Below are 227,970 nucleotides of genomic sequence, written 5' to 3'. Positions count from 1 at the left end.
AATTTCTAAACTTAAGGAGTTTTCTTTTGAAAATTCGTGTATTAATTTAATGGTACTTTCACCTATAGATCGTTTAGGATTATTTATTATTCTATCAAATGCTAAATCATCTTTAGGTTGATGAATTAACCTTAGATATGCAATACAGTCTTTAATCTCCGCTCTTTCATAAAATTTTGTACCTCCTAAGATTCTATAAGGAAGACCAATTTTTAAAAAACGTTCTTCAAATTCTCTAGTTTGAAAAATTGCCCTAACTAAAATTGCTATGTTATTAAAAGAATATTTTTTTTTTAATTTATTTTCTATTTCATCTGAAATTCCTATTGCTTCATCTTTTCCATTTTTAAAACAATTAAGTTTAACTAAGTCACCCTCGTCCATTGTAGTTTTTAAAGTTTTACCAACTCTATTTTGATTATTAGCTATTAAATTCGAGGCAACAGATAAAATATTTTGTGAGGATCTATAATTTTCTTCTAATCTTATTACTTTTACATTTTCATAAACTTTATCAAATTCTAAAAAATTTTTAATTTCTGCACCACGCCAACTGTAAATAGACTGATCATCATCTCCAACACAACATAAATTTTTATGTTTTTCCGATAATAGATATAGCCATCTACTTTGAATGTAGTTTGTATCCTGATATTCATCGACCAAAATATATTTAAAATTATTTGAATATATTTCTCTTATATCTAAATTTTTTTCTAAAATTTTTACAGCATGTAAAATTAAATCTCCAAAGTCACATGCATTTAAATCTAGTAGTTTTTGTTGATAAATTTTATATAAAGGAAGTACAGTTTTTTCATAAATATCATTTTTATTTATAACAACTTCATTTGGATAAAATCCTTTATTTTTCCATCTATCAATAATGGATAAAATATATTTTGGAGCTAATTGTTTAATATCTATATTTTCAGCTTTACATATATTCTTAATGAGTCTTACTTGATCATCTGTGTCAATGATCGTAAAATTAGATGTTAAACCAGCTGCAGGAGCATGTTTTCTTAATAATTTTGCACAAATTGAATGAAAAGTTCCTAACCAAGTTAAGCCAATGGCCTCAGAATTTAGTATGGCGCTAACTCTGCTTTGCATTTCTTTTGCAGCCTTATTAGTAAAAGTTACCGATAGTATTTGATTGGGAAAAGCCTTTTTTTCATTAATAATATGAGCAATCCTAGACGTTAAAACTTTAGTTTTACCTGAACCTGCGCCCGCAACTATTAAAAGTGGGCCATCTAAATGCATAACAGCCTCTTTTTGAGCTGCGTTAAGATTCCTTAGATATTCAGAGTTTATCATTTTTTAAATTCCATTATAAGATATTTTAATTTTAACAGCATTTATGAAAAAAATTATAAAAACTTTTAATAACTTAATACAAAAGACAATATTCAAAGTTAAGAATAAAACAAATAATAAATTTAATATTAATGGATTAAATAAAGTTTTAATAACTTTAATTGGTTCATTGTTTTTATATATTTTTTACTTATTACTACCCAGTATATACAATAAAACCTGGGTAGAGGAAAAAATCAAAAAAAATCTTCTTAGTGAATTTAAAATTGATTTAACATCCACTAAAGATATTTCTTACCGTATTCTTCCATCTCCACATTTTTTAATTGAAGATACCAATATATTATTAAGTGAGCCAAATGATAAAAAAATAATAGGTGAGGTTAGAAATTTAAAAGTATTTATCAATCAAGGTAATTTTTTTGATAAAGAAAAAATAACTTTAAAAAATATTATTATAAAAGATGCAAATTTTTCTTTATCAGGGATTGATTTAAAAAGATTTAATAGTTCAATTAACGATAAACTTTCTGATAAAAAAATTCAATTTGACAAAGGTAATATATTTTTTAAAGATAATATTAATGAAATATTTGCTATAGTAAAAATTAATGATGCAAATCTATTTTTTGATGATCAAGTACTACATAACAAATTTAATCTCAAAGGGAGTATTTTTTCAATACCGTTTACTTTCGAAATAAAAAGTAAAAATGATCAACAAATTGAAAAAAAAATTTCATTTAATGCAAAGTCTCTTAATTTAGAAATTAACAATGACTATATTGTTGATAATGATGGCCAAACTAAAGGTAATAATATTGTTACTTTTTTAGGGACTCTATTAAATTCAGAATTTAAATTGAGCAACAACAGTGTTATTTTTTTTTCCAAAAATTCAAGAATTAAAAATAACAAAATTGACTACAATGGAATTTTATCAATTAATCCATTTGATCTAGATTTAAAAATTGATTTAAATGATAATAATATATCTGAGCTATTAAATTTTAATCCTATTTTAATAGAATTACTAAAATCAGGAGTATTATTTAATAGCAATATAAGTTTAAAAACTCTTATCAATGCTAATTCAAATGAGCAAAAGAGTCTTTTTCAAAATTCTAAAATCTATCTAGATATAACTAGTGGCAAAATAAACTTTGATAAAACAAAATTTTTTAATAGTGACATAGGATCATTTGAGTTAAGTAATAGTAATTTATTTGTCCAAGATAATAGATTAATTTTAAATACAGATTTATTTTTTGATATCAAGAATAGTAATAAATTATTCTCATCTCTTAACACAAAAAAAAAATCTAGAAGAAAAATTAATAATGTTTTAATAAATTTTGATTATGATTTTTCAAATAATGTAATTAAATTTAATAATGTCAAAATTGACAATAATAAAGTAGGTGATCAAATTTTAAATATTATTGAGGAATTTGAGGATAATAATTTAAATAATAAAGTTAAAACTAAAAGATTATTAAATAATATACTTGATGCTTATGAGGGGTAAATCATTTTTTTAGGATCTACTATCTGATCATAATCCTTCTCTTTTACAAGACCAGTTTTTAAAGTTTCTTCTTTTAAAGTAGTTCCATTTTTTAAAGCAGTTTTTGCAATTTTTGCAGCATTGTCATATCCAATTTTAGGAGCGAGAGCAGTAACTAACATTAGAGAGTTATCTAGATGCTCTTTAATTTTTTTCTTATTGGCTTTAATTCCTTTAACACAAAAGAGAGCAAAATTTTTTGTACTATCTGCAATAAGATCTATTGATTGAAGAACATTGTGGGCTATCATTGGTTTAAATACATTCAATTCAAAGTGACCATGAGAACCAGCAACAGTAATCCCCGTATGATTTCCAATAACATTGGCACAAACCATCGTAACAGCTTCACATTGCGTAGGATTAACTTTACCAGGCATAATAGATGAGCCTGGTTCATTTTCAGGAAGAATTAATTCTCCATAACCAGCCCTAGGTCCTGATCCAAGAAATCTTATATCATTTGATATTTTCATCAATGCGACAGCACAAGTATTTAAAGTTCCTGAGAAATTTATAATAGAGTCGTGAGCAGCCAATTCAGCAAATTTGTTTATGGCAGGTTTAAAAGGTAATTTTGTAAATTTAGCAATTTCTTTAACAATTTTTTTATCAAAACCTTTTCTTGAATTGATTCCAGTTCCAACAGCAGTGCCACCCTGTGCTAAAAAGAATATCTCTTTAAGGGCAGACTCTATTCTTTCAATAGATTTCTTTAATTGAACTTGATATCCTGAAAATTCTTGACCAAGTGATAATGGCGTTGCATCTTGTAAATGGGTTCTACCAATTTTAATAATACTTTTAAATTCTTTAGATTTTTTAGTTAATTCTTTTTCTAAAATTTTCAAATTTGGTAATAATTTTGATACAGTTTCTTGTGCAACAGATATATGCATAGCTGTTGGAAAAACATCATTTGTTGATTGAGATTTATTGACATGATCATTTGGATGAACAGGTTTTTTTGAACCTTTTTTTCCACCCAATATCTCAATTGCTCTATTTGCAATTACCTCATTAACATTCATGTTTGTTTGGGTACCAGAACCTGTCTGCCAAACTTTTAAAGGAAAGTTTTCATCTAGTTTTCCTTTTATCACTTCATCAGAGGCCTTTATGATTGAGTTAGTAATTTTTTTATCAATCTGCTTTTCTTTAAAATGCACTAACGCTGCTGATCTTTTTATAATTGCTATTGATTTAATTATTGAAATATTTACTAAAATTTTTCCAATGTTAAAAAATTTATTAGATCTTTGGGTTGACGCACCCCAATACTTATCATTAGGAACGTTTATACTTCCAATACTGTCAAATTCTTTTCTTAATTTCATTGATTAATATATTATTTTTAATTTAGTATACTTATATATTAAAATTAAAAAACTTACAGGAGCTAAATGACAAATTTTAACAAAGTAAAAACTTTTATGAAAACCTTTGGTCAAGAAGTCAAAACTAAGCCTTCTTTTAGCTCTGATAAGATAAATACTTTAAGATACGATCTAATTAAAGAAGAACTCGAAGAACTTAAAATTGCAATGGAAAATAAAGATCTTTTAGAAGTTGCTGACGCTTTAACAGATATTTTGTATGTAACTTATGGTGCTGGACACGCATTTGGTATCGATCTTGATAAATGTTTTGAAGAGGTTCAAAATTCAAATATGAGTAAGCTAGGTGAAGATGGTAAACCTATCTATAATGAGTCTGGAAAAGTTATGAAGGGTCCTAAATATTTTAAACCTGATTTAAGTAAATTTATAAATTTATAGGGGCGTTCTGTTACCCGGTGCCCCAGACCGTGCTTCTATAATTAACCTAAGTTAATTATGCAGCAATAGCGTAACTTTCGTTAGCATTTAAAGTTTAGCCCGTCACGGTGGAACAATCCCGAACGAAAGAATAACCTTTAGTCACCCGTCGATCCTATTTCACCCCCTTAAGTTGTAAATGGTGGAGGTGGTGGGTACTGCCCCCACGTCCGTAATGGTTATTACGAAATTCGTTTATCGTCGTAGTTGGCAAGCCAACACTATTACTATAAAAGCATTTGAAGGAGATTCAATAAAAATCATGAAATTAACAAAAGAACAATCGCAAGAAATCAAAGATCAACAGGCCCAACAAAATCAAACAAAAAGGGTTACTGCTCCTGAACTTGAAAACATTCTTTATGAAGCAATGCCAGCGCTTGATCATGGCTTTGTAAGAGTTATTGATTACATGGGAGATGACACGTCAATTGTTCAATCTGCTAGAGTTTCCTATGGAAAAGGAACCAAGCAAGTTTCAACAGATGCAGGCCTTATAAAATATTTGATGAGACATTGGCATAGCACTCCATTTGAAATGTGTGAAATTAAATACCATGTTAAACTTCCAATTTTTATTGCACGACAATGGATTAGACATAGAACAGCAAATGTTAATGAGTATTCAGCAAGGTATTCAATTTTAGATAAAGAGTTTTATTTACCATCACAAGAAAATTTAGCAGCACAATCTTCAAGTAACAGACAAGGAAGAGGAGATGTTATTGAAGGTGAACAAGCAAAAGAAGTTTTGGAACTTTTAAAAAATGATGCTGAAAGAACCTATGACAATTATGAAATGATGCTGAATGAAAGGTTTGATGGCTCAACGATCGATGAAAATAAAAAAGGACTTGCAAGAGAACTTGCTAGAATGAATTTAACTTTAAATACTTATACCCAGTGGTACTGGAAAACAGACTTACTAAATTTGATGAATTTCTTAAGACTAAGAGCGGATAGTCATGCACAATATGAAATAAGAGTTTATGCAGATATTATGTTGGACACTGTTAAGAAATGGGTACCTATAACTTATGATGCATTTATGGATTATAGGGTAGGTGGAACAGAGGTTTCAGCCAAAGGAAAAGTTATAATTCAAAAACTAATCAAAGGGGAAGAAGTTGACCCAGATAGTTCAGGCTTATCTAAAAGAGAATGGAATGAGTTAATGGTTTCTTTTGATCTTAAAGATAAGTTGATTTAATTTTTCTAGCAAAGTCTAAGTATATTTTAGAAATTTCATGCTTGGGATTAGCTTCAACAATTGGTTTTCCTTCATCACCACATTTCCCAACTTCAGAATTTATTGGAATTTCACCTAAAAATTCTTTTTCAAATTCCTCAGCTGTTCGTTTAACTCCACCCTCACCAAATATTTTATATTTTTTACCATCATCACCAGTAAAATAACTCATATTATCAACTAAACCTAAAATTTTAACTCCAAGTTTGTCAAACATCTTAATGCCTCTTTTAACATCAAGAAGTGCTACTTCTTGAGGAGTTGAAACAATTATTGCTCCATCCATCTTAATTTCTTGAGAAAAAGTTAATTGAGTATCACCAGTTCCAGGAGGCATATCAACAATTATAAAATCTAAGTTTTTCCAACCAACTTTTTGTGTGAAAGTTTTAATTGCACTAGTTACCATAGGTCCACGCCAAATCATTGGAGTTTGTTGATCAGCTAGAAAACCAATGGACATACATTGAATGTCATATTTTGTAATAGGAGTTAAAGTTTGACCATCACTTTTTGGTTTTTCATTTATATCAAACATTTTTGGTATTGAAGGACCATAAATGTCAGCATCAAGCAAACCAACCTTACAACCAATTTGTTTTAATGCTAAAGCAAGATTTGTTGCAAAAGTTGATTTACCAACTCCACCTTTTGCACTTGAAATTGCTATGGTAAATTTTGTTCCAAGAATCGGGTTTTTAGTGAACTTTCTAGGCTCCAGTTTTTTTTTCATTGTGTCACTTGGTTCTGGTTTTTTATCTGTCATGTGGCTATCAATACTTGTTTTTCTAATTAAAGGCACTATATACTTAAGTATATGTCAGATGATTTTCAAGGTAGAGGTGGAAGTCCATGGGGAACACCCCCTGGAGGAGGAAATGGCTCAGGTAGAGGTCCAACACCACCAGACATAGATGCAATTATAAAAGACATCCAAAATAAAATTAATAAATTTTTACCTGGTGGAAGTAAATCAGGCGGAAAACCAATTGGTCTAATCTTAATTATTTTACTTTTTGTTTGGCTTGCAAGCGGACTTTATAGAGTGGGACCTGACGAACAAGGTGTCGTCCTTAGATTTGGTAAGTTTATAAAAACTACCCAACCAGGATTGCACTATCATATTCCAGTTCCAATTGAGGCAGTTGAAACTCCTAAAGTTACAAAAGTTAATAGAATTGATATTGGTTTTAGATCAGAAAGAGATAGTGGATTTTCTCAAGGCGGTGGAGTGGCCGATGTTCCTCAAGAAAGTTTAATGTTAACAGGAGATGAAAATATTGTGAACATAGACTTTTCAGTATTTTGGGTAATTAAAGATGCTGGCAAATTTTTATTTGAAATTCAAGATCCTGAAGGATCTGTAAAAGCTGCAGCTGAGACTGCAATGAGAGAAGTAATTGCTAAAAGTGATATTCAACCAATTCTAACTGAAGGAAGAGCTGAAATTGAAATTGAAACACAAGAAATTATTCAATCCATTTTAGATGAGTATCAAAGTGGAATTCAAATTACACAAGTTCAAACTCAAAAAGCTGATCCACCAGATCAAGTAATTGATGCATTCAGAGATGTTCAAGCTGCAAGAGCTGATATGGAAAGATCTAAAAATGAAGCTGAAGCATATGCAAATGATGTTATCCCAAGAGCAAGAGGGGAAGCTGCAAAAATTATGCAAGCAGCAGAAGCTTACAAACAAAAAGTAGTTGCTCAATCAGAAGGTGAAGCAAGTAGATTTATATCAATCTTCAATGAATATGATAAAGCAAAAGAAGTGACACAAGAGAGAATGTATCTTGAAACTATGGAAAAAGTTTTAGCTGATATTGATAAAGTAATTATTGAGAAAAATGCTGGATCAGGGGTCGTTCCTTATTTACCACTACCTGAACTAGGAAAAAAGAAGGTAACTAATTAAATGAAAGTACAAAAAATTTTATTACCCATTATAGCAGTCCTAGGAGCTGCAGTTTTCTTTTCAGTATTTATTGTTAAAGAAGTTAATCAAGCAATAGTTTTGCAATTTGGTGATCCAAAAAGAATTATAGTAGAACCAGGCTTAAACTTTAAGATCCCATTTATTCAAAACGTAGTTTATCTAGATAAAAGAATATTAAATTTAGATACTCCACCAGCAGAGGTTATTGCTTCTGATCAAAAAAGATTAATTGTTGATGCATTTGCAAGATTTAAAATTGTAGATCCATTAAAATTTTACATTTCAGTTGGAAATGAAAGAGTTGCAAGATCAAGATTGGCAACAGTTATTAACTCAAGAATTAGAAATGTTTTAGGTCAACAAGAACTACAAACATTGTTATCTAAAGATAGATCAAAACAAATGTCTTTAATCCAAGTAGGGGTTAATGCAGAGGCTCAAAAATTTGGAATTGAAATTGTAGATGTAAGAATTAAAAGAGCAGACCTTCCACAAGCAAACAGTGAAGCAATTTTTAGAAGAATGCAAACTGAAAGAGAAAGAGAAGCTAAGGAATTTAGAGCACGAGGTGCAGAAATGGCAGTCACAATTACATCAACGGCTGATAAAGAAGTTTCAATAATTTTAGCAGATGCCAATAAAAACTCTGAGATCATGAAGGGTGAAGGTGATGGTGAAAGAAATAGAATATTTGCAGAAGCCTTTGGAAGAGACCCTGAATTTTTTGCATTTTACAGAGCTATGCAGGCATATGAAACAGCTTTAATCGGCGGAGAGACATCTTTAATTTTATCTCCTGACAGTGAATTTTTTAAATTTTTTGGAAATATAAAACCTAAATCTCAATAATAATTAGACATGAAAGAATTGATCATAGCTTTTGGTCTCTTCCTTTTTATTGAAGGTATTATGTATGCCTTATTTCCATCAAAAATGAAAAATATGATAAAAAAAATTGAGTTAATAAGCGACTCACAATTGAGAAGTGGTGGATTAATTTTTGCAGTTATTGGTTTTGTTATTATTTGGTATATTAAAAATTAAAATGAAAAAGATTAAAAAATTTATAATCATTGTTTTTTCAATTACTTTTGCTTCACAGGTGTTTGCAAAAGAAGTACCGAATTCATTTGCAGATTTAGCAGAAAAACTAATGCCTTCTGTTGTAAACATTTCAACAACCACAACAGTTGTTACTAATTCAAATCCATTTCCAGGATTTCAATTCCCACCAGGTTCTCCTTTTGAGGATATGTTTAAAGAATTTGGAACACCGCAAACAAGAAAATCAGCTGCGTTAGGCTCAGGTTTTATAATTGAAAAAAGTGGAATTGTGGTAACCAATAACCATGTTATACAAAATGCAGAAGATATTTTAGTAAGAGTTGATGGTGATAAAGAGTATAAAGCGACAGTTATAGGAGCTGACCCCCTATCAGATATTGCTGTTCTACAAATAGACTCAAAAGAAAAGTTCATACCTGCAAGATTTGGAGATTCAGATAAAGCAAGAATTGGTGATTGGGTAATTGCAATTGGTAATCCATTTGGCCTAGGAGGAACAGTTACGGCTGGAATTATTTCTGCAAGAAATAGATCTATTGGGCTTTCTCGTTATGAAGACTACATTCAAACAGATGCTTCTATAAATTCAGGAAATTCTGGAGGCCCCTTGTTTGACATGAACGGCGATGTAATTGGAATTAATACAGCAATCTTAGGCAAAGGTGGTTCAATTGGCATAGGTTTTTCTATACCCTCCAACAGTGCAAAAAAAGTAATAGACCAATTAATTGAATTTGGTGAAACTAAAAGAGGATGGCTTGGAGTTAGAATTCAAGTGGTTACTCAAGAAATTGCTGATGTAGAAAAGTTAGATGAACCAAGAGGAGCTTTAGTTGCAAGTGTAGCTGAGAATAGCCCATCTGATAAAGCAGGAATTAAAGATGGCGATATAATTTTAGAGTTTAATAATACCAAAATAAATGAAATGAAAGAACTACCAATTATTGTTGCTCAAACAGAAGTAGGTAAAACAGTTGATGTTAAAGTTTGGAGAAATAAAAAAGAAATTACAAAAAAAATTAAATTAGGAAGACTTGAAACTTCAGAGGATTTTAAAGTTGAAAAAAAAGCAAGTAAAAATGAAACTCCAGAAATTTCTGAAGTTAAATCATTAAAGATTATAGCACGACCTTTAAATGATGATGATATTAAGGAAAGAAAATTGCCCAATCAAACAACAGGTCTAGTGATCACTAATATTGGTAAAAATAGCCCAATAAATTACTTAAACGTAGGTGACATAATTATTGAAGCTCAAAAGAAAAAAATTAAATCTATAAAAGATCTTGAAGAAATAGTTGAGAGTGCACTTAAATCAAATCAAAAAACAATTTTGATTGTGATTTACAACAATCAAAACCAAAGAAGATATATTGGTGTTAAGCTAGACTAATAATGGACAATCTGTCCAAGATCATTTTAATTTCAGGTCCAACTGCTTCAGGTAAATCAAATTTTGCTGTAAAAATTGCTAAAAAAATTAATGGAGAAATAATTAATGCAGATAGCATGCAAGTTTACAAAAAATTAAAAATATTAACAGCAAAACCAAACCTAAAAGATAAAAAAGGTATCAAACATCATTTGTACGGATTAATTGATTTAGACAAAAAATTTTCAACAGGCGATTGGTTAAAAAAAGTGATTAAAAAAATTAAAGAAATTAAAAAAAGAAAAAAAATTCCAATTTTAGTTGGAGGAACTGGTTTATATTTTCAATCCTTGATCAATGGTTTAGTAGAAATCCCTGAGATTCCAATAAAATTTAGAAATAAAATTAGAGCAATACACAAAAAAGAAGGTCAAAAAAAATTTTATAAAAAACTTTTACAGATTGATCCTAAGGTTAAATTGAAATTTGATCCAAATGACTCTCAAAGAAGTATAAGAGCATTTGAAATTAAATCATTTACCAATGTTTCAATGTATGACTGGTTAGATAAAACCACATCAGTTTTTAAAGAAAATGAATTTTTGAAATTGTATATCAACGTTGAAAGACAGGAGTTAATCAAAAGAATAAATGAAAGAGTCTTACTTATGGTTAAAAAAGGAGCCATAAGGGAAGTTCAAAAATTTATTTCATTAAAAATTAAAAAGGATCAAACTGTAAATAAGGTCATTGGAATTGACGAATTGACACAGTATCTACAAAATAAAATTAATTTAGAGCAAGCCATAGAACTAATATCAATTAAAACAAGACAATATGCTAAAAGACAAGCAACTTGGGCCAGAACGAGAATGACCACTTGGGATAAAATATCTTTAAATAAAATTGATGCCTTTGTAAAAAAATTAGATAAATCATCTCTTAAACTTGACCAATTAACATAAAGTCCGATAGATTGCCTGAATGTCAAAATTATATTCAGGTGCTGAGATTGTTTTTAAATGTTTAGAAGATCAAAAGGTAGAGCATATCTTTGGTTATCCTGGTGGAGCAGTGCTTCCAATTTATGATGAATTAAAAAACCATCCTTCAATTAAACACATTCTTGTTCGACACGAGCAAGGTGCTGGTCATGCCGCTGAGGGATATGCAAGATCAACTGGAAAACCTGGCGTTGTATTAGTCACGTCTGGACCTGGTGCAACAAATGTTGTGACAGCTTTAACAGATGCCTACATGGACTCTGTTCCTCTTGTTTGTATCTCAGGTCAAGTCCCAACTCATTTAATTGGTACAGATGCTTTTCAAGAGTGTGATACAACAGGAATAACAAGACCATGCACAAAACATAATTGGTTAGTTAAAAATATAAATGACCTTCCAAGGATAATGCATGAAGCATTTGAGGTTGCAACAACAGGAAGACCAGGGCCAGTATTAGTAGATATTCCAAAAGATATTCAATTTGCAAAAACAAAATACTTTAAACCTTCCAAAAAAAAATCTAACTTAAAGATTAAAAATAGGTTTAAGCAAAAAGATATAGATCAATTAATTGATTTAATGAGCAAGGCAAAAAAACCTATTTTTTATACAGGTGGTGGTGTTATAAACTCAGGCCCAAAAGCAAGTGAACTTTTAAGAGAATTAGTATCTCTTACTGGATTTCCAATTACCTCAACACTACAAGGATTAGGTGCTTATCCAGGAGATGATAATCAATTTCTTGGAATGCTAGGAATGCATGGAACTTATGAAGCTAACAATGCAATGCATGATTGTGATTTACTTATCAATATAGGTGCTAGGTTTGATGACCGAATAACAGGAAAGATTGATGAGTTTTCTCCCAAATCAAAAAAAGTCCATATAGATATAGACCCATCTTCAATCAACAAAATTGTAAAAGTTGATCTATCTATTGTTGGAGATGTTGTGGATGTAATTAGTTCAACAACAAAAACTTTAAAAAAGAAAAATTTAAATCTAGTAAAATCAAATAAACAAAAAATTTCAAACTGGTGGCAACAAATTCAAAAATGGAGAAAAAAGCAATCTCTAAGTTATATTGGCAGTGATAAAATTATAAAGCCTCAATATGCTGTAGAAAGACTTTATGAGTTAACAAAAAAACAAGATACTTTTATAACAACAGAAGTAGGCCAACATCAAATGTGGGCTGCACAACATTACAAATTTAATAAACCAAATAGATGGATGACCTCGGGTGGCTTAGGAACTATGGGCTATGGATTGCCAGCTGCAATTGGTGTGCAAGTTGCCCATCCTAAAAAATTGGTGGTAGATATTGCTGGTGAGGCTTCAATTTTAATGAATATGCAAGAAATTTCCACTGCGGTTCAGTACAATTTGCCAATTAAAGTCTTTATATTAAATAATCAATACATGGGCATGGTAAGGCAATGGCAAGAACTTCTCCATGAAAAAAACTATTCTGAAAGTTATTCAAAGGCACTACCAGATTTTGTTAAATTAGCAGAAGCCTATGGTTGTGTTGGTATTTGTGCAAAAGAACCTAATGAACTAGATGAAAAAATTGAAGAAATGATCAATACTGATAGACCAGTAATTTTTGATTGTCACGTAGATCAAGATGAAAATTGCTTTCCAATGATACCTTCTGGAAAGCCTCATAACCAAATGTTGTTAGGTCCAAATGATCAAGAAGCCAATAAGATTAGTGGCAAAGGAAAAGCATTAGTATAAATGACAAAATCTAAATCAGCATATAGCACTCCAACTAAATCGGGAAAAATTGATACACATATTATTGTAGTCTGGGTAGATAATGAAGCGAGTGTTTTATCTCGAGTGGTTGGACTATTTTCAGGTAGAGGATATAATATTGAATCTTTAGCAGTGGCTGAAGTTGACCATAAAAAAAACTTATCTAGAATTACAATTGTAACAACAGGGACACCACAAGTTATTGAACAAATTGTATTACAATTAAAAAAACTCGTACCAGTTCACAATGTTGCTAATTTTAAAAGAGACGATAAAAATGTCATTTTTAGAGAAATGGCTCTATTAAAAATTGTTGCAAATCCTATTAAAATTAAGAAAGCTTTAAATACTTGTAAAAACTTTAATCCAGTTGTACTAGATCAGACAAAAAAATCTGTAGTAATTCAAATTACAGCATTAAGAAGAGAAATAGATAATATGATAAAAAATTTAAAACCACTTGGTCTTGTTAGCGCTTCAAGAACTGGGGCGGTTGCAATGACGAGAGGTGCAGAAATCTTAAATTAATTAGCAAAAGGAGAAAAGAAATGAAAATGTTTTATGAAAAAGATGCAGACGTTAATCTAATTAAGAGCAAAAAAATTGCAATTTTTGGTTATGGAAGTCAAGGACACGCACATGCTTTAAATTTAAAAGATAGTGGAGCAAAAGAAGTAGTTGTTGCTCTTAGAGATGGATCGGCGAGCAAAGCAAAAGCGGAGTCTAAAGGTTTAAGAGTAATGAATTTATCTGATGCTGCCGAATGGGCAGAAGTTGCAATGATATTAACTCCAGATGAATTACAGGCTTCAATTTATAAAAATCATATTGAACAAAGAATTAAAGAGGGCACAAGTCTAGCTTTTGCTCATGGATTAAATATTCATTACAAACTTATTGATGCTAGAAAAGATTTAGATGTATTTATGGTTGCCCCAAAAGGACCTGGCCATTTAGTTAGAAGTGAGTTTGAAAGAGGTGGAGGAGTTCCATGTTTATTTGCAGTTCATCAAAACGGAACAGGTAAAGCAAGAGACCTTGCTTTATCATATGCATCAGCAATCGGTGGTGGAAAATCTGGAATTATTGAAACAACATTTAAAGATGAGTGTGAAACAGATTTATTTGGAGAGCAGTCAGTTCTTTGTGGAGGATTAGTTGAGCTTATAAAAAATGGTTTTGAAACTTTAACGGAAGCTGGCTACGAACCTGAAATGGCATATTTTGAATGCTTACATGAAGTCAAATTAATTGTTGATCTAATTTATGAGGGTGGAATAGCAAATATGAATTATTCAATCTCAAATACTGCTGAGTATGGCGAATATGTTTCAGGCAAAAAAGTGGTAGACAGTGAAAGCAAAAAGAGAATGAAAGAAGTTCTTGCTGACATTCAATCTGGTAAATTTACAAGAGATTGGATGAAAGAATGTGAAGGAGGTCAAAAGAACTTTTTAAAAATGAGAAAAGATCTTGCAGATCATCCAATTGAAAAGGTTGGTGCTGAACTAAGAGCTATGATGCCTTGGATTGGTAAGAAAAAATTAATAGATAGTGATAAAGGTTAGTTTTTAATAAAAACCCAAATCGACCAAGAAACATAGCGTAAATATAACAAATATTTTGCAATCTCTAATATAGATTGTATTATAGGTTTTCTAAATATTAGCTATGAACGACAAAGATAAAATTTTTATATTTGATACTACAATGCGTGATGGTGAGCAATCACCAGGTGCATCAATGAGTCTTGAGGAAAAAATTCAAATTGCAAGAATTTTTGATGAATTAGGTATAGATATAATCGAAGCTGGATTTCCAATTGCATCTCCAGGTGATTTTGAAGCGGTAACTGCAATAAGTAAGATTTTAAAAAATTCTATTCCTTGTGGACTTTCAAGAGCAAGTAAAAAAGATATAGATGTATGTCATGAAGCTTTAAAAGCAGCGCCGAGATTTAGAATACATACATTTATTTCAACAAGTCCATTACACATGAAGCACAAGTTAAATAAATCACCAGAACAAGTTCTGGAAGCAATTAAAGAAAGTGTAACTTACGCAAGAAATTTGACCGATGATGTTGAATGGTCATGCGAGGATGGCACAAGAACAGATATGGATTATATGTGCAAGTCAGTTGAGCTTGCAATTAACAGTGGAGCGAAAACAATAAATATTCCAGATACTGTTGGTTATACCATTCCAGCTGAATTTACAAAAATAATTACAACATTAAAAAATAAAGTTCCAAATATTGATAAGGCAATATTATCTGTTCATTGTCATAATGATCTTGGGTTAGCAGTTGCAAATTCACTTGCAGGGGTTGCAGCAGGAGCAAGACAAGTAGAGTGTACTATAAATGGCATTGGTGAAAGAGCGGGTAATGCAGCACTTGAAGAAATTGTAATGGCAATAAGAACAAGAAATGATCTAATGCCTTATTCAACAGGAATTAAGACTGAATTGATAAGTAAAGCTTCTAAAGTTGTTTCAAATGCAACCTTTCCCGTTCAGTTTAATAAAGCAATTGTTGGAAAAAATGCTTTTGCACATGAAGCGGGTATTCACCAAGATGGAATGCTTAAAAATAGAGAAACATATGAAATTATGACTCCTGAAAGTGTAGGAGTTAAAAAAACATCTCTTGTTATGGGAAAACATTCAGGACGACATGCATTTAAAGAAAAATTAAATGATCTTGGTTATGGAGAAGTAACTGATGATGTAATTCAAACAGCTTTTGGAAAATTTAAGATTTTAGCTGATAAGAAAAAACATGTTTATGATGATGATATCGCAGCTTTGGTTGATGATAGTTTGGTTTTAGATAAATATATGATTAATTTAAAATCATTGAAAGTTTTTGCTGGAACAGGTGAGCCACAAAAAGCTGAAATGACACTAGATGTTTATGGAGAAGTTAAAAAAACATCAGAAACAGGAGATGGACCTGTAGATGCTATATTTAAATGCATCAAAGTATTATATCCTCATGATGTAAAATTGTTATTGTATCAAGTTCATGCTGTTACTGAAGGAACTGATGCGCAAGCTACAGTAAGTGTTAGAATTGAAGAAGAAGGAAAGACTGCAGTTGGACAAGCTGCTGATACAGATACATTAGTTGCATCAGCAAATGCTTATTTAAGTGCATTAAATAAAATGATTATTAAAAGAAAAAAAGTTGCTCCTATGGAGTATGAATCCCAACAATTGAAAGGTATTTAAAATGGCTAATTGGTTTAGTAATATAAGCAGCGTATGGAGTCAGGACATGGCAATTGACCTTGGAACGGCCAATACACTTGTGGTTTTAAAAGGACAAGGTGTAGTTTTAAATGAACCATCTGTTGTTGCTATTGCAGAAAATGCTGGAAAGAAAACTGTACTTGCAGTGGGGGATGAAGCAAAAACAATGCTTGGAAGAACACCTGGTAATATAAGTGCAATTAGACCTTTAAGAGATGGGGTTATTGCAGATTTTATAGTTACAGAAGAAATGATTAAACATTTTATTAAAAAAGTTCATAAAAATAAAACTTTTGCAAATCCAAGAATTTTAATTTGTGTACCAACAGGCTCAACACCAGTTGAAAGAAAAGCTATTCAAGATAGTGCTTTAGCTGCTGGTGCTAGAAGGGTTCAATTAATTGAAGAACCAATTGCAGCAGCAATTGGTGCGGGACTTCCAATTTCAGAAGCAACAGGATCAATGGTAGTTGACATAGGGGGTGGTACTACTGAGATAGCCGTAATGTCTTTAGGAGGATTGGTATATTCTAAATCATTAAGAGTTGCTGGAGATGCAATGGATGCCGCATTAGTAAATTATATGAGAAAAGAATATAATCTTATGATTGGAGATAGTACAGCTGAGAAAATTAAAAAAGAAATTGGAACAGCCATACCTTCAAATTCAAATGTATATGCTGTTAAAGGTAGAGATTTAAGATCAGGAACTCCTAAAGAGGTAAATATTACTGAAGAAGACACAGCAGAAGCTTTAAATGATATTTTAAAAGATATGGTCGACGGAATAAAGGGTGCACTTGAAAACACACCTCCAGAATTATCCGCTGACTTAGTAGATATGGGGTTAACATTGACTGGTGGTGGAGCTTTATTGAAAAATATTGATAAAAGATTTTCTAAAGAAACTGGTTTACCAGTTTTTATAGCAGATGATCCATTAGCATGTGTTGCAATTGGTACTGGAAAAGCTTTAGAGCAAGAGGAGACCTTTTCTACTATGCTTTCTGAGTATTAAAAGAAATGGAAACAAGCAGAGACGATTTTGTAATAGCAATTAGATCTGCATTTTTAAAAAAAGAAACACAGCAAAAATTTTCTATACTAACACTTATAATTTTTTCTATAATATTTTTAATTCTAGGAGAAATTAATTTTAAACCTATTAATTATATTAAAATAGCAATTAAGGAAATTGCTTATAGATCAACATTTATTGTGTCAGTACCTGAAAAATTTATAAAAGAAAGCTACTATAAAGTTCAATCACATTTAGATTTATATGAAATTAATAAAAAAAATGAACTTGAGCTAAAAGAGTTGAAGGCAAAAGAACTATCAAATGATTTTCTAATTTTAGAAAATAAACGATTAAAAGAAATAGTAGATGATTTTTTAGTTGAAGATCAAGGTACATTTGCAAAAGTTCTAAGTGATAAAAATAGTCCTTTTTATAAATCAGTTATAATCAACAAAGGCAGCAAACATGGTATTAATTTAGGCTCTGTTGCATTAGATAAAAAATATTTAGTAGGTAAAGTAGTTGAGGTCAATTTTGCTTCTTCAAGAGTATTACTGTTATCAGATTTAAATAGCAAAATTCCTGTAATTCTTGAGCCCATGGGGCACCTTTCGATAATGTCAGGCATGGGAAAAAATTATGGCATTATTGAGTATAATCAAAACCAAACTAGAATTGATGAAGACATGATTGTTTATACCTCAGGGGCTGGAGGTTTGTTTAGATCCGGAATACCTATCGGTAAAATAGATATAAATAGTTTTGAAAATGAAGATCAAAAAATAAATTTCTATTCTGATTTTAGTCAATTGAAATTTGTAAAAATTTTATCATATAAAAAGGCAGAAAATTAATGTCGACGTTATATAAAACAAATATTATAAAAATATTATTTAACCATATTCCAATAATTTTACTTTTTGTATCTATATTAAATAATTTTGATTTTAATTATTTAAACTTGAAATATTTTTCATTTAATTTTTCATATATTTTAATTTTTTACTTTAGTTTAAAAAGAAGTGCTAGCTTAGGATATACCTTGATATTTATTGCAGGTTTATTTAATGATGTGATTAATGGCACACCAATTGGTATGAGTAGCCTGATGTATTTATTACTTTGTGGTGTTGCGGCCTATTTAAGAGCTATAACATTAAGTGTAAGTTTATTAAAAGATTGGATATCATTTGTTATTACTCTTTTAGTTATAAATTCATTATCCTTCATAATCTTAAATTTATTTCTTAATTATGAGACAAGTTATATTGATCAAATATCAAATATCATTTTCACTTCTTTACTTTATTTAATTTTTCCATTTTTGTTTAATTTTATAGAGGGTAGAAACAGTGTTAGGTGATGACTTTAGTGTAAAAAAAATTCATACCATTAATAGACGAATGTTTATTATTGGAACAGCAAAATTTATTATTTTCACAGGAATTATAGTAAGATTATTTTCATTACAAATCAAAGATAACAAAAAGTATTCTACGTTGTCAGATAAAAATAGACTGCGAGAATGGAGGTTGCCACCAATTAGAGGAGAATTTCTTGATTATTTTGATAATGTAATTGCAGGAAATAACAGGGTTTATGAGTTACACGTAATACCTGAGCAAGTAGAAGATTTTAGATATCTAATAGTAAGACTAAAAGAAATTTTAAATCTTACTAACAGTCAATTTGAAAAAATTATAAAACAAAAAAACCAACAAAAGCCATGGGAGACATTGATTGTTTCAAAAAATTTAACTTGGGAACAATTTTCTAAAGTTAATCATTATCTTTACGATTTAGTGGGTGCAAAACCTGTCATTTCTGTATCACGTAATTACCCGTATGATGAAAGCTATACACACGTATTGGGCTATGTAAGTGAAGCTAGTGAAAATGATATTTTAAACAATCAGTCTATCAAAGACAATCTTGTGCCAGGTCTTAAGGTTGGAAAAACTGGTTTAGAAAAATCGTTTGAAGATCAATTAATTGGTACCAACGGTATTCAGAGATATGAAGTTAATGCTTATGGTAAAAGAATTAATCAAGTTGATCAAATTGATGGTTTGAAAGGCAATACTATTAAACTTACATTAGACACAGAGATTCAAAAAAAAAGTGCCGAACTTTTAAGAGGAATGGCTGGATCAATAAATGTAATGGACATTTATACTGGAGATATTATAGCAATGCAGTCTTCTCCTTCATTTGACCCAAATCTATTCATTTTTGGTATTAGCCAAGATAATTGGCAACTAATTAGGAATAACCCATTAAAGCCTTTAGTTAATAAAAGTTTATCTGGATTGTATTCACCTGGTTCAACATTTAAACCAATGGTTGCTCTTTCTGCACTAGAAAACAATATAATAACAAAAAATTTTAAGGTTAACTGTACAGGAAAAACTGAAATATATGGGCAAACATACCACTGCTGGAAAGAGAAAGGTCATGGAGTTGTAAATTTAAAAGAAGCCATGAAACAATCTTGTGATACTTATTTTTATGAAATAGCAAGAAAACTTGGAGTTGATCGTTTAAGAGAAACTTCAATTAAATTTGGTCTAGGAGATAAAGTTTTAGACAAAACATTTAATAATGAAAAAAAAGGATTGGTTCCTGACACAAAATGGAAAAAAAATAATCTGGGAAAAGGATGGGTTTTAGGTGAAACATTAATAACTGGAATAGGTCAAGGTTATATTCAGACTACTCCTCTTCAACTATGTTTAATGACCGCACAATTAGCTAATGGTGGTTTTAAAATTTATCCTAAAATAACTATTAATGAAAAAGACAAAACAGCTATTGAGATTAAAGAACTAATGAATGAAGGACAGGATTTTTTAGAATCATTTGGAAATGATCAATATACCAAACTTTTTGATAAAAAAGAAAATATAGAATTAATTAGAAACTCAATGTTTGCATCAACAAATGAAATTAGAGGAACATCTTATTCTTCTAGAATAGAAGATCCAAAATATCAGTTTGCAGGAAAAACAGGCACATCACAAGTTAAAAGAATTACTGAAGCTGAGAGAGAACTAGATTTAGCAACAAAAGATATAGATTATAAAAATCGAGACCATGCATTATTTATAGCTTTTGGACCTTTTAAAAATCCAAGGTATGCTTTGAGCATAGTTATTGAACATGGTGGATCTGGAAGTTCAGTAGCAGCTCCACTTGCAAAAGAATTATTTAAACTAATTATTGATAGACATAATCTTAGAGAACAAGCTCAAACTCAAAAAATAATAAATACATAAATGCAAATCGACTCACTAAGTTCGAATTCAACTTTGTTTCAAAAATTAAGAAATTTTGATTATATTTTATTATTTTGTATTTTATTATTAGGGTTAATTAGTTCATTATCTATGTATTCAACAGATGGTGGAGAGATTTTATTTCACACTAAAAGTCATATTGCAAAATTTTTGATTTTCTTTTTTATGATGATTTTTTTATCATTATTTAAAATAAATATTTGGCATTACTTTTCTTATCTTTTCTATGTAGTAATTTTATTTCTTTTAATATGGGCCTCTATTTATGGGATTAAAGTTTCAGGCTCACAGAGATGGATTGATTTATATTTTATTAATCTACAACCTTCCGAACTAATGAAAATTGCAATAATAGCTTGTCTTGCAAAATATTATCATCGAGTCCAACTTCGAGAAGTTAATACTTTTAAGCATATATTTTTTTCATTAATAATTCTTATTCTTCCTATCTTACTTGTAATATCCCAGCCAGATTTAGGTACCTCAATACTTATTGGATTAAGTGGTCTAGTTGTGATGTGGCTTTCTGGTCTAAACATTAAATATTTTATATACTCATTTTTAACTTTATTAATTTCGATGCCTTTTGCCATCTCACTTTTAAAACCATATCAAAAATTAAGAATTCTTACTTTTTTAAATCCAGATAGGGATCCCTTGGGTGCGGGATATCAAATAATTCAATCTAAAATAGCAGTTGGTTCTGGTGGATTGACTGGAAAAGGTTTTTTAAAGGGAACACAAAACTATTTAGAATTCTTACCTGAAAAACATACTGACTTTATTTTTACATTATTTGCAGAAGAGTATGGTTTTTTAGGATCATTAGGATTATTACTAATCTATATTATAATCATTTATAGAATTATAAAGATAGGTTCGATTTCAAGAAGTTATTTTGCAAAAATTTTTTGTTACGGTTATGCTTCATCTATATTTTTTTATATTTCAGTGAACATGTCAATGGTTTTAGGTTTATTACCTATTGTTGGTTCACCTCTGCCAATCATGTCATATGGAGGCTCATCAATGTTGGCCACAATGATTGGATTTGCAATTGTTATGAGTGCAAAAATTAATCATAAACAATTAATAGCTTAATTTTAAACCATCCATACCAATTTGCCGCTGGAAAAAAATTCATTGAGAAATTATATAGAGATTGTGAATAGAAAATTAAAAATTGGAATTATAGGCGCTGGAATACAAGGAATTTCAAATGGATTATTTTTACAAAAAAAAGGTTTCGATGTAACAATTTTTGATAAAGAGGAACCAGGCAGTCCTGTTGCTTCATATGGAAATGCAGGTCATTTTTCTCCGTATGCTTGTGTGTTAATGAATAGACCTGATGTTTTAGCTGATGTGCCAGCCATGCTTTTAAGCTCAACAGGTCCACTTGCTCTTAAATGGAATTATGTTCCCAAAATGATACCATGGTTTTTAAAATTTATTAGAAACTGCACTACAAATAGAATGATGCATACCGCAAAGAATATGCATCAAATTTTGGATTTAGCTTTACCAGCTTATGATGAATTATTTGATGAAATAGATTTAGAGGGTTTAGTTGAAAAAAAAGGTATTCTATATATTTGGAATGATCAAAATTTAAAGAGTAGAGAGCTTGAGATTAGAGTTAGAAATGAATTAGGTGTTGATCAACAAGTTGTAACCCCAAAAGAAATTCATGATCTTGAACCAAATATAAAACCTTTTTATCATGGTGGTGTTTATTATCAGTATGGAAGGCACGCAAGAAATCCAAAAAGAATTCTTTTAAAACTTTTTGATCTTTTTTTGAAAAAAGGTGGAAAGTTTTTAAAAATGAATGTCCAAGACATTAATTTTGATGAAGATAAACCAGCTATAAAAACTGAAACTCAAAGATTTATTTTTGACAAATTAGTAATTGCCTGTGGTGCTTTTTCAAAAAGATTAACAGATAATTTGGATGAAAAAATACCACTTGATACAGAAAGAGGATATCATGTTCATTTTAAAGGTTGTGATCATCTTTTAAATAGACCGGTAATTTTTTCTAATAGAGGTTTTGGTATTACGCCAATGGAACAAGGACTTAGAGTTGTTGGAACAGTTGAGTTTGGCGGTCTTGAGAACCCACCTTCTAAAGGAAGAGTTAAAAATTTAATTAATAATGCAAAATATATGTTGGGTGATTTACCAGAGCATGAAGATGAATGGATGGGATTTAGACCTAGTTTGCCAGATTTTTTACCAGTAATAGGTCCATCAAAAAATCATAAAAATATTTTTTATAGCTTTGGTCATCATCATTTAGGATGGACTTTGGGTCCAATATCTGGAAAGATTATTTCTGGAATGATAGCTGAAGAAAATACAAATCTAAATCTAGAACCTTATAGCTCAAAAAGATTTGGTTAATTGATGCAAAACACTAAAGCATATACAATGCTGGTATGTGCAACTTTATTTTGGGCTTGCAATTTTATAGTTGGAAAATTTGCTTTTTTAACAGAAATCCCACCTTTATCTTTAGTTTTTTATAGATGGTCTTTAGTTTGGATAATTTTATTACCATTTACTTACAAAGATATAATTGAATACAAAGAAGTCATTTTTAAAAATTTACCATTGTTGTTTTTTTTAGGCCTTACAAGTGTTGGTTTATTTAATTCATTTACATATTTATCTCTAATGCACACGCAAGTAATAAATGCTTCTCTTTTTAATGCTGCGATACCTGCTATTATAATTTTACTTTGTTTTTTATTTAATGTTGAAAAAACTAACAAATTTCAGATCCTAGGTTTGATAGTTTCTATTTGTGGGATCATAGTGATTATAACCAAACTTAAACTAGACATTATACTTTCATTAAATTTTAATAAAGGTGACCTAATAATGATTGGAGGTGTTCTTGCTTGGGGAGTTTATTCAACTCTTTTAAAAAGAAAAAAATTTAACTTACCATTGTTAGCGCTAGTGCATGTTATTTGTACATTAGGATTGATTACTGTATTACCACAATTTTTATACGAATTCTCAAATGGAAAAGTGATTCAGTTTGATATTAACTTCATTTATACTCTAGTTTTTCTTGCACTTTTTCCTAGCATTGGATCTTATTATTGTTGGGCTGGAGCGGTATCAATTATAGGTGCTAATAGAGCAGGTATTTCATTATCTTTAATTCCATTGTTTAGCACTATGATGGCTATAATAATTTTTAATGAAAAATTTCAATTTTTTCATTTGATTGGTGCTATTTTAATTATAATAGGTTTATTTTTATCAAATAAGGAAATTAAAAATGCTTAAAGTTGCAATACTAGATGATTACCAAAATGTATCTCATGAGTTTGTAGATTTAAAAAAACTTTCAGGAAAATATGAGTTTAAAATTTTCAGTGAGCCATTTGTTGATGAAGCGGATGCTATTGAACAACTTTCTGATTTTGAGGCTTTATTAATAATGAGAGAAAGAACACCAATCACTAAAAATTTAATAGATAATCTTAATGATCTTAAATTTATTATTACTAGCGGATCAAGAAATAAGGCAATAGATCTCACGGCTGCAAAAAAAAGAAAAATTATAGTTTGTGGTACAGAAATTAATTTTACTCCAACGTCCGAGTTAACTTGGGGTTTAATTTTGGGCCTTGCTAGAAATTTTAAGGAAGAAATTGATAATATGTATCAAGGATATTGGCAAACCACTATCGGCTTTGAACTTAAGGGAAAGATTTTAGGATTAATTGGACTTGGTAGAGTGGGGTCCGAGGTTGCTAAAATTGGTAAGGCTTTTGGTATGCAGGTCATGGCTTGGAGTGAAAATTTAAATTTAGATACCTGTAAAGAATTGGACGTATTGCCTTGCAACAAAGAAGATTTATTACAGAATTCAGATTTTATATCTATCCACGTTCAAGGTGGTGACAGATATAAGGAGTTAATAAAATTAAAAGAACTAGATATGATGAAAAAAACTGCTTTTTTAATTAATACGTCACGAGGCTCAATTATAAATGAAGACGATTTAATTATTGCATTATCAACTAATGTTATTGCAGGTGCTGGACTTGATGTTTATGAAAAAGAACCTTTACCTGAAAATAATAAATTAAGATTTTTACCTAATGCATTATTAATGCCACACGTAGGTTATGTAACAGCTGAAAATTATAGTAAGTTTTATACACAAATGATTGAGAGCTTAGAAGCTTGTGTTGCTGGTAAACCATTAAGAGTGTTAGAATAAAATTATGACAAAAAAAATTAATAAAGATCTCACAAGTGAACAAAAATTAATTTTATTTGAAGATGGAACTGAAGCACCAGGCACTAGTGAACTAAACCATGAAAAAAGAGAGGGCAGTTACCACTGTGCTAATTGTGGTGAAAAGCTATTTGATTCAACTGCTAAATATGAAAGTGGTTCAGGTTGGCCTTCATTTTATCAGTCACTACCTGATGCTTTCGAAACTAAAACAGATACTTTATTAGGGTATGAAAGAGTTGAGTATCATTGCAAAAAATGTGGTGGACATCATGGTCATATCTTTGAAGATGGACCAAACCCTACTGGAAAAAGATACTGTAATAATGGTGTTTGTTTAGTCTTTAAGCCAAAAACGTAAAATGATTATTAAGTATACTACTTTTTTAATTGGTATTATTTGGTCTTATTCAATAATAAAAACACAATCAGTGTTCAGTAAAAAGGCTGGAATAATATTTAAAATATTTATTACAAAAATTTCTTGGCTTAGTTTAATTGCAGCTTGTTACTTTGGTTATAAAAATTTTACAGTTAAATCTACAGTTATTGGCATTATAATTGGTGTTTTGTTAGTGAATGTTGGTTTTTATTTATTAAAAAAATATATCAATCAAAGATTTAATGAAAAACAAATAACATCTTTTAAAAGTTTTTTTGAATATACTTTAGTTTTTTTAGTTATTTATTTTGTTTTATTTTAAAAGATCTTGTAATTTATTTTCTTTTTCTAAGGCTCTTACTTCATCATAACCACCAATGTGCTGATCATCAAAGAATATTTGAGGTATGGTTCTTTTTCCACTGGCTTTTGTAATCATTTCATCCATTGCTCCATCAACTGATGCAATGTTGATTTCTTTATATTCAACGTTGTTTCTAGTTAATAATCTTTTTGCAGCATCACAAAAATTACAAAGAGGTCCTGTATAAATAGTAACTGATTTCATAGATTATAAATAATCATTCTTTTTAATTTTACTAGTAATTTCTTTTCTAGAATATTCAAATTTTTTTCTATGTTTTATACTCTTTTGATTTACTCTTTTTCTCCACAACCTGAATGAAGTAGGTTTAACAGATCTTCGCATAATCTTGATTACTTCAGATTCTGTCTTTCCAGTCTTTTGTTCAATTTCTTCAAAAGTGATCCGGTCTGCCCAGGCAGCCCAGATGATCCAATCTGGGTCATCAATTTTCGGTTCTGGATTTTTGACCTTGGTGATGGGTCTGCGACCTTTTTTTTTCATAAATCCTTTATATTTGAAAAAAATGATTAATGCATTTTAATTAAGGGCATGGTATTATCTGATCTAGATAGTCCATCTTAGCCATCTTTAGCTCCCGGTTTTTTTGGACTATCCTAAAAATCCCAAAATGCTCCCTTTAAATTATTTCCTCTTTTTACAGATAATCTTATTTCTATTTATCACCCCTGGAACTCCTAGAATTGTGATCATTTCTTATTCTATGAATTATGGGGTTGAAAAATGTATTTGGACAGCACTAGGAGACGTTACTGCAAATTTTATTCAAGCAACTTTAGTAATTTTTGTTCTTGGATCTTTTTTTGTTGATAATCCAAACTTTTTAAATATTTTTAAGTGGATTGGAATAGTTTATTTGCTTTATCTTGCTTATGATATTTATAATTCAAGACCAAAAGATATAAACTCAAATAATATTTCATCAAAAAGTTTTTTTTCATTCTTTAAAGATGGTTTTTTAGTTGCAGGAACAAGTCCAAAGGCTTGGATGTTCTTTCCTTTAATTTTTCCACAGTTTATAGATTTTAATTCAAATTATATTGTCCAATTTGTAATTTTAATCACAACATATGTAGTCTTAGATTTTTTATCTTTAGTTGCTTATGCTGTGCTTGCTAGAAAGTTAATTGTTTGGATACAAGCAAATCCAAAAACCATTAATACAATTTCAGCGTGCGTATTAATAATAATCGCATTAATTATAGCTTTTATTCAAAAATATTAGGTCACACTTTGTTTTAAGTACTTGCGGAGAATTACATTTAAAGGTTTAATATTTCTTTAAATTTAAAACTAATAGAAGGAAATAAAAATGAAAATCAGAAATATACTAATTACGTTAGTTTCTGCAATTGCTCTTTTAATTTCAGCTTCAACAATATCTTTCGCGAAGGTTGTTGGGGATAAAATTATTTTAGGTGCAGCTGTTTCATTGACTGGAAAATATTCATCTAATGGTGTTCATACTCAAAATGGCTATAACTTAGCCGTAGAGAGAATTAACAGCATGGGGGGTGTTAAAGTTGGTGGAAAAACTTACAAGTTTGAAATCATTTATTATGATGACGAGTCAAACTCTGGAAGAGCAGCACAACTTGCAGAAAGATTAATTCAACAAGATGGTGTTCAATACATGCTTGGGCCTTATAGCTCAGGACTTACAAAAGCTATGGCTCCTGTAACTGAAAAATATGGAATTCCTATGGTTGAAGCAAACGGTGCGTCTAGATCGTTATTCACTAAGGGTTATAAATATTTATTTGCAGTGCTTGCTCCAGCAAACTTATATCTTGATGTAGCAATTGACCTTGCAGTTGAAAAAAACGGTGGAAAACCAGTTAAGATTGCAATGGCATTTGAACAAGATGCCTTTTCTCAAGATGTGAGATTAGGTATTCTTGATGCTGCTAAAAGAACAGGTTCTAAAATCATCATTGACGATAAGTTACCGAAAGAACTTAATGATATGGCTGCTACTTTATCTAAAGTAAAAGCTGTAAAACCAGATGTTCTTGTGGTTTCAGGTCACACAAAAGGAGCTCTAACAGCTGTTAGACAAATTTCAGAGATGAAAGTTGATGTTCCTATGTTAGCAATGACTCACTGTGATGCTGCTAAATTATCTAAGATGCATGGTAAAGCTTCTGAGTATGCACTTTGTGCTTCGCAATGGCATAAATCATTATCTTACAAAGATGATTTCTTTAAAGATGGAACTACCTATGATGCAGATTTTACAAAAGCATTTGGTTATGCACCGCCATACCAAGCTGCAGAGTCGTCAGCTGCTTTATTAGTATTTAAAGATGCGTTCGAGAGAGCACAATCATTTGACACTAAAAAAGTTAGAGACGCTTTAGCCGCAACTGATATGCAAACTTTTTATGGGAACATAAAATTTGCAGAAGGTGGACAGAACGTTTCTAAGCCAATGGTACTTTTCCAAGTATCATGTAACGATGATGGTAGTAAGTGTGAAAACAAAGTTGTTGCTCCTACAAAATGGGCATCAGCTGAGTTGGTACACCCAATTCCATCTTGGTCTGAAAGATAAATACTTAAATAATTTAAATGCCCTCTACTTGTAGGGGGCATTTTTTTACAAACATTTAAAGAATTTATGGATTTTCTAATTTTTCAAGCACCCATACTAATGGTCCAAGCATCAATGGATGGAATACTTCTTGGTATTTTGTTTGCATTAATTGCTTATGGAATGGCTTTGCAATGGGGTGTGATGAATATAATAAATATCGCACAAGGTGAATTAGTAATTATGGGTGGATACATTGCTTACTTTATGTATCTCTCAGGAATTCACCCAGCCTTTGGGATAATTGTATCTCCAATTGTAATGTATTGCGTTGGTTGGGGAATGTATAAATTGGTTATTAATAAAGTTGTAGATAAAGATTTATTTACATCAATTCTTGCAACTTTTGGAATTAGTATTTTAGCACAACAATTAATGAATTTTGCATTTGGTGCAGACGTAGTTGTTGCTCAATCAGATTTTGGAACAACAATGTTATTTAATGATATGGTTACAATTCCTAATGCTAAGTTATTTGCAGGCGCTGTTTGTGTCATAACTGCAGTTATTTTGGTGATCTATATGAGAAAATCAAAATTAGGTAGAGCAATTAGAGCAACCGCACAAAATGCAAGAGCTGCTAAAATTTTAGGTGTAGATACAGAAAAAGTTTATGCAGCAACATTTGGAATAAATGCTGCTCTATGTGGAATAGCAGGAGCTTGTGTTGCGATCACATTTACACTTCATCCATACACAGGATTACCTTACACAGTTAGATCGTTCATGATTGTAATCATTGCTGGACTTGGAAATTTACCAGCTGTAGCAGTGTCAGGAATGGGTCTTGGAATATTTGAAGAATGGGCAGATTATTTACTAGGAACAGAATTTAGAATAGCGGCTGTATTCTCGTTACTTGTTTTAATTTTAGTTTATAGAAGATTTAAATTATCAAGAAAAAGAGAATATCTAAAATAATGAATAAAAATACTCTTTTATACGCGGGTTTAATAATTTTTGGTTTAGTAGGAGCATTTATATTTCCTGCTTACAAACTTCAGATGTCGTTTCTTTATATTTTAATTGTACTTGCGATGACTTGGGACGTTCAAGGGGGGCAAATGGGTTACAATACATTTGGAAACATTTTATTTTTTGGAGTTGGAATGTATGTTGCTTCAAGTACACAAATAGCAATGTTCTTTTCATTAGCTGAGTGGACAGATGCTGGTGGAGAAAAAACTTTTGTTCATACAGTCCCACAATTTTTTCAAGGTTTTGGTGTTGGAATATTGTTAGCAGGAATTATACCAACAATAATTGCAGGAGTAATTGGTTATGGAATTTTAGGTTTAAGAGGGCATTACTTTGCAATTTGTACTTTAGCCTTAGGAATTGCTGCTGGCGAAATTGCTGGTGGAATTGAAATTATTGGAGCAGGACAAGGTATGACAGTTCCGGTTTGGCCAAAAGATTTAGGATCTAATGCATCATCGTCACAGTTTATGTATTATTTAAGTTTTGGTTTAGCAGTTATAACTTTTATTACTTTAAAGTGGGCCTACAGCACAAGATTTGGATTAGTTTTAAATGCAATAAGAGATAACGAAGATAAAGCTGAAGCAATGGGCATTCACACTATGAGGTATAAAATTATAGGTTGGATGGTATCAGCGTTCTTTGTTGGAATTGCAGGAGGACTAATGGGTCATATTAATGGTTACATTGAACCTAATGAAATTGCATTTGCTGGACCTACATTTGGAGTATTCATGGTGTTAATGGCAATTCTTGGTGGCAAAGGAACTTTATGGGGACCACTTGTTGGTGCTGTTTTATTTCATTTATTTAAAGAAGGTTTTTGGACTTACTTCTTAGGCTGGCAGTATGTGGCTCTTGGAGTTTTAATTATTGTAATCGTTGTTTATTTTCCTGAAGGCTTGATGGGATGGTTAAGAGAAAAATATCCTGAAAGATTTGGGGAAGTAATTGATGAAGCAGACCGAAAGGCACAGGTAGAATTAAAATAATGGCAATACTAGATATATCCAATGTAAGTAAATCTTTTGGAGGTGTTAAAGCTAATGTTGATATTTCTATGTCAGTTGAACAAGGTTCAATAGTTGGATTAATTGGTCCAAATGGATCTGGCAAAACTACTCTATTTAATTCTATTGTAGGAACATATCCAATTGATAATGGTTCAATCAAATTTGATGCTACAGAAGTTTCCGAATTACCTGTACCTGTTATTGCTAAACTTGGATTGCTTAGAACTTTCCAGCAAACTCGAATTTATGGAAAATTAAACTGTATTCAGAATATGTTAATTAGTCATAAACCAGAAAATGATGGAATATTGACAGTATTTCAAAAAATACCTTCAGATTTAACAGATAAAGCTGAGACATTATTAAAGTTTGTAGGGCTTCATCAAAAAAGAAAGCTTAGAGCGGGTGATCTTTCTTTTGGTCAGCAAAAATTATTAGAACTAGCAATGGCCTTAATGAATGAGCCTAAAATGCTTTTATTAGATGAACCAACAGCTGGAATTAATCCAACATTAATTAATGGAATTATTGACCGTTTGATAAGTGTTAATAAGGACTATGGAATTACTTTGTTAGTTATAGAGCACAATATGAAAGTAATTATGAATTTAGCACAAAGAGTTTTTTGTTTAGCACATGGTCAAATGTTAGCAAATGGAACTCCAGATGAAATTAAAAATGATAAGCGTGTGCTAGACGCTTACTTGGGAGCACAATAATGTCAAATCAATATGATGTATTAGGAAAAGCACCAGGATCAGAAGATTTAAAAAAATTATCTCCAGATAATGATCATTTAACTATCAAAAAATTATCAGCTGGCTATGGTAAAATGGAAATTCTTCATGATTTTGATTTAAATGTAAGTAAAGCTCAATCGCTATGTTTGATTGGACCGAATGGTGCAGGGAAATCTACAATACTTCATTCAATTTATGGGTTTACAAATATTTTTTCAGGACAAATTGAAATTGATGGGAAAGAAATTACCAGCTTAACTCCAGCTCAAAAACTTACATCATGTGGAATTGCTTATATACTTCAAGATAATTCTGTTTTCCCAGATATGACTGTTGAAGAAAATCTATTGATGGGTGGCTATTCCAAAGAAAATACAGACGAGTCTTATCAAGAAGCTGAGAGAATTTTTGAAAAATATGAAAGATTAAGAAATAGAAGAAATCAACCTGCTAAAGTTTTATCAGGTGGAGAAAGAAGGTTATTAGAAATTTCTAGAGCATTAGTTATGAAGCCATCAGTATTACTTGTTGATGAACCATCTATTGGATTAGAGCCAAGATATATCGATATGGTTTTTGAAATTTTAAGAGATCTTCAACAAACAGAAAAGAAAACTATTATTCTAGTTGAGCAAAATGCAAAAAAAGGATTAGAGTTTGCAGATATTGGTTATGTTTTAGTGTCAGGACAAACTGCTATTGCTGGCAAAGGGGACGATTTATTAAAAAATCCTGATGTTGGTAGATTATTCCTTGGTGGTTAATGATTAATAAAGAATTTTTCTTTAAAGGTTTTAAATCAATTCTAGCGCCAGACAGCCCAGCCCTTGCACTTGGTTGTTGTTTTATCGCTATTGGAGCACTCCTTAAAAATATAGGCTTTAATATTCAGGAAAGTATTTTTTCGACAATGCTTACTTATGCTTTGCCAGGGTCACTAGTTATGGCAGAATCGTTATTAGTAGGAGCATCATTATTAAATATTTTTTTAGCAGTTTGGTTTGTTAATGCTCGACTTTATCCAATGGCAGTTTCTTTGTTCCCATTAATGATGCACAAAAGTCAACCTAAGTGGAAATATTATTTCTCATGCCATTTTATTGCAGTGTCAGCATGGCTGATAATGAAGAGTAATTATAAAAGTATTGAAAAAAAAAACCGAATAGATTTTTGGATAGGTATTGGCTGCGCAACTTGGATTACAGCAGTAATAGGCACTTTTATAGGTTTTTATGCATCAGATTACTTAGATAAAAATATGATGATGGGGTTAGCAATTTTAAACCCAATCTACTTTTTATGTATGATGGTTGGTGCAATGAAAACAATTCAAATTACTTTTTCTGTAATATTAGGTTTGATATTAGGGCCAATTTTTTATTTTTTTTCACCTGAGTGGTCAATTTTATTAGGTGGACTTGTTGGTGGAACGATTGCTTATTTTATAGGAGAACTAAATGTCAACTAGTGTAGTTCTTGCAATTCTGGTTACTTCTTTAGCAACTTTTTTATCAAGGTTTTTAGGTGTCATTTCATCAAAAGGAATAAAAGAGACTTCAAAATTATTTAGATGGTTCAATTGTCTGGCATACTCAACACTAGCTGCATTAATTGCTAGAACAATAATATTTCCTGTAGGTGTTTTGGTTGATGCTAGTTATCTAAGTAGAATTGTTGTGGTTTTATTTTGTTTGTTCATATTTTTTATTTCAAAAAGAAATTTTGTTTATCCAACAGTAATTTCTGCTATTATGATGGCATTACTAAGTAATTACTTCTAATGGAAAATATTGCTGGATTAACAATAACTGAGCATCAAAATTCAAAAAGGATAATTGATATTAAAATTGAAGATGAGATTTTAGATAAATTAATTTTTCCATTCAATAAATTTGATATTACCGCTTTAGAGTACAAACCATTTACTCGTTTTACATTAGCAAAAAGCTTAGATGATCTTACATCTAATAAATTAAGCAAACTTATGAATAAGATAATAAGAGATCGAGAAACAGGCTGTTTTATTATTGGTCCAAAAAAAATTAACTCTAAATTTGATCATACTTTTTTAGTTAAATTATCAACGGCAATTGCACATTTGATTGGAATTCCAAACCATGACTCTATGGCTGGAAAATATTATGCAAGGTTTATTGTTAAGCATGAAGATAAAAGTGACTCGTATTTAAGAAAAGCTTATACAAATATGGATCTTCATACAGATGGAACTTATGTCAAAGAAGTTACGGACTGGTTGTTAATGACTAAAATCGATGAACAGAATGTCGAGGGTGGAGAGACAGCAATGTTGCATCTTGATGATTGGGAACATTGTGGTGATCTATATAATGACCCAGTAGGTAAACAAAATTTTATTTGGGGATCACCAAAAAGTAAAAATATAGACTACAAGGTAGAGCATCCAGTGTTTTCCACTGATGAAAATGGCAAACCTAATATTTCTTATATAGATCAATTTCCTGAGCCTAAAAATATGGAACAGGGCAATTTCTTACAGAGATTATCAGATGGTTTAGAAGAAAGTAAAAACAAAACTATCACTAAATTACCTGTTGGATCAGCAATAATTGCCAATAATTACTTTTGGCTACATGGAAGAAAACCCTTTAAAGAAAATAAAGATTTAAGTAGAGAGCTGTTGAGAATTAGAGGCTCTTTTTTTATTAATTAATTCACTAATATTACTATAAAGTAACTATATTTATGAAATTAGGCTTTATAGGAACAGGTAAAATTACGTCTGCTGTGCTTACAGGTATTTGTAGTTCTAATATTTCATACAAAAAAATAATCATTTCCCGCAGAAATAAATCTATAGCTCAAAAGTTAAAAAAAAAGTTTAAAAAAATAACTATTAGCAGTGATAATCAGGAAATTATTAACTCATGCGATTGGATATTTTTGTCAGTAACTCCAACAGTAGGTGAAAAGATTATTAAAAATTTAAAGTTTAGATCTAATCAAACTATAATTAGCTTCATATCAACAATTAGTTTAGCTCAACTTAAAAAAGCAATTAAAGTTAAAGCCAAAATTATAAGAGCAATACCATTACCGCCAATATCTTTAAAAAAGGGACCAGTACCAATCTGTCCACCTGATAAAAAAGTAAAAGATTTTTTTAATAAAATTGGCACAACAGTTGAAATAAAAAATGAGAAATCATCAATTAATTTTTGGACAACATCTGGAATGATGGCGCCATTTTATGAATTACTAAGGATAATGACAGACTGGTTAGTAAAAAGAGGGGTTAAACGAGATAATGCGCAAAAATATATAACATCTTTATTTTTAGCTTTATCAGAAGATGCAGTTGTAAATTCTAAAAAAGATTTGAAATATTTAGTAAAAGAATCTCAAACACCAAAAGGATTAAATGAACAAGGTGTTAGTGAGTTAACTAAATTAGGTTTTTATAGACAATTAGAGAAAACACTCAATAGTATTCATAAAAGATTAAGTAAGTAAAATTTTGTGAGTCAAGATATTCTAAAAATTGTCAATAATTCTAAAAAACCCAAATATTGAAATAAATATAAGAAAGTAAAAAACAACTTTTCTATAAGTCTTCTCTTTACTTTTAACAAAAAATTTATCACCAATATAAACACCTATTGGTAAAGTAATAATCAGTGGAATAGTCCTATAAATAGTTGTGACATCCACAATTCCAGCAAAAAAACTTAGACTAAAAGCATAAATATCTGTTAAGAAAAATAATGCTGCTAATGAACCTCTAATTATTACAGGTTGAATACTTGTAACTAATAAGAATAGTGCAACAGGCATTCCTCCTAAAGTAGTTAATCCATTTAATGCTCCAGCAATTATTCCTGTAAAAAATTTTCCATAATTATTATTAATCTTTTGATTTACATAACCTCTCATTAATAAAAATGAAAAAAATATGATTAGTACACAAACAGATAGATGTGTAACGTCAGGAGTTAAATATTTTAATAGATAAATACCAACAGGAGAGCCAATAATTATTCCAAATATTAGTTTTATAACAAAATTCCAGTCTATTTTGTTCCATATATATGGGACCATAAAAATACTAATAATGACCTCAAGTATTAGAATAATTGGAACTATTTCTACTGCCGGAAGAATAAAAGAAAAACCTGAGATACATGTTGCTGAAAAGCCAAAGCCATTAAATCCTCTTATAATAGAAGCAATGAATACAGTAAATATTACAAAATAAATTTCAACCAAGCTCAGTTGAAAATAATCTATTAAATCCATTTTACTTTCTCTCTTTAAAATCAGCTCTTAATGTTGATAATATAATTAAAACCAAGAATATTATACAAACTAAATTCATTGTTTTCCAACTTGTTGAGGTTAGGAAAACTCCTGCAGATAAACTTGAGATTGCTTGAATTGAATAAACTATTAAATCATTAAATCCTTGCGCCTTAAATTTTTCATTTTCCCTATAAGACAAAACTAATAGACTTGTCCCAGATATAAATAAAAAGTTCCAACCAAATCCTAAAAATATTAATGCAATTAAATAATTAGTAAAATTTTGGTCAAAGAAACTAGTTAAGATTGTTATTAAAAATAAAAAGACACCAGCATACATTATTTTACTATGTCCAAATTTTTTTATCAAATTACCTGTAACCAATGATGGTAAAAACATAGCTGCAATATGAAATTGAATTACAAAACTTGTTTTAGTTAAGTTTATTTTCTCCATTACATGCATACTTATTGGTGTAGCTGTCATTAAAAATGACATCACTGCATATGCAAATGCAGATGCTACTAAAGCCTGTAGAAATCTTGGTTGAGAAATTAACTCTAGATAGCTACGTGAAGTTTTTTTATTAATAAGATTTGGTTTATGCCCGTCTTTATAGAATAATAAGAAAATTATTGAGGTGAGTGTTAAAGCTGCAAGTGCGATGTAAGAACCGGCATATAAATGTTCAGCAATAATATCTTTTGTTATATTAGCAACATTTGGTCCTATAAAAGCAGAACCTATACCTGCTAATAATATTATTGAAATAGCTTTTGGTGCCATATCCTTTTTAACTGTTTCAACCGCAGCAAAACGATATTGATGACTAAACGCAACCCCAGCCCCAAGTAAAAAACATGCAAAATTAAATAATATAAAACTTTCAATAATTATTGAATAAGCAGCAAGTAATGATGACAATGAACTAATAATTGATGCAAATATAAAGCCTGCTCTTCGACCAATTATACTCATAACCTTTGCTGCAAAAATTGCAAAAATTGCAATACCCACAATTGATAAAGCCATTGGAAGAGTTGCTAAAGATTTTACTGGACTAAACTGAGAACCAATTATTCCACTTAAAAAAACTGTTATGGGTGCTGCTGTAAAAGCAAAAATCTGACTTAAAATTAGTAGCCATAAATTTTTATTCATTAAAAAAAATATTTATCACCGATGTACATAGCCCATGCTACTGCAGCTCCGAGTATAATATATTTCATAATAAGTTTATTTTATTTCGATTTTCTCAGGAAGTATACCTTTAGGATGATATATTATGATTAATAAAAGACCCATATCCATTATTAGGCACCTAAAGTATCGAACACTTTTAATTAAATGAATTTACAATAGAGGAATTATCTAATTTTCTGTAGCTGGTAAACAGAAATAATCACAATAGATCCACCAACAGCACTTAGTAGTGATGGAATTTCTTCAAAGATAAAAAATGTTAGAAGCAAACCAAATATTGGAAATAAAGAATAGAAAGGCATAACCTTGTTAACTGAGTAAAATTTATATAGATAAAACATAGATGTGTGAGCAACAACTGAAACCATCACTCCATTATGAAGTAAGAGTAACCAAGTATATAAATCGATATTCTTTAATTGACCAAAAGTATTACCCTCAAAAATAATTGAAAAAAGTAGCAAAGTTACAAAGCCAATAAAACCCATTATAGCATTAGTTAATTTTACATCAATATTTTTAATGTAACGAGAAAATACATTTGCAATACCATAGAAAAAAGCTGAAACAGCACAAAGTAGAATTGCAAAAATTTCATTTTTTAAATTAGGATCATATCCAATAAGAAAAATTCCAAAAAAAGAAATAAAAATTAGTAGCCACATTTTAAAAGTAACTTTTTCACCTAAGAATATTGAACTAGCAAGTATTGCAAAAGGAATTGCAAGTTGTGCACCAATGATAATAGGTGCAATTACAGTCGCTTTTTGTAAAGATAGATTTAAAAAAATAAAAACACCAAAACCCATAGATAAAGAAAAGCCTGCTAAAGGAAGTTGATATTTTTTACTTGGAATTCTAAATTTACAAAAGGGAGCAAGACATGAAAAAAGTATAAACATCCTTAATGATGCCGCTAACATAGGTGTTAAAGATGTATTTAATGCAAGTTTATTAATTGGATAAGAGCTTCCAAAAAGAAACATAATGAACAAAACTAAAAAATAATGTCTGGCAGTCAATTATTAACCCATTGTAAATGGATCAACCATCGGTTTATCCGATGAATTTAACCATGTAGTCTTTATTCTTGTGTATTCTTTAATTGACTCAATTCCTGCTTCTTTTCCATATCCACTATCTTTAATCCCTCCAAAAGGAGCCATTGGTGAAATTAACCTATAAGTGTTTACAAAGGTTATTCCAGCTCTAATTGCCCTTGAAACTCTCAGGCCTCTTCCAAAATTAGATGTGTAAACTCCGGAAGATAAACCATATTTATTATCATTCATTAATTTAATAACCTCATCTTCTGTTTCAAATTTCATCACGGATAGGATAGGACCAAATAATTCATTTTCCGCTGTAGGTAAATTATGATTTTTACATTCAATAATTGTAGCTGGAAAATAATAACCTTTATTGGATATATTAGATCTTTTACCTCCACACCGAATTTTTCCACCTTGCTCAACAGTAGCTTTGATATTTTTTTCTATATTTTCTAGTTGTTTATAACTATTTAAAGGTCCCATTTGAGTTTCATTATCCATAGGAGCTCCTAATTTTATTTTTTCAGCTTTAGCTATTAGCTTATTTAAAAAGTCATCATAAATTTTAGATTGAATGTAAAGTCGTGATCCTGCAATACAGCTTTGACCGCTTGCACCAAAAATACCAGCAGTTATTCCATTTAGTGCGTTCTCTTGCTCAGCATCATCGAATACAACAACAGGGCTTTTTCCACCAAGTTCTAAGCTTACCTGTGATAAATTTTCTGCAGAATTTTTAACAATATGTTTTGCAGTTTCAGGACCACCTGTAAAAGCAATTCTTTCTACAAGGTCATGTGTAGTTAGAGCTTTACCACAAGGCTCACCTAGACCAGTAATTATATTAACAACACCTTTGGGTATACCTGATTTTTCAACTAATTTTGCAAACTCTAATAATGTTACAGGCGCTAGTTCAGAAGCTTTTATCACAACAGTATTACCCATTGCTAATGCGGGTGCTAGTTTTACTGCAGTTAATAACATTTGGGAATTCCAAGGAATTATCGCAGCAACAACACCAATAGGTATTCTAGTAGTTGTTACTTGCATGTCTGGTTTGTCAATTGGCACAACTGTTCCTTCAACTTTATCGGCTAGTCCTGCAAAATAATCATAATACTCAGCAATATAGTTAGCTTGTGTTTTTGTTTCTCTAAAAATTTTTCCTGTATCAATTGTCTCTATAGTTCCAAGATGTTCAGCATTTTGTCTTAATTGATCTGCAAGAGATCTTAAGCATTTAGCTCTTTCTCTTGGGTGTAAGTTTGACCAAGATTTTTCAAAAGCATTTTGTGCAGCCTTAACTGCTTTATCTACATCTTTCTCGTTAGCTTCAGGAACAGTTGCCCAAACTTCGTTGTTTTCTGGGTTTACAGTTTCTATTGTTTTTCCAGACTCTGAATTAACCCACAGTCCATTTATATACATTTTAAAGTTTTGAATTTTTATCATTTATCTATTAATAAAATTTTTAAGATTGATATTAACATCATCTGCACACTCTATACTACAAAGATGTTTTCCATTATTTATCTCAATAAAACTTGAGTTTATTAAATCTTCACATAAAGATTTTGACATCTCAACAGTAGATCCTGAGTCATTTGACCCTGTCATTACAAGGGTCCTAGTTTTAATATTATTAATTATATCTGCATTATCCTCATGATAAGCAAATAACTTGTATGCTTTTAAAAAATTTAAATGATCTTTTTTATTTTTTGTCAAAATTTTTATAAATTGATTATAAGTTTCTGGATGGTCATTTAAGTATTGATCGGTAAACCATCTTTTTAGGGCTTGCTTTGAAATAGGTTTGTTTAATTTAGCCTGTTCAAATCTTTCTATAACCAAAGACCTCTGTTCTGAGGTTCTTTTATATGTTGTACCCATTACAACAAGACTGTTTAGTTTGTCTTGAAATTTAGAGGCAAAATTTAGTGCAATTAAAGAGCCTAAAGAAAAACCGACAAGATTAATCTTATCTACTTTTAAAAATTCTAATATTGATTTTAGTTGGTTCGAAAAATCATCTAATGTTACATCATCTTTATTGAGAATAGTCTTGCCATGTCCCAATAAATCATATGTAATTATTGAATATTCTTTAAAAGCTTCAATTTGAGGTTCCCACATCCGTTGATCAAGTCCAACTCCATGAATAAAAACCACAGGAACTGTATTTTTATCATTAAATGAATAATAATTTTGATTTGGATCAAAATTTTGAAACATTAATTTATTTAGGATCTAATCCCATTTCTTTCATGTCTTGATAACGATCACCTGTTCTAGCATGAGCTCTACCTGTTGAGGCCCCACCAATTGCTATAACAATTTCATCATCAAAAGGAGCATCATGAATCGTAAATTCATGAGTTAAATAATAAGGCCTTAATCCAGAATCAGTTTTATGCATCATTGGAATGGATATTTTTGATCCAGCTGGACCTCTGGTATTGGTAAAACTTAAGTAAGAAGTTCCACCAACCGCATCTCTAAATTTATTTCCAAATCTTAAAGTGTGAATAAATGCTGAAGCATGCTCAATTTCACCATCAAGCCCGACAGTACCTGCCTTTCCATAGGCTAAAATTTTTTCAGGTGATCCAATCTCTTTTATTAACTCTGGAACTAAAATATCACCTAATTTAGGTGCCAAATCTAAAATAATTGGTTTTAAATCTTCAACAAAGCCTTTTCCATGCCATGGATTTTTGAATACAGCTGCAACAGAAACCATCAAAACTGGCTCTTTAGCTTCCTTGCCACCTTCGATAAAAGTTTTATCTACAAATTTTGTAAACTTTCTAAGCTCTAATTTCACTAACTTGCCTTTTCTATACTTGAATTATCTAGATTAATCTTTGGTATAACCTCATCATTAAACAGTTTTATACTTCTCATGCAAGCTTCATGATCTATTCCAGGAAAATTAGACCAAACTTGAAGATTTTGTAAATTTAATTCTGATTTTAATTCATTTATTTTATTAACAACATATTCTGGTGTTCCAAATAATAAATTTCTTTTATGTAGAAAATCATAGTTAAGTAAGTCTAATTTATGTTTTGTTTCCGGTAGTTCTTCTCCTGGATCCATATGATTTCCTAAGCCTCTCCAGTGACAAACCCATTTCATATATTTTATAATATGTTCACCTGCTAATTTTTCTGCTTCTTCCATAGTTTCTGCAATAAACATATCTCTTACTAAAGAAATACCTTCTCCAAGTGGAACATCTCTATTTTCAGCTTTAGATTTTGCATCTCGATATATTTCAAATCTAGTTTTCAATGCTTTTACCGTTGGTATCCACATTATTGTGTTTAAACCATTTTGTGCAGCCCACTCAATTGATCTTGCGCCATCTACCACTTGCCATATTGGAGGATGTGGATACTGTTTTGGTTTAGGCACAATACTTATTTTCTTTATTTCATTAGTTTTAGTATCTAGAAATTCTTCACTCGGCGGACTCATATCATGTTGCCAAACAAAACCAGGAGTAGGGTAAGTATAAAATTCACCTTGGTGATTAAAAAACTTTTCTGTCCAAGCTTTTTTCATAATAGTTAGAGTCTCATCAAACAAACGAAAATTTTTAGCCTGATCTTTTAGATCAGCCTCTTTATTCATATTTATCGCTTCTCTTCCATATATTCCTCTGCCAATACCAACTTCCACCCTACCGTTTGAAAGTTGATCTAATAATGCTATGTCTTCTGCTAAACGTATTGGGTTATGAAATGTAATTACATTACAAGCTTGACCTATTCTAATTTTTTTAGTTCTAGCTGCAGCATCTACACCCATCATTAATGGATTAGTACAAGACTCCATTCCCTCATGATTAAAATGATGCTCTGTATACCAAATAGAGTCCCAATCATTTTTATCGCAATATTCAGTTATTTCCTTAGTTTCATCAAGTAATTGTGTGTATGGTTTATGGTCCCAATTGGTAGTGTTACAAAAATATCCAAATTTCATCCAAACCTCCCTAAATAATTAAATTTAAAGACGACTGATCCCACTTTCGTATTTTTTGAATAACGACGAGTTATGTATCGCTTTATATAAACATTATTTTAGCTAGACTATTTAATCAATATATATTTAATCGACCTATATAGAGATTATCAATGAAACTAAATAAAATTGACCCAAAGTTCATATCTAAAGCCAACCCTAGAATAGGTTTAATAGCCCTAGGTAGTGATTTTAGAATTGAAAAAGATTTTAATAATGTGATTTATGGTAAAGATATAGATCTCTACGTTAATAGAATACATTGTTACAACCCATTAACCAATGAAACATTAGCTAAAATGGCAGATGACATTACAGAGGTGACAAGTGATATTTTACCTGATCAAAAAATAGATTGTGTTGCTTATGGATGCACTTCAGGAACTGTTGCTGCAGGGTACGATGTTATTGAAAAAAATATAAAGTTGTCTAAACCAGAGGCAAAAGTTACTACTCCAATTACATCAGCAATAAAAGCCCTTAAAGCTTTTAATATTAATAAGATATCAGTTTTTACTCCTTATACAAAAAGCATAAACGACTCTGTTTTAAATTATTTTAAAAAAGAAAATATAACAGTTAATGAATTAACATATTTTGATATTGAATCTGATTTAGATATTGGAAAAGTAGACGAAAAATATTTAATTGAAGTTTTGTCTAAAATTAATTTAGAAGATAGTGAGGCGTTGTTCGTATCTTGTACTGCCTTGCCTGTTTTATCAATTATCGAAAAATTAGAAAAAAAATTAAATAGGATAGTTTTGTCAAGTAACCAAACCTTGATATGGGATAGTCTAAATTTAATTGGTTATAAAGATGATATTGAAGGTTTTGGAAAATTATTTAAGATAAGCACATGAATTTTACAAAAGTAGAATATAAAAATAGATTAAAAAAAGTTCAAAAAATGATGCAAGATAAAGGCATCGAGTTATTAATTTCACAAGATCCATCAAACATGAATTACCTAACAGGCTATGATGCTTGGTCATTTTATTATGCTCAATGTGTAATAGTGCATGTTAATGCAGATGAACCATTATGTTTTGTTAGAGATCAAGATGCAGGTGGTGCATATATCAAAACTTATTTAAAAGATGAAAATATTATTAAATATGGAGAAAAATATATCCATAGTTGGCCACTTCATCCCTATGAGGCTTTAACTGATATTATTAAAGAAAGAAAATGGGAAAAACTTTCCATAGGTGTGGAAATGGATAGTCATTATTTCACTGCTTACTGTTATGAAAAAATTAAAACAGGTTTACCTAATACTAAAATTTTAGATTGCAAAAGATTAGTTAATTGGGCAAGAGTTGTAAAATCAGATTCAGAAATTGATTATATGAAAGCTGCATCAAAGATAGTTCAAACTGGAATGCAAAAAGCTTTTGAGGTAATTAATCCAGGATTCAGACAATGTGATGCTGTTTCTGAAATACAAGCTGCTCTTATAAAAGGAACTCCTGAATTTGGGGGTGATTATGCATCTATTGTTCCAATGCTTCCAACAGGAAAAGGTACGTCAGCCTCACATTTAACATGGACTGAAGATAAATTTGTTGAAGGTGAAGCAACAATTGTTGAAATTGCAGGATCTCATAAAAAATATCACTGCCCTATGGCTAGAACAGTATTACTTGGAAAACCTGACCAACTTAAAATTGATACAATGAAAAAAACTAATGAGGCTCTTCAAGCAGGAATAGATGCTATTAAACCTGGGAAAACTGCAGATGATGTGGCTCAGGCATTTTGGAAGGTTCTTGATAAATATGGCATAGAAAAAACCTCGCGTACTGGATATTCTATTGGAATTGGTTACCCACCTGATTGGGGTGAACATACTCTAAATATATCTAAAGGTGATATGACAATCTTAGAGCCAAACGTAACATTCCACATGATTGCTGTAATGCAATTTGGAAACTGGGGTGTGGAAGCATCTGAAGCTATTAGAGTTACAGAGAAGGGTAGTGAATTATTTTATAATTTTTCAAGAGACTTACATATTAAATGACCAATAAAGGGCTTGATTAATATCTCCACAAATGTTTTAAATATCTCGTATGTCAAAAAATAGTGAATTCGTAAAATTTGATAATGTCGATAAAAGCTACGATGGAAAAGTCTTAGTTGTTAAGGGATTAAACCTAGATATTCAAGAAGGTGAATTTGTAACTATGTTAGGACCCTCTGGTTCGGGTAAAACAACATGTTTAATGATGTTGGCTGGTTTTGAAACTCCAACTCATGGTGAAATTTATTTAGATAATAATGTTATTTCAAACATTCCACCTCATAAAAGAGGAATTGGAATGGTGTTCCAAAACTATGCTTTGTTTCCTCATATGACAGTTTATGAGAATTTAGCATTTCCATTAAGAGTTAGAAAAATTCCAAAAGATGAAGCTGATAAAAAAATTGACAAAGCTTTATCAATGGTATCGCTTCAAGGTTTTGAAGCTAGAATGCCAATGCAATTATCTGGTGGACAACAACAAAGGGTAGCAGTGGCTAGATCACTTGTGTTTGATCCAAAGCTTGTTTTGATGGATGAACCACTAGGCGCATTAGATAAAAATTTAAGAGAAAGCATGCAATATGAAATAAAACATATTCATGAAAGTATTGGTGTAACAGTTGTGTATGTTACTCATGACCAAACTGAAGCATTAACAATGTCAAATAGAATTGCAGTATTTAATGATGGGAAAGTTCAACAACTTTCAAGTCCTGATGATCTTTATGAAAAACCAGTTAATTCTTTCGTGGCGGAATTTATTGGCGAGAATAACACGTTTAATGGAACAGTGAACGATGTGTCAGGAAATACTTGTAAAATTAAATTAAATAATGGAACTGAAATTTTAGCTAATCCTATTTCTGTAAAAGCCAAAGGTGATAAAACTACCGTATCTTTAAGACCAGAAAGAGCTTTAATTAATCCAAAAGATAAAATGGACAATAATCATAAAGGAAAAATTAAAGAAGTAATTTACCATGGAGATCATACTAGATTGAGAATGGACATACTAGGTAATGAACAATTTATTTTAAAAATTCCAAATAGCTCATCAAACCTAGATATCAAACTTGGAAATGAAATAAATGTTGGCTGGAATGCTATTGATAGTAGAGCTTTAGACCCTAAATAAAAAATAAAACCTTCATAATTTCTAATCAATTAAATAATAACCTTGCATAAATAAAGGTAAAAAACCCAGATTCAACTGTTGACTCATCTTTCTGATCTTGTTTTACTTAATTTTTAAAAAAAACGTTTAAACGGAGGATAAATGAAAAAACTAAGTAAACTATTATTAGCCTTATCATTTGTACTTTCTATTACTACTTCGGCATTTGCAGTTACTGTAGTGTCATGGGGTGGAGCTTATACAGAAAGTCAAAAATTAGGCTATGGAGATCCAACAGCTAAAAAGCTTGGAATACCTGTTAACTGGGTAGACTACACTGGTGGATTATCAGAGATCAAAGCACAAAAAGAAGCTGGAAAAATCACTTGGGATATCATTGATGTGTACGCAAAAGACACTATCATTGGCTGTGACGAAGGTATTTTTGTTGAATTCGATTTCGACAAAGACTTCGCTCCTGCTCCAGATGGAACACCAGCAAGTAAAGACTTTTTCACAGGTATGCCTTCTAAGTGTGCAGTTGGAAACATTCTTTACTCTTGGAACTTTGCTTACAACAAGAACAACGTAAAAGGTACTCCAAAATCAGCGAAAGACTTTTTTAATACTAAAAAGTTTCCTGGTAAAAGAGCTATCTACAAAGGTGCAATGTCTAACTTAGAATTAGCTATGGCTGGCACTGGAACAAAAGCTGGTAAAGGTGGTGATAAAATTTACAAATCACTTGAAAAAGGTGGAGTTGATAAAGCAATTGCCGCTATTAAAGCACTTTGCCAAGATCCAAATGGCGGATGTGTATTCTGGAATGCTGGAGCTCAGCCACCAGAACTATTAGCTAATGGTGAAGTTGTTATGGCTACTGGTTGGAATGGTAGATTCTTTAATGCTCAAATGGAAGGAACTCCAATTGTGCAAGTATGGGACTCGCAAATTCTTGACTATGAGTATTTCGCTATGGTTAAAGGTGGACCTAACGATGCTAACGGTAAAGCTTTGAAAGTTCTTAGAGAAATGACAAGTACTGAAGGTCTAGCAGGAAGTGCTAAGTATATTGCTTACGCTCCTTGGAGAAAATCTTCAATTGCTATCATGGAAGCAGGAGAGCCTTGGTTTAAAGATGGTAAAACTAACATGGTACCACATATGCCAACAGCACCTGCGAACACTAAATCATACATTCTTATGAACCCTGAATTCTGGGCAGATAACCAGGACGAAATTGGTGAAAAATGGGAAGCTATGAAAGCTGGTCTGTAATTTAATTATAGATTAAACTTTTATTTTATTTAAAGGGCGGTTATTATATAACCGCCCTTTTTTTATTATGAGCACAGAACAAATTTTATCATCTGATGGTGTACCTCTTGAGGTTAGTTTAAAAAAAGCCGAGAGAAGAAACAAGATAAGAGCATTAATGCTTGTGGGTCCTTTATTTTTATTTCTTTTAATTACTTACGTGTTTCCAATCGGCGATATGTTGTTTAGAAGCGTTGATGATAGAATGATTACAAGTAAGTTGCCGAATACCTTTGCAGCACTAGAACAGTGGGATGGTAAAGATTTACCAGATGAAAAAGTATATGAAGCATTTTACAAGGATTTTTATCCGCTAGCTATGGCTAAAGAAGCGGGAAAACTTTATCAAAGATTAAATTATGAAAAATCTGGTTTTAGTAGTGGATTAAAAAAAACAAATAGAAAAATTAAAAAATTTGAAGAAGGAAATTATAAAGAGCAGTTCATGGCAACTCACAAAATATGGAATGAAGTTGGATATTGGGTAGCCTTAAAAAATACAGCTCCCAAATGGTCTTATGCAAAGTATTTAAAAGGAATGGATTTAAAATTTGACGATAATAGAAACATTGTTGAAGTAGCTGAAGATAGAAAAATACATAAAATTTTATGGCTAAGAACTATAAATGTAGCTTTTTGGGTTACAGTTTTTTGTTTTTGTTTAGCTTATCCAATTTCTCATTTATTAGCTACATTACCAATGAAATACAGTAACTTATTAATGATCTGTGTTTTACTTCCTTTCTGGACTTCATTATTAGTTAGAACTTCAAGCTGGATGGTATTACTTCAACAACAAGGCCCGATTAATGATTTAATTGTCTGGTTAGGTTTTGCTGCTAATGATAATAGGCCAGAACTAATGTATAATGTAATTGGAACTTTTGTTGCAATGACACAAATTCTTTTACCTTTTATGGTATTGCCGCTTTACAGTGTAATGAAAACGATTTCTCCAAGCTTAATGAGAGCAGGAAAATCATTGGGTGGTACACCTTTGACAGCATTTTTTAAAATTTATTTTCCATTAACTATGCCTGGAATTGGTGCGGGCTGTTTATTAGTATTTATTATTTCAATTGGTTACTACATTACTCCTGCTTTAGTGGGTGGTGCTAGTGGATCATTAATTAGTAATACAATTGCATATCACATGAAGAGTTCATTAGACTGGGCTTTTGCTTCTGCATTAGGCACAATGTTGTTAGTTGGAGTTTTAACAATTTATTGGATTTATAATAAGTTAGTTGGAATAGATAATATTAAACTAGGATAAACTATGGCTTTACCAAATTATACACCAATACATTACAGAATTTGGCACTACACATATTTAACCATCTGTGGACTAGTATTCTTTTTCTTAATTGCTCCATTATTTGTAATTCTACCACTTTCATTTAATGCTGAGCAATATATTCATTTTTCAGAAAAAATGTTGGCGCTAGACCCAGATGGTTTTTCTTTAAGATGGTATAAAGACATGATTTGGGGAACAAAAAATCCTTGGGGCTTAGCAACAAAAAATAGTTTAATTATTGCATTTTTTGCAACCATAGGATCAACGATCCTGGGAACTGTTGCTGCTCTTGGTTTAAGCAGTCGACATATGCCGTATAAAGCTGCATTTATGGCTTTGTTAATTTCACCGATGATCGTTCCATTAATTATTTCAGGAACAGCAATATTTTTCTTTATGGCAAAAGTAGGCTTGGCCGCAACACATACTGGAATTATTTTATCTCATATAATTTTAGGAACACCATTTGTTGTTATAACAGTTACAGCTACTTTAAGTGGTTTTGACCATAGTGTAACAAGAGCAGCCGCAAGTCTTGGAAGCAATCCTGTTAATACTTTTATGAAAGTGACATTACCTTTAATCACTCCAGGAGTTATCTCTGGTGCATTATTTGCGTTTGTAACATCATTTGATGAAGTGATAGTTGTTCTGTTTTTAGCTGGATTAGAAAATACAACTATTCCAATTCAGATGTGGGTTGGTTTAAGAGAGCAATTAAGTCCAACGATATTAGCTGTTGCAACATGTTTGATTATTATGTCAACTTTAATTCTAGTTAGTGCAGAACTTTTAAGAAGACGTTCTGAGAGACTAAGAGGAATTAACAGATAAGACATTTTCAAATTTCATGAATATTAAAAAAGTAGTTGTCATTGGTTCTGGAACAATGGGAAGTGGAATAGCGGCACATCTTTGCAATGCAAATATTCCTGTAACTTTATTAGATTTAAAAACAGAGATTAGTGAAAAGGCAAGAGATCGAATTCATAAATCAAAACCTCCATTATTAATTGATAAATCTAAAATCAATAATATTAAAGTTGGAAATATATCAGATGATTTTGATGCAGTTAAAGATGCGGATTGGGTTGTTGAAGCAGTGGTTGAAAGAATTGATATTAAGCATCAAATTTATGAAAAAATATTCAAAGTAAGAAAAGATGGGGCAATAGTTTCTTCAAACACCTCATCAATTCCAATTAAGATATTATCTGAACATTTAACAAATATTGAAAAAAAAGATTTTTGTATTACCCACTTTTTTAATCCAGTTAGATATATGGGTCTTTTAGAGATAGTTAAAAATGAAAATAACGACCTAAATAAGATTAACCAATTAAAAAAATTCTGTGAAGTTGAATTAGGTAAAGGAGCTATAATTTGTAATGATACTCCAGGTTTTTTAGGAAATAGAGTTGGTGTTTATGCAATGCAAGTGGCGATGACTGAAGCTTTTAAAATGAAACTTTCAATAGAAGAAGCCGATGCAATTTTTGGAAGACCAATGGGTATTCCAAAAACAGGTGTATTTGGATTATATGATTTAATTGGAATCGATTTAATGGCCGATGTATTAAAAAGTTTTATTAAAGAATTGCCAAAATCTGATGAGTTTCACGAGGTAGCAAAAGAAATTCCATTGGTGAAAAAATTAATTGAAACAGGTTATACAGGCAGAAAAGGTAAGGGTGGTTTTTATAGAATGAATAAAACAGGATCTATCAAAGTCATGGAAGCAATCAATCTTGAAACTGGTGATTATTCAATTAGTAAAAAGATTGATATTAAAACAGACCAAGTAGATTTAAAGAGATTAATTAATAGAAAAGATAAATATGGAGATTATGCTTGGTCAGTTATATCTAAAATAATCAAATATGCATCCTCATTAGTTCCAAAAATTACAAAAGAATTTAATGATATTGATGAAGCAATGAGACTTGGTTTTAACTGGTCAAAAGGTCCATTTGAGATGCTTGAAGAAATAGGAGTTAAAAATTTCTTTGATAAAATAGATGATTTTAAAGGAAATAACTTTTTAGAGGAGTTATCAAAAAATAAAAATGAAAATTTTTATGGTGAAAGGCAAAAGTACACAAATATTGAAACTTTAGGAAAAGTAAAAAAAACTGCCTCAAGTGTTGATGGAAATAATTCTGCAAAGATTTATAGATTTAATGATTATAACATTGTTGAGTTTACAACTAAAGCTAACGCACTTGATTACGACTCGATGGATGCATTAAAGAAAGCAACCGATAAACCATTAATAATAATCAATGAAAGTATGCAATTTTCAGCTGGTGTTAATTTAACTTACACAATGGAGTTTGCAGATAAAAGAGATTTCAAATCAATTGAAAAATTTATTAAATATTTCCAAGAAACTTGTAAACACCTAAAATATTCAAAATATCCAGTAATTTCAGCTCCATCAGGATTAACGTTGGGTGGTGGTTTTGAGGTAATGGTTCAAAGTAACTTTGTAGCATCACACACCAATATTGTAGTCGGATTAGTTGAAACTATTGTAGGATTAATTCCAGCAGGTGGCGGATGTAAAGAAATGTTAGCTAGATGGCTTGATACAGATGAAGCTAAAAAAGATCCTAATTTTGCACCTTTAAAAGTGTTTGATATTATCGGTTACGGTAAAACCGCAACCTCATCTGTAGAGGCAGAACCAATGAAATATTTGATGCCAGAGGATAAAAAAATAATGAATAGAAACAGTTTATTTGAAGTCTCAAAAAAAATTATAATGGAGAACACAGACTTTAAAGCACCAGAAGAGCTTAAATTCAATCTTCCCGGAAAATCAGTATTGGAAGATATGAATAAAATTTTAGATAATCTTTATAATGAAAAAATAATCTTAGATCATGGAGTAATAGTTGCAAAAGAATTAGCGAATGTATTAAGTGGTGGTGACACTACAATAGATAAAACATTATCAGAGAATGATTTATTTAAATTAGAACTAGACGCATTTATGAAATTAATTGAAACAAAAGAAACTCAAGATAGAATCAAACATACTCTAGCTACTGGTAAGCCTTTGGTAAATTAATTTTCTTTTGTTTGATTTTTTCCAGATATACTATTTTCTTCTGAATCATTTTCGTGCTTAAATGAATTTTCTCGTTCATTTAGTTTTTTTATCATTTCTTCTTCTTTTTTTCTTTGCTCTTCATCAAATTTTCTTTCCCATTCTTTAATTCTTACATTTTCTTCTTCTATTCTTTTTTCTTCAGCAATTCTTGCATCATGAGCCTTTTGTTCTTCAATCTCTCTCAATCTAATTTCTTCTTCTTTCTTTTTAATTTCTATCTGTCTTTTTTTATATTCTTCATCTTTTTGTCTTAAGGCCCTTAACTCTTCAATTTCTTTTTTTTCTTTTAATCTAAATTCTTCTTCTTTTTTTCTCAATTCCTCAACTTCTTTAAGTTTTTGGATTTCAATTTCTCTTAATCTTTGAGCTTCAATATCCTTTATTCGCTCTGCAGCTTCTTTAAGTTTTTGTTCTTGATATTTTAATTTACGCTCCTCTTCATCCAGTCTACGTTGCTCTTCTAATTGTTTGGCAATTTGAATATCTTTTAGCCTCTGTTTTTCATCTCTTGCTATTCTTCTTTCCGTTTCTAATTTCTCTTTTTCAATATTCTTTATTTTTTCCTCTTCTTCTTTAATTTTTTGTCTTTCTAATCTTATTCTTTGTTTTTCTAAATATTCTAATCTTATTTTTTCTTCTTTTAATTTTAAATCATCTTCTCTGATTTTTTTTTCTTCTTCGTCCTTAATTCTTTGCGCTTCAGCTTGCACCCGCTGTTGTTCTAGTTTAATTTTTTGATTTTCAATAAGTTGTTGTTGTTTTTGAATTTTTATTCTCTGTTTTTCTTGATCAAGTATTCTTTTTTTTTCTTCTTTTTCTTTTAAATCTTGCTCCCTTTTGATTTGACGAGCCTCCTCTAATTTTTGTTTTTGTTGTTGATGTTTTTCTTGTTTAGCTTGTCTTATTTTATTCTTTTTTAAAGTCTTGATTCTTTCTAATTCAGCTTTTCTTAATTTTTCTTTAAAATTAGTTAAAGTTTTGTTTATAGAAAATGATTTAATGATATTAAGTTTTTGAAAATTTAATTTTTTTATAGCAGCAATAGGCTCTTTCAGAATTTTACTATTACTTTTTTTAAGTATTTTAATTTTATCTTCTATTACATTTTTCACACATTATTTAACCAAAATTTAGAAGATAAAAAAAGACCATGATTGACTATAATGGGTTCAACTTATAGTTTATTTCTTAATTTAGCATTCTAAATGAGTTAATAAAATCAGGTCTCAATATATATTCTGAATGTCGCTGATGTTTAATTTTCTTTAAAATTTCTAAACCATAAAGAACTTTTCCTACAGGTGTATATTCGCCCTCAAACAATGGTTCATCTTGCAGAATTATAAAAAATTGACTGTCTTCTGTATCATTCTTAAAAGTTCTTGCCAAACCCACACTTCCTTTTCTAAAGCTAAAATCATTATCTATTTCAGATTTAATAGTCCCTAAACCAGACTTGCCTGTTCCAATTTTACCATAATTAATTGAATTTTTTTTACCAAACTCTAAGTCACCTGCTTGGACTAATTTATCTTTTATCACTCTATGAAAAGCTACGTCATCATACAAGCCAGATTTTATTAACGTTTTAAATCTTTCAACACCTTTTGGAGACACATTTGGGTACAGCTCAATAATTACATTTCCACACGGCGCATTAAGAATTACTATGTTTTCTGGTTTATCAAAATTGATATTTTCAGGATTATGATTTTTAACAAATAAACATTTATTTTTTATAACAAAATAAGAACCAAAAGTAACTGAGGCCAAAATTATCAAAAATACAAATATTATTTTTTCAAATAACGTTGCTTTAATTTTTTTAATCATTTTATCATTAAATTCACACTTGTTTAAAATTCTTCTGAAAATTTAAAATCTTTATAAATTTTTAATAGCCTATATTTTATAAATTCAACTTTATTTTTTAAAATATTGTCTGCATCATTAATTTCTTTTAATTTTTTTGGACTTAAAGTCATTATATGAGAAAATGTTTCTGCCATGTCTTCAGAGGGTGTAGATTGAGAATATTCAGTAAAAAAACCATTTGTATTTGTATAAGTATTTAGCCCAAGTTTTTTAGTGCAAGTAGAACAATCGGCATATTTAAAATTTTTATTATTAAATTTAACCCATTCATCTTCATTGAAAATTTCTTTAAAGCTATCATTGATTATATGAAAAACCTCATGGTGAATTGTTCTTTTAAAATACTTTTCATTAAACTTGATGTCTAATATTAAAGTCTTCATAATGTTATCTGGTATCCCAGCAGTATTAATTCCAGAAATTGATAAATTTTCACACATAACTACGTATCTTAAGTTTATTTTTTTTAAAAAGTCTTTTGAGTATTTATTAAGGTTATAACTAATTAAATCAAATTTTTTGTTATAATCTTCTTTGGTAGAGTTCATGCATACAATATTTTTTTTAACTCCTAATCTAAACGAGCTTGAAGCGTATAAATATCTAAGCTGATTTTTTTTATCGATTTGATAAAGTTCTAAGTTAGGTATCTTAATCAGATTATAGATAGTATTTGCTTTTAATGGTGTAATAAAAAAAATTATTAATAAAATTACTTTAAATAGCTTCATAAATAGTAATATAGAAGATATTCCAAATTCAAAGAATGTGGTACATTTTATTTAGATGAAAAAAGAAAAAAATAAAAACCCTGTTCAGCCAGTTAGTGGAACTAAAGTACCAAGATTTGCCGGACCTTCCACCTTTGCAAGGCTGCCAGAATTAAGAGATGTCCAAGATTGTGATGTAGCTATCGTTGGAATACCTTTTGATGCTGGTACAAGTTATAGGCCTGGAGCCAGATTTGGACCCATGAGCATTAGACAGGCATCACGACATTTAAGAACTAATTATCACCCAAGTTATGATGTTGAGCCATTCAAAGTTCAGCAGGTAGCAGATGCTGGAGATATAACTTGTAATCCATTTAATATTGATGAGGCCATTAAACAAATAGAAGAAGGAGCGACAGAACTTTTAAAAAAAGTTGGTGGTATAATAAGTTTAGGTGGAGATCACACAATTGCGCTTCCGCTTTTAAGAGCTATTAATAAAGAAAATAACGGACCAGTTGCACTAGTTCATTTTGATGCTCATTTAGATACTTGGGATACATATTTTGGAGCACCTTACACTCACGGAACACCATTTAGACGAGCTCGGGAAGAAAATTTATTTCTTGATGATGCATCTATGCATGTAGGGATCAGGGGTCCTCTTTATAGCAGAAATGATATTAAAAATGATGAAGAGTTTGGTTTTAAGATTATTCATTGTGATGATTTTCAAACACAAGGAACAGATAAAATTGCAGAAAGAATACGACAAAGAGTAGGAAATAATCCACTGTATCTTTCAATCGATATAGATGTTTTAGATCCAGCTTTTGCTCCAGGAACTGGAACACCTGAAATTGCAGGAATGACTACAAGAGAAATGGTTAATGTTATAAGAGGTTTGTCAGGTTTAAATTTAATATCTGCAGATGTAGTTGAAGTTTCACCAGCATATGATCATGCAGAAGTTACATCGTTAGCTGCTGCAACAATTGTTTATGAACTAACTAATTTATTTGCAAAAACTAAAAGATAAGGTACTTTTTAAAATGCTAGATAAACGAAATTTTTATATTAATGGAAAATGGGTTGCTCCAAAAAAACCAAATGATTTTAAAGTAATTGATCCCTCAACCGAAAAAGAATGTGCAGTAATATCTCTTGCGGGAGCTGAAGATGTGAATGAAGCAGTAAGTGCTGCAACAAAAGCTTTTCAAACTTGGGCGTTCTCTTCTAAGGAAGAAAGAATAAAATATTTAGAAGCACTATATGATGTTTATAAAAAAAGATGGAATGATATGGCGCAAGCTATTTCTCTTGAAATGGGAGCTCCTATTGATTTTTCAACGCAATTACAGGCTGGAACTGGAGCAAGCCATATCAAATCTTATATTAAAGTATTGAAAGAATATACATTTGAAGCAAAATTAGGAGAGCATGCCCTTAATAATAATATTTTACATGAGCCAAAAGGAGTTTGTGCATTAATCACACCATGGAATTGGCCAATGAATCAGGTTTGTTTAAAAGTAATCCCAGCCATTGCTGCTGGTTGTACAATGGTTCTTAAGCCTTCTGAAATAGCACCACTATCATCTATGATTTTAGCAGAAATGATCGATGAAATTAAATTACCAAAGGGTATATTTAATCTGGTTAATGGAGATGGAGCAGTTGCTGGTAATACATTAACAAGTCATCCTGATGTTAATATGATTTCATTTACAGGATCTACTAGAGCCGGTGCTTTAATTTCTGAAAATGCAGCAAAAGACTTTAAAAGAGTTAGTTTAGAACTTGGAGGAAAAGGTGCGAATATTATATTTAAAGATGCTGATGCTGAAGCTGTTGAAAGAGGAGCGCTTAGATGTTTTAGAAATACAGGACAATCTTGTAATGCTCCAACAAGAATGTTGGTAGAAAAATCAATGTATGATGAAGCAGTTGAAAGAGTTAAGAATTTTGCTAATTCTATGAAAGTTGATGTTGCTAATAAAGAAGGGGATCACATAGGACCCGTAGTTTCAAAAACCCAATTTGATAAAATTCAATCATTAATCCAAGTTGGAATAGATGAAGGAGCCAAAGTAGTTGTTGGTGGATTAGGTAAACCTGAGGGTTTAAATAAAGGTTATTTTGTAAAACCTACAGCATTTGCAGATGTTAATAATCAAATGCAAATTGCAAGAACAGAAATATTTGGACCCGTGTTATGTATAATTCCTTTTGAGACAGAGGAAGAAGCAATTGCAATTGCAAATGACACACCATATGGATTATTAAATTTTATTCAAACTCAAGATCAAGAAAAAGCGAATAGAGTTGCTAGAAAATTAAGATCAGGAATGGTTGATATTAATGGAGCTGGTTTAGCACCAGATGCTCCATTTGGTGGTTATAAACATTCAGGCATTGGTCGTGAAGCTGGTAAATTAGGCCTAGAAGAGTATCTTGAAGTTAAAGTTGTTAGTGGTTGGAACGATTAATCCAATTTATGTTGCTGTTCATAATAGGTTTTCTGCAATTCAATAAGTCCTATATTTATTAGTTAATTTTCTAAACTAGAAGTTGTATCGCTTTATACTTTACAGAACATGAATAATCCATAATGTCGCAGTCAGTGTTACCATAACTTTATAGTTAATAAGAGTAACAAAAATAAAAGGGAGAAAAGATATGGGTAGATCGTCAAAACTCTACAACTCAGATTTAGCTCCAACTCCAAGCAATAAAAAAAATTGGGGATGGTTCGAAATCTTTAATGTCTGGGCTAATGATGTTCAAAGTTTATTTGGTTATACTTTGGCAGCATCTTTGTTTTTAGCGTCAGGACTAAATGGTTGGGCTGTATTTGCTGCATTAATTCTAGCAGGATTTTTTATAATGTGGCTAGTAAACTTATCAGGTAAACCAAGTGTAAAACATGGAATTCCATATCCAGTATTCGCTCGTGTTAGTATGGGTGTCTTTGGAGCAAACTTTCCAGCAATGGCCAGAGGTCTTGTTGCAATGTTTTGGTATGGAGCACAAACTTATGCAGCATCAACTGCTGTAGCACTTTTAATTACAGGTATTACTGGAAACGCAGGTACAGAAATGTTCTTAGGAATGACAGGTGTAATGTGGGTGTCATTTATATTTGTGTCTGGATTCCAAGTTTATTTATTTTGGCAAGGTGTAGATCTTATCAAAAAATTCTTAAACTTTGCAGGACCTGCTGTCTATGCGGTAATGATACTATTAATGATTATTATCTGGGTTAAAGCTGGTGGAGGACTTTTTTCAGAAGTGGGAACTATATTTTCTGGAGGAGAAAGAACTGGTGGTTTTGAAGGTTTAGGATCATTCGGAGCTTTCATAGCTGTATTTTCAATTATGGTTGGATATTTCGCTGCAGTAGTTATCAATTTTGGTGACTTCGCTAGATTTGTTAAAAATGAAGAAGAGATGAGAAAAGGTAACCTATGGGGATTAGTAGGTAACGTGATCTTATTCTCTTTTATTACTTTAATGATCACAGGCGGAACAATTGCAATTTTTGGTGAGTATGTTGCAAGTCCTACAGAGATGGTAGCTAAAGTAGATAACTTAGGTTTAACAATTATTGCTGCATTTGCATTCTTTGCAGCGACAGTTGGTATTAACATGGTTGCAAACTTTATACCCCCTGCGTATGATCTAGCTAATTTAATGCCAAGTAAAATCAATTTTAAAACTGGTGGATTAATAACTGCTGGTTTTGGTTTTATTATTGGCGGTATGTGGGTTGCTGTTATTACTCAAATGGGTTTATTTCCATTTGTTAATACATTAGGAGCAATTCTTGCACCTGTATTTGGTATTATGATTGTTGATTATTATATCATCAAAAAAGAAAAACTAGATGTAGACGCATTGTTTGATGCTAGCCCTAGTGGGAAGTATCATTACAATGGTGGCTTCAATCATAAAGGAATGTTAGCTTGGATACTATCAGGTTACATCGCAGTTGGAACTGTTTGGCCAAACATTTTAGTTTTTGGTTTAGATGATTTCTTCGCAAACCTAGGTGGTGGCGGAGGATATGCTTGGATAATTGGAGCATCACTAGGTGCCGTAGTTCATTTAGCAATATCTAAAAGATAATAAAACTAATTATTTAAAATTAGAAAAACCCGCCGCATTTATGTGGCGGGTTTTAGTATTTTAAGAAAATTTCTTTGTTATTTAAATCTTCAATTACTAGATTGTCTCCAGTGCCTTTTCTATCTACAACTAAAAAATTCATGTCCAAAGTAGATATTAAAGGAAAATGCCATGTGCCAGGTTTATAATTCACACCAATATTTGGAGGAACAATGAAGGACTCAATTTCATCAATATTTGGTTTATCACCTTTCGGAGCAACCAATACTAAAAAAGTAGTTTCTTGCATTGGTATAAAAGCCTGACTTCCTAAAGGATGTTTTTCCATCATATCAATTTTCATTGGAAAGGATCTTTTTAAGGCAGAAAAAATACAAATAGTAGTTTCTCCATTATCAGTTGACGTATCTAAATTCGCTATACCATCAAATCTTTTTGCATAACCATTATTAATTTCAAGTGGCTTTATATCTTTAGTTGTAATTACATCTCCATACTTAGAGAAGTTTTCTTTAGTGATTGGTTTTGGTTTAATTATAATTTCCATTAAAGCGCCTTACCAAACATTCTAAATCTTGAAATACCACCATCTGGAAAAATATTAATTTTAACATAATTAATTTTATTATTTTTCATTAATTTATTTTTAAATATATGTGTTTTATTTGCTGATAATTTAACTTTATCTAATAGAACTTTCCACTTCTTAGAATTTTTTATAATTGAAGATGATGTTTTATTGTTTGGAATATAAATCGCTTGAAGAGAGCAGTGACTTGGATAATTTCCTTTAAAATGATGTGTTGATATTTCAATTTTATCAATTTTATTGCCATCAATTGAGTTTAATATTAGCCAATCAAAACCTTTATCTCTTCTTCTTCTAGTCTCCCATCCATCACCCATATTTTTTGCTTTACCAGGTGCTAAAATATTTTCAGCTTTTCCAAAATGTTCATTATTACAAGCTATAACTGAGGCTCCATTTAAAAGAGATGTTAAATTTGTAGTCCTATTTTTCAAATTAATTGTGTCCTTTGAAATTTTTCCAAAAAGTCTTAATCTAGCAACTCCTCCATCTGGAAAGATATTAAATTTAATATGAGTAACTGTAGATTTGGATGAGATATTAAAAAAATGATGACTGTTAGCTTTTATTTTTTTTTTACCCAGTAAAGTTTTCCATTTAAAATTTTTATACAAATTGGATTTAGAGCTGCAGGCCTCTAAAGAAATCATAGATGGTTGATTTCCATTGAAATGAGATGTATCTACATCTACTTTAAAAATTTTACCAGGTTTACCTAATTTAATAATTAAATAATCATGTCCTAGATTTCTTTTTCTTCTCGATTCCCAACCATCCATCCATTTTCCATTTCTATCAAACAATCCCTCCTTAAAGACAGCTGGTGATGGATTTATAATTCTATTAGCTGAGGCAAAAAAATCGTCTGTTTTATAAATAACTTTTGAACCCAATCGGGGTTGAGCCAAGTCTATTAATCCATTTGTGAAAATTATTTTTTCAGACATTGTTAGGAATAGTTTTTAATCCAATGTTTGGCAATATCAACTCTTTTGCAAACCCAAATATCTTCGTGTTTTTGTATATAATCTAAAAACTTTTTTAAAGATTGAATTCTACCAGGTTTTCCAATTAGTCTACAGTGTAGTCCAACAGACATCATTTTTGGGTTTGTTCTTCCTTCTTCATACAAAACATCAAAACTATCTTTAAGATAACTATAAAAATGATCACCAGTATTAAAACCTTGATTTGTTGCAAATCTCATATCATTATTATCAAGAGTATAAGGAATGATTAATTGTTTTTTTTTATTTCTGTTTTCCCAATATGGTAAATCATCACTATACGAGTCACTGTCATATAAAAATCCACCATCTTCCATTACCAAATCTCTAGTATTTGGACTACATCTTCCCGTATACCAACCATCAGGTCTTTTACCAAAAATTTTAGTATGAGCTTTAATAGCAAGCTGCATATGTTTTTTTTCTTCTGATTTTTTAATATTTTGATAATCAATCCATCTCCATCCATGTGAAGCTACTTCATAATCAGCTTCTATTATGGCTTTACAAATTTCAGGGTTTTTTTCTAAGGCCATCCCAACTCCAAAAATAGTTATAGGAATTTCTTTTTCTTGAAAAAGATTGTGAAGTCTCCAAAAACCTGCTCTTGAACCATATTCATAAAGCGACTCCATATTCATATGCCTTCCCTTTATGGGTTTAGCGCCTATAATTTCTGACAGAAAAACTTCTGAATTTTTGTCTCCATTAAGAACACAATTTTCTGCGCCTTCTTCATAATTTAAGACTATTTGAACCGCTATACGTGCTTTGTTTGGCCATTCAACTTTAGGTAAATTTGAACCATAACCAATTAGATCGCGAGTATCTTTTTTTGTCATAAAAAATTATAATTTAATTTGACTGAATTAACAATTTGTTAATTTATTACAGATTTTTCTTTAATACCATCCAGCAAGCTTAAACATTTTTTAAGCTCATCAAGTTTTATAAATTCATCAATTTTATGTGCTTGTTCAATTGAACCAGGACCACAAACAACTGTACTTATTCCTATCTCTTGAAATAGACCAGCTTCGGTTCCAAAAGAAACAACTTCTCTTGAATTATCTCCTGTTAAACTTGAAACTAATTCGCAGGCTTTTGATGTTTCATCTCTATCAAAACCAATTACTTCACCAATAATTTTTTTGCTAATTGTAGCCTTAGGATAAACTTTTTTCATATCTGGCAATAAAACTTCATTAGCATATTTATCTATTTCTAAATTCAAAAATACACCATCTTCTTTAACAACAGGTCTTGTTTCCCAGTTGATGTGACATTTGTCAGCAATTACATTGTGAGCTATCCCGCCAAATATTCCACCAATTGATAGTGTGGAGTGTGGAGGGTCAAAAATAGAGTCTTTAGGAGATCTTTCTTTTAGTTTTTCTCTTAACTCAATTAATTTATTCACATATTTTGACGCGTATTCAACAGCACTGACACCTTTATGTGGAGCAGAGCTATGACCTGCTAAACCCTCAAAATAAGTTGTATATTCATAACACCCTTTATGAGCATCTATGATTTTCATATTAGTTGGCTCTCCAATTATACAAATTCCATCTTTTATTCCTCTTTTTTTTAATTCAGCAATTAATATTGGAGCTCCAATACAAGCTGTTTCTTCATCAAAGGTATAAGAAAAATGAATATCTCTATCAGAATTTGCTTTTGCATAAATTGGAGCGAAAGCTAAAGTGCAAGCAATAAAACCTTTCATATCACAAGCCCCTCTACCAAAAAGTTTTTCATCTTTAATTATCGCTTCAAATGGATCCGCACTCCATCCTTTAGAAACAGGAACAACATCAGTATGACCTGATAAAATTATAGGTTTTTTATTACTAGGGTTCTTTGCTTTAAGTGTTGCAAAAAGATTAACTCTTTTTTTTTCATCATCAAAAGTTCTAAATGATGTAGCACCTATCTTTTTTAAAATTTCATCACAATAATTAATTAAAGAGCTATTATCTTGACCAGATATAGTTTTAAATGAAATCAAATCTTTTAAAATTTTTATAGAATTATTAAATAATTGATTAGAACTATTTTCTGTACTCATAAATTATTTCTATTATATATTAAAATAATGAAAGAACAAATAACGTATGATATTTTTGACAAAGTTGATATTAGAGTTGGAACAGTCATATCTGTTAAAAAAAATGAAAAAGCCAGAAAACCCTCACTGGTAATAAAAGTAGATTTTGGAAAAGATATAGGAATTAAACAATCATCCGCTCAAATTACCCATTATTATAACGAAGAAAATTTAAAAGGAAAACAGGTGATTGGTGTTTGTAATTTTCCTGAAAAAAATATTGCAGGAGTTGTTTCACAAGTTCTTATTCTAGGATCAATTGACGAAGAAGGCAAAGTGATATTGGTTCATCCCTCTCAACCATCTGAGAATGGTCTTCCTATAGCTTAATTTTTTATGTACTCAGAATTATTATTGTTAATTGGTATATCGGTTTCACTTGGTTATACTCCTGGACCAAACAATGCTGTAGCATCTTATTCAGGATTTAATTTTGGTATAAAAAAAACAATTCCACTAATACTAGGTGTGTGGTTAGGATATACTACATTAGTTATATTAATTAATTTTGTTCTAATATCAACTTTTGTTAAGTATCCAATAATTCAAGAGATAATTAGAATATTAGGTACAATTTTTTTATTTTATCTAGCGTATAAAATTTCTTTCACTAATTCATCAACTGAAGATAAAAAAGAAAATCCTGTAAAATTTTTTGATACATTTATATTTCAGTTTTTAAATCCAAAAGGTGTAATGGCAGCAATTACTTTAATATCTAAATTTGTCAAAGAAGATAATTATTTGATGAGCTCTTTATCTGTTATTATTGTTTGTTCCTTAACAGCTATAACAAGTATTACTGTATGGGCATTTTTAGGTAAATTCTTAAGGGGTTTTGCGACAAATATTAATTTCATTAAACGTTTCAATTATGCTATGTCATTGCTTCTTATTCTTTGTATAATAGGATTTTACATCTAACTAAATGAAACCAGGAAACCAAAATTCATATAAGTCTTTAAAATCAATCAGTATTGATGGCAAAAACTATAAATATTATTCATTAGCTGAAGCTGAAAAAAATGGATTAGAAAGTATTTCAAAGTTACCAAAATCTTTGAAAGTTTTGCTAGAAAATCTTTTAAGATATGAAGATGATTTATCAGTTAACAAAGATCAAATAGATGCAATTAAACTTTGGTTAAAAGATAAAAAATCAAACACTGAAATAGCTTACCGTCCTGCAAGAGTTTTATTGCAAGACTATACGGGTATACCAGCTGTAGCAGATTTAGCTGCTATGAGAGAGGCTGTAAAAGAAAAAAATAGAGATCCAAATTCTATCAATCCTTTGTCAGCGGTAGATTTAGTTATTGATCACTCTGTACAAGTAGACAAATCTGCCAAATCAGATTCTTTTGAAAAAAATGTTGATATAGAATTTGAAAGAAATGGAGAGCGATATTCATTTCTAAAATGGGGACAGCAAGCATTTAATAATTTTAGGATTGTTCCTCCTGGAACAGGAATCTGTCACCAGGTTAATTTAGAATACCTATCTAAAGTAGTGTGGTCTGAGAAGTTTAATGAAGAGGATTATCTATTTCCTGATACCTTAGTTGGTACAGATAGCCACACGACAATGGTTAATGGATTGTCAGTGCTTGGATGGGGTGTTGGAGGCATTGAAGCAGAAGCTGGAATGTTAGGTCAGCCAATTTCAATGTTAATTCCTGAGGTAATAGGATTTGAAGTTAAAAATAAAATGCCAGAGGGCACCACTGCTACCGATTTAGTATTAACAGTTGTAAAGATGTTAAGAGATAAAGGAGTTGTTGGAAAATTTGTTGAATTTTATGGTGAAGGTTTAAAAAATTTAACCCTAGCTGATAGAGCAACAATTGCAAACATGGCACCAGAGTATGGTGCAACTTGTGGATTTTTTCCTATTGATGACGAAACATTAAAATATTTAAGATTTTCTGGAAGAGATGAAGCAACAGTAAAAATTGTTGAAGTTTATGCTAAAGAACAAGGTTTATGGGCCAGTGAGGGTATAGAATTTACAGATACTATTTCTTTAGACATGTCTACAGTTGTGCCAACAATTTCAGGACCTAAAAGACCTCAAGATAAAGTTTTGCTTACAAATGCTTCTGTTGAATTTAAAAAAGTTTTTAAAGATGCCACACAAAGAAATAAACAAAATGTTTCAAAAGTTGAAAATACAGATTATGAAATTAAAGATGGATCAATATTAATTGCTGCTATAACATCATGTACCAATACATCAAATCCTAATGTTTTAATTGGTGCTGGTCTTTTAGCTAAAAAAGCTGTTGAATTAGGTTTAACAACGAAACCTTGGGTCAAAACATCTTTAGCCCCAGGTTCACAAGTTGTGACTGATTATTTAGAAAAAGCAGGCCTAAACATATTTTTAGATAAACTTGGATTTAACCTAGTAGGCTATGGATGCACAACATGCATAGGAAATTCTGGACCTTTACCTGAAAATATTACAGATGCTATCCAAAAAGAAAATTTATATGCTGTATCTGTATTATCAGGAAATAGAAATTTTGAGGGAAGAATATCTCCCCATATCAAAGCAAATTATCTTGCTTCACCACCTCTTGTAGTAGCCTATGCATTAGCAGGTCATATGGAATTTGATTTATACAAAGATCCTTTAGGACAAGGTAAAGATGGAAAAGATATTTTTTTAAAAGATATTTGGCCTTCAAATAAAGAAATTGAGGAAACATTAAGAGATGCACTTAATGCTGACATGTTTATTAAAAGATATTCCAATGTCTCAGAAGGACCTAAACAGTGGCAAGAAATTAAAACAGAAAATACAAGTATATATAATTGGGATGACACTTCTACTTATGTAAAAAAACCACCTTTCTTTGAAAATTTACCTGATACACCAGAAGGCTTTAAACCAATCAAAGATGCAAGACTACTTTTAATTTTAGGTGACATGGTAACGACTGACCATATTTCGCCAGCAGGAAATATTCAAAAAGAAAGTCCAACAGGTGAATATTTTATGGAACATCAAATACAACCGAAAGATTATAATTCTTACGGTTCGAGAAGAGGAAATCACGAGGTTATGATGAGAGGAACATTTGCAAATATTAGAATTAGAAATGAAATGGCACCTGGAACAGAAGGAGGTTTTACAAAATTATATCCAGAAGATAAAGTTATGCCAATTTACAATGCAGTTGAAGAATATAAAAAAAGAGGTGTAGATTTAGTTGTTATAGGTGGCAAGGAATATGGAACAGGTTCATCAAGAGACTGGGCCGCAAAAGGAACAAAACTATTAGGTGTAAAAGCAGTTATTGCAGAAAGTTTTGAAAGAATTCATAGATCAAATTTAATTGGAATGGGTGTTTTACCGCTTCAGTTTACAGAGGGAAACAATAGAACCAACTTAAATTTAATTGGTTCTGAATTGATTACTGTTTTAGAAATACAAGATGGAGTGAACCCTTCTGACCATATTAGTGTAGAGATAAAATATGCAAATGGAGATATTAAAAAAATTAAAACTCTTTGTAGAATTGATACAAAGAACGAATTAGAATATTATAAGCATGGTGGTATTCTTCAATTTGTTTTAAGAAATATGATTTAATATGGATGAAGATATTTCAATAATCGACTCAAACACGAGAAATGAAAAGATTAAAAACTTTTTAACAAATAATAAAAAAAAAATAATCTCATCAGTATTAATTTTAGTTATTTTGATAATTGGCATTTATTCAATTGATACCTATAAAAAACAAGCCAAACTCAAGTTGGCTGATAAATATAATTTTGCTTCAATAAATTTTAAAACAGAAAACCCTCAAAAAACAATTGAAGATTTAACTGATATAGTGAAAGCAAATGATACTACCTATTCACCACTGGCGTTATACTTTTTGATAGATAATAATTTAATTGAGAGTCGAGATGAAATTAATCTGTTATTTGATGAGGTGATAAACAAAACAAAGCTTGATAAAGAAATTAAAAATCTAAATATTTATAAAAAAGGACTATACAATTCAAATTCTGTGTCAGAAAATGAATTATTAATGATCTTAAACCCGTTAATTAATTCTGAAAGTATATGGAAATCACATGCTTTATATTTAGTTGCTGAATATTTCTATTCAAAAGATGAAAAGCAAAAAGCAAAAGATTTTTTTGACCAGATAATTACCCTTCCACAAGTCAATAGCGATATTAAAGAAACAACGCAAAAAAGACTTAACAGAGACTACCGTGAATAGGATTTTAAAGATTTTATTAATATTTTTTTTAATAAGTAACTGCTCATTTAATTCAAACTCAAAATTCTGGACAAAAGAAGCAGATATTGAAAATGAAAAAAAAGTTTTGAATAAAAATGCTTTATTTAAAAAGAAAAAAGTTGTTCAAAAAGAATTTAATTCAAACTTAAAAATAGAATTAAAATTTAATGATATATTAGTTAATAACTTATACAATGTAAATAATGAGGGTATTGTTGATTTCTCAACAGATTTAAAAAAAATATCTAAATATAAGTTCTCAAAAATAAAAAATTTCGATCAGTTTCAGCCAGATATAATTTTTAATAATGATAATTTAATTTTTTTTGACAGTAAAGGTTCAATAGTTAAGTTTGATCAAAATTCAGATTTATTATGGAAAAAAAATTTTTATAACAAACAAGAGAAAAAAAATCACCCCATTTTATTTTTTGCGAAAAATGAAACAACCCTGATTGTTGCAGACAGTATTTCAAAATACTATGCATTAAATATTAAGACAGGAGAAATTTTATGGACAAAATATAATAATGCACCATTTATTTCTGATATAAAAATTAATGATGACAAGTTTTTTGTAGTAGACTCCAATAGTGTTCTGAGTTGTATTTCAATAACAGATGGTACTTTAATTTGGCAATACAAAAGTGAAAATAATATAATAAAATCTACAAAAAAAATCTCAATAGCAATCAATAAAGATAAAGTTATATTTAATAATTCTGTTGGCGATATAAGTGCATTAGATATTAATAATGGAAATCTAAAATGGATTATAACTACAGGAGATAAAAATACTTCAATTGAACCTTATTTATTAAAATTGTCAGAATTAGTTATTAGTAAAAATTCGCTAATATTTTCAAATAATAATAATTCTTTTTATTCTGTTAATTTAGCAAATGGTCTTATAAATTGGACACAAAATATTAATTCATACTTGAGACCTGCGATTGTAAATGATTTTATTTTTACTGTCACAAATGAGGGGTATTTGATAGTCATTGATAAAACGACAGGAAATATTATAAGAATCACAGATATATTTGATAAATTTAAGATAAAACAAAGAACAAAAATTAAACCTGTAGGTTTTGTTATTGGGTTAGAAAACTTATATTTGTCCACAGACAATGGAAAACTTTTGGTTATTGATGTGCTAACAGGAAGAACTAATTTGATACTTAAAATTGATAAAAATAAAATATCTAAACCTTTTATTTCAAATAATAGTTTATATTTAGTTAAGGATGACTCGATTATAAGATTAAAATAAGAATGTTTCTTGAGTTGCTTAATAGTTTAGGACGAAAAAAAATAGTACTTGATAGAGGTCCATCCCATCCCAAATACGATCAAGCAAAACCCTGGATGAATAGATATTATGTTTTATTTAGACATCGTCCAAAATGGTTTCCATTTAATATTTTAATCCATGAAATGCTCGCAGATGATCACGGTGAAGGTGTGCATAATCATTTATGTCCATATATTACTATTATTCTGAGAGGTGGTTACTGGGAAACTACAAAAAAGGGTAAGTTTTGGAGAAAACCAGGTTATGTAGGATTTCGTTCGGCAAATGCTCATCACAGAGTAGACTTAAAAGAAGGCACAAAACCTATGACAATATTTATTCCTGGTCCCTTTGGTTTACGAAAAGGGCCAAGATCAGAGTATGGTATTGATTTTAAAACCAAAAAAAATTAATGGTAAACCAATTACAAAAAAATTTTATATCGCATTGTAACATTCAACAATTAGAAGTTAATTCAAATCAAATAGAAACTGTTAAGAAATTAGAACAATATTATAAAGAGAATTTTAAATCTTATTTTTCAAAATTATTTTCAAAAAAATCATCAAAAAAATGTTTTTATCTTTATGGTGATGTTGGTGTAGGTAAAACTATGATTTTAAATTTTTTTTTTGATCATCTAAAAGAGAAAAGGTTAAGACTACACTTTAATGAGTTTATGTTAAATTTTCATGATTTTGTACATGAAAAAAAAGAAGAAAATACAATTAATCATTTTGTAAAAAATTTAAAATTAAAAGCTTCATTAATTTATTTTGATGAATTTCAGGTAACAAATATAGTAGATGCTATGATTTTAGGAAAATTATTTGATCAAATTTTTAAAGAAAATATTAGAATTATTGTAACTTCAAATACTAAAATCTCTGAGTTATATAAAGATGGACTTCAAAGGGATCAATTTAAACCTTTTATTAAAGTTATGGAGCAGAAGTCAGTTGAATGTGAGTTAAAAATTGAAGATGATTATAGAAAATCTAGCAACAATCAAAAACAAAGATATTTTTATCCACTTAATCAGGAAACTAACTTTAAAATTAATAAATTTTTTAGAACTATTACAAAAGATAAAAAACATTCTTTAAAAATAATCAATGTAAAAGGTAGAGATTTCAAAATAGAAAATTTTTATGAAGGGGTTGTTAGATTTAACTTTAATGAGTTATGTGCTCAAAACTTAGGTGCAGAAGATTATTTGGAAATTATTAAAAATTGTAAATTTATTGTAATAGATCAAATACCACAATTTAATGATATAAATTCAAATCAACAACAACGTTTCATTACTTTACTCGATGTAATTTATGATAAAAATGTTCCAATTTCAGTTACAGCAAACCAAAGCCTGGATAAATTTGCCTCATCAAAATTATTAGAAAAACCATTCAAACGTACCATCAGTCGTCTATACGAATTAACATCCATGGAAAATAATTGATGAAACAAGAATTTTATAATCTTAAAATAAATACTGAGGGTCAAAAATTATACGAATTTACAAACCTAACAATTGAATGGATTAATCAAAACAATTTTAAAAATGGGATGCTTAATTTAAGTGTTCAGCACACCAGCGCATCTTTAATTGTACAAGAAAATGCTGATCCAGATGTTCAAACAGATCTAGTAAATTATTTTGATAAACTAGTTCCTATGGATAACAAATTGTATATTCACACAGCTGAAGGAAAAGATGATATGCCAGCACACATTAAATCTACCTTAACTAATAATCAAATTGCTCTTAGTATTAAAGAAGGTGAATTATTGCTTGGAACCTGGCAGGGTTTATATCTATTTGAACACAGGTTAAATACTCAAAATAGAACAATTATTCATCATTTTATTGGAGATTAATTTGTTAATTTCTTATTTTTTTAAGCTTTGAAAAGCTTCTAAGGCCGAAGCTCTAGCTTTTTCATGTACGACTATTGGCTGAGGATAATCTTTTCCAATTATTGTTTTAATTGCTTGTTGGTATTTTAATTCCATTTCCCAAGGTTTATGAATAAATTTATTTGGCACTTTATCTAATTCGGGGACCCATTTTTTTACATAAAGCCCTTCTTTATCAAATTTTTCACCCTGCAGGATTGGATTGAAAATTCTAAAATAAGGAGCAGCATCTGCCCCACAACCAGCAACCCACTGCCATTGTGCAACATTATTTGCTTTATTAAAATCCAACAAACAATTTCTGAAATGTTTTTCTCCTTCAGTCCAATTAATTCTTAAATGTTTAACAAGAAAAGATCCAACTACCATACGAATTCTATTATGCATCCAGCCAGTCTCATATAATTCTCTCATACCAGCATCCACTATTGGATATCCTGTCATTCCAGTTTTCCAAGCTTTTAAATGTTTTTCGTTTTTAATCCATGGAAATTTGTCAAAGTCTTTTCTATAATTACCTTTTAAAAATTCTGGAAAATAATTGATCAAACTATGTGAAAATTCTCTCCAACCAATTTCATTAATATATTTTCTATATCCAATACCTTTAGATTTGATTTCACTACATTTTTTCCAAATACTTGCCACATGAATTTGACCATGTTTTATATATGGTGAAAGTTTTGAGGTTCCATCTACAGATGGGATGTCTCTTGTTGTTCCATAATCTTTGATTTTATTTTCTATTAACTCATTTAGAATTTTTTTAGAATTACCCTCAGATATTATCCAGTATTTATCAAATTTTTTATACCAATTTTTTTTAGGCAAAATATCTTTAGGTTTGATACAGTTTTTAAAAAAAGTTTTTTCTTTTGACTTATTTTTAATAATATATTTTTTACCAGGAGGTGAAGCTAAATATTTTTGTTCAGCAGTTCTCCAAAATGGAGTAAATACTTTAAAAGGTGTCCCATCATTTTTGGTTACTTCTTGAAATTCATTTAAAATATTTCCTTTAAAGTATTTAAAATTGATTTCATTTTTTAAAAAAATATCTCTAATTTTTTTTCCTTTAGCAATTACATCTGGTTCGTAAACTTTATTCCAATATATAGAAAGATTATCTTTTTTTTTAATCTTAGAAAAAGTATCAAGCTCATCACCTTTCACTATTTGAAGAGCAATATTATATTTAGATAAGTCTTTTTTATAAACTTCTAATGACCTTGAAACCCACCATTTTTGAGCTTCAGTTTGATTATCAAAATTTTTGTTATTATAGATAAACAATCCAATTACACTCTCATGATTTTGAGTTGCAAAAGATAATGCAGGATTATCTTCTATTCTAAAATCATCTCTTATCCAGAAAATACCTATGTCTAACATGTAATTAATTTTGGTTAATTAACTTTTGGTACATTGCTTTATCTGTATCACCTTCACAACCAATTACTAAAACATTTGAATTTTGATCTAATTTTAAACTTTGTTTTAAATTTTGATCCTCACAACTTGCAATTAAACTTATTACTCCTGGAGCCGAATTTTCACCAGCAATAATAGACTGATCACTAAAGCTTGAGTTTCCTAATAATTTCATAGTTTTTGCAATATCGTTATCTGGCAGACTGATACAATGTTTAACAGAGTTCTTTAAAATCTGCCATGGGACCAGTGATACTTCTCCACAAGACATACCACCCATCAAACTTTCTGTTTTGATGTCAATTTTTTCTATTTTTCCAGTTTTTATACTTTCCAAAACACAAGCTGCACTATCAGGTTCAACTACTATAGTAGATGGAATATTGTTTAAATATTTAGCAATCCCTGCGATCATTGCTCCAGCCATTCCACCAACACCAGCTTGTAAAATTATATGAGACATTTTTTCATTATGAATTTGATCTGTAATTTCTTTCATCATGACTGTATATCCAGCCATCGTATACGTAGGCACCTGCATATAATCTCTCCAAGCAACATCTTGGACTATTTGCCAATTATTTTCCGTAGATTGTTTGATGCATTCAATTAATGATTTTTCATAATTTCCTTTTACTTTAATTACATCTGCCCCAAGATCAGCCATAGCTTGACCTCTTGCATCACTCACAAACTCACTAATAAAGATTTTACACTTTAAACCTAATCTTCTAGCACCCCAAGCAACAGATCTTCCATGATTTCCAGCAGTTGCGGTTGCAACTACAATATCTTTATTACCTTTTGTTACTTTTTCAACAGCATAAGCGCCACCTAAAGCTTTAAAAGATTTTAAATTAAATCTTTTACTCTCATCTTTGTAGTAAATATTTTTTAAATTTAATTCTTTTGATAATTTATTTAAAGAAATTAAAGGAGTAGGGGCATAACCATCCCATTTTGAAATGCTAGAATAAGCATCATCTATTTCTTTTTCTGATAATGTGTTTAAAATTTGCTGTTTATCAAAGGAATAATTTTTATTATTTAAAAATTCAGAAAATTTCCATTGGTGACCATTAGATAAAATTGTCATTCTAACAATCTAGAGTATTATCTTTTTCCCACTTTGAAATAGGTTTTGTCTTATCAAAACTTTCTTTGGATTGGAATTCTTTAATTTCCAAACTTCTAAGTTTGATGTAGCTTATAATTGTTTCTTTACCAAAGGCCTCATTCATTTCTTTATTATTTTTTAATTGCTCTAATGATTGAACTAACTCATTAGGTAATTTTGGTAAATCTGGATATTTTGCGTGGTCTTCGTACATATTACAATTAAGTGGTTTTCCTGGATCGATTTTATTTTTTAAACCATATAATCCAGCAGCTAATACACTTGCTTGTAACAGATATGGATTAACAGATCCATCCATTAATCTTAATTCAAATCTACCTGGGTCAGGTATTCTAATCATATGAGTTCTATTGTTTCCTGTATAAGAAATACTGCTAGGTGACCATGTGGCACCTGATTTTGTTGGTGGAGCATTTATTCTTCTATAACTATTAATTGTTGGATTAAAAAAAGCTGATAGAGAAGATGCATTTTTGATTACTCCACCAAGAAAATTATAAGCCATTTTACTTAAGCCCAGATTGTCTGATTTATCTAAAAATTTATTTTTCTTACCTTGCCATACTGAAACGTGTGCGTGACAGCCATTTCCAGTTAAATTTTCAAATGGTTTAGGCATGAAAGTTGCTCTAAGACCATGTTTTTCAGATATTGTTTTAACCATATATTTAAAAAAAGTATGTCTATCTGCAGTTTTTAAACAATCGTCATAATCCCAATTCATTTCAAATTGGCCATTAGCGTCCTCGTGATCATTTTGATATGGGCCCCATCCCATTTCAATCATACAATCACAAATTTCTTTGATTAAATCATACCTTCTCATTAATGCCGATTGATCATAACAAGGTTTTGATTGAGTATCTCTTGGATCTGCAATTGAGTTCCCATCTTGTGAAATTAAAAAATATTCACATTCAACGCCTGATTTCATTGTTAAATTTTGTTTTTTAAGTTTTTGAATTTGTTTTTTAAGCATTACTCTTGGTGAGGCTTCAACTGGCTTGCCATTCATCCATAAGTCAGAAGCTAACCATCCCACTTCTTTATTCCATGGCAATTGGATTAAGCTATCTGGATCTGGTATTCCAAACATATCTGAGTCTGCAGGAGACATATCAAGCCATGCGGCAAATCCCGCAAAGCCAGCACCAGCACTTTGCATTTCTTTTATAGCATGAGTAGGAACTAATTTTGATCTAAGTACACCAAATAAATCAACAAAACTTATTAGAAAATATTTAATTTTTTTTTCTTTTGCAATTTTGAATAAATTTTTAGGCATAAATTAAGTTAACATTATTATCTAAATAGTGAAAAGATAGTTTCCTTATAATAAATTAAATTTACAACAATTATTATTACTATAGCTAATATTACTCCATATTTTGCTTTAGGAAAAACAACGCCTCTCATTTTAGTAGGTCTCAATTCTTCGTTGTTATTGTCAGCCATATTTAAAGATTATAAAAATAGGGCGCCACTTTCAAGTAGCGCCCAAATTTTAAGTTTAATTACCAATCGGTAATATTGCTTTTATGATCATTGGCACCATGTCTTTTTCTAGCTAACCTTGAGAGTTTTTCACTCTCAGATCTAGCAGTCAAAACATGCCAGCCAATCCAAAAAACTACACCAAGAATAACCAGTAAAGTTTCAGTGGATCCAGCTCCCGGATAAACTGCTCCGACAACCTCTTTTGCACTTAAATGATCTATCCAGTTTGTAACTGTAGCCATATTTTTCTCCTTTACCTAGTTGAAGAGGCGACTGCTTTTTCAGCTTCTCTATCGTCCTCCATTATTTCATAGTCTAGTCCAGCTATTTCAACTTCACGGGGTATTCTTAATTTACCCATTCCATGAAGTACTTTAGCTATTACATAACCTGGTAGCATTCCAAGAACACCAAACATAATTATTGCTCCTAAGAATTGCCCCAATGGATTGATTGATGCATAAGTTGATCCGTCCCACATAGCTCCTACACTATATCCAGATGAAGGATAGCCATTTAAAACAAACCCACAAATTACAAGACCAACAAACCCTGCGTAACCATGCACTGCTACTGCACCAACTGCATCATCGATTTTGAACTTACGTTCAACCCAGTAATGCATTTTGTATGCAATAACTACACCGATCGCACCAATAAGCATTGCTTGTATCGGGTGATACAAATCATTACCTGCAGATGCACAGATGATCCCAGCTAGTCCACTTGAGTAAGTCCAGAATGGATCACCTTTAGCGACCACGTATCCAGCCAATAATCCGCCTGAAAGTGACATCAAGAAGTTAAAGGTAATTCCACTCAGTGTGGTAGGGGTTACATATATGTTTGTAGCCGTCCAATAGGTGACACCTTCCATTCCATATTCAGGTCCAAGATCAAATATCGGTATATTACATGCCGCATAAAATCCCCAGAAACCAGTATAGATTAAAAATAATCCAACAGTTACTAGCCATGGGTTTCTTGGCCCTATATTTCTTGGTTCACCACTTGATGAGAATTTTCCAATTCTAGGTCCTAAAACGATTAGAACACCTAAAGCAAATCCACCCGCAATTGCGTGAATTACTCCTGATGCGTAAGCGTCATGATACCCTAAAATTTTAAGCATCCATCCATCAAAGTGCCATCCCCAAGCAGCATCAATCACCCAGAAGCACGAACCAATTGCAATTGCTAAAATTCCAAATGCAAAAGTTGTAATTCTTTCAATGATTGCTCCAGAGACGATTGAAGCAGCTGTCCATGAAAATAGTAAGAATGCAGCCCAGAATACTCCACTTATGTGATCACCTAAATTGATCGCCATAAATTCTGAGTTAGCTAAATACCATTTAGCACTAAAAGTACTTTCGTCAGTAATTAACGCTGTACTCTCATTCATTATTGAAGGTGCAATTCCTGGTCCTGTTGGAAATGCCCAGTAAATCCACCAACCAAAGAAAAACCAAGTTACTGTAACCAATGGTATCAGCATTGTGTTTTTCATTAAAGTATGTTGGTGATGTTTGTATCGAGAAGCTCCAACTTCATACATACAGAAACCGACGTGAATTAAAAACATCAGTACTACTGTTACCCAATAGTAAAACTCTGTAAATATAGTTGTAAGAGCACCTAACTGATCAGTCATATTCTCTCTCCCATATTAGTTTTTAAAAAGCTTATGAGATTTCTAAGGGTGTGACAAATGAAACAATCTATAAAAACCTAATGTTCACAACAAGTTTGTAAAAAAAAACAACTATAGATTGAGATATTAAAATTTTAGGTAAGCTTTTTTCAAATCAACAAGTGGGTGTTTTGGAGACATTTGAAATTTAACTAAAAGCTCTCTTGCTATCATATCTCTATCTTGTTGGTTATTTGGTAATTTAATAGATTTTGGAATTGTAACCCAACCATTCGCATTTCTACAAAATACTGCTGGTCTTCCTTCTTCATAACCCATATGAACGTCTTCTAACCAGTTAAGATCATCCCATCCCATTGCTTCCACATATTTTTTAAGAAATGGAGTAACTCTTTTATAATCTGGAAGTAAATTTACATCATATCTGTAACCAATATGTTGACCAATTAACTTTTCTCTAGCTGTTTCTTTAAAAGTACCAAGTTTTAGTTTTTTTTCTTTTTTAACTCCACTTTTAACTTTTGCTTTAGTTTTTGTTTTTTTCTTAGCCATATTTACCTCTATATTTTGTGATAGTTATCAACACCAACAGTGTAGTTAGTTCCAGCTAAAGGAACTTTTGCTAAAGCAGATGCTTCTGTAGTTAATGCAGCTAAATCTTCAGGCTCTAAAGAGTGGATATTAGTTTTACCACACGCTCTTGCCAAAAGTTGAGCTTCTAACGTCATAGAATGAAGATAGTTATAAACTCTTAAAGCAGCATCATCTGGATTTAATCTAGCTCTTAGTTTAGGATCCTGCGTTGCAACACCAACTGGGCAACGACCAGTATGACAGTGATAACAATCACCAGCTTTTACACCCATTTCTTTTTCAAAATTAGCTTCAGGGATATCTTTATTACAGTTCAAAGCGATCATAGATCCAGTTCCAATTGCAATTGCATCAGCACCTAATGCCAAAGCTTTTGCCATATCAGCACCATCTCTTATACCACCAGCGTAAATTAAAGTAACTTTTCCAGTTTTTCCGACATCATCAATTGCTCTTCTAGCTTCTCTAATTGCAGCAATTCCTGGAATACCAGTATTTGCAGCAGCAATGTGAGGACCAGCTCCTGTAGAACCTTCCATTCCATCCAAATAGATAGAGTCAGGATCACATTTTGCAGCCATACGCACATCATCATAAACTTTTGATGCACCAAGCTTTAATTGAATTGGTACTTTATTTTTTGTAAGTTGTCTTAATTCCTCAACCTTTAAAGCTAAATCATCTGGACCTAGCCAGTCAGGATGTCGAGCAGGTGATCTTTGGTCAATACCAGATGGTAATGATCTCATCTCAGCTACTTGATCAGTTACTTTTTGACCCATTAAGTGTCCACCCATTCCAACTTTTTGACCTTGACCAATGAAAACCTCTATTCCATCTGCAAGTTGAGCATGGTGTGGATTAAATCCATATCTTGATTGGATACATTGGTAATACCATTTTTCAGAATACCTTCTTTCATCAGGTATCATTCCACCTTCTCCAGAACAAGTCGCACTACCAGCCATAGTAGCTCCTCTTGCTAAAGCAGTTTTAGCTTCATAAGAAAGTGCTCCAAAACTCATACCGGTAATGTAAACAGGTATATCAAGTTCAATTGGGTTTTCACATCTTGGACCAATTACAGTTTTTGTTTCACATTTTTCTCTGTAACCTTCAATTACAAATCTTGTAAGTGTTCCAGGTAAGAAAACTAAATCATCAAATGTTGGAATTTTCTTCATCAATGCCATTCCACGCATTCTGTATCTTCCTAACTGAGCTTTTATGTGAATATCGTCAATTACCTCAGGAGTAAAAATAGCATTATGACCTAATAAACTTTTATTTCTTTTACCTTCTTCGTAGGCATGAACATCAGCTTTTCCACCAACACTTCCATTACTTTTTTTCTTTTTAGTTTTTTTCTTAGGCATTAAATTGCTCCTTTCTTCTCAGTAGGTTCTAAATTATCGTAGTTCCATAATTTTTTACCAGCTACAATTTTTTTCATTTTACTTACATCAAAATTTTCACCGATTTCTGCAACTTTTAATTTTCTTCTTAACCAGTCTTGATCACTCTTAGTAAGTTCAGCGTCAACTGCATCACTTCCATAAGATCCAATACTGCCACCAATAAAAATTGTACCATCATACATAGAGTCACCTAAATTTATTCCAACATCTCCAAGAATAATTATTCTCCCTCTTTGCATCATGAAACCTGTAAATGCACCAGCATCACCACCAATAATGATAGTTCCACCTTTCATATCAATACCAGTTCTAGCACCAACACTACCTTTACAAATTAAATCTCCACCTCTAATAGCAGCGCCGAAACAAGATCCTGCATTTTTTTCAATAACTACTTTACCAGCCATTAAATTTTCAGCACAAGACCAACCAACTCTACCGTTAATTCTAACAGTTGGACCATCGCATGAACCCATACCAAAATAACCTAAGCTTCCTTCAAAAATTAAGTTTAATTTATTTAGAATCCCAACACCCAAACTGTGTTTTCCTTGAGGATTTTTTATAACAATTGTTCCATAGCCTTGGCTCATTAAATTATCTATTTCTTTATTTGCGTCTGGAGCAGTCATATCTTTAACATCAAGCTCTGTTCTTTTATTAAAATCAACATCATATGTGCCAAAGTAATAAAAGTTTTCTGCTTCATCAGGATTAAAAAACTTTTGTTGAGTTCTTCCTGTTAAAACTTCTGTGTGCATACCCATTGACTGGGCTTTTGATTTTTTCTCGGTTGTTTTTAGATTTGCCATACTTTTACCTCTCCATCAAATGGATCATATGTATCAATTTCTTGTGGAAGAACTGATCTGATCGCTATTTCTTCTGAACCCATTGCAACTAAATCATCTGACTCATAAAGAACCAAAGGTTTTGCTGCCATAGTGTCTTTTGCCATTCCTAACGAGTCTTTTGTTGCAACAAAATAAGTGAATACTCCATCAAGACCTGTTAAAGAGTCCCTCATACCTTCTTCAAGACTTGCTCCTTCTCTCATCTTTTGAGCAATATAAACGGCAATTAATTCTGAGTCACATTCAGACATAAATCTCATACCCTTATTTTCTAATAGTCTTCTATTATTCCAGTAATTAGTTAATTGTCCGTTATGAACCACGGATACATCACTAAAGGGATAACCCCAGAAAGGATGTGCTGATTTAATATCAACACCAGACTCTGTTGCCATTCTTGCGTGACCAATTGCATGAGTTCCAACCACTTTATCTAAATTATATCTATCACAAACCATTTTAGCATTACCTAAATCTTTAATCACTTCTAATGATTTCCCCATAGAAAGTATTTCCACACCTGGAATACTTTCAATTTTTTGTGAAAATGAAAGTAAATCTTTTGCGCTATAATCAAGCTCATATCTTAAAGAGTAAGGTAAAATCCTTTCTTCCTTAAGAATTTTTGCACCCATCTCAGAAAGATATTGATCAACAATTTTTTTTCTTTCATCATAAACTGAAGTTTCTTCCATTATTGATGAGCTTCCTTCCCCAACATTTTCTCCAACTTTAAAGCGCATGATAAAATTTTTACCATCTGTATCACCGTATAAAGCGTAACCAGTTGAGTCTTCCCCTCTATGTTTTAGAGCCTGAAGCATTCCCTGCAGCTCACTTCCTACATTTGATGATTTACCTCTATGTATTAATCCTGCTATTCCACACATATATTTTCCTTTTTATAATTAAAGACTACGGTAGGCAGTCCAGATAAGTATCTAAATCCCACTGAGTTGTTGCACCTAAAAATCTTTCCCACTCATCGTTTTTGTACCAATGAAACACTTTATACATTTCATCTGGCATAGCTGATTTGATAACTTCGTCTTCAGCTAAACGGTCAAGAGCCTCACCAAGACTTAAAGGTAATTTTTTGACTTCTTTACCAGCTGCTTGAGCTTCGTACATACTTCTAGATTCTGGTTTTCCAGGATCAATATTATTTGATATTCCGTCATCAAAAGATTTTAATAATCCTGAACCCATTAAATAAGGATTATGCATCGAGTCTACCGATCTATATTCAAATCTTCCAGGGGCAGAAACTCTTAATCCACATGTTCTATTTTGATATCCCCAGTCAGCATAAACAGGAGCCCAAAAACCTGTGTCCCATAATCTTCTATATGAATTTACAGTTGAAGAACCAATTGCAGTTAAAGCACCAAGGTGTTTCATTACACCACCAATTGCTTTTAGACCAACCTTACCAGGTAACTGAACATCTTTTGTATCTGGCATGAATGTATTTGTTCCACCCTCAACATAAGTAAATACATGATCCATTCCTGGTAAAGATTTATGACTTAATTTATTCACAACATCTTTTCCACCTGTCCATAAAGACATATTTGTATGGCAACCACTTGCAGACACACCCATAAAAGGTTTTGTCATAAAGCAAGCAATTAAATTAAATTCTCTAGCAACTTGGGCACAAATTTGTCTGTAAGTTGATAGTCTATCAGCATTTCTTAAAACATCATCGTACATCCAGTTTAATTCTAGTTGTCCGGGTGCATCTTCATGGTCACCTTGAATCATATCAAAGCCCATTGCTCTAGCATATTCGAAAACTTTCATAAATACAGGCCTTAAAGATTCAAATTGATCTATGTGATAGCAATAAGGTTTAGAAAATCCTTTACCTGTTGGAGAGCCATCTTCATTTTTAGTTAACCACATCATTTCTGGTTCTGTTCCAACTCTTAATTGGTAACCATGTTTTTTTTTAAATTCTTCAGCATGAATTCTTAAATTTCCACGACAATCAGAGGTTAAATGAGCACCTGGGTTTTCTCTTTCTTCACGATTTCTAAAGCAAGTAACAAAAACTCTTGCCACTTTTTTATCCCATGGAAGTTGACAAAAAGTTTCCGGATCAGGTATCCCTACAAGCTCTTTTGCTTCGGGTCCATAACCTATGTATCTACCATGACGATCTGTAAATAAGTTTGCAGTTGCTCCATAAACTAATTGAAAACCTTTTTCACATGTTCTTTCCCAGTGGTCTGTTGGAATTCCTTTTCCAACAACTCTACCAGTTACTGATATGAATTGAAAAAATATATATTCAATACCAAGCTCATCAATTTTTGCTCTAACTTGTTTTACTAGTTTAGCTCTGCCTGGTTGGTTAACGTGTTTATCTAGATCAGTCATTTTAATTTCACCCCTCAATGAATTATAATTTATTCAAAGGTAGCTGAAATTTTTATTAGTGTCTAGACTTGAAGTTTAACTCCAAGGGAACGGACTGTTCGATGTAGGGTGAAGTTCACCTTTCTCGTAACGGTTGAATCTAAACGGTTTTAATAAATCACTCTCAGTACCAAGAATTTCTTTTGCTACAAGTTCTCCTACACCAATCATTTTATAACCGTGATTAGCATCAGCAATCATATATACGTTCTCTAAAAATCTATCAAAGATTGGAAACGAGTCTGGTGTCATACATCCAAGACCACCAGACGGCCCTTTTCTATAAAGATCAGATTTTCCTTCAAATCTTTTTTGACAATGCGCTAAAGCCGAACACCACATATCATTGAATTCTTCTGTAGTTTGATATTCAGGAGATTCAACTCCATAAGGATCTACATTCACTTTATCAAAATGTTTATCAACTATGTAAGGAGACGTTCCACCTTGAACACCAAGTCCTTCAATGTCAGGTTTATAATAAATTCCCCAAATTTTATCAGTGATTAATTTTTTTGTTTTATCTGAATATAATGGAGCAGTAGAGTCAACATGGATCACAGGAGGTTGTTTTCCATTGTTCATTTTTAAAAAGTCGGGCTCAACCCCAATCACACCTTCTTGAAGCATCCAATATGTCCACATATCAGTTTCATGCATTTTGCCATCTTTACCCTTGATATTTGCTGTTTTTGGAAGTTCTAACATATTCCAAAAATCTCTAGCCCAAGGACCAGCACCAACTACTACTTGCTCGCACTCAATAGTTCCTTTGTCAGTTTCAACTCCAGTAACTGCTTTACTATTGCTACCTCTTTTAAAACCTGTAACTTTAATACCTTTCATTACCTGAACACCATTTGAAGTAGATTTATTTTCAAGAGCTTTGATAGAATCTTTATTAAATGCATAACCACCTTTTTTTTCATGAAGAACTGAAGTGATGCCTTGAGCTTGCCAGTCATCAAACATTCCCTTCATATAATTCATACAATCTTTTTCACCTTCAATAAATTCTGAATCGTATCCAATTGCTTTTTGTTGTTCGTAAATTGTTGCTACATCTGCATGCATTACTTCTGGAGAAATTTGTAAATATCCTACCGCATTATATTTAAATGCTTTTGGATCACTTTCCCAAACAGAAACTGAGTGTGCCATTAATTCTCTCATGGCTGGTTGAAAATAATTATTTCTAATAACTCCACACGCAATCCCACTTGCCCCAGCTGCAATATCTTTTTTTTCTAGGACTACAATGTCGCCAGGATTTTTATATGTTTCTGAAAGTTTCCAAGCAGTACTCAATCCATGAATACCACCACCAATGATAACTACTTTTGCTTTTGTAGGTAATGTTGACATATCAAAACATTATTTTTTGGTAATAGTAATTAATATAATTTTTTATAGAACTAAAAATTATATATAAAAGATATATACTTTGTAATTTTGATAAATTAATAGCTAATAGCTTATGTTTTTAAGCGTATTTAAATATTCGTTAAACTCATTAATAAATGACTCACTCGGCACTATATTTTTTATTCTCTGATCAGTTGAAGTTTTTTCAAGGCGAAAGAATCCTTTTTCGCAAGCTTCAGTAATGATTAATGCAGATTTTGGTCTAGAAGTTTTAAAAAGTTTTGTTTTTAATTCTTCAACAGACAATTTTGTTTGTTCTTTATAAGCTGACATAACTAATAACATCATATGATAATGAGAAGGAGACTTTCTAAAAAAATAGTTACTTGATGTATGAGATTGTTTCATTTGGTCTTCCCAAAAACTTAAAAGAGTTTTTTTATCTTTGGGCATTTTCAAGCTCTTACTCTAGATTTTGTTGGATCATAGAAAGGAAAAGCAACAACCTTTGCACTAATTCTTTTTTGGTGCCCGTCTAATTTACCAATCTCAACTTCAGTTCCAATTTCAGAATATTTTACATCAATTCTACAAAGCGCAATATTTTTACCAAGTTTTGGTGACAACATTCCACTCGTTATAACTCCAATTTGTGCTCTACCAACATGAACACAATCACCATGAACAGCTGGTTCATGACCAATAAGCTCTAAACCTACTAATTTTTTTTGAGGATTAGCTTTTCTTTTTATTAATTCTTCTTTACCAATAAATTCATCTTCTTTAGTTTTAAGTGGAACGGTAAAACCAATTCCAGCTTCAAAAGGATCTGTTTGATCATCAAATTCATATCCATAAAATATAAGTCCGGCTTCAATACGAACCATATCTAAAGCTTCTAAACCTAAAGGTGTGATATTAAATTCTTTTCCAGCTTCCCAAACTTTATCCCAAACTTCACCAGCATCTTTTGGATGACACCATATTTCATAACCAAGCTCCCCAGTGTAACCTGTTCTAGAAATTACAATAGGTGTTCCTGTTTCATGTTCAATTCTTGCAATGTTAAATCTAAACCATTCAAGTTCCGTTATTGAAGGTTGAATAGGTGCTGTCCAAACAAATTTTTCTAAAATTTTTCTACTATTAGGTCCTTGAACAGCAATATTGTGTATATGGTCTGTAGCAGATTTTATCCAAACTTTATAATTTTTCTTTTTAGCTTGTTCTTTTAACCACTCACCACTGTATTCATCTCCACCAATCCATCTAAAATTATCTTGTCCAAATTTAAACAATGTACCATCATCTAACATACATCCATTTTCATAACACATCGCAGTGTAGACAACTTGACCTACTGATAGTTTTTTAACATTTCTTGTTAAAGTGTATTGCATTAAATTTTCTGCATCAGGACCAAGTATTTCAAATTTTCTAAGTGGAGAAAGATCTGTTGCTATCGCACTTTCTCTACACGCGTTATATTCTTTTATTGTTCCTGAATTAGTAAAATTATTTGCTAACCAAAAACCTTTGTATTCAACAAAATTTCTGGTTAGATCAGATGTTTTTTTATGAAAACCTGTTTCTTGAGTTAGTTTTGGTTCTGAGTCTGTTTTCATTCTAAATGCAATTGCTTTTGAATACTTATTATTCTTTCCGTAAGTTCTAACAAATATATCAGTAGGGTTCCACCCATTAGCAGCATCAACATCACAAGGACAAGCAGATGAAACGCACGTTAAATCTTTTAACGCTCTAAATAGAACATAATCACCAGGTCTTGACCATGGCTCATCAAATGTTGCAACATTGTTAGCATCAATTGCTGTATTAAAAAAAAGGTTTATAGCAGACCAACTTTTTCGAGCACTTATATCGTATTTTTTTAAACCTTTATTAAAATTATCAGTGCAATTGATGTGCCCCATGTAACCTAGGTCTTCATAGTATTTAGAAGTACAAGCTAAATTAAAAGTATCATGTCTTCCAACCGTGTCTCTTACTACTTCAACCATTGCTTCATGATCTCCATCATAAAATTTTGAAAACAATCCCGGGCCAGGATACGCGCTACCCATAAACGTTCTTGTGGCTTTATCGTCGATTATACTTTCAATACCATCATTTAATTTATGAGTATCGAAAGCTAAAAAATCAGAACATTGTCTTCCACCTGTATCTATGATTTGAATATATTCACCTGCTTTAACCTCATAAGTTTCTGCCGTTCTTCTTTTAATAAGTTGCTCAATTATAGGATCACTTAAAGGCTCTGGTAAAATAAATTGTTCATCAGTTTCTGAAAATTTTGCTCTATTAACAAAAATTGTTAAATCAGTCGGTGGATTTTGTTCATGAACATTTAGTGGGTCACCAGGTGCTGCTATTAACACAAAGCATTTATCTTTTGATGAGAGTGTTATTTTTTCTCCCATTAAACAATCTTCATCGAATACAATTGATGATTTAGCTTTTTTAAGATCTAGATTTCTTTTCTTAAAAATTTTTGAAATTTTTTCATCTTTTGCAATTACTCTTTTAGAGAAATCTGCATTTGAATTTTCTTTTAGATTTAAAATTGACAAATCAGGTTTGCCACTAGAATTAAAAACAATTATTTCACAAATTTGTTTTCCTTCTTCATTAATTATTTCAATTTTATCTTCGGGAAAAACCTCTATTACTGATAAGCCCCCACCTTTGACGAAGTATCTTTCAACTCCTGGTGGTAAAATCCTTAAACCTGGATTATTAATATCTCTGCTAGTTCCTAACATCTACTTAGCTTTTTATATATATTATATGAAGCATAATATAATCAAAATGAGTTGACTAGAAGTTTAATTAAGAACATAATTTGATTATTAATATAATCGAGGGGAATAAAATGAAAAAAATAACATCATTAATATCTGCTCTGATAATTACTGTAGTAAGTTTTACAGGAATATCTAACGCAGCAGATAGTAAAAAACCTATCGTAATCCCAACTCATAACTGGTCAAGTCAAATTGTAATGGCTTATGTTATTGGTGGAATTTTCGAAAGTATGGGTAACAATGTTAGCTATGTAAATGCTGACTCTCAAGCAGTATACGAGTCAATTAGAATTGGTGACGTATCTATTTCTCATGAAGTATGGGAATCTGCTTTTGGTAAGTCATTTACTACAGCATTAGATAAAGGTGGTTTACTTGATTGGGGTGACCATGAAGCAAGAACTCTAGAGGATATGGGTTATCCTAACTGGGTTGCTGAAAAAGGATTATGCCCAGGTCTTCCAGATTGGACGGCTTTAAAAAATCCTGCTTGTGCGAAGAATTTCGTAACACCTGACTCAGGTGGAAAAGGAAGAATGCTTGAAGGTCCACAAACTTGGCATGGAGATTTGATACCTCAAAGGGTTGACGCTTTAGGCTTAGGTGATCTTTGGATGGTTAAATTTGCTGGAAGTGCAGATGCACTTTGGGCAGAGTTATCAGCCGCTGAAAAAGAAGGAAGAGGAACAATTATCTTCAACTGGACACCAAATTTTACAGATGGTGCTGGTTTTACATTTATCGATTTTCCTCCATACACAGCTGGTTGTAGACCAGAAGACGGTGGAGATGGTAAATGTGGTTCGCCAGATGGTTATTTAAAAAAAGCAGTAAATGCTGATTTTCCAAAAACTCATCCAGCAGCAGCTGCGGCATTCAAAAAAATGTCATTCTCTACAAGTCAAATTGGTGCAATGGCAGCTTTAGTTGACATTGACAAAATGACTCATGAAGATGCTGCAAAAGCATGGTTAAAAAAGAACAAAAAAGTTTGGAAAGCTTTTACTAAATAAGGGTAAAGCTTTTAAATTTGAATCTCTCCCAACAATGTTGGGGGAGATTTTTTTTTAATAAAATGATCAAATATTTAGTAGTAATAATTTTTAGTTTATTTTTTGGCAATCTTTTATTTGCTAAAGATATAAATATTCAAGAAAATATAAATTTAAAATTTACATGTGATTTAGAAAAGAAAATAATAAAAAATTTAGAATACAATTATCAAACATTTTTAGCTGAAGATTTAGATGAAAAGGGTTTAGATAAATTTGAAATTGTAGCATCAAAACCTGAAAAACTTTTTGTAAATGGATTATCTTTATTCCTTTCAAAATCTGAAGAATTAAATGTTAAAATTGTAAATAAAAATATAATTTTGTTTAAATCCATAGATCAAGAAAAAAAATATTCAGAGTCAGCTATTATAGATAGAAACTCTGGTGAATTAATTCATGAAATTACACGAAATATTAAAAGCAAAAACTCTGAAAAGGAAATTTCTTTTTATTCATGTAGCAAAAAAGAGAAAAAAGTTTGATTTTTTTTTTAATGAATTTTGTGTAAAATATTGAAATGAAAAAATACCTTATTAGTATAATTTTAGGATTGTTGATTATATCTTCTGCTTTAGCTAGAAGCACGGGCTGTAAAGAAGGAAATTGTGAAAATGGTTATGGAAAATGGATTTACACTGACAAAACAACATATGAAGGTGAGTGGGTTGGAACCAAAAAACATGGTCAAGGAACTGAAACCTGGCCAAATGGATATATTTATAAAGGAGAATTTAAAAATAGTGAGTGGAGTGGCATAGGCACTCTAAGTTTTCCTGATGGCTCAACATATGAAGGTGAATGGAAAAAAGGTTTTATGAACGGCCAAGGTATTTTTACCTGGTCTGATGGAAAACAAAAATCAGGAACATGGATTAATGGAAAGTTACAAGAGTAATGTTAAAAGAAAATTATTTACATAAAATAAAAGAGTTACCAGATACTATTAAAGAATTTGCTGGTTTGGCACTCGTAATGATAATTATAATTTTATTTTTTGCTATCTTGAATAACATTTTTGGTGAAGGAGACGAGCTTGTTGCAAAAATGAAAATTGAGGAAGAAAGAGTTGCTGAAACAAGAAAACTAGACAAATTAATTTCAAGTCTTCCTTCAGGAATTTTAGTATATTTTGATGGAACTGATCATTTTAGACTAACAGATGAAGTTTATGAGAAAGTTTGTAATGCTACAAAGCTTATTCCACAGCGCGCAATAATGGGAGCAAATTTTTTAAATTTTAGAGCACATGAACTGTACACAATGAATGGTAATCAAATAAGTGATACATTTGTAAAATGGGACAAGGAAAAGAATAAATGTTTTGCAGGATTTGTAGTGAGTGGAGAGAACGTTGGTGTTGACGAAACAATTACTGTTAGTGGTGAAGCTTTAAGTTTTTTAAGCACAGGAATTGATACAAGAGTTTATTATATAAAAAATTTTTAAGGAGGAAAAAAATAATTATATCGTTTTTAATTTATCTTAATTTCGTATAACCTAATTACAAGTTATGTCTGATCCAATAATCAAATGTGAAGGCGTTTATAAAATTTTTGGGGAAAATGCCAAAAAAATGCTTCATGAATCTAATGGCAATGTAGATGCAAAAACTTTTCAAGATAATGGATGTATTGTAGGCGTTAATAATGCTTCTTTTGAAGTTTCAAAAGGAGAAATGTTAGTTGTAATGGGTTTATCTGGTTCAGGTAAATCAACTTTATTAAGATGTATTTCTAGATTAACAGATGCAACAAGTGGAAAAATTTTTATTGAAGGGCAAGATTTACTTCAACTAAACAATAAAGAGCTAATTGATCTAAGACGAAATAAAATGGGAATGGTTTTTCAAAGTTTTGCTCTACTACCTCATAAAACAGTTGTAGAGAACATTGCTTTTCCACTTCAAATTAAAGGAATTAAAACTGAAGATAGTATTAGTAAAGCAATGGAAATGGTAAAATTAGTTGGTCTTGATGGAAGAGAAAACTATTTTCCAAGAGAACTTTCAGGAGGTCAACAACAAAGAGTTGGTATCGCCAGATCATTAGCTGTTGAACCAGACATATGGTTTTTAGATGAACCTTTTTCGGCGCTGGATCCATTAATAAGAAAAGAAATGCAAGATGAGTTTTTAAGACTTCAAGGAAAATTACAAAAAACAATAATGTTTATTACTCATGATTTTGATGAAGCTTTAAAACTAGCGGATCGAATTGCGATTATGAAGGATGGTATTATTGAACAATTAGACACACCAGCTAATATTGTTTTAAATCCTGCAACAGAATATGTAAGAAAATTTACTGAAGAAGTCCCTAGAGAAAAAGTTTTGCTAATTGAAGATGTAATGGACGTAATTACAAAAGAAAATTTAAGTGATTTAAAAGTTTCAAAAGATGAAATTATTGAAAATGTAGCAGAAAAAATTTTAACTCAAGAAAAAACAGTATCTGTAGTAGATGAAAATAATCAAATTGTAGGTTCTATTAATCCATCAAAAATAATTAATACAGTTTTTGGAGGACGTAAAAATAACAATTAAAATATGGAATTTATTAAAAAATATCCCAAATTATTTCAGTGGTTATTTTTATTAATTATATTTTTTGCACTATGTTTTGCTATTGATGTTCCCGAAACATACAATTTTATAAGAGGACAAGCAGAATTTATTAAAGATCCTAACCAAAGTTCATACGTCTTATTTGGTAAAGAGGTAAGATATTATGCCTTTGATGTTTTTTGGAGATTACCCCCGCTTCTAGGGTGGCTTCCTATTTGGATAAATGACTCTTTATTTTTCTTAATGAATGAGTGGATGCCAATGGAGTTTTGGAATGAGGATACTCAAGAGTTTAAAACTCGACCCTTAGTGCTGCAAATCACTAGGAATTTAACTTCTTTTATGACTTTTCTTATTGAGCTAATAAGAGAGTTTTTGTTAGGTGGGCTTAATACTATTGTTGCATTTTCTAGTTGGGACTGGATTGATGCTAATCCTTGGGCAGAATTACCAGGACTTCCATGGACAATCGTGGCAGCAGGGGCAACAATTTTAGCTTATAAACTTAGTGGTAAGGGTCTTGCGTTATTTGCTGCTTTAGTCATGATTTATATTTCCATTTTTGGTCAATGGAAACCTTCGATGCAAACACTCTCTTTTATATTAGTTGCGGCACCTTTATCATTTATTTTTGGTTTGGGTCTAGGGATTGCAGCATTTAAAAGTAAACGAGTTGAGAAAGCTTTATATCCAATACTTTTGGTAATGCAGACTATGCCTCAATACGCAGTTTTAGTTCCAGCAATTGTTCTTTTTGGAGTAGGTGATCATGCAGCTGTAATTATAACTATGGTTGTTGCAGTACCGCCAATGATACTATTAACTTTATTGGGTCTTAGAGGTATATCCCCAGAGGTTATTGAAGCAGGTAAAATGAGTGGATGTAGTAATTGGCAACTGATGTCTAAAGTATTAATTCCAACAGCCAGAAGAGATATATTAATTGGAGTTAACCAAGTTATCATGGTTTGCTTTTCTATGGCTGTAATTTCAGCTTTTATAGGAGCAAAAGGTTTAGGATTTAATTTATTACTAGCTTTAAATCAGTTAAACATAGGATTAGCGTTAGAAGCTGGATTATGTATAAGCCTGATTGCAATCTTATTAGACAAAATGTCTTTAGCTTGGGCTAATAAACAAATTGATTATTTTGGAAACTTAACTTTTTTTCAACGTCATAAAAATACATTCTTTTTCATTGTAGCTATAATATTAGGGATTGTATTTGCATACATTGGATCTTTTTACTTTAAAGAAGGTTTTAATTATTTTTTTGAAATTCCACATAACAAAGGAATATCGACAGCTGATTTTTGGAACAAAGGTGTTGATTGGATTTTTGATACATTCTTTGTATATATAAAAGCATTTAATACTTGGTTAATTGTAGATGTGCTTCAGCCAATGCGTGCTTTATATTTAAGAATGCCTGCTGTAGCCACATTAGTTTTGGTTGTTGGTGCAGGATATATAATAGGTGGCATTCGTTCTGCTTTAATTGTTTGTGGATTAACATTATTTATAGCATTAAGTCCATGGTGGGATAGAGCTTTAGTTACAACTTACATGGCAACCTTTGGAGTTGTCATATCTTGTATAATTGGATTTACAGTCGGCACTTTGTGTTTTCAAAATAAAAATTCAGCGAGTTTTATGTTGGGAGTTTGTGATATTTTTCAAACATTTCCATCATTTGTATATTTAATACCTGTAATGATGCTTTTTGGAATAACAGATACGTCGGTATTAATTGCGGTAATAGTTTACGCAACTATTCCTGCAACAAGATATACCATTGAGGGATTAAGAAGTGTTCCTGCAGCCTTACATGATGCAGCAACAATGTCGGGTGTAACAAAATTTCAAAGATTATTCAAAATAGAATTTCCTTTAGCATTTCCTCATATGATGCTTGGTTTAAATCAAACAATAGTATTTGCTCTATTCATGGTGATTATCGGTGCATTTATTGGAACAGAAGATTTAGGTCAATATATTCTTAAGGCTTTGTCGGACAAAAATGGAGCGGGTATAGGATTAACACTAGGACTCTGCGTTGCCTTTATTGGCTTGATATTTGATAACTTAATTAGAACTTGGGTTGATCAGCGAAAGAAACACCTTGGGTTAAGTTAGCTTAGATATTTAACCTCTGAAAAACGATCTGTTGGAAAAATCCAATAAAATTCTAAAGTTTCTTTTCCATTATTTTTTAAAGCATGTTTTTCATTTCCGCCAATATATACAACGTCACCTTTTTTGATTTTTTCTAAATCACCTGATTTATTTAATATACCTTCGCCATTTGTAATCACATATATTTCATCAGGAGAATGATAGTGAAGAGTTAAATCACCTCCCGGTGCTATTTCAGCATAACCAAGTGATAGTCCAGAACTCCCATCAAAATCTTTATCAATTAAAAATTTCCATCTCACTCCTGGGTATTTATCCGTGGTTGTCCAATCTTGATCAGAAACAGATTTAAGGTTTTTTACAAATATCATATAAATTAAACATCAAATACTTATTTTTTTTGATCTAAAAAAACTTTCAAAGAGTCGTCCATTGCAGTTTCCCATGGTGTATGATGAACTGGTCCAACAGAACCCGTTACTGGTGAAGAGAAAGATTTGTTTCTATAAGTCATAATATTTTCAACTTTATGATGTTCCCATTCTTTAAAATGTTTTCTGATTAATTCAAAATCAATTTTAGGATAATCAGATAAAGAGTGGAGTTCTTTGGTATATTCAGTTTGAAAATCAATCATTTGATCTGGATTTTCTAATTTTTCTTCCATCGATACCCATTTATTTATGTCTGTTTCAATTTCTGAGTCATTTGGAATTTTTATTTTTCCCATTATTACATCTCGCGCATACCAAGCCTGACAATCAAACATATTGAAAGTATGAAACTGATCTTGCATACCTAAATACATTAGTTTGTGATTATTTTGCCAAACAACACCTTTATATAATTTTGGTGGATACAATCTATTGCTAGTTTTAAGTTTAAGATCTTCAGATAAAAAAGGGAAATGGTGAAGATAGCCAGTGCAAAGAATAACAGCATCTGTTTCTTGTTCATGACCGTCCTTAAAAATTGCTTTATTGCCCTCAAGTCTATCTAAGTGAAAAACTTCCTTCATTCCTTTAGGCCACTTAAATCCCATTGGATTATGTCTGTAGCCTATGGTTACACTTTTTGCTCCATATTTATGACACTGAAGAGCAACATCTTCAGCAGAATAACTACTTCCCAAGACAACAACATTTTTTCCTCTGAATTCTTCTGCATCTCTAAAGTCATGAGAATGCATTATTCTTCCAGGAAATGATTTCATTCCTGGATATTCTGGAATGAATGGGACTGAAAAATGACCCGTTGATACAATCACATAATCAAATATATCTTTTAAAATTTTATTATTTATCTTGTCTCGATAAGAAACTTCAAAACTTTTACCATTATAAAAAACATTGGTAACAGACGTATTAAATTTGACTTTATCTTTTAAATTTCCTTTTTTAACTCTACCTAAAATATAATCGTACAATACTTCTCTAGGTGGAAAAGATGGAATTGGTTTTCCAAAGTGTTCATCAAATGAATAATCTGCAAACTCTAGACATTCTTTAGGACCGTTTGACCAAAGATATCGATACATACTATTAGGTACAGGGTCACCGTATTGATCAGAACCTGTTCTCCAACTGTAATTCCATAATCCTCCCCAATCTTCTTGTTTATCAAAACAAACTATTTCAGGTATCTTTTCACCTTTTTTTTCAGCTTGTTCAAAAGATCTCAAAGCAGATAAACCACAAGGCCCAGCACCAATAATTGCTACTTTTGTCATAAAATCGCTTCTTCCTAATTAATTTATAACTGTACTTTATCAACAAAATGCTAAAAATTAATATAAAAAAATACAGTATTATGAAAAAAATTATTATTATTGGTGCTGGAGCAATGGGGTCAGCATTTGCTGTTCCATGTCTTGAAAACAAGAATAAAGTAACACTTGTTGGTACACATTTAGAAGATGATTTAATAAATAAAATTCAATTAAATAATAATTTCCATCCAGCTTTAAATATTAAATTACCATCAGAATTGAAGGTTGAAAAATTTGAAAAATTACAATCAATACTTGAAAATAAGGTAGATATAATTGTTGCTGGAGTTAGTTCTATAGGAATTGAATGGTTTGTTAATCAAATATCGAAAAATTATAAAAAAAATATTCCCATTATTTTATTAACAAAAGGTTTGGCTATAGAGGATAATGAATTAATAACACTGTCGGATAAAATTAAAAAACTTCTAAAAAATCAAGGTCAAACTGAAGTAAACGTTTCAGCGATTAAAGGCCCCTGTTTGGCAGCCGGTCTTGCAAATAAAATGAGAACAGGTACAGTTATTGCCAATCCAAACATTAAAGAAACTGAAAAACTAAAAAAATTTATATCAACCGATTATTACTCAACAGAAACTTCAGATGATTTAACAGGTGTAGAATTAGCTGGTGCAATTAAGAATATATATTCAATGTTGATTGGGGCTTCTGAGGGATTGAGTAACTCTAAAGCTTCAAAAGAAATTCAATCTAAATATTATTTGAACACATCTGCTTCATTAATTCATAGATCAATTTCTGAGATGGTAGAATTTGTTTCTTACTATGGAGGCAAAACAGATACAGTTTATGGCTTAGCTGGCTTGGGTGATTTATATGTCAGTGCAATAGGTGGAAGAAATAGTTTAATGGGTAAATATTTAGGAGAAGGCTATCTTTATAAAGATGCTAAAGAAAAGTTTATGAAAAATATTACAGTTGAAGGCGCACAACTTGCTTTAGAGATTGGACCAAAAATTTTAGAAGAACTTGATCAAAAGGACTTCCCACTTATGTTTAGTATGTTAAAAACTATTTGTGAAAATAAAAAATTAGAAATTAAATGGTAAAAAATATATTAATATTTTTTTTTATAGTGCTTGGAATGGTAGTTATTTTAAATTTTAGCGATCATAATCTCAAAAGAGCTGTAGATGCCTGTTTAGCAGGAAGCCAAAAATTATCTAAATCTAAAATTGTTGATCTTGAAGAAGCTAAAAAGTTTTGTGAAGAGGAAATTAAAAAAAATAAAAATTAGAAAGAGATTAACTCATGAATTCAAATTGGAATTATCCAACAACCATGTGGGTTGGAAAAAACAGAGTTAAAGATTTAAGTATTGCTTGTAAAACTTTAAATATTAATAAACCATTGTTAGTAACAGATAGTGGTCTAGCTAAATCAAAAATTGTAAATAATGTTTTAAATAACCTAAAAGAAAATGGGATTTTGGTTGAGTTATATTCAAATGTTGTTGGTAACCCAACTGGCACCAATGTAACTGAAGGCGCTGATTATTATAATAAAAATAATTGTGATGGAGTAATAGCTTTTGGTGGAGGTAGTGGCTTAGATGTTGGTAAAGCTATCGCATTTATGTCGGGTCAAACACAGTCTATTTGGGATTTTGAGGATGTTGGTGATAACTGGACCAAAGCAAACCCTGATAAAATTGCACCAATTATTGCTGTACCCACAACTGCAGGCACTGGTTCTGAAACAGGACGAGCATCAGTAATATTAAATGAAGAAACGGGTATAAAAAATATTATTTTCCATCCTAAATTTTTACCTTCAATAGTTATTTTGGACCCAGTTTTAACAGTTGGATTACCTGCAAAGATTACAGCTGCAACTGGTATGGATGCACTAGCTCATAACCTGGAAGCATATTGTGCTCCAGGATACCACCCTATGGCTGATGGAATTGCTTTAGAGGGAATGAGATTAATTAATGAATGGTTACTTGAAGCAGTTAACAATGGATCAAATATTGAAGCAAGGCAAAACATGCTAACAGCTGCTAGTATGGGGTCAACAGCATTTCAAAAAGGACTAGGAGCAATTCATTCATTAAGTCACCCAGTAAATGCATTAAATAATATTCATCATGGTTTATCGAATGCAATATTCATGCCCTATGTTTTAACATTTAATAAAGATGTTATCGAAGAGAAGATAATTAAGATTTCTGATTATTTAAAACTTAAAGATAGATCATTTGACGGTTTTGTTAACTGGGTTTTAGATTTAAGAAAAAAACTAGATATGCCTCATAAATTATCAGAAGTGATTGATGAAAAAGATTTTGATATTGATAGATTATCAAAAATGGCTTTAGCAGACCCATCTACTGGAGGAAATCCAAAAAAATTAACTGAGAATGATATGAGGATAATGTACCAGCACAGTATGACAGGTGAATTATTTAAATGAGTAATTTGAGCATTTTAATTGTTGAAGGAAATATTAAAGAAGATAGTGAATTTTTTATTAAAGCAGCTGGTGCTTCTGCAGCAGATAACTTAAAAAACTTAATTTTAAAAATAGAACCATCTACAATTACTGAAATTATAAATCCTGGTCATGATGATGAGACAACGAATGCTCTAAAAGACATGAGTAAATATAATGGTATTGTCTTTACAGGTGGTGCAATGCGAATAAATGATATGACAGATGTGATTAAGAAACATATTAATTTTGCATCAAATTGTTTTACTCAAAAAAAAAAGATTTTAGCTATTTGTTGGGGGTTACAAGTCTGCACAACAGCGGCTGGGGGCAAAGTAAACCCTGGAAAAAAAGGTGCTCACATTGGAATTGCGTCGGATGTAATTATTAATAATGAAGGTGAGAAGCATTTTATTTACAAAGATAAAAAAAAGATTTTTACATCACCAGCATTTAATTTTGATGAAGTAAGTGAATTACCAAAAAATGCTATTCTTCTATCAAGTGATAAAGTTAACAATGTAATGGGTGTTAGTTTTAATGCAGGAAACTCTGAAATTATTGGCCTACAGTATCATCCTGATTATGAGTACTTGCAGATGCTTAAACTTATTGAAGGTCGTAAAGAACGACTATTTGTAAATAAAAATTTTTTAAATGAAGAAGAGTATGAAAACCATATCTCTTACATAAAATCTCAAAACGAACTATTAGATTTTAATAATAGGACATGTGAAGTTAGAAACTGGCTTAATTATTTACGTAAATAGTTTCTAAAATAGACCTTCAATTTCACCGTCTTTATTTAGCTTAATCGAGTCTGCTGCTGGAACTCTTGGTAGCCCAGGCATCGTCATCACTGCTCCACATATAACCACTATAAACTCTGCTCCAGAAGAAAGTTTAATCTCCCTGATTGGCAAAGAGTGTCCTGTTGGCGCGCCTTTTAAGCTCGGATCTGTTGAAAAACTGTATTGAGTTTTTGCAATACAAATTGGGAATTCTCCATACCCAGCATCTTCAAAGCTTTTTAATTGATCTCTAATTTTAGTATCAGCAATAACCTCATCTGCTCTATAAATTTCTTTTGCAATAGTTTCTATTTTTTTAAATAGAGGAGTTTTGCTTTCATATAAGAATTTGAATTTATCTTCATTTTTCTCACATAATTCAGCAACATGACTTGCAAGCTCTTTTGTACCATCACCACCATTTGCCCAATGAGTACAGAGACTTGCTTTCACTCCAATAGTGTCACAAAATTCTATTAAGGCTTTTACTTCGTTATCTGTATCTTTAATAAAATGGTTAACTGCTACTGCAACTGGTAAACCAAATTTCTTTACATTTTCCACATGTCTTTTAAGGTTAACTAAACCTTTTTTTAAAGCTTCTACATTTTCTGTTTTAAGATCATCTTTTGCTACACCACCATGCATTTTTAATGCTCTAATAGTTGCAACAATTACTACACAACTAGGTTTTAGATCTGATTTTCTACATTTAATATCAAGGAATTTTTCTGCACCAAGGTCTGCACCAAATCCAGCCTCTGTAACAACATAGTCAGCAAGTTTTAATCCAGTCTTTGTAGCAATTACAGAATTACAACCATGAGCAATGTTTGCAAAAGGGCCACCATGAATAATTGCAGGATTATTTTCTAAAGTTTGAGTCACATTAGGTCTAATTGCATCTTTTAATAATACTGTCATTGGACCTTGTGCTTTTAAATCTTTAGCATATATAGGTTTTCTATCTCTAGTATAGGCAATTGTAATATTTCCTATTCTCTTTTCTAAATCTTCTAAATCATTTGATAAGCAAAAGATTGCCATGATTTCAGATGCAACAGTTATATCAAAACCATCTTCTCTTGGAAAACCATTTGCAACTCCACCTAAGTTTATATTTATAGATCTTAAAGAACGATCGTTCATATCTATTACTCTTTTCCAAACAATTCTTCTAACATCGATGTCTAATTTATTTCCCCAATAGATATGATTATCAATTAAGGCTGACAGCAAATTATGAGCTGATGTTATTGCATGAAAATCTCCAGTAAAATGTAAATTAATTTGTTCCATTGGAACTACTTGAGCATAACCACCACCTGCTGCTCCACCTTTCATTCCAAAAGAAGGACCAAGGCTTGGTTCTCTTAAACAAACAATAGATTTTTTTCCAATTTTATTTAATCCATCATTTAAACCAACTGAAGTTGTTGTTTTTCCCTCACCAGCTGGAGTAGGAGTGATTGCTGTCACTAATACAAGTTTTCCATTTGGTTTATTTTTTAAAGTATCTAAATATTCTAAATTAATTTTTGCAATGTGCCTTCCCATTGGACTAAAAGCAGCACTTTCATCAGGTACATTTATCTTGGCTAAAATATCATTTATAGGTTGCATTTTAGCTTCTCTAGCTATTTGAATGTCTGACTTAACTTCGCTCATTTAAAACTCCTATAAAATTAATTTTTAATGCTCAATTGATATCCTATTATAATTTTTTGGAAACTTCTAAAAAATATATATAAAAAAAATAAGAACTATTTATATTCGTTTGTATAAAATTATTTAATGCAAAAATATTCTATATTTAATTTGATCAAAAATGCTTTTTCTGGTCATCAAAATTGGGATTTAGCCTGGAAAGATCCTACTCCTAAAAAAGAGTATGATGTTGTCATAATTGGTGGAGGCGGACATGGTCTAGCAACCGCTTATTATTTAGCAAAAGAGCACAATATTACCAATGTCGCCATTATTGAAAAAGGATGGATAGGAGGTGGAAATGTTGGAAGAAATACTACAATTATTAGATCAAACTACATGCATGATGATAACGCTTTATTTAGTGAGTTTGGAATGGATTTGTGGAGAAAGATGAGTCAGGATTTAAATTACAATGTAATGTTTTCCCCAAGAGGAATTATTAACCTTGCTCACTCAGATGCCCAGATGAATGTTTTTGCAAGAAGAGGAAACTCAATGCGATTAAATGGTATCGACGCAGTTTTATTAAATAGAGAAGAAGTGAGAGAAATTATTCCAATGGCTGACTTTTCAGACAATGTAAGGTTTCCTATATTCGGTGGATTGATGCAACCAAGTGCAGGTACTGCTCGTCATGATGCAGTAGCTTGGGGATATGCACGACAAGCAGATTCTATGGGTGTAGATATAATTCAAAATTGTGAAGTAACAGGTTTTGATGTTGTGAGTGGAAAAATCCAGGGAGTTAGAACCTCACGTGGAGATATTAAAGTTAAAAAAATTGGACTTTGTGTTGCAGGTAGTACAAATATTTTAGCAGAGAAATTGAATATGACATTGCCAATTGAAACACATCTTTTACAAGCTTGCGTTTCAGAACCAGTTAAGCCTGTTTTAGATAGAGTTGTAACTTTTGGTGCGGGGCATTTTTACATAAGTCAGTCAGATAAAGGTGAGATGGTAATGGGAGGAGATTTGGATGGCTATAATAGTTATGCGCAAAGAGGAAATCTTCCAACCCTTCAACATGTTTTAACTGAAGGAATTGCAATGATGCCGTTTCTTAGCAAACTAAAAATGCTTAGAACTTGGGGTGGGATAATGGATATGTCTATGGATGGTTCACCCATAATAGATAAAACTCATATTGAAGGATTGTATTTAAATTGTGGATGGTGTTATGGTGGGTTTAAAGCAACACCGGCATCAGGATGGACATTCGCACATACAATTGCACAAGATAGAGTTCACAAATTAAATGCTGGGTATAGTTTGAATAGATTTAATACAGGTCACTTACTAGATGAAAAAGGACTTGGAACTAAAACATGGATTTCATAAATGCTCCATATTAAATGTCCTCACTGTGGGATGAGATCTCAAAATGAATTTTCATATGGTGGAGATGCAACCGTTAAAAGACCAGAGCTTAATAAGGAAGTTTCAGACCAAGATTGGAATAATTTTGTTTATAATAGAAAAAGCTTAAGAGGAAAACACAAAGAGTTATGGCAACACATATCAGGTTGTAGACAGTGGATTAAAGTAGAAAGAGACACTGCAACTCATGAAATATTCAAAACAGTTAAAGCAAATGAAGAACTTTAATATGAAGCAGGATTATAGATTAAATGATATTGGTTTAATAAATAGAGACAAAAAGATTTCTTTTAAATTTAATGGTAAAAAATACTTTGGTTATGAAGGGGATACACTGGCTTCGGCCCTATTAGCTAATGGAGTTCATTTAATAGGAAGAAGCTTTAAGTATCATAGACCCAGAGGCTTTTTTGGAGCGGGAGTGGACGAGCCATATGCAATTGTCCAACTCTATAGAAATAATGAAACTGAACCTAATATAAAAGCTACAGAACAAGAGTTGTTTGAAGGCTTAGAAGCTAACAGTGTCAATTGCTGGCCAAGTGTTAATTTTGATATTGGAGCTATAAATAATTTTCTAAAAATATTTTTACCTGCAGGATTTTATTACAAAACTTTTATGTGGCCAAAAAGCTTTTGGTACAAAGTTTATGAACCTTTTATAAGAAAAGCGGCAGGACTTGGGGTAGCATCAATTAAACATGATAAAGAGAGATACGAGCATAAATATGAGTACTGTGATTTACTAGTTGCAGGCTCAGGACCTTCTGGTTTAGCAAGTGCATATGCTGCAGCTAAAAATGGAGCCAGAGTTATATTAGCAGAGGATAAACCAAGGTTTGGTGGATCATTGTTAACTAGTGAAGTTAATATTGGTAATCAATCAGGAAAAGAGTGGGCAGATAATATAATTTCAGAACTTAAAGAAATGCCCAATGTTATTGTTAAAAATAGATCTCAAGTATTTGGTTATTATGACCACAATATGCTCGTGATGTCTGAAAAATTAAGTGATCATTTGCCTAAAACCAAAAAATATAATCCTAAACAAAGATTATGGTATATCAGAGCTAAAGAAGTTGTAATTTCATCTGGATCAATTGAAAGACCATTAGTATTTGGTAACAATGATACACCAGGCGTGATGTTGTCTTCAGCTGCAAAAGAATATTTAAAAGTCTACGGGGTTTTAGTAGGTAAAAAACCATTAATTTTTACTAATAATGATAGCGGATATGAAACAGCTATAGAATTTAAAAAAAATGGAGTTGATCCAGTTGTTTTAGACACGAGAAAAGAATTAAAATCTGAAATTATAGATGAAGCAAAAAAATTAAATATTCAAATTAAATTTTCTTACGTAGTTGTTGCAGCCAAAGGATATAAAAAAGTTAAATCTGCTGAGGTTGCTAAAATTTCAGATGATAAAAAAAAATTGGGAGCTTTAGAAAATATTAATTGTGATTGTATTTGTGTTTCGGGCTTTTGGACTCCAACAATACACTTAGCTTCCCAATCAGGAAATAAAACAACTTTTAATAAAGATATAGATGCATTCGTGCCAGGACTATCAAAACAAAATGAAACAACCTTGGGTGCTGCAAATGGAACTTTCACATTAGAAGAAACTTTAAAAAAATCATTTGAAAGTGGATATGAACTTTCAAAAAAAATTACTAAAAATGAAAACAAAACATCAACTCCAACAGTTATGGAAAAAAAATCAACTACACATGATAAATTTTGGTGTGTACCTTTGCCTAAAGACAAAACATATAAAAGATTTTTAGATTTTCAAAACGATGTAGCAGTTTCCGATGTAGAAATTGCACTAAAAGAAGGTTATCGATCAATAGAACATGTAAAGAGATACACGACACTAGGAATGGCTACAGACCAAGGAAAAACAAGTAATCTCAACGGTTTGCAACTAGTTTCAAATATCGAAAATAAAATAGTGCCAGAAGTAGGTCATACAACTTTTAGACCTCCATATACACCAGTTACTATTGGTGCAATTGTTGGAAGAGAAATTGGCAAACATTCTAAACCAACAAGAAAATCACCGATGCACACTTGGCATGAAAAAAATAATGCAGTGTTTGTAGATGCGGGTGTTTGGTTGAGACCAAGATATTACAAAATTGGAGAAGAAACTTTATTTGAAGGTTCCAAAAGAGAAGCTAAAAATGTTAGAACAAATGTAGGAGTTTGTGATGTAACTACTTTAGGTAAAATTGACATTAAAGGACCTGATGCAGCAGAACTACTAAATCGAGTTTATACTAATGCTTGGTTAAAACTGCCCGTTGGTAAAGCAAGGTACGGTGTAATGTTAAGAGAAGATGGAATTGTTATGGATGATGGAACAACAACAAGGATTTCTGAAAACCATTATCATATGACAACAACAACAGCACAAGCAGCAAATGTTTTATCTCATCTTGAATATTACCTACAACTTGTATGGCCAGAACTAAATGTAAATGTAGTTTCAACTACAGAGCAATGGGCAGGAGCTGCAATCGCTGGACCAAAATCTAGAGATTTATTGCAAAAACTATTTCCAAATATTGATGCTTCAAATGAAGGGTTGCCTTTTATGGGGTATTTAGAAGCTAATTTATTTGGAGTTCATGCACGAATTTTTAGAATTTCATTTTCAGGAGAGCTTGCTTATGAAGTTAATGTAGAATCTGATAATGGAAACTTTATGTGGGAGAAAATAATGGAAATAGGACAAGAATTTAAAATTCAACCCTATGGAACTGAAGCATTATCAACATTAAGAATTGAAATGGGACACATTGCAGGATCCGAACTTGATGGTAGAACTATTCCTTATGACAACTCTTTAGAAGGATTGGTCAGTAAAAAGAAAGACTTTATAGGAAAACGTTCTTTAGATAGAGAAGCATTTATAGCAAAAGATAGACAAAAAGTAGTAGGAGTTGTTCCAATTGATAAGAAAACAAGTATCCCTGAAGGATCTCATTTAGTTAAAGACGCAACGGCTCCAATCCCAAATCCTAAATTAGGATATATTTCAGCATCTTGCTGGAGTGTTGAATACGATAATCCGTTTTCCTTAGCAATTCTCAAGGATGGAAAAAATATGATAGGGCAAAAACTATTTGCAATGTCACCTTTAAAAAATAAAACAATACCGGTTGAGATTGTTTCATCACATTATGTAGATCCAAAAGGTGAAAGGGTAAGGTCATGAGCTCAATTTCTGCTTTAAAAAATACTCATATCAAAGGTTTATTTGGTGATCATGAAGGAAAAAATGATAATGAGTTGTTAAAAGTAAGTGAATTAACTGATTTTCTAATTATTCAAATTTTTAAATATAGTAGTTCTACAATAGCTATTGAAAATATTAGGTTAGATAATCTGAACTTAAAAAACGAAGCTCTAAATATAAGCTGTAACATTAATACAAGAATTTTATGGAATGGCCCAAATAACTGGCTTTTAGTTTCTTCAAAAAAAGAAACTATAAAAGAAATTAATGAAAAATTACCAGTAACAGATTTTGCTATAACAGATATATCTCATAGCAGAGCAATAATTCAAATAGAGGGAAACAATACAAAAGAGATTTTAAAAAAGGGATGTCCTTTTAATTTTAATGAATTAAAAAAAGATACATGTTTAAATTCAATTTATAACGGAATGTCGGTTACAATTGATATGTTAGATGACAATCCAGATAAAGTTAGAATGTTAACATTAAGAAGTTTTGGAGAATCTTTTTACCATTCAATTACTGATGCTTGCTTAGAGTTTGGCTATAAAGGAGTTTAAAAATTTATTGATTTCTTGTTGCTATATAAACACCAAGAGTTGCCACAGCAAAACCAATTAAATCTAGATTATTTAATTTTTCATTTAAAAATAACCAGGCCATTATTGCTGTAGTTGGTGGTATTAAAAAAAATATAGAAACAGTTTTACTTGCTGAGTTATTTTTAATTAAAAACATTAAGATTGTAAATGCTCCAAAAGATACAAGAAATATTTGGTGACTCATTGCTATTAAGAATGTGGATGTAAAATTAATATAAGGTTCACTAAAAATTAAAATAATTATTATGTGAAAAGAACAGCCACCTATTGCTTGATACATGTTGCTGACAGACAAAGGTAAATTGTTGCTTATTTTTTTTTGCCATAAAGTAGAAGTTGTAATCGCCAGAAGAGCAACAAAAGATGCTAACACTCCAAAAACAGGAAGGCTTGATCCAATATCAAAACCTAAAACTAAAGCAGCACCAATAAATCCAAGGATCACTCCAATCCATTGCATAAAAGTAACTTTTTCACCTAAAAATTTTCCTGCTAAAGCATTGGTTAAAATTGGTTGTAAGGTTACAATTAATGCAGCAATACCTGTGGGCATTCCAATTGAAACTGAATAAAAAACACCCCCTAAATAAACGCCATGAAAAAGCACCCCACTAAAAAGTGACTGCAGAAGGTTTTTCGAGTTAGTTAAAATTTTTTGTTTTGTGCAAATTGAATAAATATAGAAACCAAATGCTACTACAAAAAATCTAAAGGCCAATGCTGCAAAGGGATCACTATTGTCTATTATTGGTTTTGTCGTCACAAAAGCTGAGGACCACAAAATAATAAAAATGAATGGAAAAATTTTAACCATATCAAGGTTATAGGTCATATTTATTATCAATATTAGCGATTAATATACAAAATGAACACTTTCTCTCTTGAGTTGTACTTTTAAATACTTAATATTTTGAAGGAGTATGATGAGTCTAAAAAAAATATTTGCTGGATTATTTTTGCTATTTTTTCTTAATGGATGTGTACAAAATACAGCTTTATTAGGACCTATTTATACATTAGCTGCTTCTGGTAATATCTATCAAGCTGGCCTTTCATATGGCTCTAATCAAGCAGTTAAAGAAATTACTGGTAAGTCTCCTACTGAAAATATTAAAAGTTTTGTAGAGAATAAAAAGAAAAAAAATAAGGAAGAAGAAAAACAGGAAGAGTTTTTTACTTTAGTAAAAAATAGAATAGAAAAAACAAGTAAAATTATTCAATTAGCTAATCAGTAATACCCAATAAAAGTTGCTCTGATTGGCCGGATTCTTTACACCAAAGTTCATAACTTTCACACATACGCCATAAGAATTGGTTTGCTCTATTTGATGCTTCGATGAGAGTATTATTTTCAGTCTCATAAAGTTTAGGAATTTTAATTAAATTTTTAATAGTCATATCCTTTTGAATTTCTAAAAGTTTGATGGTTTCATCTGGTATTTTTTTTCCAGTATCTTTGTCTAAATATTCATTTTTCTTTAATTCACTAAACCATTCATCATGCAATGCACCAGTACTTAACTTTGCAAATTCATTAGTTTCCATGAATTTATTAATAGCTTGTTTTACATCGATTTCTGGATATTTGTTTTTTTCGATGGAAACGTAGGAGTAAATAATTTCAGCCATATATATAACATATGGCTTTTTGACTTTTGTGTTCATTATCTATTTTTTATATCTTGCCATACATGAGTTGGCTAATATTAAATTAGGATCAAGATACAATTTTGAAACTTTAGCATTCTGTAGAGATTTATAAGCAAAAATTGCTATAGGTATCTCGGTACATCCAAGTATTATTTTTTCACACTTTTGTTTAATTAAATATTTAATTGCAGGCTTGATAGTTTTTTCTGCCAATTTTATATTCCCCATTTTTACATGTTTGATAGTTTTGTTTACTGAACTTGTTTGTAAATTGTTTGAAGGTTTAATTAATTCAAAATCTTTTTTAAAAATTTTATCATAAATCTCTGTTTTTAATGTTCCTTCTGTTGCAAGAAGCCCAATTTTAGAATTTTTTTTACAACTTTTTTTTGTTTGTGTAAAAACTTCTTTAGGCATATTAATGACAGGTATCTTGATTTTTTTCTTTAAATCTTCATACCAATAATGTGCAGTATTACAGGGTATAACAATAAATTTGCACCCACTTTTTTCTAATGATTTACAACCCTCTAGCAAACTTTTTAAAACGCTATTATATTTTTTTGTATTTTTAGAGTTCCTTGGAATTGAAGATAATGATTTAGTTTGAACACCTATAGACTCTGGTCTTCCAGGAATATTTGATTTGTTGTAAAGTATGAATAAAGGGTATTCTTGATCACTTTTTCCTCTATTTAACATTGCAAGTTTATTGCAAAAATCAAGTCCAGCTTGAGTTCCCATTCCGCCTAAAATTCCAATCATAAATATATATTTTTATTAAATTTATTTAATATTTCCTAAAGAGGTTTGTTGATACCTCTCATAAAAACTAAAATTAAGCAACCATCTTTAGTATAAGACGAATGTGTAGAGCCCGGTTCGAAAGTAACAAAATCACCTTTTTTAAAAACTCTGTTATCTGGATCAGTTAACTCACCCTCTAACATCAAAAACTCTTCAAAACCCGTATGAACATGGGGTAAACTTTTTGCATTTGGCTCCATTTTTAAAAGATAAGTTCCATTACCACCATTTTCTTTATTATAACTTATTTTATGCCAACTCATTCCAGGCACAACAACCCCATAATTATCAAATGGAGTGAATTCAACATTGTAGAGGTCAGTTATTTTTCTATTTGTCATACTTGTTAGTTACTTATTATTAAATTGTTATATTGGATCATTATTAATAAAATATGAATATGCAAGATATATTTATTGAAGATGTTGGAAGTGGTACGCCACTGGTGTTAGTGCATGGTTTTTTAGGATCTTCTGAAATGTGGACTTTACAAACAGACTTTTTTAAAAATAATTTTAGAGTTTTAGCTCCAGCACTACCAGGTTTTGGAAAAAGCAATAAAGTTAAATCATGCAATTCAATTGAAGATATGGCTAAATCTATATTGACCTCTTTAGAAAAAAAGAAAATAGAACACTTTTATTTATTAGGTCACTCAATGGGCGGCATGATTGTACAAGAAATGGTTAAGTTAGCAGGTGAAAAAATCTTAAAGTTAATTTGTTATGGTACAGGACCAAGAGGGAATATGCCTGGTAGATTTGAAACTATAGATGTTTCTAGAGAAAAGCTAAAAACTAATGGACTGGATAATACAGCTTATAGAATTGCAAAAACATGGTTCATTGAAGAGGATAAATCTAAATATTTTTATTTATGTGAAGAGGCGGGCAAGCAAACTTCTTTAGAGGCTGCAGACAATGCGCTTGTTGCTATGAAAAATTGGAGTGGTATTGAAAATTTAAAAAATATTAAGAATGAAACTTTGATAATTTGGGGAGATCAAGACAAAGCCTATAACTTCAATCAAGTAGAAACTTTAAAAGAAAATATTATAAATAGCGATCTTAGAATAGTTGATGGCTGCTCTCACAATGTTCATTTAGAGAAGCCTGATGAATTTAATTCAATAGTAATTAATTTTCTTAAAAAATACTGATTGGTATTGGCTGAAATATTTAGCTAAATAATTAAAAAATTAATTTAATTAAAAAATTGCAGCCAATAAAAAGTGTGAAAATTATGCAGTTTTTAAATTTACTGCAGAAGGACCTTTTGGACCATCTTCAACATCGAAAGTCAAAGCTTGACCTTCATCTAAACCATTCATACCAGCATCTCTTACAGCTGAAACGTGAACGAATACATCTTTTTCTTTATCTTCTCTTTCAATAAAACCAAAACCTTTAGTTGGATTGAACCATTTTACTTTTCCTTGTAGACTCATATTTATCTTCTTACTTTTTGTTATGTTACTTTTTATTACTTATAATTAAGTAATTATCGCTTTGTTTAGATTTATTGAGGTTTTGTCAACAAAAAATAGAATATTTATCTAATTTAAACTTTTTTAGTTGTTTATTAGCATGCTCATATAAACTGAATTGACGTCTTCTTTATAGTGCGAGAAGGGCCCAGTAACTTTAAATCCAGATTGGTTAAAAAGTTTTCTAGCATTTTTAAAGAAAACACCTGATCCAGTTTCCAGGCTTAATTTCTTAATATTTAACTTTTTAGCCTCAAAAATTAGGTGATTGATAACCTTTATTCCATTGCCTTTGCCTCTAAATTTATCATTAACTCTTATAGATTTAAACTCACCATGTTCTTTATCTAAAAATTTAAGAGCTCCGCAACCCATTAATTCCTCATCTTCCCATAAGCTCCAAAATTTTATAGTAGGATTTTTTAATCCTGCGATATCAAGTACATGAGCACTTCCCTCTGGTGATACAGATCTCAGTTCTATAAAATGCTTAACCAAAAGTGAATTAACCTCTGGATGATCAAAATTACCTTCAATTGATTTTAACATGAAAATCTTTTAACTAGTTAAAGTTGTTAAATGGCCCATTTTTCTTTTTTCTTTAATTTCTTTTTTTAAATAGTCAAAGAAAAATTCATTTTCAGCATATTTCTTGTCTCTATAATTAATTATTTGATTTCCAATTATATTTAACATTTGGGCATCAGAAATCTTTTTAATAGGTAGTTGATCTAATTTACAAACAGCTCTTATATGGTTTTCAAACTGACTAATATTATAGGCATTAATAGTTAAATGGCCAGAGTTATGCACTCGTGGTGCTATTTCATTTACATATAAATTTTCATTTCTGTCTATGAAAAACTCAACACACAAAGTTCCCACATACTTTAGTTCTTCAGCAATTTGTTTTGCCCATAATTTTGATTGTTCTAATATTTTTTCATTAATCTCTGCTGGTATTTTAGAGCTTCTTAAAATTTGATCTTCATGTACATTTTCAATAGGTTCATATATTTCGTATTTTCGAACACCAAACCTTGTAATAATAATTGAAATTTCTTTTTTAAGTTTGACCAATTTTTCTAAAATATAACCTTTTGAATAATCAATATTCAGAGAATTTAAATTTTGTAAATTTTGAATTGGATGTTGACCTTTGCCATCATACCCTAAAGTTACAGTTTTAAGAATTCCAGGCAAAAGATCCTCAACAGACTCTATTTCAGATTTTTTTTCAATTGAAACGTATCTTGTAGTTCTAATATTCAAATTATTAATGAAATCTTTTTCTGCTAATCTATGTTGAATTATTCTATTAACTGAAGGTTTTGGCAAAACAGGTTTTATCTTATTGATTTCTTTTAGTGTCTCATAAGGAATATTTTCAAATTCATAAGTAATAACATCAACTTTGCTAATGAATTCTTTAATCTTATTTTGATCATTATATTCTCCATGAACAAAATCATTAGCAAATTGTTGAGCAGGAGCGTCTACATCATCACAAAAAATAACAGTTTTAACTTCTAATTTCTTTGCTGCAACCGCTAGCATACTACCTAATTGACCTCCACCTATTATTCCAAGAGTTGGTTTAAACATATATAAATTATTTTGGTTTTTTTTTAACAGCTTTACTTTGACTTGATCGCCATTGATCTAATTTTTTTTTAACACCAAGATCATTTATTCCAATTATAGATGCTGCTAACAACGAAGCATTAATGGCACCATCCTCACCAATTGCTAAAGTACCCACTGGTATACCTTTTGGCATTTGAGCTATTGATAAAAGACTATCTAATCCTTTGAGTTTTTTACTTTCAATTGGAACTCCCAACACTGGTATTGATGTGAGTGCAGAAATCATTCCTGGCAAATGAGCCGAACCACCAGCACCAGCTATAATAACTGCTATATTATTTTTTTCTGCATCTTTAGCATATTGATACATTCGATCTGGTGTTCGATGAGCTGATATGATTTTAGTTTCATATTTTATATTTAATTTTTTAAGCACTTTTTCACAAAATGTCATGGTTTTAAAGTCAGATTGACTACCCATTACAATTGATACTTTTTTTTTATTGTTTTTGCTCATTTAATCTAATTACATTTTAACTTAAATTGTTATTTCAAATTAAGCTAAATATTTCAATAAAATTAATAGAATTTATCCAACTTATTGATATTCTTGTTAACAAATAAAATCATTATGAATTTCAAAATTGATAACTTGCAATACTGTAACTGGTCTAGAGAAGTTTTTAAGATTAATAGGGAAGCAGGTCTTGATGCGATACACGTAACTATTGTTTATCATGAAGATTTTGATGAGTTAAAAACAGTAGTTAAACAATGGGAAGATCATTTTACAAAAAATTCAGACCTTATATTTCATGGTAAAGATTTTAAAGATATTGAAAAAGCAAAATTAGAAAATAAAACTGCAATATTTTTTGGTTTTCAAAATTGTTCTCCTATAGAAGACGATATTGGTTTGGTTGAAAAGGTATATGATCTTGGCTGTAGATTTATGCAATTAACTTATAATAATCAATCGTTACTAGCCACAGGCTGTTATGAAAATACTGATAGTGGAGTTACAAATTTTGGAAGAGAAGTAATTAAAGAAATGAATAGACTAGGATTTGTAATTGACATGTCTCATTCTGCAGAAAAGAGTACAATTGATGCAATTAATATAAGTGAAAAACCAATTGCAATCACTCATGCAAATCCGTCGTTTTGGCACCCAGCAAAAAGAAATAAATCTAATGAACTTTTAAAAATTTTGTCAAAAAATAAAGGAATGTTAGGACTGTCTCTTTATTCACATCATTTAAAAAATGGCACAAATTGTACGTTAAATAGTTTTTGTGAAATGGCAGCAAAAACTGCTGAAATAATAGGGGCAGAATGTATTGGAATTGGTTCTGACCTTTGTTTGAATCAACCAGACACTGTTGTTGAGTGGATGAGAAATGGTACCTGGACAAAAAGTAGAAATTATGGAGAAGGTTCTAAAAACAAACCAGGTTTTCCTGAGCAACCAAAATGGTTTTTAGATGCAAGAGGTTTTAAAAATATAGAAGATGGCCTTGAAAAAGTTGGTTTTTCAGAAAATGAAGTAAACGGAATTTTAGGAAATAATTGGTATAATTTTTATAAAGGTATGAATTGATGAATGTTGAGCTAAGAGATCCCAATGTAGTGATGAAACTATCTAGACTTGGATCATTTCATCAATCTAAACTTTCATTTTTAAGAAGTTTTTTAAATGAATTTAAAGACTGGGATTATAAAAGAGATTTATTTGAATTAGATGAACATGGGTATGGAATAGCAGTTTATTCATTTAAAAAAAAAAATAGAGTTTATTCTTTAATTTGTTTTGCGAACGAATTGGATGAAAATGAAAGATCAGATAGAGTTATAGCTACAAAGTGGGATGCTGCTTTCACACTACATGATGGCATTCCTACAAAACAAGATATTGAACGTTTAAGAAATGAAGTTCCAAAGCAAGAATTTGGAAGACTTTCTTTTAAAGAATTAACACTATCTAGAGCAAATAAATCAGTAAGAGTTTTTAATCATGTTGTTGAAAACTTAAGTGAAGGCAAACAACCTGACAGAAATTTACTAAATAGTGTCGGATATTTATACAGAACTACTGCAGTTTATGGGTCAGGTAAATTTGGATTAGCAGATAGATTTAGAATTAAAGATAGAGAAGAGATATATGGACCTTTTAGACTAGAAATGATGTTGGTTTATTTAGTTCGACAATTTACTTTTGATCAAGTCAATCATGTTGCAAAAATTAAAAATCCAAAAAAGGCAGTAAAGCTTGATGAAAATATTTGTAAAAGCTTGGGCATTGGAAATTCAACTGGGCTTGGTATGGCTCCATTTATCGTTAATCATCCAACACTTTTAAATAATTGGATATCTGCAAGAGAAATTGCTCTAAAAAAGATTAGAGAAATAAAAAAAATATCAAAAAAAAACCAGAAAGTTTTTTTAGAATGTTTAAAAAAGTCAATAAAGAATATTACTTCTTGGAATACAGAAAGCGAATATCAAATCAATAAGATTAAATCTCTACTAAAAGACCTTAATGAATTTATTATATACTTAGATAACAATTTTAATTTTGAGCAAGATTATGCTTTTAATGAATTGTACCTACATTTAGAAAAAAAATATTGTGAGGAGTGCATCGAATATGTTGTCTCAATGATGATGGAGCCTTATGATGATATTGTTTTACCTTTAATTAAAGAAATGAGCTCTGAAGAGGAAAAATATTTTAATATTCCAACTGAGCGAACAGTAGAAGATTTAAAGCTGATTTTAGAAAAAAAATATCCAGATATCTTAACTATAGATTTTACTAAAGATGAAAATAATTTAAATTTTTGGTTTATTTCAAAAAATAAAGAGGAGCCAAGGTTAGCAAATAGATTTGATGAAATGGGTGCGGAATTAGAGCAACCTCTTGCAATCGCTCGAGACATTAAGCAGTTACACGACTTATTATTAAAAGTTAATAATAATTGGACTATTGCTAAATTTTTATCAACCAATAATGAATTGAGACATATTGTTAGAAGAGCATTTATAGTTGAAAAATTTCCTTATTCAGAGATACAGGACAATACAATTGGTAAAACAATTGTACCAATTGATATGTTGAGATTAAAATTATCATTTTTTGGAGCTTTAAAATTTGATCCACGATCTGATAAATGGTTAAGAATATGTATGTTTCAAGGTGCACCTTTACCTGACCAATTAAAAAACTATGATGAGCATTGGGTTTATAATTAAAAAAGATGAGGTCTCTAAGCGAAATAGAAACTGTTTCAAAAAGATCAAGTAGAGCTGCTGGTTATTCTTGGGGTATTGCAGAAGAAGTTGCTAAAAATATAAGATTGCTTGAAATTTTCAATTTACCAGGAGTCAAAAATCTTAATAGTTTTTTTAAGAAAAAAAAAAATTGAGTCTTGATATGATTAGTGCGGTTAATCAGGATAACGTAGCAAATAGAGATGGATATTGCCCAATTATAGCTGGAGTGAATGTTTTAGATCAAATCAAAACCTTAGAAAAATTAAATCAAGTAAACTTTAAAAAAGTCTTATACCCTTTACTTTTCTTACCTTTTATAAGTCGAGCGACAGCAGTGATTGGAAAAAGAATTTTCTTAAAAATTGATGACAAAGAATTTCTGTTAAATTTTAATAATAATATTTATTCAAATTATTCAAAAAATGAAATTATAGAATCTGCTAATAATGTTTATTTAAAAGTCATTGAAAATAGAGACTCATTTAATGACGATGAATGGAATGAGCTTTATAAGCTTTCAGAAGAAACATTTGTTGAAGAAAATGAAAGCCTAAAACAAGGTGGAGCAGGGGCTGGTCTTACTGATAATGACTAAAGACTTTGATGATCAAACTAATAATGATGAAGAAGTTCTTCAATTAGATAATTTTTGTGAAGAGTGTAAAAAAGAAGACCCGAGTGTTTCTCAAAATTTGATTTTAACAGGATTTAAAACCTGTAATTCTTGCAAACTTTCAAAAACTATATTTCCGCTTTAGCTAATATTGCTAATGGGTAGAGCATTCATTTTGCTCATCACAAAAGATATTGAGAGAAAAGCAATTATTAAAAAAGCCAAAAAGACTATTCCAAATGATTTAAAATTAGATTTTAAATTTAAAACTTGTTTTGTTGAAATAATTAATCCAGCAAATATCCAAAACTGAGTTAGAAATATTATTGGGATCATTAACTCTGGTGTTACAGCAAAAAACCTTAAAAGCCCTGGTGCATGTGCAAACCCTACCGCTGTTAAAACTTTTTTAAAAGGAACTTTAGTTTCTTTATCTGGAAATAATTTTACACCGATCACATAAATAAATAATCCCCATACAAACCAAGTAAGAATGGCAGTTAAGCCAGACATTGCAACAGCAGTTTTAATAACAGTGTTTGCAGCAACTGCACCAGCAATACCATCTAGTATCATTATAAGTCCTGCAAAATATATTGCAGCTTCACCAAAGTTCTTATTATCTTTGTAAAGAGTTTTATCTAATTTAATAGACCGAACAATTATATTTAAAAATTGACCAAACATTATTTATTTTTTTTACTACTTTTCTGAGCTTTGTAAGAAACAAATAGTGGAAAGATTATTAAAGCAATTACGATTATTATGCAAACTACGATTAGAAATGTTTTTGTCATTATTAGTGGGGGAGAATAAGTCTCCCCCAAATAATTAATTTAACCTTTAACGACTTCTCTAGTGTTTGCGTTATAAGATTCTGTAAATGGAATATCCACTACCACAGCATCAACTGGTGTTCCTGGTGTGTCAGAATATTTAGCAGGTAAGTGAACTTTGTACTTAGTTCCAACTTTACCTTTAGGGAAACCATTAGCATTTAATGTTCCATCAAATGGCACATATCCCATTGCTATATTTTGACCTTTTTCAGGGTGATACCAAGGAGATGTAATAAATCCTACAGGATCTCCACCGCTTTCAGGTGACACTAACCAAAAGTCAGGAGCATATTCTTCAATTGGTTTTCCACCCAACTCAAGACCTACTAACTGAAGTTTGTAAGGTTTTTTACCAGCTTTAAGATCAGCGCCCATTTTCTCTAAAGCAGCTTTTCCAACATAGTCAGCTTTTTTATTCCACTCACCTTTACCTGAAAGTGACACTTGATAACCAAGATTACACTGGTAAGGGTTATGTTGTTGATCCATATCTTGTCCCCAAGAAAGAATTCCAGCTTGAATTCTTCTGTGGTGAGCAGGAGCGATAACCATCAGGCTATGTTTTTTACCTGCAGCAAGAACAGCATTCCACATATCGTCAGCATATTTAGTGGCATCTCTTAGATAAATTTCATATCCAGCTTCACCTGAGAAACCAGATTGTGAAATTATACAACTTCTGCCACCAATTTTTGCTTCAGCTAAACCATAGAAAGGCATATTGTCAAAATCAACTTGATCTCCACAAAGGTCTTTCATTAAAGCTTTTGATTTAGGTCCTTGAATTTGTACTGGACAAACATCAATCTCATCAATAGTACAATTAAACCTTCCATCAGCATTAACACCTTGAAGATACATTCCAATATCAGAGTCCGATAATGAAAACCAAAATTCATCTTTAGAAATTCTAAGAAGAATAGGATCATTTAAAACACCACCATAAGCATTACATAAAATTACATATCTTGCTCTCATTGGTGAGATTTTAGTTGCATCTCTAGTTATAACATAGTCAGTAAACTTTTCTGCATCTGGACCTTTAACTCTAATTTGTCTTTCAACAGCAACGTTCCACATTGTAACGTGATTTTTAATTGCTTCATATTCAACCATCGCTCCACCATCTTCAGGTTTTACATAACCTCTTGGGTGATAAATACGATTGTATACAGTTGCTCTCCAACAACCAGCTTGCATAGATAAATGCCAGTATGGAGATTTTCTTACTCTTGTTGAAATTAACATCTCAACTTTTGTAGGACCACTTTGTCTTAAGTTATACGGTACTTCACGATCTGATTGATCAACTGAAGTTACGTGTTTTAGTTTAGTATAGTCAAATTCATTAGACATAACCATTCTCCTTCAACCACTTGTTAGTTTCCTTCAAGCCGCCGAATGTATAAATGTGGAAGTTACCTGTAAACTCTTTCACTTTCCCAATTAAATCATTAGGGTCTTTAGGTTTCAATAAATCTAATGCCTTACTAAAATTAGATCTAAGAAAATTTATGGAATTTTTCGCCCCAACTATATTAGCAAACTTAATTAAGCTGGATATTTTCATTGGCCCAGTAATTCCCACATGCACTGGTACTGACTGCTTAGAAATGAAATCTACAATGGGTTGACTATCTAGTAACCATTGAGTCACTATATAATCGGCGTAAGGTTTTTTATCCATCATAGCTTTTTCTAATTCTTTATCAGAAATATCAGGACTACCTTCCGGATGCCCTGCTATTCCTATTTTAATTCCTTCAAAAAATCCTGTTTCTAAAATTTGTATTGAACTATCAAATTTTCCAATTGGATCTCTACTACCACCTATTACTAAAGCTTGTTTTGTACCAACATCTTTACATCTTGTGATAAAATCTTTTAACTGCTGCTCATCTAAAATTGATCTTGCTGGAAAATGGGGAACTGGATTGAAACCTTTTTTAACTAAATCACCAGATTTTGCTGCGGTTTCTTTATAGTCTCCACCTGGTAGCATAGTCACATAAACATCTTTAACTGGTGGCAATGTTTCAAGATCTGTGTGAGGTCCAACCTCAAGAGAAAAATTCATTTTTTTTTGATCTTTATCTTTTTTGTAAAAGCTGTCAAAGAAATTCATCTTGTGGACAAAGATATTTGTTGCCAAAATAAATCTCAGTGATAATTTTTTTTATGTCCAAAAATACCAAATATTTTAAACTTTCAGAGATTTTAGATTTGGACAAAATCAGGGTTGTTGGAAACCCTATTGAAACAGCTCATGGCTTACCAAACGAGTGCTACACTAGCTCTGACTATCTAACCATTGAAAGAGAGAGGATTTTCAAGGATAAATGGACGGTGATTGGCGTTGGAAGTTCTGTGCCAAATGTAGGAGACGCTCGACCTTATAATTTACTAGGTATCCCTCTTATTATTCTAAGAGATAAGGAGAAAAAAATAAGGGTATTTCACAATGTCTGCAGCCATAGAGGCTTCAAGCTTTTAGATGAGCCTTGTGCTTTGAAAAATGTCTTAAGATGTCCATACCACTCCTGGTCCTACAATTTTGATGGAAAGTTAGTTGCGACACCTCACATTGGAGGTCTGAATGTTCATGAGACAGAAAAATTTGATAAATCATCAAGCAATTTAAAAGAGGTTAAAATCAAAGTTTGGATGGATATAATATTTGTTAATATAAATGATAATGAATTAGAGTTTGATGAGTATATCAAGCCACTTGAAGAAAGATGGTCAAAATTTATATCTAAGGAAGATCAAAAATTACTTAAGCACGCAAAAGATCATGGATACTTCAGTCTTGATGTTAAGTGTAACTGGAAGTTTGCAATAGAGAATTACTGTGAAAGTTATCATTTGCCATGGATACATCCTGAATTAAATAAAGTTTCAAATATTAGTAATCATTACCATATTCAAGGTCTACCCAATAGATTTGCTGGGCAAGGAACAAATAAATATGATCAACCTGTTAAAGGAAATCAAAGTTTTAATAATTTTCCAAATTGGCCTAAAAACTTATCTAAAAAGGCTGAATATATTGCTTTATTTCCAAACGTAATGATTGGTCTTCATGTAGACCATTTTTATGTTTTTTGGTTAGAACCAAAGTCTATTAGTGAGACTAAAGAGCATTTAATGATGTATTATGTTGGTGATGACAGTGCAAATGGATCTGAGTTTAGTGAGATGAGAAAAAAAAATTCAGAATTTTGGAAAGAAGTAATGAAAGAGGATATAAAAGCTATTGAGGGTATGCAGGAAGGTAGAAATTCACCAGCATATAACGGTGGAAATTTTTCACCAATAATGGATAATCCAACCCATCAATTTCATAAATGGGTAGCAGAAAATTTAATATAAAATGAAAATAATTTTAATAATGGGTCTACCCGGCTCGGGCAAGACAACTTTAGCAAATGAAATAGCACCAATGTTAAATGCCAAAAGACTGAATGCTGATGAGGTTAGAAAAGAAGCTAATGATTGGGATTTTTCAGAACAAGGAAGAATAAGACAATCAAAGCGAATGGCAGATTTTGCAAAAAAATTGAAAGATGAGGGAAATTATGTTGTGGCAGATTTTGTTTGCCCAACTCCTGAAGCTAGAAACTTATTTCCTGCTGATTATATTATTTGGGTAAACACAATAAAAGAAGGACGTTTTGATGATACTAACAAAATGTTTGTAAAGCCTGAAAAATTTGATTGTCAGGTCACAACTCAAGATGCTAAATACTGGGCACCAATAATATTAAAGGAGATAAAATAATGACTTACAAATGGGACAATAAAAAACCAACTGCACAAATGTTAGGAAGGTGGCAACCATTTCATGATGGTCATTATGCTTTATTTCAGGAAATTATTAAAAAAACTGGACAAGTTTGTATTCAAATAAGAGACGTTCAAGGAGTTGATGATAACCCATTTGATTTTGACACAGTGAAAAAGAATATTGAAGAAAGATTAAACCCAGAGTTTGAAGGTAGATTTAAGGTGATATTAGTACCTAATATTACAAATATTTGTTACGGTAGAGGAGTTGGTTATAAAATTGAAGAAATAGTTTTATCAGAGGAAATTCAACAAATATCGGCAACTAAAATTAGAGCTAAAATGAGAGAAGATGGCAAACTTAAGTAATATTAAAGTAAAATTTTCAAATAAAGATATTGCCTCAATCATCATTAATGAGCCAAAAACATATAACGCACTTTCATTTAAAAATTTAAACGACCTAATCAAAGTTTTTAAAAGATTAGATAATAATAACGATGTTAAAGCAATTATTATTGAAGGTGCTGGCAAAGGTTTTAGTGCAGGTCATAACTTAAAAGAAGTGAGTGGATTAAAAAAAAGAGAAAAGTATCAAAAACTTTTTAATCTTTGCTCAAAATTGATGCTTCAAATAGTTGAAGGAAAAAAACCAGTTATTGCAAAAGTTCATGGGGCAGCATTTGCAGCAGGTTGTCAGTTAGTTGCAAGTTGTGATCTTGCTTACAGTACCAATGATGCAATTTTTGCAACACCAGGAGTAAATATTGGTTTATTTTGTAGTACACCAATGGTTGCAGTTAGTAGAAAAGTTAATAGAAAAAGAATGATGCAAATGTTATTAACTGGTGAACCTATTAAAGCAAATTATGCAAAAGAAATTGGACTAATTAATAATCATTTTGCTAAATCAAAATTAAATAATGAAGTATTAAAAATTGCCAAAACTATTGCTTCAAAATCAAGCCTTACAATTAAAATTGGAAAACAAACTTTTTATAATCAATTAGAAATGCCATTGAGAAAAGCTTATGCATATACGAGTAAAATGATGACTAAAAATATGATGGCAATGGATGCAAAAGAAGGGATCTCAGCATTTTTGCAAAAAAGAAAACCTAAGTGGAAACATAAGTAGTGAATGATAAAATAAAAAAAATTCTCTCAAAGTATAAAACAATTGCAATGGTGGGTGTTAGTAAAGATGATAAAAAACCCTCAACTATTGTTATGAAATATATGCAGAAGTATGGCTTTAGAGTTATCCCAGTTAACCCAAGTGCAAAGGGTCAAAAAATTTTAGGAGAAGAGGTTTTTGAAAAACTTGAAGATATTAAAATACCTATTGATATTGTAGATGTATTTAGACCATCTGCAGAAGCCAATAAGTATGCAGAAGAGAGTGTTAAAATTGGAGCTAAAGTTCTTTGGTTACAACTTGGAATTAGAAGTGATGATGCTAAAGAGTTGGTAGAGAGTAATGATATTGAATACATTGAAAATAGATGCACTAAAATGGAATATCAAAAGCTTTTTTTAAATATCAACCCAGCTTTTCCTGTTTTGCAGAGCTAGTTTTTTATGACCCAAGCACGATGATAAAAATCATCTATATTTTTTTGAATTAATCCCTTTGCAATCTGATTAGCTTCTTGTTCTTCAAAGGGGCCATGTTTTTTTTCAGTATTCTTCAGTAATGTTTTAATTTCGTTTGGGTTGGTATGCTCACCTTCAATTACATAAAAATTTTTCATGGCTTTCTTATAGAACTAGTTTAAAAATACACAAATGAAAAAAATATTTCTTTTATATGGTCACTATAACGAAAAATCCTTTAACGCTGCGATTAGAGATACGTTTATAGAAACAGCTGAGGCAAAAGGTCATTCAGTTGATTGTGTAGATTTATATAAAGAAAAATTTAATCCTGTTTTTGCTGGTGAGCAAGCCGGTGAAGATGTTCTAGATCATCGTAAACGAATTGAAAAATGTGATACAATTGTATTAATTGCACCTATTTGGAACTTTAGAATGCCAGCAATCGTAGAGGGATGGATAGATAAAGTTTTATCACCACCATGGGCCTATACATTTAAAAAATTAGTTGGAAACTACGGTTATCCAATGGGAAATTTAAAAGACAAAAAAGCTATAATTTTTTGTACCTATGGATCACCAAGACTGGCTGTTACAACTTTCTTTTTAAACCTGCCTATAAGAAGATTAAAAAGAGGGGTCTTTCACATGTGTGGCATTTATAATATTGTTTACAGAAGATATTTTGCTGTACCGTTTGTCAGTGATAAAAAAAGAGAACTATTTTTGGAAGACGTCAGAACAACTGCTCAAAATATATAAAGTAATTTTAATTACTTTATTTTTTACATCTCCATCATTTGCTGAATTGGTAAAACCTAATAATGGGATTGAACCTTATCAAGTTGTCAAAATCCAATTAAGAAGCTTAAAACAGAACGATAATCCAAAAAAGGATAATGGAATTGAGCAGACTTGGGAATTTGCACACCCAAATAATCAAAAAAATACAGGTCCCTTAGATAGGTTTAAAACAATGATTAAAGGAAAATCTTATGTGATGCTACTTAATCACTTGGATCATAAGGTTGTGGAGATAAAATCTGATGATTTAACTGCTCTTTTTGAGGTAACAGTTCTTGATAGAGATAAGGTCTATTATAAATTTAAGTGGGCAGTTGAAAAATATATAAAAGAGGGTCCTCTCAAGGACTGCTGGCTTACCACAATGGTGTCTTCGCCAATGCCTCTTGGATCTTCAATTTAAGCTAATAACTAAACGAATTTTGTTTCGTTAATAATAAAAAAATAGTAGGAATCGGATTAATGAAATCTAAAGCTAAAGTTGTTGTAGTTGGTGGCGGTGTAGTAGGAGTTAGCGCCCTTTATCACCTTGCAAAAAAAGGTTGGTCTGATGTTGTTTTAATTGAGAGAAAAGAATTAACATCTGGTTCGACTTGGCATGCTGCTGGATTACTGCCTTTGTTTAATATGAGCTATTCAGTTGGTCAACTTCACAAATATGCAGTTAATCTTTATAAAAAATTAGAAGAAGAAACTGGAAAAAATGTAGGTTTCAGTGTTGTATCAAATATTCGTTTAGCAAGTACTAAAGATAGAATGGATGAGTATCATCAGTATGCAGGTGTTGCTCAAACAATTGGTGTTGACGTAAAATTTTTAACGCCCGATCAGGTAAAAGAAATTTGGCCCTTGTGTAATACAGAAGATTTAATTGGTGCAATCCAACATCCAGAAGATGGCTATATTCAGCCTGCTGACTTAACACAAGCAATGGCAACAGGGGCTAGAAATTTAGGTGCAGAAATTTATAGAAATACAGCTGTAGTTGGAATGAAACAAACTAAAGATGGCTGGATTGTTGAAACAGATAAAGGTGCAATAGAGTGTGAACATGTAATTTCTTGCTCTGGAAATTTTGCAAGACAAACTGGAAAAATGGTTGGTTTAGATATTCCGGTAATACCAGTTGAACATCAATATATCGTAACAGAACCTCATCCAGATATTGTAAAAAGAAAAAAAGATGGTTTACCTGAAATGGGAGTTTTAAGAGATAGTGATAGTAGATGGTATATGAGAGAGGAAGCAGGTGGATTAATATTAGGTCCATATGAAGATGGAGCTCCCGCATGCTATGTAGATGGTCCATCAAAAGATTCTGAATATGAATTATTTCAAGAAGACTTAGATAGACTAGCACCACATATTGAAGGAGCTATTCACCGTGTACCTGCTTTTGGAGAAGTAGGAGTTAAGAAAGTTTACAATGGTGCAATTTGTTATACACCTGATGGAAACCCGATTGTTGGACCCGCATGGGGATTAAAGAATTTTTGGATTAACGAAGGACATAGTTTTGGAATAACGGCAGCAGGTGGAGCTGGATGGCAACTTGCAGAATGGATAGTTGATGGTGAACCTACAATAGATATGCTTGGTGTCGAACCAAGAAGATTTGGTGATTATGTTTCAAAATCATATTTAAAAGAAAAAAATGAAGAAGCATACAATCATGTATTTAAAGTTCATTATCCTGACGAAGAAAGAGAGGCTGCTAGAGAATTAAGAACATCACCTTGTTATGATAGAATGAAAGCCCTTGGTGCAGTTTTTGGTCAAAAATTTGGATGGGAAAGACCCAATTTCTTTGCAGTTGATGGAATGGAACAAAAAGATGACTGGTCTTTTAGAAGATCTAAATGGTTTAAGGCGATAGAAAAAGAATGTAAAAATGTAAAAGAAAATGTTGGTCTTCTGGATATGACTGCATTTGCGAAATGTAGAATTAAAGGATCTGGTGCTGAAGAGTTTTTAGATTATTTAGTTGCAAATAAACTTCCAAAAAAAATTGGCAGAATTGGATTATGTCATGCTCTTAATACTAAGGGTGGAGTGCATTCTGAATTTACAATCATGAAAGAAGCAGAGGGAAGTTATTATTTAGTTTCCGCAGGAGCAAATCAAAGATTAGACCATGACTGGATTCAAAAATGGATGCCAACCGATGGTAGTGTTCAATTTGAAAACTTAACAAATAGCATTGGTGTTCTAGTTGTCTCTGGTCCTAAAGCTAGAGAGTTAATGACTAGAGTATCAAGAGATGATTTTTCAAATGAAAACTTTAAATGGTTAAGTGCAAAAACTGTTGATGTTGGAAATGCACAAGTTAATGCAATGAGAGTAAATTTTGTAGGGGAACTAGGTTGGGAACTTCATCACCCAATTGAATACCAAAATCATATTTTTGATAAATTAATGGAAGCTGGAAAAGATTTAGGTCTTAAGCCTTATGGAATTAGAGCTATGAATAGTTTAAGACTTGAAAAATCTTATAAACTTGTTGGCACAGAATTATCAATCGAATACTCACCTTACGAATCTGGGTTAGATAGATTTATTCACCCGAATAAAGGAAAATTTATTGGATTAGAGGCTTTGAATAAATGGAGAGAAAAAGGATTTTCAAATCAACTGGTTACCTTAGAAGTTCACAATATAGAAGATGCAGATGTTTTAGGAAATAATCCAATTTATGATAATGGAAAAGTAATTGGACGTGCAACTGGTGGAGATTTTGGTTTTAGACTAGGTAAATCAATAGCATTAGGAATGGTTAAGCCAGAGATTGCGACACCAGGGCAAAAATTGAAAATTGATATTCTTGGTAAAATGTATGATTGTACAATTTTAGAGGAAAGTCCTTATGACCCAGAAAATAATTTACTAAGAGCATAATGAAAATATTAGTCGCCGTAAAAAGAGTTATTGATTACAACGTCCAAATAAGAGTTAAGGAGGATGGCACTGGTGTCGTCACAGACAACGTTAAAATGTCAACAAATCCACCTGATGATAATGCAATAGAAGAAGCTGTAAAAATTAAAGAAGCTGGTAAAGCCACGGAAATAGTAGCAGTAACTATTGGTGAAGAAAAGTCACAAGAAACAGTTCGTAAAGCATTAGCAGTTGGTGCAGACCGAGGAATTCATGTTAAAATAGATGGAATTGTTGAGCCTTTAGCAGTCGCTAAATTATTGCAAAAAATTGTAGATAAAGAAAAACCAGATTTAGTATTTATGGGAAAACAAGCAATTGATGACGATTGTAATCAAACTGGGCAAATGCTTAGTGCATTATTAAACTGGCCTCAGGCAACTTTTGCATCAAAGATAGACATTAAAGATAATAAATTAGAAATCATAAGAGAAATTGATGAAGGTTTGGAGACAATTGAAGTTAATGTTCCAGCGGTGGTTACTTGTGATTTAAGATTAAATGAACCTCGATATGCTTCATTACCAAATATTATGAAAGCTAAAAAAAAACCAATCGATGAACTATCAGCAGCAGATTTAGGTGTTGATGCAGCACCAAGAGTTCAACAAATTAAAGTTGAAGAGCCACCAAAAAGAAAAGCTGGAATAAAAGTGTCAAGTGTAGCTGAATTAGTACAAAAACTTAAAAATGAAGCGAAGGTTATATAATGTCTATTTTATTAATTGCTGAACATAATAATAAAGAATTAAGACCATTTACTCTTAATGCAATTACTGCAGCATCACAAATTGATAGTGATGTTCATGCATTATTAATAGGAAATAATTGCTCTGAAGTTGCAAAAGCTTTATCAGAAATACCTTTGGTTAAAAAAGTAATACAAGCTGAAGCTTCTCATTATGAAAATTTTTTGCCTGAAAATTTTGCACCATTAGTCGTTAAGGCTTCTGAAAATTATTCACATGTAGTTAGCTCTGCAAATACATTTGGTAAAAATTTAATGCCAAGAATAGCAGCGTTGCTAGACACTTCACAAGTAAGCGATATAATAAAAGTGATTTCTCCAGATACATTTATAAGACCTATTTATGCGGGCAATGCATTTGCAACTGTTAAAAGCAATGATACAAAAAAATGCATAACTATAAGACCAACCTCATTTGAACCATGTGAAACGTCAGGAGGATCTGCAACAGTTGAAAAAATGGATGCTGCAGATGAAGTTACTGTATCAAAATTTATTAAAAGAGAAGAAGTTAAATCAGACAGACCAGAGCTTGGAACTGCAAGAGTTGTGATTTCAGGTGGAAGAGGTATGCAAAGTGGAGATAATTTTAAATTGATTACAGATATAGCTGATAAATTAAATGCAGCAATAGGAGCCTCACGTGCAGCAGTGGATGCTGGGTATATAAGCAATGAACATCAAGTTGGTCAAACAGGTAAAGTTGTTGTACCAGATTTATATATTGCGGTTGGAATCTCTGGCGCAATTCAACATTTGGCTGGCATGAAAGAAAGTAAAATTATTGTTGCAATAAATAAAGATGGGGAAGCACCTATTTTTAGTGTTGCAGATTACGGTTTAGAAGCTGACTTGTTTGAAGCTCTTCCACAATTTCTAGAAGAATTGAATAAATTAAACACTATACAAAAATAGCAAATAATATAAAAAAATACCATATGCCTAGAGAAGCAATGGAATATGATGTGGTGATTGTTGGAGGTGGTCCCTCAGGATTATCAACTGCAATTAAATTAAAACAAATAAATCCAGAATTAAATGTTTGTCTATTAGAAAAAGCATCTGAGATCGGTGCTCATATTTTAAGTGGTAATGTTTTTGAAACCAGGGCCTTAGATGAGTTATTGCCAAATTGGAAAGAACTAAATTCACCTATTAAAACCAAGGTTTCTAAGGAAAAATTTTTATTTTTAGGAAAATCCAAATCAATAAGTTGGCCTACTTGGTTGTTACCATCGGTTCAACAAAATCATAACAATTACATAATTAGTTTAGCTAATTTATGTAGATGGTTAGCAGAACAAGCAGAAGGTTTAGGAGTTGAAATATTTCCAGGCTTTCCAGCAAGTGAAATTTTATATAATGAAGATGGATCAGTCAAAGGAGTTGCAACTCAAGATATGGGAGTTGATAAAGAAGGAAACAAAAAAGATAGTTTTGAACCTGGCATAGAACTTTTAGGAAAAGTTACTGTTTTTGCTGAAGGATGTAGAGGACATCTTGGAAAACAATTAATTGAAAAATTTAATTTATCTGAAGGTAAAGACCCTCAACAATATGGAATTGGATTTAAAGAAATTTGGGAAATAACTGAAAAAAATCATCAAGAAGGAATGGTCATGCATACTGCAGGTTGGCCACTAGATAACAATACTTATGGTGGAAGTTTTATGTATCATGCAGAAAATAAACAAGTTTTTTTAGGTTATGTAATTGGTCTTGATTATAAAAACCCATATCTTTCTCCGTTTGATGAATTTCAAAGATTTAAAACTCATCCTGCAATTAAAAAAATAATTGAAGGTGGAAAACGTATTTCTTATGGTGCTCGTGCTTTAATTGAGGGTGGACTACAAAGTTTACCAAAAATGTTTATGCCGGGAGCTTTGCTTATTGGTTGTGATGCGGGAACTTTAAATATGCCAAAAATTAAAGGGTCACATACCGCAATGAAGAGTGGAATGATTGCAGCTGAAACTATCAATGAGCATTTAAAAGAAAATAAAAGTTTATCCATATATGAAGATAAGTTCAAAAAAAGCTGGGTCTATCAAGAATTACATGCGGCTCGAAATGTTAAACCAAGTTTTAGCTGGGGCTTAATTCTTGGAATAATATTCACTGGAATCGATCAAATATTGTTTAGAGGAAAATTACCTTTTACCTTAAAGCATAAACATGCTGACCACGAAACATTAAAGCCAGCAAATGAAATGCCAAAAATTGATTATCCAAAACCAGACAATGTAATTACCTTTGACAAAACAAGTTCTGTTTATTTAACAGGAACTAATCATGCTGACAATCAACCAGTGCACTTACAATTAAAAGATCCTAATTTACCAATAAATTATACTTTAGAAAAATTTGATGAACCTGCACAACGATATTGTCCAGCAGGTGTTTATGAAGTTCAAAATGAAAATGGGATAAATAAATTTGTGATAAATTCACAAAATTGTATTCATTGTAAAACCTGTGATATCAAAGAGCCTTCCCAAAATATTACTTGGGTGACGCCTGAAGGAAGTGGTGGTCCAAAGTATGGAAATATGTAATTAGAAAGATAAAATTAACCCAACAACAAAAACTAAACTAAGTCCAAGTCCAGCTAATACTAAGTTAGTTCTTGTTTCTTTTTCTTGAACTTTTCTTGCTCTATTTAAAAGTACATTTATATCAACTCGCTTTGATGAAACTTCCTCATTTTGAATAGGGGTCGTAAAATAAGGAAGTTCACTTTCCCCAGCGCTAATTTTTTTTTCAGAACTCATAATTATAATAAATCATAGTTGGTAAATCTTAACAATTTTGTATTTGTTCATTTTGGGTTGACTTTAGAATTAATTATGTTCATTTTGGGTTAAAATATAATTTATGTCTAAATTTTTACCTGAACTATCAAAACAAATTCATAGTGAGGCCATACGAGAAGTAATAGAAAAAAAATATGCTTCGATTATTCCTGTTTGGGCACCATTACAATTAATATGGGTTAATAGTGTTTATAGGACTTTTCATGATTATGAAAAATATATGATCGTCATGTATTTATTGAAGACCACATTTGAAACTTACGCCAAAAATCTTACGACGTTAAATTATGATGAGTATTTTAATCAAAATGAGTTTGAAATAGAAAAAATTAATGTAATGGAAATATCTAAATCCCTAAATATAGCAAAAGAAACAACTAGAAGAAAAATTAATGAATTAGAAAAAACGGGTGTAATAAAAAAAATAAATAAAAAGATTATAATTGACAGAAATACTTGGCCAAATATTAAACCTGCTGATACGCTAAAAAGAATAACAAGATTTTTATCCACTCTTTCAAAAATATGTGTTACTGAAGGGAAAATATCTGAACCGTTCAGCAATGAAATTTTAACAAAAATATGTAAGGAATATTTTTCATTTGTTTGGATACTTTATTATGAAATGCAATTCCCTTTGTTATTAGGTAATAAAAAAATTTTCGGTGACTTGGAAAGTTTTCATGTTAATGGCGTTTGTATAATCAATCAAGCTTTACACTCAAAAAAACATGATAATAATGAAATGAGTAAAGAATTTTACTTAGAAAAGTATATGTGGGGTGACCAAAGAAGTGAAACAGGTGTTAACGCAATGTCTATTTCAGATATAACAGGGATACCAAGAGCTACAGTTATTAGAAAATTAAATAAACTACTAAAAGAAAAATTTTTAAAAGTTGATAACAAAAAACATTATAGTTCAACTGGTCATCATGCACAAAAATTATTAGAGGTACAAAAAATAACCTTAGATCATTTATCTAAATTTACTGCACGTATTTATAATTTATGCTTAACGAAAAATGATTAAATTTTAGCTGCTCTTTTTTACAATATAGACAAAAAACAAAGAAGTTGCCATCATCACTAATGCGTAAGCTGCTGTAGGTACGATATAAACCATCTCATCAAATAATTGGGTTGAAACAAATACAGCCAATGTTCCATTTTGTAAACCACACTCTAGAGATATACATCTTTGTTGCGCAACACCTGATGTAAAAAATTTTGCAACACAAAAACCTACAATCATCATTACAATATTAAGTATTAATGCAATCAAACCAGCCTGCTTTATAAAGCTTGCAATATTATCCCATTCTTCAATATAGATCGCGATAAATACCAAGACAAATAAAGCTATTGAAATTCTCTGAATTAATAAAACATTATTTAAAATTAAATTCTCAGCAAAATGACGAATAATCATTCCTATTAAAACTGGGACAGTAACAACAAAAAACATTTTTAAGGAAATACCAACCATAGAAAATTCTTTTGTAATATAATTGATATTTAATAAATCAATTGAAAGAAAAATAATAAAAGGAACAGATATAATACTAACTAAGCTAATAATTGCTGTTAGCGTTATTGATAAAGCGACGTCTCCATCTGCAAATTTAGTGAGTACATTTGATGTTACACCCCCAGGAGCAGCTGCAATTATCATTACTCCCAATGCAAGCTCAAGCGGAGTGTTTAATAATTTAATAAGAGCGAATGCAATAATTGGAAGAACAAGCATCTGACAAATTAAACCAACTAAAAAATCTTTTGGAAACTTAACTACTCTTGTAAAATCCTTAATTGTTAGACTCATTCCAAGTCCCAACATTATTATAGCTAAACCTAACGGAGCAATTTTTGTGACAATTTCCATTATTTAATTAAATAGTCCATAATGGGTTTTTTTACAAGAAAATGATCTCTCAATTAAAAATAATCAAGATAGATCGATTGCATTTTTTTTTAGAGCTTCTATAGAAACTAGCTTTAAAGTTTTTTCATGTGTTCTTTTTAAATATACAGGACAACTTTTTCCAGCATCAACAGCTCTTGCATACCAACTGGCACAAACACACCAACCATCTCCATCTTTAAGTCCTGGAAAACCAAATTCAGGATGTGGTGTTATTAAATCATTACCAGCTTCTTTGCACCATTCTAAAAATTCAGTTGTAACTTTTGCACAAACAGTATGAACACCATGATCATTTTCATCAGTATTGCAGCAACCATCTCTATACCATCCTGTTAATGGGTTGTTAGAACATTCCTCTAGATCTTCACCTAGAACATTTTTTTGTTTGTCAGCCATTTAAATTTTTGTAGGGTTAGGTTGACCTTTATAGACAATCTCAGGATCAAAAGATTTTTCTTTTTCTTCAAACTTCATCTCAATTTCTCTACCATTGTCGATCGGACCTAGTGGAATTGATCTATAAAAACATGATCTATAACCAACATGACAACTAGCACCATCGCCAATATCAACTGTAATCCAAACTGAGTCTTGATCATCATCAATTCTAATTTCTGTTATTTTTTGAGTATACCCACTAGTTTTGCCTTTGTGCCAAATTTGCTGTCTTGATCTACTAAAATAATGAGCTTCTTTTGTTTCTATAGTCTTCTTTAAAGCTTCAACATTCATATATCCATGCATTAAGATATCTCTAGTTTTTGAACACATTGTAATAACCGGTATTAATCCATCATTATCGAACTTGGGAGATAGATATTTGCCTTCTTCAATTTCTAGGATATTTTCTCTTTTTTTAAACATAATCAGGTTATTATGTAGCATATTACTCAATATATTAAATATTTTAAAAACAATGATTTACTGTATAAACTTGCGTTGTGAAATTAGTTGAAGACATAAATAATAAAGTTTTAGATACCAAGAAAGTTTCTGATAAGGAAGCTGAAGAAGCTTTTAAAACTATTTTAACTTGGATGGGTGAAGATCCTTCTAGAGAAGGTTTACTTGAAACACCCAAAAGAGTTGTTAAAGCATTTAAAGAATATTTTGGTGGATATGCCGAGGATGCAAATAAGATATTAGAAAAAACCTTTGGTGATGTTGAGGGTTATGACGACATGGTTGTTGAAAAAAATATTTCAGTAACTAGTCACTGTGAACATCATATGGCACCAATAGTTGGAACAGCACATGTTGCCTATATTCCAAATGAAAGAGTTGTAGGATTAAGTAAACTTGCAAGAGTTGTAGAAGTCTTTTCAAAAAGATTGCAAACTCAAGAGAGACTTACAATGCAAGTTGCACAAGCTTTAATGACTTCATTAGATGCAAAAGGAGTTGCAGTAACAATTGACGCTGCACATCAATGTATGACAATGAGGGGTATTAAAAAAGAAAATGCAACAACTGTTACAAATTATTTTTTAGGGGAATTTAAAAAAGATTTAAGTATTCAAAATAGATATCTAAGATTTATTAGTAAGTAACTTTCCCAAGGAGGAAAAGTATGTCAGATAATTTTAAAGCATTAATTCTCAATCAAGAAGGTGAAAATTTTACTAGAGAAGTAAAGTCAATTGAGAAATCATTTTTAAAACATGGAGATGTTACTGTTAAAGTAGATTATTCAGATTTAAATTATAAAGATGCGCTTATTTTAAATAATGGTGCAAAACTAGTAAAAGAATTTCCACATATTCCTGGTATTGATTTTGCAGGTACTGTTATAGAAAGTGATAACTCAAAGTTTGTAAAAGGAGATGAGGTAATTCTAACAGGTTGGAGAGTAGGAGAAATTTATTTTGGTGGCTATTCTCAGCTTGCAAAAGTTAACGGTGATTATTTGGTTAAAAAACCAAAAGATGTAACATCTAAACAAGCAATGATTTTAGGCACAGCAGGTCTTACAGCTTTACTATGTTCTTTTGCAATCAAAGCTAGAGAAGAACTTTTATTAGGAGAAAAAGTAAAAGATGTTCTAGTAACCGGTGCATCTGGAGGCGTTGGAAGTATTGCGGTAATGATTTTAAATAAATTTGGTTATGATGTTACGGCTGTTACTGGAAAATCTGAAAATGAAGAATACTTAAGAACGTTAGGTGCAAAAAATATAATAAATAAAGCAGATCTAGATAAAGATCCAAGGCCATTAGATAAAGGGTTATGGGACGGTGTTGTTGATACCGTTGGTGGTAAAATACTTGCTAATGCATTAGCACAAACTAGAGATAATGGAATTGTTGCAGCTTGTGGAAATGCGTCTGATTATAAACTAAATACTACAGTTATGCCTTTTATTATAAGAGGTGTTAAACTTTGGGGAATAAACTCTGTTACAGCATCAATAAAGAGAAGAGAATTTGTTTGGAACGAAGTTAAAAATATTATTGACTTTGAACAATTAGAAAAATCAATAAAGACAATAAGTTTGGTGGATTTAATAGACATATATCCAAAAATGTTAAAAGGTGAAACATCCGGAAGATATATTGTTGATGTAAATAAATAATGGACTGGGATAAATTAAAAATTTTTCATGCAGTTGCAGAAGCTGGAAGCTTTACTAACGCAACAATAAACTTAAACCTTAGTCAGTCTGCAATAAGTAGACAAATTCAATCTTTAGAACAGGATCTAAAAGTACAGCTCTTTGAAAGACACGCAAGAGGTCTTACATTAACTGAAAATGGTGAATATGTGTTTAAAACAGCTCATGATGTAATTAGTAAACTAAAAGAAGTTGAATCTACGTTAGGTGATCAAAAAAATAAACCAACTGGCAAACTAACAATTACAACTGTTAGAAGCTTCGGGACTCACTGGCTAACTCCAAGAATTCAAGAATTTATGACTTTAAATCCAGAAATTGAAATTGAATTAATCTTTGATGATAAGGAACTTGATCTAAGTACTAGACAAGCTGATATTGGAATTTTCATGAGAAGACCTAAGCAGCTTAATTATATTCAAAAAAAATTAGTTGATATTAAGTATTATATTTATGGTTCTTATAAATATTTAGAAAAACATGGGATGCCCAAAACAATTAATGATTTAAACAAACATAGATTTATTTCGTTTGGAAAAGGTGCTCCATCACCAGTATATAATCCTGATTGGGCATTAAAACTTGGTATTAAAGATGGAAAAAAAAGGAAATCTATAATGAAAGTAAATAGTGTTATGGGTCTATTACTTGCTGTTGAAACTGGAGTTGGACTAGCAGCTTTACCAGAATACTTAGTTACAAATTCGACAAATGTAATTAAAGTTCTTCCTAGCTCAGAAGGTCCAATTACCGAAGCACATTTTGTTTATCCGCAATCACTTAAAAATACAGCAAGAATTACAGCATTTAGAAATTTTCTGTTCAGTAAAATTGGTGATTGGAAGTCTTAATTAACTAGACTTATCGTTTACATATACTGAGACGCCTCTAGAATTAATATCTACATCAAATTTTTTATGTAACGGAGGAAAGGCTCTTTGCGAACAATCCAATCTATCACAAGTTCTGCAAGATACACCGATAGGAATTTCAGTAGTTTTATCACTAACATTAATATTTTCAGTGTACACAAAGTCTTTTGCATACTTTGCGTCACAGCCAAGACCAATTGATAATATACTTTTTGATCGACCATATCTTCCAACACCTTTTTCCACAGTTCTTGCGATACAAACATATTTTTCACCATTAGTCATTTTACTAACAGCTGCTTGAATTACACCTGGTCGAGTAAATGCCGAATAAACATTCCATCTAGGACATGCACCACCATATCTTGGTATATCAATTCCTGATAAAGAAAATCTTTTTGAGATATTTCCTGCCATGTCAACTCTAAGCATGTGAAAAGGAATTCCAGGTAATTTTGGATCTTGTAAGCATGTTACACGGTGAGCAACTTGTTCAAAAGAAGTTGCAAATGTATTTTGTAATAGCTCTAAATCATATTTCAATTTTTTACATTCAGTATGAAAAGGTTTGTAAGGCATTAAAATTGCTGCACCACAATAATTTAATAAAGCAACTTTAGTCAATTGTTTTGATTCTTCTGAAGGAAAAGAAAATTTAGATAGATAATTATCAATATCTTTCATTGCACCTTCTTGTGCAATCTGAGCTGCTGCATGAAGTTTTTTTGTCTCCAAAGAACTATAATCACTTAATAAGAGTTCTTTTTTATTTTTATTATAAATTTTAGAAAAAGGCTTTCCCTCTTCTGGTAAAATATCTTTAACTGTAATTGAATATTCTTTATTTAAATATTCACATAAAGAAATATATCGAGTTCTGTTATTTTTTTGAATTTTATCAAAAACTTTATTTGCAAACTCTTCTAATTTTGGAAAATAGTTTTTATGTTCTTGAAGAAAATCAGATATTACTTCTCCTGGAAAAGAGTTTTTTCTATTATCAACTATCTTACCTGATATTTTTTCTATTTTATTAATTAGCTCATGATCTTTCTTTTTAAGAATATCTCCTAATCTCACAAGAGCTCTACCAATCTTAGGATTTGTTCCAACAAGGTCTTTAACTTCAGGACCAAGAATATCTAGGTCTTCAAACAATTTATCATCTAAAATTTCTGAAATAGTATTTTCTAAGTTAACATCTGTTTTTGATGTTAAGTCTGAGAGCTGAATATTTAATTTTTCACAAACCTTAAGCAGCAAATCTCCATCTATTTTTCTTTTTCCGCTTTCAATTAAATTTAAATAACTTGGAGAAATACCCAGATCTTCCGAAAGTTTATTAGCTTGTAGTCCTAACTGTCGTCTAAAAGCCTTTATTTTAGGACCAATTTTTAAATCAATTTGACTCATAATTTCTATTTGTAAATTTTGTAAATTTTAATTTACAACAAATTTCTTTGTTTTACAAGGTTTTTATCGATTTAATTAGATTTTGTAAATTTTGTAAATTATAAAGTTTACATGAACAATAAAAACACAAATAAAAAACAAGAAAATCAAAGAGAAATTAACGAAAACAACAATCAGAATCAATTTAGTCAATCAGGTGTTTACCTAAGAGACGATCATTGTGATTGGGGTTCTAGTGGGATGAATGAATTCACTCAAGAATTTAGTGAAAAAAAATAAATCCTATTACTGTTAATTTAGACACAATTTAATTTTCTTAATACATAATTTAGAAAGACTTACCTATGAGCTCAGAAGCTAAAGTTTCATACGATTTAAAAAGATTTTTAGGAATAAAAAGAGACTACACCCCAGAAGAAGTTGAGAGATTAAGAGGTTCAATTAAAATTGAATATTCTATGTGCAAACACCAATCTAAAAAATTATGGGATTTATTGAATTCAGAAAATTATATTAATACATTGGGTTCACTCTCTGGAAATCATGCTGTCCAACACGCTAAAGCTGGATTAAAAGCAATTTATTTAAGTGGATGGCAAGTAGCAGCTGATGCAAATACTGCTGGCGAAATGTATCCTGATCAGTCTTTATACCCATATGATAGTGCACCAAAATTAGTTGAGTCGATGAACAATGCTCTAATAAGAGCAGATCAAATTCAACATATGGAATTACAAGATGGTGATATGAAATCAAAAGATAGAACAGATTATATGCTACCAATTATTGCAGATGGTGAAGCAGGATTTGGTGGTCCATTAAATGTTTTTGAGTTAACAAAAAAATTCATTAAAGCAGGTGCAGCTGGTGTTCACTTTGAAGATCAATTAGCTAGTGAAAAAAAATGTGGCCATATGGGTGGAAAAGTTTTAGTTCCAACTGGCACTATGATTAAAAACTTAAAAGCTGCAAGACTAGCTGCAGATATTGCAGATGTACCATTAATAATTCTAGCAAGAACAGATGCAAATGCTGCAAAATTAATCACTAATGATTTTGATGAAAATGATAAACCATTTTTAACTGGTGAAAGGTCACCAGAAGGCTTTTATTATGTTAAACATGGAATTGATCAAGCAATCTCAAGGGGTTTAGCTTATGCTCCTTATTCAGATTTAATCTGGTGTGAAACTGCAACACCAAACTTAGAAGAAGCAAAAAAGTTTGCGGATGCAATTCATGAAAAGTTTCCTGGTAAATTGTTGGCTTACAACTGCTCTCCCTCGTTCAATTGGAAAAAACATTTATCAGATGCTGAGATTGCAACATTTCAGCAAAAAATTAGTGAGATGGGATATAAATTCCAGTTTATAACTCTTGCAGGATTTCATACTCAAAATATTGCAATTTTTGAACTTGCTGAAAAATATAAAACAGAAGGAATGACTGCTTATTCTAAAATCCAAGAGCTTGAATTTGCTAGAGAAAAAGATGGTTACACAAGTGTTAAACATCAAAGAGAAGTTGGAACATCTTATTTTGATGCAGTTTCAAATACTATAAGTAGTGGAAAAAGCTCTACAACAGCTATGGCAGGATCAACAGAATCTGAACAGTTTTAATTAGTCTTTAATAAGCTTTCTAAATATGATTATATATTTGGATGTTTATAAGTAGTTTACTTTTAATTATTCTCTATATTTCTCACAGATACATTGTTGCTTGGATTATCTATTACAATAATACAGATGAACGTTTTGGTAATTCTGTATGGCGTTGGTCATATGACTATCAAGTAATTGGAGAAAGAGATGTTTCAGACCTTGATGATAAGCCATTTGTAAGAAAAAGAAGAGTTAGAAACCGGGCTGTCTCAATAATGTACTGCAATTTCTTTATAGGGTTTTATGCATTCATGTCTTTCCTAAGTAATCTGCTTATCCGGATATTAACTTAATTAACCATTGTAAACTGCGTCAATAAATGCGATTGATAATCATTCGCAATGTTAATAATAAGCATTCTAAACTAATCAAGGGTAAAAAATAAAGGAAAAAATGAAAAAAATTATACTTATTATATTAACCTTGAGTTTTTTTAAAAGCATGACATTAGCTAATGAAGTTAATGTTTTTAGTGCAAGACATTACGATTCAGATATCCAGCTTTACAATAAATTTACATCTCAAACTGGAATTAAAGTGAATGTCATATCCGGCAAAGATAAATCTCTTCAAAAAAGAATTATAGAAGAAGGAAAAGATTCAAAAGCTGATCTTTATATTACAGCTGATGCTGGAAAGTTAGGACTTTTCGATTTAAAAGGGATGTTTCAAAACTCTATGTCGCCAGCAATTAAATCTGCAGTACCGGCAAACTTTAGATCTAAAAATTGGACAGGAATAGCTAAAAGAGCACGAATAATTTATTACTCTCCAGAGAGAGTAAGTGACAATGATCTTAATGGATTGACTTATGAAGGTCTTGCTGATCCTAAGTGGAAAGGTAGAATTGTTATAAGACAATCTAATAATATTTATAATCAATCTCTAGTAGCTTCATTAATAGATAATAATGGAAAAGAGAGAACTACTATTTGGGCAGAAAATTTGGTTAAGAATATGGCTAGAGACTCAAAGGGAAATGATAGAGCTCAGATTTTAGCTGTAGCAGCTGGCGAAGCTGATATTGCTGTTGCAAATACTTATTATTACGCACTTATGCTTTCTGGTAGTAAAGGTGCAGAGCAACAAGAGGCTGCAAAAAAAGTATTACCATTTTTCCCAAATCAGGGTGATAGAGGAACACATATGAATATTAGTGGAGGTGGAATATTAAAATATGCTCCAAATAAAGATAACGCAATTAAACTGTTAGAGTTTTTATTAACTAAAGATGCTCAACAACATATTGTTAATAATACGTATGAATATCCAATGATTGAAGGTGTTGAGCCTCATGGATTAATTACACAAATGGGGTTTAATTTTAAACAAGACCTTAAAACTAAAGTAGCTAATTACGGAAAAAATCAAGCTATCGCATTAGAGATAATGCTTAACGCGAAGTGGAAATAAAGAGGTTATAACACAGCGCGCTTTTAATATTAAGTTAATTACCCTGCTTGATGTTATTAGTGCGTTGTTAAAAAATGGGTAATAAGATTAACATTTGGTATTTTAGTTCTTTTGTCATATCCATAATTGTAGCTGTACCCATTATAACTGTATTCAGTAGTTTCTTTGAAACAACTGGAGGCTATGTAACAGTTTTAAAAAATACTTTTCTTTTAGATTATATTTATAATTCATTAATACTTTTGACAGGTGTTTTAACCTTAACTTTTATTATAGGAGTTGGTTGTGCTTATTTAGTTTCATTTTATAAATTTCCTGGTGTTAATTTCTTTAAATGGGCTTTAATCCTATCTTTTGCAGTACCAGCCTATATTTATGCATATTCATTAACTGCTTTTTTTGAAAACTATGGAACGGCTTTTTCAATTTTAAAAAACTTATTGGGCGAGGGAAATTACAACGCTCATATTCCAAAGTTTGATGGAATGTTAGGCGCAATAATTTCAATATCATTTTCGTTATTTGGTTATATTTACGTATTAACTAGAGCATCATTTCATTATCAGTCACAAAACTTAATAGAACTTGGTAAAAACCTTGGCTTTTCTAAGCAAAAATCATTTTTTAAGATAATCTTACCTTCAGCAAGACCTGCAATAGTTGCTGGCCTTTCGTTGGTTGCGATGGAGACCTTATCAGATTTTGGTTCTGTTTCATTTTTTGGAGTGTCGACTTTAACAACAGGTATTTATAATGCATGGATATCTTTTGACGATCTTACTTTAGCAAACAGGTTATCATCTTACTTGTTAATTTTTATACTTGGACTTTTTGTTATAGAAAATCTATCTAGAAAAAAAGCTCAATATCACACATCATCAAAAGGTGGCCATAGAACAAAAACATTAATAAAGCTTAATGGTTATAAATCCTTCTTGGCATTTATTTTTTGTTTTACTATTTTTTTAATCAGTTTTTTATTTCCAGTCACTCAAATGCTTTATTGGACAATTATTTTTCCACAACATCTTGAAAATCTAGATGTCTTTAAACTATTTTTAAACACTATTAATTTAGTAATTATATCTAGCTTTTTTTTAATTATACTAGCTTTTATATCTAACTATGGAAATAGAGTTTCTAAAAGTAAATTACTCCAAATATTAAATATTATATCTATATCTGGATATGCAATCCCAGGAATTATACTGGCAGTAGCTTTTATCACTTTTATTTCATGGATGGATAGCAACATTATTAATTATTTTGAAATGGGTTCAATTAAATCTTTTTTTATTGGATCTACTTTAGGATTAGTTTTAGTTTATTTTATTAGATTTTATTCTTTAGCAAATAATGGAATTAAATCTGGTTATGCCAAGATAAATTATTCTATTGATGAGGGAGCTTATTTATTAGGATATTCGAAATTTAAAACATTTAAAAATATTCATGTACCTTATTTAAAGAACTCAATTTTTCTAGTTTCAATTTTACTTACTATTGAAATTATTAAAGAACTACCAATTACACTTATTTTAAGACCATTTAACTTTGAAACTTTTGCAACTAAAGCCTATCTTTTTGCTTCCCAAGATTTATTGGAGGCTGCAGCTGCGCCTTCTTTAATACTGATAATTATTGCAAGTTTTTTTATTTTAATTACATCTAGGTATATTCTTAAAGAATAAAAATATGAAAAAAAATTTTTTAGAAATTAACAACGTAACTTTTTCAGCAAGTTCTCAAAATAAAATTAATAATGTTTCGTTAACAATTGAAAATCAAGGAGACATTGTTTGTTTACTAGGTCCATCAGGTATTGGAAAAACAACAATACTCAGAACTATTGCAGGTCTTGAAAAAAATAATTCTGGCACAATTACTCTTAAGGATAGAATTCTTTCCTCGAAGGAAATCCAAGTTGAACCAGAAGATAGAAATATAGCAATGGCATTTCAGGATAATTCACTTTTTCCTCATTATAATGTTTTTGATAATATAAAATTTGGTGCAGAGAGAAATAAAAACAAGAAAAAAGGTTTAGAAATCAACGATATTATTAAACTACTTCATATTGAAAATATAAAAGATAAGTTTCCTCATCAAATTAGTTCTGGCGAAGCACAAAGAGCTTCACTTGCTCGATCGTTATTGTCAAATCCCGACCTATTACTTCTAGATGAACCACTTTCAAATGTTGATCAAAACTTTAAAGAAGAAATTCAAGTTAGGTTAAAACAAATTCTTACAGAACAAAAAATCACTACAATTATTGTAACACACGACTCTTACGAGGCTTTTTATTTGGGAAATAAGTGTGGAATTATATTAGATGGTCATTTAAAGCAATATGATGATCCTTATAATATTTACCACTTTCCTAATTCAATTGAAGTTGTTAATTTTTTAAATAGAGGAACTTTGATTGAAGCAAAAGTTACAGGAGAAAATAGTTTAGAAAGTAATGATTTAGGAAAAATTACTGGTGATTTTATAAAACATTATCCAAAAGGTTCTAATGTTAAACTTTTATTACAACCAGAGGATCTTGAGCACGATGACCTAAGTGATTTAAAATTAAAAGTTGTTGATAGAAAATTTAGAGGAACAAACTTTATTTACACACTTAAAACTAGCAGTGATAAGTTAATTTCTGTATTTGTTCATTCCCACCATATTCACCAACACGAAATTGAAGAAAAATTTGGTATAAAGAGACCTATTCATATTGATCATATAGTCTGTTTCTAATACAAAATCCTAAATTAAAATGAATAATAGATTTAAAACATTATCTAAAGGGATTATCGATGTAAGTCCTTTAATGATACCCGTGGTTCCATTTGGAATTATATACGGTGTTATTGGTATGGAGTTGGGTCTGAGTGCGTATATGACATTCGGTATGTCTATTATAATTTTTGGTGGAGCTTCTCAAATTGTTTTATTACAATTATTTTCTGGCGGCGCATCATCATTCGTTACAATCACATCAGTTACTGCAGTAAACTCTAGACATTTACTATATGGTGCGGTTTTTTCTGAATACCTTTTTCACTTAAAACTTAGATGGAAAATTATACTATCCTATGTATTAATTGATCAAGCTTTTGCTGTCTCAAACATTTATTTTAAAAAAAATAAAGAAAATAAATTTAAACACTACCATTTATTAGGAGCTGGTTTTACCTGTTGGACTATTTGGCAGATATCAACAATTTTAGGTATAGTTCTTGGATCAGTAGTACCTGAAGAGTTAGGTTTAAGTTTTACTATTTCTTTAACATTTTTGGCTTTGTTAATTAATGATTTTAGAAAGTATAAAAATATAATTGTAATGTTAGTGTCAGGAATTGTTGCAACTATTGGGTACAATACAATACCATTTCAAGCTTATATTATTGTAGCAACACTATCAGCCTTATTGGTTGCCACCATAATAACATTAATTGAACAGAAGAAAAAATAATGCATTGGACAACAATTATTTATTGTGGAATTTTGACTTACTTAACAAGATTTTCTATGATTTTTTTCTTAAAGAAAGACATCTTAAATGAAAAGACAAAAAAAGTTTTAACTTACGTTCCATCAGCCATTTTTCCAGCAATAATATTTCCTCCTATATTTCTTGATGCCACAGGATCTATAGATATTGATAGTAATCCTAAGATACTGGCAGCTATAATTGCGATAATTATTGGATATTTTAGTAAAAGTATTATTGCAACCATTCTAGTTGGACTTGCCTTTTATTGGTTCTTGATTTTTGTATATTACCAATAAAAAAGCATATAACTAGCGCTTAATGTTCTCAAAAATCAAAATGAATAATGAATTATTAGGCATATTTTATATGCTTTTATGCCAATTTTCTTTCGCAACTAATGATGCTTTTGTTAAGAATATTTATGAACACTACGATGAAATATTTGTTTTAAATCAAATTATTTTTATTAGAGGAATTTTTACATTGCTTTTTATTCTGTTATTTCTTTATTTAAAGAAGCAACTAAATTTAGGTCTAATTTTTAGCTCTAAAGAATTAACGATAAGAGGTTTACTAGAGGCCTTTGCAGCATTATTTTTTTTTATTGGAGTTGCTTTATTGCCATTTGCTAAAGTTTATATTCTATTAAGTATGGCACCAATTTTACTTACAGCATTTGGTGCTATTTTTTTAAATGAAAGAGTTAGATGGAAGAGATGGAGTGCAGTCATCTTAGGCTTTATTGGTGTTGTTATTGTTATAAATCCTGGAAAATTAGAATTTGGATACTATTTTATTTTTCCAATACTAGCTGCAGTAATGCTTTCTATACGTGACATGTATACTAAACAATTTAAGAAAGATTATCATAGTCTACAAACTGCTTTCATGACTTGTTTTGTTGTTACAATTTTTTTTGGTCTTTTAAGTATTTATAAATTTTATGATTTTACTTTAAAAGATGTTTTTATATTATTTATTTCTGCTTTTTTTTTAGCAATGGGATATATTTTTTCAATAGCTACAATTAAAGTTGCACTTGTATCTGTTACATCAACTTTTAGATACTCAGTGATTATATGGGGTATAATTTATGGATATTTTTTATTTGATGAAATTCCATCTTCAAATAGCTATATTGGAGCATTCATAATAATAGTAAGTGGTTTAATTATAATCACTAGACAAAAACAAATTGGAGCTATTAAATAAAACAAATCTTGTTAATCAATTTTGCAAGATATATATTACAAATATGAAAAAAGTATTAATAATAATTTTTACCTTAATATCATTAAAAAGTTTTGCGGTTGATAACAGCACAACATTTAACAATGATATTTTTCAAAAAGCACAATTGGAGGGCAAGATTGTAGTTGTTAATTCTTGGAATGAATTTTGTACTACTTGTAAAGCTCAAATAAAAATATTAGATGAAGCTGAAAAAGAATTTAAGAACATTATTTTTTTAAGTTTTGAGCAAGAAAAAGATAAAGCTATAGCTAAACAACTTGGTATTGATTATTGGACTACAATTGCGATCTATCAAAACAACAAAGAAATCTACCGTAGCATCGGACAGACAAGCAAGGAAAAGATCTACTTAGCTATAAAATCTGCAAGCAACTCATAATAGCTTACAAAAAATACTCAATTTTTAATCATTTTATTATCTTGTAAATTCCTATTTTAGGAATAGATATGCGAACAATAGCCTTTGTTTAAGGTTAATTTACATTAAAAAATATGAAGAAAAAAACAACTAAGGATAATTACATCATTAGAACAAAGAAAAGAATTCTAAGAGATACAGCTGACTGTCAAAAAAAATATATTACAAATTTTAAAGATATTAGAAATTACTTTAAAATTTTCAATAAATCATTGTTCAAAAATGAATTAAACCCCTTTAATGACGTAAAGATTAAAAGAATAGTAAGAGGCTCAGGTCAATGTGTTGAATATATTTCATACAGAAAAGGGACAAATTTTTTTGTACTTGAGATGATGCCAAAGTATAAAAATAAAATGGAATTTCTAAATACTTTATCTCATGAAATGGTTCATTTGTGGCAACAAACGATAAAAAAAGATACTGGTAATCATAATAAATTATTTTTTAGTTTTCGAAATAAATTTAAAAGATTAAATTTGAAGTTGAGTTATTAATAATAATTTTATAATTCCAAACCCTCTTTTTTCCAATTTTTAAGCCCACCTATTAAATGAAAGCAATTAGTAAATTGATAAGATTTAGATAGCTGAACAGCTAGTGTAGATCTGTGGCCATGAGCACAATAAAATAAAATTCTTTTATTCTTGAGCATATCTTTATTTTTATGAAGATATTCATTTATTTCTGGAAAGCGCACTACTAAACTATTTTTAATCATACCCTCTTTATCAATTTCATTTTGTTCTCTAAGATCAATTAGAACAGACTGTTCATCTTTTTTTATTTCATTAAATTTTTCAGGTTCAATACCATTGTTTACTTTTTGTTTATTAAAATTTATTCCTAATTCTAAATTACTGGGAACTGCCACATCCATCATACTAGGATTAGGTAAATTTAAATTATTCATAATTTCAATATATTGATCAGCAGAACTTACTTGCAGTCTTGGATTGAACTTTTTTTCTTCAATTATAGTGCTGACCATTTCTCCTTTATAATCATGAGCTGGATAAACCAATGTTTCGTCTGGAAGTTTTAAAAGCTTATTGAAAATTGAATTGTAAGAATCTCTTGGATTACCATTTTGAAAATCAGTTCTACCTGTGCCCCTAATTAATAAAGTATCACCAGTAAAGACTCTGTCATCCATTAAGAAGCTAAAACTTTCAATTGTGTGGCCAGGTGTGTAAATAGCTTGTAATTCCAAACCATCTATTTGAATTTTTTCTTCATCAGCTACCTGCATTGCAACAACATCAGCAGGAGTTTTGTCGCCCATTACGGTAACACAATTTGTTTTATCTCTTAGTTCTGCAATACCTGAGATATGGTCAGCATGGATGTGGGTATCGATTACTTTTACTAACTTTAAATTTAGTTCATTAAGAAGTTTAATGTATTGTTCAACATTTTCTAGTACAGGATCAATAATAAGTGCTTCCCTTCCTTTTGCGGAAGCAATCAGATACGTAAATGTGCTTGAGGTTTTATCAAATAGTTGTCTAAATAACATTAATCTATAATAGCATCTTATTAGAGCTAGTTGAATTTATTTCCCAGTACGAAATCTTAAATAAATTTTGTCTAGATAATAAAACAAAGATAAGGCCCTTAACACCATGAATAAACTTAAAGATATCCAGACACCCGTATTGCCCATTAACTTTGTTAAATATAAAGACATTAATAAATAAGAAAATACAGAAAAAACCATAGCATTTCGCAGTTCTTTTGTTTGTGATGCACCAATAAATATTCCATCAAACTGATAACAAAATGATGAAATTAAAGGCATAAATATAAGCCATATTGCATAAGATGAACTTAGATTTCTAATACTTTCAATATCAGACATTAATGTAATGACGTAATTGTTAATAAAAAAATAAATTATTGAAATAATTAATCCAGTAAGTGTACTTAAAATAAAAGAGTTTTTAACAATCTTTTTAAACAAGCTTAAATCTTTTTTACCCAAAGAATATCCAACCATACCTTCAGTTGAAAACGCGTAAGCATCAAGAATGAAAGCAGACAAAAAGACTAGGTTAATCAAGATGGCATTTGCAGCAATATAGTCTTCACCAATTTGACTGCCAAGATAAGTGAACCAAAAAAATGAAAAGGTCAACAATATAGTTCTAATAAATATGTTTAGATTAATGTTAAAAATATTTTTAAGTTTATTAAGATCTATTAATTTATTAATGTTAACATTAATTTTAGACATTTTATTTAGATACCAAAATGTATAACCTAGAAAAGTTGTAGATATTAAAAGTGCTGAAAATAAAGTCCCATAAGCAACCCCTTTGATATTTAAATCAAATGCTGAAACTAAAATAATACTGAAAATTATATTTAGAATTGAAAAAAGACCAACGGCCAAACTCGAGGTATTAGTCTTCTGTAATCCAACAAATAAACCAGTTATAATGTAAAGTGTTAATTCACCAGGTGCTGAATAAATTCTTATTTGAAAGTAATCCTGATAAAATTGCTTAGTTGTGTCTGATAAATTAAAAATACCTACACTTAGATTGAATATATGACTTTGTAATAAAATTAAGATCAATGAAATAAGTAAAACAAAAACTAAATTTCGAACAACAATATTAAATATTTCTGAGTAATCTCCTTTACCATAAGCTTGTGAAACTAAACCAACAGTTCCCATTCTTAAAAAACCGAAGCTCCAAAAAATCATCGAAAATAAATTAGCAGCCACTGAAGTTGCTGATAAATATGACAAGTTACCAAGATTACCCATTAAACCAGTATCAATAATGCCAACAAGTGGAATAGCTAAGTTTGCAAAAAAAATCGGTATAGATAACTTTAAAATATATTTAATTGAAGGGTTTTGCATTTAAGCAATAAATTTTAGTATAGATTTGGCAGGATTAGTTTTTTTAATCCAATCTTGAGGAATACCTTTTAAGCCTTTGTGAGCTGCAAAGTAAGCACCAACAAAATTAGCACGAGAACAATTACATCCACCGGCTTTAATTGTTTTAATAACCGCTGTTTTAAAATTTTTAGAAGTAATAATTGCATGTATTGAACCATTAAAAGTGCCTGGATAACTACATGCTTTACCAAATTTCTTTACAACAAAATTGTGAGGTTTTGACTTAATTCTTTTAACTTTTTTGATGTTTTCAATAACATTTTTAAAATATTTATTTTTTATATTTTTTCTTAAAAAACTATTAACTGGATCCCTGTCTCCTTTATCAGCTAAATCAATAATCTTAAGTTTTGCTAAAGCAAATCGCTCACTGATTTTGCCATTAGCAACTGTTCTTATAATTTGTTTTGTTTTTTGGTCAGAATTGTTTGAAAAATAAAAGGGTAGACTTGCACAATAACCATCTGACTCGTTAACTTTAGTCCCACCCGTGATTGTTTTTTTTAGTTTAATATTTTTGATAGTTTCTAAAATATTTTGATGGATCCATGGACCTTTCATGGCTGTTTTCCATTTAATCTTTTTATATTTTTTTCTTAAGGATAAATTTTTCCAATATCTTGAGCCTAGCCCAAAATTTTTGACAATGTTCTTCTTAAAAAGTTTAATGACTTCTTTGTGATTAGTAGTTTTTGTTAATGTTTTAAACATTACTTGACCTACATCGTTGTAACCAGAAACTTCTCCAGTTTTAATAGAATAGAATGGAGATCTATTTTGCCTAAAGAAGGCAATATTCTTTTTTCCATTAATATAAGATTTTAGTTTTTTTTCATCATAGACCCAATGCAAAGGTCGTGATGCTGCATCTGCAACAGTTGCGCCAAGAAATATATGTAACTTTTTAATCATGCCTAACTAATACGTTATTTAAATAAAAGTTAAAATGTTTTAAATTGAATGATGCTAAGGATTAAAAATTGGGACAACAAAACTTGGATTTCTTCTACAAAATATATTCAATCCTTTATTAATTTTTTATTAAAACAAAAGAAACTGACTAAACACTCAAAAATTCTAGATATTGGTTGTGGCCGGGGTAAGATAACGGGCTCATTGTCCTCTAAACTCAAATTAATAAACAAGCCCATTGGACTTGATATTGAAAATCACAAAGATTTTGACAAAAGAATTACTTTTAAAAAAACAAATGCAATTAAATACCTTAAAGATAATAAAAAGAAATTTGATTTAATATTAATTAAACAAACTATTCATTTTTTTAATTTGAAGGATATTAAGAAAGTCTTAACTTACTCATACTCTAGTTTAAAAGTTGGAGGAATTATTTTGATTTTAACTTTAGATACAAAAAATAATGAAATACCTACTTTTTTTTTAATGAAGCAAAAACTTAAGCAATCGTTTAAAAGAGATAATCTTATTTGGAAAAAACTACTTCAACTTGATATTAAAAAAAAGCTCACCAAATTTAATTTTAAGGTTAATATTAAAAAAAGCATTTACTTAAAGATGATAAAACAACGTTATATATCAACTTTATTAAAGTTTAGCTCATTTCAAATTTCCAATGGCATTAAGGAGGTTGATCTTAAATATAAAAAAAATATTTCATTTAACGATAAACTCAAATGTATAATATTTTCAAAAGTTTAAAGAATTCTCTTTAAAATATTTTCTTTTAAAAAAAATTTATGAAACAATACCGCTAAAATATGAAGACTTATTAATCCAATTAGAATGTAGTTTGCCAATATATGAATTGAATAAAACTGCTCAGAAAACTCATAATTATAAGTTAAATTAATTTCTTTAAAAAAAATAACTAAGCTTTCACCATTAAATAGTTTTTTTAAGATACCTGATATGGTTATTGTTAATAAAGCTAAGTATAAAAAAAAGTGGTTCAAATTTGCTAAAATTTTTTGACCAGGAAAAGCATTATCATTAAAATTTGGTGAAGGTGACAATAGTTTAAAGATCAGTCTTATCAGAGTTGCATAAAAAATGATTAATCCAAATAATATATGATAATTTTCTATATCAACTCTAGTTTGATCAAAGTCTAAATCTACCAAATAAAAGCCTAGTGGTATTTGAACTACTAATCCTGCGGCAGTTAGCCAATGGAATAATTTGCTGAGTAATCCATAATTTGATTTATTATTTAATAAAGACATGATTAAATTAAGCATATTATGACAATAATTAAAAATACTTTATTTTTTATCTTTATTTTATTTTATAGTTTTAGTGCTTTTTCTGAACAAACAGTTGAAGAGATTATTAAAGAAAGAAAAACTATTTTTAGTAAAAATTACAAAACTGCCAAAAGAGTCCAAGGTCTTGCTTCTAATGGAAATTTAGATGAAGCAAAAAAACTAATGATTGAAATGAGTGATAATTATACAAGATTATTAGATCTTTTTCCTGAAAACTCAAAAGTAGGATTTAAAACAGAAGCTTTGCCAGCTATTTGGGAAAATAAAGATGAATTTAATTTATTAATGACAAAAGCTTCAAGCAATATGATTGAGTTAACGACTGCTATTGATGAAGCGGAAGATGTGAAAGCAACACTTGGAAAATATATGTGGAGTAGTTGTAAATCTTGTCACTCTAAATTTAGAGCCGAACATTAACATTTAGTTGTTTGTATTTAAAAATTTTAATATTGTTTAAATATAAATGTCTGCTTTATTACCAAAATCATCAAAAGTAGTTGTTATTGGAGGAGGGATTGCAGGTTGTTCGGTCGCCTACCATCTCGCAAAATACGGTTGGAAAGACACTATATTATTAGAAAGAGATCAGTTAACCTCAGGAACTACTTGGCATGCAGCAGGACTTGTGGGTCAATTAGGGGCATCAGCTACCATTACACGGCTTAGAAAATATTCCTTAAATCTTTATAAAGAATTAGAAAAAAAAACTGGATTATCAACTGGATTAAAGCAAAATGGAGCAATCACAATTGCAAGTACACCTGAAAGATTACAAGAATTATTAAGACAAGCAACAGCTGCACAATTATTTGATGTCAATGTTGACAGCGTTAATAAACAAAGAATAAAAGAACTCTATCCTGTTATAAATGATGATGACATTTTAGGTGGAGTGTATATGCCTGAAGATGGTCAGGCAGACCCTATAGGAGTTACTAATGTATTAGCTAAAGCTGCAAAGATGGAAGGGGCTCAAATATTTGAGAAAACTCCGGTTGAAAAAATATTAATTAAAGACAAAAAAATTGTTGGTGTTCAAACTAAATTTGGCAAAATTGATTGTGAATACGTTGTAATTGCAACTGGGATGTGGTCGAGACAAATTGGAGAGGATATTGGTGTAAGTATTCCATTATATCCAAATGAGCACTTTTATATAATCACAGAACCACTAGATAAATTGCCTAAAAACTTACCAGTTTTAAGAGACTATAATTCTTGTCTTTATTTAAAAGAAGATGCTGGGAAAATGTTAGTTGGAATATTTGAACCCAATGCAAAACCTGCTTTTAAGGATAAAGGGGTGGTGCCACAGGACTTTTCATTTGGGGAGTTTCCAGATGACCTTGATCACTTTGAACCTTATCTAGAAAAATCATTTCAAAGGTTACCCATATTAGAAACTGCTGGTATTAGGAAATTTTTTTCAGGACCTGAATCTTTTACACCTGATACACAATACCTTTTAGGAGAAACACCAGAAGTGAATAATCTTTTTACTTGTTGTGGATTTAATAGCATAGGCATAGCAAGCTCAGGGGGTGCGGGTAGAGTTACAGCTGAATGGATGATTAATGGATATATGAATGAAGACTTATTTTCACTTGATATTAAAAGATTTCAAAAATTTCATTCATCTAAAAAATTTATTATGGAAAGAGTAACAGAAACGCTTGGTGACTTATATGGGATGCACTGGCCTTACAAACAGCATAACACTTCAAGAAATCAAAGACTAATACCGTATCATGAGGAATTAAAAAAAGAGGGAGCGTGCTTTGGTGTATCAGGTGAGTACGAAAGACCTATGTGGTACGCAAGAAATAAAGAAAGAGCAGAATACAAATATAGTTTTGACTATCAAAATTGGTATCCTGCAGTTGAATTTGAAACTAAAAATACAGTTACTAATGTTGGTCTGTTTGAGCTCTCTCCTTTTTCAAAATATGAAATAAAAGGAGAGCAAGCACATAGTGAATTGCAAAGAATATGTACAGCAAATATTAAAAACGAAATAGGAAGAGCAACTTACACACAAATGTTAAATGAGTCAGGAGGTATTGAAACTGATTTAACTGTTATTTGTATTGATAAAGATTGTTTTAGAATAATAAGTTCAGCTGCAACAAGAACTCATGATAAGGCACATATTTTAAAACATTTATCACCAACTTTAGAATTAAAAGATATTACAGATGAACTAGTTTGTCTTGGAGTTTTTGGACCGAAAAGTAGAAACTTAATTACAAAAATCTCAAAAGATGATTTTAGTAATAAAACATTTAAATTTGGTTATGGAAAATTTATAACAATTAATTCAAAAAAAGTTTGGGCTCAACGATTATCTTATGTGGGTGAATTAGGTTTTGAACTTTATATAGAAAATAAAGATGCTAAAGAAATTTATCAATTAATTATTGAAGAAGGAAAAAATCATAATTTATCACATTGTGGTTCTCATGCAATGGATATCATGAGAATGGAGAGTGGATTTTTACATTGGGGGCATGATATTTCCCCAGAAGAAAATCAATATCAAGCAGGATTGAATTTTGCTATTAGCTATAAAAAAAAAACCAGCTTTGTTGGTAAAGAAAGTTTATTGAAAATAAAAGATCAAGAACAATTCAGAAGATTTATTATGTTGTCCTTGAAAGATAGTAAGCCGGGTTATCCTTTATTACTTCATGAAGAGCCAATTTATTTAAAAGATGAAATTATTGGCAGAACAACTTCAGGTAATTATTCTTTTAATTTTAAAAAAAACCTGTCCTTTGGATATGTAACCTCAAACCATACTAATGAAGAGCTTTCTAAAATGGATCTATATATTGAGGTTGCTAAACAAAAATACCCAGCCATGGTAGAGATTACTCCTCTTAAAGATAAAAGTTCTAGATTTTTATAATTTTAGTTGCTGGGTTAAATAATTGATGTTTTAATGAATTATGCAAAAGTTCTATTTTCACGACAATAAACATATCAGTGAAAAAAATGATCAAAAAAAAGCTATTTCAGTTGAACAAATTAACCAAAAGAGAAGAGTTGATATCAATAAATTATTGAACAGAGTAAGAATTGAGAAGAAAAATGAAAATAAAAGAAAAATTATTTTTTATAGTTCAGTAATTTTATCTTTAGGTCTTTTTTCAACTCTTTTAACAATCATAAAATAAATACACGGATCAAAAGTTGATTGATCTAAATTAAAAACCTATTATAAATCACCAATAATTAAGTGGCGGGGTAGCTCAGTTGGTTAGAGCGCAGGACTCATAAGCCTGAGGTCAGTGGTTCGATCCCACTTCCCGCTACCATTTCATAATTTTATTTAATTTTCTAACATTCATTGAAACGTTTTTTGGAAATAATTTTTTACCAGATTTTTTTTTGACACTTTTATTAGTTTTTTTAGCAAATGAATAAATCGATTGAATTTTGCCACCAATATTTATTATTCCTATTTTATCTAAAATTTTAGGTATTATTTTTACAACCTCTTCATGGAAAATAAAGTTGGCCTTAATATCATTAAAAGCATATTTATGTAAAAAGGGTTTTTCACACATTGTAATTCTTAATATCAAAGAATTCTTGTACATTGTAACCGCACATTCACCACCAAGTTTTGACCATGCGTAATTGTTAAAAGGTAAAACAGGATCGACTTCTTTATAATTGCCAATTTTTCCCTCATAAACATAGCCAGTTGAAAAATAAATAAGTTTAATTTTTAGTTCAGAGCAGACTTTTACTATATTGGCTGTACCTATTATGTTTAAATCAATACTTTTAGATATTTGTCTGTCATGAATATTCATTGGTCTTGATAAAGCCGCTGCATGAATTAAATATTTTGGCTTATTTTTTTTTAAATATTTATTTATAGAATTAATATTTAAGATATTTAATTCTTTTTTACTTGGATAAAGTATATCTAATTTTTTATTATCTCTCTTTAAGACTTGGGCAAACCTTCCCTCACCACCCGTGATAACTATTTTTTTTTTCATTAAATTAAATTTTTAAGATATTTTGAATAATTGCAGTTACCATAAAATTTAATTGATTTATTAATTTCTTTTTTTCCTATCCATTTATTATTTAATGCAATTTCTTCAATGCAAGCAATTTTAAATCCTTGTCTATTTTCAATTGCCTGTACAAAAGCAATTGTTTTATAATAATCATCAATTGAACCTGTATCTAACCAGGCACCACCTCTTCCAATAAAATCAGCTGATAATTTATTATTCTTTTTATATCTTAATAAAAGGTCAATAATTTCAACTTCACCTCTTTTAGAAGGCTTTAGTTCTTTTGAATATTGTACAACTTTATTATCAAAAAAATATAGCCCTGTTATAGCATTATTAGATATAAATTTTTTTGGCTTTTCTTTTAATTGTATAATTTTGTTGTTTTTATCTACTTTTGCAACACCAAATAACTCGGGCGTTTGAACGCTATGTAATAAAACTTTAGCACCATTTTTAATTTTTGCACATTCTAGTAATTTTGCAGTTAGGTTCTGGCCATAGAAAAAATTATCCCCTAAAATCATTGCAACGTTATCTTTACCAATAAATTTTTCACCTAAAACAAAAGCATCAGGTAATCCCCTGGGTTTGTCTTGTTCTACATAAGTAATTTTAATTCCTAGATTGTTGCCATTAGGAATTAGTTTTTTATATTGATTTAACTGTCCTTTATTTACAATAATTAAAATGTCTTTAATTTTTGCCAACATTAGTATTGAGAGTGGATAAAAGATAAGAGGCTTGTCGTAAATTGGTAAAAGTTGTTTATTAACAGCTTTTGTAAGAGGACTCATTCTTGTTCCCATTCCTCCAGCTAAAATTATCCCTTTTTTAATCATTTTGTACCTAGTCTTTTAACAATATCCTTTTTAGATATAGATTTGTAGTAAATATTATTATGAAGGTACCACAAAAAAGTTTTCTTCAAACCTTTGCTAAAATTAACTTTTGTCTTCCATCTCAAAGTTTTTAATATTTTTTTACTATCAAGTGCATATCTTATGTCGTGACCAGGTCGATCCTTAACAAATTTGATCTTAACATTTGAACCAATTACATGATTTTGTTTAGCAATTTTTATCAAGGCTTTACAAATCTCAAGATTATTCAAATTTTTAATTGAACCTATATTATAAAATTCACCAATTTTACCTTTTTGAAAAACTTTTATTAATGCCTCACAATGATCTTCCACATATATCCACTCTCTTGAATTTTTTCCATTTCCATAAATAGGCAAACTTTTATTATTTAGAATATTATAAATTAATTTTGGTATAAGTTTTTCAGGGTGTTGCTTAGGCCCATAATTATTTGAACAATTTGTGACTACAGCGGGAATATTATAGGTTCTTACATATGAACTTACAAGATGATCTGAGGCTGCTTTGCTAGCGGCATAGGGTGAACTAGGTTTATAAGGAAAGTTTTCATGAGATCGCCCCTTTAATATATCACCATAAACTTCGTCAGTAGAAATATGAATTAACTTACTTTTTTTATTTAATTTCGAATATTTTCTAAATATTTCAAGTAGATTAAAAACACCAATAATGTTGCTGTCAATAAAATTTTTAGGACTATCTATTGATCTATCAACATGAGTTTCTGCTGCTAAATTAAAAATACCAATGGGTTTATGTTTAAAAATAATTTTATTAAGTTTATTTTTGTTATTAAGATCACATTTTATAAATTTGTAATTCTTATTTTTTTGATACTCTTTTGTATTATAAAAATTTGATGAGTAGCTAACCTTATCTAGATTTATAACTTTATATTTTTTAAGGAGTAATAGCTCAATTAGATTACTACCTATAAACCCAAGTCCACCAGTTACTAAAATATTCTGCATGATTTTATTTATAATAAACGTTATAGTAAGTATATAATAATTTACTTCAACAATGACTTTAAGTTTAAATAACCTAACATTTATTATTGTTACATTTAAAAGCGATCATGTAATTCATGAATGCATCGAGTCTTTACCAAAAGAGTCTAGTATAATTATTATTGAAAATTCTAATGATCTAAAACTTAAAGAAAAACTTGAGACAAAAAATTCAAAAATTAAAGTTATTGTTCAAGAAAACAAGGGTATGGGTGCTGCAAATAATATTGGAATTAAATTATGTAAAACAGATTACGCTTTTGTGATTAATCCTGATGTAAAATTTTATAAAAATACTATTGATGAATTAATTACTTTGTCATCAAAGCATAATGATTATGCAATCTTAGCACCAATATCTGATGATATTCAATATCCAAATTATAAGATTAAAAATAAGAAATTACAAAATAATGACGTAGAGTTTTTAAGTGTCGACTCTGTAGATGGATATGCAATGCTGATAAATAAAAATAAATTTCAAGATAATTTTTTTTTTGATGAGAATTTTTTTCTTTATTTAGAAAATGATGATTTGTGTTTAAGGAAAAAAAAAGAAAACAACAAAATATATATATCAAAAAAAGCAAAAATAAATCACCTTGGAGGAAAATCTCATTCACCTATTTATGAAAAGGAAATTGAATTTTCACGAAACTGGCATTGGATGTGGTCAAAATTTTATTTTAATAAAAAACATTTTGGTTATTTAAGAGCTTTTTTAACGAGCATTCCTACACTGACTACTTCTATAATTAAATTTTTTTATTATTTTGTAGTTCTCAATAAATTTAAAAAAAAGATTTATATGATGAGATTTTTAGGACTTGCTAATTCTATGCTTGGCAAAAAATCTTGGTATAGACCCCAAATTTAATACTAGTGACCAGGAAAATCAATTAAGTTTTCTATTTTGTATCCTCTTATAGCTAAATTATTAGATCCCCCTAAATCATAAAGATTAATTGCAAAAATAAATGCTGCAACATTACCTCCTGAAATTTCTATAAGTTTAGCAGCAGCTTCAGCAGTACCACCCGTTGCAATTAAATCATCTATTATCAGAACAGAGTCATCTTTGTTTATTGAGTCTTTGTGAACCTCAATTGTAGCAGTTCCATATTCAAGCTCGAAATCAATTGAATGAACATCAGCTGGTAATTTATTTTTTTTTCTAAGCATTATAAATGGTTTTTTTAAAATATAAGAAACTGCTGATGCAAAAACAAAACCTCTAGACTCAATTGCAGCAATTTTATCAATTTTATATTTTTTTGATCTTTCTATTATCTGGTCAATACATTCTCTGAAAGCATTTTCATCTTTAATTAGAGTTGTAATATCTCTAAATAAAATTCCTTTTTTTGGATAATCAGGAATTGATCTAATAAAATCTTTTAAATTCATAATATTGATATATTTATATCTTTGATAAGAAAAATCTATGGACAAATTATTCGTTGCAGCGATAAAAGAAGAAACTGTTGGCTTAGACTATTTTAAGCACATAGGAGTTGGTAAAATTAATGCTGCATACAATACTCTTAAGTTAATACAAATTTATAAGCCTAAGATTATTGTTAATTATGGAACTGCTGGTGCAATCAATACTAAATTAAAAGGGATTGTTGAATGTACAAAATTCTATCAAAGAGATATGGATGTTAGAGGTCTTGATTTTAAATTAGGCGAAACACCATTTGATAAAGTTAAAGAAATAATAATTTCTGACAGTGGCTATTCTTGTGGCACAGGAGATAGTTTCGTTAATCAAAAAATTGAAATGGAAGTTGATGTTGTTGATATGGAAGCTTATGCAATTGCTAAAGTTTGTATGTTGGAAAATATAGAATTTAAATGTTTTAAATATATATCAGATAATGCCGATGAAAATGCTAACAATGATTGGAACACTAATCTGGCATTAGGTGCTGAAACTTTTGCTAAAATGATTAATAAAAAATTTTAACTTTAATGATAAAAAAATTGCTGGTATTTGCCATTATAGTCGTTGCTATGAGTGCAGTTCTGATACTAAGTGAGTAAAATATTGATAGAACAATCAATGCGTGTGTTGAGAAAAAAAAATATCTACTAATTTTAATAGAGAAGAAGCAATAATTCTTTGTGAGAAGAAGTTAAATCTATAGTAATTGATTAAGTATTGAAAATTGTTCTTACACGTATATAAAACTTTTAAGTTTAATAATAACAAAAATTATAAGAGGAATAATTTTTATGACTAAAGTAGGTGAGCATATAACTTTAGACATTATTGGTACCACTCAAGAGTATGACCCCTCAGTCTACGAAAGTGTTATTCGTAAAATTGCAAAAGCTGCCGATGTTACAATTCTTGAGATTTCCAGATATAAATTTGAACCTCAGGGCTTTACAATTTTAGCTTTATTAGCAGAAAGCCATATTAGTTTTCATACCTTTCCTGAAAAAGGAATTATTAGTTTTGATTTTTTTACCTGTGGAAAAATTAGTCCTTCAATCGCTCTAGACATTGTTAAGAAAGAATTTAAACATAAAAGAATTGTTAAAAAAGAATTTAATAGAGACACGAAGTCTCTGTATCATGATATTTATAGCTCGCCTGGCTTACAAAAATCATATGTAGTGAATGAAGTTTTGGAAGATTTTAAATCAAAAGTTGGTCAACACATTGAAATATTAGATTTAGAACAATTTGGTAAGTCACTTTTCATAGATAACGAAATTCAAGTCGCAACTAATGATGAAGTTTTATATAGTTCAACGTTTGTTAATGCTGCTTTAAAATTAAACAAAAATTTAGGTACTGCTGCAATCATTGGTGGCGGTGATGGTGGGGTCGCTAGAGAATGTATCTCTCAAGGTTTTGATTTTATTGATTGGTATGAACTAGATCCAGAAGTGGTTGAAGTATGCAATAAACATCTTGGAAGCATTAGTAATAAATCTACAGAAAAAAACTCAGTTAAATGCGTTTGGGGTGATGCATTTGAAAGTATAAAATCTGTCGAAGATGATAAATACGATAAAATTTTTGTTGATCTAAATGATGATCAGTTTTGCATAGATCTTGCAGCAAAAAATATGGATACTTTAATTAGAATATTAAAACCAAGTGGAGTGATAACTGCACAAGTTGGTAGCCAAGATAAAAAACCAGAGCAGGTTGAAAAATGGCTAGATGTATTCAATAAGAATTTTGGTAATACAACTTTGGATAGGGTTTATATTCCAAGTTTTGACTGTTCTTGGAACTTCTCATCATCAATTAATCATTAAAATTTTCTTTTTAAATTATTAAATTTGTGAAATAAATCCTATATAAATCTATGGAGGATAAAATGAATATATTTAAAAAAATAATTTTAACTGTTCTTGCTTCTTTATTGCTAATTGGAAATGCTTATTCTGATACAATAAAAATTGGAACAGAAGGTGCTTACCCTCCTTGGAACTCTAAGGATGCATCAGGCAATCTTATTGGTTTTGAGGTTGAATTAGCTCAAGAACTTTGTGCAATTATGGAACGTGAATGTACAATTGTTGAGCAAGATTGGGATGGAATGATTCCAGCTTTATTAATGAGAAAGTTTGATGCGATCATGGCAGGAATGTCAATTACTGCTGAAAGACAAAAAACAATTACTTTTTCACAAGGTTATGCAGATGAAGTTGCAGCCCTTGCGGTAATGAAAGGTTCAAGTTTAGAGAGCATGGATACACCAGAAGGTATTAATTTAACTTTAGGTGGAAGTGCTGTTAAGAAAACTCTTAAGACTTTAACTGCTGCACTTGCTGGAAAAACTGTTTGTACACAAACTGGAACTATTCACCAAAACTTTTTAGAATCTGGAGATGTGGGCAAAGTAAATGTTAGAACTTACAAAACTCAAGATGAAGTAAATTTAGACTTAACTTCTGGTAGATGTGATGTTGCATTAGCAGCAGCAGTTGCATTCACTGATTATGCGGACAAATCAGGAAAACCAGTAGTATTAGTTGGGCCTACTTTTTCAGGCGGTGCTTTTGGTAATGGTGTTGGTGTTGGAATTAGACAAGGTGGAGATGATGCAATCGGTACAAGAGATGCAAAACTTCTTAAAGATTTCAACAAAGCAATTAACACTGCTAGAAAACAAGGAATCATCAGCAAATTAGCGATCAAGCATTTTGGCTTTGACGCTTCTATGTAAATAATATTTTGAAAAGGCGACTATTTATTTAGTCGCCCTTTCGATATGGATCTTTTATCATTCGGAAAAACAGGCTGGGGAGATGAGTTGTTTTATGCAACTCTAATGACAATAGCAGTAGCCGTTACTGCAATGTTAATTGGTTTTTTATTTTCATTAATTTTTACACCTCTCAAATTATCAAATAACAAAATTTTAAATTTTATTGGAAATATTTACACAACAGTAATAAGGGGAGTACCAGAATTACTTGTAATTTACCTTTTATTTTTTGGTGGTAGTGGAGCCATTATGTATGTTGCATCAATATTTGGCTATTATGAATATATAGAAATTAATGCATTTATTACTGGATCAGTTGCAATTGGTATTATTTCAGGGGCATACTCAACAGAGGTTTTTAGAGGTGCCATTCAATCAATTGATAAAGGTCAATTTGAAGCTTGTAAGGTTTTAGGTTTTAAAAAATATATTTATTTTCTAAAAGTAATTTTACCTCAAGTGTTAAGATTAGCCATTCCAAATTTAAGTAATGTTTGGCAAATTACTTTAAAAGACACTTCATTAATATCAGTTACTGGTTTAGTAGAAATCATGAGACAATCTTATATTGCAGCAGGCTCAACAAGAGATCCATTATTCTTTTATTCTTTTGCTGCAGTTTTATATTTAATGTTAACCTTTATAAGTATGAAGTTAATCAATCGACTTGAAGTTAAATACAGTAGGGGCTTTTAATGGATTTAGATTTAATGCTTACTAGTCTACCAAAACTACTTAGCGCTGCTTTAATTACTTTAAAATTGCTATCAATTTCATTAATTATTGGTTTTTTTATTGGATTTATATTTGCAGTTTTAAGACTTAATAAAAATCCATTCATTAATAAGTTTGCTTATGGCTATTCTTATTTATTTAGAGGAACGCCATTATTAGTTCAAATATTTATAATCTATTTTGGCCTTGGACAAATAGAGTGGCTTAGAGAAACTTTTCTCTGGGTTATATTAAAGGAACCTTATTGGTGTGCAATTATTGCATTCGCTTTAAATACAGGTGCTTATACTTCTGAAATATTAAGATCTGCTTTTGAGACAATAAAACCTGGAATAATAGAAGCGGGTAAAAGTCTTGGGATAACTAACAAAATAATTTTATATAAAATTCAAATTCCAATTGCAATAAGACAGTCGCTGCCAGCTTATGGAAATGAAATTATATTAATGATGAAAGGCACATCACTTGCAAGCACGGTAACCTTAATGGATATTACTGGTGTTGCAAAACATATAGTATCAACAACCTACAAACCCTTAGAGGTGTTTCTTTTAGCAGGTGGGATTTATTTATTTATGACTTTTATCATTCACAACTTGATAAAATATTTAGAAAGGAAATATAGTTTTTAGTAATGATAGTTTCGTGTATTCAATTATCAAGTAGAGAAAATTATGAATATAATTTGAAAAAATATTTACACTTTGTTAAAAAATCAATTGATAAAAATGCAGATTTAATTTTAACACCTGAAATGACATCATTTTTGACTGATAATAAAAAAGAACTTTTAAAAAATTCGTACACTATGAAAGATGATCTATTTGTTAAAAAAACAAAAATTTTATGTAAGAAATTCAAGAAATGGATCTTAATAGGATCATTACCCATTAAAGATAAAAAAAAATTAAAAAATAGATCAATTCTAATTAATCCAGATGGAAAAATTGCAAGTTATTATGATAAAATTAATATGTTCGATGTTAAACTAGGAACAAAAGAGTCACACAAAGAGTCAAAAATTTATAAAGCCGGTAAAAAAATTGTTACTGCAAAAATGCCATTTGGAAATATTGGTTTTTCTATATGTTTTGATTTGAGATTTCCAGAATTATATAGAAATCTTTCTAAAAGAAATTTGCATTTTATTTCTATACCGTCTGCTTTCACAAAAATTACTGGAAAAAAGCATTGGCACACACTTTTAAGAGCTAGAGCAATAGAAAATTTTTGTTATATTTTTGCACCAGCGCAAACCGGAAAAAATACAAAAAATAGGGAAACTTTTGGTCATACAATGATAATTTCACCTGATGGAAAAATAATAAAAGAAAAAAAATCTGGTGAGGGGGTTATATTTGCAAAAATTAAACCCACTTTGTCAATGAAACTTAGAAAAATTATACCCAGTTTAATTTAATATACTGTGTATTCTTTAATTTCTTTAATCTTAGAGCCTGTATGAATATTCATCTCTAGTTTTATTTTAGCACGATCATCATTTAAAAAATGGACATCTCTTGAAAGTTTAATAAACTTTTCTTTAAAATCAGAATTTTTTTCACACAATCTTTTATCATCTTCAATTACCCATAATTTTGCATTAATATCTTTTAGTGAGTTAAAAAGTGTATTGAGTTTTTCATCAGATTTAACATTGTTATCTAATTGATCTTTTAAAATACTGTGTTCAGCATTAATAAATTTTAGTTTTTCAGGATCTTTAATTTTTTCTTGTTTAATCTCTAAAATAGAAATTTTGTCTAAAAGTTCACCCACAGATACTTCAACTAGAATTTTATTCATAAAAATTTATACTATGTTAAGTTGTTAGAAATATGTCTAATATTTTAGTTATCAAACATGGTTCTTTAGGAGATATAGCCCAAGCATGTGGGGCAATTCAAGATATTTCTGAAAACCATCCAGAAGATCAAATCCATATATTAACAACCAAACCATATTTTGAATTATTTAGAAAAAACCCACTTGTACACAATGTTATTTTAGACAATCGTAAATCAAGGTTTAATTTAATTTATCTATATTTATTAATGGGAAACTTGAAAAAGAAGAGTTTTAAAAAGGTTTACGATTTACAAAACTCATCTAGAACAAAATTTTATAAAAATATTTTATTTCCAAAAGCAAATTTTAATATTTGGTCTAGTTCAGAAACTACCTTACCAAGCAATATTTCAAAAGAGGAGTTTGATAAAAATCCAGTTTTGAATAGATTTGATCATCAACTTAAAACTTCTGGAATTAAAACTGAACATACTATGAAACCAGACTTTAATTGGGCTATGACTAATATTGATAATATTAAACAAGAATTTAATTTAGATCAATATATTGTTTTATTTCCTTTTTGTTCAGCTCATCTGGCTCATAAAAAATGGCCCTATTACAATGAGCTAATAGAATTGATTAAAAATAAATATGGAGACCAAATTAAAGTAGTAGTAGCTCCTGGTCCCTCTGAAATTGATGATACAAAAAATATTAATGCTGTTTCAATTTTAGATAAAGGTAAAGCTATAGATATTTCTCAACTTGCAAGTTTGATTAAAGAAAGTTCATTTGTTATTGCAAATGATACAGGTCCAGCTCATATCTCAGCCCATCTTGGTGTAAAAGGTTTGACCTTATTCGGTAAACACACAACAGCTTTTAAAGTTAGCATTGAAAGAGAAAATTTTAAAGCAATACAAGTGGATGATTTAGAAAAATTAAGTGCAAGCAAAGTGTTAGAAAAAATATTAATTTAATATTTTTTTATATTCTTCAATAATTGAACTCCATTTAAATTTAGTAGAATTTTCTTTGGCAGCTTTTCCATACTCATGGAATTTATTATTCTCTAACATCAAATTAATTGATGAATAAACTTCATCTAATTCATTGCCATCACAGATTAAACCCGTTTTTTCATGTTCAATTGCATCTGCCGCACCTCCATCTTTTCCTCCAAGAGAAGGCAATCCATATTGAGCCGCTTCAACATAAGCAATACCAAATCCTTCAACAGATTTTTTGTGAACAACTGAAGGCATGACAAAAATATCTGATTTAGCAACTAATGCATTTTTTAATTCATTAGAGATATCTTTAAAAAACATCACTTGAGGCTGAAGACCGAGTTCTGCTACTAATTTTTTAATATTTTCTTCCTCATCTCCATAGCCTACACAAATATAGATAATACTAGGGTAGATTTGTTTTAAATTTCGAAGAGTCATGATTACTTTTTCATGATTTTTTCTTTTATCAAATCTTGATACAGTAATAAGTCTTGGTGATTTATGTTTTAATAAATTCTCCACTTTGTCTAAATTTTTTTTATCTAATTCTTCAACTGGATCAACACCAGGATTAATAACTATAATTTTATCTTGCTTAACTCCCAATGAAATAGCTAAATTTTTAGTATACTCAGAATTTGCAACAATCGTTTCAATATTATTTAAAACTTGTAATACTCTTTTATTAAGAGAAGTGCCTTTTTCATGATTAATCTCTTTACCGTGGATCAAACAAATCTTTTTTTTATTTGTTTTAAGATGTTCTAGACTTTTCCAATGATCAGCAATTATACCATCAACCTTATTTTCTCTAATAAATTCATTAATAAACTGAGCTTTTCTAAATTTTCTAAGAAGTTTTATGCCACCTACACGCTCTATTGAAAAAGATACCTCTTCATCAAAAAAATTGTGATTTTCATAAAAATCAGCAAAAACTTTTATCATGTGATGTTTTGAAAGTTCATTTGCTAAACCCCACATTAAGTTTTGCATGCCTCCCACCTCTGGAGGAAATGTTTTTGTAACAATTAAATACATTAACTATCCAACCATTTAATACCACAACCTATACTTGGAATTTGTTTTTCTGGACCTTTGCCTGTTTCAGCTATTTGTTTCATTGCTACAAATAAATCACTATCACCAGCTCTTACTGGTTTTAAATTTTCTAACTCTCTTATTCTACCTCTATATTGTAATTCTAGGTTATGGTTAAATCCAAAAAAGTCAGGGGTGCAAACAGCATCATAACTTTTTGCAACTTTTTGAGTTTCATCAAAAAGATATGGAAAATTAAATTGATTTATCTTTGCAAATTCAATCATATTTTCAAAACTATCTTCAGGGTAATTAATCGTGTCATTAGCAGAAATAGCTACTGCTTTTATTCCAAGTTTTTCTAATTTTTTACAGTCATCAACAATGTCTTTAATGACAGCCTTTACATAGGGGCAGTGGTTACAAATAAACATTATTAAGGTCCCAGCATCACCCTTAATATCATTTAAAGAAATAAGCTTATAGTCGGTAGACTTTAGTTTAAAATCTTTAGCGTTTGTTCCAAAATCACATATTGGTGTTTTTAGTGGAGGCATGATAAACATTATATAGTTATGTTTTACGATTTGGAAAATAAAAAAATTAAAAAAGCAGGTAAAAATTGGGTTGCTCCCAACGCATCAATTATTGGTGATGTTACTTTAGAAAAAAATACCAGTATTTGGTTTAATGCAACTTTAAGAGGGGATATTGAAAACATTTATGTTGGTGAAGGATCAAATATTCAAGATGGAAGCGTACTTCATACTGATCCAGGTTTTCCTTTAAAAATAGGTAAAAATGTAACTATCGGTCACCTAGTAATGTTGCATGGCTGTATAATTGAAGACAATTCTTTAATTGGAATTGGTGCTGTCATTTTAAATGGTGCAAAAATTGGGAAAAATTGCATTATAGGCGCTAATGCATTGATCACAGAAAATAAAATTATCCCAGACAATTCTTTAGTTGTTGGATCCCCTGGTAAAATTGTAAGACAGGTCTCAACAGAAGAGACAAAATTAATTACTGAAAATGCAATTCATTACCAAGATAATTGGAAAAAATATTCTAAATCAGTTTTTTAAGGAATTAACCAGGTATCCTTGTTATTTTCTAAATCGAATTTAGCACGACGGTGACCTTTGGCTGCTAAATAAAGCCACTCCATACTTTTAATTTTACATTGAATAACAGTAAAGTTTTTATATCCCACCTCACTTTGCTCCATTGTAAATTCAAAATTATCCAGTTCAGGTTTAAGTCCTGAAGTAGGGGTTTCAGATAATGTTCCTGGCCCGTTATCAACTAAATAACATTTTCTACTCATGTGTCCTGTTTTTAACCAAGACTGTTTTGTAATATCATTATCATGATTAACAGTGCATTCAACTTTAAGTCTAACTTGGATTTTCTCATCCTTGTCATAAAATAACATTGCAGCGTTTTTATTTGATTTTAATTTAGCAATTTTATCTGATCTGATATCACTATGATATTGAACAAGATTATTTTCTCTATCTGATTTTCTAAGGACCACAATTCTTCCATCAAAATCATCCTGGCCACCACAGATAAACACAGGAATTCTAAATTGAGAACCTCTATCTTTGATTGCATTGTCCAGCATGGACCAGATTTTATTTTTGATCTCTTCAAAATCTTCGTAGTACGCTGGTTGCATTATGGATTATTTACTAAGTCTTCTGATCAAACTAGAGGTGTCCCAACGGTTTCCACCCATTTTTTGAACTTCAGCATAATATTTATCAACAACTTCAGTTACTGGAAGTAGGGAACCATTATTTTTAGCTTCATCCATTGCGATTTTTAAATCTTTTCTCATCCAATCAACTGCAAAACCAAATTCAAACTGATCATCAATCATTGTTTTATATCTATTTTCCATTTGCCAAGATTGAGCCGCACCTTTAGATATAACCTCAATTACATCTTCCATATTTAAACCAGCTTTCATTCCAAAATTTATTGCCTCAGATAAACCTTGAACAAGACCTGCAATACAAATTTGGTTAACCATTTTTGCTAATTGGCCATTACCAGCGCCACCTAATAATTTCATTTTTTTGCTATAACAATCAATGATGTCTTTAGCTTTATCAAAATCAGATTGATCTCCACCAATCATTACTGTCAGTGCACCATTTTCAGCACCAGCTTGACCTCCTGATACTGGCGCATCTAATGCACCAAAACCATTTTTTTTAGCAAACTCATTAATTTCTCTAGCAATTGTTGCAGAGGCTGTTGTGTTATCAATATAAACGGAACCTTTTTTAATTGTTTTAAAGATACCGTTGTCACCAAAAGTAACCTCTCTTAAATCATTATCATTACCAACACAGGTAAATATAAAATCTGCACCTTCAGCAGCTTTTGCAGGTGTGTCTGCTTTTGTCCCTTTATATTCTGCAACCCATTTATCAGCTTTTGCAGTAGTTCTATTATAAACAGTTACATTATGACCTGCTTTTGATATATAACCTGCCATTGGATAACCCATGACACCTAATCCTATAAATGCAACATTGCTCATAATTTTTTTTTCCTATGTTTAAAAGTTTGAATTTTAAAGTAATTCTATTTGGATTTATATTTACATTTTTTTCAAGTTTTGGACAGAGTTTTTTTTTAGGACTATTTAATTCAAGTATAAGGGATGCACTTTCCATCACCCATGGTCAGTTTGGATCAATTTATGCATCTGCTACTTTGTTAAGTAGTTTTATACTTGTTTGGGTTGGTAAAAAAATAGATGACTTTAATATTTTAAAATTTGCATCCTACGTCATTGCTTTATTAGCGATCTCTTGTTTTTTATTTTCTAAAATTTCATCAGTCGCTTTTTTATTTTTATCAATTTTCTTAATGAGGTTATCAGGTCAAGGACTAATGTCTCACACTGCAACAACAACAATATCAAGATTTTTTGAAAAGACTAGGGGACGTGCACTAAGCACAACTTGGCTTGGTTTATCGTTAGCTGAATTTATTTTACCCTTATTAATTATTTTTTTATTAACTTTCATTGATTGGAGAAATATTTGGATAGCCATTTCAATTACAGTTATTATTATTTTACCTATTGTCATCATTACATTAGTTAAAAACGTTAAATTAGACTCAAGAGAAACATCTAGTGCTACAAATATTAAAACTAAAGATATAAAACAATGGACGAGAGGTGAAGTTTTAAAAGATTATCGCTTTTATATTATATGTTTAAGCATGTTAGCGATGCCTTGGATTGCAACGGGTACATTTGTTTATCAATCTTTTATAGTGTCATCTAAAGGATGGGGACCTTATGTTATTGCCCAATCCTTTATGGTGTATTCAATTTTATCAGTGATTACTTTATTTTTAACAGGCTTTTTAATTGACAAGTTTAGTAGTCGAAAATTGATAATTTATATGAACATTCCTTTATTGGTCTCAACGTTTGTGCTTTATTATTTTAACTCACCAATTTCATCATTTGTATTTTTAGGTTTAATTGGAATTTCAAATGGACTAGCAAATGTTCTAGGTTCAGCTACATGGGCTGAAATTTATGGTGTAAAATACATTGGTTCAATTAAAGCACTAACGACCGCTTTAATGGTATTTTCAACAGCCTTTGGAACAGCACTTTTTGGAATACTTATAGATGATGGATTTTCTATAGAGCAAATTGCTCTAGTTTCAGGATCTTATATTTTAATAGCTATATCACTGCTATTTCTCATTAAGAGTAAGCTTAATCCTAAATATTTATAAAATTAACCTTGATTTTTTTTTAAGCACTGTATAGATACTGCGCATGGCTAGAGTAACTGTAGAAGATTGCATAGATAAAGTAGAAAGTCCTTACGAATTAGTATTAGTTGCTAAAGAAAGAGCCGTTCAATTAAATTCAGGATTAGAACCTACTCTAGATAGAGATAATGACAAAAATACAGTTATATCTTTAAGAGAAATTGCAGAAGGCACTATTCAAGTTTCAGATTTAACTGACAGTGCTGTTCATAAACTTAGAAAACATGTTGAGCAAGTTGATGATGGTACGGATGATGATGAAATTATTGGTGATGATTTTGAAAGCATGTACAAAGGTGAAATTTCTAAAAGTGGAACACCTATATTACCATCAAAAAGAGCTAGAAAAATTCCAGAAAAAATTCAAGTATCATCTGATGATTTAGAAGAATTAACTGCAAAAGCAGAACCAGAAGTTGATGTTGATGCTGAGTTAGAAGCGGGAGACGAGGAGACAGCAGTTTCTTTAGATCAACTAGCTGAAAGTGAAACTACAGAAGATAGCTCAGAAGAAACTGAACCTAACAGTTAATTACTAAATTCCTTTAAGATTTTTTCTCTATGTTCATCAAGATCAGGAATATCTCCACGTGTTTTTTCATCTTTATAGTTAGACATTTTAATTGGATTACCTGCTAGTTTAAAATCACCAATAACTTTATGATGAGCTTTAACAATCATATTCCGAGCTTCAATTTGAGGATTTTCAACAGCTTCTTTAATATTAAAGATAGGACCACATGGTATTTTTTCTTTTTCCATTTTACTAACCCAATCACTTGTATTTTTCGCACCAAGTTTGTCTTCAAGTATTTTTTTAAGATCTTCCATATTTTGAGATCTTAAAGAGTTAGTATTAAATTTTGGATCGTGAGCAATTTCAGAAACATCTAAAACATTACATAGTTTTTCAAATAATTTTTCATTACCTGCAGCAATTATGATGTAACTATCTTTTGTTTTAAAAGCTTCAAACGGTGCAATTGAAGGGTGGCGTGATCCCATAGGTTTTGGTATTTCATTTTTTGCAAGATACCTTGCAATAGCATTTTCTAAAATTGCAATTTGACAATCTAACATTGAAACATCAATAAAAGTTCCCTTACCAGTTTTTTCTCTATCATAAAGTGCAGCATTAATTCCAACGGTTGTAAATAAGCCCGCAGTAATATCTCCAATAGATGTACCAACTCTTGTTGGTTCAGAATTAGGCTGACCCGTAACACTCATTAAACCACCCATCCCTTGAACAACCATATCGTAAGCAGGTAATTCTTTTAATGGACCTGTTTGACCAAAGCCTGATGCTGATGCATAAATTAGTCTTGGATATTTTTTACAAACATCTTTCCAACCATAGCCCCATTTTTCTAAAGTACCTGGTTTAAAATTCTCAACCAAAATATCTGCCTTAGCTAAAATTTTATCAAATATTTTTTTATCATCTTCATTTTTTAAATTAAGAGCAATACTTTCTTTGCCTCTATTTAGTGACATAAAGTATGCTGAATAATCTTCAATAAACGGTCCGAATTTTCTAGAGTCATCACCAACTTCTGGTGCCTCAATCTTTATTACGCGTGCACCCAGATCTGAAAGCATCATCGTGCAATAAGGACCAACTAGTACTCTAGTTAGGTCAAGAACAAGTAAGTTTTTTAAAGGACCATCCATATTTTGTACTGTAATTATGTAGTCTTGACTCTTATCAATATCTCTAATTAAATACATCACTTAATTAATAATAGAGGAGAGAGTAATGTTAAAAAAAGTATCTTTATATTTTACGGCATTAGTTTTGGTTTTATCAACTGTTGGTTCTGCTTATGCGGTAACGTTAAAAGCAAGTCATCAATGGCCTGGTACACCTAGAGCTGATGGATCTTTTGACCCACGTCATGAGATGGTTCAAATTATTGCTGATGAGGTTAAAAAAGCTAATGTTGATATTGATATTAGAATTTATCCAGCAAAATCTTTATATAAACCTAAAGAGCAATGGAAACCTATGACTACAGGTCAACTAGATATTTCAGCTTTTCCATTAGGATATGCTTCGAAATTTCATCCTGAATTCAGTGCAACATTAATGCCTGGAACAGTTAAAAATCATGATCACGCATTGAGATTTAATAAATCTCCAATGATGAAAGAGATAAAAAAGATTATTAACGATGCAGGTGTAGTTGTTTTATCTGATGCATGGTTAGGTGGTGGTTTTGCTTCAAAAACAAAATGCATAAGAAACCCTAGTGATGTTAAAGGTCAAGTTATGAGAGCAGCTGGAAAAGCATTTAACCAAATGCTTGAAGGTGCAGGAGCAGGTATACAAAGTATGCCATCTTCAGAAATCTATACTGGTTTACAAACAGGTGTATTAACTGGTGCTAATACTAGTTCAGGAAGTTTTGTTAGTTACAAAATTTATGAACAAGTTAAATGTGCAACACCTCCAGGAAAATTTGGTTTATGGTTTATGTATGAGCCAATCCTTATGTCTAAGAAATCTTTTGATGCTTTAAGTAAAAAGCAACAAAAAGCTCTTATGAAAGCTGGAAAAGTAGCTGAGGAATATATGACAGCACAAGTAGCAAATTTAGATAAAAAATTTGAAGATGCTTACAAAGCAGCTGGTGTTGAATTAGTATATATGTCTGAAGCAGATCATGCTGCATGGATAGAAATAGCTAAGAAAACTTCTCATAAAGCATTTGCTGAGCAAGTACCGGGTGGTGCTAAGCTTATGGAAATGGCTTTAGCAGTTAAATAAAATAATATATAAAGAACCCCTATTTATGAAAATAACTAGGGGTTCTTTTTTTATGAAAAAAAAATATCTTAATTTTTGTCATTATGCTTCTCACGCCTGTGGTGCTTTCGCAGTAGGAGCTTTAATTTTATCTATTTTAGTCATTGTTGAACTTGTTTTTGAAAGATATTTTTTTCAACGTGCTATTACTTGGCAAACTGAATTAGTTACAATGTTACTTGTTGCATCTACTTTTATTGGTAGTGCCTATGTTTTAAGCGAAAAAGCGCACGTAAGCATGGAATGGATTTACGATTTTTTATCAAACAGAAATATTATTAAATTGAAGATTTTTACTTCATTTATAAGTTTAGGTTTTTTTTTAATACTGTTTTACTTTGGTTTTTTGATGGTAGAGGAAGCTTTTGTTAAAAATTATACTACAGGAACAGTTTGGGATCCTCCTTTGTGGATACCTTATTCTTCAATGTTAATAGGCTCAATATTAATGATACTTCAATATATTGCTGAGATAATTAAACTGTTTGATGAAGGAGATTTAAGATAATGGATCCTTTAATGATTGCACTAATAGTTGCTATCTTTACTTTAATAGTTTTGTTCTCAGGAATTCCAATTGCTTTTGGTTTAAGTTTTGTCTCAATTGCTTTATTAATCGCTTTTGAAGGATTTCAAATGCTAGATGTTTTTGCAGAAACATTTTATGCAGGCTTAAATTCATTTGTTTTACTATCAATCCCAATGTTTATTCTTATGGGAATGGCTGTAGCCAACTCTCCCGCTGGAAAAGATCTTTATACTGGTCTTGATAGATGGTTATGGAGAGTTCCTGGTGGCTTAGTAATCTCTAATATTGGAGCATGTTCAATTTTTGCAGCATTAAGTGGGTCAAGTCCTGCAACGTGTGCTGCTATTGGAACTATGGGAATTCCTGAAATGAGAAAAAGAGGATATTCAGACCAAATAGCTACCGGTACAATTGCTGCTGGAGGAACGCTTGGGGTTTTAATTCCACCAAGTATAGTTTTAATTGTTTATGGAATGGCAACAGGTACTTCTATTGGAAGATTATTTTTAGCAGGTATTATTCCTGGTTTTATGTTGGCCAGTCTTTTTGCTGTTTGGGCGCTAATACACAGTTACTTCATTGATAAAAATGCAGCTAAATTATTAAGAAACAGAAAACCACCAACGTTGAGAGAAAAATTTGAAGTTCTTCCTAGAATTTTTCCATTCTTAGCTATTATTGTTGGAGTTTTATACGTTCTCTATGGAGGTGTAGCTACACCATCTGAAGCATCTGGTGTTGGAGCATTCTTAGTTTTTGTAATGATTGCAGTTGTTTACAAAATTTATCAGCCTAAAAAAATATGGAATATTGTTAAAGTTTCAATGAAAGAGAGTGTTATGATAATGTTTATTATTGCAGCCTCTTATCTTTTTGCATTTACATTATCTCAACTTTACGTAACCCAATCGCTTGCTCAAAGTATGATTGAGTTAAGCAGTAATAAATGGATGATCTTTTTAATTGTTAATGTGTTTTTACTTGTTGCTGGATTCTTTTTACCACCAGTTGCAGTCATTGTAATGACTTCAGCTATATTGTTACCAGTGATAACTACATTGGGTTTTGATCCGTATTGGTTTGCAATAGTATTTACAATAAATATGGAAATAGGCTTAATAACACCACCTGTTGGATTAAATCTTTATATAATTAAAGGAATAACGCCTGATGTAAGTCTATCTACAATCTTAAGGGGATCATTTCCATTTATGATGATGATGGTTTTATCTATAGTAATATTATGCATCTTCCCTGAGATAGTAACGTGGTTGCCTGATAAACTAATGGGTAAACCTCTTGGATATTAAAAAAAAAATTAATAGAAAAATTTCAGTAGCACCCATGATGGATTGTACAGATCGTCATGATCGTTACTTTCTAAGATTGATGAGCAAAAATGTTATGCTGTATTCAGAAATGGTTGCAACAAAATCTGCAATTCATGGAGATCGAAAAAAAATTCTATCTTATAGTTCAGAAGAAAAACCTTTAGCATTACAAGTGGGTGGATCTGATAAAGCGGAATTAGCTGAAGTTGCCAAAATTGCAGAAGACATGGGTTATGATGAAATTAATATTAATTTAGGTTGTCCTAGCAAAAAGGTTCAAAAAAATATGTTTGGTGCTTGTTTGATGAGAGAGCCAGATCTTGTTGCTGAATGTATCGACTCAATGGTTAATGCTTGCAATATTCCAGTTACTGCAAAAACTAGAATAGGATTTGATGACACTGAAGAATTTAATTATTTAAATAATTTTATACTAAAGATGAAAAGTGCTGGATGTAGAACTTTTATATTGCATGCTCGAAAGGCTATTTTAACTGGAATGTCACCAAAGCAAAATTTAAATATTCCAAAACTGAACTATGAAATGGTTTATAAAGTTAAAGAAGTAAATCCAGATTTAGAAATTATTATTAATGGAGGTATTTCAAAGATTGATGAAATTAAAAACCATTTAACTTTATGTGATGGAGTGATGATTGGTAGGTCCATCTATCAAAATCCTTATTCTTTAGTTGAGATTGAAAACGAAATTTTTGGAACAAAAGAACAGCCAACAAGAGAGGAAATAGCTGCAAAACTACTAGAATACCTTGAGAAAGAAGTTAAGCTTGGCACAAAAGTAAATCATATTATGAGACACACAGTTGGATTATATCACGGTCAAATAGGTTCAAAAGAATGGAAGAGATATTTAAGTGATAATATGATGGCAAGAGATTCTGATTTTCAAAAATCAAAACATATAATGACCATTGTGCAAAATAACGAAAAAGCTAATCAAGCTAACTCATAATGGAAAACCTAAACTATGGTGAGATAATTAACCTACTATCAGTCCTTGCAATATCTGCAGCTGTTGCAGGATTTATGGCTGGATTACTAGGTGTTGGTGGTGGAATTATAATGGTTCCAGCTTTGTATTATGCTTTTACAGTATTAGATTTTGAATTAGTAACCAGAATGCATTTAGCTGTTGGAACTTCTTTAGCGATTATTATTCCAACTTCAATAATTTCAACCAAAACTCATATGGAATATGATGCAGTAGATTTCAAGATGGTAAAATCTTTTGGTATATTTATTTTAATAGGTGTTATTGCTGGAACTTTTTTAGCAGTTAATTTAAAGACACCAACTTTAGTATTATTCTTTTCAATATTTGCTTTTATGGTGGGTTTATTTTTTATTTTTCTTAGAGAAAAACTTGTTGAAAATCCCAAAACAATTTCTGACATTGTCAAAAATATCTCAGGGATTGTGATTGGTTTTATTTCAGTTCCTCTAGGTATTGGTGGTGGATCTTTAATGGTACCATTTATGAGAACTTTTGGTTATGACATAAGAAAATCTATTGGTACAGCTGCAGCAGTTGGCTTTTTGATTTCACTTAGTGGAACGATCACAATGATTATGGGTGGAAAGATAATTGATAATATCAACACACCTTTTAGTGTAGGTTATATAAATTTATTAGGGTTTGCAGTATTTGTTCCAGTTACAATGATTATGGCTAGGTTGGGAGCAAAAGCTGTTTATAAAATAGATAAAAAATTATTAAGTAAAATTTTTGGTACTTTTTTACTTATAGTATCCATAAGATCTTTCGTTGAATATCTAAATATTATATAATTAATTATGTTTAATTTTAAAGAGATAATTTCATCTATTGCTGATGCAGGTCAAAAACTTTTTAGTATAAAAAAGATTAAAAAAAATGACTTAGAATCTATTTTTTTTTTATGTGATGATTTAATTTCACACAAAGGTGCAGCATTTGGAATAACTGTAGCTAGAGATATTACTGAACTATATCAATCACTATCTCCAGAAAATAAATTATTATTTTTTAAAAAAATTAATGAGAAATATAAGCCTAGCTTTACAAAAGTTAACGAAGCAATTGAAAAATATACCAAATCTCAAAACGAAAATACTTTGTCAAATTTATTTAAAGTTTCTGAAGGTAAGAGAAGAGAACTTTTTAGAAGAATGAATATGGCGCCAAATGGAACAGCGATTATAGTTGCATTAAGAGAAGATTTAATAAGAATATTAAAAGACAACAAAGAACTTTCAGAATTAGATAATGATCTTAGACATTTATTTAGAGCTTGGTTTAATCCAGGATTTCTTAAACTTTCTAAAATCACATGGGATACAAAGGCTGCAGTTTTAGAAAAAATAATTAAATATGAAAGAGTTCATCATATAAAAGATATGAATGAACTTAAAAGAAGATTAGGAGAAGATAGAAGGTTTTTTTCTTACTTTCATCCAGCTCTTGAAGATGAACCTATTATTTTTGTTCAAGTAGCCCTTACAAAAGGTCTTGGTAGATCTATTCAAGAATTAATGAAGCCGACTGATAATGAAGGAAAATCTTATGATACTGCTACTTTCTATTCAATTAGTAACTGTCAAGAAGGCCTATCTAGAGTAACTTTGGGTAATTTTTTAATAAAGAGAGTAGTTTATGAAATACAAGAAGAGCTTCCTCATATTAAAAACTTTGGCACCTTATCACCTATACCAGGGTTTGCTGATTGGTTTAGTTATTTAGAAGAAACTAAGATTAAAAATATTTTAGGCGATCTAAAAGATCAAGATGTTATCTTTTTAAAATCTCAAGACTTAAAACTAGGTGATGGTAGAATTGTAAAAAATAAAGAAGTAATAACGAAATTAGTTGCACATTATATTGTTAATGAAAAAAACCAAAAAGGGTTACCTGTTAATGATGTGAGTAGATTTCATTTAGGTAATGGAGCTATTGTAGAAGATATTGTAATTAATGCTAATATTTCAGAAACTGGCTTTAAAAGATCTTATGGTGTGATGGTCAATTATCTTTATGAATTAAAAAATATTGAAAAAAATCATGAAGATTACATGAATAGCAATAAAGTAATTGTCTCTGATAAAATAAAGAAATATTTATAAATATAATCTTTGAATTTTAATTAAGACCCCATTTAACTTTATTCCAAATTCTTTCATGAAAATAATAAAAAAAAAGAGGAATTATAGAGCCCAGTCCCAATATTCCAGCTCCTTTAAAACTACCAGTAAAAATATATCCAAATATTACCCAGTAGATAAAAATAAAAAGTCTCCATGAAAATGTTTTAGCAACGGATCGTATTTTTTTGTCAGCCATAATTAATTTAGCCTATAATAATTTTTGCTTATAGAACACATTTATATTAATGTTTAACAATGGCAAATAAAGTAAGTAAAAGTTTTCTAAAAGATTCTCATTTAATAACTGAATTAAAACTGTGTAGTATTCGTTTAATTGATAACGCTAAATTTCCTTGGATCATTTTAATTCCTAAGCGAAAAAATATTACTGATATTTCTGAACTTAACTCAAAAGACCAAATGCTATTAATGAAGGAAATTGTTCATTGCAGCAAGTTAATGAAAAAAATATTTAAAACAAAAAAACTTAATGTTGAAAAAATTGGTAATATTGTTCCTCAGTTACACATTCATATAATTGCAAGATCTACTAAAGACAGTACCTGGCCACTTTCTGTTTGGGTGGTAAAGGGAAAACCTTATTCAAAAGTTCTATTAACGAAAACTATTTCTAAAATTAAAAAGTATTTTTAATAGAGGGTGAGGACAGAGGTAGTTTTAGTCTCCCGCCACTACCTCTTAACTATTATGTATCTGATTCGTCTCTAATTTGTTAACACGTTTTAATTGAAACTAGACTTTATCAACTGCTTGCTTTACTAATTGGTAAATAAGATGAGCAAAGAGATAAAAGCAGATGATGTTATTTTCAATTTCTTTAAACAAATTTGTGATGAGAAAGATGATGTTAAATGTGTAGAGCTTGGCAATAGTTGGATTAATGCAATGAAGACCAATCTTGCTAACATGGAAAAAAATCTGGATGAAGTGGATAAAGCTAAACATCAAGAAAATATAGATAGCAACATGAGCCACCTTAATAACCTTAAGGATAAATCTGCTGTGGAATGGCGTGAATACGCAACTCAGTGTATGATTGAGATCTTAGATCATAAAACAAAATCGTGAATTTCTTTAAGAAACTATTCTCAAGTAGCAATCTAGAATTACAAATTAATGATGGTGGACGGGCAGCCGCTGGATATAAAGGAAAAGCGGGAGACTGTGTAGTTAGATCCATTGCAATTGTAACAAATCTTCCCTACCAAAAAATTTATGATGATCTTTATAGGGCAAATGAAGAATTTAGAACTACATCACGAACAAGACTTGCTAGAAGTTTAAAACAAAAAAATGATAGCCCAAGATCAGGTACTCATAGAGTTGTGGTTAAGAAATATCTTGAAAAACTTGGGTGGCAGTGGACGCCAACGATGTTTGTTGGTCAAGGCTGTAAAGTTCATTTAAAAAAAGATGAACTTCCAAGTGGGACTTTAATTGTATCTTGTTCAAAACACATAACGGTTGTTAAAGATGGTGTTTTACATGATACTTATGATTGCTCTAGACGAGGCACACGTTGTGTTTATGGGTATTGGACTAAGCCTAATTAGATGTTAGCAAATGCCAAAGATTTTTACAACTTTGGCATTTGAGTTTTTTAATTTTAATTTACAGGAATAACAAAACTTGGTGGATAAATTCTAGACTTATCTGTTATCGCATCTGTAATTCCTAAGTCAAAAAAGAAAACGCTGGCAGCAACTTTGCCACCTTCCATTCCACTAGGAATGCTACCGTAGCCTTTTTTTCCATTTACAGACTCACAATCAAATCTTAATGCATCATCAGATCTTCTGACCATAGTTGTAGATGGTATACTTACACTGTAAGATGCTCTTTTATTATTTAATTTACATTTACCATCAGATCCATCACTAAAAGATAATGATACAGGAACATTTGGATCATTAACAATAGTTCCACATGATGTTAATGCAAAAACTGAAAGTAAAATTATAATTATATTTTTCATATTTTTCCTTTTTTTTATCAATGTATTATTAAATATATTAACTGTATATATAAATAGTTATAATTTTAAATCTCTTATCGGCTTTATTTTCTGATTAATAACAAGTACAGCTCCAATTATTAAAATCGGTAAGCCTATTATTAAATCTTGCTGCCATTCTAAGTTTTCAAATACAGTTGAAATTAATAAAGCAAGTACCGGCATCACAACCCCCACATAACCCGCTCGTCCAGCTCCAACTTTTTCTAACAATCTTAAGTAAAATATAAAAGCAAATATTGAACCAACTATTGATAGATAAGCAAGGGAAGCAATATAACTAAAGGTATATTCAAATAATAATTCAGTACCTTTTATCTGGGTGATTAATAGTGTGACCAGTGATCCATAAAGCATTGAATACGCAAGTGTTGGTATTAATTGAAAGTTATTATTTAAGTTTCTTTGGTGAACCATGTTACCTGTTGATGCACTAAGTGTACCAAGTAAGGCTAAAAATAATCCAACATGGGTTCCATTCGCAAAGCTGAAATTAAAAATCTCATCATTAAAGATGATTATAATCCCAATCATTCCAATAGTTGCACCCAGTAAAGTTTTTAAAGATGGTTTCTTTTTAAAATAAAACCCTTCTCCTAAAATATTCATAATGACGACCGTTGAAAAGACAATCGCTGGAAATGCGCTTATTAAATAAGTGTTTGATAGATAAAAGAAAACATAGTTTAGTGAGTAGAGACAAACCCCAAATAGCAAAAACCAAAGATGTTGATTAAAAGAGAACTTAAGATTTTTCTTCTTATAAATTAGATAAATAAAGATAACTATTCCAGCTATTAAAAACCTATAGAACACGGACACTAAAGGATCAACGTAGCCTAATTGAAACTTGATGACATACCAAGTAGGAGACCAGCAAAAAAGTGTGACAATAAATAATAAAAAATTGTTCATTAATAAACACTTATAATCAATCAATTTTAAAAAAATATAAGATTAATCAAACAATTTTAATATATAAGTTTAGTTGTTATGAAAAAGATACTTTTAATTTTAACTCTGTTTATATCATTAAATAGTATTTCTTATTCAGATAATCATTTTCCAATTACCAGAGATTCTGAGTTAATGATTGCTAGAGGTAAAATTGTATACCAAAATAATTGTGCTAGTTGTCACCAAGTTAATTTATCAGGAGCTGAAAATTGGAAGGGTTTAGATGAAGATGGTCATCGAAAAGCACCACCACTAAATGGTACGGGTCATACTTGGCACCATGATGATGAGACATTACATAAAATTATTAAATATGGTTTAGTTGGAATAATTAGTGACTATGAAGGTAAAATGGGTGCTTTTGGAGACAAATTAAGTGACAAAGATATAGATTCAGTTTTAGCCTACATTAAAAGTTTTTGGCCAGATGATTATTATCAACATCAAATAAATTTAAGTAAATAAATTATATGACAACAGATACATTTCATTGGTCTTGTAAACACACCTGGAAAAGAAGTGCCAAAAATACTGCTTGGTGTTTGTTAGGTTGTGCTATTGGTGATTTTGGTACCATTTTATATTTTCAAATAACAGGTATTCCTTGGCCTGTTTTAGCTATTATGACTTTGGCAATTATTAATGGTTTAATTACAAGTATTATTTTGGAAACTATAATTTTGATAAGACAAAATTTTAAATTTAACGATGCTTTAAAAACAGCATTGGGAATGAGTTTCATCTCAATGGTTAGTATGGAAATTTCTATGAACGCTACAGATTATTTTTTAACAGGGGGAGCAATGCTAACGTGGTGGGTGGTACCTATTATGTTAACTGTGGGATTTTTAACACCCTGGCCTTATAATTATTGGAGACTTAAAAAATTCAATCAAGCCTGTCATTAAATATTAAATGGTTACAACATCTGAAATCATATTAGCAATTATTATTGTTGCCTTATCTGTTGTTATGCCTATTTATTATTATTACCAAAGAAAGAAAAACCCTAAACAAGATAATAAAGCTCAAGATAAACCTGAGATAAAAAATTATATTGATAGAATTAATCAAATTACCCGTAATAAACATAAATGAAGAAACGTTTATCAGGGTGCAGCGAGTGTGGAGATGATACAGCCATCTTAACACAAGTAAGCTCTGGACCAGAAGTGATCTTACTTTGCACAGATTGCTATAATCTTAAACATTCAAATGAAACACAAAACCATATTAGCCATGAAGAAGAAAAAAACTAAAAAATTAAAGACTAAAAAAATAGAACCAAATTCCTACGGTCTTGGGAAATTTAACTATACGATCTTTAAGTTTTTGTGCTCAAGGTTTAAGCTTAAATAATTAATACTTGAAACTATTTTACTTAAATTATTAAGCCCTAAGCAATAAATTAAATGCTTAGAGCTAATAATTAAATGTTAATTGTCTTAAAACTTAAAACCAATTATTTGGAATTATGATGTAGTGAATTGCAAGTACAATTCCAACTGACACACTTAATCCGAATATCATTTTAAGAAAGTCTTTACCAATTAGTGGAAACACATATTTGAACTTATAGTCTTTATTCATTGATGCGATTGCTAACTCTCTTCCACATAATAGACCAACAAATACCCAAGTTGTTGACATGGGTAAATCATTAAGCTCTTTAAAGTAATAAAGAACAGCAGCATAAATAATATTAATAATAGTTGCTGATCTTGCATACCTTGTGCCAGTTTTTTCTAAGACAACCTTTTGAATAGTTCCTCCATGAATGTAGAAGATATAAAAAAGTAATACTGTAAAGTAACCCAGAACAACTAATAAAAGAGAAACATCTAATTGTCTTGGAAGGTATACAGCAATGTTTGCTACATCATGAGATAACCAAACCCACCATAACCAGCCTGAAGTTACCCATACAGAGTTACGCCAAAAGGAAATCCATTTGTCACTAACTTCATCTAATTTTTCATTAATAAATTTAGAGATAACAATCCAACAAATATAAGCAGCAGCTGCAGCAAGACCGTAGCCGACAACACTTTTCATAAGCATCTTCTCAAGTACTACCGTTGAGGCAAAAGCTGATAAAACTAAGAAGGTTGTTGAAACAGGTATACCTACTCTTGTTAATATAAGAAGTATTCCTGGTGCCACTGCGTGGTACCATTGTATTTCTTGGAAAGGTATTCTTGTTAATCTACCGTAAGAGATATCTCCATTATTACTGTACCAACCCCAAGTAATAGCAAGTATCATTACAAATGATGCTGCACTAGCAAGAGTGTACCATTTAAACCATTTTTGTTTTGACGCGATAAAAGTTCCCAATGTTTGAATTGAGTCATTTGCAATAACACTGTACCCCGCTAAAGCAAAGCCTACTATCGTATATATTAAGGTCATTTCCATTTTTCTATTTTCCTATTTTATGTTTTTTTTATTGTTTTTCATTTCGAACGATTCTTAGTCTTAAGGTCGATTTAATAGGTTGGTAAAAATATATCTATAGTTAAGTTTATTAGTTTACTTTGGGGCGAGTTGATTCATCAATTTTTATATTATTCGAAGTTGAAGTCTAGCTAGAGAATTTAATAATAAGTTTTAAGAGGAGTTGATTCATCGTTATGTATATTAATTAATGATTTTGTCTAGCTGAATAATAACTTAAATTTCATTTAATAGAGGCTTATAATTAACACAAGTATAACGCTTAATGAGTTATATGAATTTACTGATAAAAGTATTTAAAAGATTCTCTGTTACAAAAATTCTTAACTAATCTTACTATTTCATTAAGTAACAATCGTCCTAGATATAGACACCCGATTTAGGACTTGTTAAGGTCTGATTATGAAAGGTTATAGATTTATTACAAGTGACGACACTTCAGAATTTTGCCATCGTGTCACGGAGGCCATATCCAATGGATGGAAATTGTATGGTGAACCCAAAATGACCTTTGATAAAAAAAGAGGGGTCATGCGTTGTGCTCAAGCAGTTATAAAAAATTCACCTCAGAAAAAGTATTCCAAAAAGATGAAGTTATCATCGATATAAATGGCAGATCAGATAATACCCTTTGTTTATATGCTAGGGATACTCTTATTAGTACTCCCAGCTTTTCTACAATCTAATTCTAAATTAAAGCAGTTTTTAACTAATCTTACTATTTGGATTGTCATTATCCTTCTAATTCTAACCATCATCTATTTCATTTGACATTTTGAGAGAAAGTTGATTATATGTAATTGCGCTGAGTTAAGTTAAATTGCAGAGCGCGTTATAAATCCTGCTAAAGCGACGCTTCAACCACCGCTTTAGACAGGTGGTTTTTTTTTATCTTTCATAAAATTAAGCCGGGCAGTTGAACCATATTGTGCGCCCTGCATTTGCTTAAGCACTAAAAAGGAGAAAAGAGGCCTATGAATATAACCTCTTATTATTTTGTGACCTTTTTTCTCCAAAACAAGAGGAAAAAAAATGAGCACAAATAAATTAAAAGAAAGATTAGATAAAGGACCGGTTATATGCGCAGAAGGTTTTTTATTTGAGATAGAAAGACGTGGCTACATGTCATCAGGGGAATTTGTTCCAATGGTGTCATTAGATCATCCTGAAGTTTTAGAGAACTTACATAGAGAATTTCAACACGCAGGATCTGATGTAGTTGAGGCCTTTACTTATAATGGACACAGAGAAAAAATGCGTGTTATTGGTAAGGAAGAACTTCTTGAACCACTAAATCGTTCAGCATTAAAAATTGCTAAAAAAGTAGCACTAGATACTCCTAAAGGATCAAAACCAAATTTGATGGCAGGTAATATTTCAAATTCAAATATCTGGAAACATAATGATCCACAATCTCAAAAAGAAGTTGAAGGAATGTTTGCAGAGATGATTGGTTGGGCCGTTGAAGAAGGTGCTGATATGTTAATTGGTGAAACTTTTTATTATGCTGAAGAAGCTTTTAAAGCTTTAGAGATAATGAAAAAAACAGGTTTACCAACTGTATTAACCATATCTCCAATGGGTGAAAATAAAATGAGAGATGGAAAATCAGTTGTTGATACCTGTAAAGAGCTAGAGCAATTAGGGGCCGATGTTGTAGGTTTAAATTGTTTTAGAGGACCTGCTACTATGTTTCCTTTTTTAAAAGAAATTAGAAAAGCAGTTAAATGTCATGTTGGAGCATTACCTATTCCTTATAGAACCAGTGAAGATTACCCAACATTTTTTAATCTACCAGATCGAAGTAATTGTGCATGTCCATCACCTCATGGAAGAACGTTTCCAACAGCATTGGACCCACACTTTTGTAATAGATATGAAATAGGAAAATTTGCAAAAGATGCTTATGAGCTAGGTATTAATTACCTTGGAGTATGCTGTGGAGCAAACCCAATGTTGATTAGGGAAGTTGCTGAGTCAATTGGTTTAACTGTTCCAGCAAGTAAATATCGAGAGAACATGGAAAATCATTTTATGTATGGAAAAAATAAAAGAATTCCAAAACATATGACTGAATATGGAGACAAAGCGTAAATAAATTAAGAAGGGCATTTAACTAAATTGTGCGCCTGACATATGTCGAAGCACTAAAACAGGAGAAAAAAATGAGTAACAATCTAAAAGAAACAATCAGTAATCTACAGAAGGATTTTACAGCCAACCCAAAAAATGCTGTGGTCCAATATGAAAGCAACTCAATTCTTAAAGAAGGACTTCAATCTGTAGTCACTCTTAGAGAGCATAAATTAGTTGTTGATGAACCCAAAAGTTTTGGTGGTAAAGATGAGGGACCCAGCCCAGTAGAGTTAATATTAGCAGCGTTAGCAACGTGTCAGGAGATAACTTATAAAGCATTTGCTACAGCAGCGGGTATTAATATTGAGAGTGTTAGTGTTAAATTAAAAGGTGAATTAGATCTTCAGGGTTTTTTAGCTTTAAATAAAAACACTAGACCTGGCTTTCAATCCATCTCTGGAACTGTTGACATTAAATCTTCATCACCAAAAGCAGAAATAGATAAATTGATTGATACGGTAAATACACATTGCCCGGTATTAGATATTTTATCAAAAGGAGTTCCTATTAAATTGTTTCAAAAGGTTTCTTCAAGTTCTAATAATAAAGAGCACATAGAGCAAAGAGCAAGTGCTGCTTAACTAATCTAACTCAAGCTCTATGAAAAATAGGGCTTGAGTCTTTTAAGTTCATTTCAAATCCTAAAAAATTAGAAGTTTGACTAGAATTAAGTATTAATTGCGTGCTAGGGTCTTGTTAATGAAAAATATTTATCATTCCGATATTTATCAATTTAACACCCCAGTTAATAGTTACTGGGAAGATCAATCAAATGAAAATTTAAATCTAGAAAAACTTAATAAAGATATCAGCTCAGAAATTGTTGTAATAGGTGGAGGGTACACTGGTTTATCCTGTGCAATTAATTTAATAGAAAATCATAATTTAGATGTCATTTTAGTTGAAGCTGGAAAAATAGGTTGGGGGGCTTCATCTCGTAATGCAGGTTTTTGTTGTCTGCCACCAAGTAAGATGTCTTTTAAAAAGATGCAATCTATTTACGGCAATGATGAAACTAAAAAGTTCTTTAAAAACTCTGTTGAAGGCTCAAATTATACAAAAGATATTATACAAGAATATAATATTGATTGTGATGTAACGGGGGATAGTAATTACGTAGTCGCCCATCATCCAAATAAGTTTAAAGATATTAAAGAACAAGCTTCAGCTTATAGAGAAGAGTTTGGTATTGAAACTGAAATTTATTCAAAAGAAGAATTTGATAAAATTGGCCATGGGGGCACAGAGCAATTTGGAGCTTTTTCTTATAAACCTGGTTTTGCAATCAATCCTCTTAAGTTTGTTAATGGCATTGCAAAATACGCTTTATCTAAACAATTAAAAATCTTCGAGCACACTAAAGTTGATAAAATTGATAAAGATAAGGGTGCTTATATTTTAAGGACGAAAGAAGGATCTATTCGTTCAAAAAAAATAGTCGTTGCAACAAATGGGTTCTACCAAGAAGGTTTAATCCCAGAGATGAATTCAAGAATTTTACCAGTAATTTCAAATATTATTGTCACCCAACCCTTAACGAAGCAAGAAATTGATCAACATAATTTTAAAACATTTTCACCAATAGCTAATACTAAAAATCTTTTATATTATTATCGAAAGTTACCTAATAACCGAATTTTATTTGGCACTAGAGGAGATTTAAGTGGCAGTGATCAATCTAATTTAGATATGTCTAAGAAAATGGAAAAATTTTTAAAAGACATTTTTCCTAAATGGAAAGATATTAATATTGATTATAATTGGCGAGGATTAATTGCTTTATCTCAAAAATTAACTCCCTCTATTGGTAAAATTGATAATGAAGAGATTTATTATGGATTTGGCTATAATGGCGTTGGAGTGAGTGCTGCTCCTTGGACAGGTAAACAATTGTCTAAGTTAGTTTTATCAAACAGTAAAGAGTTGGATATTTCAAAAATTTATAAAGGATTACCTAAGAAATTTATCTTCCCTCAATTAAGAATATTTTATTTTAGATTAGCGGTTTGGTTTTATGCAATTAAAGACAGATTTAATGTTTGAGAAAGAGTATGATCAAAATTAATTTATGAATGTATTTATAATTTTATCAGTATTGGTAATTGTTGTTGGGGTTATTTTACTAGTTGCATCACCATCTGCGTTATTTACTTTAAATTGGAAAGAAAAGTCAGGAAAAGACAAATTTCTAATGTTCTTATTTTATGGTATTTTGGTTTATATAATAAATATCATTTTTTGGATTATTAAATAAGCAGTTATCAGCCATAAACTTGACTCAACCAGATCTTTTCTTAAAAAAAAGGATAGGACGTATTATTAGAAATATAGACGGTACATGAAGTTAACTGAGACTACCGTTAAGATGATAACTAGTAAATATAGGGATATATAGTCTTTTGGAGTTAACATGATTTATAAATACTCTTATTGTTATGAACTTGCGAGCTTCTTTTTAGGATCATAGAAAGGTTTTTCAACAACGGTTGCTTTAATGATTTTGTCATTCATTTTAACCTCAAGCACTGTTCCAATCTCTGATTGGTTAATTACAACCATTGCAAGGGCAATGTTTTGTTTTAGTCTTGGTGAATAAACTGCAGATGTAATTTTACCAACAACTTCATTGTCTTTTTTGATTTCCCAAAAAGTAGTGTTAGGTCCAGTTAAAGGATCACAATCTAAGATCATTCCAACTTGTTTTCTCTTAATGCCATCCTTGTTTATTTTTTGTAAAGCATCTTTTCCAATAAAATTTATATCAGTATCAACGTTAACTAATCTTCCTAAATTCAGTTCATAAGGGTTCGTATTAATATCAGCATCAGCATGGTACGATAACATTCCACCTTCAATACGTCTAATCGATGATGTATGACCTGGTTTTAATCCATAAGATTTACCAGCTGCCATTATTTTTTCCCAAAGTTTGTCCCCCATAGAGCCATCTCTTAAATATAATTCATAACCAAGTTCACTTGACCAACCAGTACGGGACACAATTAAAGGAATGCCGTCTAAATCTAATTCACGTAACCAATAATATTTAAGATCATTAATACTTTCACCAAATAAAGCCTCCATAATTTTTCCAGAGTTTGGTCCTTGTAATTGAAGAGGGGAGACATCGGGCTCAATAATTTTAACATTAAGACCTGAATTGATTGCAAACCCTTGTGCCCATAATAAAATATCACTATCTGCAAGAGATAACCAATAATGGTTTTCTTTTAATCTTAATAAAACTGGATCATTTAAAATTCCACCTTCATTATTAACTATTAAAACATATTTACATTGACCAACTGCAAGCTTTGATAAATCTCGAGGGGTTAACAGTTGAATAAATTTAGTAGCATCGGGTCCTGTAATTTCTACTTGTCGCTCCACTGCAACATCACATAAAATTGCTTCATTGACTAAATTCCAAAAGTTTTGTTCAGGAGAACCAAAGTCACGAGGAATATACATGTGATTATAAACTGAAAAGCCAGTTGCACCCCATTTAATGGTTGAGTTAAAATAAGGGGATTTTCTAATTTGAGTGCCAAAACCAAAGTTTTTCTTATCTTCCATTTTCGCAACTTATTATTTAATTATTTATTTTAAAAGCTTTAATTATTATTTTCGCAATCCACTGTTGCAAATGCTGTTTGCTCCATGATCTCATCAGGCTCTTGACCAAACACCTCATCCATCTGTTCATCGTTGAATTTAGCGCTTAATTTATTAACGGTGCACTGACAATATATTATAGCCTTATCTGTTCCAAGGTATTGCTTAGAATTAGTATAACAACCAATGTATAATTCCCTCTCATATTCAGGGCTTAGAGCATAACTTTTAGAGGTAAATCAGAAGTTCGATGGAAAGAATTTGCCACTCAATGTATGATTGAAATATTAGAAAATAAAAAATAATAAATTATTCTATATATTTTTTGTGCCAAATAGAAAATATAGAGTCTTCAAATATTCTAAAACTACTCCATCCAAAAATTTTCTTACTGGTATTATATGGTATTTTCCACAATGGATTGGTTGCTATATCTGCACCTCTTGAAGTTTTTTGATTCCATCCAAAAGCAAAAATTATAAAAATAATAACAATAATTTTTTTTTTATTTTTAAAGAATGATAATTTTTTTGAAATTTCTAAAAAATCAATTTCGATATAATTATTTTTATAAAGGTAGAAATATAAATAAGTCGAAAATGATATAAGCATACCAATCCATCTGCCCCAATCACTTCCAATTAAAAATAGAGCAATAATTGGTATGTACAAAAAAAACATTAAAAAAATAATCTTATCTAATTTTAGAATTGAAAAAAAATTTTTTTCTTTTATTCTTGAATGATAAGATAAAAATAATAGTGGAAAAAAACCAATTAAAAAAATCAAAGAATGTCTAAAAATCCACGTAATAATTTGATTAAATGTAGTATCTGCAAATGTAGATTGAATTATAAAATAAGGTTTATTTATATCAAAATGTCTTAAAAGTTCACAAGACATGTAACAATTTTCATTAAAATTAATTAGTAAACTTTTTTTCATTATCTCATGATCTTCCATTGTAGGAGGAAAAATAAAAAAAAACATTACAACAAATATAGATGGAATGAATAATAAACATATCTTAATAAAAGAATTAAAACTTATTATTTTTTTATGAAAAATTAAACAAGTTACTACAAAAGGAAAAAAAAGGATAACCTGCTCGTAAATTAAACACACAACAGGTGTAACAAACAAAACATATAAATCTAAATATTTATTATACTTGTTTTCATAATTACATAAGTAGATAATTCCTAAAAAATAAGAGTATAAAAAAATTTCTTTTCTTGCCAATACTTCAATTTCTGCAACAGGGTAAAGTATAAATATAGGAGTGAAAACAGCAAAAATTGTTAAAACATTATGTTTTATATTTTTAAAAAAGTAAAAATTTAAAATCAATAAAAAAACATAAGATAGTGATTGAAATATAAATATTATAAATCTTAATTCGGCATTAAAAAATTTAGCAACATGAAAGCTTATTTCTCCTATAAGCCCTCTACGTGTTAAACCACCTTGATAATTTATAATCCATTCTGAAATTGTAGAGTCATTTCCAACTGTATGTTTAAAATACAAGTGAACAACAGCACAAAATGAAAGAAAAAAAAGGTATATAAAGAAATATCTATTAAAATTTTCAAATTCTTTAAATTTATTAAAGTTATTCATTTCAAATATTTTCACAATGAATTGCCGCAAATTCTGTAGCCTTGATAATATCCTCAGGTTTTTTTTGAAATATAAGGTTCATTTCTTCCTCTGAGTATTTATTACTAAGCTTATTAATTGTACATAAACAGTACTTTTTAGCTTTATCAGCACCAAGGTATTGTTTTGAGCTACCGTAACAACCGATGTACATTTCTTTTTGATACTCTGGACTAAAAGCGAAACTTTCAGTAGAAAAAAACAATATAAAAAATAGAGTTTTAAATTTTTTGATCGTATTCACCAATTTTTCCTGTTTTTAGAAGTAACTCGTCAATAAAATCAAATATCTTTTTTTTTCTATCATCTGATGTTGGGCTTTCTGTAACAACTACTAAAGAAGGTTTGTTTGATGATGCTCTAATTAAACCCCAAGAGCCATCTTCGAAGGAAAATCTTACTCCATTAATAGTTAATATTTCAGTTATTTCTTGTTTATCTATCTTAATTTTATTATTTTTAATATTTGTTACTTCTTTTACTAGATCTTCAACAACTTGATATTTTTCTTCATCTTTGCAAAATGGAGCCATAGTTGGAGTTTGAAAAGTATTAGGCAGTTCTTTTATAATCTCATTCATAGATTTGTTTTCATTATCTAATAAATGGCACACTTGAATTGCCGAATTTATTCCATCATCATAACCAAATCCCAAAGGTTGATTAAAGAAAAAGTGACCACTTTTCTCAAATCCAGCTAGTGCTTTTTCAGTATTAACTTTCCTTTTAATATGAGAGTGACCTGTCTTCCAATAAATAGTTTCACAGTTGTTCTCATTTAACACTTTATCTGTTGCGTACAATCCAGTTGATTTAACATCTACAATAAATTTAGAATTTTTATGAGTTTTAGATAAGTTTCTTGCAATTAATAATCCAATTTTATCTGAAAATATTTCATCTCCTAAATTATCAATCACACCAACTCTATCGCCATCGCCATCAAAACCAAATCCAATATCAGCGTTATTATCTTTTACAGCTTTTACAATTGCATGTAACATTTCTAAATCTTCTGGATTTGGATTATATTTTGGAAAGGTCCAATCCAAATTACAATCAAGTTCAATTACCTCACAACCAATTCCTCTTAAAATTTCAGGGGCAAATATTCCAGCTGTACCATTTCCACAAGCAACAACAGCTTTAATTTTTTTTGTTATTTTATTTTTAGTTATTAAATCATCTTTATAAATTTGTTGAAAACCTTCTATTTGTTTTTCACTACCTTCACCTTTGATAAAATTTTCATTTAGTGTTATTTCTTTTAATTCTTTCATCTCTTCAGGTGCATGAGTTAAACCTTTTTTGATACCCATTTTAACGCCAGTCCAACCATTTTCATTATGACTAGCAGTTACCATTGCAACAGCATCCGCATCTAAATTAAATTGTGCAAAATAAACAGTAGGGGATAATGATAAACCGATGTCTTCAATATTACATCCCGTTGAAAGTAATCCTTTTTTAAGTGCGGTTTTTATTTCTTCACTGTAGGACCTATAATCGTGACCAACAATTATTCTCGGATTTGTTTTTTTAGTATGTTTTATAATTTGTGTACCTAAACCTTTGCCGAGATTCTCTATTCCAAGGCTATTAATATCTGTTCCATACAACCATCTCGCGTCGTACTCCCTGAAGCCATATGGATCTATTTTTAATTTTGTTGTCATTGCTAACCTTTCTTACATTCATTTTATTTTTTTATTGATATTTTTTTTATATGTTCTATAAATGTTCTGTTGAATAATGATTTATATGGTGTATCAATGGTTCTAGCATACAACATATAGTTGTTTTGTTAAAAATAACTGAAAAACTTAAAAATTTATGAATAAAATACTATCACAGGCACTCAAGAAAGCTGTCTCCGAATACAGCCCAAATAACAGCGAACTTTCTAAAAACAAAGGACCTGATTTATTCTCACTTAATAATGACACTGAACTTTTTCAAAATGAAAAAGGCATCATTATTAAAATTGATAGAACAAAAGATTCAAAATTAACAGACTTTGGTAAAGCAACTTTAAAAGATCGTTACTTAGGTCACAATGAATCTTATCAAGATTTATTTGCACGTGTTGCAAGTTCATACGCAGATGACAATTTACATGCACAAAGAATTTATAACTACATTAGTAATTTATGGTTCATGCCAGCAACTCCTGTTTTATCAAATGGTGGAACTAAAAGAGGATTACCCATTTCTTGTTTCTTAAATGAAGCATCAGATAGTTTAAGTGGAATTTTAGATCTATGGAGTGAGAACGTTTGGTTAGCTGCTAAGGGTGGTGGAATTGGAAGTTACTGGGGTAACCTTAGATCCATTGGTGAAAAAATTGGTAAAGTGGGTAAGACTTCAGGAATTATTCCTTTCATTAAAGTAATGGACTCGTTAACGATGGCAATTAGCCAAGGATCATTAAGAAGAGGATCGGCTGCTTGTTATCTACCAATTGATCATCCTGAAATTGAAGAATTTATTGAAATGAGAAGACCTACTGGTGGAGACCCAAATAGAAAAGCATTAAACCTTCATCATGGTATTTTAGTATCAGATGCGTTTATGAGAGCTGTTGAAACAGATGAACAGTGGGCACTAAAAAGTCCTGCTGATGGAACTGTGCAACAAACAATCTCTGCAAGAAATTTATGGATTAGATTATTAACGGCTAGAATGGAAACAGGAGAGCCTTACATTATCTATATCGATACAGTGAACAGACAAATTCCACAACATCATAAGTTAGCAAACCTAACAGTTAAAACTTCTAACTTATGTAGTGAAATAACTTTACCAACAGGCATTGATAAAGATGGCAGAGATAGAACAGCCGTTTGTTGCCTATCTTCTTTAAACTTAGAAAAATATGATGAGTGGAAAGATGATGCAATGATGATCAATGATGTGATGAGATTTTTAGATAATGTTTTAACTGACTTTATCGAAAGAGCACCAGATCAGTTTGCAGATGCAAAATATTCTGCAGCAAGAGAACGAAGTGTTGGTCTTGGAGTTATGGGTTTCCATTCTTATTTACAAAAGCACAGCATTCCACTTGAATCTGTCATGAGTAAAGTTTGGAATAAAAAAATATTCAAACACATTCAAGAACATGTTGACCAAGCATCAAAAGATTTAGCAGATGAAAGAGGACCTTGTCCAGATGCTGCTGAATATGGATTTAATGAAAGATTTTCAAATAAAACTGCGATTGCGCCAACTGCATCAATTTCAATTATTTGTGGTGGAGCCTCTCCAGGGGTTGAGCCAGTTGCCGCAAATAGCTATACACATAAAACATTGTCAGGTTCATTTAATGTTAGAAATAGATATTTAGTAGAACTGCTTGAAAAACATGGCAAAAATAATGAGGATGTTTGGTCTGGGATTACAACTAATCAGGGTTCAGTTTCTGACTTAGATTTTTTAACAGATCATGAAAAAGATGTTTTTAAAACTGCTTTTGAATTAGATCAAAAGTGGATCATTGAACTAAGTGGTGACAGAACTCCACACATCTCACAAGCTCAATCTATTAATTTATTTTTAGCAGCAGATGTTCATAAAAAAGAGTTACATAAAATTCATTTTGATGCTTGGAAAAAAGGCCTGAAGAGCCTTTATTACTGTAGATCAAAATCAATTCAGCGTGCAGAAAATGTTAATGATGAAAAATCAACAGATATTCTTGCAAACGTTTACAAACAAAAACCAACAGCGGCGAAAGATCCGGAATACGAGGAGTGTTTATCATGTCAGTAGCAGAAAAAATAAAAGCTGAAATTGTTCAGCCAAAAAATAATAACGGCTTATTAGTAGCCAATCCAGTTTACAAACCATTTAGATATCCATGGTGTTATGATGCTTGGTTAACTCAACAAAGAATTCACTGGTTACCAGAAGAGGTGCCTCTTGGAGATGATGTTAAAGACTGGCAGAAAAATTTATCAGCATCTGAAAAAAATTTATTAACTCAAATTTTTAGATTTTTTACTCAAGCGGATGTTGAAGTAAGCAACTGTTACATTCGTCACTACATGAATGTATTTAAACCAACTGAAGTCTTAATGATGATGTCAGCGTTTGCTTCAATGGAGACAGTTCACATTGCTGCGTACTCTCATTTATTAGATACAATTGGAATGCCTGAGTCAGAATATTCAGCGTTCATGCAGTACAAAGAAATGAAAGATAAATACGATTACATGCAAGGCTTTGATGTTAAATCAAATCATGACATTGCAAAAACAATAGCGGTGTTTAGTGCATTTACTGAAGGCTTACAATTGTTTGCAAGTTTTGCAATTCTTCTTAACTTTCCAAGACACAATAAGATGAAAGGTATGGGCCAAATTGTTACTTGGTCTGTTAGAGATGAAACATTGCACTGTAATTCTATGATTAGACTATTCAAAGAGTTCGTTAATGAAAATCCTGGTATCTGGACTGAGAAGTTAACAAGTGAATTATACCATGCTTGTAAAACAATCATTGCTCACGAAGATGCTTTTATTGATTTAGCTTTTGAAATGGGTCCAATGGAAGGTCTAACCGCACAAGAAGTTAAAGACTATATTAGATTTATTGCTAATAGAAGATTAACTCAGTTAGGTTTAGAACCGCTTTACAATGTTCATAAAAACCCACTTACATGGTTAGACACGATGTTAAATGCGGTTGAGCACATGAACTTCTTTGAAGGTCGTGCAACTGAATATTCTAAAGCATCAACACAGGGAACTTGGACAGAAGCCTTTAGTTAGGAAAATTGAAAAGTTTTATCCTATCAAATAATGAAGCTAGGTTAGTTGTTTTACAAAGAATTGAATTAATTAGTCCTTTCTTAAAAAAATTAAGAAAATTTTTTGGTAGGGCGCTTTTTACTAATTTTGTAACAAAATATTTTTTAAACTCTAATCAAATTGGAATTAGCTATTATGCAGCTATGCATAAGGAGTTTTTAACATTTCAAAATTCTATTAATTCAGATCAGGACCAACTCTTTTTGAGTATCGGAGGAGGTCTTGGAGGTCTAGAGCTTATAATAAATCAAAATTTGCCAAGTAAAAAATATTATTTTATTGAAAGAAATTTTATTTCTAAAAAAGTTAAGTATGGGTGGGGTGGGACAATTAATAATGAAGCATACAACGATTTAGAAATACAAAAAAGATTTTTAGAAAATAATGGAATGCAAAATTCCCAAATTAATATTTTTGATTATGACAAGGATAAACTTCCAGAGCAAAAATTTGATGTAGTGATTTCATTACTTTCATTGGATTACCATTATGACTTTGAGATCTATGCTGAGTACTTAAAAAAAATATCTAAACCTAATACTAGAATTATTTTTGATACAATAAGACCTGATTATTTCTTGAAAGTTTTTAAAAGTGTTAAAATACTAGCAATACAAGAAAATACCGTACATAAATCCAAGCGTATTTTATGCAGCGAATTTCTTGTTTAAAAATTATCTTTGGTTTAGTTCTAAAACTTTTCTATGTTTTTGACCTTTGTAACTTGCAAGAGGTCTAATCAATTTATTAGCCGCATGTTGCTCCATAATATGTGCAGACCAACCTGTAATTCTCGAAATAACAAATATAGGTGTAAAGAAATCTGTATCAAATCCCATTAAGTGGTAAGTAGGTCCCGTTGGGTAATCTACATTGGGGTAAATATTTTTTTCTTTAATCATTACTTTCTCTACAATATCGTAAATTTTTTCAAAAGTTTTGTCTTTTTTAATAATGGCCACTCTTTTAAAATATTCTCTCATTGTCGGAACTCTTGAGTCTCCACTTTTGTAAACTCTATGACCAAATCCCATCACAACATCTTTATTTTTAAGAGCTTTAGTAATCCACATTAAAGCATTTTCTGGTTTTTTAATTTTTTTCATCATGTGCATTACTTCTTCATTGGCACCACCATGAAGAGGTCCTTTTAAACTAGCGATTGCACCGGTGATTGCCCCATGGATATCTGATAAACTACTAGTGATAGTTCTTGCTGTAAAAGTTGATACGTTAAAACTATGCTCAGCGTATAAAATTAAAGATACGTCAAATGCTTTAACAATTTCTTTTTCAGGCACTTTGCCAAAACACATATGAAAAAAGTTTTCAGAAAAAGAAAGATTTTTCTTAGGAGCTATAATTTTTTTTCCTTTTCTAAGTCTATAAAAAGCAGCAAGAGCAGTTGGAGTTTTTGCAAAAATTCTTAAAGCCTTTCTTAAATTTGCTTTAGGAGAGTTGTCTTTACTTTCTTTGTCCTCCAGACCCATTACACTAACAGCCGTTCTTGCAACATCCATTGGATGTGAATTTTTTGGAATTTTTTTTAAAATTTCGATTAAATTTTTAGATAATGCTCTCTCTTTTGTTAAGTCTTTAACAAATTGCTTAAGTTGAGTCTTTTTTGGTAGTTCTTTATTTAATATTAAATAAGCAACTTCTTCAAAGTTACATCTGGCACACAAATCTTGAGCAGCATAACCTCTATAAGTAAGAGAGTTAATTTCTGGCATAACTTTAGAGATTTCAGTTTCATCAACAATTATACCCAGTAAACCTTTTTTTATATCATCGCTCATTATTCATGTCCTTCCGTACTAAAGTTATAAATCTTTTCATCTAACGAGTTATATTTCTCATATTCTACTAATTCGTATAATCGTTTTCTAGTCTGCATTTTATCAATAATATTGTTCTGATGTCCATTTACAAAAATGTCCTTCAAGCCATCTTCAACATTTTTCATAGCTAACCTTTGTGTTGTCACTGGATAAATTACAATATTATAGCCAAAATTTTCTAATTCCTTATAGTTGAATAGTTTTGATTTACCAAACTCAGTCATATTGGCTAGTAAATAACATGATAATTCTTTTCTAACTTTTTCAAAATCTTTTTCATCATAAAGAGCCTCCGGAAATATAATTTCTGCTCCAGCATCAATGTAGGCTTTACATCTATCAATCATTTTATCAATTCCCTCAACCCCTTTAGCATCTGATCTTGCTATAATTTTAAAATTTTCATCTTGTTTTGCAGCAACACACTCTTTAATTTTTTTAACCATTGCTTCAGTTGAAATTAATTCTTTGTTATCCAAGTGGCCACATCTCTTACGTTCCACTTGATCTTCTAAATGAACAGCAGATACTCCAAACTCTTCAAAGGTTTTAATAGTTTCTTCACAAGATTTAAAACCAGTATCGATATCAACAATTGTTGGTAAATTAGTAACTCTTGAAATTAAATATGATCTTGTACTAACATCCTGCAGGGTTGTTAAACCAATATCAGGAAACCCTAGATCATTTGCCATAACTCCACCTGACACATAAACCGCATCATAACCAATTTCTTCAATTAATTTTGCAGTTAAAGGATTGTAAGCACCTGGCACTCTTAAAATTTTATTAGATTTTAATTTGCTGACAAAGTCAGCTCTCTTTTGATTAGGTTCTTTTTCTACAAAATGCACTAAAAAATTCCTTGTTTTGTATTTTTCTTTATTTGATTTTTCTTAACTTGAATGTTCAGTTTATGTAGTTCTCCCGCTTTTAAATTCTTAAGGTTTTGAACTGTCTTTAAAAAACGAGCACTCTCTTTCTTATCTAATATTCCATCTGTTAAAGTTAGAAACTTTTTAATATAATTTTCTCTTTTAAAAGGACGTGCTCCATAAGGGTGCGCATCGGCTCTATCAAGTTGTTCGATAATTTTTTTCCCATTGTTTAAAGTAACCACTACTTTTGCACCAAACGATTTATTCTTTGGATTTGGATCGTGATATTTTTTAGTCCATTTTTTATCTTCATAAGTAGTAATTGATTTCCAAATTTTTATAGTACTCTTTCTACTTGCTCTTTGCTTTGTATAAGATTTAACATGATGCCAATCTGCATCTTCAAGCGCTACTGCAAAAATATACATAATAGAGTGATCTAGCGTTTCTCTACTTGCATTAGGATCCATTTTTTGAGGATCATTAGCGCCAGTTCCTATTACATAATGAGTATGATGACTTGTAAAGATATCAATTTTTTTAATCTGACCTAAGTTTGGAATTTTTTTATTTAATTTTTTAGCAATATCTATCAACGCTTGAGATTGGTATTCTGCAGAATATTCTTTGGTATACGTTTCAAGTATAGCTTTTTTAGGTTCATTCTTTTTAGGTAATGGCACATTATATAAAGCTTTCTTGCCATCTAAAATTCTAGCAATAACACTATCTTCACCTTCATAAACTGGACTCGGTGCACCTTCACCACGCATGGCTCTATCTACTGCTTCAATTGCAAGTTTGCCTGCGTGAGCAGGGGCGTAAGCTTTCCAACTAGAGATTTCTCCTTTTCTAGATTGCCGAGTTGAAATTGTTGTGTGTAGAGCTTGTTGAACAGCTTGATAAATTGTTTCAGTATTTAATTTTAACATCGTACCAAGTCCTGCTGCAACACTAGGCCCTAAATGTGCAATATGATCAATTTTATGTTTATGCAAACATATACCTTTAACTAAATTAACCTGAACTTCATAACCGGTAATAATCCCTCTTAATAAATCTAAACCACTTTTTTTAGTTTGTTGAGCAACACTTAAAATTGGAGGAATGTTGTCTCCTGGGTGACTATAGTCTGCAGCTAAAAAAGTATCATGAAAATCAAGCTCTCTTACAGCAGTACCATTTGACCATGCAGCCCACTCACAATCAAATTTTAATTTTGAATCTATACCAAATAAATTTGCTCCATTTTTTCTTGGATGTTTTAAGGCCATCTCTCTTGAAGAAATTACTGCCTTTCTATTTAAAGAAGCTATAGCAACTGATGCATTATCAATAATTCTATTGATGACCATTTCAACTGCAGCTTTATCTAATTTTACATTGTCAGAGGCAATTTCAGCAATTTTCCATGCTAATTGATTTTTCTTAGGGAGATTAATTTTTGATGGATAAACTTTTACTTTATGTGAAATCATTAGAACTCCTAAATTGTCTGCACATATTAATAGTAAGAAAAAAAATTAAATCAATCTTTTAAGTAAGTAGAAACTATTTTTTCGACACCAATAAAGTCTTTTATTAAATGATTATGATAAATTTCATTAGTATTTTTTTCGGTATAACCATTTTCTAATAAAATAACTGGAATCGAAGCAGCTTTTGCAGCATTTGCATCAGTTTCACTATCACCAAACATAAGAGATTTATTTATTTCTCCACCCACAATTTCGATTATATTTGTGACGTGTCTTGGATCAGGTTTGCAATAATCAAAAGTATCTGATCCAGCTACATATTCAAAGTAATCATAAATTCCAATTTTTCTTAAAAGATCTATTGCTAAGTTTTCTTGTTTGTTTGTGCATACTGCCATTGAAATATTCTGAGATTTGCACCATTTCAAAAATTCTATAACACCATTAATAAGTGTGCTTTCATTGATAATATTTTTTCCATAAAAATTTATAAAATCCTTAACCATTTCAGCTTTAATTTTTTGATCATCAATTTTGCCAAATTCTTTTTTTGCCTGTCCCCATATAGATCTTCCAATCATAGCACCCGCACCTTGACCAACTAGATTTCTAATTTCTTCAGTAGATTTTGTGGGATAACCATATTTTTTCATTACATGGTTATGGGCATTCATTAAGTCTGGTGCTGTATCAACCAGTGTTCCATCAAGATCAAATATAATTGTGTATTTTTGAGTCATTTATAAAGTATTTTTAAGAAATAAATTGTGAATTAAGATACCTATACACTTAATATAAAAGTATTTCCAGATGAAACAAATAAATTCTAATAGCAACCAAGATAAACTTAGAAAATTTTTTATAAAGTCTGGTGTAAGGATGATTGGACCAGAGACAGTTTTTTTTTCCAAAGATACTAAAATTGGAAAAAATGTAACAATTAATCCTTATGTTGTAATTGGACCAAAAGTTAAAATTGGTAACAATGTAATTATAAATTCATTTTCTCACTTAGAAGATTGTAATATAAAAAATAAAGTTGAAGTTGGCCCTTACGCAAGACTTAGACCAGGAACAATTTTAGAAGAAGGATCTAGAATTGGAAATTTTGTAGAAATTAAGAAAAGTAAAATTGGAAAGAAATCAAAAGTAAATCATTTGTCTTATATTGGTGATAGTGAATTGGGAAAAGGTGTAAATATTGGTGCTGGCACAATTACATGTAATTATGATGGTGTCAAAAAAAGTAAAACAAAAATTAAAGATAATGTTTTTGTTGGCTCAAACTCATCACTAGTTGCACCAGTAACTTTAGAAAAAAGCAGTATTGTTGGGGCGGGTTCTGTAATTACAAAAAATGTAAAAAAAAATTCATTAGCTTTAACAAGAGCATCTCAAACCTCAGTTAAAAATTATAGAAGAAAAAAATAATATGTGTGGAATTATAGGAATAGCTAGTAATAAACCAGTTTCATCGACAATCATAAATTCACTTAAAAAATTGGAATATAGAGGGTATGACTCAGCTGGAATTGCAACATTGTCAAATGGCATTGTAAGTGAAGCAAAATCTGAAGGTCGAGTTGATATTTTAGAAAAAAACTCAATTGTTAAAAATATGATTGGATCAATTGGTATTGGCCACGTGAGATGGGCAACTCATGGAGTGCCAAATACCCTTAATGCTCACCCGCATTCTTCTGAAAATGTATCTGTTGTACATAATGGTATTATAGAAAACTCAACTATTTTAAAAAAATTTTTAGTAGGGAAGGGACATATATTTAAGTCACAAACTGATACAGAGGTAATAGTTCATCTTATTACTGAGTATTTAAAAGAATTAAATTTAAAAGATGCAATTATTAAAACTCTAAAACAACTTCATGGTAGTTTTGCATTGGGGATTATTTTTAAAGATCAGCCTGACCTTATAGTTGGTGCCAGAAGAGGATCACCGCTTGCTGTTGGTTACGGTCCTAGTGAGAATTATTTAGGATCAGATTCGTATGCATTAAAATCAATGACTAATAAAATTTCATATTTAAACGATGGAGAGTTTTGCATTATTAAAAAAGACCATGTTGAATTTTTTGATGAAGAAGGATTAAAAGTTAATAAAAAAGTTTTAGAATTATCATCTAAAGAACAGGATTACGACAAAGGTGATTTTAAGCATTTCATGGCTAAAGAAATTGAAGAACAGCCTGCAACACTTAAGAATTGCATTAATGAATATATTGATAAAATTAATAACGATATAAATATTTACAATTTTCCATGGAGTATAAGTGATATTTCATCAATTACCTTAATTGGTTGTGGAACAGCTTATCACTCTTGTTTAATGGCAAAATATTGGTTTGAAGAAAATACCTCTCTTGAAGTTGCAGTTGATATTGCTTCTGAGTTTAGATACCGAAAAAATAGATTTAAAAAAAACAACTTATATATATTTGTCTCTCAATCAGGCGAAACAGCAGACACGTACGCTGCATTAGATTTATGTAATCAAAATGATATGAAAACTTGTAGCATTGTAAATGTTGTTGAAAGCTCTATTGCAAGAGACTCTAACTTTGTATTACCTATTCATTGTGGACCAGAAATTGGAGTAGCATCTACTAAAGCATTTATGGGACAGATGTTAGTGCTTTATATTTTAGTATTAAAACTTGGAAGATTAAGAGAGGATTTTGATAAAGAAACATATTTAGATAAAATTAAAGAATTAAAAAAATTACCTAAATTAGTTGAAGATACTTTGTTAACTGAAAATAAAATTCAAGCAGTCTCAGGTTCTTTTACTGATGCCAAGGGTTCAATGTTTTTAGGTAGAGGTTTTTCTTATCCAATAGCATTGGAAGGTGCTTTAAAGTTAAAAGAGTTAGCATATGTGCATGCAGAAGGGTATCCAGCTGGTGAGATGAAGCATGGTCCATTAGCTTTGATTGAAGATGGAATGCCTGTGGTAGTTTTAGCTCCAAGAGATAATTATTATAAAAAAACTATTTCTAATATGCAGGAAGTAATAGCAAGAGGAGCAAAAGTTTTATTAATTACTAATAAAAGTAAAGATGAAGTTTTTTCAGAAAATATTTGGGAAACAATATTAGTTGAAAGTGCAAATGACGATTTACTTCCATTTTTATTAACTGTTCCTTTACAAAAATTAGCTTATTATTCAGCTCTCCTTAAAGGCTATGATATTGATAAACCAAGAAATTTGGCAAAATCAGTCACAGTTGAATAATAAATAAAGTCTGATACAACACTCTCAGGTTGAACATGAAAAATTGGAAAATAAATAGCTGGAGAAATTATCCTGTAAAACACATTCCGGAATACCCGGATCAAAAAGAATTAGATGGTGTTTTAAGTAAGATTAAAAGTTTTCCACCATTAGTTTTTGCTGGTGAGACAAGACATTTAAAAGAGCAATTGGCTGATGTTGTTGATGGAAAAGCTTTTTTACTTCAAGGCGGCGATTGTGCTGAAAGTTTTGCTGAATTTCATCCAGACAATATTAGAGATACATTTAAATTAATTTTACAAATGTCATTGGTGCTTACATACTCTGCATCATTGCCTGTAATTAAACTTGGAAGAATTGCTGGACAATTTTCAAAACCAAGAAGTTCACCTGTTGAAAATATAAATGGTGTTGAGTTACCAAGTTATTTAGGTGACAATATAAATGGAATGGATTTTAGTGAAAAATCAAGAATACCAGATCCAAAAAGATTATTTAAAGCTTACTCTCAGTCAGCATCAACATTAAACCTCATAAGAGCATTCTCTCATGGTGGTTTTGCTGATCTTAAAAAAGTGCATACTTGGAATTTAAGTTTTATTAAAAATACTCCAACAGCTAAGAAATTCAAAGAATTAGAAGATAGAATAGCTGATGCTTTAGCCTTTATGGATGCTTGTGGTATCAACTCAGATTTTAATAGAAGATTAAAAACAGTTAACTTTTGGACATCTCATGAAGCTTTACTACTTCCTTTTGAACAAGCAATGACAAGAGTAGATTCAACAACTGGTGAACATCACGATACTTCTGCTCATTTTGTTTGGATTGGAGATAGAACAAGACAATTAGATGGAGGACATGTTGAATTTTGTAGAGGAATTGAAAATCCTATCGGTATTAAGTGTGGCCCAACTTTAAAACCAGATGATTTAATAAATCTATGTAACAAGATTAATCCAAAAAATGAAAAAGGAAAAATTACTTTAATATCAAGATTTGGACAAGAGAATGTTTCTAAATTTTTACCAAAATTAATTAGAGCAATTAAAAAAGAAGGTTTAAATGTTATATGGTCATGTGATCCTTGCCATGGAAATACTATTAAATCGACAACTGGATTTAAAACTAGACCTTTTAATAGCGTTGTTAAAGAAGTAAAAAATGTTTTTGAATGCCATCAAAGTGAAGGTAGTTATGCAGGTGGTCTACACATTGAAATGACTGGTCAAGATGTAACAGAATGCACCGGTGGAGCTCAGAAAATATCTGACCAAGATTTATCACATCGTTACCACACACATTGCGACCCAAGGCTTAATGCAAATCAAGCTTTAGAGTTAGCATTCTTAATTTCTGATGAAATTAAGAAGAATGCTGCCTATTCTAAAAAAAATATTAAAGCGGCATCTTAAGCCATTGTATTAAATACAATTTTGTTTAATTTCTTTGAATGATGAAACCTTTAGAAAAAGCACAATTTATAAGTAATTGGATCAAGGATTACGTAGAAAAAATGCCAAGTAAGGCTCAATCTTTGGTTATTGGAATTTCTGGTGGAATTGACTCTTCAGTGTCAAGCACCTTGAGTGCAATGACAGGTTTAAAAACAATTGTTTTATCAATGCCAATTAAACAAAAAGCTACTCAACATGATTTAAGTTTAAAGCACCAAGAATGGCTTGTTAAAAATTTTAAAAATGTTGAAGCTCATACTGTAAATTTAGATAAGCTTTTTGAAACATTTGAAAGCACATTGTCTAATTTTGACAATGAACATGGAATGGCTAACTCTAGAGCTAGAATTAGAATGACTACACTTTATCAAGTAGCCTCTGCTAACAAAGGAATAGTAGTTGGTACTGGTAATAAAGTAGAGGATTTTGGTGTAGGTTTTTACACAAAATATGGAGATGGAGGAGTTGATATTTCTCCAATTGCAGATTGCAATAAATCAGATGTTTGGGAAATTGGAAAATCTCTTAATATATTAAATGAAATTATAGAGGCACCACCAACAGACGGTCTGTGGGATGATGGTAGAACGGATGAGGGTCAACTTGGTCTTAAATATGAAGAATTAGAAGAAGCAATGAATAACCCTAAATCAATAAATCGAGAAAAATACGAAAAAATAAGAAATATGAACTTGCACAAAATGGAGCCAATCCCAGTTTGCAAGATTCCCAACTAATCTTATAGATTCACAAATCTATAATTAAAGTATAATTCTAAGATAATGAATAAGGATATTTTTTTAACAAACAATCTAAGTAATAAAAAAGAGAAATTTATTCCTCTAGATCAAAACAATGTTGGAATGTATGTTTGTGGTCCTACTGTCTATGATAATCCACACATAGGTAATGCAAGACCTCTTGTAATTTTTGATATTTTATACAAAGTTTTGAAATCCAAATATGGACATGACAAAATTACCTATATTAGAAATATTACAGACGTTGATGATAAGATTATAAAATCTTCTAAAGAAAAAAATATTTCAATAATAGATTTAACTAATAACATTATTGCTGAATTTAATGATGATTGTAATTATCTAAATTTAGAAAATCCATCTCAACAACCTAAAGCAACAGAACATATTGATCTAATGATAGAAATGATTAATTCTTTAATCAGCAAGGGTTTTGCTTATGAAGCTAACAATCATGTTTATTTTGAAGTAAGTAAATTTTCTGATTATGGAAAATTATCTAATAAAAAATTAGAAGATTTGATTGCTGGATCACGAGTTGAAGTTTCAAAAAATAAAAAAAAATCAGAAGATTTTGTTTTATGGAAACCTTCCATTAATGATGAGCCTTTTTGGGATTCCCCTTGGGGAAAGGGAAGACCTGGTTGGCATTTAGAGTGTTCGGCCATGTCAAAGAAATATTTAGGAAATGTATTTGATATTCATGGAGGTGGAATTGATTTAATTTTTCCCCATCATGAAAATGAAATTGCTCAATCAAGATGTGTAAATGATACAAAAGTTTTTGCTAATTATTGGGTTCATAACGCATTTATTACAATGTCTAATGAAAAAATGGCTAAATCCACTGGCAATATTTTAAAGATAAAAGATTTTAAGGACAATATTGATGGCCAAGTTTTAAAACTTGCTCTTATGAGTGCTCATTATAAGCAACCTCTAGATTGGAATGAAAAACTTTTAGAGGATTGTAAAAATACTATTGATAAATGGTATGAGGTCTACAAAGTTCTAAAAGATAAATCTGTTTTAAATGAAGATATTTTATCTCCACTCTATGACGATTTAAACACACCAGGTTACATAGCAAATTTACACAAACTATATGATAAAGCTTTAAAGGGTAATGATGCTGATAAAAATTTATTTGTCACAGCATGTAACTTCATAGGTATTTTGAATAAGACAAAAAAAGAATGGTTAGAATTTAAAAAGAAAAAATTATCAATAACTGAAGCTGATATTTTAAAAAAAATTGAACTTCGTAATAAAGCAAGAGAAGACAAGGATTATAAACAGGCAGATTTAATTAGAGATGAACTTTTAGACAAAGGGGTTTTAATAGAAGACAAAGATGGTAAAACAATTTGGAAATTTAAATGAGCAAAGAACAACTTTTTATATTTGATACAACATTAAGAGATGGTGCCCAAACTCAAGGGGTAGATTTTTCTGTAGATGATAAGATTAAAATAGCCAAAGCCTTAGATGCTTTAGGTGTTGATTATATAGAAGGAGGATGGCCTGGAGCAAATCCTACTGATACTGAGTTTTTTCAAAAAAAACATTCATTTAAAAATGCAAAATTAACTTCATTTGGTATGACCAAAAGAACTGGTCGAAGTGCTGATAATGATCCAGGTTTATCTGCTCTATTAAATGCTAACACACCAGCAGTTTGCATTGTTGGTAAAGCTTGGGATTTTCATGTTGATATTGCTCTTGGTATTAGTAATAAAGAAAATTTAGAAAATATTAGCGAGACTGCAAAACATTTTGTTAAGGAAAATAAAGAGTTTATGTTTGATGCAGAACATTTTTTTGATGGATACAAAGCTAACCCTGGTTATGCATTGTCTTGTCTTAAAGCTGCGTATGATGCGGGAACAAGATGGATTGTTTTATGTGATACTAATGGAGGAACGTTACCTCATGAAATTAGCAAAATAGTAACAGAAGTTACAAAAACTATACCTGGAAAAAATTTAGGCATTCATGCTCATAATGATACAGGGAATGCAGTTGCTAATTCTTTAGCTGCAGTTTGGGCTGGTGTAAGACAAGTTCAGGGAACAATTAATGGCTTAGGTGAACGATGTGGTAATGCCAACTTAATGTCATTAATTCCAACTTTCTTTTTAAAAAATGATTTTAATGAGAAATTTCAATTACAAATTAAGCCCAACAATATCAAAAATTTAACTCAATGTTCTAGATTGTTAGATGAAATATTAAATAGAAAACCTAATAAACATTTACCTTATGTTGGTGCTGCTGCTTTTTCACACAAGGGTGGCCTGCACGTATCAGCAGTACAAAAAGATCCAAAAACTTATGAACATATCGATCCAGAAGAAGTTGGTAATTCTAGAAATATTGTAATTTCAGATCAATCAGGAAAATCTAATATCATCTCAAGATTAAGATCTATTGGTATTGAAATAGAGGAAAGTGATCCTAAGATTAAAAAATTATTAGATGAAGTAAAAGACAGAGAATTTATTGGCTATAGTTACGATGGGGCAGATGCATCGTTTGAATTGCTAGCTAGAAGAATTATCAGCAAAATACCAACATATATCTCAATTAAAGAATACGATGTTTCAGTTAAAAAAGATTCGTCTGGAAAAATTATTTCATCTGCAAAAGCAGAGTTAGAGGTTGATGGAAAAAAAATTGTTTGTACTGGTGAAGGAAATGGTCCAGTTAATGCATTGGATAATGCTATAAGACAAAATGTTGAGAGATTAAATAAATACACACCTTATTTGAAAGATCTTAAATTAGTAGATTACAAGGTTAGAATTTTAAATACAGGTACAGAAGCTATCACTAGAGTTTCAATTGAGAGCACTGACTCAAAAGGTAAGAACTGGTTCACTATAGGAGTTTCAGCAAATATAATTGATGCTTCATTTAAAGCATTAGTTGATAGTTTGGATTATAAGTTATTCAAAGATAATGCTCCAGCTAGTCTTTAATGTCATTTAATAATATTTCATTTATTTTACACCAACCCCAACTATCTGAAAACATCGGTGCTTGTGCTAGAGCAATTAAAAACTTTAACTTTAAAAAACTAGTTATAGTTAAGCCAAAGCCAATTTTTCCAAACGATAAAATTTTAGCAACTTCTGTAGGTGCTAAAGATTTAATCACTAATGCTAAAGTTCACGAAACTTTAGAGACTGCTGTAAAAAAAGTAGATTATGTTATTGCAACATCAGCAAGGTTTAGAAATAAGAATATCAAACATTTAAATTTGGAAGATTTAAAAAAAATTGATTTCAGTAAAAAAGTTGCTTTCTTATTTGGTTCAGAAGCGTCTGGATTATCTAACAATGAGATTAGTTATGCTAATTACACTATGCAAATTCCAACTAATCCTGATTTTAAGTCACTAAATCTATCTCATAGTGTTATTATTATTGCCCATACAGTTGCAAGTATTATCAATTTAAAAAGTGCCAACTACTCCAAGTCAAAGAAAGTAACTTTAGCTAGCAAGAAAGATGTGCAAGCTATGACTAACTTATGCATTAACAAACTTGAAGAAAAAGACTTTTTTAAACCTTTAGAAAAGAAACCCATCATGCTTGAAAACTTAAGAAGTATTTTTTCTAAAATGGAGCTTTCAGAGAAGGAAACGCGTATTTTATCAAGTGTATTTGCAAGTCTAGCTAAAAAAGGTTGATTGACAAAATAATGAGTAAGTTTATAAACCCTCCTATCAAATGACAAAAAGAATTAGTTCTAAACACAAAATTGACAGAAGACTTAAAATAAACTTATGGGGTAGACCCAAAAGTCCTTTTAACACTAGAGCCTATGGACCAGGACAACATGGTCAATCTAGACAAGGAAAACCTTCTGATTATGGAATTCAGCTTCAAGCAAAACAGAAACTAAAAGGTTACTACGGTAACATTAATGAAAGACAATTCAGAAATATTTATAAAAAAGCAACCATGTTAAAAGGGGATACAGGTGAAAATTTAATTGGTTTGCTTGAAAGAAGATTAGACTCAGTTGTGTATAGAGCTAAATTTTCAACTACAGTTTTTTCTGCAAGACAACTTATTAACCATGGTCACGTAAGAGTTAATGGTAAGAAAGTTAATATTGGTAGTTATGTTGTTAAAGAAGAGGATGTTATTGAAATTAGAGACAAGTCAAAACAATTAGCTTTTATTGATATTGCTTTAGCAAACAAAGAAAGAGAAACTCCTGAATATATTCAATTAGATGAAAAGAACAAAAAAGTTACTTTTGTTAGAACACCTAAGTTTGAAGAAGTTCCATACCCAGTTGTAATGGAACCTAATCTAGTAATCGAATATTACTCTAGATAATAAAAATTTATTTTTTAAAATTTATTCCTTTATCCTCAAGTACTTTCTTGAGCTCACCGTTTTCATACATTTCTTTAACGATGTCACAGCCACCAATAAATTCACCTTTGATGTAAACTTGTGGAATAGTAGGCCAGTCACTAAATTCTTTTATACCTTCTCTTAGTGCTTGAGATTCTAAAACATTAATTCCTTGATACTTAACTTCTAAAATTTTTAACATGTTTGATACTGCCATAGAAAAACCACACTGAGGAGCATCAGGAGTTCCCTTCATAAATAAACAGACTTCGTTTGTATCAATATGACCTTGAATTAAATTTTTTGTGTTATCATCCATTATTGTTCCTTTGTTTTAATTGCTAATGCGTGCAGTTCATTGCCCATTTTTCCTTTTAAAGAATTATAGACCATTTTGTGTTGTTCAATTTTACTTTTTCCAGAGAATTCTTTAGAGGTCACTGTTGCTGAATAATGATTGCCATCACCTGCCAAATCTTCAATCACAACAATTGCATCAGAAATAGCTTCTTTAATCAGTGTCTCAATTTCTTTTAAATCCATTGCCATATTAGTTACTAATGTAGTTAGTTAGCCAAGTTGTATGCGATTTAATCAAATCGTCAATTGATACTTTTGTCTTATCATTTATGATTAACTCACCCTCATTGACCATTCCAAGCTCATCATAATGAACAGAATTATCTTTGAGAATTTTAGTTACATTTTTAAAATCATCTTTATTAATTTCAATAATATATCTTCCTTGATCTTCACCAAATAAATATTCAAATTCATTTATCAAATAATTAGGTTTTTTAAGAGTTGCACCTTTTTTTCCTTTAATGCACATTTTTGAAAGAGCGGTAACTATTCCACCAAGAGACACATCATGAGCTGATTTAATAAATTTTTGATCAATTAATCTTAAGATTGTTTCACCATTATTTTTTTCATTAAAAAGATTAATTTCGGGTGGGGGTCCATTTTTTTCACTTAAGATTTCTCTTGCAAATAAGCTTTGATCTAAGTGACCTTCAGTTTTACCAATAACCAAAAGTATATTATCAACTTCTTTTAAATCCATGGTTACCATATTTTCGTAATCTTTAATTAAACCAACACCTCCAATAGTAGGAGTAGGTTTAATTCCAACATCTTTTGTTTGATTATAAAAAGAAACGTTTCCTGATACTACTGGGAAATCCAAATACGCACTTGCCTCACCTAATCCTTGAACACATTCAACAAACTCACCCATATTTTCTTCATTTTCAGGACTACCAAAATTTAGGCAATTAGTAATAGCAATTGGTTTAGCACCAACTGAAATTAAATTTCTCCAACTCTCACAAACAATTTGTTTCCCTCCACTTAAAGGGTGAGCCCAGCAATAAACTGCTGAAGAGTCTACAGAGGCTGCAACCGCTTTGTTGGTACCATGAACTCTAACAACACCAGCATCTCCACCAGGTTTTTGAATAGTATCCCCCATAACCGTATGATCATACTGTTGCCAAATCCATTCTTTACTGCAAACATTTGGATTAGATAAAATTTTATTTAAAACATTAACGACTTTAAGACCTTTCAAATCTTCTTTTTGAATCTTAATTTTTTTAGGAAGTTTTGCCTTCTTCCATTTACGATCATACATAGGTGAGTTTTCAACTAAGGTATTAACAGGAATATTGGCAACTTTTTTTTCATCAAAATATAATTCTATTCTTTTACTTTTTGTAGTTTTACCAATTATTGCAAAATCTAAATTCCACTTATCAAATATTTTTTTAGCTAAATCTTCTTTGCCATTTTCTAGAACAATCAACATTCGCTCTTGGCTTTCTGACAACATAATTTCATAAGGTGTCATATTTGCTTCACGACATGGAACTTTGTTTAAATTAATCTCAATTCCTAAATTTCCCTTTGAAGCCATTTCAATACTTGAAGAAGTTAGTCCGGCAGCTCCCATATCTTGAATTGCTATAATTGAATCTCCTGCCATTAACTCTAAACAAGCTTCTAGTAATAGTTTTTCAGTAAAAGGATCACCAACTTGAACTGTTGGTTTTTTTTCTTCGATTTTATCATCGAATGAAGCAGAGGCCATACTTGCACCATGGATACCATCTCTACCTGTTTTTGAACCAACATAGATAACAGGCTTTCCTAATCCGGCAGCTTTGGAGTAAAAAATCTTATCTTTTTTAACAAGCCCTAAAGTCATAGCATTTACTAGAATATTTCCATTATAAGACTCATCAAAGCTTGTCTGACCAGCAATAGTTGGAACCCCCATACAATTACCATAGCCACCAATGCCATGAACAACACCACGTAATAAATTTTTTGTTTTTTTATGTTGAGGAGATCCAAAGTGAATTGAATTTAAATTAGCAATAGGTCTAGCCCCCATAGTAAACACATCTCTCATAATTCCACCCACTCCAGTTGCAGCACCTTGATAAGGTTCAATAAAGGATGGGTGATTATGACTTTCTATTTTAAAGACAATTGCATCATTATCTCCTATATCAATAACACCTGCATTTTCTCCAGGGCCTTGAATTACATTTTTTCCTTTTGTGGGTAAGTTTTTAAGATGAAATCTTGAAGATTTATAAGAGCAATGTTCATTCCACATTGCAGAAAAAATACCTAATTCAGTAATATTTGGAACTCGCTTTAATAAATCACAGATCTTTTTATACTCATCTTTTTTTAAACCATGATCGATTGCAAGTTTTTCGTTTACTATCATTATCTAAGATTGTTTATTAAGTTTTCAAAAAATAAAGAACCATCTTCACCTGATAGAGCAGGGTCTATCATTCTTTCAGGATGAGGCATCATTCCTAAAACATTTTTTTGTTTATTAAATATTCCGGCTATATTCTGTAATGAGCCATTAGGATTTGATTGTTCATTAACGTTTCCATTTTCATCAGAATAAAACATAGCAATTTGATTGTTGTCATTAATATCTTTAATTTGATCATTAGAGCAGAAGTAATTTCCTTCATTATGGGCTATATGAAATTCATAAACTTCTTTTTTAATATCCTTAAAATAAGAGTTGTCTTGATTATTAACTTTTACAAAAACATTTTTACAAATGAACTCTAAGTATTTATTTCTAAGTAGAACTCCCGGCAACAAACCAGACTCGACTAAAATTTGAAACCCATTACAAACTCCCATAACTTTACCACCACCTTGGGCAAAATTTAAAACAGATTTCATGATTTTAGATTTTGATGCCATACTTCCACATCTAAGATAATCTCCATATGAAAATCCACCTGGCAAAACGACTAAGTCACTTTTTGGAAGCTCAACATCATCATGCCAAACCATTTTATTTTTAAAGCCAAATTTTTTTAAGGCAACATCCATATCTCTGTCACAATTGGATCCTGGAAAAGTAATTACGGATGAATGCATTATTTATTATTCTGATCCGATAATTTTATAATCTTCTATAACTAAATTCGCTAAAAGCTTTTTACACATATCTTCAACATTTTTTTCAGCTTTTTTTTTATCAGTTTCTTTTGTATCAATTTCAAAGTACTTGCCTTGTCTAACTTCATTAATGTTGTCAAACCCCATACCATCAAGCGTTTGATGAATAACTTTACCTTGAGGGTCCAAAACATCTTTTTTAAGTGTGATGATGACTGATACTTTCATATTATTTTATTTTCTTTATAGAGCTTAATTTTGTAACGTTTACAGCACTCATGTTAGATTGTTCATGTAAAATTCCTAACCTTTTAGCAACTTCAGTATAAGCGGGTATTAAATCTCCAAGATCTTTTCTAAATCTATCTTTATCAAGTTTTTTATCAGTAATACTATCCCATAATCTGCAAGTATCAGGGCTAATTTCATCTGCTAAAATAACTTCAGATTTACCGTTTTCTTTAAGTCTTCCAAATTCAAGTTTAAAATCAATTAACTTAATCCCAACTCCTCTGAACATACCAATCATGAAATCATTAATTCTTAGGATCATTTTTTTAACTTTTTCTAATTCAGATTTTGTAGCCCAATCAAATGCAAGAATATGTTCTTCAGCAATAAGTGGATCACCTAAATTATCATCTTTAAGGCAATACTCTAATAGAGGCTGTTTTAGAACAGTTCCGTCTTCGATACCTAATCTTTTAGTAATAGAACCAGTAGCAACGTTACGTACAATAAATTCAATAGGTATGATCTCAACTAACTTAATAATTTGTTCTCTCATATTTAGTCTTTTTACTAAATGATTTTTTATTCCGATTTGAGAGAGATTTGTTAGAATGTGTTCTGATATTCTATTGTTTAAAACACCTTTGCCTTCAATGGTTGATTTTTTTAAATTATTAAAAGCAGTTGCATCATCTTTGAAATATTGAATAACTAATCTTTTATCAGCGGTTGCATAAATTATTTTTGCTTTGCCTTCATATAATTTTTTACCTTTTTTCATTATTTAAATACTCTTCTAAAGATTAAATCTACGTTTTTAAAATGGGATGAATAATTGAATATAGCTTTTAATCTTTTTGATGAAATTTTAGCCATTATAAATTTATCGTCTGATATAACGTCATATAAATTTAAATTGTCAGCAAAACATTTTTTGGCATAGTTTTGTACCATTTTGTAAGATTGTTCTCGGCTCAATCCTGATTTTGTAAGCTCTAGCATTACCTCTTGAGAAAAAATTAAACCTTTTGTGATATTCAAATTTTCAACCATTTTCTTTGGATAAACTATCATTTTATCTAAAATATTACTTAGTCTTACTAAAGCAAAATCTAGAGTAATATTTGCATCAGGGCCAATATTTCTTTCAACACTTGAATGAGAAATATCTCTTTCATGCCATAGTGCAATATTTTCAAGAGCAGGGATTACCGCACTTCGAACCATTCTAGCGAGCCCTGTTAAATTTTCACTTAAGATTGGATTTTTTTTGTGTGGCATTGCTGATGAACCCTTTTGATCTTTTGAAAAAAATTCCTGAACTTCATAAACTTCAGTTCTTTGTAAATGTCTAATTTCAATTGCAACTCTTTCAACTGAGCCTGCAATAATTCCAAGGACTGAGAAATAAAAAGCATGTCTGTCTCTTGGTATTACCTGTGTTGATATGGGCTCAACTTTTAAACCTAGTTTTTTAGCCACATGCTTTTCAACATTAGGGTTAATGTTTGCAAATGTTCCAACTGCCCCAGATATTGCACATGTTGAAATTTCATCAATCGCATCAACTAACCTTTTTCTATTTCTCTTAAATTCCTCATAAAATGAGGCAAGTTTTAATCCAAAAGTAATAGGCTCGGCATGAATACCATGACTTCTACCCATGCAAGGTGTAAATTTATATTTCTTGGCTTGTTTTTTTAAAACTTTTAAAATTTGATCAATGTCAGTAAGTAAAATTTTGCCAGATTGAGCTAACTGAATGTTAAAACTTGTATCCACCACATCAGATGAAGTCATTCCTTGATGAAGGTACCTTGCTTTAATGCCAGCTTTTTCCGTAACAGAAGTTAAAAAAGCAATTACATCATGCTTAACCTCAGATTCGATTTGATGAATTCTTTTAACGTTGATCTTGGCTTTTTTTCTAACAACTGATGCTACCCCTTTAGGGATTTGACCAAGTTTTTCCATGGCTTCAGCTGCTGCAACCTCTACATCAAGCCAAATTTGGTATTTATTTTGTTCTGACCATATGTCAGTGAGTTGTTTTCTAGAATATCTTTCAATCATTAATTATAAGTAAGGGGGCTTTGAATAACCTTTAACAGATTCTGTAAAGATTTCATAACCATTTTCAGTAATACCCAGCGTATGTTCAAATTGTGCTGATAAAGATTTATCTTTTGTAACAGCTGTCCAACCATCTTTTAGCATTTTTACATCCCATTCACCTGTATTTATCATGGGTTCAATTGTAAACGTCATTCCTGGCCTAAGTTCCATTCCGGTATTTTTTCTTCCATAATGCAATATATTAGGGGGCTCATGAAAGGTAGTGCTTATTCCATGACCACAAAAATCTCTAACAACAGAATAACCTTTTTTTTCAACAAAAGATTGTATTTCATAACCAATGTCACCAAGTTTTAATCCTGGTTTTAATAAATTTATAGCTCTCATCATAGACTCGTGCGTTGCATCAATTAAATTATTTACTTTAACTGAGGTTTTACCAACACAAAACATTCGACTTGTATCACCATAATGTTCATCAACTATCGCGGTTACATCAACATTTAAAGCATCGCCTTCTTCTAATACTCTGTCTGAAGGTATTCCATGACAGACAACATGATTTAAAGAAGTACATAATGATTTTTTAAAACCTCTATAATAAAGAGGAGCTGAATATCCACCATGGTCTTTTATAAATTCATAACTCAACTTATCAATATGATCAGTTGTAATTCCAGGTTTAATATTTTCTGTCAACATATCAAGAGTTCTTGCTGCAAGATTTCCAGCAACTCTCATTTTCTCAAATTTTTCTAAATAATTAGACATCAATAATTTTAATTTTTTTATCTATCTTAATTTCTTTTGCACTTATTTTACATTGATAAGCTAAAAAAATAACACCAGCTTTTTTTGCTAGTAAATAATTTTCATAATATTCTTTATCAATATCTTTGGCTATTTTAAAATTATTAACTCCTTGGATTTGAATTAAGAACAATAGATAGGATTTATAACCTTTTTTTACAGCTTCAATAAGGGTTTTTAAATGCTTAGACCCTCTAGACGTTACAGCATCAGGAAATTCTGCAGTTTTTTCATCCCTAAATAAAGTAACATTTTTAACCTCTACAAATATTTTTTGCTTGTTCTTTTCAATTAAAAAATCAAATCTAGTTTCTTTATCAAAGAATACTTCAGGCTTAATACTGTCACTATTTGCAACCTCTTTCACTAGATTATTTGATAGGCCATGATAAGCAATTTTATTTGCAAAATGAGTATTTACACCAACCAAATTTTTTTTAGCCTTAATGATCTCAAGCGTATATTTTAACTTTCTTTTTGGGTCATCATTTTTGGACACAAAAACTTCATTACCCTCATCTAACAAACCCTTCATTGATCCTGTATTAGGGCAATGTGCTGTAACAATTTCCTTACCAATTTTAACATCAGTAAAAAATCTCTTGTAACGTTTGATAAGTTTGCCTTTAATTAAAGCTTTGGTAAATTCCATATTTAAAATGTATATTTAATAATGACAGAAAATACAAAATTTAATGCCGCAATTCTTATTATTGGTAATGAAATTCTTTCAGGAAGAACACAAGACACTAACACGGGAACTATTGCCAAGTGGTTAAACTCTATTGGAGTGACAGTTAATGAAGTTAGAGTAATTCCAGATATTGAGAGCACTATTGTTGAAACAGTTAACCACTTAAGAAAAGTTAACAACTACGTATTTACAACTGGAGGTATTGGTCCGACACATGATGATATTACTGCTCAATCTATATCAAAAGCATTTAACCTTGAGTATGAAATTCATCAGGAGGCATTTAAAATATTGGAGGCTTATTATAAAGTTGGAGAATTTAATGAAGGAAGACAGAAAATGGTTTGGATGCCAAAAAATGCTAACTTAATTCTTAACCCAACAAGTGGTGCCCCTGGATTTTATGTTGAAAATGTTTTTTGTTTACCTGGAGTGCCATCAATTTTAAAGTCAATGTTAGGTGGATTAAAAGATAAAATAGTAGGGGGAAATCCAATAATAAGTCATACAATAAGTTTAAAAACTGTTGAAAGTGAAATTGCAAACTCTTTAACTAACGTTCAAGACAACAATAAAGATGTTGAAATAGGAAGCTACCCTTTTTTTCAAGCAGGTAAATTAGGAGTATCTATAGTTATACGATCAGAAGACCAAAAAAAAATCGATAAATGTAGTACCGAGATATTGAAATTTGTTAATCAAAAAAAAATAGAAGTAGTTATTAGATAATAAAAATGCTGTATTTTGCCTACGGTAGTAATTTAAATCATTTTCAAATGAAAAGAAGATGCAAAGATAGTGTTTTTTTAAAAAAGATTAATCTTAAAGATTTTAAATTAACTTTTAGAAGTAAATATAGAGCGGCTGATATAGAGCCTAAAAAAAATTCATTAGTTCCAGGTGCATTATTTGAAATATCTAAAAGTGATGAAAAAAAATTAGATATCTATGAGGACTACCCAGTTCTATATAAAAAATATTATTTTACTTATTATGGCAAGAAAGTAATGACCTATACAATGACAAAAAAAACTTTGTTTGCGTACCCAACAGAACGATATTTAAATACTGTAAAGAAAGGTTATAAAGATTGTAATTTAAATTACCAAATTCTTAAAAGAGCATTAAAAGCTTAATTGAGATATGGTTAAGATTGTTAACAAAAATAAGTTGAGTTATAAATAAAAACAGTTAAACAAATGAAAATAATACGTGCCCTCGTGGTGAAATTGGTAGACACAAAGGACTTAAAATCCTTGCCGCTTGCGGAGTGCCAGTTCGAGTCTGGCCGAGGGCACCAATAAATGAAAGATAAAATTTATTTAGTTTTTGACAAAACAAAGGCCTCTTTAAAAATTAAATCTTTACTTGTAAAAAAACTAAACATCACCTCTTTAAAAAAATCTAATTTAGTAATTGTGGTTGGTGGTGATGGTTTTATGCTTCAAACCTTAAAAAGACTTTATAAATTTAAAAAACCTTTTTATGGAATTAATTCTGGAAACTATGGTTTTTTAATGAATAAATTTTCAAATAAGAATATTATCAAGAATTTAGCAGTTTCTAATAGTGTTAAGATTTATCCTTTACAAATGACGGTTACTAATAAAAGTAATTTAATTAGAAAATCTATAGCAATTAATGAGATATCAATTTTAAGACAAAGCAAGCAAGCGTCATCAATTGCAATTACAGCTAATAAAAAAAATATTATTAAGAAATTAATTTCTGACGGAGTTTTAGTATCAACTCCTGCAGGGAGCACTGCTTATAATCTATCAGCTCATGGACCTATTTTAGATTTAGACTCAAGAAAATTAGCAGTTACACCTATAAGTCCTTTTAGACCAAGGAGATGGAGAGGAACCATTGTAAGTGATAAATCTAAAATTTTGATAAAGAATTTAGATACAAATAAAAGACCAATAAGCGCTGTTGCAGATAATTTTGAAGTTAGAAATGCAAAAACAATTAAAATTCAAGCTAATAAGAATATTAGCTTTGAGTTATTGTATGACAAAAAGAATAGCTTACATAAAAAGATAAAGATTGAGCAAACAAGAAAAGAGACTACAAACAATTAAGTAATCGTACCCGCACGGAGTCGAACCGCGGCCCTATTGATTACAAATCAAGACTCATTTGTTAAATAAACATTATTACTAAACGTTTGTGGAAACCTTCTTTAAATTTGACTGCACTATATCCGCAGTGGTAGAGTTTTAATAATGAAAAAACTGTTTGGGATCGTGGTTCTGGGTTTGTTGTTAAGTGGGAATGCTTATTCTAAAGATGGTTCTGGAGATTTAAGATTTACTTCACAATCTTTTAATAATTTTTTAGCATATTTAAGAGGTGATGGTTCAGATAAAGGTGGCGTTATGATGTCGAGTGGAATGCCAATTGGTTTTGCAATTAACCAAAAAGGCAATAATACATTTTATTATTATTGTCCTAAAAAATATGGAGATAATTGTATGACTGGTGGTCACATGAATGCACAAAATGACTGCACCAATAGAAGCAAAAAAAGTGGTGATGGTAGATGTTTTGTTTTTGCTAAAGGAAGAAAAATTGTTTGGGACAGTGTGAATTATAAAATTAAAAAAAACCCTAGCGTTGCTGAAATTAAAGAAATTTTTGCAAAAAATGGTTGGTATGGAGCAATTGAAAATAAAGAAATAGTTAAACCTAAAATTACTAAAAAGAAAAAAGAAGTAACTAAAAAAGTTAGTAAAAATTCTTCAGATATTGTTGATAAGTTGAAAGAACTTAATGAATTAAAAGATAATGGTGTCTTAACAGATGAAGAGTTTGATAAAGCTAAAAAGAAGCTACTTGAATGAAAAAACTTTTAGGGATCGTGGTTCTGGCTTTGTTGTTGAGTGGAAACTCTTATGCGGGGAAAAAAGATGTTGGAAAAGGTGAATTAATATTTCAAGATTGGTTAGTCGATTATTTTTATGAATACATTAAAGGTAAAGGATTTAAATATCCAGGAACCTTTGTTGTTGCAGTAGATGGGTCTTATGCTGTTTACTGGTATTGTGAAGACGGTAATAACTGTAGAGATTCTAATGAGGCTCTTTACAATAAACAATGTGAGGATGGTGCTGGTGTTGAGTGTAAAGTATTTGCAAGAAAAAGAGAAATTAGATGGTTAAATGGAATTAATCCTGGCAAAGGAAAACCTTCAAGAATTAGCTATAAAGTTGATAAGGATCAGCTCAAAGTAAGATTAACTGAATTAGGTTTTTATGGTGATATTACATCTTCAACTACAACTACTACACCTAAAATTACCAAGAAAAAAAAGGAACCAAAAAAAATTGTAAAGAAGTATGAACTTAAAGGTGAGAGATCTATTGCATTAAGCTGGGAAGGCTATGAAGATCTAATTGCTGGAACAGTTAAGTTTGATGAAGCAGATTATAAAGGTACATTAAATTTATCTTTACCAAATAATGATGGGACTTGTGATGGAACTTATTCACTTCAAAAGAGTGGAAAAGGAACTTGGCAGATTAATTGCTCAAATAATATGGGTGCAGCTGGCACTCTAAAATGGGTTGAAGATGGTAGTGTTACTGGAACTGGTAGAGACCACAATGATAAGAAAGTTAAGTTTACAGTTTCAAAGAATAGTTAAATGAAAAAACTTTTAGGGATCATGGTTCTGGGTTTGTTATTAAGTGGAAATGCTTATGCAGATAATATTAAAGACTTTCAAATTGAAGGTATAAGTCTAGGAGATAGTGCTTTAGATTATTTTGAAAAAAAAGAACTTAAGAAGCTAACTAGGACTAATAAATCTAAGGTTTATGATAAATACTGTTCAAATGAGAGTCAGAAAATATCTCAAAAATTTACTACCTATGAAAAAGGGATTTGTTTCTATACAAAAAGAAATGACAAATCATACATTATAGAGTCAATTGCAGGATTTCAAGATTTTCCTAATAATATTGCTGCTTGTTATAATGAACAAGACAATGTTGATAAAGAAATTAGAAAATTATTTCCAAATACAAAAAGAGAAGTTTACGATGAATACAAAAACCCAATTGATCGCAGTGGTCAATCTACAGAGAGAGACATAGTTTATGTTTTTAACGATGGCTCTGAAGCTGGTACAGCGTGTTTAAAGTGGGGAAAAAAGTGGTTAAAAAAAAATCCAAAATCTTCAACTCATTTACAAGTGTTTCTTGACACAAAGGAATATGCCAAATGGCTAAAAGACGGAATGAAGTAATTGTCAAATGAAAAAAATTTTAGGGATCGTAGTTCTGGGTTTGTTGTTAAGTGGGAATGCTTATGCAGATTGGTTAGTTATCGTAAAAAATGAAATTGATAAAAATGTTTTTATAAAAAGAACTAAATCCACAGAAGAGAATGCAATTAATTTAGCGTTAGAAGGCTGTCATGTTTTGTACAGGCATAGAGAAGATATTACAAATCAAGAAAAACTTAATCTTAAGAGTGCTTGTTATGTTGATAAAATTATAGAACAATAGCAAGATAATTTGAGTTTTAATATATGAACAAAAAAGCCTTCACCCTAATAGAACTCCTAGTCGTTGTAGCCATCATCGGTATCCTCGCTGCTGTAGGAGTAGTTGCTTATAATGGGTATACGAGTGCTGCAAAAGTTTCTGCAACAAAAGCAAATCATAAAATGATTACTAAAATGATTGGTGCTAAAGGAATTCAATGTAGTATGGGAGGAGATATCGAATATACTAACGTTAATGGTACAGTAAAAACTATGAGCTGTCCGGTTTCGATAGAAAATTTTATTGGATATATGAATCAAACCATTTACGGACTTAAATTATCCAGTCCCTATGGCACCCCTAATCCGTCATGGTGTAGATTAAACGTAACAAATTGTTCACCACCAGGATATATGTCTGCTTGCCCAAGTAATCCAGATCAATTAGGTTATTTGAGTGTTTTTAAGGTAAGCACAAATCAAATTAAAGTATGTAGTAATTTAGAGTATAAAAATGGATCTATAGTTTATCTTGAGGATAGTGTTTTCTATGAATAAAGCTTTCACCCTAATAGAACTCCTAGTCGTTGTAGCCATCATCGGGATACTAGCTGCAGTAGGGGTTGTTGCTTATAATGGGTATACAGCAAGTGCAAAAAAAAATGCTACAAAAAACCAACACAAAACTATAGTCAAATTTATGCAATCTGAGATTATGAAATGTTCGATAGGTGAACAGGTTATTTTAAAACAAAAATCAGGTGGCAACGTAATAAATCAATCTGATTTATGCCCAACTATTAATAATATTACTTCTGGTAACAATAGTTATAACGTGCTTTCAGCATTTGATTATCACTTTAAAGCTATAGATTTTAAAAATATTTATGAACCACAAAATAATGCAACAAGCACATGCAGTGTAAAGGGGACAACTGTTTATCATAATAATGGTAAAGGAGGAGGAACTTGTTTGCATAGAGATACTAATGACGAGATAGTTGTTGGAACCAACATAGCACCTGGTGAAACTGTAATTACAAAATTTAAAGTACAATGAAAACTAAAGCCTTCACCCTAATAGAACTTCTAGTCGTTGTAGCAATCATTGGTATTTTAGCTGCAGTAGGTGTTGTTGCTTATAATGGGTATACGGCGAGTGCAAAGGCAAGTGCTACAAAAGCTAATTTCAAGATGATGCAAAAATATATGACTGCAGAAGTTACAAAATGCGATCTTGGAGAAACTTCAATTATGAAAAGAGATAATGGATCTAGTGTTAACTGTTCAGGTATAACTTATGGAAAAATTATTCCACATTTACAGCAATTATTTAATACAGATAAAAAATTGATTAGTGTTTATACGAATTTAACTTATGTAAGAAACACTGGACCTTCTACAAATTCTAGTAGTATTGGCTCTATTCATTTAAATGGAATATCACATGACAAAACTTTTAATCCTGGGGCCACGCCAGCTCTAGACAATAATGATATAAGAATAACTTCGTGTTTTAAAGAACCTTGTAGCAGTTCAGAAAATAATTTATCCTATGTTATCAATATCGATTAAATGAACCACAAAGCTTTCACCCTAATAGAGCTCCTAGTCGTTGTAGCCATCATCGGTATCCTCGCTGCAGTAGGAGTGGTTGCTTATAATGGGTATACGGCTAGTGCAAAAAAAAATTCAATTAAGCAAAATTTTAAAATGGTTGTAAAGTATGCATCAGCTGAAATTATGAAGTGTGAAATTGGTGAAGAATATATATTTGTAAATTCTGGAAAATATCAAATTAAATGTGCAGTTATTCACGATGCTTGGAGGGTTGGTGGTGCAATGACATCAGATCCTAGTCTTAAATTTTTAAATCCAATAGATAACGGAGTTTGGAATAGAGACAGACAAATAGCATTAAGAGGTGATACATATTATGGCTCACCTATACCAGATAATATGGTTGGTTATATTTTTATATGGGGAACTTCTTATCCTCTGCCTATGAGATCTTGTTTTGCAACACCTTGTAATAATAATGATAATGTTTTGACGGCTGAAATAAATTCTCAATAAACGACGACTTGATTTGACGACAATCTGACGACAATCTGACAACACTTATTGTCGTAAGAATAATTTTTACATAAGTAATTTTAATGAGAAAGTAAGTGAAGTGGTGCCCCCGCACGGAGTCGAACCGCGGACCTATTGATTACAAATCAAGACTCAATTCTTAAATAAACATTTGTTTGCAACAATAATCCTAAATTATTTTTGACTTGGCAACAATCTGGCAACAGTGGTAGTGTTTAATTTATGAAGCGAAATGGTTTCACCCTAATAGAACTCTTAGTCGTAGTAGCCATCATCGGTATTCTAGTTGCAGTAGGTGTGGTTGCTTATAATGGGTATACAAAAAGTGCAAAGTCATCCACTGTAAAAACTTCTTGTAAAAATGTTGAAAAATTTATTAGACTTGAAACTACAAAGTGCAGTGCTGGATTGACTGATTGGATTTTTGGTCAAAAAAATAGTATTTTTTTTCAATGTCCTCTAAGTGATCCGCAGTATAATCAAGAGGGCCGTATAGCTAAAAATGCTTTCATGAATTATGTTGGTTACTCAAAATGTTCCTTTTGCACAATGAAAAATCCATTTAAACAAAACAATTCAATGATGGCCTTTAATAATTGGGGAACTCTTAACGATAATCATCTAGGTTATATATTTATTAGTGATAATAATACGGGAATTGATCTTTATTGTTGTCACTCAACGCCCTGTAAGGATACTACAAATCATAGTAGGTTAAATATTATACCGTAATATGTAATGAACCGTAAAGCTTTCACCCTAATAGAACTCTTAGTCGTAGTAGCCATCATTGGTATCCTCGCAGCTGTTGGTGTTGTTGCTTATAATGGGTATACGGGGGCTGCAAAGGTTAATGCTGTAAAAGTAATGCATAAAAATGCAGTTAAATATATTACGCACGAAGTAAAGATGTGTGATTTAGGTGAACCTACTCGTATGGAAGGTAGAATGTCATGTGCATCGCCTGCAAGGATGATTGGAAATATTCCTAGCGCAACCGTAGCTTATTTTTCAAATGAAATAAATGTATATGATAATAGGTATAATGCCTATGTTAGTAGGGGAAATGCTACATCAAATAATATTAACACACATGTTACAAGTGACGGAAATATTGGATCAATATATATAAATTCTGTAAATCCAAATTTTATATCTAAAATTCTAGTATCATCTTGTAATAAAACTCCATGCACTGATGCCAATAATAGGATGGATGATTATATTTCAGTAGAATGAAAACCAAAGCCTTCACTCTAATAGAGCTCCTAGTCGTAGTAGCCATCATCGGTATTCTTGCTGCTGTAGGAGTAGTTGCTTATAATGGGTATACGGGTAGTGCAAAAGCTAATGCTGTTAAAGCAATGCATAATAATGTTGTTAAGTATATGTCAGCAGAATTAATGAAATGTGAAATTGGTGAAACAAGAGCTATGAATGGTAATTTAGATTGTTCTTGGATTCCATCTACAACGCCTAATGCAATTGTTAAAGAATTTTCAGATGAAAAAAATGTATATGATCAAAGATACAATGCATACAGCCATAATATAAATAATATTGATTACAAGCTTGATGCAAGTGTCGGATATATCTTTTTCATATTTACTAATGCTTCTAAATCAATTTTAATACAATCTTGTATTAAGACACCTTGTGCGAATAGCTCTAATAGAATTGATAACACTATAGACTCTCATTTTCGATAAATTATGACTACTTGATTGGTCTACAAAAGTGGTAGCACTATGGTAGCAATCATTGTTACCAAATTACTTATTTTGAGTTTTGCAAAAATAATAAACGTTGATTTAGTTGAGTGATGGTGCCCCCGCACGGAGTCGAACCGCGGACCTATTGATTACAAATCAATTGCTCTACCAGCTGAGCTACAAGGGCATAGGTGATTTCTATTAAGAAATCTTAGACTAATCAAGATATTTTTCTATATAGCTGTTCAGTTTCATTCGAACATTTTTTCCAACTATATCTATCAATCTTTTTTATGCCTTTTTTTTTTAAATCCAACAGTAATTGATCATCAAAAATTAATTTTTCCATTTTAAAACTTATTGATTCTATATCTGTTGGGTCAAAAAATATTGCTGCATCATTTACTATTTCTGAAAAACTACCTATATCACTGCAAATGACTGGACACCCCATATTCATTGCTTCTAAAAGTGGCATACCAAACCCTTCGTATAGCGATGGAAAAATAAATATTCGAGCATTTTGGTAAAAATAATTTAAATCAAGTTCATCTCCTTCAAAATGATGAATTTGATCTCTATTTATTGAAAGATTCTTAAAAAAATCTTCCTCTGTTTTTAAAAACTTCCCTCCTCCAAAACAAACAAAGTCAAAATTTAATTTAAGTCTACTTGATCTTGCATAAGATTTAATTGCATTATCAAAGTTTTTGTATCTTTCTCTTGATCCTACATAAAGTATAAAGGGTCTTATGTTTAATGATCTTTCTCTAACATCTTTATTTTTATTTACACCGTGATGAACAACTGAAATTTTAGAAGCATCTATATTGTATTCTTGTTGAAGGTCTTTTTTTGTGTTGTCAGAAACACAAATAATTTGATCAATTTTTTCAAACAATTTTTTCTTATATTTAATTTGATCTTGATATTGTTCAGGATAAAATTTCTCTTTTATCAAATCGTGTTCTGTAATTACTGTTTTCGCTTTTGAGTTATAAAAATTTTTTTCATTAAAATAACTTAAATGTATTATATCTGGTTTTTTTGTTCTTAATTTATAATTAAAATAAATTTTATTAACTTTATTAATATATTTTATGAAAGGACCAACCTTGTTATAAAAAATTATTTTTTCTGCAAATTTACAATCTTTTAGATAATAATTTTTATAAAATGGTGAAATAATTAGAGGGTCAACTTGGTCTGAAAAATTTTCAACTAAATTTACAGTGTATTTTGACACACCGCCAAAATTTTGAAGTGTAAATATTGAATAATCAAAAAAAACTTTCATATTTAATTTTAGCAGATTTTATTATCTATTACTTTAATTATTAGCATCTATTAAGTCTTCTGGATTATCAATTGTTAGCCTTAAATCTTTTCTAAACAAATTTTTTGAATCATTATACTTTGATTATTTCAAATTTTTTTTTAAATAACTTAAATAATGAAAAACAATGGCCGCACTATTTGAGATATTTAAGCTTTCTACATCCTTATTTATATCAATCTTAACAAAAAAATCTGTGTACTTTCCAGTGTGCTCTCTCATGCCAAATCCCTCAGAACCAAATAAAAGAACATTTTTTCCTTCCCACTTTATATCTGTGAAGTCTTTTTCTCCTCTTGCATCAAAACCATAAACCCAAAAATTTTTTTCCCTCAAGTTTTTTAGTGTGGAATTTATATTTGCCACTTCAAAAATATTGATATGCTCCATACAACCACTTGCAGCTTTATACATAAGCTTACTATCTGATGGAAATTGTCTTTCTTTAACAATTAATCCATCAATATTAAATGAAGCAGCACTTCTAATTAATGAACCAATATTTCTTGGGTCTGTTACCTCATCAATACAAACAAATGTTAAGTTATTTTTTCCTTTTACAAACTCTTTTAAGTCAGGTTGATCAATATGCTCTACTTCTGCTACGTATCCACCGTGCATAATTTGATCTTTAGAAGTGTATTTATCTAGTTCTTTTTTTGATTTGAAATAAACCTTAACATCTTCAAGGACATTTTTTTTTGGATTTTTTCTGTGAATATTTTTTTTACTTTCTTCTGTTAAAAATACTTTTAAAACCTTCCTTTTAGGGTTTCTTAATGCTTCAATTACAGCATGTTGACCAACGATTAAAAAAGATGATTTATTCATAAAATTAGTTTGTTTTATACGTTTTTTCCTCCATTTTCACAGTAAATCTCGTGTTGCAATTGCATAATAAAAATATATAAAACGCCTGTTGTTTGAAGCTTTATTGAACAAGGGGACACTTCCCCAAAAAGGAGGGGTTCCAGAGCGGTCAAATGGGGCGGGCTGTAAACCCGTTGACTTCGGTCTTCGAAAGTTCGAATCTTTCCCCCTCCACCATTCAATAAAATTTTTTATGACAATGGAGTGTTATTCTTGATGTTGTGCGGGTGTAGTTCAATGGTAGAACGCTAGCCTTCCAAGCTGGATGTAAGAGTTCGATTCTCTTTACCCGCTCCAAGAAAAAAAGAAATTATTAATAAAACTAAACTGAGGTAAAAAAGTAATGTCAAAAGAAAAGTTTGTAAGAAATAAACCACACTGTAACATTGGTACAATTGGTCATGTCGACCATGGTAAAACAACATTAACAGCTGCTATCACAATTACATTAGCAGCAACTGGTGGAGCAAAAGCGGTTGCTTACGATCAGATTGATAAAGCCCCTGAAGAAAAAGAAAGAGGAATTACAATCTCAACTGCTCACGTTGAATACGAAACTGAAAAAAGACATTACGCACACGTTGATTGCCCAGGTCACGCTGACTATGTAAAAAATATGATTACAGGTGCAGCCCAAATGGATGGAGCTATCCTAGTAGTTAATGCTGCTGATGGTCCTATGCCTCAAACAAGGGAGCATATTCTTTTAGGAAGACAAGTTGGTATTCCAGCAATTGTTGTTTACTTAAATAAAGTAGACCAAGTTGATGATAAAGAAATGATTGAACTTGTTGAAGAAGAAATCAGAGAACTTCTAACTTCATACAAATATCCTGGTGACAAGACTCCTATTGTTAAAGGTTCTGCATTAGCTGCTGTTGAAGGTAGAGATGAAGAAATTGGAAAAAATTCTATTTTAGAATTAATGAAAGCTGTTGATGATTTTATTCCACAGCCAGCAAGAGAAGTTGACAAACCTTTCTTGATGCCAGTTGAGGACGTATTCTCAATTTCTGGAAGAGGAACAGTTGTTACTGGAAGAGTAGAGACAGGTGTTGTAAAAACTGGTGAAGAAATTGAAATCGTTGGTATTAGAGATACCAAAAAATCAGTTTGTACTGGAGTTGAAATGTTTAGAAAACTTTTAGATTCAGGTGAGGCAGGTGATAACATCGGCGTACTTTTAAGAGGTGTTGAAAGAACTGATGTTGAAAGAGGTCAAGTTCTTTGTAAACCTGGTTCAGTTACTCCTCACACTAAATTTGAGGCCCAGGCTTATGTACTTAAAAAAGATGAAGGTGGAAGACACACTCCATTCTTTACTAAATACAGACCTCAGTTTTACTTTAGAACAACAGATGTAACTGGAGAAGTTACATTACCAGCAGGAACTGAAATGGTTATGCCAGGTGATGATGCTAAGTTCACTGTTACATTAATTACTCCAATTGCGATGAGTGAAAAATTAAACTTCGCTATTCGTGAAGGTGGTAGAACAGTTGGAGCTGGAGTAGTAACTAAAATTATAGAGTAAACTCTATAGGAGTGTAGCTCAATTGGTAGAGCGCCGGTCTCCAAAACCGGAGGCTGAGGGTTCGAGTCCCTCCGCTCCTGCCAATAAGTGTATAGTATATTATGAAAAACCCGATAAAATTTATACAGGAAGTAAAACAAGAAGCCTTTAAGGTTTCTTGGCCAACAGGAAAAGAGACTATGCAAGGTGCTTTAATGGTATTTGCAATGGCTGTTATTATGTCTTTGTTTTTTTTACTTCTTGATCAAGTTCTTAAATTTTTATTGGAAGCTTTACTGAAGGTAAGTATTTAATGAAAAATTGGTATATTGTTCAATCACACTCAAATTTTGAAAATAAGGTTGCCGGACTGATAAAAGAGGAGGCTGAAAAAGCTAAAATCTCAGATAAAATTGAGGAAATTGTTGTACCAACTCATGATGTAACAGAAGTTAAAAGAGGAAAGAGAATTCAAAGAAAAAAGAAATATTTTCCTGGTTACGTACTAATTAAAAGTGAGATGGACAATGATCTTTATCATTTAATTAAAAATCTGAAGAGAGTAAGTGGATTTTTAGGTTCAAAAGGCATTCCAGTACCTGTTTCAGATAAAGAAATAGAAAAAATATTAGGACAAATAAAAGATGGTGTAGCACAGCCAAAATCTGGTATAGAGTATGCCATTGGTGAAAAAGTTCAGGTTGTTGACGGTCCTTTTGCATCATTCAGTGGCATGGTTGAAGACATCGATGAAGAAAAATCAAGACTTAAAGTTTCTGTGTCGATATTTGGAAGACCAACACCCGTTGATTTAGAATATAACCAAGTTGAGAAAGTAAGTTAATGGCTAAAGAGATAAGTGGATATATAAAATTGCAAATAATGGGTGGACAAGCTAACCCAGCTCCACCAGTTGGTCCTGCATTAGGACAACGGGGCATTAATATAATGGAATTCTGTAAAGCATTTAATGATAAGACAAAAGCGTTTGCTGGAAAACCAATCCCAGTTATCATTACTGTATATAAAGATAAAAAATTTGATTTTGAAATTAAATCACCACCAGCTTCACATTTTATAAAAGAAGCAGCTAAACTTAAAGGTGGATCTAAAGAACCAGGAAGAAGTATAGCTGGTTCAATTACAAAAAAACAAGCAGAAGAAATTGCAACACAAAAAATGAAAGATCTTAATGCGCACGACCTAGACCAAGCTGTAAAGATTATTGCTGGTTCTGCAAGATCTATGGGAATTGAGGTTAAAGACTAATGGTATCAAAAAGATTCAAACAATTACCAAAAGAAACTAAAAATTTGCCAGCTGATGCAATTGAAAGTTTATTATCTATAATTAAAAAAAATTGTACAACTAAATTTGATGAGTCAATTGATTTAAGTTTTCAAGTTAACAATAAGCAAAAAAAAGGCGAGGTAAATATTAGAACTGTTGTTAATTTACCAGGTGGAACAGGAAAAAAAGTAAAAGTTGCTGTTGTCTGTGAAGATGCAAAAGCTAAAGAAGCAAAAGATGCAGGTGCCGACATAGTTGGCAGTGATGAATTTATAGAAAAAATTAAATCAGGTGAATTAGATTTTGAAAAACTTATCTGTACGCCAGGGATGATGATTAAGCTCTCAAAGTTAGGTAAAGTTTTAGGACCCAAAGGTTTAATGCCTAATCCTAAATTAGGTTCAGTTTCAGACAACATCAAGCAAGCTGTAACTGATGCAAAATCAGGTCAAGCTGAAATTAGAAATGATAAAGATGGTAATATTGGTGTTAGCATTGGAAAAAAATCTTTTCATGATGATCAGTTATTGAAAAATTATCATGCAATTTTAGACACTTTAGAAAAAGAAAAAGGAAATCTTACTTTAAAAGGTGATTTAGTTAAAAATACCTTTGTAACATCAACTATGGGTGTGTCATACAAAGTCAAATTAGGAAAAGCTATATAGTTATGATGAACAAGGAACAAAAAAAGAATTATATAAGTGAAATGGAAACTCAGTTTCAAAATAATGAAGCTGTTATGGTTACTCATTATCAAGGTTTAACAATGTCTCAATTAGATGAGTTAAGAGCTCAAATGAGAGAACATGGAATAAAATTTAAAATTACTAAAAACAGAATTACTAAGTTGGCAATTGAAAAAACCAAATGTAAAGATCTTGCTAATTTATTTACAGGAGCTACTGCTGTAGCTTTTTCTAACGATGCTATTATCTCGGCTAGAATATTATCCAAATTTGCGAAAACTAATGAAAATCTAAAACTTTTAGGTGGAATAATGGGCAATGATGTTTTGGACCAAGCTGGAGTTCAAAATGTAGCTAATTTACCAACATTAGATGAAGCTAGAGCAAATATAGTAGGCATTCTAGCAACACCAGCATCAAAATTTGTAAGTATTTTACTTGCACGTTCTGAAAAAATGAGTAGTTTGTCCCCAGAAAATTCTGAAAAATAACCTAAAGAAGTATAAAAATTATGCCTGATCTAAATAAAATTATAGAAGATTTATCAAGTTTAACTGTAGTTGAAGCAGCTGAACTTTCAAAACAACTTGAAGAAAAATGGGGTGTTACAGCTATGGCTGCAGCAGCACCGGCAGCAGCAGCAGGTGGAGCAGCTGAAGAAGCAAAAGATGATTTTACAATTATGTTGGTTTCTGCAGGAGATAAAAAAATTAATGTTATTAAAGAAGTGAGAGCAGCAACATCTTTAGGTCTTAAAGAAGCAAAAGATCTAGTTGAAGGTGCACCGAAAGAAGTTAAATCGGGTGTAAACAAAAAAGATGCTGAAGAGATCAAAGCTAAATTGGAAGCAGCTGGCGCAAAAGTAGAACTTAAATAATTTAATTAGAAAGAACTTAATTGCTGGTTAATTTAATTAACTAGTAACTGATTATAAATGCAATTATCTTTTACTGAAAAGAAAAATGTAAGAAAAAGCTTTGGTAAGTTAGCTGAGACTTTATCTATACCCAACTTAATTGAAGTTCAAAAAAATTCATACAAACAATTAACTGACTTTGACTCAGATGCAGGAGATCTGACAAAAGGTTTTGATAGAGTCTTTAAAGGCATTTTTCCAATTGAAGACCTTAATGATAAAGCTACTTTAGAATATGTATCTTATAGATTAGAAAAACCAAAATTTGATACCGAAGAATGTATACAAAGAGGTTTGTCTTTTACCTCTGCACTTAAATGTACTTTAAGACTTGTTGTTTATGAAATAGATCAAGAAAATAACACTAAAGATATTTTATCAGCAAAAGAACAAGAAGTTTACATGGGAGAAGTTCCAATGATGACTGATAGTGGTACTTTTATTACTAACGGTGTTCAAAGGGTAGTAGTCAACCAAATGCATAGAAGTCCAGGTGTATTTTTTGATCATGATAAGGGAAAGTCTCATGCAAGTGGTAAACTTCTTTTTAATTGTAGAGTTATACCAAATAGAGGCTCATGGTTAGATCTTGAGTATGATGTAAAAGACTTTTTATATTTTAAAATTGATAGAAAGAAGAAAATTTTTGTATCAACTTTATTAATGGCCCTAGGTTTTACTAAAACTGAAATTGCTGATGAATTTTATGATAAAGAAACTTACACATTTGATCCTAAAACAAATAAATGGAAAACAAAATTTAATCCAGAAAACTATAAAGCTAAAAATTTTTCAGAAGAAGTTATAGATGCAAAAAATGGCAATGTTGTTATTAAACTAGGTGATAAAATTAATTTTTTAACTGCAAAAAAACTTGCTAAGGATGGTTTAAAAGACATTTTAGTTTCACAAGAGTCACTTTATGGAAAATATCTTCATAAAGAAATTGTTGTTAGCGACAACGAGGAAGAAGGTACTTTTGGAATTGGAACTGAGCTAAATGATACAATCATTAAACAAATCTTAGAAGCGAACATCAATTCAATTGACATTTCTATAACTAATTCAATTAATAAAGGCCCTTACTTACTAACAACAATTTTGAATGATAAAAATAATAACAAAAATGATGCTATTACTGAAATTTATAAAGTTTTAAGACCAGGTGAACCACCGACAATTGAAATAGCTACTCAAATTTTTAATAACTTATTTTTCAGTTCAGATAGATACGATCTTTCTGATGTAGGAAGAGTAAAAATGAATTCTAGATTAAATTTAGAATGTTCTGACAAAATTACAATTTTAAGAAATGACGATATTATAGCTATAGTTCATAAAATGTTAGATCTTCGTGATGGTAAAGATGAAGTTGATGATATTGACCATCTTGGAAATAGAAGAGTTAGGTCTGTTGGAGAACTTGTAGAAAATCAAGCTCGTATTGGTGTTTACAGAATGGAAAGAGCTATAAAGGAAAAAATGACAACTCTTGATATTGAGTCTGCAATGCCTCAAGATTTAATTAATGCTAAACCTCTAACAGTTTCTTTAAAAGATTTTTTTGTTAGTTCTCAACTTTCACAGTTTATGGATCAAACCAATCCTTTATCTGAAATTACTCATAAAAGAAGAGTATCAGCTTTAGGACCTGGTGGTTTAACTAGAGAAAGAGCTGGCTTTGAAGTGCGTGACGTACACCCAACACATTATGGAAGAATTTGTCCAATTGAAACGCCTGAAGGGCCAAACATTGGGTTGATTAATAGTTTATCTACTTATGCAAAAATTAATAAATATGGTTTCATTGAAAGCCCGTACAAAAAAGTTAAAAACGGAGTTGTAGAAGATAAAGTGGAATATTTATCTGCAATGGAAGAAACTAAATATACTATTGCTCAAGCCAACACTAAATTAGATAAGAATGGAAAAATTATAGAAGACCTAGTTTCTTGTAGAGAAAACTTAAACTTTATTTTATCAAGACCTGAGAATATTGATTATATAGATGTATCTCCAAAACAACTAGTCTCAGTTGCAGCATCATTAATTCCTTTTTTAGAAAATGATGATGCAAACAGAGCTCTAATGGGATCTAACATGATGAGACAGGCAGTACCTTTATTAAAACCTGAATCACCATTAGTTGGAACCGGTATAGAAAGGGATGTTGCTTTAGATTCAGGAGTAACAATTGTTGCTAAACGAGATGGTACAGTTGATAAAATTGATGGTAAAAGAATTGTTATCAAAGCAACAGAGGAGACTGATTTTACTAAGTCTGGTGTAGACATTTATAATCTTCAAAAATTTAAAAGATCTAATCAAAATACATGTATTAACCAAAAACCTTTAGTTAGAGTTGGTGATAAAGTTAAATCTGGAGATATAATTGCTGATGGGCCATCTACTAAGCTAGGTGAATTAGCATTAGGTAAAAATGTTACTGTAGCATTTATGCCATGGCAAGGTTACAATTTTGAAGACTCTATTTTAATTTCAGAAAGATGTGTAACAGACGATGTGTTCACATCAGTACATATAGTTGAGTATGAAGTTATGGCTAGAGATACTAAATTAGGTGAAGAAGAAATTACTAGAGATATACCAAATGTTAATGAAGAAGCTTTAAAAAATCTTGATGAGTCAGGAATAGTTTATATTGGTGCAGAAGTTAAAGCGGGAGACATTCTTGTTGGTAAAGTTACACCAAAAGGAGACTCAGCTTCTGGTCCAGAAGAGAAATTATTAAGATCAATTTTTGGTGAAAAAGCAATCGATGTCACAGATACCTCATTAAGAATGTCTAGAGGAAGTAGCGGTACTATTGTTGATGTTAGAGTTTTCAACAGACATGGAATTGAAAAAGATGAAAGATCAATTACAATTGAGAGAGCTGAAATCGAAACTGTACAGCAAGATAAAATTGTTGAAGAAGAAATTCTAGAGAGAAGTATTAAGCAAAGAGCAAATCAAATCTTATCTGGTTTATCTTTAACTAAAAAAATTAAAGATTTAGAAGTTGGAACGAAATTAGATCTCGAGACAATCAACAAAATTAGCATAAATGATATTTTCAAAATAACAGTAGGAAATGTCAATGATGAAGCAAGTCTTGCTCAACTAAAAGATCAATACAATAAGGCAAAACAATCAATTTTAGAAAGATTTGAAGATAAAGTTTTAAAAATTAGAAGTGGTGATGATTTACTACCAAGTGTAATGAAAATGGTAAAAGTTTTTGTTGCTATTA

At 30.6% G+C, this 227,970-nt stretch carries 252 protein-coding genes, 7 tRNA genes, 1 other RNA gene and 2 riboswitches (2 of these 262 cut by a window edge); of the genes, 167 read left to right on the top strand and 93 right to left on the bottom strand.

The features are described 5' to 3' along the window. Positions 1-1,323: the 5' portion of an ATP-dependent helicase gene (locus AC5SL8_RS04775; protein ID WP_494579344.1), read on the bottom strand. The gene continues 708 nt to the left of window position 1, outside the view; only the first 1,323 of its 2,031 coding nucleotides appear in the window; its start codon is at positions 1,321-1,323; the stop codon falls past the left edge of the window. 43 nt (positions 1,324-1,366) lie between these two features. Between AC5SL8_RS04775 and AC5SL8_RS04770 the strand changes: the two genes are divergently transcribed. Next, positions 1,367-2,851, top strand: a complete 1,485-nt coding sequence (locus tag AC5SL8_RS04770) for an AsmA family protein (protein WP_494579342.1) — start codon at positions 1,367-1,369, stop codon at positions 2,849-2,851. Here the strand turns inward: AC5SL8_RS04770 and fumC are convergent. Beyond that, positions 2,839-4,227, bottom strand: a complete 1,389-nt coding sequence (gene fumC, locus AC5SL8_RS04765; protein WP_494579340.1) for a class II fumarate hydratase — start codon at positions 4,225-4,227, stop codon at positions 2,839-2,841. The two genes, AC5SL8_RS04770 and fumC, sit on opposite strands and share 13 nt — an antisense overlap. Before the next feature lie 66 nt (positions 4,228-4,293). On the opposite strand from fumC, the gene AC5SL8_RS04760 reads away from it, so the two are divergent. Continuing rightward, entirely contained in the window at positions 4,294-4,668 is a 375-nt protein-coding gene (locus tag AC5SL8_RS04760) for a pyrophosphohydrolase domain-containing protein (protein WP_494579338.1), read from the top strand. On the opposite strand, the gene ssrA is transcribed toward AC5SL8_RS04760, so the two are convergent. Next, positions 4,664-4,965, bottom strand: a transfer-messenger RNA (tmRNA) gene (ssrA, locus tag AC5SL8_RS04755). The two genes, AC5SL8_RS04760 and ssrA, sit on opposite strands and share 5 nt — an antisense overlap. A 4-nt stretch (positions 4,966-4,969) precedes the next feature. Here ssrA and thyX point away from each other — a divergent pair. Next, entirely contained in the window at positions 4,970-5,917 is a 948-nt protein-coding gene (thyX, locus tag AC5SL8_RS04750; RefSeq protein ID WP_494579336.1) for an FAD-dependent thymidylate synthase, read from the top strand. On the opposite strand, the gene AC5SL8_RS04745 is transcribed toward thyX, so the two are convergent. After that, a complete protein-coding gene (locus tag AC5SL8_RS04745; RefSeq protein ID WP_494580800.1) occupies positions 5,898-6,722 on the bottom strand; it encodes an Mrp/NBP35 family ATP-binding protein in 825 nt (274 codons plus the stop codon). The genes thyX and AC5SL8_RS04745 overlap by 20 nt on opposite strands. A gap of 51 nt (positions 6,723-6,773) precedes the next feature. Between AC5SL8_RS04745 and hflK the strand changes: the two genes are divergently transcribed. The 19 genes from hflK to AC5SL8_RS04650 all read left to right on the top strand — a co-directional run bounded on the left by hflK (position 6,774) and on the right by AC5SL8_RS04650 (position 25,641). Beyond that, a complete protein-coding gene (gene hflK, locus AC5SL8_RS04740) occupies positions 6,774-7,874 on the top strand; it encodes an FtsH protease activity modulator HflK (RefSeq protein WP_494579334.1) in 1,101 nt (366 codons plus the stop codon). After that, positions 7,875-8,744 carry a protease modulator HflC gene (gene hflC / locus AC5SL8_RS04735; RefSeq protein ID WP_494579332.1) on the top strand — a complete coding sequence of 290 codons (870 nt, stop codon included), beginning with the start codon at positions 7,875-7,877 and terminating at the stop codon, positions 8,742-8,744. Between the two features lie 9 nt (positions 8,745-8,753). Then, on the top strand, positions 8,754-8,939 hold the full coding sequence (locus AC5SL8_RS04730) for a DUF2065 domain-containing protein (RefSeq protein ID WP_494572835.1): 186 nt from the start codon (positions 8,754-8,756) through the stop codon (positions 8,937-8,939). Position 8,940: 1 nt separating this feature from the next. Next, positions 8,941-10,353, top strand: coding sequence for a Do family serine endopeptidase (locus AC5SL8_RS04725; RefSeq protein WP_494579330.1), 1,413 nt, complete (start codon positions 8,941-8,943; stop codon positions 10,351-10,353). A gap of 2 nt (positions 10,354-10,355) precedes the next feature. Further along, a complete protein-coding gene (gene miaA / locus AC5SL8_RS04720; protein ID WP_494579328.1) occupies positions 10,356-11,297 on the top strand; it encodes a tRNA (adenosine(37)-N6)-dimethylallyltransferase MiaA in 942 nt (313 codons plus the stop codon). Between the two features lie 19 nt (positions 11,298-11,316). Next, positions 11,317-13,080 carry an acetolactate synthase 3 large subunit gene (locus AC5SL8_RS04715; RefSeq protein ID WP_494579326.1) on the top strand — a complete coding sequence of 588 codons (1,764 nt, stop codon included), beginning with the start codon at positions 11,317-11,319 and terminating at the stop codon, positions 13,078-13,080. Then, the gene (gene ilvN, locus AC5SL8_RS04710) at positions 13,081-13,629 is read left to right on the top strand and encodes an acetolactate synthase small subunit (protein WP_494579324.1); all 549 of its coding nucleotides are present in this window, start codon (positions 13,081-13,083) and stop codon (positions 13,627-13,629) included. Between the two features lie 20 nt (positions 13,630-13,649). Next, a complete protein-coding gene (gene ilvC / locus AC5SL8_RS04705) occupies positions 13,650-14,669 on the top strand; it encodes a ketol-acid reductoisomerase (protein WP_494572830.1) in 1,020 nt (339 codons plus the stop codon). Positions 14,670-14,772: 103 nt separating this feature from the next. Further along, the gene (locus AC5SL8_RS04700; protein ID WP_494579322.1) at positions 14,773-16,335 is read left to right on the top strand and encodes a 2-isopropylmalate synthase; all 1,563 of its coding nucleotides are present in this window, start codon (positions 14,773-14,775) and stop codon (positions 16,333-16,335) included. A gap of 1 nt (position 16,336) precedes the next feature. Further along, complete coding sequence (locus AC5SL8_RS04695; protein ID WP_494579321.1) at positions 16,337-17,374, top strand: rod shape-determining protein; 1,038 nt, start codon at positions 16,337-16,339, stop codon at positions 17,372-17,374. 5 nt (positions 17,375-17,379) lie between these two features. Then, positions 17,380-18,231 carry a rod shape-determining protein MreC gene (gene mreC, locus AC5SL8_RS04690; protein ID WP_494579319.1) on the top strand — a complete coding sequence of 284 codons (852 nt, stop codon included), beginning with the start codon at positions 17,380-17,382 and terminating at the stop codon, positions 18,229-18,231. Further along, positions 18,231-18,740, top strand: coding sequence for a rod shape-determining protein MreD (mreD, locus tag AC5SL8_RS04685; RefSeq protein WP_494579317.1), 510 nt, complete (start codon positions 18,231-18,233; stop codon positions 18,738-18,740). Before mreC ends, mreD begins: the two co-directional genes overlap by 1 nt. Continuing rightward, the gene (gene mrdA, locus AC5SL8_RS04680) at positions 18,730-20,652 is read left to right on the top strand and encodes a penicillin-binding protein 2 (RefSeq protein ID WP_494579315.1); all 1,923 of its coding nucleotides are present in this window, start codon (positions 18,730-18,732) and stop codon (positions 20,650-20,652) included. Before mreD ends, mrdA begins: the two co-directional genes overlap by 11 nt. After that, positions 20,653-21,774, top strand: a complete 1,122-nt coding sequence (gene rodA, locus AC5SL8_RS04675) for a rod shape-determining protein RodA (protein ID WP_494579313.1) — start codon at positions 20,653-20,655, stop codon at positions 21,772-21,774. A gap of 63 nt (positions 21,775-21,837) precedes the next feature. After that, a complete protein-coding gene (locus AC5SL8_RS04670) occupies positions 21,838-23,079 on the top strand; it encodes an NAD(P)/FAD-dependent oxidoreductase (RefSeq protein ID WP_494579311.1) in 1,242 nt (413 codons plus the stop codon). A gap of 3 nt (positions 23,080-23,082) precedes the next feature. Further along, entirely contained in the window at positions 23,083-23,976 is an 894-nt protein-coding gene (locus tag AC5SL8_RS04665; protein WP_494579310.1) for a DMT family transporter, read from the top strand. Continuing rightward, entirely contained in the window at positions 23,969-24,919 is a 951-nt protein-coding gene (locus tag AC5SL8_RS04660) for a D-2-hydroxyacid dehydrogenase family protein (RefSeq protein WP_494579308.1), read from the top strand. The genes AC5SL8_RS04665 and AC5SL8_RS04660 overlap by 8 nt, the downstream gene beginning before the upstream one ends. Positions 24,920-24,923: 4 nt before the next feature. Beyond that, positions 24,924-25,298: a peptide-methionine (R)-S-oxide reductase MsrB gene (msrB, locus tag AC5SL8_RS04655; RefSeq protein WP_494579307.1), complete on the top strand. Its 375-nt coding sequence runs from the start codon at positions 24,924-24,926 to the stop codon at positions 25,296-25,298. A 1-nt stretch (position 25,299) separates the two neighbouring features. After that, positions 25,300-25,641 (top strand): hypothetical protein, encoded by a 342-nt coding sequence (locus AC5SL8_RS04650; protein WP_494579305.1) that lies wholly within the window; start codon positions 25,300-25,302, stop codon positions 25,639-25,641. On the opposite strand, the gene grxC is transcribed toward AC5SL8_RS04650, so the two are convergent. Together grxC and AC5SL8_RS04640 are read right to left on the bottom strand one after the other, a co-directional pair. Further along, positions 25,633-25,887, bottom strand: a complete 255-nt coding sequence (grxC, locus tag AC5SL8_RS04645) for a glutaredoxin 3 (protein ID WP_494579303.1) — start codon at positions 25,885-25,887, stop codon at positions 25,633-25,635. The two genes, AC5SL8_RS04650 and grxC, sit on opposite strands and share 9 nt — an antisense overlap. Positions 25,888-25,890: 3 nt before the next feature. Next, positions 25,891-26,187 carry a TIGR03643 family protein gene (locus tag AC5SL8_RS04640; protein WP_494572817.1) on the bottom strand — a complete coding sequence of 99 codons (297 nt, stop codon included), beginning with the start codon at positions 26,185-26,187 and terminating at the stop codon, positions 25,891-25,893. 127 nt (positions 26,188-26,314) lie between these two features. Here AC5SL8_RS04640 and AC5SL8_RS04635 point away from each other — a divergent pair, with 127 nt between their 5' ends. The 10 genes from AC5SL8_RS04635 (at position 26,315) to AC5SL8_RS04590 (ending at position 34,523) form a co-directional block, all read left to right on the top strand. Continuing rightward, positions 26,315-26,929, top strand: coding sequence for a LysE family translocator (locus AC5SL8_RS04635; RefSeq protein WP_494572816.1), 615 nt, complete (start codon positions 26,315-26,317; stop codon positions 26,927-26,929). 87 nt (positions 26,930-27,016) lie between these two features. Next, positions 27,017-28,258 carry an amino acid ABC transporter substrate-binding protein gene (locus AC5SL8_RS04630; RefSeq protein ID WP_494572815.1) on the top strand — a complete coding sequence of 414 codons (1,242 nt, stop codon included), beginning with the start codon at positions 27,017-27,019 and terminating at the stop codon, positions 28,256-28,258. 66 nt (positions 28,259-28,324) lie between these two features. Next, positions 28,325-29,218, top strand: coding sequence for a branched-chain amino acid ABC transporter permease (locus AC5SL8_RS04625; RefSeq protein ID WP_494579301.1), 894 nt, complete (start codon positions 28,325-28,327; stop codon positions 29,216-29,218). After that, positions 29,218-30,270 (top strand): branched-chain amino acid ABC transporter permease, encoded by a 1,053-nt coding sequence (locus AC5SL8_RS04620; protein ID WP_494579299.1) that lies wholly within the window; start codon positions 29,218-29,220, stop codon positions 30,268-30,270. Before AC5SL8_RS04625 ends, AC5SL8_RS04620 begins: the two co-directional genes overlap by 1 nt. Next, on the top strand, positions 30,270-31,010 hold the full coding sequence (locus tag AC5SL8_RS04615) for an ABC transporter ATP-binding protein (RefSeq protein ID WP_415271478.1): 741 nt from the start codon (positions 30,270-30,272) through the stop codon (positions 31,008-31,010). The genes AC5SL8_RS04620 and AC5SL8_RS04615 overlap by 1 nt, the downstream gene beginning before the upstream one ends. Continuing rightward, positions 31,010-31,795, top strand: a complete 786-nt coding sequence (locus AC5SL8_RS04610) for an ABC transporter ATP-binding protein (RefSeq protein WP_415271477.1) — start codon at positions 31,010-31,012, stop codon at positions 31,793-31,795. Before AC5SL8_RS04615 ends, AC5SL8_RS04610 begins: the two co-directional genes overlap by 1 nt. Next, on the top strand, positions 31,795-32,499 hold the full coding sequence (locus AC5SL8_RS04605) for an AzlC family ABC transporter permease (RefSeq protein WP_494579296.1): 705 nt from the start codon (positions 31,795-31,797) through the stop codon (positions 32,497-32,499). Before AC5SL8_RS04610 ends, AC5SL8_RS04605 begins: the two co-directional genes overlap by 1 nt. Then, a complete protein-coding gene (locus tag AC5SL8_RS04600; protein WP_494579294.1) occupies positions 32,489-32,812 on the top strand; it encodes an AzlD domain-containing protein in 324 nt (107 codons plus the stop codon). The genes AC5SL8_RS04605 and AC5SL8_RS04600 overlap by 11 nt, the downstream gene beginning before the upstream one ends. Continuing rightward, a complete protein-coding gene (gene glaH / locus AC5SL8_RS04595; protein WP_415271474.1) occupies positions 32,812-33,723 on the top strand; it encodes a glutarate dioxygenase GlaH in 912 nt (303 codons plus the stop codon). Before AC5SL8_RS04600 ends, glaH begins: the two co-directional genes overlap by 1 nt. A 32-nt stretch (positions 33,724-33,755) precedes the next feature. Beyond that, complete coding sequence (locus tag AC5SL8_RS04590; RefSeq protein WP_415275237.1) at positions 33,756-34,523, top strand: pyrroline-5-carboxylate reductase; 768 nt, start codon at positions 33,756-33,758, stop codon at positions 34,521-34,523. A gap of 21 nt (positions 34,524-34,544) precedes the next feature. Here AC5SL8_RS04590 and AC5SL8_RS04585 read toward each other — a convergent pair whose 3' ends face one another. The 7 genes from AC5SL8_RS04585 to AC5SL8_RS04555 all read right to left on the bottom strand — a co-directional run bounded on the left by AC5SL8_RS04585 (position 34,545) and on the right by AC5SL8_RS04555 (position 41,561). Continuing rightward, positions 34,545-35,306 (bottom strand): sulfite exporter TauE/SafE family protein, encoded by a 762-nt coding sequence (locus AC5SL8_RS04585; protein WP_494579291.1) that lies wholly within the window; start codon positions 35,304-35,306, stop codon positions 34,545-34,547. A gap of 1 nt (position 35,307) precedes the next feature. Beyond that, positions 35,308-36,471: an MFS transporter gene (locus tag AC5SL8_RS04580; RefSeq protein WP_415275233.1), complete on the bottom strand. Its 1,164-nt coding sequence runs from the start codon at positions 36,469-36,471 to the stop codon at positions 35,308-35,310. 206 nt (positions 36,472-36,677) lie between these two features. Next, positions 36,678-37,535, bottom strand: a complete 858-nt coding sequence (locus tag AC5SL8_RS04575; RefSeq protein ID WP_494579289.1) for a DMT family transporter — start codon at positions 37,533-37,535, stop codon at positions 36,678-36,680. Positions 37,536-37,538: 3 nt separating this feature from the next. Beyond that, entirely contained in the window at positions 37,539-39,020 is a 1,482-nt protein-coding gene (locus AC5SL8_RS04570; protein WP_494579287.1) for an aldehyde dehydrogenase, read from the bottom strand. Next, on the bottom strand, positions 39,021-39,803 hold the full coding sequence (locus AC5SL8_RS04565) for an alpha/beta fold hydrolase (RefSeq protein ID WP_494579285.1): 783 nt from the start codon (positions 39,801-39,803) through the stop codon (positions 39,021-39,023). It lies immediately after the preceding gene. A gap of 4 nt (positions 39,804-39,807) precedes the next feature. Next, positions 39,808-40,395: an amino acid synthesis family protein gene (locus AC5SL8_RS04560; protein ID WP_494579283.1), complete on the bottom strand. Its 588-nt coding sequence runs from the start codon at positions 40,393-40,395 to the stop codon at positions 39,808-39,810. Then, the gene (locus AC5SL8_RS04555; protein WP_494579281.1) at positions 40,395-41,561 is read right to left on the bottom strand and encodes an LLM class flavin-dependent oxidoreductase; all 1,167 of its coding nucleotides are present in this window, start codon (positions 41,559-41,561) and stop codon (positions 40,395-40,397) included. The genes AC5SL8_RS04560 and AC5SL8_RS04555 overlap by 1 nt, the downstream gene beginning before the upstream one ends. A 152-nt stretch (positions 41,562-41,713) precedes the next feature. On the opposite strand from AC5SL8_RS04555, the gene AC5SL8_RS04550 reads away from it, so the two are divergent. The 7 genes from AC5SL8_RS04550 (at position 41,714) to AC5SL8_RS04520 (ending at position 50,433) form a co-directional block, all read left to right on the top strand. Further along, a complete protein-coding gene (locus AC5SL8_RS04550; protein WP_494579279.1) occupies positions 41,714-42,463 on the top strand; it encodes a maleate cis-trans isomerase family protein in 750 nt (249 codons plus the stop codon). Next, complete coding sequence (locus tag AC5SL8_RS04545) at positions 42,460-43,626, top strand: M24 family metallopeptidase (protein ID WP_494579277.1); 1,167 nt, start codon at positions 42,460-42,462, stop codon at positions 43,624-43,626. Before AC5SL8_RS04550 ends, AC5SL8_RS04545 begins: the two co-directional genes overlap by 4 nt. Before the next feature lie 49 nt (positions 43,627-43,675). Further along, positions 43,676-44,764 (top strand): ABC transporter ATP-binding protein, encoded by a 1,089-nt coding sequence (locus AC5SL8_RS04540; RefSeq protein ID WP_494573402.1) that lies wholly within the window; start codon positions 43,676-43,678, stop codon positions 44,762-44,764. Positions 44,765-44,905: 141 nt separating this feature from the next. Next, positions 44,906-46,021 (top strand): extracellular solute-binding protein, encoded by a 1,116-nt coding sequence (locus AC5SL8_RS04535; RefSeq protein ID WP_494579275.1) that lies wholly within the window; start codon positions 44,906-44,908, stop codon positions 46,019-46,021. A gap of 67 nt (positions 46,022-46,088) precedes the next feature. Beyond that, complete coding sequence (locus AC5SL8_RS04530; RefSeq protein ID WP_494579273.1) at positions 46,089-47,336, top strand: ABC transporter permease; 1,248 nt, start codon at positions 46,089-46,091, stop codon at positions 47,334-47,336. Positions 47,337-47,339: 3 nt separating this feature from the next. Continuing rightward, the gene (locus AC5SL8_RS04525; RefSeq protein WP_494573405.1) at positions 47,340-48,194 is read left to right on the top strand and encodes an ABC transporter permease; all 855 of its coding nucleotides are present in this window, start codon (positions 47,340-47,342) and stop codon (positions 48,192-48,194) included. Between the two features lie 16 nt (positions 48,195-48,210). Continuing rightward, positions 48,211-50,433, top strand: coding sequence for a 3-hydroxyacyl-CoA dehydrogenase/enoyl-CoA hydratase family protein (locus tag AC5SL8_RS04520; RefSeq protein WP_494579271.1), 2,223 nt, complete (start codon positions 48,211-48,213; stop codon positions 50,431-50,433). On the opposite strand, the gene AC5SL8_RS04515 is transcribed toward AC5SL8_RS04520, so the two are convergent. From AC5SL8_RS04515 to AC5SL8_RS04505, 3 genes are all read right to left on the bottom strand, one after another. Further along, positions 50,430-51,587 (bottom strand): primosomal protein, encoded by a 1,158-nt coding sequence (locus tag AC5SL8_RS04515; RefSeq protein WP_494579269.1) that lies wholly within the window; start codon positions 51,585-51,587, stop codon positions 50,430-50,432. The genes AC5SL8_RS04520 and AC5SL8_RS04515 overlap by 4 nt on opposite strands. A gap of 76 nt (positions 51,588-51,663) precedes the next feature. Next, entirely contained in the window at positions 51,664-52,308 is a 645-nt protein-coding gene (locus AC5SL8_RS04510; RefSeq protein ID WP_494579267.1) for a peptidylprolyl isomerase, read from the bottom strand. Positions 52,309-52,331: 23 nt separating this feature from the next. After that, positions 52,332-53,081: a putative zinc-binding metallopeptidase gene (locus tag AC5SL8_RS04505; protein WP_494579265.1), complete on the bottom strand. Its 750-nt coding sequence runs from the start codon at positions 53,079-53,081 to the stop codon at positions 52,332-52,334. 55 nt (positions 53,082-53,136) lie between these two features. Here AC5SL8_RS04505 and speB point away from each other — a divergent pair, with 55 nt between their 5' ends. The 3 genes from speB (at position 53,137) to AC5SL8_RS04490 (ending at position 57,191) form a co-directional block, all read left to right on the top strand. Then, positions 53,137-54,102 (top strand): agmatinase, encoded by a 966-nt coding sequence (gene speB / locus AC5SL8_RS04500; protein WP_494579263.1) that lies wholly within the window; start codon positions 53,137-53,139, stop codon positions 54,100-54,102. 13 nt (positions 54,103-54,115) lie between these two features. After that, a complete protein-coding gene (locus tag AC5SL8_RS04495) occupies positions 54,116-55,552 on the top strand; it encodes an aldehyde dehydrogenase family protein (RefSeq protein WP_494579262.1) in 1,437 nt (478 codons plus the stop codon). Positions 55,553-55,742: 190 nt separating this feature from the next. Next, positions 55,743-57,191 carry an NCS1 family nucleobase:cation symporter-1 gene (locus AC5SL8_RS04490; RefSeq protein WP_494579260.1) on the top strand — a complete coding sequence of 483 codons (1,449 nt, stop codon included), beginning with the start codon at positions 55,743-55,745 and terminating at the stop codon, positions 57,189-57,191. Positions 57,192-57,243: 52 nt separating this feature from the next. On the opposite strand, the gene AC5SL8_RS04485 is transcribed toward AC5SL8_RS04490, so the two are convergent. The 4 genes from AC5SL8_RS04485 to argE are packed head-to-tail and all read right to left on the bottom strand — an operon-like array spanning position 57,244 to position 60,858. Beyond that, positions 57,244-57,738 carry an ureidoglycolate lyase gene (locus AC5SL8_RS04485; protein ID WP_494579258.1) on the bottom strand — a complete coding sequence of 165 codons (495 nt, stop codon included), beginning with the start codon at positions 57,736-57,738 and terminating at the stop codon, positions 57,244-57,246. Beyond that, the gene (gene alc, locus AC5SL8_RS04480; RefSeq protein ID WP_494579256.1) at positions 57,738-58,727 is read right to left on the bottom strand and encodes an allantoicase; all 990 of its coding nucleotides are present in this window, start codon (positions 58,725-58,727) and stop codon (positions 57,738-57,740) included. The genes AC5SL8_RS04485 and alc overlap by 1 nt, the downstream gene beginning before the upstream one ends. A gap of 2 nt (positions 58,728-58,729) precedes the next feature. Then, complete coding sequence (gene puuE / locus AC5SL8_RS04475) at positions 58,730-59,629, bottom strand: allantoinase PuuE (protein ID WP_494579254.1); 900 nt, start codon at positions 59,627-59,629, stop codon at positions 58,730-58,732. Between the two features lie 38 nt (positions 59,630-59,667). After that, positions 59,668-60,858 carry an acetylornithine deacetylase gene (argE, locus tag AC5SL8_RS04470; RefSeq protein ID WP_494579253.1) on the bottom strand — a complete coding sequence of 397 codons (1,191 nt, stop codon included), beginning with the start codon at positions 60,856-60,858 and terminating at the stop codon, positions 59,668-59,670. A 27-nt stretch (positions 60,859-60,885) separates the two neighbouring features. On the opposite strand from argE, the gene AC5SL8_RS04465 reads away from it, so the two are divergent. The 8 genes from AC5SL8_RS04465 to AC5SL8_RS04430 are packed head-to-tail and all read left to right on the top strand — an operon-like array spanning position 60,886 to position 68,337. Further along, the gene (locus AC5SL8_RS04465; protein ID WP_494579251.1) at positions 60,886-61,227 is read left to right on the top strand and encodes a tRNA-binding protein; all 342 of its coding nucleotides are present in this window, start codon (positions 60,886-60,888) and stop codon (positions 61,225-61,227) included. Positions 61,228-61,233: 6 nt separating this feature from the next. Further along, the gene (locus AC5SL8_RS04460) at positions 61,234-61,821 is read left to right on the top strand and encodes a LysE family translocator (protein WP_494579249.1); all 588 of its coding nucleotides are present in this window, start codon (positions 61,234-61,236) and stop codon (positions 61,819-61,821) included. Positions 61,822-61,825: 4 nt separating this feature from the next. After that, positions 61,826-64,495 carry an aconitate hydratase AcnA gene (gene acnA / locus AC5SL8_RS04455; RefSeq protein WP_494579247.1) on the top strand — a complete coding sequence of 890 codons (2,670 nt, stop codon included), beginning with the start codon at positions 61,826-61,828 and terminating at the stop codon, positions 64,493-64,495. A 1-nt stretch (position 64,496) separates the two neighbouring features. After that, a complete protein-coding gene (locus AC5SL8_RS04450) occupies positions 64,497-65,141 on the top strand; it encodes a hypothetical protein (RefSeq protein ID WP_494579245.1) in 645 nt (214 codons plus the stop codon). Continuing rightward, positions 65,134-66,438: a PQQ-binding-like beta-propeller repeat protein gene (locus AC5SL8_RS04445; RefSeq protein ID WP_494579243.1), complete on the top strand. Its 1,305-nt coding sequence runs from the start codon at positions 65,134-65,136 to the stop codon at positions 66,436-66,438. Before AC5SL8_RS04450 ends, AC5SL8_RS04445 begins: the two co-directional genes overlap by 8 nt. A 2-nt stretch (positions 66,439-66,440) precedes the next feature. Beyond that, entirely contained in the window at positions 66,441-66,872 is a 432-nt protein-coding gene (locus AC5SL8_RS04440; protein ID WP_494579241.1) for a hypothetical protein, read from the top strand. After that, on the top strand, positions 66,872-67,918 hold the full coding sequence (zapE, locus tag AC5SL8_RS04435; RefSeq protein WP_494579239.1) for a cell division protein ZapE: 1,047 nt from the start codon (positions 66,872-66,874) through the stop codon (positions 67,916-67,918). Before AC5SL8_RS04440 ends, zapE begins: the two co-directional genes overlap by 1 nt. Continuing rightward, positions 67,918-68,337, top strand: coding sequence for a secondary thiamine-phosphate synthase enzyme YjbQ (locus AC5SL8_RS04430; protein WP_494579238.1), 420 nt, complete (start codon positions 67,918-67,920; stop codon positions 68,335-68,337). Before zapE ends, AC5SL8_RS04430 begins: the two co-directional genes overlap by 1 nt. Positions 68,338-68,349: 12 nt before the next feature. On the opposite strand, the gene AC5SL8_RS04425 is transcribed toward AC5SL8_RS04430, so the two are convergent. From AC5SL8_RS04425 to AC5SL8_RS04360, 14 genes are all read right to left on the bottom strand, one after another. Next, positions 68,350-69,768, bottom strand: a complete 1,419-nt coding sequence (locus AC5SL8_RS04425; RefSeq protein ID WP_494579237.1) for a cryptochrome/photolyase family protein — start codon at positions 69,766-69,768, stop codon at positions 68,350-68,352. A 4-nt stretch (positions 69,769-69,772) separates the two neighbouring features. Next, positions 69,773-70,903: a diaminopropionate ammonia-lyase gene (locus AC5SL8_RS04420; RefSeq protein WP_494579236.1), complete on the bottom strand. Its 1,131-nt coding sequence runs from the start codon at positions 70,901-70,903 to the stop codon at positions 69,773-69,775. A gap of 1 nt (position 70,904) precedes the next feature. After that, entirely contained in the window at positions 70,905-72,230 is a 1,326-nt protein-coding gene (gene glnT / locus AC5SL8_RS04415; RefSeq protein WP_494579234.1) for a type III glutamate--ammonia ligase, read from the bottom strand. A 17-nt stretch (positions 72,231-72,247) separates the two neighbouring features. Then, complete coding sequence (locus AC5SL8_RS04410) at positions 72,248-72,400, bottom strand: hypothetical protein (protein ID WP_494573428.1); 153 nt, start codon at positions 72,398-72,400, stop codon at positions 72,248-72,250. A 59-nt stretch (positions 72,401-72,459) separates the two neighbouring features. Further along, positions 72,460-72,684, bottom strand: a complete 225-nt coding sequence (locus tag AC5SL8_RS04405) for a hypothetical protein (RefSeq protein ID WP_415277903.1) — start codon at positions 72,682-72,684, stop codon at positions 72,460-72,462. Between the two features lie 11 nt (positions 72,685-72,695). Continuing rightward, positions 72,696-74,096, bottom strand: coding sequence for an ammonium transporter (locus tag AC5SL8_RS04400; protein ID WP_494579232.1), 1,401 nt, complete (start codon positions 74,094-74,096; stop codon positions 72,696-72,698). 126 nt (positions 74,097-74,222) lie between these two features. Next, entirely contained in the window at positions 74,223-74,648 is a 426-nt protein-coding gene (locus AC5SL8_RS04395) for a hypothetical protein (RefSeq protein WP_494579230.1), read from the bottom strand. A gap of 8 nt (positions 74,649-74,656) precedes the next feature. Continuing rightward, positions 74,657-76,066: an FMN-binding glutamate synthase family protein gene (locus tag AC5SL8_RS04390; RefSeq protein ID WP_494579229.1), complete on the bottom strand. Its 1,410-nt coding sequence runs from the start codon at positions 76,064-76,066 to the stop codon at positions 74,657-74,659. After that, positions 76,066-76,920 carry a GltB/FmdC/FwdC-like GXGXG domain-containing protein gene (locus AC5SL8_RS04385; RefSeq protein WP_494573433.1) on the bottom strand — a complete coding sequence of 285 codons (855 nt, stop codon included), beginning with the start codon at positions 76,918-76,920 and terminating at the stop codon, positions 76,066-76,068. The genes AC5SL8_RS04390 and AC5SL8_RS04385 overlap by 1 nt, the downstream gene beginning before the upstream one ends. Continuing rightward, entirely contained in the window at positions 76,908-77,852 is a 945-nt protein-coding gene (locus AC5SL8_RS04380) for a class II glutamine amidotransferase domain-containing protein (protein WP_494573434.1), read from the bottom strand. The genes AC5SL8_RS04385 and AC5SL8_RS04380 overlap by 13 nt, the downstream gene beginning before the upstream one ends. Positions 77,853-77,877: 25 nt before the next feature. After that, positions 77,878-79,347: a glutamine synthetase family protein gene (locus AC5SL8_RS04375; RefSeq protein ID WP_494573435.1), complete on the bottom strand. Its 1,470-nt coding sequence runs from the start codon at positions 79,345-79,347 to the stop codon at positions 77,878-77,880. A 75-nt stretch (positions 79,348-79,422) separates the two neighbouring features. Beyond that, a complete protein-coding gene (locus AC5SL8_RS04370) occupies positions 79,423-80,751 on the bottom strand; it encodes an NAD(P)/FAD-dependent oxidoreductase (RefSeq protein WP_494579227.1) in 1,329 nt (442 codons plus the stop codon). A gap of 102 nt (positions 80,752-80,853) precedes the next feature. Further along, entirely contained in the window at positions 80,854-81,204 is a 351-nt protein-coding gene (locus AC5SL8_RS04365) for a hypothetical protein (protein ID WP_494579225.1), read from the bottom strand. A 2-nt stretch (positions 81,205-81,206) separates the two neighbouring features. Next, positions 81,207-83,534, bottom strand: a complete 2,328-nt coding sequence (locus AC5SL8_RS04360; protein WP_494579223.1) for a trimethylamine N-oxide demethylase — start codon at positions 83,532-83,534, stop codon at positions 81,207-81,209. 110 nt (positions 83,535-83,644) lie between these two features. On the opposite strand from AC5SL8_RS04360, the gene tmoX reads away from it, so the two are divergent. The 6 genes from tmoX to tmoV all read left to right on the top strand — a co-directional run bounded on the left by tmoX (position 83,645) and on the right by tmoV (position 89,330). Then, positions 83,645-84,589, top strand: a complete 945-nt coding sequence (gene tmoX / locus AC5SL8_RS04355; RefSeq protein WP_494579222.1) for a trimethylamine N-oxide ABC transporter substrate-binding protein TmoX — start codon at positions 83,645-83,647, stop codon at positions 84,587-84,589. Between the two features lie 62 nt (positions 84,590-84,651). After that, the gene (locus AC5SL8_RS04350; protein ID WP_494579220.1) at positions 84,652-85,113 is read left to right on the top strand and encodes a hypothetical protein; all 462 of its coding nucleotides are present in this window, start codon (positions 84,652-84,654) and stop codon (positions 85,111-85,113) included. Positions 85,114-85,148: 35 nt separating this feature from the next. Next, positions 85,149-85,526 (top strand): MORN repeat-containing protein, encoded by a 378-nt coding sequence (locus tag AC5SL8_RS04345; RefSeq protein ID WP_494579219.1) that lies wholly within the window; start codon positions 85,149-85,151, stop codon positions 85,524-85,526. Then, positions 85,526-86,077 carry a hypothetical protein gene (locus tag AC5SL8_RS04340; protein ID WP_494579217.1) on the top strand — a complete coding sequence of 184 codons (552 nt, stop codon included), beginning with the start codon at positions 85,526-85,528 and terminating at the stop codon, positions 86,075-86,077. The genes AC5SL8_RS04345 and AC5SL8_RS04340 overlap by 1 nt, the downstream gene beginning before the upstream one ends. Positions 86,078-86,141: 64 nt before the next feature. Then, positions 86,142-87,173 (top strand): trimethylamine N-oxide ABC transporter ATP-binding protein TmoW, encoded by a 1,032-nt coding sequence (gene tmoW / locus AC5SL8_RS04335; protein WP_494579216.1) that lies wholly within the window; start codon positions 86,142-86,144, stop codon positions 87,171-87,173. Positions 87,174-87,176: 3 nt separating this feature from the next. Beyond that, on the top strand, positions 87,177-89,330 hold the full coding sequence (tmoV, locus tag AC5SL8_RS04330; RefSeq protein ID WP_494579215.1) for a trimethylamine N-oxide ABC transporter permease protein TmoV: 2,154 nt from the start codon (positions 87,177-87,179) through the stop codon (positions 89,328-89,330). On the opposite strand, the gene AC5SL8_RS04325 is transcribed toward tmoV, so the two are convergent. After that, the gene (locus AC5SL8_RS04325; RefSeq protein ID WP_494573445.1) at positions 89,327-89,701 is read right to left on the bottom strand and encodes a cupin domain-containing protein; all 375 of its coding nucleotides are present in this window, start codon (positions 89,699-89,701) and stop codon (positions 89,327-89,329) included. The genes tmoV and AC5SL8_RS04325 overlap by 4 nt on opposite strands. Positions 89,702-89,721: 20 nt before the next feature. After that, positions 89,722-91,059, bottom strand: a complete 1,338-nt coding sequence (locus tag AC5SL8_RS04320) for a trimethylamine monooxygenase (protein ID WP_494579213.1) — start codon at positions 91,057-91,059, stop codon at positions 89,722-89,724. An 80-nt stretch (positions 91,060-91,139) separates the two neighbouring features. Between AC5SL8_RS04320 and AC5SL8_RS04315 the strand changes: the two genes are divergently transcribed. The 4 genes from AC5SL8_RS04315 to AC5SL8_RS04300 are packed head-to-tail and all read left to right on the top strand — an operon-like array spanning position 91,140 to position 94,322. Further along, positions 91,140-92,168 (top strand): 2-dehydropantoate 2-reductase N-terminal domain-containing protein, encoded by a 1,029-nt coding sequence (locus tag AC5SL8_RS04315; RefSeq protein WP_494579211.1) that lies wholly within the window; start codon positions 91,140-91,142, stop codon positions 92,166-92,168. Then, a complete protein-coding gene (locus AC5SL8_RS04310; protein WP_494579210.1) occupies positions 92,162-92,356 on the top strand; it encodes a hypothetical protein in 195 nt (64 codons plus the stop codon). The genes AC5SL8_RS04315 and AC5SL8_RS04310 overlap by 7 nt, the downstream gene beginning before the upstream one ends. 14 nt (positions 92,357-92,370) lie before the next feature. After that, the gene (locus AC5SL8_RS04305; RefSeq protein ID WP_494579209.1) at positions 92,371-93,534 is read left to right on the top strand and encodes an iron-containing alcohol dehydrogenase; all 1,164 of its coding nucleotides are present in this window, start codon (positions 92,371-92,373) and stop codon (positions 93,532-93,534) included. Continuing rightward, positions 93,531-94,322 carry a type 1 glutamine amidotransferase gene (locus tag AC5SL8_RS04300; protein ID WP_494579207.1) on the top strand — a complete coding sequence of 264 codons (792 nt, stop codon included), beginning with the start codon at positions 93,531-93,533 and terminating at the stop codon, positions 94,320-94,322. Before AC5SL8_RS04305 ends, AC5SL8_RS04300 begins: the two co-directional genes overlap by 4 nt. A gap of 3 nt (positions 94,323-94,325) precedes the next feature. On the opposite strand, the gene AC5SL8_RS04295 is transcribed toward AC5SL8_RS04300, so the two are convergent. Continuing rightward, a complete protein-coding gene (locus AC5SL8_RS04295) occupies positions 94,326-96,011 on the bottom strand; it encodes a formate--tetrahydrofolate ligase (RefSeq protein ID WP_494579205.1) in 1,686 nt (561 codons plus the stop codon). A 126-nt stretch (positions 96,012-96,137) separates the two neighbouring features. On the opposite strand from AC5SL8_RS04295, the gene AC5SL8_RS04290 reads away from it, so the two are divergent. From AC5SL8_RS04290 to AC5SL8_RS04275, 4 genes are read left to right on the top strand one after another with little or no spacing between them, the layout of a single operon-like run. Further along, complete coding sequence (locus AC5SL8_RS04290; protein ID WP_494579204.1) at positions 96,138-97,394, top strand: sarcosine oxidase subunit beta family protein; 1,257 nt, start codon at positions 96,138-96,140, stop codon at positions 97,392-97,394. Beyond that, positions 97,395-97,661 (top strand): sarcosine oxidase subunit delta, encoded by a 267-nt coding sequence (locus tag AC5SL8_RS04285; protein ID WP_494573453.1) that lies wholly within the window; start codon positions 97,395-97,397, stop codon positions 97,659-97,661. A gap of 1 nt (position 97,662) precedes the next feature. Continuing rightward, positions 97,663-100,659, top strand: a complete 2,997-nt coding sequence (locus AC5SL8_RS04280) for a sarcosine oxidase subunit alpha family protein (RefSeq protein WP_494580799.1) — start codon at positions 97,663-97,665, stop codon at positions 100,657-100,659. Beyond that, positions 100,656-101,243: a sarcosine oxidase gene (locus AC5SL8_RS04275; RefSeq protein WP_494579202.1), complete on the top strand. Its 588-nt coding sequence runs from the start codon at positions 100,656-100,658 to the stop codon at positions 101,241-101,243. The genes AC5SL8_RS04280 and AC5SL8_RS04275 overlap by 4 nt, the downstream gene beginning before the upstream one ends. Before the next feature lie 4 nt (positions 101,244-101,247). Here AC5SL8_RS04275 and AC5SL8_RS04270 read toward each other — a convergent pair whose 3' ends face one another. Next, entirely contained in the window at positions 101,248-102,099 is an 852-nt protein-coding gene (locus tag AC5SL8_RS04270) for a DMT family transporter (protein WP_494579200.1), read from the bottom strand. Positions 102,100-102,205: 106 nt separating this feature from the next. On the opposite strand from AC5SL8_RS04270, the gene AC5SL8_RS04265 reads away from it, so the two are divergent. Then, the gene (locus AC5SL8_RS04265; protein ID WP_494579198.1) at positions 102,206-102,520 is read left to right on the top strand and encodes a hypothetical protein; all 315 of its coding nucleotides are present in this window, start codon (positions 102,206-102,208) and stop codon (positions 102,518-102,520) included. On the opposite strand, the gene AC5SL8_RS04260 is transcribed toward AC5SL8_RS04265, so the two are convergent. From AC5SL8_RS04260 to AC5SL8_RS04250, 3 genes are read right to left on the bottom strand one after another with little or no spacing between them, the layout of a single operon-like run. Continuing rightward, positions 102,510-102,950 carry a hypothetical protein gene (locus tag AC5SL8_RS04260; RefSeq protein WP_494579197.1) on the bottom strand — a complete coding sequence of 147 codons (441 nt, stop codon included), beginning with the start codon at positions 102,948-102,950 and terminating at the stop codon, positions 102,510-102,512. The two genes, AC5SL8_RS04265 and AC5SL8_RS04260, sit on opposite strands and share 11 nt — an antisense overlap. 3 nt (positions 102,951-102,953) lie before the next feature. After that, positions 102,954-103,700 (bottom strand): aspartate/glutamate racemase family protein, encoded by a 747-nt coding sequence (locus AC5SL8_RS04255; RefSeq protein WP_494579195.1) that lies wholly within the window; start codon positions 103,698-103,700, stop codon positions 102,954-102,956. Between the two features lie 35 nt (positions 103,701-103,735). Further along, the gene (locus AC5SL8_RS04250; RefSeq protein WP_494579193.1) at positions 103,736-104,083 is read right to left on the bottom strand and encodes a cupin domain-containing protein; all 348 of its coding nucleotides are present in this window, start codon (positions 104,081-104,083) and stop codon (positions 103,736-103,738) included. A gap of 59 nt (positions 104,084-104,142) precedes the next feature. Between AC5SL8_RS04250 and AC5SL8_RS04245 the strand changes: the two genes are divergently transcribed. Next, positions 104,143-104,901 (top strand): alpha/beta fold hydrolase, encoded by a 759-nt coding sequence (locus AC5SL8_RS04245; RefSeq protein ID WP_494579191.1) that lies wholly within the window; start codon positions 104,143-104,145, stop codon positions 104,899-104,901. 81 nt (positions 104,902-104,982) lie between these two features. Here AC5SL8_RS04245 and AC5SL8_RS04240 read toward each other — a convergent pair whose 3' ends face one another. The 4 genes from AC5SL8_RS04240 to purE all read right to left on the bottom strand — a co-directional run bounded on the left by AC5SL8_RS04240 (position 104,983) and on the right by purE (position 107,332). After that, positions 104,983-105,189 (bottom strand): cold-shock protein, encoded by a 207-nt coding sequence (locus AC5SL8_RS04240; protein WP_008545539.1) that lies wholly within the window; start codon positions 105,187-105,189, stop codon positions 104,983-104,985. A 123-nt stretch (positions 105,190-105,312) separates the two neighbouring features. Next, complete coding sequence (locus AC5SL8_RS04235) at positions 105,313-105,777, bottom strand: GNAT family N-acetyltransferase (RefSeq protein WP_494579190.1); 465 nt, start codon at positions 105,775-105,777, stop codon at positions 105,313-105,315. A 9-nt stretch (positions 105,778-105,786) separates the two neighbouring features. After that, entirely contained in the window at positions 105,787-106,833 is a 1,047-nt protein-coding gene (locus tag AC5SL8_RS04230; protein ID WP_494579188.1) for a 5-(carboxyamino)imidazole ribonucleotide synthase, read from the bottom strand. A 7-nt stretch (positions 106,834-106,840) separates the two neighbouring features. Continuing rightward, on the bottom strand, positions 106,841-107,332 hold the full coding sequence (purE, locus tag AC5SL8_RS04225) for a 5-(carboxyamino)imidazole ribonucleotide mutase (protein ID WP_494579186.1): 492 nt from the start codon (positions 107,330-107,332) through the stop codon (positions 106,841-106,843). 114 nt (positions 107,333-107,446) lie between these two features. On the opposite strand from purE, the gene AC5SL8_RS04220 reads away from it, so the two are divergent. Genes AC5SL8_RS04220 through AC5SL8_RS04200 form a run of 5 tightly spaced genes read left to right on the top strand, consistent with a single transcriptional unit; the run spans position 107,447 to position 110,846 of the window. After that, on the top strand, positions 107,447-108,415 hold the full coding sequence (locus AC5SL8_RS04220) for a membrane dipeptidase (protein WP_494579184.1): 969 nt from the start codon (positions 107,447-107,449) through the stop codon (positions 108,413-108,415). Next, positions 108,415-110,067 (top strand): hypothetical protein, encoded by a 1,653-nt coding sequence (locus tag AC5SL8_RS04215; RefSeq protein ID WP_494579183.1) that lies wholly within the window; start codon positions 108,415-108,417, stop codon positions 110,065-110,067. The genes AC5SL8_RS04220 and AC5SL8_RS04215 overlap by 1 nt, the downstream gene beginning before the upstream one ends. A gap of 5 nt (positions 110,068-110,072) precedes the next feature. After that, positions 110,073-110,240: a DUF3726 domain-containing protein gene (locus tag AC5SL8_RS04210; protein WP_494579182.1), complete on the top strand. Its 168-nt coding sequence runs from the start codon at positions 110,073-110,075 to the stop codon at positions 110,238-110,240. A gap of 8 nt (positions 110,241-110,248) precedes the next feature. Further along, a complete protein-coding gene (locus AC5SL8_RS04205; RefSeq protein ID WP_494579181.1) occupies positions 110,249-110,683 on the top strand; it encodes a DUF3726 domain-containing protein in 435 nt (144 codons plus the stop codon). Next, the gene (locus AC5SL8_RS04200) at positions 110,676-110,846 is read left to right on the top strand and encodes a hypothetical protein (RefSeq protein ID WP_494579179.1); all 171 of its coding nucleotides are present in this window, start codon (positions 110,676-110,678) and stop codon (positions 110,844-110,846) included. Before AC5SL8_RS04205 ends, AC5SL8_RS04200 begins: the two co-directional genes overlap by 8 nt. Here the strand turns inward: AC5SL8_RS04200 and AC5SL8_RS04195 are convergent. The 3 genes from AC5SL8_RS04195 to AC5SL8_RS04185 all read right to left on the bottom strand — a co-directional run bounded on the left by AC5SL8_RS04195 (position 110,843) and on the right by AC5SL8_RS04185 (position 113,665). Continuing rightward, the gene (locus AC5SL8_RS04195; RefSeq protein ID WP_494579178.1) at positions 110,843-111,388 is read right to left on the bottom strand and encodes a hypothetical protein; all 546 of its coding nucleotides are present in this window, start codon (positions 111,386-111,388) and stop codon (positions 110,843-110,845) included. The genes AC5SL8_RS04200 and AC5SL8_RS04195 overlap by 4 nt on opposite strands. Positions 111,389-111,537: 149 nt before the next feature. Continuing rightward, positions 111,538-112,896 carry an aminomethyl transferase family protein gene (locus AC5SL8_RS04190; protein WP_494579177.1) on the bottom strand — a complete coding sequence of 453 codons (1,359 nt, stop codon included), beginning with the start codon at positions 112,894-112,896 and terminating at the stop codon, positions 111,538-111,540. After that, positions 112,889-113,665, bottom strand: coding sequence for a methylenetetrahydrofolate reductase (locus AC5SL8_RS04185; protein ID WP_494572709.1), 777 nt, complete (start codon positions 113,663-113,665; stop codon positions 112,889-112,891). Before AC5SL8_RS04185 ends, AC5SL8_RS04190 begins: the two co-directional genes overlap by 8 nt. A 53-nt stretch (positions 113,666-113,718) precedes the next feature. On the opposite strand from AC5SL8_RS04185, the gene AC5SL8_RS04180 reads away from it, so the two are divergent. Genes AC5SL8_RS04180 through AC5SL8_RS04160 form a run of 5 tightly spaced genes read left to right on the top strand, consistent with a single transcriptional unit; the run spans position 113,719 to position 116,901 of the window. Beyond that, the gene (locus tag AC5SL8_RS04180) at positions 113,719-114,912 is read left to right on the top strand and encodes an aromatic ring-hydroxylating oxygenase subunit alpha (protein ID WP_494579175.1); all 1,194 of its coding nucleotides are present in this window, start codon (positions 113,719-113,721) and stop codon (positions 114,910-114,912) included. Between the two features lies 1 nt (position 114,913). Beyond that, positions 114,914-115,321: a P-loop nucleotide/nucleoside kinase family protein gene (locus AC5SL8_RS04175; protein WP_494579174.1), complete on the top strand. Its 408-nt coding sequence runs from the start codon at positions 114,914-114,916 to the stop codon at positions 115,319-115,321. Next, complete coding sequence (locus AC5SL8_RS04170; RefSeq protein ID WP_494572706.1) at positions 115,321-115,695, top strand: cytidyltransferase; 375 nt, start codon at positions 115,321-115,323, stop codon at positions 115,693-115,695. Before AC5SL8_RS04175 ends, AC5SL8_RS04170 begins: the two co-directional genes overlap by 1 nt. Then, entirely contained in the window at positions 115,679-116,464 is a 786-nt protein-coding gene (locus tag AC5SL8_RS04165) for an enoyl-CoA hydratase (RefSeq protein WP_494579172.1), read from the top strand. Before AC5SL8_RS04170 ends, AC5SL8_RS04165 begins: the two co-directional genes overlap by 17 nt. Beyond that, a complete protein-coding gene (locus tag AC5SL8_RS04160; protein ID WP_494579171.1) occupies positions 116,464-116,901 on the top strand; it encodes a CoA-binding protein in 438 nt (145 codons plus the stop codon). The genes AC5SL8_RS04165 and AC5SL8_RS04160 overlap by 1 nt, the downstream gene beginning before the upstream one ends. Here the strand turns inward: AC5SL8_RS04160 and AC5SL8_RS04155 are convergent. Then, positions 116,898-117,080, bottom strand: coding sequence for a hypothetical protein (locus AC5SL8_RS04155; protein ID WP_494579169.1), 183 nt, complete (start codon positions 117,078-117,080; stop codon positions 116,898-116,900). The genes AC5SL8_RS04160 and AC5SL8_RS04155 overlap by 4 nt on opposite strands. A gap of 34 nt (positions 117,081-117,114) precedes the next feature. Here AC5SL8_RS04155 and AC5SL8_RS04150 point away from each other — a divergent pair, with 34 nt between their 5' ends. Genes AC5SL8_RS04150 through AC5SL8_RS04125 form a run of 6 tightly spaced genes read left to right on the top strand, consistent with a single transcriptional unit; the run spans position 117,115 to position 123,966 of the window. Next, positions 117,115-117,684 carry an NAD(P)H-dependent oxidoreductase gene (locus AC5SL8_RS04150; protein WP_494579167.1) on the top strand — a complete coding sequence of 190 codons (570 nt, stop codon included), beginning with the start codon at positions 117,115-117,117 and terminating at the stop codon, positions 117,682-117,684. Beyond that, the gene (locus tag AC5SL8_RS04145) at positions 117,626-118,129 is read left to right on the top strand and encodes a DUF4864 domain-containing protein (RefSeq protein ID WP_494579166.1); all 504 of its coding nucleotides are present in this window, start codon (positions 117,626-117,628) and stop codon (positions 118,127-118,129) included. The genes AC5SL8_RS04150 and AC5SL8_RS04145 overlap by 59 nt, the downstream gene beginning before the upstream one ends. A 59-nt stretch (positions 118,130-118,188) precedes the next feature. Further along, complete coding sequence (locus AC5SL8_RS04140) at positions 118,189-120,621, top strand: GcvT family protein (RefSeq protein ID WP_494579164.1); 2,433 nt, start codon at positions 118,189-118,191, stop codon at positions 120,619-120,621. Next, entirely contained in the window at positions 120,621-121,370 is a 750-nt protein-coding gene (locus AC5SL8_RS04135; protein ID WP_494579162.1) for an electron transfer flavoprotein subunit beta/FixA family protein, read from the top strand. Before AC5SL8_RS04140 ends, AC5SL8_RS04135 begins: the two co-directional genes overlap by 1 nt. Continuing rightward, positions 121,370-122,323 (top strand): FAD-binding protein, encoded by a 954-nt coding sequence (locus AC5SL8_RS04130; protein WP_271516890.1) that lies wholly within the window; start codon positions 121,370-121,372, stop codon positions 122,321-122,323. The genes AC5SL8_RS04135 and AC5SL8_RS04130 overlap by 1 nt, the downstream gene beginning before the upstream one ends. Positions 122,324-122,346: 23 nt before the next feature. Then, on the top strand, positions 122,347-123,966 hold the full coding sequence (locus tag AC5SL8_RS04125) for an electron transfer flavoprotein-ubiquinone oxidoreductase (protein ID WP_494579161.1): 1,620 nt from the start codon (positions 122,347-122,349) through the stop codon (positions 123,964-123,966). Here AC5SL8_RS04125 and AC5SL8_RS04120 read toward each other — a convergent pair whose 3' ends face one another. After that, positions 123,967-124,182 carry a hypothetical protein gene (locus tag AC5SL8_RS04120; RefSeq protein WP_494579159.1) on the bottom strand — a complete coding sequence of 72 codons (216 nt, stop codon included), beginning with the start codon at positions 124,180-124,182 and terminating at the stop codon, positions 123,967-123,969. Between the two features lie 103 nt (positions 124,183-124,285). Between AC5SL8_RS04120 and AC5SL8_RS04115 the strand changes: the two genes are divergently transcribed. After that, the gene (locus AC5SL8_RS04115; RefSeq protein ID WP_494579158.1) at positions 124,286-125,257 is read left to right on the top strand and encodes a DeoR family transcriptional regulator; all 972 of its coding nucleotides are present in this window, start codon (positions 124,286-124,288) and stop codon (positions 125,255-125,257) included. 3 nt (positions 125,258-125,260) lie between these two features. On the opposite strand, the gene AC5SL8_RS04110 is transcribed toward AC5SL8_RS04115, so the two are convergent. The 3 genes from AC5SL8_RS04110 to hisI form a co-directional block, all read right to left on the bottom strand. Beyond that, positions 125,261-126,109, bottom strand: coding sequence for a bile acid:sodium symporter family protein (locus AC5SL8_RS04110; RefSeq protein WP_494579157.1), 849 nt, complete (start codon positions 126,107-126,109; stop codon positions 125,261-125,263). A gap of 63 nt (positions 126,110-126,172) precedes the next feature. Then, a complete protein-coding gene (locus AC5SL8_RS04105) occupies positions 126,173-126,547 on the bottom strand; it encodes a DUF2237 family protein (protein WP_494579155.1) in 375 nt (124 codons plus the stop codon). Next, positions 126,548-127,015, bottom strand: coding sequence for a phosphoribosyl-AMP cyclohydrolase (hisI, locus tag AC5SL8_RS04100; protein WP_271516876.1), 468 nt, complete (start codon positions 127,013-127,015; stop codon positions 126,548-126,550). A 77-nt stretch (positions 127,016-127,092) separates the two neighbouring features. Here hisI and folE point away from each other — a divergent pair, with 77 nt between their 5' ends. From folE to AC5SL8_RS04085, 3 genes are read left to right on the top strand one after another with little or no spacing between them, the layout of a single operon-like run. Beyond that, positions 127,093-127,701, top strand: a complete 609-nt coding sequence (folE, locus tag AC5SL8_RS04095) for a GTP cyclohydrolase I FolE (protein ID WP_271516874.1) — start codon at positions 127,093-127,095, stop codon at positions 127,699-127,701. A gap of 20 nt (positions 127,702-127,721) precedes the next feature. Then, positions 127,722-128,723: an oxidoreductase gene (locus AC5SL8_RS04090; RefSeq protein WP_494579153.1), complete on the top strand. Its 1,002-nt coding sequence runs from the start codon at positions 127,722-127,724 to the stop codon at positions 128,721-128,723. Then, positions 128,723-129,613 (top strand): LysR family transcriptional regulator, encoded by an 891-nt coding sequence (locus AC5SL8_RS04085; protein WP_271516865.1) that lies wholly within the window; start codon positions 128,723-128,725, stop codon positions 129,611-129,613. The genes AC5SL8_RS04090 and AC5SL8_RS04085 overlap by 1 nt, the downstream gene beginning before the upstream one ends. Here the strand turns inward: AC5SL8_RS04085 and AC5SL8_RS04080 are convergent, their stop codons facing one another. Then, positions 129,614-131,047, bottom strand: coding sequence for a helix-turn-helix domain-containing protein (locus AC5SL8_RS04080; RefSeq protein WP_494579151.1), 1,434 nt, complete (start codon positions 131,045-131,047; stop codon positions 129,614-129,616). It lies immediately after the preceding gene. Positions 131,048-131,158: 111 nt separating this feature from the next. Between AC5SL8_RS04080 and AC5SL8_RS04075 the strand changes: the two genes are divergently transcribed. The 10 genes from AC5SL8_RS04075 to AC5SL8_RS04030 all read left to right on the top strand — a co-directional run bounded on the left by AC5SL8_RS04075 (position 131,159) and on the right by AC5SL8_RS04030 (position 139,786). Further along, positions 131,159-131,326, top strand: a complete 168-nt coding sequence (locus tag AC5SL8_RS04075) for a hypothetical protein (protein ID WP_494572689.1) — start codon at positions 131,159-131,161, stop codon at positions 131,324-131,326. A gap of 65 nt (positions 131,327-131,391) precedes the next feature. After that, a complete protein-coding gene (gene aceA, locus AC5SL8_RS04070) occupies positions 131,392-132,669 on the top strand; it encodes an isocitrate lyase (protein WP_271517041.1) in 1,278 nt (425 codons plus the stop codon). A gap of 435 nt (positions 132,670-133,104) precedes the next feature. After that, positions 133,105-134,124 (top strand): Fe(3+) ABC transporter substrate-binding protein, encoded by a 1,020-nt coding sequence (locus AC5SL8_RS04065; RefSeq protein WP_011282242.1) that lies wholly within the window; start codon positions 133,105-133,107, stop codon positions 134,122-134,124. Between the two features lie 74 nt (positions 134,125-134,198). Continuing rightward, on the top strand, positions 134,199-135,815 hold the full coding sequence (locus AC5SL8_RS04060) for an ABC transporter permease (protein WP_271517050.1): 1,617 nt from the start codon (positions 134,199-134,201) through the stop codon (positions 135,813-135,815). 4 nt (positions 135,816-135,819) lie between these two features. Continuing rightward, positions 135,820-136,878 (top strand): ABC transporter ATP-binding protein, encoded by a 1,059-nt coding sequence (locus tag AC5SL8_RS04055; RefSeq protein WP_494579148.1) that lies wholly within the window; start codon positions 135,820-135,822, stop codon positions 136,876-136,878. A gap of 19 nt (positions 136,879-136,897) precedes the next feature. Continuing rightward, entirely contained in the window at positions 136,898-137,596 is a 699-nt protein-coding gene (locus AC5SL8_RS04050; protein WP_494579146.1) for an AzlC family ABC transporter permease, read from the top strand. After that, positions 137,596-137,913: an AzlD domain-containing protein gene (locus tag AC5SL8_RS04045; protein WP_271517057.1), complete on the top strand. Its 318-nt coding sequence runs from the start codon at positions 137,596-137,598 to the stop codon at positions 137,911-137,913. The genes AC5SL8_RS04050 and AC5SL8_RS04045 overlap by 1 nt, the downstream gene beginning before the upstream one ends. 22 nt (positions 137,914-137,935) lie before the next feature. After that, a complete protein-coding gene (locus tag AC5SL8_RS04040; protein ID WP_271517060.1) occupies positions 137,936-138,829 on the top strand; it encodes a DMT family transporter in 894 nt (297 codons plus the stop codon). Positions 138,830-138,872: 43 nt separating this feature from the next. Then, complete coding sequence (locus AC5SL8_RS04035) at positions 138,873-139,250, top strand: TlpA family protein disulfide reductase (protein ID WP_494579144.1); 378 nt, start codon at positions 138,873-138,875, stop codon at positions 139,248-139,250. Between the two features lie 113 nt (positions 139,251-139,363). Beyond that, entirely contained in the window at positions 139,364-139,786 is a 423-nt protein-coding gene (locus AC5SL8_RS04030; protein WP_494579142.1) for a SprT-like family protein, read from the top strand. An 8-nt stretch (positions 139,787-139,794) separates the two neighbouring features. Here the strand turns inward: AC5SL8_RS04030 and AC5SL8_RS04025 are convergent, their stop codons facing one another. Genes AC5SL8_RS04025 through AC5SL8_RS04015 form a run of 3 tightly spaced genes read right to left on the bottom strand, consistent with a single transcriptional unit; the run spans position 139,795 to position 143,118 of the window. Then, positions 139,795-140,808 carry an MBL fold metallo-hydrolase gene (locus tag AC5SL8_RS04025; RefSeq protein WP_494579141.1) on the bottom strand — a complete coding sequence of 338 codons (1,014 nt, stop codon included), beginning with the start codon at positions 140,806-140,808 and terminating at the stop codon, positions 139,795-139,797. A gap of 36 nt (positions 140,809-140,844) precedes the next feature. Next, the gene (locus AC5SL8_RS04020; RefSeq protein ID WP_494579139.1) at positions 140,845-142,164 is read right to left on the bottom strand and encodes an MATE family efflux transporter; all 1,320 of its coding nucleotides are present in this window, start codon (positions 142,162-142,164) and stop codon (positions 140,845-140,847) included. Beyond that, positions 142,165-143,118, bottom strand: a complete 954-nt coding sequence (locus AC5SL8_RS04015; RefSeq protein ID WP_494579137.1) for an ADP-ribosylglycohydrolase family protein — start codon at positions 143,116-143,118, stop codon at positions 142,165-142,167. A gap of 48 nt (positions 143,119-143,166) precedes the next feature. Here AC5SL8_RS04015 and AC5SL8_RS04010 point away from each other — a divergent pair, with 48 nt between their 5' ends. Further along, positions 143,167-143,883 carry a class I SAM-dependent methyltransferase gene (locus AC5SL8_RS04010; protein WP_494579136.1) on the top strand — a complete coding sequence of 239 codons (717 nt, stop codon included), beginning with the start codon at positions 143,167-143,169 and terminating at the stop codon, positions 143,881-143,883. Here AC5SL8_RS04010 and AC5SL8_RS04005 read toward each other — a convergent pair. Then, the gene (locus AC5SL8_RS04005) at positions 143,880-144,422 is read right to left on the bottom strand and encodes a cytochrome b (RefSeq protein WP_494579134.1); all 543 of its coding nucleotides are present in this window, start codon (positions 144,420-144,422) and stop codon (positions 143,880-143,882) included. The genes AC5SL8_RS04010 and AC5SL8_RS04005 overlap by 4 nt on opposite strands. 3 nt (positions 144,423-144,425) lie before the next feature. Here AC5SL8_RS04005 and AC5SL8_RS04000 point away from each other — a divergent pair, with 3 nt between their 5' ends. The 4 genes from AC5SL8_RS04000 to AC5SL8_RS03985 all read left to right on the top strand — a co-directional run bounded on the left by AC5SL8_RS04000 (position 144,426) and on the right by AC5SL8_RS03985 (position 147,769). Next, positions 144,426-144,869 (top strand): cytochrome c, encoded by a 444-nt coding sequence (locus tag AC5SL8_RS04000; RefSeq protein WP_494579133.1) that lies wholly within the window; start codon positions 144,426-144,428, stop codon positions 144,867-144,869. Between the two features lie 46 nt (positions 144,870-144,915). After that, complete coding sequence (locus AC5SL8_RS03995) at positions 144,916-147,360, top strand: GcvT family protein (RefSeq protein WP_494579131.1); 2,445 nt, start codon at positions 144,916-144,918, stop codon at positions 147,358-147,360. 40 nt (positions 147,361-147,400) lie between these two features. Next, positions 147,401-147,628 (top strand): hypothetical protein, encoded by a 228-nt coding sequence (locus tag AC5SL8_RS03990; RefSeq protein WP_494579130.1) that lies wholly within the window; start codon positions 147,401-147,403, stop codon positions 147,626-147,628. 64 nt (positions 147,629-147,692) lie between these two features. Beyond that, positions 147,693-147,769, top strand: a tRNA-Met gene (locus AC5SL8_RS03985). Here the strand turns inward: AC5SL8_RS03985 and AC5SL8_RS03980 are convergent. From AC5SL8_RS03980 to rfbB, 3 genes are read right to left on the bottom strand one after another with little or no spacing between them, the layout of a single operon-like run. Next, entirely contained in the window at positions 147,764-148,465 is a 702-nt protein-coding gene (locus AC5SL8_RS03980) for a sugar nucleotide-binding protein (RefSeq protein WP_494579129.1), read from the bottom strand. The genes AC5SL8_RS03985 and AC5SL8_RS03980 overlap by 6 nt on opposite strands. Next, entirely contained in the window at positions 148,465-149,331 is an 867-nt protein-coding gene (locus AC5SL8_RS03975) for a sugar nucleotidyltransferase (protein WP_494579128.1), read from the bottom strand. Before AC5SL8_RS03975 ends, AC5SL8_RS03980 begins: the two co-directional genes overlap by 1 nt. Continuing rightward, positions 149,328-150,347, bottom strand: coding sequence for a dTDP-glucose 4,6-dehydratase (rfbB, locus tag AC5SL8_RS03970; RefSeq protein WP_494579127.1), 1,020 nt, complete (start codon positions 150,345-150,347; stop codon positions 149,328-149,330). The genes AC5SL8_RS03975 and rfbB overlap by 4 nt, the downstream gene beginning before the upstream one ends. Before the next feature lie 52 nt (positions 150,348-150,399). Here rfbB and AC5SL8_RS03965 point away from each other — a divergent pair, with 52 nt between their 5' ends. Beyond that, positions 150,400-151,263 (top strand): glycosyltransferase, encoded by an 864-nt coding sequence (locus tag AC5SL8_RS03965; protein ID WP_494579126.1) that lies wholly within the window; start codon positions 150,400-150,402, stop codon positions 151,261-151,263. A 2-nt stretch (positions 151,264-151,265) separates the two neighbouring features. On the opposite strand, the gene AC5SL8_RS03960 is transcribed toward AC5SL8_RS03965, so the two are convergent. Continuing rightward, positions 151,266-151,793 carry an adenine phosphoribosyltransferase gene (locus AC5SL8_RS03960; protein WP_494579125.1) on the bottom strand — a complete coding sequence of 176 codons (528 nt, stop codon included), beginning with the start codon at positions 151,791-151,793 and terminating at the stop codon, positions 151,266-151,268. A 37-nt stretch (positions 151,794-151,830) separates the two neighbouring features. On the opposite strand from AC5SL8_RS03960, the gene AC5SL8_RS03955 reads away from it, so the two are divergent. The 6 genes from AC5SL8_RS03955 to AC5SL8_RS03930 all read left to right on the top strand — a co-directional run bounded on the left by AC5SL8_RS03955 (position 151,831) and on the right by AC5SL8_RS03930 (position 156,776). Beyond that, complete coding sequence (locus AC5SL8_RS03955) at positions 151,831-152,355, top strand: 5'-methylthioadenosine/S-adenosylhomocysteine nucleosidase family protein (protein ID WP_494579123.1); 525 nt, start codon at positions 151,831-151,833, stop codon at positions 152,353-152,355. Positions 152,356-152,624: 269 nt separating this feature from the next. After that, positions 152,625-153,665: an adenosylmethionine decarboxylase gene (gene speD, locus AC5SL8_RS03950; protein ID WP_494579122.1), complete on the top strand. Its 1,041-nt coding sequence runs from the start codon at positions 152,625-152,627 to the stop codon at positions 153,663-153,665. A gap of 62 nt (positions 153,666-153,727) precedes the next feature. Next, the gene (locus AC5SL8_RS03945; protein ID WP_494579121.1) at positions 153,728-154,579 is read left to right on the top strand and encodes a transporter substrate-binding domain-containing protein; all 852 of its coding nucleotides are present in this window, start codon (positions 153,728-153,730) and stop codon (positions 154,577-154,579) included. A gap of 45 nt (positions 154,580-154,624) precedes the next feature. Then, positions 154,625-155,317 carry an ABC transporter permease gene (locus tag AC5SL8_RS03940; RefSeq protein WP_494573527.1) on the top strand — a complete coding sequence of 231 codons (693 nt, stop codon included), beginning with the start codon at positions 154,625-154,627 and terminating at the stop codon, positions 155,315-155,317. After that, positions 155,317-155,988: an ABC transporter permease gene (locus AC5SL8_RS03935; RefSeq protein ID WP_494579119.1), complete on the top strand. Its 672-nt coding sequence runs from the start codon at positions 155,317-155,319 to the stop codon at positions 155,986-155,988. The genes AC5SL8_RS03940 and AC5SL8_RS03935 overlap by 1 nt, the downstream gene beginning before the upstream one ends. 2 nt (positions 155,989-155,990) lie before the next feature. Further along, the gene (locus AC5SL8_RS03930; protein ID WP_494579118.1) at positions 155,991-156,776 is read left to right on the top strand and encodes a carbon-nitrogen hydrolase family protein; all 786 of its coding nucleotides are present in this window, start codon (positions 155,991-155,993) and stop codon (positions 156,774-156,776) included. Here the strand turns inward: AC5SL8_RS03930 and AC5SL8_RS03925 are convergent. Beyond that, entirely contained in the window at positions 156,773-157,162 is a 390-nt protein-coding gene (locus tag AC5SL8_RS03925) for a DUF6165 family protein (protein WP_494579116.1), read from the bottom strand. The genes AC5SL8_RS03930 and AC5SL8_RS03925 overlap by 4 nt on opposite strands. A 32-nt stretch (positions 157,163-157,194) precedes the next feature. Here AC5SL8_RS03925 and AC5SL8_RS03920 point away from each other — a divergent pair, with 32 nt between their 5' ends. Beyond that, complete coding sequence (locus AC5SL8_RS03920) at positions 157,195-158,127, top strand: glycosyltransferase family 9 protein (protein WP_494579115.1); 933 nt, start codon at positions 157,195-157,197, stop codon at positions 158,125-158,127. Here AC5SL8_RS03920 and AC5SL8_RS03915 read toward each other — a convergent pair. Together AC5SL8_RS03915 and AC5SL8_RS03910 are read right to left on the bottom strand one after the other, a co-directional pair. Next, positions 158,119-159,201, bottom strand: coding sequence for a glycosyltransferase family 4 protein (locus AC5SL8_RS03915; protein WP_494579113.1), 1,083 nt, complete (start codon positions 159,199-159,201; stop codon positions 158,119-158,121). The two genes, AC5SL8_RS03920 and AC5SL8_RS03915, sit on opposite strands and share 9 nt — an antisense overlap. Then, a complete protein-coding gene (locus tag AC5SL8_RS03910; RefSeq protein WP_494579111.1) occupies positions 159,201-159,758 on the bottom strand; it encodes a thioredoxin family protein in 558 nt (185 codons plus the stop codon). The genes AC5SL8_RS03915 and AC5SL8_RS03910 overlap by 1 nt, the downstream gene beginning before the upstream one ends. 18 nt (positions 159,759-159,776) lie before the next feature. Here AC5SL8_RS03910 and AC5SL8_RS03905 point away from each other — a divergent pair, with 18 nt between their 5' ends. After that, positions 159,777-160,289 (top strand): gamma carbonic anhydrase family protein, encoded by a 513-nt coding sequence (locus AC5SL8_RS03905; RefSeq protein WP_494579109.1) that lies wholly within the window; start codon positions 159,777-159,779, stop codon positions 160,287-160,289. Here AC5SL8_RS03905 and AC5SL8_RS03900 read toward each other — a convergent pair. Further along, the gene (locus AC5SL8_RS03900; RefSeq protein ID WP_494579107.1) at positions 160,286-160,885 is read right to left on the bottom strand and encodes a flavin-binding protein; all 600 of its coding nucleotides are present in this window, start codon (positions 160,883-160,885) and stop codon (positions 160,286-160,288) included. The genes AC5SL8_RS03905 and AC5SL8_RS03900 overlap by 4 nt on opposite strands. A gap of 6 nt (positions 160,886-160,891) precedes the next feature. Then, positions 160,892-161,758, bottom strand: coding sequence for an NAD(P)-dependent oxidoreductase (locus AC5SL8_RS03895; protein WP_494579105.1), 867 nt, complete (start codon positions 161,756-161,758; stop codon positions 160,892-160,894). Between the two features lie 14 nt (positions 161,759-161,772). Here AC5SL8_RS03895 and AC5SL8_RS03890 point away from each other — a divergent pair, with 14 nt between their 5' ends. Both AC5SL8_RS03890 and rpoZ read left to right on the top strand, forming a co-directional pair. Next, positions 161,773-162,981: an MFS transporter gene (locus AC5SL8_RS03890; protein ID WP_494579104.1), complete on the top strand. Its 1,209-nt coding sequence runs from the start codon at positions 161,773-161,775 to the stop codon at positions 162,979-162,981. 43 nt (positions 162,982-163,024) lie between these two features. Further along, positions 163,025-163,552 (top strand): DNA-directed RNA polymerase subunit omega, encoded by a 528-nt coding sequence (rpoZ, locus tag AC5SL8_RS03885; protein ID WP_494579103.1) that lies wholly within the window; start codon positions 163,025-163,027, stop codon positions 163,550-163,552. On the opposite strand, the gene AC5SL8_RS03880 is transcribed toward rpoZ, so the two are convergent. Next, positions 163,549-164,694 carry a CaiB/BaiF CoA transferase family protein gene (locus AC5SL8_RS03880; RefSeq protein WP_494580798.1) on the bottom strand — a complete coding sequence of 382 codons (1,146 nt, stop codon included), beginning with the start codon at positions 164,692-164,694 and terminating at the stop codon, positions 163,549-163,551. The two genes, rpoZ and AC5SL8_RS03880, sit on opposite strands and share 4 nt — an antisense overlap. A gap of 85 nt (positions 164,695-164,779) precedes the next feature. Between AC5SL8_RS03880 and dctP the strand changes: the two genes are divergently transcribed. Genes dctP through AC5SL8_RS03850 form a run of 6 tightly spaced genes read left to right on the top strand, consistent with a single transcriptional unit; the run spans position 164,780 to position 170,809 of the window. After that, the gene (gene dctP / locus AC5SL8_RS03875; RefSeq protein WP_494579102.1) at positions 164,780-165,790 is read left to right on the top strand and encodes a TRAP transporter substrate-binding protein DctP; all 1,011 of its coding nucleotides are present in this window, start codon (positions 164,780-164,782) and stop codon (positions 165,788-165,790) included. 52 nt (positions 165,791-165,842) lie between these two features. Beyond that, positions 165,843-166,337, top strand: coding sequence for a TRAP transporter small permease subunit (locus AC5SL8_RS03870; RefSeq protein WP_494579100.1), 495 nt, complete (start codon positions 165,843-165,845; stop codon positions 166,335-166,337). Beyond that, entirely contained in the window at positions 166,337-167,668 is a 1,332-nt protein-coding gene (locus AC5SL8_RS03865) for a TRAP transporter large permease (protein WP_494573538.1), read from the top strand. Before AC5SL8_RS03870 ends, AC5SL8_RS03865 begins: the two co-directional genes overlap by 1 nt. Further along, positions 167,658-168,662, top strand: coding sequence for a tRNA dihydrouridine(20/20a) synthase DusA (gene dusA / locus AC5SL8_RS03860; RefSeq protein ID WP_494579099.1), 1,005 nt, complete (start codon positions 167,658-167,660; stop codon positions 168,660-168,662). Before AC5SL8_RS03865 ends, dusA begins: the two co-directional genes overlap by 11 nt. Next, the gene (locus tag AC5SL8_RS03855) at positions 168,662-169,498 is read left to right on the top strand and encodes a sulfite exporter TauE/SafE family protein (protein WP_494573540.1); all 837 of its coding nucleotides are present in this window, start codon (positions 168,662-168,664) and stop codon (positions 169,496-169,498) included. The genes dusA and AC5SL8_RS03855 overlap by 1 nt, the downstream gene beginning before the upstream one ends. Before the next feature lie 6 nt (positions 169,499-169,504). Beyond that, positions 169,505-170,809, top strand: coding sequence for a malonyl-CoA decarboxylase domain-containing protein (locus AC5SL8_RS03850; protein ID WP_494579097.1), 1,305 nt, complete (start codon positions 169,505-169,507; stop codon positions 170,807-170,809). A gap of 16 nt (positions 170,810-170,825) precedes the next feature. Here the strand turns inward: AC5SL8_RS03850 and AC5SL8_RS03845 are convergent, their stop codons facing one another. Then, positions 170,826-171,026, bottom strand: a complete 201-nt coding sequence (locus AC5SL8_RS03845) for a DUF2061 domain-containing protein (protein WP_168606116.1) — start codon at positions 171,024-171,026, stop codon at positions 170,826-170,828. Between the two features lie 59 nt (positions 171,027-171,085). Here AC5SL8_RS03845 and AC5SL8_RS03840 point away from each other — a divergent pair, with 59 nt between their 5' ends. The 3 genes from AC5SL8_RS03840 (at position 171,086) to AC5SL8_RS03830 (ending at position 172,404) form a co-directional block, all read left to right on the top strand. After that, the gene (locus AC5SL8_RS03840) at positions 171,086-171,484 is read left to right on the top strand and encodes an HIT domain-containing protein (RefSeq protein WP_494579095.1); all 399 of its coding nucleotides are present in this window, start codon (positions 171,086-171,088) and stop codon (positions 171,482-171,484) included. A 141-nt stretch (positions 171,485-171,625) separates the two neighbouring features. After that, entirely contained in the window at positions 171,626-171,919 is a 294-nt protein-coding gene (locus tag AC5SL8_RS03835; protein ID WP_494579094.1) for a hypothetical protein, read from the top strand. Further along, the gene (locus AC5SL8_RS03830; protein WP_494579093.1) at positions 171,916-172,404 is read left to right on the top strand and encodes a hypothetical protein; all 489 of its coding nucleotides are present in this window, start codon (positions 171,916-171,918) and stop codon (positions 172,402-172,404) included. The genes AC5SL8_RS03835 and AC5SL8_RS03830 overlap by 4 nt, the downstream gene beginning before the upstream one ends. Positions 172,405-172,457: 53 nt before the next feature. Here the strand turns inward: AC5SL8_RS03830 and AC5SL8_RS03825 are convergent, their stop codons facing one another. Together AC5SL8_RS03825 and AC5SL8_RS03820 are read right to left on the bottom strand one after the other, a co-directional pair. Beyond that, positions 172,458-172,826 carry a hypothetical protein gene (locus tag AC5SL8_RS03825; protein WP_494579092.1) on the bottom strand — a complete coding sequence of 123 codons (369 nt, stop codon included), beginning with the start codon at positions 172,824-172,826 and terminating at the stop codon, positions 172,458-172,460. Between the two features lie 57 nt (positions 172,827-172,883). Further along, positions 172,884-173,780: a DMT family transporter gene (locus AC5SL8_RS03820; protein ID WP_494579091.1), complete on the bottom strand. Its 897-nt coding sequence runs from the start codon at positions 173,778-173,780 to the stop codon at positions 172,884-172,886. 78 nt (positions 173,781-173,858) lie between these two features. Between AC5SL8_RS03820 and AC5SL8_RS03815 the strand changes: the two genes are divergently transcribed. Genes AC5SL8_RS03815 through AC5SL8_RS03800 form a run of 4 tightly spaced genes read left to right on the top strand, consistent with a single transcriptional unit; the run spans position 173,859 to position 175,081 of the window. Next, the gene (locus AC5SL8_RS03815) at positions 173,859-174,287 is read left to right on the top strand and encodes a c-type cytochrome (protein WP_494579089.1); all 429 of its coding nucleotides are present in this window, start codon (positions 173,859-173,861) and stop codon (positions 174,285-174,287) included. 5 nt (positions 174,288-174,292) lie between these two features. Next, positions 174,293-174,730: a DUF4396 domain-containing protein gene (locus AC5SL8_RS03810; protein WP_494579087.1), complete on the top strand. Its 438-nt coding sequence runs from the start codon at positions 174,293-174,295 to the stop codon at positions 174,728-174,730. Positions 174,731-174,737: 7 nt separating this feature from the next. Continuing rightward, entirely contained in the window at positions 174,738-174,920 is a 183-nt protein-coding gene (locus AC5SL8_RS03805) for a hypothetical protein (RefSeq protein ID WP_018414243.1), read from the top strand. Beyond that, a complete protein-coding gene (locus AC5SL8_RS03800; RefSeq protein ID WP_271617183.1) occupies positions 174,917-175,081 on the top strand; it encodes a hypothetical protein in 165 nt (54 codons plus the stop codon). The genes AC5SL8_RS03805 and AC5SL8_RS03800 overlap by 4 nt, the downstream gene beginning before the upstream one ends. A 193-nt stretch (positions 175,082-175,274) precedes the next feature. Here the strand turns inward: AC5SL8_RS03800 and AC5SL8_RS03795 are convergent, their stop codons facing one another. Continuing rightward, the gene (locus tag AC5SL8_RS03795) at positions 175,275-176,240 is read right to left on the bottom strand and encodes a hypothetical protein (protein ID WP_494579086.1); all 966 of its coding nucleotides are present in this window, start codon (positions 176,238-176,240) and stop codon (positions 175,275-175,277) included. Between the two features lie 441 nt (positions 176,241-176,681). Between AC5SL8_RS03795 and AC5SL8_RS03790 the strand changes: the two genes are divergently transcribed. The 5 genes from AC5SL8_RS03790 (at position 176,682) to AC5SL8_RS03770 (ending at position 180,669) form a co-directional block, all read left to right on the top strand. Further along, a complete protein-coding gene (locus AC5SL8_RS03790; RefSeq protein WP_006996714.1) occupies positions 176,682-176,888 on the top strand; it encodes a DUF1737 domain-containing protein in 207 nt (68 codons plus the stop codon). Positions 176,889-177,180: 292 nt separating this feature from the next. Continuing rightward, positions 177,181-177,245, top strand: a riboswitch (SAM riboswitch). Between the two features lie 66 nt (positions 177,246-177,311). Beyond that, entirely contained in the window at positions 177,312-178,373 is a 1,062-nt protein-coding gene (locus AC5SL8_RS03785) for a homocysteine S-methyltransferase family protein (protein WP_494579085.1), read from the top strand. Between the two features lie 3 nt (positions 178,374-178,376). Then, a riboswitch (SAM riboswitch) is annotated at positions 178,377-178,441 on the top strand. Between the two features lie 3 nt (positions 178,442-178,444). Continuing rightward, positions 178,445-178,996 carry an OsmC family protein gene (locus AC5SL8_RS03780; protein WP_006996717.1) on the top strand — a complete coding sequence of 184 codons (552 nt, stop codon included), beginning with the start codon at positions 178,445-178,447 and terminating at the stop codon, positions 178,994-178,996. A 118-nt stretch (positions 178,997-179,114) separates the two neighbouring features. Continuing rightward, positions 179,115-180,458 carry an NAD(P)/FAD-dependent oxidoreductase gene (locus AC5SL8_RS03775; RefSeq protein WP_494579084.1) on the top strand — a complete coding sequence of 448 codons (1,344 nt, stop codon included), beginning with the start codon at positions 179,115-179,117 and terminating at the stop codon, positions 180,456-180,458. A gap of 25 nt (positions 180,459-180,483) precedes the next feature. Beyond that, positions 180,484-180,669: a hypothetical protein gene (locus AC5SL8_RS03770; protein WP_271564929.1), complete on the top strand. Its 186-nt coding sequence runs from the start codon at positions 180,484-180,486 to the stop codon at positions 180,667-180,669. Between the two features lie 179 nt (positions 180,670-180,848). On the opposite strand, the gene AC5SL8_RS03765 is transcribed toward AC5SL8_RS03770, so the two are convergent. The 4 genes from AC5SL8_RS03765 to AC5SL8_RS03750 form a co-directional block, all read right to left on the bottom strand. Beyond that, positions 180,849-181,991: a glycine cleavage T C-terminal barrel domain-containing protein gene (locus AC5SL8_RS03765; protein WP_494579082.1), complete on the bottom strand. Its 1,143-nt coding sequence runs from the start codon at positions 181,989-181,991 to the stop codon at positions 180,849-180,851. A gap of 348 nt (positions 181,992-182,339) precedes the next feature. Beyond that, a complete protein-coding gene (locus tag AC5SL8_RS03760) occupies positions 182,340-183,668 on the bottom strand; it encodes a hypothetical protein (RefSeq protein ID WP_494579081.1) in 1,329 nt (442 codons plus the stop codon). Further along, positions 183,655-183,936 carry a hypothetical protein gene (locus AC5SL8_RS03755; protein WP_494579080.1) on the bottom strand — a complete coding sequence of 94 codons (282 nt, stop codon included), beginning with the start codon at positions 183,934-183,936 and terminating at the stop codon, positions 183,655-183,657. Before AC5SL8_RS03755 ends, AC5SL8_RS03760 begins: the two co-directional genes overlap by 14 nt. Next, entirely contained in the window at positions 183,914-185,368 is a 1,455-nt protein-coding gene (locus AC5SL8_RS03750) for a phosphomannomutase/phosphoglucomutase (RefSeq protein WP_494579078.1), read from the bottom strand. Before AC5SL8_RS03750 ends, AC5SL8_RS03755 begins: the two co-directional genes overlap by 23 nt. Before the next feature lie 157 nt (positions 185,369-185,525). On the opposite strand from AC5SL8_RS03750, the gene AC5SL8_RS03745 reads away from it, so the two are divergent. The 3 genes from AC5SL8_RS03745 to AC5SL8_RS03735 are packed head-to-tail and all read left to right on the top strand — an operon-like array spanning position 185,526 to position 189,174. Further along, complete coding sequence (locus AC5SL8_RS03745; protein ID WP_494573559.1) at positions 185,526-187,463, top strand: ribonucleoside-diphosphate reductase subunit alpha; 1,938 nt, start codon at positions 185,526-185,528, stop codon at positions 187,461-187,463. After that, positions 187,454-188,464, top strand: coding sequence for a ribonucleotide-diphosphate reductase subunit beta (locus AC5SL8_RS03740; protein ID WP_494573560.1), 1,011 nt, complete (start codon positions 187,454-187,456; stop codon positions 188,462-188,464). The genes AC5SL8_RS03745 and AC5SL8_RS03740 overlap by 10 nt, the downstream gene beginning before the upstream one ends. Before the next feature lie 5 nt (positions 188,465-188,469). Beyond that, positions 188,470-189,174: a hypothetical protein gene (locus AC5SL8_RS03735; RefSeq protein ID WP_494579077.1), complete on the top strand. Its 705-nt coding sequence runs from the start codon at positions 188,470-188,472 to the stop codon at positions 189,172-189,174. A gap of 3 nt (positions 189,175-189,177) precedes the next feature. On the opposite strand, the gene AC5SL8_RS03730 is transcribed toward AC5SL8_RS03735, so the two are convergent. The 4 genes from AC5SL8_RS03730 to AC5SL8_RS03715 are packed head-to-tail and all read right to left on the bottom strand — an operon-like array spanning position 189,178 to position 193,440. Then, positions 189,178-190,302 carry a bifunctional 2-methylcitrate synthase/citrate synthase gene (locus tag AC5SL8_RS03730; protein ID WP_494579076.1) on the bottom strand — a complete coding sequence of 375 codons (1,125 nt, stop codon included), beginning with the start codon at positions 190,300-190,302 and terminating at the stop codon, positions 189,178-189,180. Beyond that, positions 190,302-191,198, bottom strand: coding sequence for a methylisocitrate lyase (gene prpB / locus AC5SL8_RS03725; protein ID WP_494579075.1), 897 nt, complete (start codon positions 191,196-191,198; stop codon positions 190,302-190,304). The genes AC5SL8_RS03730 and prpB overlap by 1 nt, the downstream gene beginning before the upstream one ends. Next, complete coding sequence (locus tag AC5SL8_RS03720) at positions 191,198-192,700, bottom strand: MmgE/PrpD family protein (RefSeq protein ID WP_494579073.1); 1,503 nt, start codon at positions 192,698-192,700, stop codon at positions 191,198-191,200. The genes prpB and AC5SL8_RS03720 overlap by 1 nt, the downstream gene beginning before the upstream one ends. 50 nt (positions 192,701-192,750) lie before the next feature. Continuing rightward, on the bottom strand, positions 192,751-193,440 hold the full coding sequence (locus AC5SL8_RS03715) for an HAD-IA family hydrolase (protein ID WP_494579072.1): 690 nt from the start codon (positions 193,438-193,440) through the stop codon (positions 192,751-192,753). A 70-nt stretch (positions 193,441-193,510) separates the two neighbouring features. On the opposite strand from AC5SL8_RS03715, the gene AC5SL8_RS03710 reads away from it, so the two are divergent. The 8 genes from AC5SL8_RS03710 to rpsD are packed head-to-tail and all read left to right on the top strand — an operon-like array spanning position 193,511 to position 202,523. After that, positions 193,511-194,131 (top strand): DapH/DapD/GlmU-related protein, encoded by a 621-nt coding sequence (locus AC5SL8_RS03710; RefSeq protein WP_494579070.1) that lies wholly within the window; start codon positions 193,511-193,513, stop codon positions 194,129-194,131. 1 nt (position 194,132) lies between these two features. Then, the gene (gene glmS / locus AC5SL8_RS03705; protein ID WP_494579069.1) at positions 194,133-195,953 is read left to right on the top strand and encodes a glutamine--fructose-6-phosphate transaminase (isomerizing); all 1,821 of its coding nucleotides are present in this window, start codon (positions 194,133-194,135) and stop codon (positions 195,951-195,953) included. Between the two features lie 35 nt (positions 195,954-195,988). Further along, positions 195,989-197,368: a class II 3-deoxy-7-phosphoheptulonate synthase gene (locus AC5SL8_RS03700; protein ID WP_494579067.1), complete on the top strand. Its 1,380-nt coding sequence runs from the start codon at positions 195,989-195,991 to the stop codon at positions 197,366-197,368. A 41-nt stretch (positions 197,369-197,409) separates the two neighbouring features. Further along, the gene (nadE, locus tag AC5SL8_RS03695; protein ID WP_494580797.1) at positions 197,410-198,147 is read left to right on the top strand and encodes an NAD(+) synthase; all 738 of its coding nucleotides are present in this window, start codon (positions 197,410-197,412) and stop codon (positions 198,145-198,147) included. A 45-nt stretch (positions 198,148-198,192) separates the two neighbouring features. Beyond that, entirely contained in the window at positions 198,193-199,554 is a 1,362-nt protein-coding gene (cysS, locus tag AC5SL8_RS03690) for a cysteine--tRNA ligase (RefSeq protein ID WP_494579066.1), read from the top strand. Beyond that, positions 199,551-201,152, top strand: a complete 1,602-nt coding sequence (gene cimA, locus AC5SL8_RS03685; protein ID WP_494579064.1) for a citramalate synthase — start codon at positions 199,551-199,553, stop codon at positions 201,150-201,152. The genes cysS and cimA overlap by 4 nt, the downstream gene beginning before the upstream one ends. Beyond that, positions 201,152-201,865, top strand: coding sequence for an RNA methyltransferase (locus AC5SL8_RS03680; protein WP_494579062.1), 714 nt, complete (start codon positions 201,152-201,154; stop codon positions 201,863-201,865). Before cimA ends, AC5SL8_RS03680 begins: the two co-directional genes overlap by 1 nt. Before the next feature lie 40 nt (positions 201,866-201,905). Continuing rightward, entirely contained in the window at positions 201,906-202,523 is a 618-nt protein-coding gene (gene rpsD, locus AC5SL8_RS03675; RefSeq protein ID WP_494573572.1) for a 30S ribosomal protein S4, read from the top strand. A gap of 7 nt (positions 202,524-202,530) precedes the next feature. Here the strand turns inward: rpsD and grxD are convergent, their stop codons facing one another. Genes grxD through sfsA form a run of 9 tightly spaced genes read right to left on the bottom strand, consistent with a single transcriptional unit; the run spans position 202,531 to position 209,760 of the window. Continuing rightward, complete coding sequence (grxD, locus tag AC5SL8_RS03670; RefSeq protein ID WP_494573573.1) at positions 202,531-202,863, bottom strand: Grx4 family monothiol glutaredoxin; 333 nt, start codon at positions 202,861-202,863, stop codon at positions 202,531-202,533. Then, positions 202,863-203,093 (bottom strand): BolA/IbaG family iron-sulfur metabolism protein, encoded by a 231-nt coding sequence (locus tag AC5SL8_RS03665; protein WP_494573574.1) that lies wholly within the window; start codon positions 203,091-203,093, stop codon positions 202,863-202,865. Before AC5SL8_RS03665 ends, grxD begins: the two co-directional genes overlap by 1 nt. Position 203,094: 1 nt before the next feature. Beyond that, positions 203,095-205,287: a phosphoribosylformylglycinamidine synthase subunit PurL gene (gene purL / locus AC5SL8_RS03660; protein WP_494579061.1), complete on the bottom strand. Its 2,193-nt coding sequence runs from the start codon at positions 205,285-205,287 to the stop codon at positions 203,095-203,097. Further along, on the bottom strand, positions 205,287-205,970 hold the full coding sequence (purQ, locus tag AC5SL8_RS03655; protein WP_494579059.1) for a phosphoribosylformylglycinamidine synthase I: 684 nt from the start codon (positions 205,968-205,970) through the stop codon (positions 205,287-205,289). Before purQ ends, purL begins: the two co-directional genes overlap by 1 nt. Positions 205,971-205,976: 6 nt before the next feature. Next, entirely contained in the window at positions 205,977-206,219 is a 243-nt protein-coding gene (purS, locus tag AC5SL8_RS03650; RefSeq protein WP_494579057.1) for a phosphoribosylformylglycinamidine synthase subunit PurS, read from the bottom strand. 1 nt (position 206,220) lies between these two features. Beyond that, positions 206,221-207,003 (bottom strand): phosphoribosylaminoimidazolesuccinocarboxamide synthase, encoded by a 783-nt coding sequence (purC, locus tag AC5SL8_RS03645; RefSeq protein WP_494579056.1) that lies wholly within the window; start codon positions 207,001-207,003, stop codon positions 206,221-206,223. Beyond that, positions 207,003-208,295 carry an adenylosuccinate lyase gene (gene purB / locus AC5SL8_RS03640; RefSeq protein ID WP_494579055.1) on the bottom strand — a complete coding sequence of 431 codons (1,293 nt, stop codon included), beginning with the start codon at positions 208,293-208,295 and terminating at the stop codon, positions 207,003-207,005. Before purB ends, purC begins: the two co-directional genes overlap by 1 nt. 3 nt (positions 208,296-208,298) lie before the next feature. After that, complete coding sequence (gene map / locus AC5SL8_RS03635) at positions 208,299-209,069, bottom strand: type I methionyl aminopeptidase (protein WP_494579053.1); 771 nt, start codon at positions 209,067-209,069, stop codon at positions 208,299-208,301. Further along, a complete protein-coding gene (sfsA, locus tag AC5SL8_RS03630; protein WP_494579051.1) occupies positions 209,062-209,760 on the bottom strand; it encodes a DNA/RNA nuclease SfsA in 699 nt (232 codons plus the stop codon). Before sfsA ends, map begins: the two co-directional genes overlap by 8 nt. Positions 209,761-209,781: 21 nt before the next feature. On the opposite strand from sfsA, the gene AC5SL8_RS03625 reads away from it, so the two are divergent. The 12 genes from AC5SL8_RS03625 (at position 209,782) to AC5SL8_RS03570 (ending at position 216,370) form a co-directional block, all read left to right on the top strand. Continuing rightward, positions 209,782-210,531 (top strand): competence/damage-inducible protein A, encoded by a 750-nt coding sequence (locus AC5SL8_RS03625; protein ID WP_494579049.1) that lies wholly within the window; start codon positions 209,782-209,784, stop codon positions 210,529-210,531. Between the two features lie 5 nt (positions 210,532-210,536). Then, the gene (locus AC5SL8_RS03620) at positions 210,537-210,938 is read left to right on the top strand and encodes a gamma-glutamylcyclotransferase family protein (RefSeq protein WP_494579048.1); all 402 of its coding nucleotides are present in this window, start codon (positions 210,537-210,539) and stop codon (positions 210,936-210,938) included. Positions 210,939-211,016: 78 nt separating this feature from the next. Next, a tRNA-Leu gene (locus AC5SL8_RS03615) sits at positions 211,017-211,102 on the top strand. A gap of 4 nt (positions 211,103-211,106) precedes the next feature. Continuing rightward, complete coding sequence (locus tag AC5SL8_RS03610) at positions 211,107-211,886, top strand: NAD kinase (RefSeq protein ID WP_494579046.1); 780 nt, start codon at positions 211,107-211,109, stop codon at positions 211,884-211,886. Positions 211,887-212,030: 144 nt separating this feature from the next. Further along, complete coding sequence (locus AC5SL8_RS03605; protein WP_494579044.1) at positions 212,031-212,648, top strand: SHOCT domain-containing protein; 618 nt, start codon at positions 212,031-212,033, stop codon at positions 212,646-212,648. Next, the gene (locus AC5SL8_RS03600) at positions 212,645-213,451 is read left to right on the top strand and encodes a hypothetical protein (protein WP_494579042.1); all 807 of its coding nucleotides are present in this window, start codon (positions 212,645-212,647) and stop codon (positions 213,449-213,451) included. Before AC5SL8_RS03605 ends, AC5SL8_RS03600 begins: the two co-directional genes overlap by 4 nt. After that, complete coding sequence (locus AC5SL8_RS03595; RefSeq protein WP_494579041.1) at positions 213,452-214,054, top strand: hypothetical protein; 603 nt, start codon at positions 213,452-213,454, stop codon at positions 214,052-214,054. A 7-nt stretch (positions 214,055-214,061) separates the two neighbouring features. After that, positions 214,062-214,316, top strand: coding sequence for a hypothetical protein (locus tag AC5SL8_RS03590; RefSeq protein ID WP_494579040.1), 255 nt, complete (start codon positions 214,062-214,064; stop codon positions 214,314-214,316). Positions 214,317-214,339: 23 nt separating this feature from the next. Beyond that, on the top strand, positions 214,340-214,852 hold the full coding sequence (locus AC5SL8_RS03585) for a type IV pilin protein (protein ID WP_494579039.1): 513 nt from the start codon (positions 214,340-214,342) through the stop codon (positions 214,850-214,852). Beyond that, the gene (locus tag AC5SL8_RS03580; RefSeq protein WP_494579037.1) at positions 214,845-215,354 is read left to right on the top strand and encodes a type IV pilin protein; all 510 of its coding nucleotides are present in this window, start codon (positions 214,845-214,847) and stop codon (positions 215,352-215,354) included. The genes AC5SL8_RS03585 and AC5SL8_RS03580 overlap by 8 nt, the downstream gene beginning before the upstream one ends. Next, complete coding sequence (locus tag AC5SL8_RS03575; RefSeq protein WP_494579036.1) at positions 215,351-215,869, top strand: type IV pilin protein; 519 nt, start codon at positions 215,351-215,353, stop codon at positions 215,867-215,869. Before AC5SL8_RS03580 ends, AC5SL8_RS03575 begins: the two co-directional genes overlap by 4 nt. Beyond that, positions 215,870-216,370 (top strand): type IV pilin protein, encoded by a 501-nt coding sequence (locus AC5SL8_RS03570; RefSeq protein ID WP_494579034.1) that lies wholly within the window; start codon positions 215,870-215,872, stop codon positions 216,368-216,370. It abuts the gene before it with no gap. Between the two features lie 101 nt (positions 216,371-216,471). On the opposite strand, the gene AC5SL8_RS03565 is transcribed toward AC5SL8_RS03570, so the two are convergent. Continuing rightward, positions 216,472-216,581, bottom strand: a tRNA-Thr gene (locus tag AC5SL8_RS03565). Positions 216,582-216,613: 32 nt separating this feature from the next. On the opposite strand from AC5SL8_RS03565, the gene AC5SL8_RS03560 reads away from it, so the two are divergent. From AC5SL8_RS03560 to AC5SL8_RS03550, 3 genes are read left to right on the top strand one after another with little or no spacing between them, the layout of a single operon-like run. Then, positions 216,614-217,123 carry a type IV pilin protein gene (locus AC5SL8_RS03560; protein ID WP_494579032.1) on the top strand — a complete coding sequence of 170 codons (510 nt, stop codon included), beginning with the start codon at positions 216,614-216,616 and terminating at the stop codon, positions 217,121-217,123. Between the two features lie 6 nt (positions 217,124-217,129). Beyond that, on the top strand, positions 217,130-217,630 hold the full coding sequence (locus tag AC5SL8_RS03555; protein ID WP_494579030.1) for a prepilin-type N-terminal cleavage/methylation domain-containing protein: 501 nt from the start codon (positions 217,130-217,132) through the stop codon (positions 217,628-217,630). Next, positions 217,627-218,100 (top strand): type IV pilin protein, encoded by a 474-nt coding sequence (locus tag AC5SL8_RS03550; RefSeq protein ID WP_494579029.1) that lies wholly within the window; start codon positions 217,627-217,629, stop codon positions 218,098-218,100. The genes AC5SL8_RS03555 and AC5SL8_RS03550 overlap by 4 nt, the downstream gene beginning before the upstream one ends. Positions 218,101-218,214: 114 nt before the next feature. Here AC5SL8_RS03550 and AC5SL8_RS03545 read toward each other — a convergent pair. The 3 genes from AC5SL8_RS03545 to rlmB all read right to left on the bottom strand — a co-directional run bounded on the left by AC5SL8_RS03545 (position 218,215) and on the right by rlmB (position 220,270). After that, a tRNA-Thr gene (locus AC5SL8_RS03545) sits at positions 218,215-218,290 on the bottom strand. A gap of 33 nt (positions 218,291-218,323) precedes the next feature. After that, entirely contained in the window at positions 218,324-219,400 is a 1,077-nt protein-coding gene (locus AC5SL8_RS03540; RefSeq protein ID WP_494579027.1) for a glycosyltransferase family 4 protein, read from the bottom strand. Positions 219,401-219,523: 123 nt separating this feature from the next. After that, entirely contained in the window at positions 219,524-220,270 is a 747-nt protein-coding gene (gene rlmB / locus AC5SL8_RS03535; RefSeq protein ID WP_494579025.1) for a 23S rRNA (guanosine(2251)-2'-O)-methyltransferase RlmB, read from the bottom strand. A gap of 130 nt (positions 220,271-220,400) precedes the next feature. On the opposite strand from rlmB, the gene AC5SL8_RS03530 reads away from it, so the two are divergent. The 11 genes from AC5SL8_RS03530 to rpoB form a co-directional block, all read left to right on the top strand. Further along, positions 220,401-220,486 (top strand) — tRNA-Tyr (locus tag AC5SL8_RS03530). 46 nt (positions 220,487-220,532) lie between these two features. Then, positions 220,533-220,606: transfer RNA gene (locus tag AC5SL8_RS03525), tRNA-Gly, on the top strand. Between the two features lie 46 nt (positions 220,607-220,652). After that, on the top strand, positions 220,653-221,843 hold the full coding sequence (gene tuf / locus AC5SL8_RS03520; protein ID WP_494579023.1) for an elongation factor Tu: 1,191 nt from the start codon (positions 220,653-220,655) through the stop codon (positions 221,841-221,843). A gap of 7 nt (positions 221,844-221,850) precedes the next feature. Then, positions 221,851-221,926, top strand: a tRNA-Trp gene (locus AC5SL8_RS03515). Between the two features lie 18 nt (positions 221,927-221,944). Continuing rightward, a complete protein-coding gene (gene secE / locus AC5SL8_RS03510) occupies positions 221,945-222,136 on the top strand; it encodes a preprotein translocase subunit SecE (protein ID WP_006996799.1) in 192 nt (63 codons plus the stop codon). Beyond that, positions 222,136-222,666: a transcription termination/antitermination protein NusG gene (gene nusG / locus AC5SL8_RS03505; RefSeq protein WP_494573592.1), complete on the top strand. Its 531-nt coding sequence runs from the start codon at positions 222,136-222,138 to the stop codon at positions 222,664-222,666. The genes secE and nusG overlap by 1 nt, the downstream gene beginning before the upstream one ends. Beyond that, positions 222,666-223,091: a 50S ribosomal protein L11 gene (gene rplK / locus AC5SL8_RS03500; protein ID WP_494579021.1), complete on the top strand. Its 426-nt coding sequence runs from the start codon at positions 222,666-222,668 to the stop codon at positions 223,089-223,091. Before nusG ends, rplK begins: the two co-directional genes overlap by 1 nt. Continuing rightward, positions 223,091-223,780, top strand: a complete 690-nt coding sequence (rplA, locus tag AC5SL8_RS03495; protein ID WP_494579019.1) for a 50S ribosomal protein L1 — start codon at positions 223,091-223,093, stop codon at positions 223,778-223,780. The genes rplK and rplA overlap by 1 nt, the downstream gene beginning before the upstream one ends. 5 nt (positions 223,781-223,785) lie before the next feature. Continuing rightward, entirely contained in the window at positions 223,786-224,292 is a 507-nt protein-coding gene (gene rplJ / locus AC5SL8_RS03490) for a 50S ribosomal protein L10 (protein WP_494573776.1), read from the top strand. A gap of 20 nt (positions 224,293-224,312) precedes the next feature. Next, a complete protein-coding gene (gene rplL, locus AC5SL8_RS03485) occupies positions 224,313-224,678 on the top strand; it encodes a 50S ribosomal protein L7/L12 (RefSeq protein WP_494579018.1) in 366 nt (121 codons plus the stop codon). 57 nt (positions 224,679-224,735) lie between these two features. Continuing rightward, positions 224,736-227,970: the 5' portion of a DNA-directed RNA polymerase subunit beta gene (gene rpoB, locus AC5SL8_RS03480; RefSeq protein ID WP_494579016.1), read on the top strand. The gene runs 857 nt beyond the window's last position; only the first 3,235 of its 4,092 coding nucleotides appear in the window; the start codon lies at positions 224,736-224,738; its stop codon lies off the right edge, out of view.

The organism is Candidatus Pelagibacter sp. PS_41, from assembly GCF_059417725.1.
Note: the sequence above shows the minus strand (reverse complement) of the source record. Positions and strands in the feature narration are given on the sequence as shown.

Excerpts from the sequence above, each read along its gene's own strand:
- AC5SL8_RS04770 (WP_494579342.1), top strand. The coding sequence starts at position 1,367 with ATGAAAAAAATTATAAAAACTTTTAATAACTTAATACAAAAGACAATA.
- fumC (WP_494579340.1), bottom strand. The coding sequence starts at position 4,227 with ATGAAATTAAGAAAAGAATTTGACAGTATTGGAAGTATAAACGTTCCT.
- AC5SL8_RS04760 (WP_494579338.1), top strand. The coding sequence starts at position 4,294 with ATGACAAATTTTAACAAAGTAAAAACTTTTATGAAAACCTTTGGTCAA.
- thyX (WP_494579336.1), top strand. The coding sequence starts at position 4,970 with ATGAAATTAACAAAAGAACAATCGCAAGAAATCAAAGATCAACAGGCC.
- AC5SL8_RS04745 (WP_494580800.1), bottom strand. The coding sequence starts at position 6,722 with ATGACAGATAAAAAACCAGAACCAAGTGACACAATGAAAAAAAAACTG.
- hflK (WP_494579334.1), top strand. The coding sequence starts at position 6,774 with ATGTCAGATGATTTTCAAGGTAGAGGTGGAAGTCCATGGGGAACACCC.
- hflC (WP_494579332.1), top strand. The coding sequence starts at position 7,875 with ATGAAAGTACAAAAAATTTTATTACCCATTATAGCAGTCCTAGGAGCT.
- AC5SL8_RS04730 (WP_494572835.1), top strand. The coding sequence starts at position 8,754 with ATGAAAGAATTGATCATAGCTTTTGGTCTCTTCCTTTTTATTGAAGGT.
- AC5SL8_RS04725 (WP_494579330.1), top strand. The coding sequence starts at position 8,941 with ATGAAAAAGATTAAAAAATTTATAATCATTGTTTTTTCAATTACTTTT.
- miaA (WP_494579328.1), top strand. The coding sequence starts at position 10,356 with ATGGACAATCTGTCCAAGATCATTTTAATTTCAGGTCCAACTGCTTCA.
- AC5SL8_RS04715 (WP_494579326.1), top strand. The coding sequence starts at position 11,317 with ATGTCAAAATTATATTCAGGTGCTGAGATTGTTTTTAAATGTTTAGAA.
- ilvN (WP_494579324.1), top strand. The coding sequence starts at position 13,081 with ATGACAAAATCTAAATCAGCATATAGCACTCCAACTAAATCGGGAAAA.
- ilvC (WP_494572830.1), top strand. The coding sequence starts at position 13,650 with ATGAAAATGTTTTATGAAAAAGATGCAGACGTTAATCTAATTAAGAGC.
- AC5SL8_RS04700 (WP_494579322.1), top strand. The coding sequence starts at position 14,773 with ATGAACGACAAAGATAAAATTTTTATATTTGATACTACAATGCGTGAT.
- AC5SL8_RS04695 (WP_494579321.1), top strand. The coding sequence starts at position 16,337 with ATGGCTAATTGGTTTAGTAATATAAGCAGCGTATGGAGTCAGGACATG.
- mreC (WP_494579319.1), top strand. The coding sequence starts at position 17,380 with ATGGAAACAAGCAGAGACGATTTTGTAATAGCAATTAGATCTGCATTT.
- mreD (WP_494579317.1), top strand. The coding sequence starts at position 18,231 with ATGTCGACGTTATATAAAACAAATATTATAAAAATATTATTTAACCAT.
- rodA (WP_494579313.1), top strand. The coding sequence starts at position 20,653 with ATGCAAATCGACTCACTAAGTTCGAATTCAACTTTGTTTCAAAAATTA.
- AC5SL8_RS04665 (WP_494579310.1), top strand. The coding sequence starts at position 23,083 with ATGCAAAACACTAAAGCATATACAATGCTGGTATGTGCAACTTTATTT.
- AC5SL8_RS04660 (WP_494579308.1), top strand. The coding sequence starts at position 23,969 with ATGCTTAAAGTTGCAATACTAGATGATTACCAAAATGTATCTCATGAG.
- msrB (WP_494579307.1), top strand. The coding sequence starts at position 24,924 with ATGACAAAAAAAATTAATAAAGATCTCACAAGTGAACAAAAATTAATT.
- AC5SL8_RS04650 (WP_494579305.1), top strand. The coding sequence starts at position 25,300 with ATGATTATTAAGTATACTACTTTTTTAATTGGTATTATTTGGTCTTAT.
- grxC (WP_494579303.1), bottom strand. The coding sequence starts at position 25,887 with ATGAAATCAGTTACTATTTATACAGGACCTCTTTGTAATTTTTGTGAT.
- AC5SL8_RS04640 (WP_494572817.1), bottom strand. The coding sequence starts at position 26,187 with ATGAAAAAAAAAGGTCGCAGACCCATCACCAAGGTCAAAAATCCAGAA.
- AC5SL8_RS04635 (WP_494572816.1), top strand. The coding sequence starts at position 26,315 with ATGCTCCCTTTAAATTATTTCCTCTTTTTACAGATAATCTTATTTCTA.
- AC5SL8_RS04630 (WP_494572815.1), top strand. The coding sequence starts at position 27,017 with ATGAAAATCAGAAATATACTAATTACGTTAGTTTCTGCAATTGCTCTT.
- AC5SL8_RS04625 (WP_494579301.1), top strand. The coding sequence starts at position 28,325 with ATGGATTTTCTAATTTTTCAAGCACCCATACTAATGGTCCAAGCATCA.
- AC5SL8_RS04620 (WP_494579299.1), top strand. The coding sequence starts at position 29,218 with ATGAATAAAAATACTCTTTTATACGCGGGTTTAATAATTTTTGGTTTA.
- AC5SL8_RS04615 (WP_415271478.1), top strand. The coding sequence starts at position 30,270 with ATGGCAATACTAGATATATCCAATGTAAGTAAATCTTTTGGAGGTGTT.
- AC5SL8_RS04610 (WP_415271477.1), top strand. The coding sequence starts at position 31,010 with ATGTCAAATCAATATGATGTATTAGGAAAAGCACCAGGATCAGAAGAT.
- AC5SL8_RS04605 (WP_494579296.1), top strand. The coding sequence starts at position 31,795 with ATGATTAATAAAGAATTTTTCTTTAAAGGTTTTAAATCAATTCTAGCG.
- AC5SL8_RS04600 (WP_494579294.1), top strand. The coding sequence starts at position 32,489 with ATGTCAACTAGTGTAGTTCTTGCAATTCTGGTTACTTCTTTAGCAACT.
- glaH (WP_415271474.1), top strand. The coding sequence starts at position 32,812 with ATGGAAAATATTGCTGGATTAACAATAACTGAGCATCAAAATTCAAAA.
- AC5SL8_RS04590 (WP_415275237.1), top strand. The coding sequence starts at position 33,756 with ATGAAATTAGGCTTTATAGGAACAGGTAAAATTACGTCTGCTGTGCTT.
- AC5SL8_RS04585 (WP_494579291.1), bottom strand. The coding sequence starts at position 35,306 with ATGGATTTAATAGATTATTTTCAACTGAGCTTGGTTGAAATTTATTTT.
- AC5SL8_RS04580 (WP_415275233.1), bottom strand. The coding sequence starts at position 36,471 with ATGAATAAAAATTTATGGCTACTAATTTTAAGTCAGATTTTTGCTTTT.
- AC5SL8_RS04570 (WP_494579287.1), bottom strand. The coding sequence starts at position 39,020 with ATGATAAAAATTCAAAACTTTAAAATGTATATAAATGGACTGTGGGTT.
- AC5SL8_RS04565 (WP_494579285.1), bottom strand. The coding sequence starts at position 39,803 with ATGTTTCAAAATTTTGATCCAAATCAAAATTATTATTCATTTAATGAT.
- AC5SL8_RS04555 (WP_494579281.1), bottom strand. The coding sequence starts at position 41,561 with ATGAAATTTGGATATTTTTGTAACACTACCAATTGGGACCATAAACCA.
- AC5SL8_RS04550 (WP_494579279.1), top strand. The coding sequence starts at position 41,714 with ATGAAACTAAATAAAATTGACCCAAAGTTCATATCTAAAGCCAACCCT.
- AC5SL8_RS04545 (WP_494579277.1), top strand. The coding sequence starts at position 42,460 with ATGAATTTTACAAAAGTAGAATATAAAAATAGATTAAAAAAAGTTCAA.
- AC5SL8_RS04540 (WP_494573402.1), top strand. The coding sequence starts at position 43,676 with ATGTCAAAAAATAGTGAATTCGTAAAATTTGATAATGTCGATAAAAGC.
- AC5SL8_RS04535 (WP_494579275.1), top strand. The coding sequence starts at position 44,906 with ATGAAAAAACTAAGTAAACTATTATTAGCCTTATCATTTGTACTTTCT.
- AC5SL8_RS04530 (WP_494579273.1), top strand. The coding sequence starts at position 46,089 with ATGAGCACAGAACAAATTTTATCATCTGATGGTGTACCTCTTGAGGTT.
- AC5SL8_RS04525 (WP_494573405.1), top strand. The coding sequence starts at position 47,340 with ATGGCTTTACCAAATTATACACCAATACATTACAGAATTTGGCACTAC.
- AC5SL8_RS04520 (WP_494579271.1), top strand. The coding sequence starts at position 48,211 with ATGAATATTAAAAAAGTAGTTGTCATTGGTTCTGGAACAATGGGAAGT.
- AC5SL8_RS04510 (WP_494579267.1), bottom strand. The coding sequence starts at position 52,308 with ATGATTAAAAAAATTAAAGCAACGTTATTTGAAAAAATAATATTTGTA.
- AC5SL8_RS04505 (WP_494579265.1), bottom strand. The coding sequence starts at position 53,081 with ATGAAGCTATTTAAAGTAATTTTATTAATAATTTTTTTTATTACACCA.
- speB (WP_494579263.1), top strand. The coding sequence starts at position 53,137 with ATGAAAAAAGAAAAAAATAAAAACCCTGTTCAGCCAGTTAGTGGAACT.
- AC5SL8_RS04495 (WP_494579262.1), top strand. The coding sequence starts at position 54,116 with ATGCTAGATAAACGAAATTTTTATATTAATGGAAAATGGGTTGCTCCA.
- AC5SL8_RS04490 (WP_494579260.1), top strand. The coding sequence starts at position 55,743 with ATGGGTAGATCGTCAAAACTCTACAACTCAGATTTAGCTCCAACTCCA.
- AC5SL8_RS04485 (WP_494579258.1), bottom strand. The coding sequence starts at position 57,738 with ATGGAAATTATAATTAAACCAAAACCAATCACTAAAGAAAACTTCTCT.
- alc (WP_494579256.1), bottom strand. The coding sequence starts at position 58,727 with ATGTCTGAAAAAATAATTTTCACAAATGGATTAATAGACTTGGCTCAA.
- puuE (WP_494579254.1), bottom strand. The coding sequence starts at position 59,629 with ATGACAAAAAAAGATACTCGCGATCTAATTGGTTATGGTTCAAATTTA.
- argE (WP_494579253.1), bottom strand. The coding sequence starts at position 60,858 with ATGAGTACAGAAAATAGTTCTAATCAATTATTTAATAATTCTATAAAA.
- AC5SL8_RS04465 (WP_494579251.1), top strand. The coding sequence starts at position 60,886 with ATGAAAGAACAAATAACGTATGATATTTTTGACAAAGTTGATATTAGA.
- AC5SL8_RS04460 (WP_494579249.1), top strand. The coding sequence starts at position 61,234 with ATGTACTCAGAATTATTATTGTTAATTGGTATATCGGTTTCACTTGGT.
- acnA (WP_494579247.1), top strand. The coding sequence starts at position 61,826 with ATGAAACCAGGAAACCAAAATTCATATAAGTCTTTAAAATCAATCAGT.
- AC5SL8_RS04450 (WP_494579245.1), top strand. The coding sequence starts at position 64,497 with ATGGATGAAGATATTTCAATAATCGACTCAAACACGAGAAATGAAAAG.
- AC5SL8_RS04440 (WP_494579241.1), top strand. The coding sequence starts at position 66,441 with ATGTTTCTTGAGTTGCTTAATAGTTTAGGACGAAAAAAAATAGTACTT.
- zapE (WP_494579239.1), top strand. The coding sequence starts at position 66,872 with ATGGTAAACCAATTACAAAAAAATTTTATATCGCATTGTAACATTCAA.
- AC5SL8_RS04430 (WP_494579238.1), top strand. The coding sequence starts at position 67,918 with ATGAAACAAGAATTTTATAATCTTAAAATAAATACTGAGGGTCAAAAA.
- AC5SL8_RS04425 (WP_494579237.1), bottom strand. The coding sequence starts at position 69,768 with ATGTTAGACATAGGTATTTTCTGGATAAGAGATGATTTTAGAATAGAA.
- AC5SL8_RS04420 (WP_494579236.1), bottom strand. The coding sequence starts at position 70,903 with ATGACAATTTTATCTAATGGTCACCAATGGAAATTTTCTGAATTTTTA.
- glnT (WP_494579234.1), bottom strand. The coding sequence starts at position 72,230 with ATGCCTAAAAATTTATTCAAAATTGCAAAAGAAAAAAAAATTAAATAT.
- AC5SL8_RS04410 (WP_494573428.1), bottom strand. The coding sequence starts at position 72,400 with ATGGCTGACAATAACAACGAAGAATTGAGACCTACTAAAATGAGAGGC.
- AC5SL8_RS04405 (WP_415277903.1), bottom strand. The coding sequence starts at position 72,684 with ATGGCTACAGTTACAAACTGGATAGATCATTTAAGTGCAAAAGAGGTT.
- AC5SL8_RS04400 (WP_494579232.1), bottom strand. The coding sequence starts at position 74,096 with ATGACTGATCAGTTAGGTGCTCTTACAACTATATTTACAGAGTTTTAC.
- AC5SL8_RS04395 (WP_494579230.1), bottom strand. The coding sequence starts at position 74,648 with ATGGCTAAGAAAAAAACAAAAACTAAAGCAAAAGTTAAAAGTGGAGTT.
- AC5SL8_RS04390 (WP_494579229.1), bottom strand. The coding sequence starts at position 76,066 with ATGCCTAAGAAAAAAACTAAAAAGAAAAAAAGTAATGGAAGTGTTGGT.
- AC5SL8_RS04385 (WP_494573433.1), bottom strand. The coding sequence starts at position 76,920 with ATGGCAAATCTAAAAACAACCGAGAAAAAATCAAAAGCCCAGTCAATG.
- AC5SL8_RS04380 (WP_494573434.1), bottom strand. The coding sequence starts at position 77,852 with ATGTGTGGAATAGCAGGATTAATACATAGAGGTAAATCATCAAATGTA.
- AC5SL8_RS04375 (WP_494573435.1), bottom strand. The coding sequence starts at position 79,347 with ATGACTGATCTAGATAAACACGTTAACCAACCAGGCAGAGCTAAACTA.
- AC5SL8_RS04370 (WP_494579227.1), bottom strand. The coding sequence starts at position 80,751 with ATGTCAACATTACCTACAAAAGCAAAAGTAGTTATCATTGGTGGTGGT.
- AC5SL8_RS04365 (WP_494579225.1), bottom strand. The coding sequence starts at position 81,204 with ATGCCCAAAGATAAAAAAACTCTTTTAAGTTTTTGGGAAGACCAAATG.
- AC5SL8_RS04360 (WP_494579223.1), bottom strand. The coding sequence starts at position 83,534 with ATGTTAGGAACTAGCAGAGATATTAATAATCCAGGTTTAAGGATTTTA.
- tmoX (WP_494579222.1), top strand. The coding sequence starts at position 83,645 with ATGAAAAAAATAACATCATTAATATCTGCTCTGATAATTACTGTAGTA.
- AC5SL8_RS04350 (WP_494579220.1), top strand. The coding sequence starts at position 84,652 with ATGATCAAATATTTAGTAGTAATAATTTTTAGTTTATTTTTTGGCAAT.
- AC5SL8_RS04345 (WP_494579219.1), top strand. The coding sequence starts at position 85,149 with ATGAAAAAATACCTTATTAGTATAATTTTAGGATTGTTGATTATATCT.
- AC5SL8_RS04340 (WP_494579217.1), top strand. The coding sequence starts at position 85,526 with ATGTTAAAAGAAAATTATTTACATAAAATAAAAGAGTTACCAGATACT.
- tmoW (WP_494579216.1), top strand. The coding sequence starts at position 86,142 with ATGTCTGATCCAATAATCAAATGTGAAGGCGTTTATAAAATTTTTGGG.
- tmoV (WP_494579215.1), top strand. The coding sequence starts at position 87,177 with ATGGAATTTATTAAAAAATATCCCAAATTATTTCAGTGGTTATTTTTA.
- AC5SL8_RS04325 (WP_494573445.1), bottom strand. The coding sequence starts at position 89,701 with ATGATATTTGTAAAAAACCTTAAATCTGTTTCTGATCAAGATTGGACA.
- AC5SL8_RS04320 (WP_494579213.1), bottom strand. The coding sequence starts at position 91,059 with ATGACAAAAGTAGCAATTATTGGTGCTGGGCCTTGTGGTTTATCTGCT.
- AC5SL8_RS04315 (WP_494579211.1), top strand. The coding sequence starts at position 91,140 with ATGAAAAAAATTATTATTATTGGTGCTGGAGCAATGGGGTCAGCATTT.
- AC5SL8_RS04310 (WP_494579210.1), top strand. The coding sequence starts at position 92,162 with ATGGTAAAAAATATATTAATATTTTTTTTTATAGTGCTTGGAATGGTA.
- AC5SL8_RS04305 (WP_494579209.1), top strand. The coding sequence starts at position 92,371 with ATGAATTCAAATTGGAATTATCCAACAACCATGTGGGTTGGAAAAAAC.
- AC5SL8_RS04300 (WP_494579207.1), top strand. The coding sequence starts at position 93,531 with ATGAGTAATTTGAGCATTTTAATTGTTGAAGGAAATATTAAAGAAGAT.
- AC5SL8_RS04295 (WP_494579205.1), bottom strand. The coding sequence starts at position 96,011 with ATGAGCGAAGTTAAGTCAGACATTCAAATAGCTAGAGAAGCTAAAATG.
- AC5SL8_RS04290 (WP_494579204.1), top strand. The coding sequence starts at position 96,138 with ATGCAAAAATATTCTATATTTAATTTGATCAAAAATGCTTTTTCTGGT.
- AC5SL8_RS04285 (WP_494573453.1), top strand. The coding sequence starts at position 97,395 with ATGCTCCATATTAAATGTCCTCACTGTGGGATGAGATCTCAAAATGAA.
- AC5SL8_RS04280 (WP_494580799.1), top strand. The coding sequence starts at position 97,663 with ATGAAGCAGGATTATAGATTAAATGATATTGGTTTAATAAATAGAGAC.
- AC5SL8_RS04275 (WP_494579202.1), top strand. The coding sequence starts at position 100,656 with ATGAGCTCAATTTCTGCTTTAAAAAATACTCATATCAAAGGTTTATTT.
- AC5SL8_RS04270 (WP_494579200.1), bottom strand. The coding sequence starts at position 102,099 with ATGGTTAAAATTTTTCCATTCATTTTTATTATTTTGTGGTCCTCAGCT.
- AC5SL8_RS04265 (WP_494579198.1), top strand. The coding sequence starts at position 102,206 with ATGATGAGTCTAAAAAAAATATTTGCTGGATTATTTTTGCTATTTTTT.
- AC5SL8_RS04260 (WP_494579197.1), bottom strand. The coding sequence starts at position 102,950 with ATGAACACAAAAGTCAAAAAGCCATATGTTATATATATGGCTGAAATT.
- AC5SL8_RS04255 (WP_494579195.1), bottom strand. The coding sequence starts at position 103,700 with ATGATTGGAATTTTAGGCGGAATGGGAACTCAAGCTGGACTTGATTTT.
- AC5SL8_RS04250 (WP_494579193.1), bottom strand. The coding sequence starts at position 104,083 with ATGACAAATAGAAAAATAACTGACCTCTACAATGTTGAATTCACTCCA.
- AC5SL8_RS04245 (WP_494579191.1), top strand. The coding sequence starts at position 104,143 with ATGCAAGATATATTTATTGAAGATGTTGGAAGTGGTACGCCACTGGTG.
- AC5SL8_RS04240 (WP_008545539.1), bottom strand. The coding sequence starts at position 105,189 with ATGAGTCTACAAGGAAAAGTAAAATGGTTCAATCCAACTAAAGGTTTT.
- AC5SL8_RS04235 (WP_494579190.1), bottom strand. The coding sequence starts at position 105,777 with ATGTTAAAATCAATTGAAGGTAATTTTGATCATCCAGAGGTTAATTCA.
- AC5SL8_RS04230 (WP_494579188.1), bottom strand. The coding sequence starts at position 106,833 with ATGTTTAAACCAACTCTTGGAATAATAGGTGGAGGTCAATTAGGTAGT.
- purE (WP_494579186.1), bottom strand. The coding sequence starts at position 107,332 with ATGAGCAAAAACAATAAAAAAAAAGTATCAATTGTAATGGGTAGTCAA.
- AC5SL8_RS04220 (WP_494579184.1), top strand. The coding sequence starts at position 107,447 with ATGAATTTCAAAATTGATAACTTGCAATACTGTAACTGGTCTAGAGAA.
- AC5SL8_RS04215 (WP_494579183.1), top strand. The coding sequence starts at position 108,415 with ATGAATGTTGAGCTAAGAGATCCCAATGTAGTGATGAAACTATCTAGA.
- AC5SL8_RS04210 (WP_494579182.1), top strand. The coding sequence starts at position 110,073 with ATGAGGTCTCTAAGCGAAATAGAAACTGTTTCAAAAAGATCAAGTAGA.
- AC5SL8_RS04205 (WP_494579181.1), top strand. The coding sequence starts at position 110,249 with ATGATTAGTGCGGTTAATCAGGATAACGTAGCAAATAGAGATGGATAT.
- AC5SL8_RS04200 (WP_494579179.1), top strand. The coding sequence starts at position 110,676 with ATGACTAAAGACTTTGATGATCAAACTAATAATGATGAAGAAGTTCTT.
- AC5SL8_RS04195 (WP_494579178.1), bottom strand. The coding sequence starts at position 111,388 with ATGTTTGGTCAATTTTTAAATATAATTGTTCGGTCTATTAAATTAGAT.
- AC5SL8_RS04190 (WP_494579177.1), bottom strand. The coding sequence starts at position 112,896 with ATGTCTAATGAATTTGACTATACTAAACTAAAACACGTAACTTCAGTT.
- AC5SL8_RS04185 (WP_494572709.1), bottom strand. The coding sequence starts at position 113,665 with ATGAATTTCTTTGACAGCTTTTACAAAAAAGATAAAGATCAAAAAAAA.
- AC5SL8_RS04180 (WP_494579175.1), top strand. The coding sequence starts at position 113,719 with ATGTCCAAAAATACCAAATATTTTAAACTTTCAGAGATTTTAGATTTG.
- AC5SL8_RS04175 (WP_494579174.1), top strand. The coding sequence starts at position 114,914 with ATGAAAATAATTTTAATAATGGGTCTACCCGGCTCGGGCAAGACAACT.
- AC5SL8_RS04170 (WP_494572706.1), top strand. The coding sequence starts at position 115,321 with ATGACTTACAAATGGGACAATAAAAAACCAACTGCACAAATGTTAGGA.
- AC5SL8_RS04165 (WP_494579172.1), top strand. The coding sequence starts at position 115,679 with ATGGCAAACTTAAGTAATATTAAAGTAAAATTTTCAAATAAAGATATT.
- AC5SL8_RS04155 (WP_494579169.1), bottom strand. The coding sequence starts at position 117,080 with ATGAAAAATTTTTATGTAATTGAAGGTGAGCATACCAACCCAAACGAA.
- AC5SL8_RS04150 (WP_494579167.1), top strand. The coding sequence starts at position 117,115 with ATGAAAAAAATATTTCTTTTATATGGTCACTATAACGAAAAATCCTTT.
- AC5SL8_RS04140 (WP_494579164.1), top strand. The coding sequence starts at position 118,189 with ATGAAATCTAAAGCTAAAGTTGTTGTAGTTGGTGGCGGTGTAGTAGGA.
- AC5SL8_RS04135 (WP_494579162.1), top strand. The coding sequence starts at position 120,621 with ATGAAAATATTAGTCGCCGTAAAAAGAGTTATTGATTACAACGTCCAA.
- AC5SL8_RS04130 (WP_271516890.1), top strand. The coding sequence starts at position 121,370 with ATGTCTATTTTATTAATTGCTGAACATAATAATAAAGAATTAAGACCA.
- AC5SL8_RS04125 (WP_494579161.1), top strand. The coding sequence starts at position 122,347 with ATGCCTAGAGAAGCAATGGAATATGATGTGGTGATTGTTGGAGGTGGT.
- AC5SL8_RS04120 (WP_494579159.1), bottom strand. The coding sequence starts at position 124,182 with ATGAGTTCTGAAAAAAAAATTAGCGCTGGGGAAAGTGAACTTCCTTAT.
- AC5SL8_RS04115 (WP_494579158.1), top strand. The coding sequence starts at position 124,286 with ATGTCTAAATTTTTACCTGAACTATCAAAACAAATTCATAGTGAGGCC.
- AC5SL8_RS04110 (WP_494579157.1), bottom strand. The coding sequence starts at position 126,109 with ATGGAAATTGTCACAAAAATTGCTCCGTTAGGTTTAGCTATAATAATG.
- AC5SL8_RS04105 (WP_494579155.1), bottom strand. The coding sequence starts at position 126,547 with ATGGCTGACAAACAAAAAAATGTTCTAGGTGAAGATCTAGAGGAATGT.
- hisI (WP_271516876.1), bottom strand. The coding sequence starts at position 127,015 with ATGTTTAAAAAAAGAGAAAATATCCTAGAAATTGAAGAAGGCAAATAT.
- AC5SL8_RS04090 (WP_494579153.1), top strand. The coding sequence starts at position 127,722 with ATGTCAGATAATTTTAAAGCATTAATTCTCAATCAAGAAGGTGAAAAT.
- AC5SL8_RS04085 (WP_271516865.1), top strand. The coding sequence starts at position 128,723 with ATGGACTGGGATAAATTAAAAATTTTTCATGCAGTTGCAGAAGCTGGA.
- AC5SL8_RS04080 (WP_494579151.1), bottom strand. The coding sequence starts at position 131,047 with ATGAGTCAAATTGATTTAAAAATTGGTCCTAAAATAAAGGCTTTTAGA.
- AC5SL8_RS04075 (WP_494572689.1), top strand. The coding sequence starts at position 131,159 with ATGAACAATAAAAACACAAATAAAAAACAAGAAAATCAAAGAGAAATT.
- aceA (WP_271517041.1), top strand. The coding sequence starts at position 131,392 with ATGAGCTCAGAAGCTAAAGTTTCATACGATTTAAAAAGATTTTTAGGA.
- AC5SL8_RS04065 (WP_011282242.1), top strand. The coding sequence starts at position 133,105 with ATGAAAAAAATTATACTTATTATATTAACCTTGAGTTTTTTTAAAAGC.
- AC5SL8_RS04060 (WP_271517050.1), top strand. The coding sequence starts at position 134,199 with ATGGGTAATAAGATTAACATTTGGTATTTTAGTTCTTTTGTCATATCC.
- AC5SL8_RS04055 (WP_494579148.1), top strand. The coding sequence starts at position 135,820 with ATGAAAAAAAATTTTTTAGAAATTAACAACGTAACTTTTTCAGCAAGT.
- AC5SL8_RS04050 (WP_494579146.1), top strand. The coding sequence starts at position 136,898 with ATGAATAATAGATTTAAAACATTATCTAAAGGGATTATCGATGTAAGT.
- AC5SL8_RS04045 (WP_271517057.1), top strand. The coding sequence starts at position 137,596 with ATGCATTGGACAACAATTATTTATTGTGGAATTTTGACTTACTTAACA.
- AC5SL8_RS04040 (WP_271517060.1), top strand. The coding sequence starts at position 137,936 with ATGTTCTCAAAAATCAAAATGAATAATGAATTATTAGGCATATTTTAT.
- AC5SL8_RS04035 (WP_494579144.1), top strand. The coding sequence starts at position 138,873 with ATGAAAAAAGTATTAATAATAATTTTTACCTTAATATCATTAAAAAGT.
- AC5SL8_RS04030 (WP_494579142.1), top strand. The coding sequence starts at position 139,364 with ATGAAGAAAAAAACAACTAAGGATAATTACATCATTAGAACAAAGAAA.
- AC5SL8_RS04025 (WP_494579141.1), bottom strand. The coding sequence starts at position 140,808 with ATGTTATTTAGACAACTATTTGATAAAACCTCAAGCACATTTACGTAT.
- AC5SL8_RS04020 (WP_494579139.1), bottom strand. The coding sequence starts at position 142,164 with ATGCAAAACCCTTCAATTAAATATATTTTAAAGTTATCTATACCGATT.
- AC5SL8_RS04015 (WP_494579137.1), bottom strand. The coding sequence starts at position 143,118 with ATGATTAAAAAGTTACATATATTTCTTGGCGCAACTGTTGCAGATGCA.
- AC5SL8_RS04010 (WP_494579136.1), top strand. The coding sequence starts at position 143,167 with ATGATGCTAAGGATTAAAAATTGGGACAACAAAACTTGGATTTCTTCT.
- AC5SL8_RS04005 (WP_494579134.1), bottom strand. The coding sequence starts at position 144,422 with ATGCTTAATTTAATCATGTCTTTATTAAATAATAAATCAAATTATGGA.
- AC5SL8_RS04000 (WP_494579133.1), top strand. The coding sequence starts at position 144,426 with ATGACAATAATTAAAAATACTTTATTTTTTATCTTTATTTTATTTTAT.
- AC5SL8_RS03995 (WP_494579131.1), top strand. The coding sequence starts at position 144,916 with ATGTCTGCTTTATTACCAAAATCATCAAAAGTAGTTGTTATTGGAGGA.
- AC5SL8_RS03990 (WP_494579130.1), top strand. The coding sequence starts at position 147,401 with ATGCAAAAGTTCTATTTTCACGACAATAAACATATCAGTGAAAAAAAT.
- AC5SL8_RS03980 (WP_494579129.1), bottom strand. The coding sequence starts at position 148,465 with ATGAAAAAAAAAATAGTTATCACGGGTGGTGAGGGAAGGTTTGCCCAA.
- AC5SL8_RS03975 (WP_494579128.1), bottom strand. The coding sequence starts at position 149,331 with ATGATTAAAAAAGGGATAATTTTAGCTGGAGGAATGGGAACAAGAATG.
- rfbB (WP_494579127.1), bottom strand. The coding sequence starts at position 150,347 with ATGCAGAATATTTTAGTAACTGGTGGACTTGGGTTTATAGGTAGTAAT.
- AC5SL8_RS03965 (WP_494579126.1), top strand. The coding sequence starts at position 150,400 with ATGACTTTAAGTTTAAATAACCTAACATTTATTATTGTTACATTTAAA.
- AC5SL8_RS03960 (WP_494579125.1), bottom strand. The coding sequence starts at position 151,793 with ATGAATTTAAAAGATTTTATTAGATCAATTCCTGATTATCCAAAAAAA.
- AC5SL8_RS03955 (WP_494579123.1), top strand. The coding sequence starts at position 151,831 with ATGGACAAATTATTCGTTGCAGCGATAAAAGAAGAAACTGTTGGCTTA.
- speD (WP_494579122.1), top strand. The coding sequence starts at position 152,625 with ATGACTAAAGTAGGTGAGCATATAACTTTAGACATTATTGGTACCACT.
- AC5SL8_RS03945 (WP_494579121.1), top strand. The coding sequence starts at position 153,728 with ATGAATATATTTAAAAAAATAATTTTAACTGTTCTTGCTTCTTTATTG.
- AC5SL8_RS03940 (WP_494573527.1), top strand. The coding sequence starts at position 154,625 with ATGGATCTTTTATCATTCGGAAAAACAGGCTGGGGAGATGAGTTGTTT.
- AC5SL8_RS03935 (WP_494579119.1), top strand. The coding sequence starts at position 155,317 with ATGGATTTAGATTTAATGCTTACTAGTCTACCAAAACTACTTAGCGCT.
- AC5SL8_RS03930 (WP_494579118.1), top strand. The coding sequence starts at position 155,991 with ATGATAGTTTCGTGTATTCAATTATCAAGTAGAGAAAATTATGAATAT.
- AC5SL8_RS03925 (WP_494579116.1), bottom strand. The coding sequence starts at position 157,162 with ATGAATAAAATTCTAGTTGAAGTATCTGTGGGTGAACTTTTAGACAAA.
- AC5SL8_RS03920 (WP_494579115.1), top strand. The coding sequence starts at position 157,195 with ATGTCTAATATTTTAGTTATCAAACATGGTTCTTTAGGAGATATAGCC.
- AC5SL8_RS03915 (WP_494579113.1), bottom strand. The coding sequence starts at position 159,201 with ATGTATTTAATTGTTACAAAAACATTTCCTCCAGAGGTGGGAGGCATG.
- AC5SL8_RS03910 (WP_494579111.1), bottom strand. The coding sequence starts at position 159,758 with ATGCCTCCACTAAAAACACCAATATGTGATTTTGGAACAAACGCTAAA.
- AC5SL8_RS03905 (WP_494579109.1), top strand. The coding sequence starts at position 159,777 with ATGTTTTACGATTTGGAAAATAAAAAAATTAAAAAAGCAGGTAAAAAT.
- AC5SL8_RS03900 (WP_494579107.1), bottom strand. The coding sequence starts at position 160,885 with ATGCAACCAGCGTACTACGAAGATTTTGAAGAGATCAAAAATAAAATC.
- AC5SL8_RS03895 (WP_494579105.1), bottom strand. The coding sequence starts at position 161,758 with ATGAGCAATGTTGCATTTATAGGATTAGGTGTCATGGGTTATCCAATG.
- AC5SL8_RS03890 (WP_494579104.1), top strand. The coding sequence starts at position 161,773 with ATGTTTAAAAGTTTGAATTTTAAAGTAATTCTATTTGGATTTATATTT.
- rpoZ (WP_494579103.1), top strand. The coding sequence starts at position 163,025 with ATGGCTAGAGTAACTGTAGAAGATTGCATAGATAAAGTAGAAAGTCCT.
- AC5SL8_RS03880 (WP_494580798.1), bottom strand. The coding sequence starts at position 164,694 with ATGGATGGTCCTTTAAAAAACTTACTTGTTCTTGACCTAACTAGAGTA.
- dctP (WP_494579102.1), top strand. The coding sequence starts at position 164,780 with ATGTTAAAAAAAGTATCTTTATATTTTACGGCATTAGTTTTGGTTTTA.
- AC5SL8_RS03870 (WP_494579100.1), top strand. The coding sequence starts at position 165,843 with ATGAAAAAAAAATATCTTAATTTTTGTCATTATGCTTCTCACGCCTGT.
- AC5SL8_RS03865 (WP_494573538.1), top strand. The coding sequence starts at position 166,337 with ATGGATCCTTTAATGATTGCACTAATAGTTGCTATCTTTACTTTAATA.
- AC5SL8_RS03855 (WP_494573540.1), top strand. The coding sequence starts at position 168,662 with ATGGAAAACCTAAACTATGGTGAGATAATTAACCTACTATCAGTCCTT.
- AC5SL8_RS03850 (WP_494579097.1), top strand. The coding sequence starts at position 169,505 with ATGTTTAATTTTAAAGAGATAATTTCATCTATTGCTGATGCAGGTCAA.
- AC5SL8_RS03845 (WP_168606116.1), bottom strand. The coding sequence starts at position 171,026 with ATGGCTGACAAAAAAATACGATCCGTTGCTAAAACATTTTCATGGAGA.
- AC5SL8_RS03840 (WP_494579095.1), top strand. The coding sequence starts at position 171,086 with ATGGCAAATAAAGTAAGTAAAAGTTTTCTAAAAGATTCTCATTTAATA.
- AC5SL8_RS03835 (WP_494579094.1), top strand. The coding sequence starts at position 171,626 with ATGAGCAAAGAGATAAAAGCAGATGATGTTATTTTCAATTTCTTTAAA.
- AC5SL8_RS03825 (WP_494579092.1), bottom strand. The coding sequence starts at position 172,826 with ATGAAAAATATAATTATAATTTTACTTTCAGTTTTTGCATTAACATCA.
- AC5SL8_RS03820 (WP_494579091.1), bottom strand. The coding sequence starts at position 173,780 with ATGAACAATTTTTTATTATTTATTGTCACACTTTTTTGCTGGTCTCCT.
- AC5SL8_RS03815 (WP_494579089.1), top strand. The coding sequence starts at position 173,859 with ATGAAAAAGATACTTTTAATTTTAACTCTGTTTATATCATTAAATAGT.
- AC5SL8_RS03810 (WP_494579087.1), top strand. The coding sequence starts at position 174,293 with ATGACAACAGATACATTTCATTGGTCTTGTAAACACACCTGGAAAAGA.
- AC5SL8_RS03805 (WP_018414243.1), top strand. The coding sequence starts at position 174,738 with ATGGTTACAACATCTGAAATCATATTAGCAATTATTATTGTTGCCTTA.
- AC5SL8_RS03800 (WP_271617183.1), top strand. The coding sequence starts at position 174,917 with ATGAAGAAACGTTTATCAGGGTGCAGCGAGTGTGGAGATGATACAGCC.
- AC5SL8_RS03795 (WP_494579086.1), bottom strand. The coding sequence starts at position 176,240 with ATGGAAATGACCTTAATATATACGATAGTAGGCTTTGCTTTAGCGGGG.
- AC5SL8_RS03790 (WP_006996714.1), top strand. The coding sequence starts at position 176,682 with ATGAAAGGTTATAGATTTATTACAAGTGACGACACTTCAGAATTTTGC.
- AC5SL8_RS03785 (WP_494579085.1), top strand. The coding sequence starts at position 177,312 with ATGAGCACAAATAAATTAAAAGAAAGATTAGATAAAGGACCGGTTATA.
- AC5SL8_RS03780 (WP_006996717.1), top strand. The coding sequence starts at position 178,445 with ATGAGTAACAATCTAAAAGAAACAATCAGTAATCTACAGAAGGATTTT.
- AC5SL8_RS03775 (WP_494579084.1), top strand. The coding sequence starts at position 179,115 with ATGAAAAATATTTATCATTCCGATATTTATCAATTTAACACCCCAGTT.
- AC5SL8_RS03770 (WP_271564929.1), top strand. The coding sequence starts at position 180,484 with ATGAATGTATTTATAATTTTATCAGTATTGGTAATTGTTGTTGGGGTT.
- AC5SL8_RS03765 (WP_494579082.1), bottom strand. The coding sequence starts at position 181,991 with ATGGAAGATAAGAAAAACTTTGGTTTTGGCACTCAAATTAGAAAATCC.
- AC5SL8_RS03750 (WP_494579078.1), bottom strand. The coding sequence starts at position 185,368 with ATGACAACAAAATTAAAAATAGATCCATATGGCTTCAGGGAGTACGAC.
- AC5SL8_RS03745 (WP_494573559.1), top strand. The coding sequence starts at position 185,526 with ATGAATAAAATACTATCACAGGCACTCAAGAAAGCTGTCTCCGAATAC.
- AC5SL8_RS03740 (WP_494573560.1), top strand. The coding sequence starts at position 187,454 with ATGTCAGTAGCAGAAAAAATAAAAGCTGAAATTGTTCAGCCAAAAAAT.
- AC5SL8_RS03730 (WP_494579076.1), bottom strand. The coding sequence starts at position 190,302 with ATGAGCGATGATATAAAAAAAGGTTTACTGGGTATAATTGTTGATGAA.
- AC5SL8_RS03720 (WP_494579073.1), bottom strand. The coding sequence starts at position 192,700 with ATGATTTCACATAAAGTAAAAGTTTATCCATCAAAAATTAATCTCCCT.
- AC5SL8_RS03715 (WP_494579072.1), bottom strand. The coding sequence starts at position 193,440 with ATGACTCAAAAATACACAATTATATTTGATCTTGATGGAACACTGGTT.
- AC5SL8_RS03710 (WP_494579070.1), top strand. The coding sequence starts at position 193,511 with ATGAAACAAATAAATTCTAATAGCAACCAAGATAAACTTAGAAAATTT.
- glmS (WP_494579069.1), top strand. The coding sequence starts at position 194,133 with ATGTGTGGAATTATAGGAATAGCTAGTAATAAACCAGTTTCATCGACA.
- AC5SL8_RS03700 (WP_494579067.1), top strand. The coding sequence starts at position 195,989 with ATGAAAAATTGGAAAATAAATAGCTGGAGAAATTATCCTGTAAAACAC.
- nadE (WP_494580797.1), top strand. The coding sequence starts at position 197,410 with ATGAAACCTTTAGAAAAAGCACAATTTATAAGTAATTGGATCAAGGAT.
- cysS (WP_494579066.1), top strand. The coding sequence starts at position 198,193 with ATGAATAAGGATATTTTTTTAACAAACAATCTAAGTAATAAAAAAGAG.
- cimA (WP_494579064.1), top strand. The coding sequence starts at position 199,551 with ATGAGCAAAGAACAACTTTTTATATTTGATACAACATTAAGAGATGGT.
- AC5SL8_RS03680 (WP_494579062.1), top strand. The coding sequence starts at position 201,152 with ATGTCATTTAATAATATTTCATTTATTTTACACCAACCCCAACTATCT.
- rpsD (WP_494573572.1), top strand. The coding sequence starts at position 201,906 with ATGACAAAAAGAATTAGTTCTAAACACAAAATTGACAGAAGACTTAAA.
- grxD (WP_494573573.1), bottom strand. The coding sequence starts at position 202,863 with ATGGATGATAACACAAAAAATTTAATTCAAGGTCATATTGATACAAAC.
- AC5SL8_RS03665 (WP_494573574.1), bottom strand. The coding sequence starts at position 203,093 with ATGGCAATGGATTTAAAAGAAATTGAGACACTGATTAAAGAAGCTATT.
- purL (WP_494579061.1), bottom strand. The coding sequence starts at position 205,287 with ATGATAGTAAACGAAAAACTTGCAATCGATCATGGTTTAAAAAAAGAT.
- purQ (WP_494579059.1), bottom strand. The coding sequence starts at position 205,970 with ATGCATTCATCCGTAATTACTTTTCCAGGATCCAATTGTGACAGAGAT.
- purS (WP_494579057.1), bottom strand. The coding sequence starts at position 206,219 with ATGAAAGTATCAGTCATCATCACACTTAAAAAAGATGTTTTGGACCCT.
- purC (WP_494579056.1), bottom strand. The coding sequence starts at position 207,003 with ATGAAAAAAGGTAAAAAATTATATGAAGGCAAAGCAAAAATAATTTAT.
- purB (WP_494579055.1), bottom strand. The coding sequence starts at position 208,295 with ATGATTGAAAGATATTCTAGAAAACAACTCACTGACATATGGTCAGAA.
- map (WP_494579053.1), bottom strand. The coding sequence starts at position 209,069 with ATGTCTAATTATTTAGAAAAATTTGAGAAAATGAGAGTTGCTGGAAAT.
- sfsA (WP_494579051.1), bottom strand. The coding sequence starts at position 209,760 with ATGGAATTTACCAAAGCTTTAATTAAAGGCAAACTTATCAAACGTTAC.
- AC5SL8_RS03625 (WP_494579049.1), top strand. The coding sequence starts at position 209,782 with ATGACAGAAAATACAAAATTTAATGCCGCAATTCTTATTATTGGTAAT.
- AC5SL8_RS03620 (WP_494579048.1), top strand. The coding sequence starts at position 210,537 with ATGCTGTATTTTGCCTACGGTAGTAATTTAAATCATTTTCAAATGAAA.
- AC5SL8_RS03610 (WP_494579046.1), top strand. The coding sequence starts at position 211,107 with ATGAAAGATAAAATTTATTTAGTTTTTGACAAAACAAAGGCCTCTTTA.
- AC5SL8_RS03605 (WP_494579044.1), top strand. The coding sequence starts at position 212,031 with ATGAAAAAACTGTTTGGGATCGTGGTTCTGGGTTTGTTGTTAAGTGGG.
- AC5SL8_RS03600 (WP_494579042.1), top strand. The coding sequence starts at position 212,645 with ATGAAAAAACTTTTAGGGATCGTGGTTCTGGCTTTGTTGTTGAGTGGA.
- AC5SL8_RS03595 (WP_494579041.1), top strand. The coding sequence starts at position 213,452 with ATGAAAAAACTTTTAGGGATCATGGTTCTGGGTTTGTTATTAAGTGGA.
- AC5SL8_RS03590 (WP_494579040.1), top strand. The coding sequence starts at position 214,062 with ATGAAAAAAATTTTAGGGATCGTAGTTCTGGGTTTGTTGTTAAGTGGG.
- AC5SL8_RS03585 (WP_494579039.1), top strand. The coding sequence starts at position 214,340 with ATGAACAAAAAAGCCTTCACCCTAATAGAACTCCTAGTCGTTGTAGCC.
- AC5SL8_RS03580 (WP_494579037.1), top strand. The coding sequence starts at position 214,845 with ATGAATAAAGCTTTCACCCTAATAGAACTCCTAGTCGTTGTAGCCATC.
- AC5SL8_RS03575 (WP_494579036.1), top strand. The coding sequence starts at position 215,351 with ATGAAAACTAAAGCCTTCACCCTAATAGAACTTCTAGTCGTTGTAGCA.
- AC5SL8_RS03570 (WP_494579034.1), top strand. The coding sequence starts at position 215,870 with ATGAACCACAAAGCTTTCACCCTAATAGAGCTCCTAGTCGTTGTAGCC.
- AC5SL8_RS03560 (WP_494579032.1), top strand. The coding sequence starts at position 216,614 with ATGAAGCGAAATGGTTTCACCCTAATAGAACTCTTAGTCGTAGTAGCC.
- AC5SL8_RS03555 (WP_494579030.1), top strand. The coding sequence starts at position 217,130 with ATGAACCGTAAAGCTTTCACCCTAATAGAACTCTTAGTCGTAGTAGCC.
- AC5SL8_RS03550 (WP_494579029.1), top strand. The coding sequence starts at position 217,627 with ATGAAAACCAAAGCCTTCACTCTAATAGAGCTCCTAGTCGTAGTAGCC.
- AC5SL8_RS03540 (WP_494579027.1), bottom strand. The coding sequence starts at position 219,400 with ATGAAAGTTTTTTTTGATTATTCAATATTTACACTTCAAAATTTTGGC.
- rlmB (WP_494579025.1), bottom strand. The coding sequence starts at position 220,270 with ATGAATAAATCATCTTTTTTAATCGTTGGTCAACATGCTGTAATTGAA.
- tuf (WP_494579023.1), top strand. The coding sequence starts at position 220,653 with ATGTCAAAAGAAAAGTTTGTAAGAAATAAACCACACTGTAACATTGGT.
- secE (WP_006996799.1), top strand. The coding sequence starts at position 221,945 with ATGAAAAACCCGATAAAATTTATACAGGAAGTAAAACAAGAAGCCTTT.
- nusG (WP_494573592.1), top strand. The coding sequence starts at position 222,136 with ATGAAAAATTGGTATATTGTTCAATCACACTCAAATTTTGAAAATAAG.
- rplK (WP_494579021.1), top strand. The coding sequence starts at position 222,666 with ATGGCTAAAGAGATAAGTGGATATATAAAATTGCAAATAATGGGTGGA.
- rplA (WP_494579019.1), top strand. The coding sequence starts at position 223,091 with ATGGTATCAAAAAGATTCAAACAATTACCAAAAGAAACTAAAAATTTG.
- rplJ (WP_494573776.1), top strand. The coding sequence starts at position 223,786 with ATGAACAAGGAACAAAAAAAGAATTATATAAGTGAAATGGAAACTCAG.
- rplL (WP_494579018.1), top strand. The coding sequence starts at position 224,313 with ATGCCTGATCTAAATAAAATTATAGAAGATTTATCAAGTTTAACTGTA.